The sequence below is a fragment of the Chloracidobacterium sp. genome (assembly GCA_016711345.1).
Classification (GTDB): Bacteria; Acidobacteriota; Blastocatellia; order Pyrinomonadales; family Pyrinomonadaceae; genus OLB17.
The window spans coordinates 692,058-922,743 of sequence record JADJTD010000001.1 but is presented as its reverse complement, the minus strand read 5'-3'; the positions used below and the strand labels follow the sequence as shown (position 1 = coordinate 922,743).

Here is a 230,686-nt window from a genome sequence, read left to right as displayed (position 1 = left end):
GACCACCGCCTGGTTCGGGAGGGAATTGCTCATGTGTACTTTTGCAATTACTCAAGTGATGACTATCCACAAAAACTTCACGGCAAAGCACTCGCGATCGAACGGGACGATTCGATTGACCTATATTACGGAAGCGCCAATTTTTCCACACCAGCGTTGTTACGTCCTGTTAGGTCAGGTAATGCGGAAGTCCTGGTGGCATTACTCGGTCTGAAACGTAATGAGGCCAGGGTCGACGGACTATTCGATCCTGACGAGACTGCGATCGAATGCAAGGACCCGTCTATCCTAGTTCGAGCTAAAAGCGATTTTGAAGAATTAGAACAGGTTTGGGGTAGATATGACTTTGAGGTGATAAATGCAGAGATTCAGACCTCTGGATCGGAGAAGACTCTTGAAGTTCAGACCCGCTCCGCCCCTGTCGATCTCGAGCTGTCGTGTCTGCTAACTTTTTCCGATGAGACGAAGCGGACTCTGAGCCTAACAACTTCCGCCCCCGAATCCTACACCTCAAACCTCACCGAGTGGATGTCTCGTAAAGTGGACGATCAGACCGCCATTGTTCAGCTTCAGGCTCGTCTCGAAGATTTAATTCTCGTAAGTAATCCTGTTCTGCTTCTAAATCTGCGTGATTTTCAAACTAATCAGCCGGTACGGCGGACTCGGCTAATGCGCGACGCGGCGTCAAGCTCGACCCAATTCGTCAAAGTTCTAAACGAGCTGATTAAGTCAGGAGACGATGGTGCGTTACTTAACTTCTTCAACCTCTGCGATATTCCTTTGATTATGACTAGTAGGCCACGACTCCTGAGCGTGCGTGGAGCGGTGTCCGCTGCGGATGACGCAATGCGAACGCTCGGATCGAAAAATCTTCAGATCCATATGGTGCTTCATGAAGCGGCCCTGAGCTTCCTCAGCAGGCACATGAAGAAGTTGAGCCGCCACACGAAGGATCGATCTATCGGGGGCATTGAAAACTTCATACAGATCTTTCTGTCGATGGGATCCGTTATCTATTCACAATCCTCACGAATAGTGGTCGCACTAGAATCGACTAATTCTGTTACCGTTCAGGACTGGACAACCACACGGAATCAGATCGACTGTTATTTCGAAAAATTCCGCGAACTCGTCCGCTGTCTGTGGGGAGAATATCTCTCCCGACTGATCAGAGAAACTGATCGAGAGACTGTGTCCGAAAGGGTAGCACCTGAGCTAGATCAGATCATCGACATCGCCAAACAGATGCTTGATCTACGCCGGCGCGTCGAAGAAAAACGCTTGAACGGACTAATCCACGCGGATAGCACAGGTCGCCGTACCGTTCCTAATTATTTTTTCTGCGTGTTCGGCGACGGGCGGTGGGGACGGTATAAAAACGAAATCGAAGCCGAAACGATGCATGTAACGGGGAATATCCGCCCAAGCGCTTCCCTCTGACGGATAGTTACAAGAACGTTAAATCACATATAGGGTTTCAGGAACAGCCGGTTGGCCCACCGCCATATCGGTTTTGGCAAAAGGTCGGGTTCGTTAGAGACTGGTAATAACTATGGTAGAGCAACGAAAAATTCCGCGGCCTACCGCGGAATTGGTAATCGGTTACTTGAACAAATGGCACCGGTTGGAAAAATATACGCTTCAAGAGGAATCCCTTAATTTGTTATTCCGGGAGCTCTGTCCGCGAAACGACCATATTCAGCACGTCTTGTTGAAAGTCAGCGCCCTTAACGACTTTTACAGCACAAATATCTTTGATACGCATTCAGTTGCGAAACACATTATCGACATTGGTGTACCTGATCGCCTCATTACTGGTGATATTAGCGTCGTTGACGAACTGGCCGAAATGAAAATTGGCGGTAAGGCAAGAAAATTCTATTCGTTCGCGTCTAAATACTGCAATCATCACAATCCCGAAGCATTCCCGATTTATGACAATTACGTGGACAAGATGCTCAGGTATTTTCGTCGCCTCGACAACTTTGCGGAATTTCGCAGGAACGATCTAAAGAATTACGTCCGATTTGTAGAAATTGTAAAACTGTTCAGAAGTAGCTACGGCCTTGATCAGTACTCCCTGCGGGAAATCGACATTTACCTCTGGCTTGCGGGAAAAGAAGAATTCTCGCAATGGAATGTCGAAAAACGAAAGGTGACGGACACACTTGTAGACGGTGCATGCGACTGAGGTCGCCGGGTTTGAGGGGCGGGTACGCCTTATAATCAAAAAGAGCCGGAACTTGATATGAACAGGACGTTACGAACTAATCGGGGAATATCAGAAGCACTTTCGCGAGTATCTTGAGAAAAGACTTGGCGCGAAAACTCGCAGTAGTGAGCAAAAACGAGCCCGCGAGTTAGCAAGGTTCATAGGGTGGCCGTACTAAACCGGCCCGAAGTCTTTTCGTCGAGAACTCGCTCAAGCGCAACACGGGTAACCACCGCACCTTCTTCAGACGGCAATAGGAATGACGCAGACATCCGAAAGATCGGGTCGCGCGCATAAGTGCACAGCAAGGCTAATAGAGGACGCGCGTCAAGATCGCGGCCCCAAAAATATAACATTGCCCGAAAAATGGTGGTTGATGGATCTAGCGAGTACAGGTCGACAAGGTGGCGATAGGTTAGAACACGGGTCTTTCCAGATCGCTTGCCAAGACAGTTTTCTTCATCGATCGCACGAAGATAATCGGATTTGATTGCGTCAGGTCGGCCGACGTACGAAAGCAGCGCACTTAGTTCCTCCAACATCATCGTTCGCGAGGTATGAGCACCACCGCGTTCGTGGCTAAATCCAAGTTTAGAGAGATGTTGCAAGTCCGTTGCGTTCATTATTTGCTTTATCTACGTGAGCATCCATTTGAGGTGATCGTTGCTTTGCTCCTTACCTCGGATCTTAGTCAATCGAGCCTTAATCCAAATCTCACTATAATTTAGAATACACGAGACGTCTGATTTTAGTCCTTACGCGGCGTGGATTCAAGCGATTGCAAAAGGACACGAATATTCTGAGATACCGCAAACTAGGAAGACCTTTCCAGGAAGAACGAATGCGGTCGGAAGCAGGTTCGATTCACCGTAGATAGGTTCAAGAACTCATGTTATCCGGACGAACCTTGTTTAAGATTATAAAATGACTTTCAAATACAAGTATTTCCACCCAGTATAAACACAAAGGCTATACTAGGTCCGTCGATAGATCACGAGAAATGAATCTGAGTCTAGCCTCCCAACGCTTACCAGCATATTTATGAATCAAGTGTTTAGGCGATTTGCGTTGAGCAAGAACTGGGCATAACATTCCTCTATAAAAGGCAGCAATCAGAAAATAGTACCCGCCCTCATAATGATGCGAATACTCAAAACCGGTCCTTTTCCGGCAGTCGGGAAAATATTGGATAATGTGCACGTAGTGACGCCGCACAGGGCCGCCGCATTGGCTTTCGGCCTAACTTCACGGAGCCTACATGCTCTTGCTAGCGAAATCCTACTGAATTCAGGAATCTCTATAGCATCACAGATCGACGCATCGGTAACCTTAAAGCAAGCCATTTCCGCGACCGTTTCCGGAGGAGACCCTAAGGCCCTCGCGGTCCGGATAAAGCAGATCCTTGAAACGGTTCTGCGGACCGGTATTGATATTGATGCCTTGGAAGCCCACGGGTCGTCGCAGGTAAAACAACTTGCGCGCATTGCCCGCGAATACCAGCGGCGGTTGCGCGGACAAAACTTGGTGGACAATGCTGAGGTTGTTTGGCAGGCGGCTACGCTGAAACCTGAGCCGCAGCCACTATGCATCTACGGCTACTTTCGAGCGCGTAAAGAAGAGATCTTCTTCATTAATGCGATCGCCGGCGAAGGCAGCGTCTTTTACCTTCCGTGCCATGGGAACCCAATTTTTAAAGGGAATCTCGAATGGGCAAACTGGTTAGAGTCTCATGGACAGTGGAAAACTGATCGGTCGCAAAGTGAACCGGTTGGTGTCGGGGAAGTTGCCGCCCGAAGATTTACCGATTTAGGTGCTATAGACCCCAAGATACAAGCTCTCGCCTATCGAAATGCGGAATTAGAGGTGGGGGGAGTTTTAAGTGAATGCAAGCGGCTAATAAATGGCGGGCTCGCTCCCGGCGAGATAGCGATTGTGACTCGCGATTTTGAAACATACCCGCCCCTGATATCGGCCTTATCCTGTGAATATGGCGTTCCGGTCGAGATGCGGCACAGGCTTCCTTTGAACTCAACCCTTGTTGGCAGCTTTATCGCTCTGCTGATAAGGGCGGCGAACACGGGACTCGAATTCGAGACAACGGCGAGATTACTGATGCATCCGTTTGGACCGGGACTGGCGGGTAACGCGTGGCCCTCGGCCCGTAAGATCCGTACAAACGGAGCCGCCGCATGGGGGCAAATCGCCGGTGACATTAGCTGCCTTGAATGGCTGGAAGAGGCCACACTTTCGACATGGATCGACTGTCTCACCGGGGCTTTGCAAACCCTGAAAATTCGAAGGCGTGCGGGTGAGGTAGCGCGGGAAATTGTCGCATTCAATCTCTTTCTAAAATCCCTAAATGAGCTTCGGGTGCATGATCCAGACCGGCAAACGGGTCGAGATCAGTTTTCGCTTCTGGTCGAGGAACTCCTCGCGAATATTCAAGTGCCGTTTGAACCCTCCATAGGTGGTGTTGCGTTCCACAATCCCGATACCATCTCAGGCGCGGCTTATAAGCAACTGTTTGTCATTGGCATGGCGGAAGGAATGCTGCCCGGCGCTGTGGTTGACAATGCGGTCATCGATTTTTACGAGCGAAGGAAATTGAATCAGTACGGCATAGAGTTTGAGGAAGCGGCCGAGGTTGCTCGCTGGTCCGCTTTGTCCTTTTATTTCACGCTGCTAACTGCCGCCGAAAATATCAGCCTGAGCTATCCGGTCACGGTAGATGGCGCAGAGAAGATCGCGAATGCATATTTTGCCAGCCTGGGCGTCGAGCCCAAGTTGGTGGATATAACATCCGTGTCAAGCATCGCTGGGCTACGCCATTTTCTTTTGCGGACGACTGAGGACGCCGGATCCGACGCCACGCTCGGTTTAGCTCGAAAACAATTCGCAATAGAGAGGTCCAGGGAGAGCGTGGAGATTGCCGACGAATATGACGGGGCCATCGGTATTAAAATTGATCCGTATCAGGCATCGTGGAGCGCGTCGCAGTTCACGAGCATCGGTCAATGTCCCTTCAAATGGTTTGCTCAGAAATTACTAAAACTACGACCGGCGGACGAAACGGAGACCAAGCTTAGCCCGGCAATGAAAGGCAGTCTTTACCATAAAGTTCTCGAGCTTGCGGTTGAACATGCCAAGGATGTCGAGGATATTCGGACATCGGCTCTCGAGGTTCTGGACGTATGTTTCGAGCGGGCAGAGGCTGACGAGAAACTTGGCCTACCGGTGCTTCCTAACTGGGGCCCCCAACGCAACGAACATTTGCGGGCCCTCCGGAAAGCTGTTAGATCCGATGCATTTCTCGAAGTGGGTGCAAGGGTCGTTGCTGTCGAACAGCTTTACGAAACTAGATGGGACGATTTCACAATTACAGGACGTATTGACCGTATTGACGAAACCGCAGAGGGACTGATCGCGATTGACTATAAGACAAGCTCCAGCGTATCGCCGGGCGTGAAAAATGCTGCAGGCAAAACACTGGTGGATATCCAGCTATCGCTTTACTCAACTGTCGCACTCCCTGCACTCTATCCCGGGAAGTCTGTGAAAAAAGGCATTTACTATTCGCTGACAAAGGGTAAAGTCCTGAAAAAGATCGAACCGCCCGATTCATCATCTATCACAGAGCTCGTTAACACGGTGCGTCGGATCCTGGATGCGGGACGCTTTGTCGTGGATCCGGACGTCGACGGAAACGCATGTAAATATTGCGATTTTGATCGTCTTTGCCGCAAGGGTTCGCGCCTCGATAGGAAATCAAAACGGGAATGAGCCTGACAACCCAACAACTCGAAGCTGCCCAAGCCCCCCGCAGTGTGGCTGTGACCGCTGGAGCGGGCACGGGAAAGACGCACATGTTGGCGTCGAGATATCTGCACCATATCGAAACGGACGGACTTTCTCCGCTAGAAATCGTCGCAGTCACGTTTACCGATAAGGCTGCGGCCCAACTCCGCTCCCGTATCAGAGAAACGATTGCAGCATCGACCGCCAGCAACGCTGTGATAGCGGAAGTAGAAGCGGGGCAGATCAGTACCATGCATGCGCTGGCAGCGAGGATCTGCCGTGATTTTTATTACATCGCCGGAATTCCTGCCGACTTCGAAATCCTGGATGACGCGGATTCTCCAATGTGGGTCGCCGCTCAATTTGAAGAGTCTATTGGCGAGATAGACCCGGCGATTGTCGGAGAGCTCGGCTATACCTGGCTAGGAAATGCATTAAGACAGCTTATGCAAGACCCCTTAGCCTCCGAAATGGCTTTAGCGCGAGGTTCTGCCAACTGGGAGGTTGCTATTCGACAGGCGGCGGATGAGGCCCAATCGGAACTGATATCCAGTGATGCATGGCAAAATGCACGGCACACCTTGCCGAGTTTCAGCGGCGCAAGCGGCGATCTGCTTGAAACGTCCCGTGAAGACGCCCTCATCGCGATAGCCAATGCCGAGGGAGGAAGGAATATCGCTGAAGCGTTGGGAGTGCTGAAATCGGTAAGGACAAATGTCGGAACCGCCAAAAACTGGATTGACGGCGGCAAGGATGACATCCAGGCATGCCTGCGGGATCTGAAAGCAAATGTATCTGAGCTTTTCGAACAGGCCACACTTCAATTCACCGCAGACGAAAGTGAACTTGGACGGCAGCTGAAGCTCCTCGAAGGCGCGTTTGAGCAGTTGCGAACAAGCCTTCAGGCGGCAAAGTTACGCCAACGCGTTCTCGATTTTTCGGACTTAGAGGTATATGCGTTAAAAGCGCTGCGGGACCCCAGCGTCAGAGCCCATTACGCGGCACGGTGGAGGGCCTTTTTAGTCGATGAATTTCAGGATACAAATCCGGTTCAAGCAGATATCTTGAAGCTCCTTACCGCTGGGATAATTCTGACTATCGTGGGCGACGAAAAACAGGCCATATATGGCTTCCGAGGCGCGGATATAAATGTTTTCAGCGAGTTTCGAAGCTTGATTCTCTCAACGGAGGGCGGTAAGGAGGTGCCTTTGTCAAGAACCTTTCGGTCGCACGCTCCGCTGGTTGATACCATGAACCGTATCTTCGCACCCGTCCTCGCGGAGCTGCGTCAGGATCTTGAAGCCGATCGTTCGGAACCGCGTACGGGCGTCTCAGCTCCTTTCATCACCGTAAATGTAGTCGAAAAAATTGAAGGTACATATAAACGACAGCAGTTGGTGGTGGAGGCACGGTTTATCGCCGAAAAGATCAGGGAAATCACCAACTCGGGAGAAATCCAGTACGGTGACATCGCCATATTGTCACGGGCATGGGCTCCGCTTGATGTTTATGCCGATGTACTTGCCGCCGAAGGCATCCCCGCTGTTCATGCGGGCGGCGGCAGCCTTCTTGCAACAAGAGAGGCTCTTGACGCATGCGCTGCGATCGATTTTCTTGCGTATCCGCATGATGACATCCCGCTGGCAACATTACTCAGAAGCCCGTTTTTTGCAGTAAGTGACAAGATGCTGTTTGAATTCGTCTCCGCGGCACCACAAGGAATTTCATGGTGGGCTGCATTGGGCACCTGTGACATAGGTGAATTGGAACGTGCTTACTCGGTCCTTTCGCGAGTATTGGCGGCGCGGGTCAGAAAGCGTCCGTCGGAATTGCTCAATCTCTTGGACGATCTGACAGGATATTCTGCGGTGGTCTCCAACCTCGCACATGGCTCGCGCCGCGAAGCAGATTGGCGCGGCATGCTTGCTTTGCTCCGCAAGCAAGAGATGGGGGGGCGGGGAGATATATTCGGCCTATCCCGTTATTTCAAGCAGCTATTCGATGCCGAGATCGATATCCCGCGTCCCCCGCTGGATTCAAAAAACGCGGTTTCCTTGATGACCGTCCATAAGGCGAAGGGTCTGGAATGGCCGGTGGTTTTCATTCCCGATTTGGCGCGGGACGTTAAGACAGCGATCGAACCGTTGATGATCGACACCGAACTGGGTGTCGCTTTTCAAATGGAGTCAGACGGCTATGAAAAGACAGAACCGTCTATATATAAACTCTTGAAAAAAAGAAAGGTTGATCGTGAATCTGAAGAGAGTAAGAGGGTTCTTTACGTTGCTATGACGCGCGCCGAGGAGAAAGTGGTCCTGTCTGCAACAAAGGAAAAGGGACACGCAGTTGATCTCCTGAGGCCTGGTCTCCAAGCTGCCGGAATTCCAGATGAACAGATTCCGTACCGTGACGCTCTCGCCATTCCACCTGCTCCGGGCGAGCCGAAGCCATTCGTGATGCCCGAGAGGATACAGATCGAGCCGCTCCGGGTAGGATTGACAAGCATTCCGGTCACAGCTCTCACTGCTTACGCTCAGTGTCCTAAACGATTTCATTATCGATATGTAACGGGCCATCCCGGTTTGGGCGAAGGGTTCGCGACCGCCAGCTCTATCGGCACACTGGCGCACAAAGCTCTTGAGCTCGATCTTGATGACCTTGAAAGTTTAAGACCGTTCGCTGACGGTTTAGAAAACGCGCAGGTGAACACTGCACTGGAGCTAGCTCGTGCATTCCGCTCGGCAAATTGTTTCGCTGAGGTGCGTGGAATGGAAGTTCAAAAGGAAGTTCAGTTTCGATATCAGGCTGGCCCTGTAACGCTTTACGGAACGGCCGATCTAGTCGGCCCGGATTTTGTCCTGGACTTCAAAACGGACTCAGGAATGAGTCCGGAGGAACACCGTTTCCAATTGTGGGCCTACGCCCGTGCGCTCGGAAAGCCAAAGGCCTACATTGCCTATCTTCGACACGATGTGTTGTACAAGTTCGAGAATGCCGATTTGGCTGAAATAGATGGACAGGTGTCAGAGTTAATTGAAGGGATAGTCAACGGTAAGTTCGTGGCCACTCCAGATGAGGATACATGTCGGTGGTGTAGCTATAAGGAGATTTGTAGTTTTAGGGTATAGACTCGAATTGAGGCCCCTACCGGCGATCCGGAAGAGACCGAGCTTACGGCTTCCGTTGATGTCTCGATTTCGGGCAAAGCTGCTGAAATTCTACCGATCTTGTTAGATCACGGGGTGTAAACTCAATGGACGATAGCGACGACAAGCAAGAAGTTGAATGGCCCAACGACGATGAAGCTAACGACATCACGCTGGCGTATGCAGCAGCGGACGATTCGCACGGCTCCGGGTCGGGTTGTGCCGGTGTGGTTCTGACGTTGACAGTAACAGTGCTTGCTTTGGCAAAGTTATTATTCTGAGACTATGAACCACATAATTTTACTTGGGGATTCCATATTCGACAACAGGTCCTATGTTAACGGCGGCAAGGACACGATCGCGAATCTCCGCGAGCAGATGCCCGATGATTGGACCGCTACTCTTCTCGCTATTGACGGCAGCGTTGCTGACAGCGTAGCAACGCAGCTTCCTAGGGTGCCTGCGGATGCCACTCACCTCTTTGTCAGTGTTGGCGGAAATGATGCTCTTGGCGAAATGGGCATATTACAGATGCGGGCAACTTCCGCAGCACAGGTCTTCAATGAGCTTTCAAATGTATCGGCGAGGTTCGAGCTTCGCTACAAAAGAATGCTGGATGAGGTGCGCGAATTAGACATGCCAATCGCCGTTTGTACGGTTTACTATCCACGCTACCCTGACGCGAGGATGCAGAAGGTCGCCGTGGCGGCGCTTGCATCGTTCAACGACGTGATAATTCGACAGGCTTTTCTTGCCGGCCTCCCGCTAATAGATCTCCGATATGTTTGCGATGAAGATGCAGACTATGCCAACCCTATCGAACCTTCCGTGGTTGGCGGGGCTAAGATCGCTAAAACGATCATCCGCGTCGCGAACGAACATAGATTTGAAGAAAGCCAAATCGGCGTCTATTTTTAAAGTGAGATGCGAGCGAATCTATTATGAAAAAACCTTCAGTTGATGAATGCGTGCAGGGTTTTGAACGAATCCTGGATAAGATCAATCCTCAGCAGATGACAATGCTCAGGGCTCACTACTATTCAGGCGGGCATGCCGTGACTATGCGTGAACTTGCGACGGCGGCGGGTTACGATGATTACAAGGTGGCGAACCTACAGTACGGAAGTCTTGCAAAACGCCTCTACAAGGCGATCGGTTATCCCGCACCAAAATCGCCGCGAAGCGGGAAAGAATACTGGATCCTGGGGCTTGGGGAATTCATTGACCGGCGGGAACTTGGGCTCGAAATGCACTGTGTAATGCGGCTGGAGATCGCGGGGGCTCTGGAACGGTTGAGGATCGTCGAACCTCGGGGAATATTAGATGATGGCGTGCCGGATAAGTCAGATGATATGACGATGGTGGAGGACGAAACAGAGGTCTCTTCGCGTGCAGCGGAGCCCACAACCCAGAAAGCGAAAACGTCAGAAACCCATCCCATACTTCCACCCGAAGGCATGGAAGACTCCAAAATTGAAAAGTACGAGCCGCACCGGATCAGAGTCGATTTCCTTCGCAGCCGCGAAATTCCACTCCTGAATCGGTTGGGAATCACCTTTGCGCCGGGAACGTCGCTTCTCAAAGAGAGTGAGTTTGACCGGTTACAGATAGGGGATTTAGCCGAGGAAGGTGACATCAATTTGATTCGACTTCAGGTCCCGGCCGACGCCTCTGTGCCGGAGTCGATGAGCGACCTTATTTCGATGGCGGCGAAGTTCGAGGAGGCGCTGAGGCACGGCGAGGTCGTCATAGTCCACTGCAAGGACAAACCGGAGTTCGCGGGGCTAACGGCTGCGTGCATCGCTATCGCGGCAACTGATGCGGAGATTTCTGCCAGCGGGGCCATCAAGCTCGTGCGCGATGCGAGGCCGGGAGCCGTCGAGAGTCCTGAACACGAAGAGTTCGTTGCAGAGTTTGAAAAAGAATGGCGCGAGGTGATGGCCGAACGAGGCGACCATTATCTGCTCTACTGGCAGGAGCGCAGCGTCCAGGAACACGCATCGAATGACTTGCCGCTTGATGTCATTGCGAGTAATCAGCTGGTGAATGTGGTTCCTGGCGACACCATTTGGATCGTGACACTGACGCAAGAAAGGGGGTTGGTACTCGCAGGGCGTCTAGGCGTTGGCGAAGTTGTCGAATACGAGGAAGCGATCCGTCGCATGCCCGACGCCGGTCTATGGCAGGCCGAGTACTACGCATTCCCCGAGTCCGGGACCGAAGAGTATCTTCGGGAGATCGATATCCACCACCTCGCAGCTGATCTCCGATTCGATGGCGAGGATGATCGACTAAGACTGATCGACGGCAAGATCAATCCACAGCAGCTTCAGTCAATAAGAAAGCTTACTCGCCCGAGTGCCGGCATGCTTGAGGAGGCGTTCTATACGGTCGGACCTTTCGAAGTCGACGAACTGGAGCCTGAGGCAATGCTAAACGTAACGCGTCAGATGGTTGAGATGACGCCCGATGATCCGACCACCCAATACAATTTCGGCGTCGCCCTCGGACGTAACGAAATGTACGAGGACGAGATCAGGGCGTACGAACGAACATTGCATCTAGACCCCTCATATTTCGGGGCCCAATATAATCTCGGAAACGGGTTGATTAGACTTGGCCGTTACGAGGAAGCCGTCGAGGCTCTGAATAAGGCCATATTGATCAGCGGCGAATTTGCTCCCGCTTATTTCATGCTGGGGGTTGCGTATTTTGAATCAGGCCGCTTTAATGATGCGGTTGCGGCAACGCGACAGGGCTTGGAAATTGACGATGACGACGAGAGCGCATATTACAACATCGCATATTGGACATTCCTCCAAGGCGATTATCGGGGGGCGCTTGCCGTTTGTGATGATGTGATTGCTCGTTTTCCATTCTACACAAGCCCTCACGTTTTGAAAGGTATGTGTTTCAGGGAGCTGGGTGAGCTTGATAACGAAATTCAGTCGTACAAGGATGCCGTGAATATAAAGGTCGATGATGAAGGGGCGTTCCTCATTAATTTTACTGCCGTGTTCTTTCTTGGTGCCGCATGGGAACGTAAGATGACCGGCAGCGACGCGGGAATCGAGTATATTGAAGCTGACAACCATTTGGACCTTGAGGATCCGTCGCATCAGTTTTGCTGCGCCATGGGGCATCTTGCTCAGGGAGAAAGGGGATATGCGGACGGGTGGGTCGAAGGCTTGCGGACGTCAACTCCGGATCTCGCACGCCGCCTTGAGGCTGCCCTCGAATATGCGGAAATTGTGATATCAGAAACTCATCCGATACCGGTGGATATGTTGGGGGAAGCCCAGCCCGAAGAGTGGCCACAACAGGCTGATTTGGCAAGTGATGATCGACCAGTCGAACTCGAAGGAACAAAGTCCGTACGGAAGGGTCAGCCTCGAAAACAGATCCAAATAAATGTTGATGGTACGGAAATCACCGCGAAGCACAACCCTGACCTTTATTTTCAAGTACTTAGACTTCTTGTAGAGAGAGGCGCATTAGTCAACCTCGATCTCCCGATCTCTTCCGGGCGGAAACGCAATTTCTTATCGCGTACCCCGGTCCATAAAGACGGCAGCAATTTTCTGGCACCCGTAGAGTTTGGCGGGTATTACATGGAATCCCACAGCAGCCGAGAGAACGGTATAAAGATGTTACGGGCATTTCTTGAAAGCCTGGGGATCGGGAGTTTCGTTGTGGCCGACGAAGATAGCGGGAACGTGTCCGTCGTCGAATTCCAGATCCCAAGTTTTCGTGAACGCGTTCTCGGCAGTTTGTTAGGATTGGCCGTTTGCGATGCACTTGGCACAACAGCGGAATTCAAGCCGGCGGGCACGTTTCCCGAAATAACAACCATGATCGGCGGAGGACCGTTTGGCTTAAAGCCAGGCGAGTGGACTGACGACACGTCAATGGCCCTGTGTCTGGCCGAGAGCTTAATCGAAACGGGCGGATTCAATGCCACCGACCAAATGGATCGATATTTGAGGTGGAAGAATGAAGGATACCTGAGCAGCAATGGCGTGGCATTCGATATTGGTACGACGATCCGTGCTGCACTGGAAAAATATCAGCGTCAAACAGGTGAAAGTGATCCTTTTTGTGGCTCGGTAAGTCCGGCAGCCGCGGGAAATGGTTCGCTGATGCGTTTGGCACCCGTGCCGTTATTTTTCGCCAGTGATCCGCGTGAAGCGATCAGACTGTCGGCTGAGAGCTCCCGGACAACCCATGGTGCCAGGGAATGTATCGATGGTTGCCGTTATTTCGCAGGAGTCATAATTGGAGCCTTGCAGGGAAAGACGAAAGATGAAATTATGTCAGCGTCTTTCAGCCCCGTTTCTGGACTTTGGGAAGCGGAACCATTAAGTGAGCGAATCGCCGACATCGCAAACGGAGCGTTTAAGGGCCGAAAGCCGCCGCAAATCTCGAATATTGGCCAGGGTTATGTGGTCGTGTCCCTTCATGCTGCTCTCTGGGCGTTTTATCACACAAATAGTTTCCGGGAGGGAGCTCTAAAAGTGGTAAACCTCGGGTACGACTCGGACACCTACGGTGCGATCTACGGCCAGCTCGCAGGAGCCTACTATGGTCGTGCCGCTATACCCTCCGAGTGGCTCGCACAGCTCTCGAAGCTCGATGTCATCGAGCACCTAGCAAACACGCTAATTAGGACTAACTAACGCTCGTTATTTTTCTCGCGGCCCGGGATATGGCCATACCTCCTTTGCGATCTCGAACAGATGTCTTCCCCGTAATGCGATAGCGTCTTCGTTCCATTGAGTGACATCGCGTAAGAAGCCGTTAAGCCTGAGATCCGAGTTTTGCAGAATACTCTCGCTCTTTGCTTCGAACGGACCGTTGCTGACAGCGGAGTTCAGCTGCTGAACCAGCAAGGTCAGATTGCCGAAAGTATGAATTAGTTTGTTGCGCCTATCGACAAGTTTTTCCGGCGGAGTAGGTGTCGCACCAAACGCATGAGTCTCCGTTGGTGGCGGCCAATGGGCGTGCCAGCTTTGGGGCATAATGTGTTCCACAGTTAGTGATGAGTTAATGATTATGTTCTCGTTCATTTTGCTCCTCATGGAATACTCCATCGAACGGAGAAACAGCTCGACACGACGGGTTCCGAGGGCGTCATACACGGGCAAATTCATCCATCCGTTCTCAAAGTCTTCATCATCCGGCCAAACGCCCGCTTCACCCGTGAAACCCATGAGGAGGTCACGCAAGGTATCAATGCCTCCGCCGCTGATCTGCATTTCGCGCATTACCTGAAGAAAACCTTTGTTGTAGTTCTTTGTTCCTTTCGCGCAGATGAGCCGCCTTACGAGATATGATTCAAGATACTTGCCCGCGCTAATCAAATCGTTCTCGTCCATTTCGGCGTCTGTTAAAAGGTACAATAACAGCGGGTAGATGGTGCTGATATCGAGTACCGACAGTCTCGCTCCAAACCCCCCGAATACCGAGCCAGACTTTCGATCTGCAAGTTGAGAGTAAGCTACGGCGTAGCGGACAAGGTCCACCAATTCGTCTTCTATTGACGGGTATGGCGATTCGTTCTTTATCCAACCTTTATATTCCTCAAAGAGATGTCCTACGTTAACGTCTGAAGCCTTTTTCAGAGCAAGGAAGTGCTGCATGAACTGATCAATCCGCGGTCTTTTGAACCTCCCCTGTTTTTCTTCTTGCTGCCAGAAATCGTCCTCGAACTTCATCCAATACTGTTCATGGAGTCGGTCCTGATTCTCCTCATTTAGTTCTGCACGACGGAAAATAAAATTACGTAAAAGATCAGATGGGAGCAGCGGCTGCCCGCGAGCATTCAACGTCTCGAAAATAACCTGGGCATCGTCGTTATTCTCGAGCTCAATGGACACTACCTGCAGGTCCCGGTTGAGCGACTGGTGCAAAGCCGCGATGCGTTGTTCCGTTGTGTATTCGATCTCTGTATCGGCAATGTAAGCCTCGAGAACCGAGTCGAAATAAAAATAAGCCTCGACCATTTTTGGCCGCTCTTTCAATTTTCGCCGCTCATAAACAGCCGGGTACTTTTCTTCTAGCATTACGCGCGATTTTGACTCGAGAACGTTACAAAATTGTAGCTGGTCTGACTTCGTCGGCCAGATTTTGAATTGTTCCGTAAGCCGGCCTTCAAATTTGCGCGACTCGTCAATGAGACCCGTATTGAAAATATGGCTCTCTATATCATTGGCATATTGCGGAAAGTCGTATTTCGCTGCCAAATTGCGAAAAGCGGCCAAAAAAAGCTGCAGCGTTGTGAGACGTTGCTGACCATCTATAACTGTGTGGGCAGGAACCTGGTTGCCAAACGTTGAGATTTGTTCAAAGACCATTGCACCCATGAAATGTGGATACGAGTCCTTATGCTCCAAGCGATCCATCGTCTTAGAGAGAATATCTTCCCAAAGTGGTTCCCATTGCGTTTCTTTTGACCACACATACTGCCGTTGAAAAAGAGGCACGGTGTAGCGATGCTTGGTGTCGAAAAGTTCGTAGATTGAGCGAGGTATAGATTGCATTTAGTTTAATGGCATTGTTACTTAATAGTTAAGATTTTATGTGAAATCTAACTAATCTCCTACTCACATAAATACATCCCCGGGGGGTATCCAACGCGTGAGTCTTGATCGTCCGCTTATAGGACAAAATTGGACGAACCACTTTGGTGATCGCACAATTATGAACGCAATACAGGAAAACGGTTCCATCACTCTTGATGACCCCTTCAATTCGCCAGGCCTTTCAATATATCGATGGTACTTTCATCAGTCTTTCCTTGAAAATACTTAGCCAAAACCGAGCGAAATACGGAAGTTGGCTCTTTTGAAGTTGGCTGTGTTATGTAAGAGAAAAGAGTCATCGACGACCTGAGTTTCATGTCGTCAGGGTATCCGAATACATCCTCTGCGGATCCGTCTTTTATCGCAAGCGCCGCCTCCGAACATTCGATCAGGCGTGGCCCGAGCAGGGGATGATCGAGGTACCGGCGAGCTTCTTCTACAGACTTGATCGCAAAATGTTTCGATGTTTGACTCATCGCCAGACCATCTATTTGGGGGAATATGAACCACATCCAATGGGTTTTCTTTTGGCCGGATCGGAGTTCCGTCAGTACCGTCGCATACACCTTCTCTTGAGCGGTAACGAATCGTCTTATATCGTTGTCTCTTGCGTAGGACTCCAAATCTCTCCGAAGTTCTTCTATGCGGTAGGCCGTGTTTCGCGTCCTTTCCGCAATCTCATTCATGTTCCTGCGATCCGACTCTAAGATTTGGAGTAGCAAGCCTAAGTCGCCCATGAGTCGGGATTTGAATTCATCGTCCGCGCCGCCCAAAGCGGTCTTGATCTTGTCTTTGTTTTCTATCAGGAATTCACAGAGGTTAAGGTGTCTGCACAAGGCTTCGTGGACACTAGGCGAGAATCCCAATTCATACTTGTGGAGATCCTCAAGACTATTAATATCAAACAGCTGTTGAAGCTCCTCTAGTGGTCCCCAGAACTGATTCCAGAAACCAAACTTCGTTAACTCCATCTTGTGTTTTCCCCTTTCGTATTAAGATCGTGAACTAAAACAATGTAAAGAAGCATACTTTCCTAAGCGGCATAATTGCGAATTGAATCCAGCAGTTCATTGTCTGACAATTTGACGGACTCCAGTTTCGGTTTGCCTCAAATTCCTACATAATCCCCTTAAATTGATCAATAGATTGACCAATAATTTCTTTGGCATTGGTGCCTCCAGGGCTAACTACAACTCGGAAATCATATTCGCTCATGTTATTCATGAGTTTCCAAGATAAATATTCCTGATAGGAACCGAGATGTTGTGGCGACCCGCCTTTTAGGCTTATCAGCGGAGTTTCCGGCTCATACATCTCCATGAACTCAACGGCCCGATCCACTTCGGCAAAGTGGCTTGTGTGAGAAATAGGGTAACCGGGACAATTTTTGTAAGTAACAACACACCAAATGTGTTCAAATGGAGCTTGCTCGTGATAAATCGTTGTCCAAATTACACCATCACCGTCCGGCTTCTCGTCGACCTCGGCTTTGCATAGATAAAAGATGAAAAGCCGGTCGTCGAAATACTCTTGACCCTTAAAACTAATCATCGCTATGTCGCTCATTCCGGATATTCTCCTGTTCTGACAGCCGAAGCGGGATCGGGGACAACCGTGCAAATGCTAATATGTTTGATCATTTTGCCGTCTGTTTCGAGAAGAACGAGCCCGATTGGGACGCTGATATCGCCTTGAGCCATCAGGACACACGTCCAACCTTCCGCTCCGAACAGTTGGACCCGGTCGACCGGCTTGGCTGCCACAGTATCCAACCTCGACATAAACTTCCGAAGCTGCCAGGGTCTTCCGTATCGTTTCCATCTTGCCTTCCAGGTAATGAGATACAGCGGCCTTGCCAACCAGCGATTGCAGAACCATTTGTGTATCATAGACCACGTCGTCATGAGGTTGGTTCTTTTCACTCCTTGCCGCTGCATTTTCTGATTAAGCGGAACTCCCAGGGAGGCATTGGATTCGGTTGGATCCAAAGCCCTCTTTTTTCCTGTCGTGCCTTTTGTTCAGCGTCGGCATACAACACACGGTCTTCCGCAGTCTGTTCGCTTTCGTATTTCTTAAAATGCCATGCGAATCCGTCGGCGATAAGGGCAAGATTTGCATCCTGACCGTCAACCAGCACCTTGCCGACCAACCGGCCATATCGGTCAACTTTGTCGTGCAGCACGGTCACCTGCTTTCCAAAAACCAGTTCTGCCATTTTCTCCTTGGCCTTGTGACCAAAATCCTGGCAGATCTCCGGGGCGTCTATCCCGCTGAGCCGGATCTTGTGCTGAACCTTGTTTTCATCCAAAACCGTTATTGTGTCACCGTCATGGACCCCAACGACTCGTCCAACCAGTGTGCGAGCAGGGAGATCGGGGTCTTTCGGCTGTTGCCTGGGCTGTTCGTTTGGGTATGGAGAAGCGGGAATTTCCTTCGTCGGAGCCGGAGCCGAATTATTGACCCTTGTTCTCGGAATACAAGCGTTCGACAGCAGAAGGCAAATGAGCAGTATCAACAACTGGGGACGCATCATTGCACTCACGGACAATTCAAATCTTTGATTCATGATAAGTGTGGCAATGGAATAATCTGTTCGAAAATGTTCCGGCGGTGCTCCGCACGTTCCTTACGTTCCGGCGGCAGCCCTGTAACGGCCGAAACGACCACCGTATCGGAACGCCGGTGCTCATACCGTATTATTCGAAAACCGGCATTTCCATTCGGCTGGTCTATAAAGGGCTGCATTCCTTGACTGTGTGTAAACATTTTGTTAAGTTTGTTGGGCTTTCAATTGACTATAATCCGTTTGGTTTGAATGTCAAAAGTTGCCGTAATGGCTACTTGGCAGTTCGTTTTGACTCTCGCTCCGCGGATGTGCCCTTACGTTCGGTCGGATTCCAAATAGGAAAGCGATCGAACGTGATGGTTTTTGTGTATTTTTCATGAAAAACCACATTTTTCTCACAGGGATGATTTTAGCGTGCATCTGTTTTGCAGCTTCCTGCGGAAGTAAGGCAACTTGCGATCCGCCGCTGTTACTAGGCCCGGAAGAATCTATCTCTCCACCGAATCCAAATCTTCAAACGGACGTCTTTATCGACGCCACCTTATCGATGCAGGGTTATGCCGTCGACGGATCGCTGAGTTTTTACCAGCAGAGCATTCCCATGCTCGAGCGTGCGGTAATAAAAAATGGAGGCCAGATCAGTTTCCACAAATTCGGAACGGAGATAATCGATCTGCCGGGTCGCAGCTATGGCGATGCGGGGCAAAAGGCGTTTTACGCGGACGGTTCGATCAATAAGAAAACACTGATCGAAAAGGTGATCGATCGGGCCAATCCGGAGGCCCTCACCATCATCGTCACCGACCTTTTCCAGGAGCGGGCGGATATAAACCAGCTAAGCGAGAAGATCAAGAGCAAGTTCATTTCCAACAACCTGGCCGTCGGCATACTCGGGATCCGTAGTCAATATAACGGTAGGATCTTTGATGTGGGCACGAATAACTATTCGTTCGGCTACAGCAGCACCGGTGAATCAAAAACGTTTAGACCTTTCTATCTTCTGGCGCTCGGCACCCATTCCGATATTGCTCGTTATTTCGATACCCTCGTCGCGGTCGAAATGTCGGGGTTTCCGGATAAACAACAGGTCATTTTCTCAAAGTTTTTGACCGCCCAGCCGGCGACGTGGGCCAAATCGAAGATAACCGAAACAAAAGGCGTTAATGAGGTCAATGGGGTTCTAGTTTCCTCCCAGCGGGGCGAACTGTCATACAAGGAATTTAAGGTAAAGGGGAATCTTCCGGTTGGAACAATTTCGGCCGAGATCCCGTACAGGCCGCTCGCCAATACGGTTGCGTTCGAACATCTTCAGCCCAGCATAGAGGCTTTCACTTGCTCGTCTTCAGATAAGAAGGCGGGTAACGCGGATGCCGTGGGTCAGACGATCCCGAATCCTGCGATCGCTCCGGCTCTAAGGATCACCGGTGAACTGGTCAATAACGAAAAGATCGGATTAAAACTGGAGATCGAGGCGAAAAGATTGGATCCGAAGGCGATCTGCGGATATCATGTGATCCTCAGGCCGGCCAGCTATCTCATGCCGGCATGGATCGACGACTGGAACATGACGGGGGAACAGGTAGAAACGTGGCACCGCGATGCGGGGACCTTTGACGGGAGCAAAACTTATAATCTCGCGCCGTTTCTTCAAACCTTGTGGGAGACCAATCGACAGGTCAATAACCCGAAGGTCGCTGATTTTTATTGCTATTTCAGGAACGGTTAGGTCGGGTGTTGAAAGATTGAGTGCGAGAACATCCTAATTATGACTAAATATATCATCGGACTAATTTCGGCGGCAGTGTTTTTCTTGATCGGGTTCCTGCTGTTATGGGCCGAAACCTGGTACTTCGAGAACCAGCTGGACGTCAGCCCGTTTGCTGGGACAAGTCAGCAGGACTGGCTGCAAAACTTTAGTGATGTCGCATATTCGCAGCTCGGCACGGCTTTGGTTTTCACTTTGGCATGGCATTCGATCGGATATTGGTATTACAAGATAGACCGGTGGCAGAAGGCCGGGGGCCGTCTTGTATGGACCGCGTTGTTCGTATTCATGTTGATCGTGGTGGCGTCCATCGGATGGACCTACACGTATCCTACGCAGGATAGCGGAAAAGTCCTCGCGGTCGGGGCGTACTTGTTGAATGCGGTGTTTATATACTATGGATCGTCCTTTTTCTCTCCAACGACCGTCAAGTACGTTGCTCCGGGAGCCATGAGAGTCAATCGGATCTGGAGTTAGAAATTGATTTTTGAGGGCAATGAACTATGAGTTATTACGCAATAGGCATCGGCGGTACGGGTGCAAAATGCCTTGAATCCCTAATTCACCTCGCTGCGGCCGGACTAATGCCGGATGAGGAAGATCTTAATTTGCTATTCGTCGATCCTGACGGTGCGAACGGCAGCTTGGGAAGGGCCACTTCCCTTCTCAGCAACTACCGGGATTGCCGGGCTGGCCGGGTTGCTGGATTTGACCTCTTCAAGACGCCGATCAACCCTACGCTTAAGCAAGGCTCGACAGAACCCAATTCTGATATTTGGTCACCGCTTGAAAACGGAAAGCGTCAGCTCGATAATTTCTTCAATTCCAACTTGCTCAGTCCGGAAGCCGGACACCTTTTCAACCTCCTCTATAGTCCGGAAGAGCAAAAAACGAATCTTGAAGTCGGTTTTCGAGGCCGCCCGGCGATAGGCGCGGCCGTTATGGCCTCGGCGATCAATTTGGACAATGCGGAACCATGGAAAAGCATCAAGCAAAAGATGCAGGGCGAGGTCGGCAATGCTAAAAGTGTCAAGATAGTCCTTTTCGGTTCGATCTTCGGAGGAACCGGAGCAGCCGGTTTTCCGACAATCGCCAAGATAATTAAACTTTGGATTGAGAGTTTTCCGAATCCGCAGAAGGCACCGGTGAAACTTGGCGGTGTACTGCTTTTGCCCTATTTCTCATTTTCGCAGCCTATTGAAAATGGCATCGCGGCGAGCTCGGATGATTTTCTGCTAAGTTCTCAGGCTGCCCTTCAGTATTACCACCAGAAGGCGGATCTTGAGGTGTTTGACGAGACCTTCGTGCTTGGAAGTGAAGATCGCTTGCAGATGCGGAAATCAGAGATAGGCGGCCGGCTGCAGGAGAATGACCCGCATTTTGTCGAACTCTATGCAGCGCTTGCTGCCGTCGATTTTTTCAGTAACGTTAACGGCAATGGAGCTGCAGCTAACGGCAGTCGCTATAAGATGGTTGCTCGTTCCAAATCTGATGCATTAGGCTGGCATGATCTTCCGTCAAACGGCGACGAACTACAGGACAAGCTTATGAAGATGACCCGATTTGCATTCGCGTATTTGTCGCAGTACCACCCGATCTTAAAAGACATCTCAGAACACGGGCGGAGCTACAGGTCGCCGTGGTACATGAGTTTTTTTGAATTCAAGGATGTCCCGATCCGGGATGAGCTTGGCGGGCGGCTCCGATCAGTCAAGGAATACTGCGAGGCATTCCTGCTTTGGATTGCTCGGGTTGAATTTTCGATTTCGGGTAAACAAACAAAAGCTTCCAATCTCGTGGAGATCTCAACCTTCACCGCTGTAGAGAACGACGCCGCTGGCAGAGGGGATGTCACTCTCAAATCCGTTATTGATCCGAATGGCTTTGCCGCTATATCGCTCCCGAATATGCAATCTGACGCGGCTACTCTTTCGCACGTTTGGGAGTGTATGTGCGGAGCCCGTTCAAAAGGAAACAAAGAAAACGGGACCTGGCATTTTCTAAATGAGTTGTATCGTCAATGCGGGAACTGAGCAGTTAGGAGACCATTATGCCGGAACCACTTTTACCTGAACTTACGACAACAGCAACAGTTACGTCATTTGACTCGCCAGGCGAGTGGGATGTCCGTTCGGCAAAAGATCTGGACGATCTTCGAAGGGGTCTTAAAGTGACTCCGGCCCGGATACATATCAACTCGATCCCTGATATCTGGGCTCGCCCGTTGCTTTTCCAGATGTCGTTGTTCGACAGTTCGCATCCAATGCATGAACGAACCTTGGGGGAATGGCGAGGGCTCTTGGCGATCCTGGCCTTGAAAGCCGTCAAGAACCTTAACAATCTTTCCTTAAAACCTATCCATATTGCAGCCAGTGCCAACCCGGATGTCAATACCGCTTTTCTGGATGCGGCTTCAAAGCTGATGCCGGACACCGCCTTGAGTCCCGACACTTCCTGGGAAAATTCATATATCGTTCTTTTTCATGACGGGTTTCATGACAGGCCTATCGGGATGACGTCGCCCACGACCCTGGTGTATACGTCAACGCATTATTTCAACCACATAACGGGCGTTCAGTGGTTCAACACCGAGCATTTAGAAGATCCAATGAGTCACCTGAACGTAATTGAGCGACCTGCGCTCGCTTCCTGGCTCTCAAATCTATTATTGAATCTACATTCCCTGAAGGGTAATCCCGGGACCAACAGCAACATTCTGGACAGCCTGACAGGGCTCGTACGATCGTTTCACGATGATCTGGCTGCCGCGGCGACTACGTTCGTTCCGGCAGCACCAGGGTTCAATATTTCCCCGGATCACGGGATATTTTCGTTTCTTGGGTATCCCTCGGCCGCCGCGCAGGCTCCGCCGTCCCCCGTGCGATTGATCCCTTCTCCCGGCCGCACTGCCGACCCGCCGATACTCATTGTCGATAAGGAGATCCCAGGGCAATGGGGTGTGCAGCCCAATCAGATCCAGGTCGGCACGAAGACGCTTAGCGATCTTACACCCGCCGGACATCCTGACGGCGTTCACACTCAGTTCGCGGGAATAAATATTCCCGATGCCGAAGTTTGGAATGCGAAGGAGTTTTTTACCGAACGCATTACACTCTTCAGGGTGCCAAATGCGTTTCCAGGCACGAAGGGGGAAAGCTGGGTAAATGATCAACGCCCAACCGATCTCTCTTTAATTCTGCCGATACGGGAAAAGCTTCTGAATTATCTAGACCCCGAAGATCTCTTAGGGCGACTGCAATTTGAACGGACAACAGATGGGGGCCTTCGTGCCACGCTCACGCTGTCACTTGGGGACGACCAGACAAGCCGGCCCTTCATTGTGACCAAGGAATATCTTCCCGCAGATCTTGAATATCTTGACGAAGTCCCGGTCATCGAGGTCTTTCCAAATTTCAGGGTCGCAAACTGGAACTCGTACTTTGTCGCGTATTCGGCTGACGGCGTAGGCGACAGTTTCAAGATCAGGCCATTGGCAAAGACAGGAACGCCAAACAGTGCTGTTGTGCCGACGGACCTTACGAATTCGCTGCAGTGCGTTTGGCAGATGAACCAGTACCCTGAGGCCCTTGTCTGCCAGTCCGGCGACAACGACATCGGCGTCCTGTTTTTGGATGACCCGATCACACCGCGGGCTCAGCCGACCACTTTTACCGTCGGGGTGGATTTTGGAGCCTCGGGAACGACTGTCTATTACAGTTCTGGCGGCACTAATGCCACGCCGTTAACGATCAGAAATCACAAGCTGACAGTGACCAATCTTAGTGATGTTCAGAAAGCGAAAACCCTTGACTTTTTCCTGCCTCCGGAAAATCGAGATGTGCCATTTCTGAGTCTCTTCAAACAGTTTAGGAATGACCCGGGTTTGAATGATATCGAGCCGATGCTCGAAGGTCATATTCACTATTACACCTTTGACTCGGGTTCCGATCTGAATCGGCCAGACATTTACGCCGATCTGAAATGGTCGGACGATCCTCAGAGCAAGCTTAGAGTCAAAGCCCTGCTGACCCAGATCTGTCTTCAAACCACGGTCGAATTGGCCTCTCAGGGGGCTTCAGGCATAGACTGGAATTTCTCATTTCCTACGGCATTTTCAATTGACAAAACAAATAATTTCTCGACGATCTGGAATCAGATAGTCGAGCGCTGCGCGGAACTTACGGGGATCACATTCCAACCTCCGGGCAAGCTTACGGAAAGCGTTGCCGCGGCTAATTACTTTCGTGAAAAACAGGCAGCGGCGACCGCATTAAGCGCTGTTTTTATTGATATCGGAAGCAGCACCTCCGACGTTTCGGTCTGGCAAAAAGACAAATTGCTCTGGCAGATCTCGCTGCGGCTGGCGGGCCGCGATATTTTCTTGAACTATCTCAGGAACCATCCGCAGATCTTTGGAATGTTTGGGATCAATACAGACAAGCTTGATCGGATCAGTGCGAATGGCGATGACGCCAAGTTGTGGGCGGAGACGGACGCGTTGCTACAGAACAGAAGCGAGGAAATGTTTGATGCATTGCCGCTGCAATCAGCGAGTCCGGAGATCAAACAGCTGCGACAACATCTCGCACTTGGCTTGTCGGGGCTCTTCTATTACATCGGCTTGGGGTTGAAACATCTCATCGACAAAGATCTGTTTACGGAACAGCTTCCGGGCATCTATGTTGGCGGAAATGGATCGAGAATGTTTCGATGGTTGTGCGACGGTAATATGCAAGTCGATCAGACGGCTGCGAGTTTGTTTGAGACTATTTTCAGACGGGCGCTCGGAACCGACCCGGGCGGTACGTTCAGTTTGGAACTCAGCAAGCTACCGAAGCAGGAGGCAGCATTCGGACTCGTCAGTTCGAGTATTTTGAGAGACGGCGTCGGATACAATACGGATGTCGTTGCCGGTGAGAATTTCGTTCGGGACGGCCAGGAATTCACCTGGGACACGGTCATAAGCGAGGACTTCTTTACGACCCCTGTCGGCCCATCCCACGATCTCGGGCGGCTTGCAGATTTTGTCGGAACATTTAACGAGTTCGCGGCACAAAACCGGGGGTTTGCTGAGCCGGTCGCCTGGGATCAAACCATAGTTGACCGCCTCCGCGGCAATGTAGCGACGGATCTCAATAACATTGTAAGTCGAGGCCTTGTTGACGTGGAACCGGTATTCATTATCGCCGTCCGTAATCTATTAGCCAAAATGTGAAGGGTGGGGTGATCCTTTTAGCCCGTCTCGCAGGACAAATATTAATGGAAGAACTCGAACACGATTTTTTACTATATTTGCTGGTTGCGGGGGGGATTCTAGTCGGGGGAATCATTGTTGCGTTTGGCGGCTGGCGGTTGTGGCCGCGGTTTAAGCCCCGTCGTCCGGCAAAGCCAGACTTTCGACCTGTTAGTCCGGCTCCAATCCCCCATCGACCTATTCCCAAGCCCGAGACAATATCGCAGATCGATAATGTTCTTACTTTGATCGAAAGAGACTTGTGGGATGCGGGATCGATACCGACCCAATCGAAACATGGCGAGGAAATATTGGAACGCATCTTAGCGCGGCTTAATCAGATAAGACTGAAGACCTCCCGTTCTTTGAACCGTGAATTCAAATCGCCGCCTGCGTTTGGTGAGTTGATTGTTACGCCAAGTTGGTCGCCGAGTTCCGTTCAGAATACTCCTAGCCCGCCAGTACCCACATTCGCCGAGGAATTTGTCGAGATGTATAACCGGGCCCGCGAGAATAAGGAGGAGCGAAACTTATTTTGGGGCAAGTTTCATGTCATTCAGATCGGGAACAGGAACGCTTCGGATCAACGCCTGGGGCGAACGACGGAAGCCGATTTCCGGAGGACGGATGTAGGAGATTTTCTCGCGGTACAAAACGCCGAGGCCGGGACTTATCTTGTTGTCCCGCATTTTACCCTTGTGATCGACGATACCAGTTATCGGTACGGCGGTGTCGCGGCGGCTTTTGAATGCGACTTTACGCCGGGGGCGTCTCATCAGCAGTTTCAAGTTTTTACGCCAGCGGAATTCGCAAACGTTGGGGATACCTGGATACCGAAAAACCCCGGTAAATTGTCCCTTAGAGACTATTAGTGTGGTCTTAACTTATGGATTTGTTCACTTATCTTTATCCAACCGAAAATGTTGCCCAACTGGTCGTAGCTACTCAGGTCATATGCTTCTGTCTCTGGGTGTTAGCACTTGGTTTCTTTATGCTCCGCGACCTTCGGCTCAGGGGGCAGGTTGAAGGATTTGATGTGAGCATTCGCGATGACTCCGGATCCGCCGATTCTAAAGATGCTCCGCAGTTTCTGTCGAACGTAGGAGGTAAGGACGGAGCCCGTCCGTCGAAAGTCCCATCTAATCGAGTTATTGTTCAGCATTTGGCTGCGCTTAGGGACTCGGGTCAAAGCAGCAGACAATTAGATGTCTCAGGACTGATACGAAATTCAAGCAACCGGCTTACTTCAAATCGAGGATGGATGAGATCGGTACTCTCGCTATTCATAGTATTGGGTCTGCTCGGAACACTTTGGGGACTCGCGAGCAGTCTCAGTCATCTTTCCACATTGTCGCCCGGCCAATCTCAAATCACGAACGAGAATCTGGCTCAGGGGCTAAATGTTCTCCTCAGCAAACTAGGAGGTGCCTTCGCACCAAGTATCTGGGGCGTGTTTTTCACAATCGTCGGGGTCATTCTTTTTTCAATTTATCTGCGGGCTGCAAGTATCCCGCTCATCAATTCGCTCGAGAGAAGAACTTTGATCCGTTGGGCACCCTTGCTCGCCGCTAAAAAGATCGACGAGTCGAAGTTGATGCAGGAGAACATCAAAGCGGCGCAGGAAATCGGCGTCGCTGCCTCGACCATAAGTTACAACGTTAGTCAGTTGGTCACAACCTTTAACGAAAATTTACCGGCCCTCGTCAGCAATCTGACTCAGAGCGTCAGTGAGATCAGCGAAAAATTGAGCAACGACGCGACCGAACTTGCAGATGACGTCAAGAGAGCAAGCAAGACACTAAAAGCTCTCACCGTCGCTTCCGAAAATCTGAACGAATTTTCTCAGACATTCAAAGACAGCGTCGAAAAACTGTATCCTTTCTCGGATGCTGCCGAATTGCGGGGGCTATATGAAGAACTGTTAGGTCGATCAAAAATCCTACTTGACAGCAATGAGGAATTTCAGCAGCGAGTACACGATCAGCTCGCAGAAAACGTCCAGCAAAAGGTTCTGCTTATTGATGCCGTAAATCTTTTCAAGGATCGCGTGACCGAGGCTTCAAGTTCCATCAAGGATGAAATGGGCGGCACGGCCGAGGCGGCGAAAGACGCATTTGGACGCCTGAGCACGCAGAATGAAGATGTCATCAAGGAACTGGTAAATCAGATCGGCACCCCGGTTGCGGAGGCTCTTACACCGATTCCGGCTGCACTTGGGGGTATAGAAAAAGAGATCAAACGGATCAACGCCCCGCTTGAAGGCGTTAAGGACAGTATGGAGAAATCCTCGTATCAGATCGTGAAGCATGCGGACGACAGTCTCACGCAGATGGGGGACAAATTGCAGGCTCAAGTTGAGAATCTGGAGGTATTGTCGGGAAGCATTGATAACCTCGCCCCAAAGATCGAGGAGCTGACGAATAAAATTGATGGATTTAGCAGCAAGACCGATAAGACGGGTGAAAGAATTGACCGGTTTAGCGTTCAAAGCGAAAAGTTCGGCGGCACTGTGGTCGAATTTGGAAGGAAGGCCGACGAGGTTATAAGGGCAGTTTCCACCGGAAATGGGAGACGGGCAACTGGTAATCGCAGCCCGGGTGAGGTCACCATCGCGGAGACATCGAAGAATGGACCACGTAAGTTAGGATTATGGCAGTGGTTCAAGGGCAAACTGCCCGGGGGCAAATCAAATAATGGATAGCGAAAACTCATTCGACTTCAATGTTTGGACGTCGTTTGCCGACCTTATGCTGGCGCTCGTCCTGGTATTGTGCTTGCTCTTGTTCCTCGTTACGGTGGCAATCTCGCTCGGCACCGTGAATCTAAAGGAAGTCGAAGTCAACCAGAAGAAAATGGTCGACTCAATCGCGCAAAGGTTCAACGCCGTCCCTGAAAAACTGTTGGGTGGGGATTTTGGGATATCGACTGTTCACAATGGGATCAATGACATCCGGATCCACGACGATTTGAATTCGCAGACGATTACTTTTAGTGACAAGCTTCTTTTCCGCCCGGACGAAACGGCTGTGAATCAGAACGGCCAGACGGTTCTTGACACCGTGGGGGCCACGGTCCGGGCTCAGCTACCCATGATAAAAGAGATCCAGATCCAAGGGCACGCGGACACGATGCGAACTGCTAGATTTCACTCAAACACCGAACTTGCAGCAATGCGGGCGATTGCGGTCTTTGAGTATTTACAGAACAAAGTGGGGATAGACCCGGCTTCAAATCTGATGTCGGCCACCACGTTTGGCGAGTTCAAATCGGTCCAACGCGGACGAGAGAGTGCGAACTATGATCTCGACAGGCTCCTCAAAGACAACGGGAACGAAGCATTGAGAGGGCTTAACCGAAGAATCGAAGTGGTGCTCATCTATAAACGGTGATTCGCCTCGCATATTAACCGGCCTACGCGCAAAGAATGTAACTCACGGAGTTCGCCACAGGAGAAAAAGAATGGAATACGAAGTGCCGTACGACAAAATGGACTCGAACATTGTGGAGTTGGTAAAAGCTCTGAATTCATTTGACGGTATCTACACTATTGACAGTTGTGGCGGACATCAAAACAACAAACACTATCAACTTCCGGCCGGGAGTTGGGAGGTGTCATTTAAGCTCCGGCCTGCCAGACAGTATTCCCCATCCGTCAATGCCTGGTTAACACTGGAGCTACTGGTTTACACGTTTTGCAAATGCTATTCTCCGGACAAGGGTCATGTGCGAATAACTACCTTTTCCCCATCACCGCAGCACAATTTCAGTGGTCCCGGCAATAGTATTTCGTTTGCGCTCGAAGGAACGGATGCGGATCCGGACGATGTGGCTTTATATCTCCATGCCTTGAAAGAGGAGTACTTCGATTAGCGCAGTTAGCGCCCACTTTGGCAAGCTGCGTTCTCCTTGACATCGACTAATTTTGATTTACCAATAAGCCATCGTACTTTAGAAATGAATGCTTTCCGCTCCTTTCGCGATAGCTCTGAGAGCTCAAAACAATAATCTATTTCACCCTCTTTGCCCCAATGAACTACCGTCTTTTTGAGTTGCTTACCCTGGGCCTTCTCATATTTTGTGATGAAGTCATCCAATTTCCGCTTTGCATCCCGATCGATTCCGCAACAGATACTGGTGAATGATAAAACCAGTCTCCGTGTTTGATTTTCCGCCTGTGTTTGACCACTAACAAAACACGAAAGACTTAATAGGCCGAACAAGAGAGCTATGACGCGCACTAAGCATCTTGTTTCTTTGAGTAGCTTTGAATTGAACATCTATCTAAGATCGTTGTTTAGGTGCTGGTTTTAATGGTTGACTGCTAAGCGGCTATTCTTCTGTGTCCTAGAGTGTGATCCTACAACTAATTCGGGTGATAATCTAATCTAAAACTGACCCTGTTTCTTGCTATGAACGAACCCGGAAAACTGACCAGAGATGAGCTCTACCAGATGGTTTGGGACAGGCCAACGGTTCAGGTCTCAGCTGAACTTGGAATCTCGGACGTAATGGTCGGCAAGATCTGCAAGCGGATGAATGTTCCCAAACCACCTCTAGGGTATTGGCGAAGGAGGGAAACCGGCAAAAGTGTAAAAAATACCCCACTGCCTGCTGCTACTGACCGGACCATCTCAACGGTATATCTCAATCGTACGGTTGATACCTCCGCTGACGCGATCCCTCCTGAAATCCGGACGCTCATCGAACGAGAGCATCTCGCGGAAAACCAAGTTCAAATATCTCCCGTTCTGGAGAATGCACATCCCCTTGTCGAAAGAGCCGGTCTTTACTTTCAAACGGTCGATCATTCTCAGAAAGAAGCTGTCAGTCTTCCGCAAAGAGAGGGTTACCTGAACATCTCAGTTTCTGCACCTCTGGTCGACCGGGCCTTGCGAATAATGGATGCGTTGATCAAATCTTTGGAGCATCGAGGCTATGAGGTTTTGGTGGCGGAAGATCCTTGGCGGGGCGAAGCGACACGCATAAGGAAGAAAGGAGAGGAGATCGAGATCGCACTTTATGAACAGATCAACAACGTTCGCCGGGAACTGACCCCGGACGAGAAGAAGAAACCACCTTACTTGATATTGGACCTACTTGAGGCCTGTCCGACCGGAAAGCTCACCGTCAAGATCCGTTCACGGTATTCCAACTATGAGGTATGGCGAGACAGAAAAGGTCTTGCTCTTGAGGATCGCCTAAATGAGGTGATGACGGGCGTGATATTGATGCTCGAGCCTTTAGTTTTAGACGCGCGGCGAAAGGCGGACGCTGAAGAGCGCCGCCGGGAGTTTATTCGTAAGCAAGAGGAAGAAAAAACCAGACGGGAAAAACTCGAGAAAGATGCGGCCCGATGGGCGGCGTGCGATAACATGCGAAATTATTTGAAAGCGTACCGGGCTCGGCTGATCGAGAAACACGGCCGGATTATTGAAGGAAGCGATGAGGCAGCATGGCTTAAGTGGGCCGAGAACTATGTCGACAGCGTCGATCCTTTACGTAGTATCACCGGCGGCCAGGATGCCCCCCCTTATTAAGGACGATAGCCAAACATGAAGAAATCTAGACAGACACCGATCGAACAGCGACGAGGCCAGATCGAAAAGGAAATTGAAAAAGTCCAGAAACTGATTCAAATGAAGACCGTCCGTGACTTTAAGACCGAGGACGCCTTTGGAGACTGGCAGCAGCGACAGGCCAATAAGATCTTTGAACTCAATGAAGAGCTAATAATCCTTGAACGCCCTGAAGAATACAACGAGATTCCGCTGGCGGTTGCAGCCGAAGAACTTGGAATTACGCTCAATGAGATCCTGGAAGTTGTTAAGATAGGACTTATTGAGCTCAGCGCTGAAGGTCTGTTTGCGGCGTCCGCCCGGATTACGCGTGACGAACTCGGGCGAGCGATCGAAGTGGGGGCCGAGGAGCTTTTGCGGGTTGCCACCCAAGAGGAGGAGGAAGTATTCGCCGACGGGCTTGAATTTCTCCGAGCCGGCGACGTTGCGGCCGCTGAGCGATGTCTTGATCGGATATACGGCTTTCGCGGCTACAGCAAGCCGTACGACATTTGCTACGAGTTGGGCGTGGAATTAATATCGGGCAGATTTGACGAAGTTGTGTCTAGTCTTGGCTATATCGGCAAACAAGAAATTGGTGAAGTCGCGGCGATCATTCCCGCATTGAAGGCCGTCATCGAGTCAGTGCCCGTCACGGATAAGGTTACGGCGATATTTGTTGAAAGAATTCTCGCCTTTGTTGATGGCAAAAAACAGAAACCTTTTGATCGCACGTTTTATACTTACGAAGCAACCGAGTGTTTTTCGACCATGAATGAAAATCAACGACACGCAATGTTCATTTCGAACGTCGTTTTTGAAGCGATCCGTAAATATAAATTCACAAAAGAGATGGAAAAAATCAGTGGTTGGCGGTCCGAGGTCAAAAGAGAAGAGTTCGAGCGAGTGATTCGAAATGCAGTCTATACGGCGCTTGAAGCCGAGGCGACTTATCATGAATCGCCTTAAAGCAAACTGTTTGTTGACAAATTTGTCGAACTCTTTCCAAAACGCTGGATCGCGGCGGAGCATATCGAATTTCTGCCAAAGACATCGAGCCAGAAAAAGGATGATACTAGTTGGTGATGCGACAAATCAGGCAAGATCGGTAATCATAAATCTGAATCGGCGGGTGGAAACTCGAAGTCAAGAGGAGAAAAAGAATGGGATATGAAATTCCGTACGATGAAATGGACTCTAACATCGTGGGTTTGGTAAAAGCTCTGAGTGCGTTTGAAGGTATCTACACTATCGACAGTTGCGGTGGCCACCAAAACAACAAACATTATCAACTCCCGGCCGGGAGTTGGGAGGTGTCATTTAAGCTCCGGCCTGCCAGACAGTATTCTCCGTCCGTCAATGCCTGGTTAACACTGGAGCTACTGGTTTACACGTTTTGCAAATGCTATTCTCCGGACAAGGGGCATGTGCGAATAACTACCTTTTCCCCATCACCGCAGCACAACTTCAGTGGTCCCGGCAATAGTATTTCGTTTGCGCTCGAAGGAACGGATGCGGATCCGGACGATGTGGCTTTATATCTCCGCGAATTGAAAAAGGAATACTTTCGGTAATCCGCGGCCCTAGGGTTGGTAATCGAGTGGGGAGAGCCTCAAATCCGGACATGTGTATCGGTAGCTGATACTAATCGCGGAATGTACACCTGCTTTATTGTTGCTTTGAAGCCATTTTCTTCTCCTTGCGTCTGGTACGTTCTTGAGAAAAAGCACCTCTAGTCCCAAATGTCAGATAAAAACCCACATTTGTCTTTGTAAAGATCGCACACAACACCACTTTCCGAACCAAACGAGCCCAAGCCGCTTCTGGGGCCTATCCTTGGCCTGGGACATTGCCCAAAAGCCAAGACTTTGTAGGCTAGTCTTTTCGAGTTGATAATGGCGTGAGGTTGTTCGTCGTTCTCCCTCAGATTCCGCAACATCTGACATCTTGTATTGTGTACTTAAATGTCTTTACAATTGACTGTTTATTCGGTTATACTTTCTCGCTTACCAGAAAACTTAAATAGAGACGGAACAGTCTAAGTCGTTATTCGATAAAGGCTTCTTCCGAATTTTTGAGTATGCATTTGGTTTGGCGGCGCTACATCAGGCGGGCCAGGAATTCGGATTTGTGTTCTTAGGACATCAACCATGAAATTTGAAATTTCTGGAATCACCAACATGGGCACGGTAAGAACCTCCAATGAGGATAGGATTCTCGTCAACGGTCGTCTCCTGAGTGAAGGGGAGGTGCACTTCGTCGATCAGGATAGCTGCCGCACCTTTGTTGCCGATGGAGTCGGTGGAAATCGGGCAGGTGAGGTTGCCGCAAATTATGTGCTGGAAAAGATGAATTTGATCCCCGATCTTTGCGAAGCGAATTTTGAGCCATACCTATTAAGGATCAATAAGGACTTTATTTCAATGACCAAAGCGACTGTCAGTCTTGCAGGGGCGGCAACAACTCTCACGGGCCTGATGATCGATGCAAACGGATTTCTCGTGATTCATTGCGGTGACTCGCAGTTATGGCTTTTTAGAAATGAAATGTTCTTTAAGGTAACGAAAGACCAAGTCTTTGACGAATATCAGGAGAATAGTCCGATAACCAGTTTTTTTGGTGGGACGAACGACAATTTAAAATTCGACAAACAGGTTTTTATCGATGGTACGGTCGTTGGAGATGTTTTTCTTATTTGTTCGGACGGTCTCTTTAAGTCGCTAAACAAAGAGTCGGTTAAGTCGATCATAAAGGGCGAGGCCGATAGTCAGACTAAAGCACGAGTATTGATCCAGAATTGTTTGGTCAACGGGGCTGAGGACAATGTGAGTCTCGTTGTGATCAGGAGGATTGACTAACATTATGGCTGAAAACGATTTTGACAAGACAGCAACCTATGCTTCTGCGCAAGACGATAAGACTGGAACATACGATTCTCATTCAAATATTTCGGACACGTACGCTTATGCCGAATTGAGGGAGAGGGAGTTCAAATCAAGGGCCCACGGAATTGCGATCGGAGACAGTATCAGCTTGCGAGGGCAGGATTATGTGATTCGAGGCATAATCTCGGAGGGAACAGGGGAAGCCGTGATCTACAAGATCGAGGATTCAGAAGGAACGATCTTGGCTCTCAAGTTATATTTCGAGTTTGCAAATCCCAAAGAAGAGCCTAATTATGAAACGCTAAAAGAAATCATTGGCATTAACGACCCCGATATTTTAAGGCTTTATGATTTTGGGGCCAGATATGAGCATGAAAAATTCAGAGGCAAATACTGCTACGAAATCTCGCAGTTCGCCGTCGGCGGCGATCTCTTCGCCGTGGAAGACTTCGGTGCGAAATATACTCCCCAGTTTATCGAAAATGTCATCATCAAAGAACTTTTTAAGGGTATAAAAACACTACATGGACACAAGATCTGGCATTGTGACCTAAAGCCCGCCAATATATTTTACATTGATCGGGATCAGACGGATATTGTAATCGGCGATTACGGGTCCGCAAAATACGTTGGTGTTTCTCCGGATTCTGGGAAACTCAACGAAGATCGAGCGATCAGAAAGACATCAACCGTAAAGGGGACTGAAGTATATTTGTCCCCGGAACAAGGTAGGGGGATCGTATCCGAAAAAAATGACTTCTATTCGTTCGGGATGATCCTACTGCAGCTTCTCTACCCTGAATGGTTGTGTGAGGGCTCGGATCCTCGAAGGATCGACAAAAACAAATTCGAACGAATCAGTGAACATCAATTCGACTCGAAGCCACTTATCCAGTTTGACGACCGTTTTGGTCGGATGAACACCTTAATTCAGGGGCTGACGCTCGTCTACAACAAAAACCGTTGGGGACAGGAGGAAGTAGAGAGGTGGCTCAAGGGTGAAGAAGTGCCCGTCAAATATGGTGGAACGGACGCAGCTCCCGTTCAAACGGTTAAGCTCGGTTACGCGGAAATTAGAACCGAAAAGGATCTTATAAAGATTATCGAGACTAATTCTGATTGGTATAAAGATTTGTTTGAGGACGAAGCAACGTACAGGACGGTTAGGATATGGTTGGATTCCTACAAAGACATACCGACACGGAAGGAGGTCGAGAACCTCGTTAGTTTTTATCAACTTCACGGAACACTCTTCGTCAGGGAGGCGCTACTTCGGTACTTCGAACCTGAGAGGCCGGTCAGAATAGATATGGACTCGTTTCTGATTGTTGGGTCTCCTAATGTCAAGAAGGAGGTTGACTCTTTCCTGTCAAAGCTGGATGAAATCTGGAAGATTACCAAACCTGAAACACTTCGGTTTTATCTTTTCCAATTGGAATTTTCGTTGCGGCAACGCGAGGCTGCCAGTCTTGACGAAACTAAAATAGTCGTAAGTTCTCTAATAGAAAAGCTCTATGCAGTTTTTGGGATGGCACAACAGCCATTCTCGAACTTCAGAACCGAGTTATTCAGACAAATCGATCCGGATGATGAAGATGCAACTTTTCGTCGTCTGGTCGACTTGTTTTATGCATTCAATCCCGTGAGGAATTTCAGGGATTCGCAAAATCAACAGATTGACTCTCTTGCCGATTTAGGGCTTCTCTATTGCAGAAGTGAGTCGGCGTTTTCGAACAAGCAACTCAACATAGAGCGATTGAAGTTTCTCGAGAAGATCGGCCGAAATGACTTACAGAAACTCAAATACGTTCCTTTCGTTTTCGAAATCTTCAAGGACAACGCGGAGTCGCACATCGAGTTGATGGACATCACATTCGATGTCAAACGCAACTATCGCGTTAGCTATAAATTCTATAAATCCTTGAAGAATTTCCTTTCACACAACGGTATTACGAACGATTTCACGTCACGTTCGGACTCGTTTGAGGTTTATTATTTTAGAAGAGGACTCTTTAAGAGTTTTGAGTCGGTTGCGGACAATTTTATTCAATCGGTATGTGATAAACACAATATTCGAAAACTCAGTCCAAATAATGAGTCCCAAATCAAAGTAGAGTTTATTAAGCAATCGCGAAAGCGGTTTGTGTATTTGCGTATTGATCGCTCCAAGGGTAAATCGGGAAAGATGGAGAAACTTCAGGCAGACCTGGAAACTGCGGACAAGAAGGTTCATTGGCGGCCGGCTGCCCTAATTAGCGTCTTCGCGACGATCGGCTTTTCGCTTCTATACGTTTTGCTAGCTTTCTACGCGGGCTGGATCGTCTGGGACACCAATACAAGATACCTGACGTTTAATAGTCCCGTTCGCTTGGATGGGACCAATTACAATAAAGGGGATTTCTTGAAAGTGCTTTCGCAAAATGAGTTCTTCGACTGTCTGGAGATTCGGTCCGTAGAAAAGTGCTTTCCAACCCAGAGTTTGATCAATCAGAAAGTAAATCAGCACTCGACGCCAATCGAGACACTGGGAAAATTCGATTACGAGTTTAAGACGCCTAGGGACGTCTTTAAAGTTACAAAATCCTTTTGGTTGAAAAACAACAAAGGTAACAGAGTGAATTTTGCCCCCGGCGATATCGTTAATATTAGAATCGACAATAATTCGTGGTGTTTCAATTTCGGAGCGAAGGGGGGCGACAGTTGCTATTCGCCGGATTCTAAGTTCCACGACAAGGAAACCTTTGTTGGGACATTCAGGGATCACGGAAGCGCGATTAAAGATTATCGTGGCAGAAACCTATTTACATTCAATCGAAGCGTCACTTTAGACGGAACAAACTTTACCCAAGGTAGTTCTTGGCCTGACGCTTCGAGCGGCTCACCATGGGTTTACTGTGTAGACTCGAAAGGCCGAAAGTGCTTTCCTACGAAGAATGGGATAGACCGTCTGAAACAAACTGATGTGCCGGTTGTGGCGAATTCAGGGACCATTGACACTCGCAAATCCGATTTTAGCATTAGGGCCGCGATTGTACTCTCACTTTTTGTAGGGTTATCCGGGTTTATCGGAGCGCTTCCCGCTGCGAAGAAGTTCAAGCTCTTTTTGTTTCGAGAGCGAATCGGAACGGCAAAATTTATAAACATGGCCCCGAAAGAATGAACATTTATCCAGTGAATCGAAAAGGAGATTCTCTATGAGTGGACCTAAAGATTATTCGCCGCCGCCAAGTTACTCGTTGTCGGTGTTTGAAGGAAAATTGAACCAGGTTTTTCAGATTCAGGCACGGCTAAAAATGTTATGCGACGAGATCAGTAATCTAAACGTTACTGATTCTGAGTTGGATATCCATTTAGATTGCAAGAGTGATCTTAAAAAGATGGAAAGCAATGTCAATATAGCCCTAAAAGCTCTTGTCTTTGACTACAAGGGGAGTTTTGGCCAGGAAACTTATGACCGTATAGATCGAGAGATCGGCGCCAGAATCGCTGAATTGAACAAGACCCTTGATTCCTGTCAAGCGATTCGAACGAATTTTGCGGATAAGCAGAAGGATTATCAGTCATACCGGTCTTACCTGCAGTTTTACGAAACCTCGAAAGGATCCTTTGGGGATTTTAAGACGAATATTCAGAACTATCTGAAAACGAATCTCGAAGAAAAAGCACCTGATATACTTCGACACGCAACGGAGCAAATCGGGGAAATCAATTTTGAAAAACCTCCTTCAACTTTCGCGGTAGGATTCACGTCGAGAATGGAGAATGAGAAAGGACTGATAGTGACCCATTCAGTTGACAAAGAGGATCAGATCAATGCGGTACGGTCTAAAGTGAGCGATTTGGTAATTGAGAAGTTCCAGGGAACAGCGGTGCAGATCGAGACTGCCGCAAATTCGGTGAGTAGCGAGTCGGATGAACTAAGGGATGTTTCCGAAAGGATCGAGGCTCTTCTCAAGAGTTGGCAAGACGCCGCCGCGAGAAATGAATTTGAAAGTACGTTTCGCAAACTGAGTGCGAGCGAAAGTATGAGGAATACATACTTTTTCAAGGAACTGCATGACTCGATTCTTGAGGAAATGAGGATCAAACGATTCAAGGACGACCTACATACCCTTTTGGGCGATTTGAACAATCTTTCGGTGCATTCGTCGGTTTTGGCCGATAAGCAACACCTTATCAACTCGTGCATCCGAGCAATCAATTCTACGAGCGTCGAGGAGGGAGCCGTGGAGTCATTGCAAGCAAGGATCGGCGAGCTTAGAGATCGCAGCCTCCATCTTCAAGTAGAAGATGAGATAAGACGGAAAGAGAAACTTTTCTTGAAATCTCAGCTTGTCCTTTGTCTTGAAAACCTGGGATACGACGTAATGGATGACCTGAATGTTATGGATTTTGAGCAAGAAAATGATTTTCTGTTCAAGGTTAATCAACAGGAAAATTATCTGAACCTAAAGTTCAAGGAAGATGGTTCGATCAGATATGTTTTTCAGATACCCGAGGAGCAGGATCAACTCAGTACCGATCAAAAAAATATGAAACTTCACGAGATGAAGGTTACCTGCGATGAATTCAAGTCTGTTCTTTTGGATCTTTCTAAGATGGGCCTAAAGGTGGATTTGCGAAGTGAGCGGCCCATCGGCGTGGATTCGCTGGTTACCGTTCCAACGAACAGAAGGAATAGGATCAAGCCAAAACAGGGTCGGAAGGACGAAAGACAAACTGTGAGAAAAAAATACTTAGGTCAATAATTTATGAACACGGGAAATATTTTTCCAAAATGGCTTCAGGAGCTCAAGCGATTTCAAGCGCTCAAGTCGGAGTTCTTCCTGTATGGCAATGTCTATGATTGTTATTACTTCCCAGTAAATTACAGGGAAGTGCAAGAGGAGAATGAGCTAAAGTACGCCAAATTCAATGACATAGTGGAGCTCCTGAGGCAGTATTTTCTGTCAGAGGGGTTTGATGTCGTCAGCTATTTCGACGTGATCGACGGGATAAGCATTCAGTCAAAGGAAGGGGACATATCTGAGAGCAATGTGATTGCTTCACTCCAGTTGAAACATAAGGATATTGAGCTGTTTCTTAAGAACGCGCAGGCAAAAAAATTGGATGACGCTATTAGTTTCTATCGTGAGTTGAATGGTAACACGACAAAGTTATCGGTCGGGATTATCAACTACGCATCGAGATTCACGTCGAATCCAAATTCGCTTGAGGATGAGGCGAAATCGGTTTTTCTGAAGATCCTTAAGGCCGCTCAGGAGTCAAAGGTCTTTCCAGACAAGGAAGGCCTCAGGAATATTCTTGTATTCATCTGCGACAAGCTGAACGACATACCCGCTTGGATCTTGCTGGAAAACCCGCTAACAAAGGGCATCGAAGTGCAAAAACCGAACCGCGACGAGAGAGACAGGTTTTTTGAAAAGCGGAGCCGTCTTTTTTCCATCGACGGACAGGAACCGAATTTTGGTGAGGTGAGCAGGGTCTTTCCGGATCTTACAGAGAATTTCTCGAACCGTGAGCTCGAAAGCTTAATCACGATTTCAAGACAAGAAAATCTTCATATCAACCAGATGAAGGAGATAGTCGAGCTTTTCAAATATGGGATCAGAGAAAATCCGTGGGAGACGATAAACGCCGAGAAGATCGAGAATGCCGAAAAAGAATTGCGAAAGCGGGTTTTGGGGCAAGATAACGCTATTGATAAGGCCGTCGAGATAATCCGTAGATCAAATCTCGGGTTGGATTCAGTCGACAAGACCCGACCTTCGAATCGTCCCAAAGGCGTGCTCTTTTTTGCGGGTCCGACAGGGACGGGCAAGACAGAACTGGCAAAGTCATTGGCCGAGCTGATCTTTAGTGACGAAGAAGCCATGATCCGGTTTGATATGAGTGAGTACAACGATGGCAATTCAGACGTCAAATTGATCGGAAGCCCACCTGGATATGTCGGATACGAGGAAGGGGGACAGCTTACTGACGCCGTCAGAAAAAGACCGTTCAGCATAATCCTGTTTGATGAGATCGAAAAGGCGCATTCCAAGATATTTGATAAGTTTCTTCAAATACTTGATGACGGAAGACTGACCGATGGTAAAGGAGAAACGGTCTATTTTTCGCAATCCCTTATTATCTTTACGAGCAATCTTGGCATTTTCAAGGAAGATGAATTCGGACACAGAATTCAAAATGTCAGCTTTGGCGAAGAGTATGAAGTGATGGAAGAGAAGATAAAAGCCGAAATTAAGAACTTCTTTGGAAGCACATTGGGTCGACCCGAAATATTCAATCGCTTTGGAGATAATTTTGTTGTATTCGACTATATTCGACCAGAAGTTGCCGGCAGAATTGTTCAAAAGAATCTCGAAATTATTAAGACAAATCTGATGAAGATCAGAAAGATCTCATTCGAATACAATGACGAATTCGTCGCCGCTTTTCTTGAATCTTGTGCATTGGATAATCTTGAGAACGGTGGCAGGGGTATTGTAAATAGAATCGAAACCCATATAAAGAACGGTCTAACGAACTTCATGTTCCGCACCAAGAAGACAGAGAATTGCACAATCAGGTCATTTATCCAAAACGGTAAAGTTGATTTCGAATGAACTGGCAACTGAACAAAATACAATATCCTGTGTACAATCTCGGGCCTGGCAAACGGATCGGGATCTGGGTTCAGGGTTGTAATCTCGGTTGCAGTGGTTGTGTGAATAAGACTACGTGGAACAAACATGCGGGGCAGTCAATCCCGGTCCTGGACGTTTTTAACTGGGCGGCGAGCCTAGAGGCGGATTACGACGGTATTACTATTTCCGGTGGCGAGCCGTTTCAACAATATGAGTCCCTTATTACATTTCTTCACCTGGTTAAGTCGAGGACGAAGTACGACACATACTGTTATTCAGGGTATTACCTTGATGAAATTGAGTTGCTATTTCCCGATAAATTGTTTTGTCGTTACCTGGATTTCCTTGTTGACGGCCGTTATATACGGACCAGGCATGAGGACAAAAATCAGAAAGGTTCGTCTAATCAGACTCTGTACAAATTTATCGACGGGCGTCCGGTAAAACAGAAGGCATTACTGTCAAGTAACAAATGGTCGGTTCATGTCAACAAAAGTAATAGGATCTACATGGCAGGAATTCCAAAGAAACTGGATCTTGCGGAGATCTGCATAAAACTAAGGGACGTGGGCATCGAAAAGACCTTCAAATGATCTTATGCAAGAAATAGTTTGCACAACATGTAATAAACAGAATAACGTCGAGGCGGGAAATCCGGGTCCTTTCGAATGTAGTTTTTGTTTTGACACCCTTCCGGCGTTCGTCGTTTCGTCAATTTCACCCGACCGTGGAAATGAAGCAGAGACGCCTTCCCAGGTGGTGAGATATGTATCAGGCCTGGAACTCGTTTATCAGATTGATCAGCGTCGTATTCAACTGGGGATCTCCGAAAAAACAATTCTTGGGCGCAGTGGATATGGCGCTGACGTGTTATCTACGATCCTCTACAACGGAGAAAAAGTAATCAGCCGAAATCACTGCTCGATCGAATATCGAGACGGCGACTTTTTTATTCGGGATGAAAATTCAAAGAACGGGACGTTCTATGGTGTAAAGAAAATCAGCTGTAGAAACTCGCCGCAATTGATTGAACATAACAGTCTTATTTACCTTGGGGAAGAACCTTTTGTCGCCCAGATAATTCAACGTGTGAAGGAAATTGAAGCTGAGTCGACGGAGGCATGCCGCCGCGAAGAAACGGGACCGGTGGGCATTTACAGATGTAATGATTGCGGGTTCGAGACTACCGAAAAACTGCCGGAGTGTCCTAAGTGTAACACTCGAAAAAGTTTTAGTCTGATCCTGAAAGAAAAAGAAAAAGTTAATGCAGCGGGCAAAGGCGATCAAGGGGGTTAACCGCGATCGCGACGAAGAACGCTCCATTTTGTTTGTTGGAGAAACATATGAGCCGTAATTCAAGAGGGACATTTGGGAGTTCACTATCACGATTTGTAATCGTGATAAGTGCTGTCGGAATTGGCTTGCGCCTTATGACAAAGGGCTTAATGAGCCCCGAAAGACTTATGGTTTTCCTTATCCTTGTAGTTGTGGCCGCGGTGATCGACAGCCCGTGGACACGCTCGATTCTTGCAGTTTTCGCGTTGGGTTTTTTTGTTTTGGATTATGTCGACTATGATATGCGGGCATTCTATTCAAATATAGGTCCGGTTTTTGCTCTGGTGATAGCGTTATTCGGCTTTTTCGTGATGTTCGGTGGTTTTAGGCGTGGAAAATGATCGGACTTTGGCCTAACCATAACATGGATGTGAAATGCGTCGAACGGCGTGCAGCTCAGGAGTGGCTGATTGATTTTTTTTATAAGCGTGTTGAACAAGATAGATATCACAGGCGCGAGAAATGTGATCTCGGATTGTGTGAATAAGAATTGGAAATGGAACCTTCAGCGTAAGGTTTCGCTGCAAGAGAACGTATATGAATAGAGATGATGGAAATAGAGAATTTGTCGAGCGTTCTTATTGCGACGACGGACACAAAACGCAAGACCAGACACTCGCCGGTGATGATCGGTCAAAAAATTTTATAGTGCCGGTACAACCTAATGCGGAAGTTTCGCAACAGCCCGCTATCTATCCGAAAGTTCAAGCCCCAGAAACAAACGCAAGGGCCGGTAGTCTGGCCCAGACTTTAGGACTGGATTTTCGCGTCGCTCTGATTGCTATAGTGATCGACACGATGCTCTTCGCGGGCGAGGTAGTCACATTAGGGCTCCTTGTCGTTCTCTCGGCAATCGCTGGAATCGTTTTCGGCTTTATAACCTATAAGGCTCAGCGAAGTTGGTATGGTGACGATCATGATAGTGCGATGATTAAAGGTCTGATTATGGGGTTGCTTACGGCGATCCCATCCCCGTTGCCCGCATTTTTGTACGTGCCTGCGGGGGTTATGGGTGCGGTGAAACGGTTGCGCGATAAACAATCAAACGCACAGGAAAAAGGCGTAGCATCGTTTTAACTTCTCGCCTAAGGAAATAGCCATGCTCAACTAATTTTTCGCGATCTCAGTGACGGCCTGGCCAGTTCTTTAATTGACCACGTAAGATTCAATTTTAGCGAGTTGCGAAGTGTGAAAGCAGATGTCATACATTGGTTATCGTCACCTGAACTAACACGTGCATCAGCCCGTTATTGTGTCCTAATGCCGGAGGTCGTCGCGACGACGCTCGGCAATCCGCGAGTGCGACGCGTTGCGGGAGAGTATTGTAACCGCGCGGCGCGTATCTGCGTTTCGGTCTGTGTTTTGTCCTCGCCGGCAAGTAGTCAACCTTCACGTCGGCCGCAGCTCCGCCGACGGCCAGTCCGACATTGATGTGGGTAGGAACATTAGTCCGAGACATTGCCAAGAAGCGTCCCCGTTTGACTTTGACCGAGGCAGAACCCGGGAAGACAGAAAACAAACAGTAATAGCAGATGCTGAGCGAGGGCCGAAGTCTTTTCACGTATCGTAGATTCATTTTCGCCAAAATCAGGATGGAGATGTCGAAGGCTCGCCAAAATTTGTTACCGAGCACCTTCGACAGTCATAGTCGGCTCATTCGGCAGTCTTCAGGATCTCACAAACGAGGTAAATAGAAAGGCACTCCGGACACGCTGAGTGCTGCGCTCGCCAGTCAGTCCGACCTAGCCAGTTACGCCGCCGCTGATGATGTAGTCCAGCGGGAATTTTGCAGGCGTCACAGCAAATCTTTTTGCATCCTAGACACTTGTGAAGCCTTTGGTGAGATCCACCTCTCATCCATGGTACCACCTGATCGTTACCGCATCTGGGGCAAGCTAATTTTTCGGCAGACTCTGGCATCAGGTAGCATCGTCCCTCGAAATATCAAATCACACTGGTTAAAGAAAAATAAATGCCGTAACCAGTAATAGAACTATCGCGGAGATCAATAACACATTGACTCCACATCCCTTATTTCCTTTCTGTACCTTTTGAATCTCTTTTTGATAATCCTCATAACGGGACGTCTGATTAACACAATCGGGATGATAATACCAACACGAAAACTCCGTGCCTTCAATCGCCATTATCTGCGCATAGCGCTGACTCTCCGCGCCTTTGACATAAATCTTTTCATTGCACTTTTCGCATTTTATGCATTTTGGGCACCTGGCTGGATACTTAGCCTCGGAGCCTCGAAAGCTCCCTCGAGAATCGTAGAGATATCCATAGATTGGGGTTCGATTGGATGGAATGCTGGGGTGAATCAAGCGATCGTTTGTGTAGTCATCCATCCGATTATCTGAATCGTTGAAATTTATGACTGTGCGTCCGCATGAATTGCATTCGGCAAGAAAGTCTTTCGAGGTTTGCTTGCATTCTTCGCATTCCCAAAAATTGTCCCGCTCAACGATCCCAAGATCCGTAGAGCCCTCGGGCGCCCGGTTTTTTCTCTTGACGCTGCGAAACAACATACGACCATCGCAGTAATCGCAGGATAGTCCTCTACTACTTGTTTCTTTCTGACTAAATTGTAATCCCATACCTAATTATCCTTCCTCCGTTACGGCGTTGGCGATTTGGATTTCGCCGGTGCTTTTTCGATGTGGGCGGCTTCGAGCCAGGCTGCTAGTCTGCCGGGGTTGTTTTCCTATTTTACGCGGCAGATGCCATCCAGGATTCGGCGGGCGTTGGAGAATCCAATGGGTTATTTCGGCGGTGCGTTCGGCGCGGTCGGTGAGGGCCGAGGCGAGGCTGGACATCGAGGCTTCGAAATCGTCGCATGCGTCGCGGAGCGTGTCGCGGAAATCCGCCGGCAAACAGTGGCTCGTAAACGCGGCTTCGTAACCGGCTGTCAGGAGCGCCTGCTCCGAAGTCTGACGGGTCGTCAACGCCAAACTGTTGCATCCGCTGAAAGCCTTCCCATTTTCGTCTTGAGTCGTCGTTCATCTGATATTTCTAGTGCAATTTGGTTCTCTCACCGCATATATGCGATTTTGAGCCTGTACAAGGCGATTTTTCGCATGTGCAACGCGGTTTTCAACCTGTGCAGCGCAGTTCTGGGCGGCTCATTTGTGATTCTTTACGGCGCAATTGCGATTACCAATCGCGCGGACGCGATTATATACAAGGTTTTCGCGATTCTCAACGGCACGAACACGATTTCTAGCGATGCGGATGTGATTACAAGCCGCGCGAGTGCGAGTGTCACTGGCCAAATGTAAGAATGCGTTGCGGTGAAAGTGCGGTTCATATTATTCGCAGTGGTAATGGTTGTCTTTGCGGGCGTAGTGATGGGGCAAGACACAGTGACCGGGACATCCACGAATGTTCCGGTGACGCCATAGCCGGTGTCGTGGTGCGTTGCACAGGCAGTGCAGCCGTGACAGATCGTTCCGGTAATTTCATTCTTAATGCGTGCACCGCCCAGATCGTTGTGACAGCTGACGGTTTCGAGCCGGCAACCGTAGTGGCCGCTGGCGTACGGTTCCTAGCAGACGCCGTTCGGGTCGATGTTCGCATCCGGAAGGCAGCACCGATCGGGCGGCTCGACCGCGGCGTAATACCTCAGGACCGACGGCTTCGTTCCGACCGCACCCGAACAGCGCGGAGCGGTCGATAGTCTAGCTAATGTTCGCCGCACTTCCGTAGTGCCGTTTGTCGAGCGACAGATCAGCGACAGTCGAGTGTTCTTCGCCGGCGAGTTTTATCGCGAGAACCGGGCAAACGGCCCGCTGTACCGTAACGACGGGCACAAAAACCGATTGCCCAAAACCGGGACAAAAGCTCGACGGAGGATGGTTTTCAAGGAAGGACGGACATTTTGTTGGATTGTCCGGTTGGGTCCTGACGACCCATTCTGATTTCTCCTGTCGTGCGGTCGGGACGTACCCTGCAGTAATCTTTGCCACTCAGACCAAAGCTCTTATCGAACTTTTGAAAATGCGGCCAGTGTCGGGCTGTACGGCCCAGGATGGAATCACTTCAGTAATATCTTCAACGGAAAAAGCATTTTGGATTCACTGGTTGACATCTTTCATAGTCTCGTAGTAAATTCTTTTCGCAAAGCAGTATAGATAAGGCATAAGAAATCCTGTTTACGAACTTTTTGCCCAATACCTTGTCACTGTTGGCCCCGGCCGACGGGTTCGGTCAAAACGTTTACAAAGGGCAGGTTTCCTTAATAAATGTTCGGATAGGAGAACTAGAATGAGTATTAGAATGATCGGTATAGCCGTTGTGTTTCTCATGGGGATTTTGGCAAGTAGCGTCGCTGCCCAGCGTTGCGACGTACCACCAAAGCGTGGAACTGTATATATCGTGGTCAAATACGCCCCCTACAATTCGCGCGATACGCTTCGTGGGGGCACCAAGACACGGGTGAAGATCAACTGGGGCCCTAATAAGTTCGACCGAAAATTCCCCGGACTACGTCCTCCGGCTTCGGCCGGCGTCGTGATTGCGGCTCGGCACAGTCAAGATGACAGCATCCCGCTTTTTATTGAAACTAACGGTACGCTCGAACTATGCAGGCAGCTTGATCGAGCTCCTTCATATCCGATGTATCAAAATGCGAATTGGTGAGGAATACGGTCAAAGTTTATCACCTTGATCACTATTCCTACTCTCGGCTCGAGCGGTATGCAAAAGTCCCGGCAGGATCCTGAATTTTTACACTTCCCGTATTCGCTCGACCGATTGCGGCGTCATTGCGGAAGCTACGTAGACCTGCTCGTACGTAAGCAAGTCAAACTTCGTTAAATTATTTGCGAGAAATTCAGGCAAAGTCGGGATTGAGCCCAGGAACCGTCAAGAGTAATGATAGGAAAGATATAGAGAAGCAGCTATTGTCGGGTTTTTCGTATTAATTTGCTTTTCTACGGCTGGGGCTAAGCTCAATATACCCCCGCTGCATGATGCGTCGCGCGAAAAATACGAGAGAGCAACCACGAAGTCTTTAAATCTGATTCCCGTTTTGTTTCTTTTGGTTGTAAGCGGCGGATGTGGGAATGGCATGCCGGATACTGCGAAAGTTGTATTAAAGCAAAGCTTCACATTGGAGGATCAATCTAAAAAAAACAAAAGAACTAGATTGGGGCTTTTGAAAATGCCAACTTGACAAAATTCTGGGACTCATATATCTTTGTCACACTCTTAAGTTGCGCTCCTAAATTAACCATTTGGCTTTGCGACTAGCCTCGAGCTTGAGAATCAATGGTTAATGGTCGGTCTTACGGGGTATGATATTACAGATTTTGGGTATTCACCGTGGTCTCTGAGTGCTCCGGTGAAAAAGGGAGAAAAACTAAATGAACAATGAGTCAGAACTGAATGATGCAATTTCATCATCCTATTTGCACGATCAAGGGGTTTCAAGCTCTGAAGGTGGGTCCCAGCTTACTATTCAAGATCTTCGGAACAGCAACCACCCGGCGCTTGAACGAATAGCTAAACGGGCGGCAGAAAATATGAGATCATCGGCATATACGTCTCATAATTCTCATCATTCTGCCCACAACTAAGACCAGTGATGTTTGCGTTAGATTCGATTCTTTACACGTAAACACTAATATTTGGTCGCTTATGCAAAATAAAGCGAGACGTCAGATGGGTGATAGCGACCTGCGATTACGGGTGGATTTATCGCATTGAGTCTTGAAGTTTTTAACCTCTAAAAGTAAGGAGAAACCCTATGGATAGTGAATTTGACTTTGGTGGTACGGGTTCATCGTCGTTTTTAAATGAACAAGAAGCTTCTGGCTCTGGGGAGGGTTCTGAACTTACGATACAAGATCTTCGTAACAGCAACCACCCAGCGCTAGCTCGAGTGGCCAAACGAGCTTTAGAAAATATGAGATCGTCCGCATTTACATCCCACAATTCTCATCATTCGGCGCATAACTAATGATTGGTGCGGTTTTTTTTGGGCGGCTAGGGGTTCTGTTTAACAGGTGTGGCTTTTAACCATGAACTTGGTTTTGTTGCTTCACGTCGTATTGCGAAACCGATTTTCTGCGGATCCGCGGGTGTTTTCTCAATGTCCCGGGAGAATTGAACTCCATGACGGTCAATTAGTCGACCGATAAGCAAAATCGTACAGAATGCGAATCGGCAGGGATAAGCCCGCCAGGACTTGTAAGACGGAATGGTCCGAAAACGAAAAGCGGTTAGGCCGGTTTCTGAGATTGGAGCTGGATTTCAGATCTTGGTTTGTTTGATCAATGGGCTGGGAGATGCCTTTCTCGCACTCCCTGTCATTAGAAGTTTGATACAAGAATTCGGCGGTGACAACGTAATTGTGTGGTCGCCCTCGGATATTTTTGAGACTGTTTTTTCCGGACTTTCTTGCGGAAAAATCTCATTGCACTTTTCTCGGGAACACGCCTATCCCTTTCTCGATGAGACTGGCGACCGTGAGAGAGCGTTGAAATCACTACAAGGCTCACAGAAAACTGTTTGGATTAGTCTAAACGCTTATTCACCGTTGTGGCCAATTGAAATATCAGTTCGCGAAGTGCTACAACCTCTCGTTGCGTACGGTTTCGGTGGCCGGCCGGAGTTTTTTCGGAATGCAATGTCGGCGTCAATAACTCCCATGCGAGATCAGTATTTTCATGTAATTGGTGAAACGGTTAGGAACGATCCTGAACAACGCCGACCTTATCTAAAACAATCAGCATTGACGAAATCACGCGCGTATGTCGATGCCCAGGTATCCGATGGATTTCGGGGAATTGTCATGTTTCATACGGACACTGAGGCCACTAAACAATGGGATATCAAGAATTGGTTGGAATTGGCGTCTTTGGTCAGAAAGGAACTTAACTTATTGCCGATGGCTTTGGGACGGCCTTCAGAGAAGTTGCTGGCAGGAAATCTCATCCTTTCACCTCCGTCCACCTGGGATCTGCAAGTTACTCACCTCGCCAACGCGACCTGCTTCGTGGGCATCGATTCGGTTTTTGCCCATATCGCAGACTCGTTGGGGATACCCGGGCTAACGTTGTTTGGGCAAAGTTGCCAGAGCGAATGGGGTCCAAAGGGACCATTTTTGCTCGCATTGACAGCTCCAACTCGCGAATTATCTCAACTTAAGACAGGTGATGTATTCGCTGCTTTATGCAATAACGAGCTTTTTACCAACAATTCGCACTTAAATAGATCGCACTTTAGGCTATAGGTGACTTATTTTGAAAAACCATAAGTAAATCTGGATTACACATAAATACAAGTAACCGTCGCGTTACGCTATTAGTTTGGGCAATTGACAAATTGCTGCTTATTCGCGGGATTTGTTAGTTACAATAAATATGCTTTCTAAAATGTCATTAATTCCGGGCGGCATGTTCCTAATGGGAACGGAAGATGGATACATAGATGAGCGACCAGTTCACCGAGTTGAGCTTTCACCGTTTTATTTGGATGAAAGAGTCGTTACCAACCGAGAGTACCAAGAGTTTATTGTTGCCAAACCACAGTGGCAGAAAGATCAAGTGTCCTCCGAAGTTGCTGATCAAAATTACCTAAATCTCTGGCTGGATGGGCGGTGTCCCGAAGAACTGCTTGATCATTCCGTCATTAATGTTTCGCAGCGTGCCGCACAAGAATTCGCACACTGGGTCGGGAAACGGCTTCCGACAGAAGCGGAATGGGAATATGCCGCTGGTGGCCTCGAGAGGCTCAAATGGAGCATTGCGGATAGTTTTGAACCACAGTCGTATGCATTTGGCCAGGACGGCTCTCGACCTTGCGGTTCGCCGCCGGGTCAATACCCTCAGAATTCCTTTGGCCTTTTCGATATGTGCGGCTTGGTATGGGAATGGACTCAAGATAGTTACGAAACTGATTTTTATCAGGCCTCCGAGGCTCGTGATCCGGTAAATAGGAATCCAAAAGCCGAATGGTCGGTTTTGCGCGGGGGGGCAGCATTTTTCGACGACCCATTCTTTCTTCGAATTCATATTCGGGGCCGCAACCATCCGACGGCATGTAATGAAGACTATGGGTTCAGGTGTGCACGCGATGTCTAACGATAAGGTATTAAGTCCGACGAACACCAACTCTCTCTTAGTCGAATTGGGCGAGAACCGGGACATATTAAGATCGGCTTCAAGCTATCTGATTTACGACCACGCCTCGTCGCAGTGCCTCAGTGATCTTAGAGATCGAATGTTGGCCAATTGTGTAGAAAAATTTTTAGGACTGACTGAGCTTGCCAGGATCGAACATCCTGATCTTTCGGTTGAGAGCGGCTTCCAGGATGCGGTCTCGTTTATTTGGGAAAACTGGGATGGATTTTTGAGTGTTGCACAAGATCCAGTTTTTATATGCTGGGTTGGTCTTCTGAACGACCTGATTTGTCCCCATCGAGGTAGTCTGATCGCGGGAAATGACGTTTTATGCTTTTTTACTTCCAAGCACGATCAATTTGCTTGCCTCAAGGAGCATCTCGAACAGTTTTCAATCTTTGCTTTTGCCACGGCAGTAAAAACTCAGACTAGTTTTCGACCCCCAAAGTCTGTTGCTGTTGAATTCGGTTGGCTGCCAGGCATAGATAGAGAGTACTTAAGTTCCCCCATCGGGGGGGACGAAAAGTTCCACGTTATTTCAGAAGTGTCTAACGGCATTCCGATTTTTGATGGGCAAAAGAGAAACGGTAGACGGGTTCCCCAGGTTGGTTCCAACGGAGGATCACTTTCGGTTCATGCGAACCATCCTTACTTTCAACTTGGGCACATCGAACGGTGGCCGCGATTGATGGATTATCAAAAGCGAGAACAATTTGTCGGTATCGTGGATGATGCACTTAGTCTCATTGACGAATTAATCCCTGGATTATGTCAACAATCTTCCATAATTCTTAAAACATGCGTCCCGATGACCACTGAAGGGATTACCCCGATGGCGAGTGGTTCGTATACACGATTGAATGGTTCAATATTCTTGGCCTGTTCCCCACAGACGGAATTGGTCGCGGAAATGTTTATCCATGAATTCTGCCATAACAAATTAACATTGCTTGAAGATGTATCCCCGTTCTTTCCCAGCTTTTCGCGAAGTCAGTTTAGACATTATTCACCTTGGCGGGATTCCCTTCGGAGCGCCGAAGGAGTGCTGCACGCTCTTTTCGTCCATGCTGAAATCGCCCGATTTTGGATTTGCCTTTATCAATACGGAAAGTCGTCGATGCCAAAGGATTTAATTCGACGTCGCGTTTGGACCCTTCTTGGACAAATCAGTATGGGGGCCAAAGGGCTAGAAAAAACCGGTGAATTCACCGATACAGGTAAGATATTGCTGGCCGCGATTGTTCAGCCAATTGATGGTTGGACTGAGAATTTTCCTCCCTGCTGTCAAGACGCACTACCTTTCTTTTCCGAGATAAAGGCAGATTCCGCGCTTGCGGGAATGAACATTTCGCAGGCTCTCAGATCGCATAAAACTGCCATTTTTGGCTCGACCCCGCATTGAGGATTGACTGAAACATCAAATGAAAATGATTCCTATTAACAGTTATATCCTCAAGATTGCATCTCGTTGTAACCTTAACTGTTCGTATTGCTACGAATACAACATGGGAGACGATTCCTGGCTCGATATGCCCGCGTTCATGGAACCTGAAATCGTTAAACTTGTCGCCACGCGAATACATGATCATTGCACGACGCACGAACTCACTGAGATCTATATAAATCTTCACGGTGGAGAACCTCTTTTATTAGGGAAGCAACGGACACGCAACCTTCTCGAGACTTTTGTTAAAAATCTTGAAGGGATCAAGATATATTGGGGCATACAGACGAACGGCGTGTTACTTGATCCGGAATGGATTGACCTACTCCATACCTATGGCTTCTTTCTGGGCCTGAGTATTGATGGACCGGCTGCGACAAATGACCGGTTTCGCGTCGATCACGCGGGGAAAGGAACCCATCTGCGAGTGATGACCGGTGCAGGACATTTGGCAAGTGAAAAGGGCGAACTTATTTTCGCAGGATGTCTTTCGGTGATTGATCCCGAATCCGACCCGCTCGAGGTATTTAGACATCTGCTCACCCTCAATGCTAAAGCGATCGATTTTCTTTTGCCCCATGGAAACTGGGACGATGTTCCGAACTCCAAAAGGCCCGACCCAATGTCCGTGACCCCATTTGCGGACTGGCTGATCCCGATTTTCGACGAGTGGTATGACCAATACTCAGAACGTCTTGAGATTAGAATGTTTGAAGAAATTATAGAACATTTGGCTGGGGGGCCTGGTCGACTTGAGACGGTGGGGCTTCAACCGGTTAGTCTAATTGTGGTCGCCTCTAACGGAGATATTGAAGGGGTTGATACCCTGAAATCGATTCCCGGCCAACAGTTATTGGGTTTGAATTTGAAACAACACAGTTTTGATGATGCCGTGAAACACCCCAAGTACCAATTGCGACAGAACGGATTAGAAGCGTTATCTGGTACTTGCCAATCCTGCTCGTTGGTGAAAACATGTGGCGGCGGTTATTTGCCTCATCGATGGTCAAAGGATAATCAGTTCCAAAATCCGTCAATTTTCTGTTCTGATCTAACGACTTTGATTTTGCATATTCGTCGGCGAGTCACTAGCACAATAGATGCAACCTCGGTCACACTTTCGAAAGGCGGCTCGCAGGAGTCGATAAACCCAACCGAATGACAAATTCATCAATGGTTAATCGTCGTCGTTGGAGTGATGATCGGATAGCTGCGACCAAAATGCTTTTTTGCCAGATTCGCGATCTCCTGTCACCAATTCAATTACGAGAAACGTTAATGGCTGTCCTGGGGGAGAAAGTTGCCCGAATTGCAGTTACCGACCGTTGTGCCCTGTTACTCGTACCATTGCTACGGGAAAGCGAGATCGCAGTGGCAGTTAGTGAATTTCGTTGTGTTCATCGGCCCGACATCGGAAAAGGCGGGTGGTCCAATACCCCTGGTGCGATCGTTACTGACGATTCAAACCAAGGCGATCTATTTCTATATATTGCGGGGCCTGACACTGACATGGTCTCGGTGATGGATGCAGAATCTAGAGGTGACAGCGAAGTTTTTGGAGAGGTTTTGGGGGTTCCGTCTTGTTGTCGAACTGCATACTCCGAGTATTCGGAACTAATGAGAGAGGTGCAAAATGATCCCGTTCCCCAGACTGCGTGGCGAACGACATCGCCCCCGCCGCACCCAAGCTGGAACAATATCGCCGCACAATACTTCGGGTACAGTCTGCTGAGTTTTGCCCCGTGTTCGCTGGACTGTATTGCGGCTCAAGAACACTCAAAGCTTTCTTATGATCGGCTGGTCTCGATTGATGCGGAATTTGCCGCCAGATTCTATAGCCGCCACGATTCAAACATTATTTATAGTGAATATGAGGGGATTCACCGTTTTGTGGGCGATTCTAATTTTGACGGAGAATTTCTCCATTACACGTCAGTAGATTCGACTACAAAAAGTAAATTACGGACAGAATTGAATTTTGGGGATACCCTCCGATTCCTAGATACTTCAAGATTTGAGATTTATGCGGGGAGCCGCTTAGTGTCGTCCTGGGGTGGACAGGAAGATACGTCGGTGGCTCTTTTCTTTTGTCGATAACGAAAATGGTGAAGAGTTCTATCCAATCATCCGACAACTATGTAGGTGCATCAATACACCTTGTTGAAAAAATCACGCAGGCGTCTCTAACTCATTTGATAGAGTTGCTCAGGCTTAAGCTTGGTCAGAAGAAGGTCGTGCGTTTGGTTGTAACAGATGACGAATATCAGGATGTCGAGGAGTATGCATCTGGCGTCGGCCTCTCACTAGCTCACTCGGTTTCCCGCTTGAAGGAAATCGAAGTTACGGCAACCGGCGACAGATTCACCACGTCGGTTGACTGGGACGATCCTGAGGGAAGGTCATTTTCGGTTTTTCTTGGGTCTGAGAAGTTGGTTCAGGAATATGCGGAAGCAGATTCGGGACGGTTCACTTCGAACGATATAGGCTATTTGTTGGAAATACCTCCTTGCTGCGTCGAGAGCTACAATCGCTTACAGAATGGTAGAGATTGGCTTTCCGCTTGGCTTCAGGGTGTCATTGGAGACAAGCCGTTCAATCGTTACGGAAATCATTTGGCCTCATATATAGGAACATGTAATCTGGCAGGCGATTTCTTGCCGTGTCATATTACTTGTCGACTCACAATTGAAAGTGCCCATCAAGGGTATGAAGTTGCAAAGCGATTTAGGCTGCTTCCCTTGATCGATGAGACGATCCGATACCTCACGGTTCCCGTTGTTGTTGTGGGTGAAAACTTAATTTTTCTTCATGGAGGTACGAAGTCTCAAGAAGTATACAGCCATTATGAATTTAAGTCTGGAGCTATTACAATTCAAGGACCGGACGGAGTTAGCTTGCAACAGTATCTAAGGGGGTCGAACTGCGTCAAGTCTGTCCCTGGTGGGGTAATTTTTGGCCGGTCCGGACACTTCAATCTTTGTCCGGACCGGGATTTTGGCCAGCGAGCGTTGCTGCTCATGTTTTTGTAGGAAGCTCATTGTGTATGCATTCACCGTATTCGTTCGAAGAAATACAAGTAAATCTAGCCCAACAACCCGAACGATGGGTCAGACAACCAGGAAATGATCGTTCACTTCGTGATTTATTGAAGCTTAAATCACAGCTTGAATTACTGAACCTGGCCCGTGTAGAGCAATTGTTTCAGACAGTCGCGCCACAACTCTGTACTCTAGATTCGTTCCGAGCATTGCAATCGGTGTGCGAACTCCAAACCGAATCGATTATAACGGTTCTTTCACACCCGGTTTCGACGTGTTGGTTATACCGCGCCGCCGAATTACTACATGCCGCCGATTTGGAAGCCCTACCGCAACATCTAGATGGGTTTGCACCGTTAGCAATCGCATGTTTTGCTGCGGCACGGGTTGATTGTGTAATTAGTGACATTATGTTGCCTGCCAAGTTTTCATTTCCTGGGTTCGCGTTAATGATAAACCTAGACCGACCAACTCGTGTCCGCCTTGAAGTGAAAAATTCATCAGAGGTTGGTTTGCTTCGACTTACCTGCGAAAGCCTCGAATTCGAGACCCCCATCCGCTGCGACACGCCCGAAACCGATCTGACGCAGCAGCATCGCATTATTGGGTTTCCCCGTTTTTTTGAAAAAAGGCTCACTTTCGAATATGGCGAGCCTTTGTTATGCGACCTTTTTAGAGCTGATCATACTTGCTACTCCGATGTTGATTTGAAATTGTGGAGTAGAGGATTGCGCCGTAGTGAAAGTCTACTCGAGCGCCGCTGGCCAGAAATGTACAATGAGTTATCAACTAACTTGCGAGTACTGACCCCTACGTCCACAGCGGTGACTAAGCATCACTCAACGGGCTCGAACCGAACAGCAGCCGGTGCAATTTGTACAACTCTCACATACGAGCCTTGGTTTACCGACGGTCTTATTCACGAACACCGGCACGACCTATTGAATAAGTTGATGTTAATCGACGGCATATTTGAAGATGAGACATCGAATTCCTTAATTTATTATTCTCCATGGCGACCGGATCCTCGACCAGCCATCGGGTTGTTTCATGCCCTTTACGTTTTTATCGCGGTAGCTGCGTTCTACGAGCGATTATTGACTGCCAAAGAAAAGGATATTGATATCACCACCGAAGATCTGCTCGAAGCCTTCGGTCTGCAGGTGCTTCGTTTGCTCATAGCTGTTGATGAATTACGCGGATCCACAAACTTCACCAGATTTGGTAATGATTTATTAATGGTTCTAGATAAAGAGACGGTGCGACTTCATACCGTTGCGTTGGAAACTGGAGCATTTCGTTCTGGTCTGGCAGCGGAGTTGGCGCGGGATCATTTCCAAAAATGGACAAAAGGAAACGGAATTGATGTAACCACGGAGGTTCCACAGAACGTAAGCAAATGGGCAGGAATATGACGGTTCGTAGAGGCTCTGGTTATCTTTTGAGCAATACTCAAATCGTGCGGGAAGTAGATCGTAGATTTCCGCACGCAGAAATTTCATCTGATGGAAGTTGGGATGCTGACATTAGTACGCCGCCTGCAAGGCTTCAGTCAGTATCGCCGTGGGGGAGGGAGTCGGTGGTTTATTGTGTAAATCAAGATTTTTTCCCAGGACTAATGGCATCGCTACGATCGCTAATACATTTTCACCCTCTCGTTCCGATTATTGTAATTTCATGGGACCTAACCTCTGAACAGGAGTTATTCCTTTCTGGATTTGTTACGGTTGTTTCACGAAGAATGGACTTGCCGGATGATCCAGTTTGGGGGCGATTGGGAGTTTTTCATTTAGACATTAGTCGGGCTATCTATCTTGATGCGGATACTATTCTGCTGCGGCCAATTGACGATCTATTGTCGATGCACGTACCATTTGCGGCGGCTCCTAACTTAGATTGGACTATAAAGGAAAACTTCAAAGATCAACAAATACTTCGTGAGTGCAAACTTGATCCCGAACTTCCTGCTTTCAATTCCGGGGTGCTGGCTGTTGACGTCAAATTCTGGGGAACTCGCCTATTCGATGAATTATTGGAATTGCACAATAAATATGGCGATTGGTTTTTGTTAGGGGATCAAAGTGCGCTGATAATGGCCTTTAACCGATCGCCGTATCCGTTCACATGGCTCCCGAGGGAGCTCAACGCGATCGCTGAATTTTGGGATTGGAAAATCGAGCCTAATCAGCCTAGAATTCTACATTATGCCGGACCTGAAAAACCCTGGCTTCCGAATTGTTCCTATCCCAAAATTGACTCATTCTTTAAGTGGAGCAAAATTCCACTCCCAGCGGATATTTCAGGGAGAAAGGAGAAATGATTCTCGGCATCAACACCAGCCATGACGTCTCCTATTGTCTGCTTGATACCAACGGCGGTGCGGCATGGTTGCTAGAGGAGGAACGCTTCAATCGGTTCAAACATACTGACTTTTTTTCCTTTCATGGTCTCACGACGTTGATCGAAGATGGGGAGCTAAAACCTGAGCAGGTGACCTGCCTGTCATACAGTTTCGAGATTGATGAAACGGTGATTGAGCAGTTGAAAGTTAAGTGCGAAGAAAACGTATTGAGAGATTTCGGGGATGAGGTAAAGGAAAGAACGAGGCGGAATTTCCCAGACCCCGAACCGATATTCTCAACGATTCTAGGCTTGGGGCGCACGAGAGATTTTACCCAATCTGACAGCCAGTTGCGTAAACTCTTTCCGGGGGCAACGATTGAAAGTCATAACCACCATCTATCGCACGCCGCCAGCGCGTACTACCCCTCTCCATTTATGGAGAGTGCAGTCCTTGTCGTTGACGGAGCTGGACGACTAGAGACTGCTACGATATGGATGGCTAACAAAGAAGAATTGACACTTGTTGAACAGATTGAGCTTCCTCACTCAATCGGCGTGTTTTACTGGATCGCAGCCCATTTGTTGGGTCTTGACGAGGGTAAATTAATGGGACTTGCTTCTTACGGCAATCCTAGGTTTGCAAGCACTATTTTGGATAAGGTCATCTCGATCGAAGCCGAGGGAGGATTTAGATTTCAGGCACCGCTCATATTCTGGAGTAATATGTCCAGCGATTGGGCCTGCGAGGAATTTCTTCGGCATGTCCCAATTCATCCGCGCCTGAGTTCGCTCGACCCACTTACTCAAGAACACGCTGATTTTGCGGCATCTGTCCAACTTGTGACAGAGAAACTACTTCTGCACATGACTAAAAGATGTCAACTGTTGACGGACTCCCAGAATCTATGTCTAGCCGGTGGAGTAATGCAAAATTGTGTGGCGTTAGGCCGGCTTATCTGCTCCGACATATTTAAGGAATACTGGATTCAACCGGCATCGCACGATGCAGGTTCTGCATGGGGTGCAGCTCTGCTTTCCGGTTTACGTAGAGGTAATAGAAATAGTCGACAAACCAAGGATATGGCATTCCTAGGAAGATCGATTACAAACTCCGAGACTGAGATGGCTTTGTCGGACACAAAAATACCGGCTGTCTTTTGTGAAAATCCGGCCGAAATAGCCGCCGAAGCACTAAGGCAGGGAGCGGTCATTGGATGGGCGCGAGGAAGGGCCGAAGTTGGCCCGCGGGCGCTGGGCGGGAGAAGTCTTTTGGCCCACCCGCGGTTTGAGCTGAACCACTTTCGTCTAAACCAGATCAAAAAGAGAGAACAATGGCGCCCGCTCGCCCCGGTCTTCAGAGAGATCGACCTACACCGATTTGTTAATTCAGGTTCACCGTCGCCTCACATGAATCTCTCATTTTCGGTGAAGCCCGGTGCTTTCGATCAAATCCCGGCGGCGGTACACGTTGATGGTACGGCACGTATCCAGACAGTAAAACCCCACGATCCCGGAGGACTTTCCAGTATTCTCCAACTCCTTAACGATAGTGGCGAGGTCCCTTGCATCCTCAACACTTCGTTTAATGGTCAAGGCGAGCCTTTAATACAGTCGCCACTTGAGGCCCTGCGCTTCTTTGTAACCAGCCACTTGGACATTCTTTTCCTGGGAGACTGGGTGATTCAACAAACTGCGCCGCTGTCTGAAGACCTAAAGGAAGCACTCACCGCAAATTCCTTTCTGGAGATTTATCGGCAACTACTAGCTGGGCACCAGGGTGTCATCTTGAAAAATTCAACCTGCGGAATTATCAACAAGCAAGCCCAAATGCTTGCCAACTCGCTGGAATGGGCCGGACTAGCCGTCCGCGTTTGTGAAGCAGCTGACCTTGAAAGCGTTTATGATTCTGAAGAGAGAACCATTGTTTTTACATTTGCTCCAGTTTGGGACATGCGATATTTTTCAGATTCAATCCCCTGTTTTCAAAATCTTGCAAAATGGGCGCTAGTTTCGGACAATCTTTATCCAACCCTGCTTACATTCCTGGAGCTTCAAAGCCATTTAGAAAGCAATTTACGGATGCTTTCTAAATCGATTGCGGGGAGACGATGTGTCGTTTGGTTAAAAAAGGGGGAACGGGAGCTCTTTTCGTCACAACTCCCCGATTTGGTCGAAAATATCTTTGAAATTTCAGATTCGCCAATAATGGTGGATCGAAACAAAGATTTTCTCTTGATTTCATGGGATCTTTACAAAGAAAATATAGTCGCCCTAAGGGGTTATCGGCCACGTCAAGATTACATGATATGGGTTAGCCGCGATTCAGATATACATCGCCCGTAAATATTTTTTATGATTGCTGAAAACCTGACGGTTCATTGCCTGATATGCAACGAAGAGAGATGGATTTGGTATGCATTGCGTTCGGCATTACCATTTTGCTCACGGCTGATATTATGGGACACGGGTTCGACAGACCGCACAATCGACATCATCGGGCAAGTGAAATCCCGCAAGATCTCTTTTAGAAGTGTTGGCCTGGTCGATTCCAATGCCATCACCGAGTTAAGAAACGAGATGATTCGTGAAACCGAGACTGAATGGTTTGCAATTGTTGACGGAGATGAAGTCTGGGCTCCTGCTCTTTGGCTCGAAATCGCCGATATTAGGCAGGACACCCAAGCGGAGATAATAGTATGTCCGCTTTGCTATCCGTTTCCACGTTTGGGCTATTTCAGTGCAACTAACGATGATAATTTTCAAATTGCGGGCAAGAAAGGCAGTTATTCAGCTAAGGCGTTTCGACGCACAAAGGGAATTCACTGGAAGGGATCGTATGGGTCCGAGGAGGTCCTTTTCGATTCAGGCAGCGTAATAAGCCGAGGTGATTATCCGGGAATGCGGATGGTGACCACGCCGATTTGGCATATGACAATGCTGGAACGATCATCGTTAGATGGTGAGACGTTAGGGCGATCAGGTAAACTGTCGATCGATGATCCGCAAGACGTTGACTTGATTAAGGTGTCGCAATTAACCGACATACCCGAGGTTTTCTATTTGGATCGCCCATCATCGGTTATGAATCCCTTTCTTGCAGAATGCCAACAGCTTAGGAATAAGGTACCGTTCCCCCACCCAGGATGTGAACTATTATGAATCAAATAATTGTTACCAATATTTATCCGGGACATTTTCACTACGAACCCCTTCGGTTGAGCCTTGAACCTGCAGGCTATACTCTTATCAGCATTGCACGACGAAACGGAGCCCACCCGGATTTTGAAGGCTCGTCGGTCGGACAGTTCATTTTCAACTATCCGATGAGCAAGGAGTTATCGAGAAATGTCTTGCATCGTTGCGATCTTGGAGAACCGGTCGTCGTAATGATGGATGACCCGCTTGCCTTTTTTGACGAGAATATAAATACGCTGATTATACCAATCTTGAAAAAAGCGGCTCGCGTCTTCACCTCTACCGACAATATGTTACCGGTCTATTTATCAATTGGAGTTACTGCAGAATTGCTTGTCGGATTAGGTAACCCGCTTTTTGACGTAAGTGATCCGCCATCTGAAGTCGACATGGAATTCGACTGGGGATTTATCGGAACTTTAATTCCACAACGGTTTCGTTTCTTTTGGCAGCTAAAACAGCTTTTGCCTGACTCAACGCATTATCTAGTGACCAAGGGTTTTGACGTTGAAGATGTCAAAACTCGTATTCGTGTGACGCGTTGCAATATAGCATTTGGCAACTTTAGCGATGTCACTGATTTTAAGTCAAACGGCACTACCCTACGGGCATGGGAATTCCCATATGCCGGAGCCTTCATATTACACGATTATAGACCGCTGATTCCCGAATTTTTTGAAAATGGTAAAGCTATCGTTATGTTCGACTCCGTCGAAGAGTGTGCAGAACTAATACTCCACTATAGGGATTTGCCCAGTGAACGAATAAAGATAGCAGAAAATGCCCGGCAAATTATTAGCCAGTATTCAATGAAATCGTTTTTTCCAGCGCTCTTTCAAGGTTTATCAACCCATGGAAACTGAACTCGATCTCCTATTTCAAGAATTAAACCAAGCCACCAAGAGTTACCGTTCGTGTGACCTACCGGGCTTTGCACCCGAAGCCGCAAAAATTTATCATTGGAAGTCGTGGCCCGTTTCCGTTGTCGGCGGCAAAGGATTTCGGATTAAGAGTGATAATCAATTTGAATCGGTTTTTTGGATTGAGCCAGATTCCTTCAATAGTGATGTACTATCAGATACCGTCGCTCGACTCCACTGGTGTGTTAAAAACATAGACCTGGCCTCCGCGTCGGTAATAACAAAATTGGCAACGATTTTGCGGGGCCTTCTCGAATCTTCTAATTTTTCATTGCTCGGAATTTCCGTACTGGGCCATAATGCGAGGGCCCTTGAATTGTTTCAGCAGGCTGGTGCAAAGTTCATCGTTAGCAATGTGTGGCTATATCGTAGGGCGGGAAAGCCGCCGCAAATTGGTTCTTTAAGTGAATACAAACTCCAATGGAACAACTTAAACGTCGCCCCATTAAGCTCAAACGAAATAGCTGAAGCGATGAATTTGGCCGAAGACTGCTTCTTCGATGACCGGTTTTCGCTAGATGTTAATATTGGGAGGAAGGCAGTCAGCAATCGATTCAAGGCGGTGATACGCAACGGTCTCGGGGGGCATTTGGGGGAACATGTAATAACAGCTCGAAAGGACGGCTATCTTGCGGGACTGGTCTTTTTTGGAACAAATGCGTCAAAGCCACCAATTGCCGGAAATTGGTTCACTATGTTGATTAATCCGTCTGATAGGGGAAAGCACTTAGGCGAACGATTATTCGCTGAAGCAATTTCTAAGCTACCGCAGGGGCCGGCAGAATGGTTTTATAAATGTACCTTGCAAAACTTCGCATCTTTTGAAGCCTCGCGAGCCTTAGGATTTCGAATCGGTGCAATTGCTCACGACCTTCACTATTGGAGGCGGGGTTGATGACATGCGTGCAGTAATTATTCAGCCGCACTTCCTTCCGTTCATGGGCTACTTTGACTTGATGAGGCGTGCAGACTGCTTTGTTTTCTACGATAGTGTTCAGTTTAGAAGGCGAAGTTGGCATTGCCGGACCTGGATTCACGAACAGGGACAAGCGAGTTGGCTGTCCGCCCCAGTCAGCACAGCAAATGGCTCGCGCAGGTTAATGAACGAAGTTCATTGGGATGACAGCCAATTGTGGAGAAGAGCGGTCTCAAGACGGCTTCGACAATCTTATTCATTCACCCAACAACCTGATCTTCTGGAGGCAATTGACGCCCTAATTCTGTCTGGACCATCTCATTTAGTTAATTGGAACATACTTGCGATTGCAGCGTTGGCAGAATTTCTGGGAATCAAAACTCTGACCTTGCGGAGCTCCCAGTTGCCACCGATTTCAGGAGAAAAACAGGAGCGATTGGTCAAAATTTGTCGAGAGATCGGAGCGTCGAGTTACCTATGCGGGCCTGGCTCGAAAACATATGTTTCGGATGACTTTTTTTTACATCACGGTATTAAGGTAGAGTGGATGGATTACAACTATGAGGATCATTTAATAACAACCGAAGGTGTTGGCGTGTATCCAAGTATAATTCACACCATTCTGATGAAAGGTGTCAAGTACGTGAAAAATGTTTTAAAATAATTATCCCAAGTTGGAGAGATTGCTGATCAGGAAGGAGCGTTTGTGAAAATTCTAGTGACCGGGGGAGCGGGCTTCATCGGTAGCCATCTAGCGACCCGTCTACACCTGGCCGGACATGAGATCTGTTTGCTCGACGTTCAAGCCGATGAGCTGACTTTCTCTGGTTCATTCGCGCACGTGGTCGGCAGTGTGTTGGATTCGGATCTTGTAGATCGGCTAGTTCGTGACTCGGATCTAGTTTGCCATTTGGCGGGCATTCCGATCCCCTTGGAGTACGTCATTCGTCCGAAGTTGACGATTGAAGTTAATCTCCATGGCTCTCTCAACGTCGTGAAAAGCGCTTCCCAATATCACGTCCCACTAGTATTTAGCTCGACCTCTGAAATCTATGGCCGCAACTCGGCACTTCCATGGACGGAAGATTCCGATAGGGTACTGGGGAGTGTTTCGGAAAGCCGCTGGTGCTACGCGACCTCGAAAGCGGCCGTGGAGCACTATATCCACGCGTGTGGGCAAGTGGATAATCTTGATTTTGCGATTGTGCGTCTTTTTAATGTGTATGGTCCAGGCCTTACTGATCGTGTTGTTAGCCGGTTCGTGGATCAAGCGTTACGCGGGGAACCGCTTGAAATTCACGGCATCGGCTCTCAAAAGCGGTGTTTTACATATATTTCCGATGCTATCGATGCCTTTATTAAAATTATTCTAGCTCCGGCGTTGGGCGGCCGCACCTACAACGTCGGGAATCCATCATCAACAAACATTCGTGACTTGGCCGAGCTTATTCTGGAACTGTGTGAAAGCTCGTCCGATCTTATGAACATTCCTTACGAATCTTTCCCATCTGGATTTGTTGATATACCAGACCGAATTCCGTCGATCGACAGGATACGCCATGAATTTGGATGGGAACCTTTGGTTGACCTTCGCGCTGGACTATTAATGACTATTCAATCAAGAAATTGGATCTCTCGGGACGGATTGAAAAGTGACTAGTGGACGCTATGACAAGTGTTGACAGCGGCTTCGTTAGAAGAGATAAATTTTGTCCGTTTTTCCAACCGAAATTCGATGAGTCGGTAACTAGGAACTTGTCCGCCCTAGCCAGTTAGGCCGCTGATGATCTAATCCAGCGGGAATTTTGCAAGCGTCACAGCAAATCTTTTTGCGTCCTAGACATCGCGAGAGCTTGGGAACCAATTTCTCCGGTGGAACGAGATCGTCGTTGGCGCACGTTCGATAGTAGGTAAGATTGGTTCAGCAGAACTGGACATAAGAATACTCTCCTAAAGATAAATATGTTTTCTCTCTGAAGCATTCATTATTCCCCGTTCTGGCGTTAATGGGAGATAACATAGAACTCGCAGCGAGCCTTTCCCCTCGCCCACACCGCATTTCTTTTTGCCCGAACCGTTACAGAGTTTGCACTCCTCGGTGTGGGTTCGAAACATGCCAGTATCCGCAGTTCCCTTATCGTTACATTTTAAGCATTTTAACGCCTCCTTTATCACATGCATTACAAATAGCCATTTTATTACCTTCCTCTTACTTTCTAAATTATAAATCTCGTCGAAATAAAGACCTCAATACAAAAATCATAGGGCGAAGAAACAGTTGACGCGTACAAGCAAGTAGCATTGGCGATTTGCTAATGATGGCAGCCAAACAAGGCCCAACCGAATAATAGACTCGGATGAATAACCGACCTGAAAGAGATTTCGCAAGGACAGTATCTCGAAAACGAGAGAGAAACTGAACTTCTGGGCTGCTGTAATCTCCGAAAGCCGCAGTCGCGACAAAGCACATGCCTTTTTTCGGTGGGTTTTCGATTTCATCCTTTAGTTGTCTCGCTTGCATATAGGAGTCATCCGATTGGAAATTAGCAATGATGTAATTCAATTCTTGCAGAGCAGGCACCTTTTGCCCCATCATTTTCAGAATTGTTGCTTTCGCGAATCTGGCTCCCGCAGTGTCAAAAGTCCCGATACTTTGGTCTAATAATGCAATCGATTCCATGGCTCGGTTTTTTTCTTGTTGATTAGCGACCATTCTGGTCGCAGCCGCAACAGATAGACTTGTGAGACTTTTTTTCCGTTTTCCACGATTAAGCATCCTTCCACTGGCACTATGAAAAAACCCCTGCTGACTTACCTTATACCTTGCCATCATGAACAAGATGTCAGCCTCCATTGCCTTTACCTCAAATGCCCCTGGAAATTGCTGCCGTACGGCGTCAACATGATTTCTTGCTATCTGTAATTTTTGATCAAGTTGGCGACTAAGTTCCTTCAGCTGCCTCCCTTCGGTTTCTGCCATTTGATCCAAGAGAGAACTCATTTGATCCGAATATGTATCGTATAAGTTAAATTCACGGTCTAACACATTCACTTCGGCTGGGTCACTACCCAGAAGGCTTTCGAGACTCGACCAATTCGAATCACCCTCTCTACAAGCGAGATCAGTTGAAGCGAGCCGTCCATCAAATAACATTGATCGAACAGCTTCTTCGTTAAAAGGGCCAATTTGTTGACCGTCCTTGTGTATAAAATAATTCATTCGAAAATTCCTCCATTATCATTACTAAAATCCAATGGCTCAAGGGGCCAAAGTCCCTAATGCATTAAGGCGCGGGTGGTTTTGCTTTCGCCTTTTTTATGTGGGCGGCTTGGAGCCAGGCGGCTAGTTCGCCGGGGTTGTTTTCGTATTCTACGCGGCAGATGCGGTCGAGGATTCGGCAGGCGGGCATGCATTGGAGTATCCAATCGGTGAACTCGGCCGTGGCTTCGGCTCGGCCGGCAAGTACTGAGGCGAGGCTGGACATCGAGGCCCCGAAATCGTCGCAGGCGTCGTGGAGATCCGCCGGTAAGCCACGGCTCATAAAGGCGGCTTCGTAATCGGTTATGCCCGAATTAGAGTGGAACGCTTCGTTCATTTGGTTTTTCTACTGTAATTTCGGTTCCTGTGCCCGTGCAAGGCAACCCAGTCGCTACCGCGCCCGGTTCCTCCATTGTGCAACGCGGTTTTTAGCTTACGCAACGCGGTTCTCCTTCTATGCGAAGCAACTATTACCGGCTCGGTTGTGATTCTTAACGCCGCAAAGGCACTTATTAACAGAGCGGACGCGATTATAAATTCAGATTGTGCGATTCTCAACCTCGCAGAGACGATTTTTAGGGAAGCCCCCTTTTTCTTCTTTAGTGTGCCAAGAGTGCGACAAACTTGTCCACGTGCGCGGTGGTTTGCAGGTCCGACCTTTTGACAACTGGTGCGGCAACCATGGGAATGAGCTAAATGCTCGCCCGCGGAGATACAACGATATGTCGGCAAGATCTCAGGCCCGCTATTGGACAGGATAGATATTCACATCGACGTCCCCGCCGTTAATTTCAACGAGCTTCGAGGCTGCGGTGTGCCGGAGGGCGATAGCTCGGAAGTGATCCGCGAACGAGTTGTTAAGGCACGCGAGATACAGCTAAGACGATTCAGTGCCGACGGAGTTTTTTCAAACTCGGCGATGTCACCGAAACAGATATGGACATTCTGTGCTCTGGATTCTCAGAGCGAAGAGTTACTCGAAAAGGCAATGCTTCGGCAGGGATTATCGGCACGAGCCCACGACCGTATCTTAAAAGTCTCACGCACGATTGCCGATCTCGACGGAAGCGAAAACATCCAGCCAAATCACATTAGTGAAGCGATAAACTACCGCTCTCTTGACCGTAACTATTGGACTTAACTGGATTCTCAAACCGGCCTTCATTTAATAGAATTCATTGGACCTGTAAGAATAGTTGTGTGCCTGCGGAGCCAACAAAATCAACAACTTAGCTCGTATTATGACTAGTCACCCGTCGGGTTCGAACCGACGACCTTTCGATAACGAATCACGCAGAGGCAATTTGCCTGAGGTTGGATAGTTTCTTAATCCTACTTATTTAGTTAGCTTCATCAGAGCATACCGTTGGAGCACAAAGTTAAACAACTAATTAGTAGTCGCAGCCAATAACTCTATCCATCCATCGGTAGCCATTGTTCGCGGATCGCCCTCGTTCAACACAATGCGTTCCCACGTAAGGGGTGACATCGAACCAGATGCGCCGATTGCTGTGAATCTGAGATTCAGCAGCACTCCATTCTCATCTATTCAAAACATCCGAAGCGGCAACCACGAGCCACACTTGTGAATATCGCCATTTTGGAACGGAACACCGAACCTCCAACCCATTGGTTAAGAGACTTAAATTCAGCATTATGGAGTGCGCATCTGCCGATATTCCATCAAACTCATTCGGTATAGACGAGAGTGCGGCATATGCGCATTTGCACTGGTATAACTTGGAAACGACCCACCTATTGCCCGCAATCGAAGAAGCGGACCATTATTTAATACCTCGACTTGCGAAAGAGTCCGAATAGTGTATATTACCGTTGTTCAAGCAATTTTTATCTTAAACCGCTACGGAGTTTCCGGTCATTTTTGAATTATTGATCAGCGCTTGCTCCGAAAAACAAAAAGATGTACCCACAGCCCCTAGATGGCGATAACGGCTTCCCGACGAAAACTGTCTCATGAAAATATCCAGACGTGACTTCATAAAGGTATCGACGGTGGCTTCGGCGACGCTAGCATCTGCCTCCAAGGCTCTTTCTCCGGACCTGGGGCTAGACTCTGGGGATGTTTTTAGACTTCTCACAGGTCGTTTGAGCGAGGAACGGGAATTTCACCTTCTGGGCAGAAATTTGCTAAATCTCCACTTTTACTTTATCAACGTAAACAAGAAAGGTAGCAGCCTTGTAAAAGCCAAGAGCGGGGAAAAGTCTTTCATGATTGTGAGACTTCCGCAGCAATTTATAAATGAAACGGGTTTCTGGGCCGCAAAGCCGGGATCTGAGCCGATCCTTCCCCAAGCAAGGCTGTCTGGCTTCTCGTACTTGGCTTTTCAGTTGTGGCCAGACAACTTGGCCAACCGGAACCCTAAGCTAAAATTCTCCCTGGAAAATATTCTGGATTGGAACGACCAAAAAAATGTTCGACTCATTACGCTCGTAGATTGGCTTGAGCTGAAAGGCACACCAAAGAAAGAGTTTGATTTCGTGGCACTCGATGGGACATCGGAGGTGTGCGAAAATTTTAAATCTAGAAAAATATGGAGCCCAACCCGACTCTCCGAAACGACTCTTACCGCACTTGAGCCCAGAAGCGCTGTATTTCACAAATTCAAATCCATAATTCAAACGTTGCTAGATAAGAACGTCACTCGCTCCGATACAGAGACGTTCATTCCTACTACTTTTTTTGAATTGCCGAATGAGCTGTGCCTCGTTCCCACCAACTCCGGCAAAAAAGTAAGGTTGGATAAAAACGTCGTCATAGGCGGGGATGCGAATGAACCAGCCTCTGACCGATTCGAAATCTGGAACAACACACTCGTTTTTGAAGCAGGACGAACGAAGGCCGAAACGGCAACAGTGGAGGATCAGATTTTCGTCGATACCCCGTCCTTTCGGGCGGCAGGTCTCATTCTCGAGGATCTTGACAGATTACCGGCCTGCAGCGCGGCAAAATTAAACTGTGACGACATCAAAGAAGAGAATATGCTTCCTACTCTTCTGACCAAAGCTGAGCTGGTTTATCTAACGCAGTTCGCCAAAGGCGAACATCTAGACTTCACTAATTCAGCGTTCGAGATTAGAGAGCAAAATGGTCTTTTTTTTACCGGCCTCGGTGCAATTGCTCATTTACAATATGAGAATGTGGAGAACAAACCGGCTGGAATTTCCCTCATCAAATTTAGACAGTTAATAACGCAGGGCCGCATCTTACATACCGAAGTCGCACGCTTAGGATTTAATGCGAAGACTGGTCAGAGATACATGCATGTCATCGAAGGCAAGCGCAAGATCGGTGATTTGCCTTGGACTGAAAATGGCCGCGTATTGAGTTCCTCTTTTATAGAATTAAAGCAATATTGCCTGCCGATCGACCGACAAATTCGGTATGACAAACTCGCGACGGAGGAAGACTGGGGCTCCTTAGTTTTTCACTCAATACCTTTTGTTCCAGAATTTGATCCCATTATCGGTCCCGCCCTCACCAATTCATGCCATCCGCGTCGATTCCCTTTTTCCGAACTGAGTCTGGTAGATCCAGGAAAAATACCTGTCGACTGTTTAAGGGACCAAGTAAGCATAAGAGATGTCTGCGAACTCGAAAAACTCAAATGGTTTTGGCCCGTTCGCGAAGGGGTTTACGCTGTTGGCACTCCTGACGATGAAATTTCACTCCAGGACTACATTAGTTGTGATTACGAGGCAAAAGATTGGGAAGGGAATTCCGTTTTGGCAAGTACCCCATTTATGTTTATTAGGGACGATTTGGTTGAGGCTACCAATGCGCAAAGTGATAACGACCGAAAAAGTGAGATCGGAAAGGTTTATGATAATTATTTTCGTGGCACCTATTCAAGACAATCAAAAACGGAGATTAGTGATCCTCGGGTTGAGCGTAGAAAAACTTTTTTCCAGAATCAGATTATTGCTTACACGCCAAGTCTGCCGCAGCCGGGTGTAGATCGCGAACCTTCCGGCAATGAGTTTTTGTCAAAAACAAATTTCCTCGAAACGCGTGAATTCGAAACCTATTTCAATGTCACAATTATTCCGCCGAACAAATCGGCGGGATACTTCCCTTACGTCATTTTTCCGCAAATGCTACGCACAACGGTTTTTGTGGATCATATTAGGGATTTAACAAAGAAGAAGATCTCCTCGGTAGTTGAATATCATCCAGATTACATCTCTCACGAATTCGGTAAATATGAGCTTTCGGGCGGCACCAAATTGGTGGGAAACGGAGCCCGCCTTATTTTGCAGAACACGGGACCGTTCAAGCGAGGGGAAGAGGAGACTTCAAACGATACTTACAAACAGATTTCCGAAGCTTTGCAACAGGCCAAGGCCTATCTCGGAAATATTGCTGTGCCTGATATCGTCCCAGATGCAATTTCACTCGATGAAAACGGTATAACGTTACCGCCGGACTTCAAAGAGCGCGTAATTAGGGGTGAACTGGTCTTAGGTAGCGATGGCGGGAGAACGCCGGGGATCGCCAACACCTCTATTGAGAAGTTAAAAGATTTAGACCCAAAAGCGATCTTTCGCGGCAAGTTCTCTGAACTCATGGGATTGGATCTCATTAGGCTTCTCGAAGAACTAATACCTGTTGAGAATTCTCCCCTCTTCGAAATCGAGAAATTTGCAAATCGTATTGAGGAAATTGCTTCCTCCATTGAATCCGAGGTTTATACGCAAATAAAAGCAAAGTTTGCGGACGTCGAAAGCATAATAAAGAGTCTGAAAGCTGAAGTCGAAAGGCTTGAGACGCTTCTAAATGTTGAACGTCAAAACATCCAAAAGACCTTAGATAGTCTTAAAACACTTAAGCTGACTGCGGATTTAGATACTCTGCAATCTCTTGTAAAGACCCAGCTTGAATACTACAAGACTCAAGGGTTTGAGGTCCTTCTGGATGGGGCAGGTTTTAACGATGTCAAATCGCTCATAGACTCATATAGTGCAATCGCTAAGACCTTTATCGAAGGCGAAGTTAAGATCTTAGAATCAGAGCTTGAGGATAAGAAGGCGAAAATGGGCGCGTTATTCGGCAATATAAAAGCCGAGGAGCTGGAGAACTTACCCGCAAGCCTGAGAAATATTAAACTTCATAAAATTGAGGATTACTTTCTTGGCAACGAACCCGCGGGGACCCTTCGTCGATTGTATCATGAAGAAATTAAACAGTATTCAATTCGCCTAGACCACCTATTTAAGACCTCCAATGACAATAAGCAACTGTCAACCGGTGAAGGCAAACAAGTGTACTTTGATTCTGGATCAATGTTTTCCCCCGATAGCCGTTTAGAGCCATTCAACATTCTTCGTTCGGTTGAAGATTCGGGGCTTATACAGGTAAAGAAGAAGGTCGCAGACCTAAATCGATTTATCGCCTGCAACGCTGACGGCACGAAATTTCAGAGAGAAGCCGTGGTGGCCCTCCAGGTCCTCCACGCGGAATACACAGAACACTGGAAGATGCTGGACCAGTCGGTGGAGAGTTTCCAGCGGGCGACTTGGGCCGTTGCCGAAGAAATCAGGGAATGGAAAAGCAGCGCTGAACGCGCCTTAGCCCGGGGGACATCAGAACTAACCGCGACACAAAGGGACGTGGTCGAGAGAGTCCAAGAAACAGTGTTGAAAGTCGACCAATTCCTTGATTTTGCGCGTAAATTTGATCCCTACTTCTATTACCAGGAACAGGAGCGTATCAGAAAGGAGATTCTTGATATACGAGGTACTTTCAATTCACGGCTGCATGAAGCATATACCGGACTCACCCGCGATATTAAAGCACAGTATGATAAATACGAAGAATTGCGACAAAAGTATATTAAAGATCTTGCTCTTAATAAGCCCGTCGAATTAGGAAATGTGCGAAAGAAATTTGTACACGAGGTAGGTCTAGTAAATCATACCATCAACAATATCCCGAAAGGCGAGGAATTTTTGAAGAAAGCTTTTAAGGATGAATATGCTCAAGCAAAGATTTTCTATGATTCCATAAAGCTTTCTGAAGAAAATTTCAAGATCGGACGTGAACTCTTAAAGAAAGCTGCGCAGGAGTATGCAGAGAAGTTGAAAAGCCAGGCATCGAACGCCATTGATGAGGCCGTAAGACAGTATATCGACGAAAAGCAGACCGAGCTTGAGAATGCCGTAGGAAATGAGTCTATCAAACTTGCAGCAGATCAAATAAAGGAAGCTCGTAACATCTACACACTCCTAACTTCCCTTAAAAAGCAAGAACTCACGTATAAATGGAATACGTCAAATTTCAGGGACGCAGAGTTTGGAGTAGTTACATTTAAGAAGCTTTCCAATCCAAATACCAATTTAACCGTTGACGTCAGGACGGTCGTGCATTTTGCGGAAGGGGTCTTTCCTCCAGTAGTCAGCGAAATAACCAATACTTCGAAAAACACACTAACCAACTTTGGAATCGGATTTTTCGAAATGGTTAACATTGTCTTTGAACGTGTGAGTTTTTCAGCCGGTTCCGGAGAAAGCTCGAAATTTGACGTAAAAATAAAGCATGTTGAGTTTGAAGGTGCCCTCTCATTTGTGCAGGCTTTTGAGAGCTACTTAAAAACACTAGGCGTGGGTCTAATCCTTGCGGTCCGACCGGATCACGCATCGCTTGGCTACTCGCTTCCACTCCCGGCGATCCAGACGCCTGGTTTTGCTTTTTTTAATCTCTCGCTAAATTTTGATCTCAAGATATATTTTGACAACCGTCCGATGAGGTTCGGATTTTCACTTGCGACGCCTGAAGAAAAGTTCGGAATTGCAGTGAATATTTATGCTGGTTTCGGGTTCTTTGGACTGGTGGTTGATACCAAACGGGGAATAGTAGAGATTGACTGTGCTCTTGAAGCCGGAGTGTGGTCCGGTCTCCGTTTCGGGCCTTTTTCGGGCGAGGCAAAACTCGCATTCGGTTTTCGATACACAAAAAACGATTTTGGTGTCCGACTGGAGGGCTACATCGTCGCCGAGGGGCGCCTCAAGGTATGGATATTGGAAGTAGGCGTGCGGATATATATTGGGGTCGTTAGCCAGAACAGTTATGTTGAAGGGAGCTGTTCCGTCACTCATTCTGCAAAGATCGGATTCATAAGAAAGAAGTTCACGTCTACGTATACAAAACGGATCAGTGGCGCGCAAAGTAGTAATACTTCGCAAACCTCTAGCGGGAATAATTTCGAGAACGCCCAGAGTTTAGTGAGACATTTTTCTAAAATGGAACACTTTTATGATTCCGGTCGTAGTTTGTCGGTCGAGGGGGCCTCGGAATTTGCCTGTGATATATATATGGCTGCTTTAGATAAACTGGACGAGACCAGCCAGCCAATCGTCGAAACGGAGCATATTTCGCAAGAGTCGTGGATAGACTTCATTACGGTTATGTGAGTTGGGAGTATGAAAAAGTGAAAGAACAAAATGGCAATTTTGAAACAGAGCAATCGGTTTCTTTCGATCGCGATCAATCAGCGGGGATGAAGAAAGACCGCGAGTTGCATTCCCCCTTGGCCGGGCCCTCTAAAGTAGAGAATGCAAAGTTTATTGCACGCCTTTTGCCTAACGGGATTCGGGGAAAAGACGCCAGCAAGTTAGTGGTGTCCGTCTGCTTTGACATAAATACTTACTTCCATGGATTTAAGAGAAGCGACGCAGAGAGTGCCACTGAAAAAACAGCGTATTCCGAATTTTATCAAGCTCTTCAATTGCTGAAAGAGTTGTTTTCGAACCAAAACTCGCAAATCAAATTCACCGGGGTCGATCAAGAGGGAAACCCTTTCAGATGTGCTGCAACATCTTTGTCACGGGACGACAAAACCTCGTCTCTACGAACACTGCTGTGGTCGTCCATATTTCCACCAAACAAATCAATAGGCGCGGAGGCTCACCTAAAAGAATATAAGCTACTTGATCCTTTTCCCGAGAATTTGTTCGCGGATGGAAACCTTCCGATGATTTCAAACCTCCGTTCACACATTCTGAACGAAAGCAATTTTGCGCCTCGGACCAGAACGGAGAATCGGCCTATCGCAACGATAAGAGAGGAGATGAAACAGAACCCTCAACGATTCGAGAACAAGGCTATGAAGAAACTTGTGCAGGGTTCTCAGGCTGCAGCAACCAATCGGGAAATCGCAGTGTTGGAAAGCCTCAAGTTTCGTAAACGATTTAAGAGTCAACGTCCGGTGTTTCTGGAGAATATCCGGAAGGCATTCGCAAATTTTCGTAACAAACCGCACAATGCCTCGCTCGACGTACAGCAGCGACACGAGGCGGCCGTCAAGCAGCAACAGGAAGCAATAGCTAACTCCGTCGTCGAAGAGTTGAAAATCAATGATCTTTTTGGTGTTTCTTCACAGGAATATATAGACGGTGACGAAATCGATATTGATGAAGTAGTTCAGAGTTTCTCAATGCTTTCGAATGAGCCCGAAATTATGAGAATAATGGGATTAATAAGGGACTACGAAATTCAACTTCCCGGCTCAATTCTTCCTACGGAGGCCGGGGGCAGTAGATTCTCCTTATCCTTCAATCTCGCTGCTCAACAATATTGGTCGACAATTGGTGCCGATATTCTAAATCTTACGACTAGCGTTAAAGTCGTTCGATTCAAGAATAAGTTTGCTTACTTAGTTAATAGTAAGAAGCCGGAACCGAACGACGGAAAAAGTTATTATCATAATTCTTTGCTCAATGCAGCAAAAGCCACCCTCGTCCGATTCGATAAAATGGCTGTTGAAGAGTCGTTACGAAATGCGGTTGAGAGGCTCGATGATAACCACTTAGAAAACAGAAAGGAGGTTCATGACGCCCTTACACGTGGCATTCTCTATATGAATCCGGAGCTCCATGAGATGGTAAAACCGGTTGAGTTACCTCAATCAGACGAAGAAATAAAAAAATTTGAACTCACGGATGAATATGCCATGCAAGGCCATGGTGTAACAATTGCAATTACGGATGTTGAAAGGGTTGGAAAAGACGTACGGCATCTGAATACAGAGACCTTCTCCTTGACGGGGCGCCGGCTTGAAATAAGACTTAAGGGCGAAACTGTACCTATATATGCAAACGATTTTCATGAGGGTTGCATACATTTTGATACCGTTAATCAGTATGCGGAACACGGTCGCCTTAAAACTAATATCGGCGAGGTGCTCTTTGAATATGCAGGTGAACTTCTCACGCTAAAAAGCGCTTTCTCACGGAAAAGCACGGTCCGGCGATCAGATGTGGTTCGGGAGGACAAGGAGAACCCAGCTGATTCGGGGTATACGAAATCTAAAGCTCGGATTTCGCCGGTACTAGATTTTTTCCATTTTCCTAATATCGAGAAACGGAAGGAATCATCGCTGAACTGTTACTACCTAATACCGCATCACTTCCGCAAAAAAAGTCCTAAATTGAGATTTGCTGGAGGGAATAAATGGAAAGAATATTCTTTTCTTATTTGCCAAGTTTATTCCTGCGGGTGGCGCATTCCGCCACGGATCTCGAGAGGCGAGTCGGCACAGATGTGTCTGGAAGAGTTGGCTGAGTTCGCATCCATATCCGGTGATACGGTCTTACCCCCGCAAATAAAATTCTCTCCGCTAGAGAACAAGAAACCGGTTAACCTCCATCACACGGCAGATGTACAGAACGATGATTCGCTGCCGATGCGGGATCGGGAGTCGCTCGAATCTTTAATCGTTAGAAGCGACAGTCTCTTTGATAACTCCGATCAGAATCAAACTTCCAACCGGCACATCCTCCCCGACCGGATAGCTTTTGAGCATGCGTTTTACTACGGACTGGTATCGCCTGGCTCGATGAGTGTAGAAGACTCTTTCAAATGGAAAACTCGTTATAACTGCCCGTTCCTGAATGAAGAGGGCTATAAAGAGTTTATCAAAGGGTCTAGAAACAGATGCCCCGAAAAATGTGAGAGCTACTGTGGTGGCACTCAGATGAAGAATTTTTATTCCGCACCCCATATCACCCCCAATTATCTTTCGGATCCCTCCATAGAAGGGTGCGAAATTGAATTTTTCTGGGATAAAGAATGTACGCTGCACGTTTTTGTTTCCCGCGAAAGACTGAGGTTGAAATTCGGAGGCCAACCCGGAGTGAAACCTATTAGTTATTTGCTGAAACTGCATAAAGCGAGAGGCTCCTTTGATCCTTCAATCAACCATGCGGACCGAGCGAAGGAACTACAGGTCTTTTTGACAAAAGGGGCAATCATTTATGCCAAACTCACGACGGCTATTACGGAAGAATGGAAGACGCACTTTATGCTAAACCCATGGTACAAAGACCTAGGGATCGACATGATGGTGTCCGAAGAAAGTAGAGTTGGGACTAAAACGATCCAATTGTCACATGCCGTAAGAAAACCCCTTGTACAACCGAGAATACATAAACTTTCCTCCGCTCAGCATGCCCCGGACTATACTTTCAAGCATGTTGACGTTTGGCTCCGAACCATGCATGCCGTAGGAAAATATGCCGACTATGATGTGACTAAGAACGTAATCTTTCCCCCTAATTGGACAAGGCCCGAAGAAAACGCCGGGGCTGGCAACTCATCGGTGAGACTAAGCTTTTTGGCTGATTTTGAGCGCCTAGATGAATGCCGAGAGCTAGGACGGCATGCAACGGTGGATCGGCCAACTTTCGTCCTGAATGAACTCCCGACTGGCGGTCTTGAGCTTTGGATGAGAAAAGAAGAGTATGCCGATGAACCTGGACACTATTCGTTAAACGCTCGACCGAACAACGTTCCACGTGCAGATTCGCAAAGCCTGGCAATTAGTCATTTCCCCGAGCATCCCGTTCTAAGCTTCGAAAGCAACAATAACAAGGCGTATCCCGAATTCACTCTGGAGTTTAGCAATACAATCATGGATCAGCTAAAGCGTTCGTCTAACGCTCAGCGTACCGGGAACGAACTATTCCGCAACATAAGATCGACTCTGGAAATCGCCTTTGATGCGAAATCGGCAAAATTCGAGGAGCGTAGATATAAACTGAGAAATTTCTCAAAGTTTTCGGGATACTTTCGCAGAAATAATGGAGATGAAGGCGACTATTCATTGGAAACAGAAAAGGAATTCCCGGTAATCCTCCTGCGTAGCACGCCTCCGGGAAGGCCCGAGATAAAATACGTTGTGACTGCCGTAAATCACAAACAACACAAAGCAGACGACATAATTTACAGTTCACAAAAAGGTAATTCGGCAACCTTATATTTAAAGAGCCCGAGGGCGGAGAAACAGCTACGTATTGGAATCGTCGTAAGAGAAAGTGGGAGCAGGTACAACGATATCTTGGCGGATAAGGACCTAATCTCCAAGGCGGGTAGGGACGTTGTTTCAGACCGATTTGAAACCAAAAGTGAATTTCTCAAACCTGAAAATATCCGTTGGCAAGGTAATGCTGATTTTGATTTTAACGTTGAGGGAGAAAATAAATATGACGCTCGCTACGACGGGGATCTAGGTATAGTTCATTTTCTGCCTCGTTTTGATTTGGAAAAACAGCTATGGAAATGTGAAATTGAACTCGACGTGACAACTGCGGAGGGAAAGCAGCTTCACAATCCTTTTATAAATTTTGCCCTTTTGAACTATCAGCCCTTCGCGGTAAATTATCTCGAATACAAACCGGATACGACATTCGAAGAGTTAGAAAAAGATTGCCGTGTTTCAGAAGTGGAACGGGGAGTCTGGGGTTACTTGCTTCCTGAGCGAAGACTTTCTGTCTATTTTGATAAACCGGGGGTCTCGTGGATTCCAAACCCCTGGGGAATTACTGATTTCCTCGATAAGGCGGGAGAGGTCGACATTACGCTTTCATTTGACTATGAATCGCTGCATCACTTTCGCCATGAAGGACCCGGGGGAGAGAATGAGTGGCTACTTCGATCTAATTTTCTTCTTTCTGTAGAAGGGAGCGATGATGAGATAGCTTGGTATCCGGTGATCTCTCAGGTAGACGAGCCGAAGGGCCAAGGGCAATGGGCGCTCATACATCCGCTTCTCGAAAATGTTAAAGAGGGAACGAACCAGGCATCAAAAAAGCTTCGATTCCTTAGGAGTTCCAACCCGGATCAAACCGGAAATTTGCTTGCCCGCAAAGCTGGATCGGAGAAATTTTCTCATTTTAGAATCCGTATCGTGGAGGTCGAGTGGTTTGAAAATAAAAAATGGGCTGATGTTGTAAGCAGCGATAAATACTTTCTGTATAACGACGTGGTGGAGCGAGAGGAAATGCGGGTCAGATATGTAGAATTGATTTATTAGACCGAATCATCAAAATGATAAAATAATAATTGAGAATGTGATGAGTTAACCAGTTGATCCATTCCTTTCCGGTGTTGTTACTGTTTTATCAGTGGATTTCAGTTTCAAGCTAAATCGAGGAGTGAAAATACAAATGTCCTACAAGGCAACAAATCCTGAAAGCTATGAAAGCCAAATTGTTGGAGACGGGTAATGCGTCGCTTATGTAAAGAAATCGTCTGGAGCTCCCCATACCAGCTCTGGAAAGAAGGCGTGAAAGTGCGAGGGAGAAACTAACAAAAGGAACGGCGATCGCGACCTTTAAAAGCGGCTATTCCCGACCGAACCCACAGGCCAACACGCAGCGATCTTCATCAATCAGAGATCGAGCGGAATAGAGGTTTGGGACCAATGGGTGGGACTGGCTTGCCGAGTAACGACGGTGATGCCTTTTCGGTGATCGAATAACCTGTGGCCGGTTGCCGGAAGGGCAGTCAGCATTCACTGGGAAATTCTAAACAGAGGTGGCGATGTGGATTGCTCCTGTAATAACGTTAGTGCAACAATATTAATAGTGCCATTAAAGCGCTTCCTGAGGCCATTTCGAAATGCAGCTGTTGGGCATTTAAGGAAACAGATCGCGATTGGGGGAAAGAGATGAAAATGAGTATGCTGTCGTTAATGGTCCCGTGCGTTTTGTTGCTTGCTTGTAGCCAATCGAACGAAACGACAACGGCGCCGCCAACCGAATACTGGACGGTTAAAACTTCTGGTATGAGTAATCAATGTACATGCCGGAAGACGCCGCTTACCCCACCTTGGAGCACTACCCCAGGGTTGAGGTTAAGCAAACACCCAACTCAGGCTCTCGCATTCACCGATTTGGATCAGCGTAAAGCAGCTGCCGGCGAAGACCCAACTCACGTATGCTTTGAAATTGACAAGACCTGCAAATGAAATGCTTTTGATGCTGGCCTTCCAACGCATTGGGGGGGGGGGAATGGGTTGCTCGACTTAGAGACGCCCGTTTGATCAATAACTATGAACTCAAACCTAGTGAAAAAAGTTTTCAATCGAGATGTTTTGAAACCATCATTTCGCGCTCCCACCGTCGCTAAAGCCTTGACCGAGGTTGGCAATGACAACTGGTTGAGCGTGAAACGCCTGTCAGATAGTGTGATCATCCCAGTTTCAAAATACTGTCGTGCAAAGGATATATCATTCACCGGCACGGGTGCGGGCCGTCGTGAGAAATTCACGATCTTGGATTCCCCTAATAAGGGCGTACAGGCGGACGTTACTGCCCTCGTGGATTCTCGATCAAGATTTGTTGATGTCGCATTCAATGTCGGGGCCGTCTTGGAATTCGATTATAGGACCAAGAGGTTAACGGTTAACCCCGGAAACGTTGTTGTGGCCGCCGGATTCGATTCAAGCAATCAGTTGCCTAACGGCCAATACCTTCTCTCCCAGGCTGACTACCCACATCCAGACGGCGCCAATTATTTGCATTTGACCTCCTATGCGTTGACATGGTTCTTCATCAACGACACCGACGTTCTCAATCGTTACCTCCATGTGGGTACGTACAGTGCGGGCTGTCTGACTGTGGGTGAGAACGGAAGCGATGCGGATCGACGACGGTGGACGGACATTGCAGCAACGCTATTGGTTCAACGAGCCGCTGATGATCGGTATGTCGGAAAGTTAATAGTTAGGGGGCTTTAGAACCCCAGGGTCGAATAATGCAGCGGGTTTGACCGCCTATGGTCGTTACTATGACCGAAGATATAGAAAGGTCGGCATCTACGTCGGGGCACGCGGACTGGGTCTGACTTGCAATTCCAAGGATGATGTTGTCATTCAGCAGTCTCGAAGCAATCGGGGGGAGGCATCCGATATTTGCGGTTCCCATAGGCTATGGCCAGGAACTTCCTCCGGGTCCCTTTATTTTGGATGGTAGAAGGAGCTCCCGCTGTTAGTGAATACGCGGATGAGAGCGGCTGGCAATCTAAACTCTCAAAAATTTCGCGGACATTTCGAGGACAAGTCTCATTCTCGAATAGGGATCATGTCCCTAAGTTGTTGAATCCACAGACCCAGGTTTTCAACTTTCTTGCGTGAATAAAGGTCTATGGAAGTTAGAAGCCGAAAGTCCTCATCAGTAGAAATACTTTCATGATTCTGTACGAATTTACCATTACCAAGTTAACGATCGCGAGTAACATAACCTCAATCGAAGCGGCAGAGATTATCGTCAAACTGAGAAGGAACTGGGATCAGCAATACAAACATGAATGTTTTTGACCCAATAAACTTAGATGCCGTCATTTTTGGTCGAGACTATACAGAGTTGTCAAAAGACGAAGTTAAGAAAATAGTGAGTACGATCAAAAAGTGCGTCACGGACGATTGGCTGAAGCGAGGGTTTGCGGATCAGCTAATCGACAATGCCCAGGCATGGACCGAGGACACGATGCAATATTTGCAGTTCGGAAGTCCGGGGTATCAAGAAGCTGTTTTGGAACGTCGAGAGAAGACTGGTAGAGCCGCTTTCCCGAAACCTTGTACCGGCAGTCAGGCTGAGAATAAACGGGACGATAAGGATTGGATTACGGTTTCAAAATAACGGAATACGATCCTGGAATATAGCCAAAAAAAGATCTAACTAGCACGTTATACCTCAACCGCTTCTCTTGGTGGGCCCCTAAGCGGTGTTAATCGCACCTCGTTAGACATCCCACATGTTATGGACAAGCTGGCCCGGGTGAATTTGGATTTGCGCCATAATTTGTTTTCAAAAAAGGCTCGGGGTCGACATACTTGGTAGAGGTCAAAAAGTAGTCAGTCGAAACCACGATATGAAGATGTTTCACAGGAACCTGAATATCGTCGAAAGCATTCCCGGATTTGCCCGTTTTCCCTAATTCTTGGCCAGCAGCAACCGCCTGGCCTGGTTGAACCGATACCTCACTCAAGTGACAATATTTGATGGAAACTTGTTTCTGATTACTTCGAATGATTACGTAATTTCCAACGCTATTTGGTGTGTTGACATTATTCGGAACATTGTCGCGAATGGCTTGCACGGTCCCTGCATAAATCGAGACGAACGCCGTGCCAACATCCGCCTTCAGGTCGGTACCATCGTGAAAGCTGTTTCCGCCATTCCTTGAACAACCAAATCTGCCTCCATTCGTGGTACCCGCGCTTGTTGCGGCCAAAACTGGGTTTAGAAACGGATCAACGGGTTCACTCATTTCTCTTCCTCCCTTACTCTCGGTGTGGATCTACAAAGGATAATTCTAAACAAATCTATATACCAGGTGGAATCCACAATAATTACCTTAAAGTGCAATTTATTAGAATGTTATGGGCTTCGATCTTTTCGTTCACATTCAACTCTCCCACATATTTTATAATATATGACGAACAAACGTACACCCAATGAATTAATGTTTCTTTCAATCTCGCTCCGGGTTTTGACTGTCAAACTCTTAATATTTACCACTTTCAGCCCGAGCGGTATTCCTAGATCTCAACGTTGAGGACTTCGATGTTACGACTTATTATTCCGGATGAGTTGACTACTTCAACTCTGAATTTGAAATTATGAGTCGTCGATGCCTTGGAGGAATAGTTGAAAGTAAATACTGGATCAGAATAGTAATTTGGTCGCCGCGGATCGCGTCTATCATCGGGGCACTTTTGTGAGTCAGATTTTCTCCAAACGTTATTGTTCATGACAAAAAGCTGGTATTTTCCGTTATGACACGTTCTCTTCGCGTAAATCATTATGATCTTCTTGCCGGTATCGATCGCGAAATTGAGCGAAGGAGCCACTGGAACTGCATTGTCAAATACCTTCGTTTCATAAACTTCCGTGGGATCGGAAAGCACCTCCATATTTCTCGCAATACCGTTAAAGTCTAAATACTGTATTTCGCGCACGCCCACAAAACGGTAGAAAAGTTCGTCTCCGAATGGTATTTCTTTTAGATCTACAAATCTATCTTCGATCTTTATTGTGGGGTTATCGTCCGATGGAACGGGCAATTCCTTGACAATGGTCATGGTCCGTATTCCGCCCTCCGCGTCGTTGCGATTTACTACACGCAGCATTTGAATTTTGGTTAATTCCTCGCTTTTTGACGGCTTGACGATCTCGAACTCCACGAATGTTTTTGATCCGGCATTTGGAGAGGCCGAATTCGATTTTGATCCTTCTATGATCAATTTGGCTGGAGCCTTTGTATTGAGAAGTCTCACAGGTCCTAGAAATGCACTTGGCTCTCCATACTTAAGTTGGTTCCCTAGCTCTCTAACTAGATAGAAATAGAGGGTGTCAGATCCCATATTTCCATCAAGGGTAAAATCGGTGAAAAGCACTCGATATTCGTGTGATTCAATACCGCCGGTCACTTTATTTTGAACCGTTTTACTTGCCATCGGGGCCTGATCGAATGCGGGGTCATCATGATCGAGCAGGTTTCCATCCCGGTCCGTGATCGTTTGTCTATTCGGTTGGGGTACATAACCGCCGTCTTTTCCTTTTGTTCCATCCTTGATATGCCGAAAAATAAGGGGTTGCTCGGTAATCGGAAGTAAATTTGAGAAGATCGCCTCTTTTATCTTGTCCTTTATTTCTGACGGCTTTTGATTTCCAGTGAATGGGCGGTCCTTTTCGGGATGATTAGGATCCGGGCCGGGAAGTTGTCTATCTGGGTTCGGAAATCCATAGAACTGCTGAGGAACTTCGGAAGGGAAGTCGGCAAAATTTCCATCATTGCTCGCATAATCAAAAGACAACAAATCCTGCCATCGTGCGGCCAAAAATGGGTCTTTATTAGCGGGCGGGAGATTTTCTCTGATTTTCTCAATAGTCTCTTTCTCGTACAAACAGGCCAGTATTTGGTTGCTTTCGATTCGAAAATACACTAGTCCCCAAGGCTCGCCCTTAAATTTCGTTACAAACGAGTAGTTTGCTTTATTAAAGAAATTGGGTGGATTTGCAAATGCGGCACCTTCGGGCCGTTCGGGTTTCTTTGGATTTACAATCGTTCGGGCCGCAAGAACCGCTGGCACACTCATCGAAGAACGGTAGTTACGAAATCTGTCTATTGACTGAAGACCGATCAATGAGATTCTCCGTTCTTCATCGGCTCTTGGAAGGAGACCATCTTGATTAAAGCCGATGGCATTGTCTTGTCTTAGATAGGCCCGATAGTTGGGTCGAAAATATACCAAGATATCTTGTCCTGTTTCAATATTAGAAGGGCCTTCCGAAGCGAATTGCGGGTCGAATGCTAAAATTCTTAGGTTTTTGTCCGTCGAACCGATTTCAAATATTTGTGCAACCTGAAGCTCTTTTCTTTGGGTGTCCGCGACTAGAGTCGGTACCCGGATACAACCTTGGTACCAATCAACGCTTGGCCAGTCGGCAACGTCGTCCTTATAATCAGGGTGATGGGGAAGGGTATATCCGTTAAATTCTATTTCGTAATATCCGTGACCAATATCCCGTATTTTCGCAGATTTCCATATACCCTCTAGTTCTTCCTCGCAGATTTTATTTTCATCGTTAACATACCGCTCCTTAGATTTACTAAAGGTCGAAAGGCCCAGCCCAATCTCAAAGTTAAATTTATTATCTGTAGATTCGGTCCAATTCTCTGAGGGAGCTAGATTTTCGACAAGCAGAAAACTCTTACCCGGTTTGGGATCCGCGATAACAACCTTTCGTTCAGCTTTGTAATTCTGGTCATTCGATTGACTATTTTGGACTAGCATAGAATTGACCGTGAAAATCTTGCCGAGAGTTATCTCGGGATACGGGCCGCTCTTTTCGACCTTCTCAACAAAATAATTCTGTCCGTCATAGGTAAAGACCCCACCGATGAAATTGGCCGCTTGCTTCTCGGTTATCTCGGGGACCAGCCTTTCACCATTGCTTGCGTAATAAAAGTCACCCGTCGCGACGGTAAATTGTGTATCTGTGATCGTTTTTATCGAAACAATTGATCCCACAACACGGAGCGGAAGTTTCTCTTTATGAAAGATGTGAATCTGGTCAGCGAATTTGTAGTTGCGGTCGTGCTTATAAGAATATTCGAAGGTCAACCGACACAGGATCCCATCCTGAATCTTCATCAGCCAGTCCTGCTCGTCTTTGGACGTTAGCAACAACGGATTTTCCCGCTGTATCAACTGGACGGCGACATTTGATGGCGGTCTGAGGGTATTAGGTTTTTTGATGATTGTTTTATCGGAAACTATCGGTGAAAGATCCGATGCGCGTGAAAATACATCGATAGAGTATGCGGTATATTCGTTTGTTTCTTTAAAGTCGTCTTCGATGGGTGTATCTGACGCATTGATAACGTGTACAAAAGTCGGCCCAACGCTCGTTTTGGTCAAAACCAAGGGTAACGGTTCAAATACGCCTCTTGTGTCCTTGAAAGTCAAATCGTGCGAAAGTTCAGGTGAGTTCCACTCTGGCAATGGGACATCGTCAGTTGGAATTCGATTTTTGAGACCAACGAATAAAGGGACAGAGTGCTCACTGCTTTGAAACTCAGTTTTTGGAATAAAGAAATCTTTTGACTCCGAATAATCTACCACCACCGACGTCTTCACATTTACCAGCCGAACACGTTCATTCGGAATGTAACCATCCTTATCGGTAATTTCGATTGAATCGATTTTGCTGCCGTGCTCGATGTTTATTTTCAAGGCGATCGGAGGTCTCACATCCTTTACCGATGTTGGCAGACTAAGGTAAAAATGATTGGTTTGGTGGGAATCAAAATTCTCCGAAGCTCCATACTCCGAAAAGAACCCGACGTCTGTTCGATAACCTGCGATGTATATAAATTGATCGTCTAAATTTTCTAATACATCGATATGCCCAAGTCCCAACATTCTGGCCACATGAAAATCGTTTGCTGCGATCGTGAGCAAATTCCGAAGTGAGACATTCATGGCCGTGGGGTGACTTGGATCGACCCTATCATTATAGGTCTTCATGGCACGCGCGTCCCTCTTGCTCAATTCCAGATACTCGCGTACCCCATCTCTTAGCCCCTCCCGCATTTCCCATCTGCTAGGCAATAAATTTCCGATATAGTTGATCGCGTTTACTCGAGCGTCGCCAATAAATTTCAACCATGCGTCATGAACAATAAATGCTTTGGAAGGATCTTGGAATCTCTTTGCTACTTCTTGATCGTCAACCGACAAGGCAAACTCCTCACTTACCAACAAGACCTTCCTTGATTCCTCAGAAAGCGCGGAGAAGTCGTTAAAGACATCTGAGTAGGTCTCAAAACCTATAATCAATCGAGCGTCTAAAGGAAGTTCGTCGATCGCAAACCTTATGAATCGAATATTTTCTGCCACTAGGCGAAAATCGGTGTTTTGCCCCGATCGTCCAATCGTCTTTCTACCGATTAGAACTTCATTTCGATCCCGGATAGGAAATTGAAGCGGTTCGGAAAAATAAGTTTCGAGTCGGACCCTGAAATCCGGCCCCGCCGGGAGAAAGAAATTTGTGGAAAACGAAAGTTGGCCGGAAAGTTCCAGCTCAAGAACCGAGCCCTTATAATGATCTAGAAATTCACGCGGAGCCTCAAGGGGACTGATTTGCAATTCACCAAAGATATGATCATAGAGAGCAAGGTCTTTGAACCGCAGGTAAAACACCTGATCGTCAATCTGGTAGATCCATGTTCGATTCGTATTGTCTGCGGTTTTATTGTCCGAAAGGAAGTCAAATTTCCGATATTGTTTTAGTGTATATGGGACTCGCCATATCTTTACAAAGTCTTCGTTCTTGTTAAAAGGGGCGAGCGTTTCCTGATCCGGGGGGCCAGCCGGGCTTCCAATTTCCGCGTTTCCTCGCGGAATATGGAGGTCGCCGAGCTTTCCTGCCAGAAACCAGCGCAAAAGGATGCCGCAGCTTCCGTCCTGTTCATAACCAACCGTCCGCAGATTTAGAAATGGTGATTGAATGAGTGTCGTAAGATTGACTTCTTCTTCAGGTGGCATTTGTGGTCTCCATTTAGTAGATAACACTTTTTACGATAATAAATTCCCCGTTGTAAAACTGGAGTGTTGGTTATACTCATTTCCGTTCCAGCGTAAATCACGAAAGAGAAGGATGGCGCTATTTGCTGCCGCAGAAGCGGTAGCACCCAAACTGCTTAATTCTTTCGAAATTATCAGGACTTCGGTATTGTCGGTCGAATGCAGAGGGGCTGAATCGACATCTATACCATTCACTTTAAGAACCACCGTGCGATTTAAATCCAAAATCGGCATTCGAGGATCATTCAGAGGTTCGGGACTGCGAATCCACAGGCCAAAAACGGCCTCGTTCTCATCAAAAAGTAAATTTATTTCCGTGGCCATTGCTGCTGGCAACGCTTTTTGCCGCAGGTAGCCAAATACTATCCTCTGAAAAGGATCCGTGAAGTGCTGGATAAGATGGGGCTTTGTTGCGTTCTTTTCGTCCAAGTGTGATACGACTTCAACAAGCTGATCAAGCGGGCTGTCTAGTTCAAAAAGGTCAAAGTCCAAATTGAAGACCTGATAATTACTAACCTGTTGAATCAGATCCGAATACCTCGACGTTAAGAACGAGAACGAGTGGACGACCCTCCTCGATAACTCGGCATCTTTATTCTTCTTATATGTAGAATAAAGGACCGCATTATATAGCTTTGAGGGCAGAAGGTTGCGACCTTCTGTATCTGTGCTCATGCTTGCCGGGATCACAGGATCCTTTGAGACAGAGCAGGTTTGTGTACCCGCATAATCCGGATTCATAGCCGTTGGGTCCCGTAGATTGTTTATCGTTTTGATATCGGTATAAGTAAGTGGCGCCGGGTCTCTAATCCAGTTGACGGGTGACAAGATAGGGGCGTTTTGATCCTCGGGATCTTGCAATTCGATCTCGAGGGACGAAAATCGCTCTTCAAGTCCCAAATAACTCTTCCAGTCGCTAAAGAAGTGATAGACAAATGTCTCCGTGTAAAAGATCGAGAGTTTGAAGTCCTTAAAATAAGCAGGCTTCTCATTGATAATATTTCCGCTCGGATTTGGATACGATCGATTAAAATCGATATAGAATTTCAACGAGTTTTCCGCTAAATCGACCTTTGATGGGTAGCGCAGTGAATCCGGTCCTGTTGGTGCTAGAGTTTCACCAGGCACCTTGTCAGCCGGAAAATGTCCGATCGGACCGGCGGTTCTAAAAGCAAAATAATAGGTTTTTTTCGGAAAAGGACTTGCACAGTTTATCGTTTCGAGCGTTTCCAATTCGACCGCATATGTCTCGTCAGGTCGCCAAATTGGCGATATTACCTTTGAAACGGCATTTACCAATGCGTCGACATCGCTCGTGACAACGGCAGGGGAAGGATTTGATTGATTGAACCAGTAGTCCTCCTGCGTTAAATAGCAGATCTCGTGGATATATGTCGAACATCGGTCCGTACTGTCGTCCCAGATCGGGCCGGTATTCAAAAGGAGAAATCGGGCTTCTATTAGGCCTTTTGTTATACGTATTTTTTCCAAACCATCGTGGTCTTGGCCTAGTATCGCCTCCGTTTCGCGAGTATTTAGGTCGCTCAATTCGCTTTCCAGTTGGAGTAATAATGAGGCCCTTACTTTCGACTGTTGCTCGTCTGATTGATATTCGGCGTACGTTCTGCCGCAGATGACCGATCGAAGTTCCGCTAACTTCCCCCTCAGTTCAAGAATCTTTTTGGTAGTTTGCCCGTTGGCTTCGATTTCCGCCTTTTGAAGTTCGTCCTCTAACTGCAAGATTTCATCGCCATTGGTGCCAACGGGCTCGACAATTATTTTCTTTATAGGTCGTTCAGTCTTAATACCGTCTTCCACGGAAATCCCGTTATACTCGACCGGTGATAAATAGTCGGGAGGCGATAGATAGATATCCGTAACCAATACATATCTCAACTCTGAAGAGCCACTTTCCACGGTAACTTCTTGCAGATCGAAAAACGATAGCTTTACTTTCCCTGCAAAACTAAAGATCTTGACACTTACTTCAAGGCATTTCTCCGGAAATATGATTTCCAGGCTCGATCGATTATTTATTCGCAGGGAAACCGGAATATTGAAGCTGTTTATGAACGCGACGACTTCTGAGGGATATTTTGACGTATAAAACAACAGTGCCTCGTAAGGGTTCCAGTTATTCTTGGGATAAAGAACCTTTTCGTCGGCCGGTTTCAATGTAAGACAGCGTTTCGGCTTATCATTCACCGGACAGAACAGACCGGAACCGGTGATTCCTGATTGTTCCGGAATAAATGAACCAGAAATCGTATTTGAATAGGCAAGCGGCTGATTGGACAGAACCCGCAGATTATTGTATTCGCGACCCTTTAACTGCCAACTTGCGAGTCGAGGTTGTTTTATTGGATCGGGGTCAAAGCCAGGAAGGAACGAACCTGACGAGAGTGCCGCGTAAGGATCGTAATCGATTCTTCCCCATCCGCCTTCGCTCTCATTCCAGATCTTAATTCGTATGTCTTCGATCGCAAACTGATGAATATTGCCGTTGGGAAAGTTTGGCGGAACAGCCTCAATATTGTGACCCGGCCTGGCGTCAATGATACCGCCGATCTTTGTAGATACTTTTGACGGATCTACGGATTTTTTTAGCTGAATATCGATATAACTATCGAGCGGCACAATAGGTAGGCTATTCAAATCCCCAATGCCAGGTGCTTCGGTTGAACAGGTCATCGCATAGATTCGTTTTGACCCGATGTGAAACCCATTTACGGGCAGATCTTTCTCTTCTATTATTTTTATCTCGGCTTGGTCAATGCTCTGATTCCGCTCCCAAGATAGATCGATAGATAAGCTCGCCCTCCAGGTATCAAACCAGTAGTCAATTTCAAGATAAATGCTTACTGCTCCCCGAATCCTAAATGGTTCGGGCAGCGTCATTGACAAATAAACCCCTAATCCGAATCCGAAACCTACGCCGAATACACTCGCGTTTATACTTCCGCCACATGCAATGCCGCCGCCAACTTGTGGTCTCGTAAAACTGAGCATCGCATCGGACTGGCCAAACGCATTTACGTTTACTGCGATCGGCCCATAACTCCGATCCAGTTTGAACTTGACACCACAACCTGCCTGGATTCCAGAGACAGAAATCATCAGATAGCCGTACGCGTCCAGATCGAAGATTTTTTTGAGAATCCTGGCTCTGTTCGGACTCTCTTTTGTTCCAAAATGGGCATACCAGGCCGATGAATCCTGGAAAAAAAACGCCATCTGACCTTCAGCGTGCATTTCCAGTAGATCGCCGCCGCCCTTTTGAACTCGATAATCCGCGCCCATACCGATTGAGACATATTCTTTGGTAAGTGCTAGATAGGCGAAAAATGGGGGTTCCGAATCCGTAAGGCCTACGCGCTGCTCGCTCAATATATCGCCTTTGCCACTTATCATTAAAAAATCAGGCAGGGATAGGAGTAAGAATGCTTGCATCGAGAACATTCTGCCGGCATCAGCCACCGTTGCTAAACTTACGCCCGCTCCTATCGAAACGGGTGTCTCGGCATTCTTACCCTCTTCTTCGCTTGGGTCGTAAAACTTTCCTAGGTGTATTCCTTTCTTGGAACCGCCATCAGGATTGTTCCATTTCTCGGTTGTGTAGAACTCGAACATCTTCTCCGGTTTTGAGAGAGCTCCGTCCTCTAACCTGGCAACATGGTGGAGTCCGAATAGACCCCGAAAACCATAGATACCGAGACCTGTCGCTCCCAATGGAATAGGTGTCGACATTTCAAGCGAGGCGTCGACGATAAATGCAGGCACCCTTGGCTTGATTTTCATTGCCGCACCGCCGGCGATTTTAACCTTTGGCAATTTGAACGAGACTGCACCCGTATATTCGTTATCTTTTATGGAGAGATACCCTTTGACAATCAGTGTTGCATCATCTTTAGATGCCGTCCCGGGGATGGTCAGGTCGACACCGATTCCGGCAATTCTGAGAAACATATCAGAGCCAGTATCGTTGAAGTAAAGTTTTAGACCGTCACCGCGGAGGTCAAGCCCGCCAGGGCCAGTACTCAGACCGAAATCAAATCCAATAAATTTGTAATTGATACCGACATGCGAAGAGTTGTCAACGGTCTCCGCTCCTAGAGTTATATTTGTGATATTTGCTTCGACGGGGCCTAAATCTAGGTGCACCCCGGCAGGGATTGGTATCGAACCGCCGTCGATGTCAAAGGATCCGTCGCTATAGATCCGAAGTTTCTTGATCTCGATCGGCTTTTGGATATACGCTTTTAGTGCATCATTATTCCCGAAATCTAGATCACCTGAAGTTTCTAGATAGATCTTGTCGCCTACTCGCCCGGCCTCAATTGTTTTGATGTGCAGCTTGAATACTTCGCCGTCATCTCCAAAACAGATCGTTTTTCGATCCATGGGAGATGTTGTGATCTTAAAGTCACCGTCATTTTCTAGGAACAGCTTTATGTCTACCTTTAGGTCTGCGGTAGTGCTGCCTTCTTCCTTGAATTTGGGAATAGTCAAAGATCCGCTGATTTCCGAACTTTGAACGGCGTTTTGCCAGATATTAAGGTCAAATTCATTGAAATTTACTTTCCATTTCGAAGGCCCGGACCCGATCTCAAAGGACGCTTCGGCCGGCAGGAATTCAGCAAGTTTCCCGTCCTTTACGACGATCGTTCCTCCGCCTTTTAATTCATAATCGCCGTCGGCGGGCACGAGACCTTCAATTGTGATGGTGTCACCAGCATTTATGACATTATCGGGACCTGCCGATATATTCAGAATTCGTTCGTCCTTTAAAGTTGAATCGTTATTCAACAGGCTAAAGTTTCGTGTCTCTATACCAACTGTGCCAGTCAATCCTCCTGTTCCGATAAAAATGTTCTTCCCAATCAATCGGAAAGCGGAAGTATCTGCTGGTCGTGAGAACCATTTGCGTGGCAAGAAAAACTCCGCTTCCTCGATAAAGGCGCCGATAAAGTCCGTCGGAATATTTGCGATTTTAGATTGGATCTCCCGACTAAGATCAAGGACGATATCGGTAAACTCAAATTCAATGTCAATATCCTTTAACCTAAATCTGTTTACCTTAAAAGTGTTTTGATTGTGGAATTCAATATCAAATCCGGTCTTTGTACTATATGCAATCCGTTTGGCGTCGAACCGAATCGACGCCTGGTTCTCCTCGCCCTCTTCTATTACCCAGTCGTTGCCATTCTGTACCATCGGCAACAAGAGCGTGCGAGAAAACTCAAGCGACATGTCGACTGGATCTGGGTCTACTACTTCAACTTTGAATTGAGGAAAGAGAAGTGATTTGACCTCTTCCAGATCATGGGGATCTTTCTCAAAGAGCTCCAACAGCCCCGCCAGCTTGTCCCCACTGTCTTTAACCGTTTCGATAGCTGACCTTCCCAGAGTCGAGAATAGGTCAATATCGATCTGAAAATTGTCCTTAAGGGTGACAATATCATCTTTAATTTCGGTGACCGCATCTAAAATTTCTGGATAATCATCCTCATACTTTTCGTAGATTCGCCTTATCGAAAGGCTTTCCGGTGGGCCCAGGAGCGTCCTCACCTCATCTCGAATCACAGTCAGCTCCATACGGATCTTCTCAATCAGCAGGTCTGCCCCTACTACGTTTGACTTGAAAGCTTCGAACGCTTGGTCTAGCTTTTGATAAAAGTCCTCATATATCTGTTTTTCTGTTGCGTAAACATCTATTAATCGACCGACAAACTTATCAAGCGTCTCGTGTCCAAAATAAAATAGAAAGACTTTCAGAAAATCCTCGGGCGAGAAAGTGAACCCATCGAGGCTAAAATCCTTGAGATATTGGATGATGGGCCACTCCCTCGTACAGACGACGTCGATGCTAATCGGATGATCACTATGATCAACGAAGAAAACCAACTTGAGATCAAGTCCAAATAGTGGTTGTTCAAACCGCTTCGCTTCGATAGTAAGATTATAGAGAGTTATCACCCCCTGCGGATCACCGAGGTCAGGATCCCGTTTGTACCCAGAGTAGGTGATTTCATCGAGTAGCACTTCGTTAAATCCGAGCTCGCCCGGGATGAAATCGGCAGTTAACAGTTTACTTAGTGCGTCCATATGTGAGCCTCGAACGGTGTTTTTCGCATTCTCAAGATTCAGATCATCGAGAAGTCAAACTACTTTAAGACATCCAACCGAACGTCTGAAATACTCTGGATCTTTTGAATCCGCTTATTCTATTTCCGATCGCTAATCGGCTTAGAAAGGCATAGAGAATATGCCGAAAAGACGATGTAATATTGATGCCAGAGATGTTAGCACGGTTCATAGGGGAAGAGCAATGCAGTCGCCAATTTGGATAACGTCTAAAGAAACTAGCCAAATTTGCGACTGTTTCGATTGGAAATTCGAAGCTTTTGGGGCACTCGTCCAAGGGATTGATTCATACGACCTGTGTCGTGATCAAGCGAAGGAGCAATGAGGCGTGTGATCAATCTTCTTTAGGGACAAATGCCACCATATGGATTTGTGGAGGAGACACGATTTCGGTTCGGACTTGGAAACTTGATCCGGTAAATAGACTTCTCGGCAATTAGCTGTTGCAGACGCAGATGCAAGGCATGCCGGTGGCGTCCCGCTAGCGCCGTTAGGTGGTCAATCGTGCAAAACCGCAACTCGTTGCAGTAGCGGCGTAGGTCAAGATCGGAGGCGCGTAGAGCGGTTAGCATTGTTGGCGTAGTACGTCAGTGCGTCCGTTAGCTCCACCGTGGCCGAAACGGTCAGCGACGGTTAGTGGGTTTACAATTTTCCAGAATTATCGAGGGTCACAATAAGCTTAAAGAGCGTCTAAGATTCCGCTAGGATTAGGAGGGTAAGAGGGAAAGTTTTCAGTCTGAGTTTTTGCAAACGTCAATTGAACTCCCCCAACAAGCCAACCTTTACCAACTTTCGAAAATGTTTTCTGAACGCGCGCAGACAATTTGGTCAGGCAATGGGAGGCGGCGAGTGTTTCGGTATTTGTGAAACAGCTTGAGATTCGGGGAAAGGTCTGTCACGACCTCGAACGGTTCCCCGTCGGTTTCAATTCAGGGAAATTGCCGGAGGTGTCGCGTGGCTACACACCTTGATCTCATGTGCGGACCCTTGCCGTTGATGTGTCCAGAAATTGCAATATTTTTTCAATATTTGCTGCTGTCGGCGCTTGATTAGACTCTTCCCATGCAGAAATTGTGTGTCCATCGACCTTAAGTATTTGCGCCAGTACTTTTCTTGTGATCCCGGCGTATACTCTCCTTTCTTTCAACCGAACTCCCATTGGCAGTAGAACGTCGCAGGGACACACCCCTAGAAAGTCACAAACTCGTCCTAGGAAGCGCAACTGCACTGTTCGCCGGTTTGTCTCCCAATTATGTATGGTTGCCTCGTTGACTTTGAGTTGTTCGCCTACATTCTTTATGGTCAACCCCTGATCAAGCCGCCGTTTCCTTAGAGCATCTCCAATCGTTGCAACAATATGTGAATATGGCGTTCTTAAACCTGCAATTTGATAATGGCATCTTGTCAACGCGGGGATGCGGGCTTTTAGGTGCGGCGGATGTGAATTTTGCCGGAAGCTTTTCCGAACGATGATCAAATGGCTAATTCGGTCAAGAACGTTGAAAATGGTCTAGAGTAACGGTTAAAACAAGATCGACATATTGCAACCAGCATATTTGATAAGAAGGATCCCCTACATGAGTTGGGGATCCTTCTTATTTTCGGCGAAATGTTAGGTAAATCCTTATTGCCGTGGGTTACATCTTCGGACGAAACTTCCTAGTTCGACCGTCGCCGCGTAGATTTGGATTTTTGAATATCCGCCTGCGGCTTTTCCAGTTTAGTTTTAGCGGGCGACGTCTGTGTTCGCTCAGACGTCAAGGCACCCTCCAATGGGCGCTCATTTATCGCGAACCGCCTTAAATTCTCCTGAAACCTCTTCAGACCGGGACCTGTGCAGACATTCATTCTAACCATCGGCGCAACATCACTTGAGACATCTATTGCGTTCCCCATATCATTTAGAGTTTTTCCACTAGTTAGGTCGACCAGGCCTTCTAGAATCCCGCCAAGAATTCCGCCGCCAGATTTAGGATTGAGGATTTTCGCAGCTTGAGCTCTATCCACCGATGATTTTGCTGAATACATTGCCGGATCGGCGAAAAGCCCAGTTCCTTCTGTACGCCATTCGACACAGCTCCTACCAATTTCCACACCCCATCCATTTCTGGTTACGCGTTCCGTAGCACACACCTGTCTGGTCATTTCGACTTTATTGTTTGGTAAGGCAGTGGAACAAGATTCAGCAAAGGATTGCAAATAAGCACCCAACAATGTACTAAAACTCAATTCATCCCTCTTAAAAGGTAGGGCCTCAAAATCGCCCAGAAATATATTTGCAAACAACTCTTCATGTTTCAGCCCCTTTGTGGAAAAACCGCCATGTGCAAGCATTGCACGCCTAGCTTTAACCTTGCGATCGATCTCTGATTGGCGGGCGGCTTCAGCGGCTGCCTCCTTCTCTCGACGAATTCTTGCCTCTTCATCTAGTCTCGCCTGACTAGCGACGAGGAATCTACGTACACTGGATATGTTGACTAAATTTTCATTGCCTGCCTGGCTGTGGGATTCACGAAACGAAGCGGCTCGCGGAGTTCGACCGGAAGTTGAACCGCCAAGTTTCGCCATAGAATCGCCATTGATCCACCCCTTCTGTCCCTCCTCGCCTTCGCCACCGGAATAGACAGCAATATTGAGTGCGTCACTGGATGTCGGCCTGTTTGCCGGTGTGCTAACCAGGTTCCGGTCGTAGTCGATAAAATAGTTCCAGACGTAGTTCAGGACATATATTTTTTCGGCTTCGGGGCACTTTGCACGTATTGCCGGCAGAATTTCGCTTTCAAAATTTCTCCAATACGTCTCATTATTTTGAATAGCAACGTTTTCGTCTACGTTGTGGATCAGTGCAGTAACTGCCTGGCGTTCGGTGGGTGAACACCAATCCGTGTAACCATTGTTCAAGAATGCCGCGTGGAGTCGAAACGCATTTGTGCCCTTTAGTAGCTCGGCAATTGGGTAACCAGTTTCCTGAGCAAGCTTCTGATCTTGTTCACGATAAATCTCTCTTTGTGCGTCCAGTTTCTCCTTCTTTATTGACTGTTCAATTTCCTCGAATTTTGCAATCCAATTCCGCATTTGTACCGGATAGCGAAACGGATTTTCGAGACTCCCCACAACCCACCGCTGATGCGAGCATTTATCAAGAGCCCTTCCGACCTTTTCCATGTCATCTTCAGACATTTCGGGCAAGCTCTTTCCCAATATATTGCGAAAATAGACCGTCGCGAAGTTTTGAACGTCCTGCACGTTGACTCGCGCCATATCAAGTTCTTCGCCGTTGCGCCGGTAATATGCTCCACTATACGAAGCTGACTGAGAGGCTATGTGCCGAATTGACGACAACCATAGATCGATCGCCTGACACCGTTCATCATCGTTCCGGGTCGCAAAAAATGTCGGATTTGCCCGATATTCGCCGTTGGTGGGCGGTTGAAATTCCCTTATGTCCGGAGGCTTGTTGAAATCTTTGGTTTTTTTGGGTAGTCCGCGTATGGTAATTGGCCATTGAGCCAGCGAAACTGTTGCTAAAATCCCGAAAGTAACCATAAGTGCGAGTAAATAGGCGACTAATCGCGAAAATCGTTTGGTCATAAGGTATCTCCTTCCTTTGGCGTTTCGCCAATAATATTATTTAGCTTCTTGTATGCAATCCAGTATCAATACGATCATTCTAAAGTTGCCTTGGGCAGAATCGGATGCCGATCACAGGTCGCCCATGCCTATAAAAGCTCCCCAGTGTGCCGGATGGCTGTACTTTGAATTCTTCAACATCGCCGCCTGGGCCGCTCGCAACGCTTGGGCCTTCGAAAGAGTGCCACGAGCCGTTTTATAACGGCGATAGAACTCACGCATAAATTCGGGGGCACTATCATCTGATACGAGCCAAAGTGTTGCGATTACGGCCTTTGCCCCACGCTTTTGAACAATTACGCTCAGGTTTTCAATTTCGACGCCGTTCGCATCGTTCGTTTCCTTTGACCCGGTTTCACAGGCCGAAAGCGTGAGCAATTCCACGCTGCTCATATCAAAACGAGTATCCTTTTCATCGCGCAAAGCACTTAGGTTTAATCGTTCGCCATTGCCCAGCAATAGATAGGAACTCTCATCGCCGGAACTGAGGCTAAAGTGTGAGGCGATATGTACCAGATCCGGCCTTTTTGCAAGCTCGGCAACAAGATTTGCTGTCGAGAAATCTTTGTCGAGCAACCTTTTACCGGGAAATGAACCTTTTCGATCTCCCCGTACGACTTCATTCCGGACGACGAAATTCAGTTCGGCCGGGACTCTCGGCAACGGGTCGGAGGGGTCGTTGGAAACGCCCGCTCCCAGAGCTCGCCACGTTTCCGGACCTTTCTTTCCCCTTATTGGGGGCTGAGCGAGCGCCACTACATTGGTTGCGTATTTTTCGACTAGGAATCTTTTCCCGTCGTGGAGTGTAGCAAACGGCACGTAGCGAAGTTCTCCGTCAAGCGAAAGCAGCAGCGTTTTCGCGCTCAACCGTTCCAGGTCATCCGCGACCGGTCTTATCAACTCCTGGTAGAGCTGCTGCGAAAGACCCAGGTAATCACTTAAGGTTTGCGGGTCTTCCAGGTTGCGACGATATCGGGTAATTTTCTCCTCAAGTAGTGGTCTGTCAACCTTCACACTGTGAACAGTTTGCGAGTCGGAAGTTGTAAGGATCGCATAATATCTGTCTTTTATAAGCAGAGTCGACAAAAGTACAGTTCCGGGCTCAAGGTCGGATAATCTTTTCTGCCAGGAACGCGCCAAGAGAACGGGGGCATCACTCTTGGTCGCGGCCTGTGCCGTAAACCTACCTGCAAAGCTCTTGAGCAATTCGACGAACCGGCTGTCAATTTCAGTCAAATCACTCTGCAATTTTCGCAACTCGGACTCTTTTTCAGCTGACACTGTCTGACCGCTGCGCGCCAGGGCGGCACTCTCGCGTCGAAGAGTGAGTGCCTGTCGGTTAAAACGCGAGAATCGGTCGTGCAACTCATCATACTCACGCGAAGCCGTTACCTCTTGACCGAAGAAACCGATTTGCAACACCGGGCTTGAACTTGATGAAGATCGCGTAAAGCGACTGAACTCTTCCTGCTTGAGCAGTCCCAAGACTTCCTGAGCTTCGTCGATGCGCTCTTCCTCTAGTAGCAGTGCTGCCAGCATTCGATAGGTATCTGCCACATTTGCCGTAAAAGTCCTTTGCGACTCATCGTTGATCTGACGGGCCGAGGCCCGAACTTTCTGATGAGCATTTATGGATTGTTTGCCGAAAAAGATAGCCAGACGGCGATTTCCGAGCGATTGCCAGACCGCCATAAGATTGCCAAACGTGATCGCCTCGCCGCGCATGTGGCCAAACTGGCGGTATTGCCGCAAGGCAAGATAGTACATTTCTTTGGCCTGATCTTTGTTGTCCAATTGCGAATGAGCCCTGCCGAGCGCGTTGATGACCGCCGTTTCTCCAAATCGATCCGCCGCTTTGATAAAGAGCTTTCGAGCCTCCTCAAATTCTGCAAGGGCTTGACGAGGGTCGCCTGAATCAAAGGATGTCTTGCCTAAACTCAGAAGCACGTAACCTCGTTCCTGGTTGTTATTGGTTCGTTTCAGCGCAAGGGCGAAATTCTCCCCGGCCTTCGGTAAATTGCCTAGATCATCGTAGGCACGGCCAATATTATTGTAATAAGCCGCCTCGTCTTCTATAAACCCGTTTATTTTCGCAATTTCTAAAGCTCTCTCGAAGTTTTTAAGAGCTTGCTGTTTTCGGGCGGATTCCAGGTAAACAAGACCGATATTGGAAAGTGTTTGGGCTTCAGCCTGCAAATATTGAATGGATTGGAATAGGGACAGAGCTTCCTGAAAACTCTCCAGAGCTTTCGCGAGTTGGCTCAGTCGCAAATTACTTTTCGCAACCCCTTGAAGCGCGTCGGCTCGCTCATACACATAGTCGGTTGTAAAGATCGCTACGGCCGGTTCAAAATGTGCGAGGGCCTCGTCAAAGCGTCCCGCATTTAATAAAATGGCTCCCATGTAAGTCAAAGCCATTCCTTCCTGAAACTTATCCTGAGCCGCCCTAAACGCGGTTAGTGCCTCTCTGTATAGTTCCAACGCGATTTGTGGTGATTCGGCCTTTTGGGCCTGCAAAAACGTCGCAATACCCGCGATCAGTTTTCGATCGTTTTCGGTGGCCGGTCGAAGAACTTCGCGAAGAATCGTGTACTTGCCCTTCGGTTTAGAGTCGTCGGTTTTAATCTCGAGCCGGTAGACGTCCGTCGAGGGCACAATTGCATTAAGAATTTCCTGACCGTAGTAGCCGTTCGGGCTATCAATTTGCGAAACGATCTTTCCTCTTGAATCAGCGAGCGTGAGGTTTAAGTCGACACCTCTCTGCTCCACTCGAACGCGGACAAAGTTGTCTTTTTCAAGATCCAATAGATAGCAATGCGAAGCGCCGCTATCGATCTCACGTGTCGAGAGATCGGGACCCAGCTTTCCGCATTCAGCACCTGGCGACCCCGACTGTCCTAACGCACCGTCCACTACGATACCCATGACAACCGTGAAAATTAGCAAAGAAATTGGTATAAGTTTTTGTCGTTGTTGTTTCATGCATCCTTCCCAACTATCGAAGTTTTCGCTGCCATTCCATTACCTGCCTGAGGACGGTTCGCGCTTTCCGCGAATTCGGATTTTTCTTTAACTCCGCGTTCAGTTCCCCCGCCGCCTCGTCTAACAATCCGACATAAATAAAGTAGCTCGCCTTATCCAGATGCGACTGGTTCTCACTCTTCACACGGTCTACTTCTGCCCGGTCGACGATCTTGAAAGCTACGTCTCTTGCGGTATACTTACCGTCTTTATCGATGGTTGAAAGCCCCCAATAGTAAATTCCGGGCGATAAATTGAACGGTGGTTTCCACACATTATCTATCAAATTTTTAGCGCTGGCAACCTCTTTTTTCTCCGAGTTTAGGAGGGAGATCTCAAAGGTGGTATCGGTTCGGGCTTCCCATCGAAAGACCGGTTGGCTTTCAGTAATTGATTTGCGAACGGGGCTTAAAGGCCTCGCTCCGCCCCGAACTCTGTCACGACGCACCAGCGAGGACGATCCGACTAAGAATCTTTTGAGATCAGTGGACTCGGTAACCATCGCAGAATTGCGGACGTTAATGATGAAAGCATGCATCGCACGTGGAATTCCGTTCAGGTCAATCGGTGGAGTTGAAGTATCGACCCTTTTGTCGATTGACGGTCCGTTTTTTGTAGGATCAGGACTTTTCGCCGTTTCGGGAAGATCTATCAAGGGAGGAGTCGGCATTGTTATGTGAGGTTTCACCTGAGTTTCAGAGCCAGGTGGAACAGAATCTATTCGTTCGTCGCCGCTAGCTATAAGGTTCAAGTCTGGCTCATTCCGCGGTTGGTCAGCCGCTCGTTGTGGTTCCGATGACCCGCGAAACATAAAAAAACCGAGTGCGCCTATAAGTGATATCAGCACAACAAAAGCGGCCACCTGCATTGGGTGTGAAAAGACGGCCGACAGACTGTCCAAAAACTCGGTCATGAAGCCCTTATTCTCCCGGGTCGCCGTGCCAAACTGTTGCTGTGTCTTTAAGGGCTCCGAAACCAAAAGAGGTGGACAGGCAGCAATTCGCTGCTCACAGTATCGGCAGTCCTTAAGATGTTGCGACTCGCCTGATGTTAAAGTATCGGGAATATGAGCAATTTCTTCGCATCTCTCAAACGACAAACAAGACTCTTTTCGCAGATTCATCGCGGAAATCGCCGAGGAATCTTCATGGAGGTCACGAGAGCGTGCAAGTGCTTGAGGCGTGTTAGTAACCACCTCCCACAAATGTTGATTAAGTTCTTCCCACACCTCCGGATCATAATCAAGTGCTTCGTCAGTTTTTGGTTGTCGTTCGTTTATCATTACCTCTATCCTCTCGTCATGAAAATTTCTCGGATTCGATTGCCAAACCTATGGTTGGCATAGAATTCAATCTTTGCGCAGACCTTTCGGGTCGGGATCAAATGCCTGAAGTGAGCGTACGCTTCGATCAAGATGTCTTGTTGAACGCCTCTTCTATGCGTAAGGTTTGTTCTATGCTCCCATAGAGATCGAGAGATTTTCCTTGAAACTGCCACCGCCTCCTCGTCCGTTCGAAAGGTGTTCCAGATATTGTCCATCATTAGTTCGAAGGCGAGGTCGTCGACGTTAGCGATCTCGGTCATTCGCAAGAAGAGACTCGCTAACGAATTGAGATTTTCACATTTCTCGATCAACGCCAGGTGGGACCCTATAAGAAACCTTTGTTTAATCAGAGAAACAGAAGCTGCCCCAATCGTCCTGCCGGTCAAAGTGTATATGGCCGCAACAACCTGATCTGTCGAAGGAGAGGGAGGTTTGTAGCCTTTTGTAACATTGAGCCTCTCAAACCATAGGGTCATATAGATAAGTTCATCTCCTACTAATGTCGTTGATAGTATTTGCATGACTTCGTCCTCGCTGCCCAAACCGGTTTCAAGTTCTTGCGGGGCGACGACCAAATCGAAATAGTTATTCTCGGATTCGTCTACCTCAACTATCCGGCCACGTCGCTTTAAGCGATTAAAAATATCACGCTTGAGACACGTATAAGACCAACTTCTAAAACTATTCCCCGCCGAGAATTTAAACCCGGTTTTTTCCCCGCATATCTCGATCCTGATCGCGTCAGCGTTATCGATTCGGGCCGATGGCATGTTTTTCAATAAATCTATTACCGCTTCAGCTTCCTTCACCTTGACTATCGGCATCCGCTCCAATAAGCGGACTATGGTTTTAGGTTGCTTGCTGCTACCCGAAACAATAGTCTCGAGTAGCCTGATCACCGTTTCAGCATCTTCGACCCCGACCGAGGCCATCTGCTTTAAGACGTTGATTACGATTTCAGCTTCCCGACGTCCTTCCTTAACATTGACGAAGAATTTCATCTCAAAGTCTGGGACGACCTCTCCGCGCTCGACCTCCGGTAGGTTCGCGAACCACCGATCAACCCATCGAACCATCGGATTCGTTTGCACATCCGACTGCTCTTCCCAAGCTTTGTCGTTGCCGAGGTAGAAATCACGAATTCGTTTATTCTCCACGTTTTCCATACATCTGAATCTTCCGACCGTTATTTGTCGAACGCCGAACTTCTGGCCTCCTGTAAATAAAACAATTGGCAGGTTCAGTTTTTTACCAACTATGAAAAAAAATCTTTCGTTGACTAAGACCCATTATCTAAGGGCGTGTCGAAATTTTGGGAATTGATACCGTTAACCTTAAATTATTTTCACAGTTTACTAAAAATATCCGCAAACCGATTGTTAGACAAGTGGAGCGAGGAAGGTCGAATTGCTCTGAAGGCTGAAAGTCGCTGCACTGTTTGCAGATGGTCAACAGGCTTCAATCATTAAATTACAGGAGAAATAAACAATGAGTTGGTTTAATCGAGGACAAAATGACAAGGCTCAGGGTTCGGGGCAGGCGGATCCGAATAAATTTAAGAATGACACTGCTCGCAAGGATTACCAAGCGGGTTATGACAAGCAGAAACAGGAGCAACAGCAGCAGCAAAAGCAGCAGCAGAACAACAAGAAGTGATTATCTGCGGAAATGAGAGCGTCGAGGAGCCTCGGCGAATCAACGCTCTCCCCCAACAAGAGGAAATAGTCATGGGAAGAAGAAATGAAATCGAACATGGACCGTTTGCAAAGATTTTTGCGGTCATCGGGCTGTTTGCGGGCGGAATATTCGGGTTGGAGTCCGACGGCGGCGCTGGGATGTTGTTTGGTGCAGTTATTTTGGCGGCAATCGGCGGCTGGATCGGACGGCTTGCCGATGCCGTGGTTGCATGGCTCATATTTATCGTCGTATCCATGATATTCATTCTGGTCAACACCGCCATCAGAAGCTTCGTGTGGCAATTGATCGCTTCGATTGCGAGCGGCTCGTGAAGCGGGGTTTCCTCCAAACCTCACATGTAGGCCCTTTTGCCAACAGAAAATGATGCCGAAACTAAAGGTCAATATTAAATAGAGAGAAAAAAATGATCAAAAAAACCAGTATTTTCGCGTGTGTATGTCTCGTTCTAACCTCATTCGGTTGCGGATGGATTCGGCAATCTAAAATTCAGTCGGAACTCGACGACCTGCGGCCAAAAAAAGCAGTGTTGCAGATGAGACTGGACGGAGCTTATAAAAGGTATGAATCTCTGCTGAACCAGTCGAACAAACTGACCTCGGACCTAAAAGCAAATCACAACGCCGCGATGGCCTTGTTGCGGGATAATCCAGGAACCGTTGCGTGCATCGCCTCAGGCACGGTCGCGTTGAGCGAAGGCAATGTATTCTCCGACGACGCAAAAGAACTGGGCGCAGCCGTCGGACTGTTTTGTCTCGGCGTCTACATATTCAGCGAGGACTTTCAAAAATCGGCCGATCATCTGGTGAGCGAGATCAACAAAGCGTCTTCACGTGAGAAAACTATCCAATCACAAATTAACGGACTCAAACCGCAACTCGCGGCCGAAACACGAAATTGGCAGGTGGAAAAACAAGGATTTGACGAACTGTCCAACCAGATTAGCAAACTGGAAGACGAACTGACGGAGCTTCAACGATAGCTACACATCTGACTGCTTTGACTGAACCGTTGCTCTCGAACAGGCGAGTGAGGTGATTGATCATGAGAACGAAACCGAGAATCCCTATTGTAGGCACCACGATCGCCGCCTTACTATCGTCCGGCCTGCTGTGGTTTATTGGAATCGTGGACCACAGAATTTGGCGCTCTACTAGCGGCGAGCGCCCAATCGGCGATCTTTCTGCTCGTTCGAGTCGCGCTGGCACGATTTAGGTGTAACCGAAACCGCCTTTGAGACCTATAACGAGGGAACTACCAATGTCTCGATCGAGATGGCAGAAACCTCGTCGGCAGCAGGTCGAGAGGGATAATAAATTCTACTTAAGCAGCTGCAAAAAAATGCGATTCTGTATTAAAATCGTGAATCAAATCATACTCATCCAAGAAGAAGATGATTAAAAGACGGTAGTTAGGAGTTCTCTATGAAAAATCTGCGTAACAAAAGGTTTGGCATGTCATTTCTTTTGCTTCAGGTTATGTTTTGGGGAGTCACAGGCTCAGCGGCTCAAACCAGTAATAGGTCTGCAATCCTAACTGCCGGGATGCAGAATCCGGAACTATATTCCTTTATCCATGACGGCCGCTTCAACCGCGTCGAGAACAATCTCAGACTCAAGATGGCGTTTGAGAATTATGTAACAGCCTTTTCTGCTTCTTGTGGTGAGGAGCTTTCTAAGGACAGAGTCGAGATTACAAAATACGTTGCGAACTACCGTACGCAAACCACCTTTTTGCCGTGGGGTAAGGGCTTGCCTATGCCGATTACCACTCAAGTGCTTGAAAGTGAGGGATACGTGGGCACCGGTATCTATGCGGAACCCGAATTCGCGAGAGTGTATTCAGGATTGACCGCCGGTTACCTATTGGAGGGCTTGAAGAAGGCTAAGGTTCGGACGGTTAACGGGTTGTTTGAAGCCGTCGTAACCGGGGTTGGAGATATGATCGTGATCGCCCTCGAAACCAATAGTGACATGAATGTCTTGCTCTCTACGAACGGCTGCCGAGGCGAGGCGACAAAAACATTTTCTGCAAACCTGCTTCGTTTCTTCCAAGGCCGTCAGTCGTTGCAAGCATCAAACGGCGAGAAGAGTTATTTCGAAAAAGAATGTATCGGCAAACTTTCAAAACTTTTCCCGAACAGCAAGCCTTCCGTTGCCTGTCCCTGCATTTATCGCGAAATGAGCGTGGCCTTACCGGCCAAATATCTTTTTGCTTTAGAGGACAACTTTGACCTGCACGATTTTAGATATTTTCTGGTGAACGCCGTCTACCGCTCAGGGCTCCATGGTAAGGTTTCGTCATGCGTCAGGGCAAAATAATCGAGGTTTGATGATGATCATGATAAACACTTTTTCAGCACTAGGTTTGCGATTATTTTCGGTGGTTTTTATTCTCGGATCTCTTGCCGGTATACTGTGTGCCCAAAGGACTAATGAGGCCGGATGGGCTGACGGCGTCTGGTCGGGCAATGCGAACTTTCGGGGCTTTCAGATGGGGTCCTGGGCGATAAGAATAACAATAAAAGGAAACGCCTACACCGTGGAATATCTAAACGAAGGCTGTAGGGGCGAGGGGCGTTTGGAGAAGGTCGAGAGCACGATGCTTCGGTTCAAGGAGACGCTCACCCAAGCCGGCGGTAGTTGTCAGGATAAGGGCACGGTCTGGATATCAAAAGGCGGAGACAGCACGATTGGTTATTCGTACGTCGACGCGAAGTCTAAGCGACAGTTCGCATTTGCGACCCTCGTTCGGGACCGGATGGCCGAAGCCGTTATGAATCCGGGTAAGCCGATCTCCGCGGAGGTGACGATTCGATTGCTCGGCGTAAAGGTAGTGGACATAATTTATGCGAAAACAACGCAAAAACGATGCGGCGGCTGGAATTGCCAAGCCGAACTTGAAAGACTTCCGAAAGTGACGGCGGTGCAGGAAGGCAGTCCTGCTTATTATGCCGGGGTTGTGCCTGGAGACGTTATTGAAAGCGCCTACGATGTGCGGGACAACTACCTATATACAACATCCATTAGCTCAAATACGCTGGCATCGGGCATATCCAATTATTTTTCACGCCAAGGGAAAAAAATATGGTTCTCCGTGCTTTACGACATTGAAGGATCTAAGTTCGCCGGCGACACGATTTTCAACGTTGCTCTGATGGAAAGCAACAGCGATCGTTGGATCTCGGACTCGCCGACGCACACTGCGCAGACTCGAGCGGGCCTTCCCGGAGTCCAAGAGGCAAACACCAGCGCGAAACAAAAATACGAGGGGTTGAAGAAGGAGTCATATGCAAAAATCATCAGTAACCCCTGCAAAATAAGCGAATCTCAAATAGGGGGGATTGTTCGCCAGTTGAAGGCTTTGGAAAGCGCAGCGGCAGACTCGGCAGACAAATTTAATATGCAATTGGGCGAATGGGAAAATCTGGAAAAGCAGTTGAACGAGACTGCCCAAGCCGTTTGCGAAAATAGCAAAGACGGGGGGCTAACCAAGCTGGAATTTGTTCTTATGGGAATTGCTCTAGGCAAGATTCAACCGTGTTCGTACACTCCGAATACCGATTACAGTTCCATCTACACAGATGTCGACTATGTCCGATTCTTTTCGAGAAGAGCCTATGATAGAAACATTGCAAATCGCCTTGGGCTATCCGGTATGCCAGAGAAACAACAAGATTGTTTTTTCAAATTGATCGTGAATAGTATGTAAATGAGCCAGCGCACATTAATTACAAATTGGATAGGGGGAAACAGGTACAATGGAAAAGATCACTTTATTAGTAAGAACCTTTCTTTTCTCACTCGCGTTTGTTGCGAGTTGTTCAACACTACTTTTTGCTCAGGACGAGCCCGAATTTACGGCGAATCCTCAGTTTTTTAGCGCCCAAACGGATCGGGAGCGGTGCAATGCCATAAATTTGTGGCTGGATTCTGCTCGTCTGACAATTCCCAGGGGCAAAATGAGCCCATTCGACAACGTTAACCCCTACGCCATGAGAAAGGCGTCCATACCCGCCTTTCACGGCATTTTTGGTCGAGACTATACAGAGTTGTCAAAAGACGAAGTTAAGAAAATAGTGAGTACGATTAAAAAGTGCGTCACGGACGATTGGCTGAAGCGAGGGTTTGCGGATCAGCTAATCGACAATGCCCAGGCATGGACCGAGGACACGATGCAACATTTGCAGTACGGAAGTCCGGGGTATCAAGAAGCTGTTTTGGAACGTCGAGAGAAGACTGGTAGAGCCGCTTTCCCGAAACCTTGTACCGGCAGTCAGGCCGAAAATAAACGGGACGATAAGAATATCTACAACACAAGTGAGCTGCTGTACGAGAACGAATTATATAAAATATACGGCGCTCCCGGCTACAGTCTAGGCGACTGTTGGTACAGTGAGAGCGGAGTTATAGGCGTGAGCGTGCTTTTCAAAGGGGGCGAGAACGTAAGGATTGAAAACAATGAGGCATACCGCAAACTCATCGACGAAATTATTGTTCCGATGCTTAAAAAGCGAGTATATAAAATCCAAAGCTTGGACGTGGAGAATCACATCGATGGGTACTATGTCGCATTTTCTAAATCGCCCGTTCGCATCGAAGAGGTCGGCGCGATTACTAGTCCGAATAGACGGAGCATCCCCTTGAGCACGTATATGTTTAGAAATTGGGATAGGCAGGCGAAAAGGGTTGATTTTAAACAATTGGGAGCGAGCATCGCAGATTACCGCGAAACGGTTATTCGCGAAAAGGCCGAAACTGTTGCAATAGCGGCGGAAAAGAAAAGGCAGGAAGAAGTAGAACGACAACAACTGGCCATAGCTCAAAAAGCTCAAACGCTCGTCCAACGCAGAGAAGCAGCCGATTTGCTAAAGATCCTGAACCTATCGTCAGCTAAAAATCCGCCTGCGTCATATGATTTTGGCCCAATTAGCCAATACAAGAACGTAAACTTCTGGAGGAGAATTTATGAGGGCGATTTTCAAAACTTTAGCGGTCTGGGAGCCAGAGTACAAATTGGAGCGGCCTATTTTTCATATCACCGGGCCTATGAAGACAATTGCCAGACGAACAAAGAAATTGAGTGGCTTAACATACCCTTAACGATTCCGGCGAGGGAAATTAGGGATTTTTTCGCAAATATCATAGGTAGATCAGAAGAAGTGACGGAGTACTATCTCGTAAGAGCACCATTCGTAGATAGATTTAGCGACGGTTTTCATTATAGAACAGACCCCAATCGAATGGTTGCCGATGTAACGTACAGAGAACTCCAAGATGAACTCACAAAATTCATCAAAGCGGAAAAATGTTCCTCCCCTGCACTCCGGCAGTTCGAAGTCAATTTGGCACTCGCGGACTTAGGGTTTTTGCCATTAAGGGAACTGTATCAACCCGAACAAACAAAGGAGTCAGCGCCAAAGCCGAAGCCGCCTGGAAGACCAGTTCGTAAAAAATCTTGACGACATTATAGCAATTGCCCCGCGTCTCAGGCGTCCTTTTTCAAGCCAAGGAGTTCAAGTATGAAACAGTCATTTGTAAGCACGGTCGTCTTAAGTCTTATCCAATGGGCGCAGTCCGACCAGGAGATAGATAACGGGATTACGGCCATCAAAGGATGCGGTGGATAAGCTGCAAGAAGTCTCTGCTTCGATTACTAAGGAGGCATATCTCGATCGTGTTATGAATGATAACCGAATACATGCAATAATCTCGTCACCCTACTCGAAAGGCTGGTCGTTGAGCATCTTTTTTTCACTTCATAACGTCAGAACGCGGCAGTTTGTTTTTAGGCTTATCAAGGACTTGGTTTCGACATTAAAAGGTTTCATGGCAGTCTTTTTCGGGATATGCTTCACTATCAAGTTTTTCAAAGAAAATAACCAACGACTATTTAATGATCATCGGAGTCGCAGAGGATCTCGATCACCCGATTTTAACTTGACACATACTAGAAAAAGAGTTACATTCTCCGCAAATCCAAGGGTGAAAGGAGCAGTACTTCAAGGGGTTTTGGATTACCACAGGTCTAAATCAACGGGAGGACTTTTCTCATATGGCGGGAGCAGAGACGTGCTTCATGTTGCGTTTTCGATCTTGCTTCAATTCACCATGGACGCTGTCTGACTGTCTAGGACTTCGCATATGAATAAAAAGTACTCTTCGAAATAAGTCTCGATAGGAGGAAGAGATGAAGAGATTGAGTTACTGTTTTTCAACCTTTCTATTATTTTCAATTGTTCTCGGCAAGATCGCCGCCTCACCCATCACGTTCAATGGAAAAAAGTGTTATCTGGGGGTTATGCACGCACACACAGTTTTATCCCCAGATTTCCAACCTCAACCGGCTGATCAGAACATTTTTGAACAGCTGCTTCTTTCTGACAGCAACGAGCGTTTTGCGATAGCTAATGGACCTTATGCGGCGTATAAACGTGCCGCCGATCTCGGGAAATTGGATTTCCTCGCCGTTACCGATCATGTGCACGGTCCAGAGGGTAATCAGCAGTTTTGCAGTCACGAAATGCCGGATGGCGGGTACAAACTAATCCGTGATGCCGCTGCCAAAATAAATAACGATAATGCGTATCAAAATAGATTTCTGGCCATTCCGGGTATGGAATGGAGTGTAATAAGCTCCGGAAATCATGTAAATTTGTTCTTTGCGAACAATCCTGTGCCACAGAATATCCCGAACGGGAACTTCAGATCGCTTTTCACGAATTACCTAAATCACGCGGGCCTTGAGAAAAATAACCCGTTGCTGCTTGTACAATTGAATCATCCCAACCAGGTTTCAGCCGCGACCGCGTATGGACGTGAATCGTTCACGGGCAACAACGCCAATAATAATTTTGTAAATTTCTTCATGGATACGTATGTAGCGATCGAGCATATAAACGGCTCCTCCCACGGGGGCAATGGTAACAGCGCCGAACTAAACGCCCACCAAGACGGTGACAGTTTAGAAAGCCACTATCGCAAATATCTAAATATGGGCTTCCGGCTGGCACCCGTGGGCGATCACGACAATCATCGTGCTAACTGGGGCCGACACACCGCAGCAAGGACAGGCGTTTGGGCGAATGGCCTAACTCCGTCAGCGTTCGTGGACGCCTACAAAGCCCGAAGAGTTTTTGCGTCTGAAGACAACGAGATGGCGGTAGCGTTCCTTACGGGTAACCAGTGGATGGGTTCAATTATCAGTGTTCCGGCGGCCGGTGAGTTAAAAACCTTCAAGGTGTTTATCGATCAAGGAGCTGATAGTGATTCCGGGCAAAGCCAGAACGAAGGGCCTTATTTAGTCGAGCTTGTTGTTGATAACGCGCCGGGCGGACCGGCTGCCCGAGTCAGGAACATAATATTCGACGGCCAATCGGTCGGTTCTATTTTTGTACCGGCCGGTGAAACCGTGGAGTTTTCATACCGGGTACAACCGGGTACCTATTGCTATATTCATGTGACGGAAATGGGCGGCAAGGACTCCAACCGCAAACAAGCCGACGCATGGACTGCTCCTTTTTTCTTTACGTCCTAAGAACTTAGGCATCGCAAGGAATGGTTTCGATATAGCACATGAGTAGAAACAGCCTAATACAAGAAAAAATGGTCAAATGGCTGGAACCGCGCCAGTTGATAAGAACTGGTAGGGAGGTTGTGGTTTCTGCATTATTTGGCAAGCACGCTGATAAAAGGCTGTTTCTGCCCGGCGTTACTTCGCTTTCCGCAAACTACTATGTTCATACCCGTCAAGGTTTCATCCCCGTTTCCCTTTTTGGCCCTCAGAGCGATGTTGCAAAAGAGCGTGAAGAAGTTGATGAGCTTTGGGTAAACTACATTTCTGATGTGGGCGACGGCTTTGATTCCACTTATACAATGGCGCAATGCGTTACGAGGCCGCAGATAAATTTCAATACAGCTCTCGAAGAAGATCTAAATGGTGAATATCAAACTAAATTCGAAGATGTCCTAATCTTCGGCGGAGATGAGGTCTATCCAAGAGCTACGGCTGCAGATTACGATAATCGCCTTAAAAAACCTTATGAACTTGCATTCAAGGCAAGCGGCATAGAGAACGATCATTCAACCGTGTTTGCCATTCCCGGTAACCATGACTGGTATGATTCGCTGGTTATTTTCTCTGAAACATTTTGTGAAAGACGTAGATTTGCAGAACAGCACACCTTACAGGACAGAAGCTATTTTGCCTTAGAACTAATTAAAGGCTGGTGGATATTTGCTACCGATACACAGCTTGGGAACACGATAGATAAACCCCAGAAAGACTATTTCAATGAGGTAATGAAACACCTCGGTGAGGGGGACAAGATAATCCTTTGTACGTCCACTCCATACTGGACCGGGTTCGGGTTGGATGAAGTTAAGCTTAATCAAATACGTCGTTTAGAACACAATGGCGATAAACCTTCTAAACAAGAAGCTCAGAAATTGAGTGAAGAAGTGCTGGACGATGCACCGCAGGAGTTTAGCGAACTCGAGTTTTTCTTAGGTCACAATCTGAAAAATAAGGTCAAAGTTATGCTCTCAGGAGACCTTCATCATTATTGCCATTATGAATTCGAGACCGACGATCTGAACAAAAGTGCACTCTCTATCAAACATAAGATAACTGCCGGTGGCGGTGGGGCTTTTATGCATCCTACGCAGATCGGTAATCCTGAACTGATTGGCACGTTAAACGGGAATAAATTCAAAAAGAAAATCTCTTTTCCAGATGAAAAAAGGTCACAAGATATGTTCATTGAAAACTTCAAGAATATCGTAACCAACTGGTCGTTTGGCATGGTCACTGCTGCGTTTTACCTGTTGCTGGCTTATGTCTGCCGGTTTGATATTAGTGGCGGTGGTTTTCTGGAAATATTTTTCAAAATATTGAACGGTCTGGCGGATACTCCGGTTGCATTGATTTTGGTCCTGATAGTGGTCATCGGGTTAATATTTTTTGCTGAGGCTAAGACGCGCTTGGGAAAAATACTGTTTGGGTTTGTTCACGCGCTGACACACTTAGCGTCTTTCTTTTTTATATTTTGGTATGTTCAAAGCTCGATTGGGCATACCGAATTTTCATATCGTATCTGCAAAATTCTATCTTTAGCTATTCCCATTGCCGCCTTTGGGTGGATTTTTGGCTCAATAATAATGGCGGCTTACCTTTTCACAGCCATTTATGTAGTCAAAACTCATGGAAACATGGCGTATTCGGCCGTGGCGATTGAGGATTACAAGAATTTTCTGCGGCTAAAAATAGACAAAGATGGCAAGCTCACGATTTACCCGATCGGCTTGGAGAAAGTGTGCAAAAAATGGAAATGGATGAAAGACGGAAGAAAACAACTGTATATGCCGGACCAGGAGATAAGGATGAAATTGATCGAAAAGCCTATTGAGATAGTTAAGGATTTTTAAGAGAGAGAGGGCTTGATCCCTTTGGGATCCAAGAAAGGGTTATACGGACTTTGCAAAGTTTGTTCATTCAAGGGATGAGGTGCATCGTTGCAAGCGGTTTTGGAGGATTGATGCCATCAGTTGGACGGATTTCTAATCGAAATTGCCGGAAGCTGGATAAGTTGCACCGCGTCGTTCTAAGCCAGCAATTAAGAAACGATAAAACCACATGGAGTGTCAGAAAACTACAGTTTTCTGACATTGTGCAGTCGAATTAATTTTTTGTTAATTTTCGAGAAAATACTAGAAGGGCTCTTGACTATGAAACTAGAGTAGGCGTATCTTGGTTTTAATTCGTTTTTCGATCAATTTATCTCTTAAATATTTATAAATGTCGGGAAATCCCGGTCGGCTTTATACATTCCATTTGATCGAGGAGACGAATAATGAAGAAACTACCGCTTGTTTCCAAATCTGACCGTAGACGAAGTGTGTCTGCCATCCCCAAGGTCTTTGCCATAGATAAAATAGGCGTTTCACGCATTGGAAGCGTATTTTTGATCTTGACACTTCTTGGACAGGTGCTTTTCACCGGACCAATCCCAATCGCAAAAGCGAGTGGTCGAATACCAGCCTCTGAGTCGTCTCCAGCTCCCCCTAAACTGTTTCTCGCTCCAAATTCGTCCGTCGGCATAACAGAATCTTTTGCGTTAGCTGCGAACCTTTTTTCGCCGCTATCGAATCTTTTTGCCGAGCCGGAATTTCCGAGAGGTGTTGCCATTATAAGACAGCAATCACTTGTCGAAAAACTTGTTGACGGAACAACGGCCCTCTTTGCCTTGGTCATCCCCAAGATTAAGACGAAGGAAATGAATTCAGAATATACACAGCCCACCATGTATAACGCAACGGGCAGCGTCACATTTGAATTCGACGGGTTGGGGGGGGCCGATGTTAGCGGATGGCATCCTGCAACACATGAGTTCAGAATAAGAAAAAATGATGGCTCTATTGTGAGTAATACAAATCTCGGAAGTTATTCGTCAAAGCCGGTACCGGGTGATTATAACGGTGACGGCAAAACGGACGTCGCGATTTTTAACCCTGGCACTCCAGCGAATCCGGGAACTTGGTTTTATATACCGAGCCCGTTAACGGCGAGTGCAACGCCGCAGCCCTTGGGTATACATATGGGGATTTCCGGTGATATTCCGGCAGTAGGTGATTATGACGGGGATGGGACAAGCGATCAAGCTGTATACCGGCCGTCCAATGGGCGTTGGTATATAAATGAAAGCCAAGGTGGATACCGCGAACATCAGGAGACTACCACCGGTGGCATTCCTATTCCGGGGAACTATGACACCGATACAAAGACGGACAGAGCCGTATTCCGAACAATTGCAGGCTCCGGTTATTGGGATATTCATAGGAGCGTAGCTGGCGACTATTACATCCAGTATGGACAAGCTAACGATATACCCGTACAGGGAGATTTTAATGGTGACGGAAAGAGCGATTTGGCAGTTTATCGACCGTCTGAGGGAATTTGGTATTTCGCGACAATTTCAGGAAATGGTTATGGGTTAACTACATCTGTTGGTTGGGGCAACTACGGCGATCAGCCCGTACCCGCGGATTATGATAACGATGGAACAACCGATTGTGCTGTATGGCGGCCTACGACAGGCGTTTGGTATATCCATAAGAGCGACACAACCGATTACCCTAATCCGCCATATCTTTATAGAACGCTTGGGTCAGCGGGCGATATCGCGCTTCCTTCGGCATATACAAAACAAGTAGGCGGTGTTATTGACCCTGGAGTTAATGGGGCAAAAGCAAGACTCGCTCGGAGAAATGCCACAGGTGGAACAAATCTCTATTCGCAGAATTTTTCTTGGGGAACATCGCTTGTCAGTCTGCCGGGCAGGGCGGGACTAAATGCAGGTTTAGGTATTAGTTACAACTCACTTGTTTGGTTAAAAGATGATACGAAAATGTTCTTCGATCCTGACCGGAGTAACATTTCACCGGGGTTTCGATTTGGATTTCCGGAAATTGAACCTGTTTATTACGACAAGCCAAATGATAAATGGTTTTATCTAATGGTTACGCCCGATGGTGCGCGGGTACAGTTTAGACAAATCGGCGCAAGCAATAATTACGAAACGACGGATTCGAGTTACATGCACCTTGAAACAAAAGGGTCAAACGGTCCCAATGAACCGGTCCAAAACGTAGAGATAATGATCAGAGGAATTGATGGCAGCCAAATGTCGTATTCATGGAAGGTTAATGCATTTAAATGCACAAGGATTCTCGACCGGAACGGCAATTTCATTTCGATCAATTACACTGAGCAAGGCTTATTGCAAAATGTTACGGACACCTTGGGACGCGTAATAACAATTAATTATGATCCCGAGCTATACCCACTTTCGATTAAGCAATCGTGGAGCACTGGCCAACATACATGGGCAAGTTTTACCTACGGAAATAAGCCAATAAACACCGATTTCGGAGGAGATATAAATACCGTGATTGGACCTCCTGACGGAACAGTAATGAAGGTATTGGAAAAGATCACCTATGCTGATAACAGTTGGACACGCTTTGAGTATAACGATTACTTACAAGTGCAAAAAGTAAGTACGGTTTCTGCTGCTGCTGCTGAGTCACCATCACGTGTCTTAAATTACGTTTCGACAGATCTCGCAAATCTCACGGCCGGCCAGCTAGATTGCCCACGGTTTACGCATACCTATAAATGGGCAGAGAACGCTAATCTAGACGCAAGTGGCATAGCACAGGAGATTGACATTGAAAACACCGTCCCGGAATTTTCAAGGTTTAGGGTAAATGACATTGACCAGGATACGGCAGTTGTCAGAGTAGCGATGTCCACAACGTCGCCTCATCCTAACGGTCTTTATACGCTCCTGCATTTTGGCCGCAACAATCAGGGTTGGAAGGAGGGTTTGCCAATTGCGCAGGAGGATTGTATCGGTTCAGATACAGATTGCAGCAGCGAGCGAAAACGGTGGACGTGGACTAAGTGGGAACAAGACCAAGTAGGTGGTACGCCGTATGATTATGTCCTCAATCCACGAGTAATAGAAACACAGGTCGGGGATGACGCAAGTAACGTAAAGCGGACAACCTTGACTTATCTTCAAGATCCGACTGTCATTCCCAATATTGGTGGAGGCGATACGGTCGCTTATTTTGGGCTCGTTAGTGAGATCGAGGTTTTCGCCACCGACAACACGATCAAAAAGAAACAGGCCACAGAGTACAATCTAAATCCACTTTACTTAAACAAACGCCTGATCGGTCTTCCCTTAAAGGTGGAAAATTGGGGCTGGAATGAAGATCCTAACGTTAATTCGCTCCAGTACGTTTCTAAAGTTACCTATGCTTATGATCAAGGTGATTTTAGCGACGCAACGCTAATGCAGAATATTTCGCCTGTGCAGCATGATAGCGGATATGGTGCTAGTTTCACACGTCGTGGCAATTTGACCAGTACATCACGCTGGGATACAACAAACTTATCTACGGCTTCCGATCCAGACCTCGCCGTGACATCATCGATAAAATACAATACAGCGGGATCTCCCGTTGCGCAGACTGATGCTGTCGGGCGTGTTACCCGTCTCGGTTATACGGATAATTTCAGCACGACGGGTAATCCGACAACATATGCTTATCCAACTGTAGTAACCGTTCCAGGGGGCGTGAGTTTGGGCGATTCAGCCTATTCCTCAGTTCTGAGGTATCGCTATGATATTGGCGGGAATGTTGAAACCATAAGTGTACCTCGTTCGGGAACTGCTCCTGACATGAAAACGGTACACACGTATTGGGATACTACGGGTAAGCTTAAACGCAATGCGATTTGGATTAATGTTTCCGGGGCATGGACCGAACATAACTACACTCGTTACGAATATCCAACAAACGGCCAATTAAAGGTGTATTCGACTATCATCGATGTAAACAATAGTAATGGCCCTGATACGGCAGACGAAGTCGTCACCGAAAGCTGGGCAAATGGAAATGGGCAAACATTTATCTCTAGAACCCCTCATACATTTAACTCCAATGGAACTACAGCAACGTGGTCTTACTCTTATACTAATTATGACATTCTGGGTCGTCCCATAGCACAATTGATTCCGACGGAGGTCGATTCCGGTTGGAACCGCGCTGGAGATGATGCCGCTCCTCGTCCGTGGTTATGGAAACACACGGAATACGATTGGAAAGGGAGAGTGACTCGAACAATAAATACTGACGGAACAGACACCCTAGCAGACTACCAAGGGTGTGGCTGTGCCGGCGGCGAGATCGTCACATTATATGGAGAGCAACTTGAGGAAGGCCGCCGTACTCAAAGAAAATATTCGGACCTTTTTGGGCGAAATGTCAAAACGGAAATGCTGGATTGGACCGGACAGGTTTACAAGGCCGCGACAAATACCTACAACGGACGCGATCAGGTAATATCCTCAAAAGTATTTGCTGGAACGGAATACGCAACGGAGTTTCGCGAAACCACCCAGACTTATGATGGGCACGGGCGTATGGCCAGCAAACATGAACCCGAGCAGAATGCACATACTGCTACGGTCTATACATATTTTCCTGACGATGTACCGCAAACGATAACCGATGCTCGCGGGGCGGCAAAGCACTTTACTTATAATAATCTCGGACTCATAGACCAGATAAACTGGACAGTCCCGAATCAAAGCGGCATTGAAGTTCCCACAACAGTAAATTTTCAGTATGACAACACCGGAAACCGAACCCAGATGACAGATGGGTTTGGCACGGTCGAATATGTCTACAATGCACTTTCGCAGATTACAAGCGAAACGCGTCGGTTTAATGAAACGGTTCCGCTTTCCCCAGAGAACAACGACACTTTTGGAATTCAATACACATACTCTCAGGGCGGCCAGCTTTCGACGCTGACGGAGCCATTTGGCGAGGTCGTGTCGTACGGATACGACAAAATAGGCCGATTAAAGTCAGTATCTGGAAATAGAGCATCCGAAAACGTACAACTGGATTATGTCACGGACACAAAATACCGTGCATGGGGTGCTGTTAAGCGTTTTGAATATGGAAGCATTCACAATAAGAGGATCGAATACAATGACCGTTTACAGGCGTCCGAATATCAGGATGTCTGGGCAAAATTGCAGTATACATATCATGCGGACGGGCGGCTGAGTTTTTCAGATATAGACTCCAATGCGTATGGAACAATGAATTACAATATGCTGAATTTTGACAGGAAATATAAATACGATTTTCTGGGTAGATTGACGGAGGCAAGGACGGGAGCTGAGGCTCGATCGGGCCAAAACCAAAACGATCCTTTAAACCGTCCGTATCGATTCATGAATCAATATAACAAATTTGGCGAAACAACAAACCAGAGCCGACTGCACTGGACGGCAGCATTTGGTCAAGGATCTAGTTACGAAAACGGACGGATGACAAGTGAGACCGAAACGATAAACGTTCCGGACTGGGCGGGAACGAATGTAAATATCAGCGAGACCATCCAGCGAACGTTCGATGCCGACGGGCGCGTTCTCAGGGAAAGCAATATGCCCTCAGACCGAAGATACGATGCGGATGGGCGTATAGTTTTCTACCCTTCAAAGACATATAAGGCTCCCGACGTAGGCCATGAAGACACGACAAGGCATGTGCGGTATGACGGCGACGGTAGGTGGATCAAATCAAAGCCATGTTCAATGTCGGAGCCGACCTGTGCCGAGGACTCAATAAAAACATTTAATATAAGGTCGTCTGTACTTGGCGAGATATTGGCCCAAATAGAGGTCGATGAAGAGCAGCATCAAAACCGCACGACAAAAATATATGCGGGAGGAGAGCATATAGCGGATCACAGAGTTAAAAGGGTCGAATCTTCTATGCTTGATACGACACATCGTCTTGATGCTGATCCGAGCGGTGCGGTGCTGGGGCAAACTCTTATGCATTGGACAGGAATGGAAGAGACCTCGGGCGAAATCCACAAAGAAATGATCTCTCTCGATCCGTTGGGCGCTGGTGTCGGATCGAAGAATGTATATCTTCCGATCCCGACATACGACCCGGAGGATGCTGAGTGCTGGGAGGAAGATGAAGAAAATAACCCTGTCTGGATCTGTGACGCTCCTTATGACGACCCCGTTGATGAAGATGCTCAAACCAGCTCTCCTTTGGCCAATGAGTGCTACGTTAATGATTTTCCGGCGAGTTGCAGTGAAGCTGCTAATATGGCTGACAAATTGGGCGATGATGAGGCGGATCAGCAACAAGAAGAAGATCGCGGCACGACTGATCCTACGAATACCAACGCAAATGAGGACTCGACTGACGACGGCAACGGCGATGCTGGCGAACAGAATTTCCAAGCTAATGAGACCGCAGACAACAATGGTGCTCACGAGATGCGAGGTGGACTGTCTGTGGAAGTGTCAGCCGGCCCAAGCATTGAATCCATTAGAAATATCGATGCTTGGGAACTGCGGGATTTAACGATGCCGCAACCTGCACCGACAACACCCCCTGCTACGCCACAGCCTCAATCCGTGCCGACTCCTGGTCTGAATGAGCAACAGAAGAGAGATTGCGAAAACGCAAAAAAAGAGGTTGTTAATACTGCAAAAAAATATAAGGGTAGCACGGACTGGAGTTACGAGGGGACAAACGGTAATTTTGGAGCGAAAACCAATAAATGCAACCAGTTTGTAAATGATGTTCTTACTGAAGTTGGCGTTGAACCTCCGCAAAATAGAGGAAATGGATCTTATATTGGGCTTGGAGGACCACCGCAAGCGAGAGATTGGGCTGATTCGACGAATTCAAGAATGGGTAAGTGGCAAGTAGTGTCGGGGCCGGCACAGCCAGGAGATGTCGTTTCCCAAGCCATTAACTATTCAGATGCAACAGGACATATCGGAATTGTTGGGGAAAATAATACAACAATCAGCGCAACTCATGACAAAGTAATTCAGAATAACTGGGGATTCCGCGGACCGAATGGAACCCTTACGCCGAAAGCTGTTCTTAGAAGACTTGACTGTAACTTTTTTTAGATGTGCGCTTAAACAAAAATTGTAGCGTGAGGGAGTATTATATGAAAACTTTGCTTTTGATCGGGATATCTCTAATTGTAATTGCTTGTACTACTAAATGGTTTACTTCGTCTCCGAACAGTGAAGAACCACCTTTGATCTTAGCATCTCGTGCTGGCGACTTAAATCGTGTTCGCGAACTCATTAAAGAAGGAGCGGATGTAAATCAGCCAGGCAAATTTGGAGGAACCCCGTTATTTTATGCGGCTGGAAATGACCATGTAGAAGTTGCCGCTGAACTTTTAGAAAAGGGAGCGAATATTGAAGCAGAAGATGCAACAGGGAGAACTGCAATTTTCGCAAACTTGGAGAACGAACGTGAATCTGTAGAAATGATAAAATTTCTAGTTTCTAAAGGGGCATCTGTTAACCATATAGACAAAAATGGGATAAATCCGCTTTATGTTTCAGTTGATATCGGTGGATCATATACAAAGACTCAGTATTTACTCGAACATGGTGCCGACGTAAATCATAAAACTAAAGAGAATGGCGACTTTCCTCTTGAGATAGCTTCTTCTTGGGATAACTTGCGGACAGTAGCTTTACTTTTAGAAAATGGGGCCGATCCGAACCTTCAGACCTCCAGCGGCAATAGTGCTCTTATGGAGGCTTGTCGACTAAATCACAAAGATATTGTTGCCTTGTTGTTGAGAAAAGGTGCAAATCCATCTTTGCGAAATCGAAAAGGTCAAACCGCCCTTGATGTTACCCCGGAAGATGCCTCAGAAATTCGAGCTTTACTCATCGATCTGACGTCTGTCAACAAACATTAGTTTTATGACACTCATTTCTTGATCAAGGCGGCATAGGGAAATCGGCAGTCCGACCGTCATCTTTTTCAACAGGTTTTTTGACACCTGAATGCCGAGAGCTCAAACGTTTAATCCCTCATTCTCCGGAGAATCTCCCCCTTGTGCAAAAGGGTTTTTTAGAAAATCGAATATCTTTTCAACATGTGATTTCATCGGAGGATATTTAGACCGCTCCCATGCGGAAACCGTGTGTTCGTCGACCGCAAATATTTCCGCGAGTGCTTTTTTTGTAAATCCGGCATATTCTCGCCTCTCTTGCAAACGAGCCCCTAATGGAAGTACCACATCGCAAGGACACACCCCTAAGAAGTCATAAACTCGTCCTAGGAAGCGCAACTGCACTGTTCGCCGGTTTGTCTCCCAATTGCGTATAGTTGCTTCGTTGACGTTGAGTTGTTCGGCTACATTCTTGACGGTCAACCCCTGATCAAGCCGCCGTTTCCTTAGCGCATCTCCAATCGTTACAATACTATGTGGATATGGCGTCCTTAGAGTGGCAGTTTGATAATGGCATCTTGTCAACGCAGGGGTGTCCGTGTGGTTATTTTGGATCATCGCGCGAATGTAAATGCTCTCCGATCCAGATACAGCGTTATGTCGGCAAGATCTCAGGCCCGTTGATGGATCGCATCGATATTCACATAGACGTGCCCGCCGTGAAGTTCAATGAACTTAGAGGCCGTGATACTCCGCAAGGTGATAGCTCTGAGGCCATTCGCGAACGTGTAATGCGAGCCCGCGATTTACAGCTCGCAAGATTTAACGGCGAAGGTGTTTTTTCAAACTCTGCAATGTCGCCGAAGCAGATCCGAACCCACTGTGCTCTCGACAGCCAAAGTGAAGATCTGCTTGAAAAAGCGATGCTCCGTCAGGGCTTGTCCGCACGTGCGCACGACCGCATTCTCAAAGTCTCGCGAACGATCGCCGATCTGGCAGGCAGCGAAACTATTGAGCCGACACACATTAGTGAGGCTATCAATTATCGTTCGCTCGACCGCAACTATTGGACTTGATCTACCGCATTTGCAAGAATAAGCACCAATGACCGCCGAAAATCTCATAGGATTCGAGAACATCCCGCAGACGATCCCGCATTTTTGTTTCGAATCGTTTCAGCGGCACAACAAGCCCGATGCTCTGGCCTTCAAGGTCGGAGATATATGGAATCATCTTCGTGGCAGCGAGGTTATCGAACGTGTGAAACGTATTGCTATGGGCCTCGCCTCAATGGGTATCAAAGCAGGTGACCGCGTTGCGATAATCTCGGAAAACCGGCCGGAATGGTCTTTGGTCGATCTTGCGATCTTATTGTTGCGGGCGGTCAACGTGCCGATCTACACGACACAAGCGGTTGAGCAGATCAGATTTATCCTTGAGAATTCGGGCGCCAAGGTGTTGTTCATTTCCGGCAAGAAGCTTTGGAAACATGCCGAAAATGCGATCCTGAGTGTTGAGCAGCTCGAAAAGCTTGTCTTTTTTGAAGACGATGGCATACCCGAAACTGACCGTCGAGCAACCTCACTCGAAGACCTCGAAAGCAAAGGTATTGAATTTTCGAAGATCGATGCCGATGTATTTGAAAGGTCGCTTGCCGAGATCGAAACCACTGACCTAGCAACGATCATCTATACGTCAGGCACCACCGGTGAACCCAAAGGCGTGATGCTCACACACGAGAATTTCGTCTCTAATGTTATCGCCATTTCTAAAGGTTTGCCGATAAGATCCAGCGATCGCAGCCTAGCTGTCCTTCCACTATCACATATATTTGAGCGGACAGTTTTTTATGTGCTTTGCTCGAACGGAGTCTCGATACATTACTGTGCATCGTTCGACCAGCTTGCCTCGCATCTCAAAGAGGTCAAACCCACGATTATGACCGCCGTGCCGCGACTTTTTGAACAGGTCTATCACAAGATCGTCAAAAAAGGCCTGGCAGCCGGCGGCTGGAAAACAAGTCTTTTCCAATGGGCTCTCGTCGTCGGGCAAGACTACTGGGACTCGAAAGACAAGCACCAAACCATTTCGCCTGTGCTGGCCGCCAAGCACGCAGTTGCCAACAGGCTTGTGTTTTCCAAATGGCGTGAAGGCGTTGGGGGCAGCCTGCGTTTCTTTGTGTCCGGCGGAGCTCCGCTTTCGAAAAAGCTCAGTTACGCTTTTTGGGCGGCCGGAATTCCTATCCTTCAAGGCTACGGCATGACCGAGGCCTGTGTCACTTGCGCCAATCGGCCTGAGGACAATAAGGTCGGTTCGATCGGCACACCATTCGAAGGCATCGAGATGAAGATTGCCGAAAAGGATGGCGAAGTCCTAATTCGCGGCAAGAACGTCATGATGGGTTACTACAACAACCCCGAAGCGACCGCGCAAGCTATCGATGACGATGGCTTTTATCACACAGGTGATGTCGGTTACGAAGACACCGACGGCCATTTCTATATCACCGATCGGCTGAAAGATCTTTTCAAGCTTTCGAATGGCAAATACGTCGCACCGCTGCAGGTCGAAAGCCTTTTAAAGCAAAGCCCGCTCGTCTCGCAAGCGGTTGTAGTAGGTTCAGGTCGGAAACAGGTCGGAGCTCTGATCGTGCCTGATTGGGAAGCACTGAAAGACGCTATGAAGGCTGATGGCGTCTCGACTGAAGGCACTCGCGAAGAGCTTTCCGACAACCCGCAGTTTATCAAACGAGTCCAGAACGATGCCATTGATCTCACCCGCGAACTTAGTGACTATGAACGAGTAAAACGGGTCTATCTATTGCCCCGCGAATTCTCCATCGACAAAGGCGAAATGACGCCGACACTCAAGATCAAACGCAGCGTCATCGACGAAAAATACAGCGAAGCCATCGACGACATCTGCGGAAGCTGAAACCCGATTTTGAATCCTGAATTCCAAATTCTGAGTTCATCTCGCTGTTCCGAATTTGTAGCTGACGGAAAGATCGAGCTGTTTTTAATTTTGTGGGGTTAAATGGGAGAGAAGGCGGTGCATTCGGTGTATCGCCCTTACTGAAGGGCGGGCTTTTGTGTTTGGCTGCTTTTCTTTTTTAGGAGTGCATCGAGTGATGACCCGTCGGTGTAGCGATTTTTTAGGAGCGCCTCGGCCAGTTCGAAAAGTGGTGCAGGGATACCAGCCATTTCGACTGCTTCGCTCGATCCTTCTTCCTGAGGGTAGTGCGAATAGAATTCGACCTCAGCTGAGCAGAACTCGCACGACTCCAGATGGCCGCGGATCTCGTCGATGGTCCGTGGTGACGACGAGACCTTCTGGAAATCGAGCAGGTCGTTAGACGAAGGACATTCTTCGCTTTTACAAAAGCTGGTTATTTTTGTTGAGATCATAGGACACAATTATTTCGAGATCGTCCTATCAGGGCCGCGGGGCAGGCGGTTAGACATCTTCGTACTTCAAATGTAAATCCATAATGGCTATTATGTTCCAGAAAGAAGGCGGCATTGCGTAAATTTCCTGCAAGCTGATATCTGACAATTATAAGTAGTTTGCTATTGATTTCAACAATTAAAAACAATAGAAAAACTTGTTGCTCAAATTTGGAATTCTTGTTACTATCGTAATGTAGGCAGTGAGAGAGATCACCTCACCTGCCGCAAGTTCGGACCGACCGCAAGACTCGGCTGTTGATCTAAGCCGAAAATCCTCTGCAAAATTTACCCTCAACACTCGAATTCTAGTTCGAATCCCACTTGGCGCGTCTATGCGCGTAAGTCTGAACTGTGTCAACGGTGGCTCGCCGACATGAGGAAGGACGGACTTATTAGATAGGACAAACTGAAAATCGGAAACATCGCATTATGAATGATTTGAAAACAAAGGAACGCCCTGCCAGACCCGCTCCGCATAGGCATATCAAGGTCGGCAAATGGAATGACAGCCTTAAAGCATCCGACGTAAACCAGATCTGGATCGAACTTCACCGCATCGTTTCATCGCATCCATTGGTGCGGGCATCGAAACGTGCGGGCTTTCTCGTTGAGGAAGGCAAACACAATGCATACACGGACCTGACGCAGGAGCTGTTTGTTGCTTTGCTTGCGAAAGACCGGTTTCAGCATTACATCGACACGGAGATGACCGATGCTGAGGTCGAGGCGGAGATCAGCCAGATCGAGCTTACCAACATGCTGACGGCGGAGCTTCGCAAACGTTATCCCGAAAGCTATCGTTTGGCACGCCGCGTTTCGACACTTATACAGACAAGCGAAGCGTTTAAGCGTTTCGATAATATCGATCATCCTGATGTCCACAGGCGTTTGGCGGACAGGCTTTATGGACTGAAGGATTGGAGTTTCAAGAAAGAACGCCGCGACGTTCAGGAAATGGACGAGCGCGTTAAGTCAGTTTCATTTCTCGGCCGCGATACGCGAATGGTCGGCTGCACAGGCGACGCGCAGATCGTTATCAGCAATCCTGAATTGGAGAAGCTTATTATTCGTGTCTTTAAGGCGATCGATTCGCCGGTTGACGTTCGCTCACTACGATCGTTTGTGATGTCACGGCTGCCGATCATGGACATACATCTTGTGCCGGTAGGAAGCGGAACGGATAGCGACGATGACGACCGTATGCCGTTTGAGTTTAAGGACACCCGCGAGACACCCGAAGAAGGTGTGCTGCGCAACGAAGCTGAATTGGCCGCAGCAGGTTTTGTAGATAATTTTCTGAAGACGCTTAACAAGGCGGTCCGCGGCAAAGCAAAGCAGTATGACCGAATGATCAATGTTCTGTGGCATTGCTATCTGATCTCTGACGGCGGAACGCAGCTTGAGGTTGCTGAGATGCTCGGCGTGTCGGATTCTCTCGTTTCGGATTATCGCAAACGTATCGAGGCAAATTTACAGCAGCTTTCATTTAGCGGCGTCAATGAAGCGCGGCAGTTTGAAAAGGCACTGAAGATGACGGTGCGCGAAATGATCACGGTGGAAAAAGAAGAGATTGCGGCGTAAATGACGTATGACGATGAACCCTGTAAATGCCCATCGAACGATCAAAAGAGAAAGATTACAAAGGACTCTCGATACCATCTAAACACGGCAACAAGTCACCGGACGGCCTGCCGTCGCTGCGGCCTTCGGGGGCGACGAATGATGATGTCGCAACCGAATCAAAGAATCTCGTAAATCTAAATTTTACATACGCAAATGATGTCGATCCGACTGCGCAGAATTCGAAAACGGAGAAAGTCGCAGAAGCGGTCGAAATTGCGCGCCCAGTAGCCAAGAAAGAACCTGACTACCAACCAAAAGACGGCAAAGAGGCAAAGAAAGCAAAGCGAAACGAACGAGATCGTGAACTATTGAGCCGCGAACATTGGCTGGCTCGCAACGGCCATTTGTTTACCTATTTCGGACTCTATCTGTTTTCGATCCTAGTTCTTTTTCGGCCATACGAACTGATATCGGCGTTGTCGTTTCTGTCGGCGACGGCGTTTTATTTTGCGCTTGTGACACTGGCTATTTTTGTGCCTAGTCAGCTTGCAACCGAAGGCAGTCTTACGACGTTGTCATCAGAGGTGAAGGCTGTCTTTGCGTTGACGGCGATCGCTCTTGTGACGATGCCGATTGCAAAAGATCCGGGCCTCGCGTGGGAGATCTTTAATGATCCGTATATCAAGGCGGTCATTATTTTTATCGTACTGGTCAACGTTGTTCGCACTCGCAAACGACTGATGGGATTGATGTGGCTGTCGTTCGGAATTGCGGTCTATCTTAGTGCTGCGGCACTCGATCTTTATCTTAAAGGCGAGTTTAACGTCGAAGAGTATCGCATCAAGGTTGATGGTGTCGGCGGTATGTTCGGCAATCCCAACGAGATGGCGATGCACCTTGTGATGATGACGCCGTTAGTGATAACGCTCGGGCTAGCTGCCAAGAGCAAGGCAATGCGTTTCGTCTATTTTGCGATGGCAGCGATATTTGTCGGGGCAAATATGGTGACGTATTCGCGCGGCGGCTTTCTTGGCTTGATTGCTTGTATGGCAGCTTTGGCGTGGAAACTTGGCCGAAGGCAGCGGCTTAATGTCACGATCGCATCCATCGTTGTAGGCGGAATAGCAATTCTCGCCGCGCCGGGAAACTACGGCATGCGAATGTTGTCCATCTTTGTTCCGGGACTTGATGTTGTCGGTTCAAGCGATCAGCGACGGGAGCTTCTGGAAAGATCATTGCTAGTCACGGCGCGAAATCCATGGGGCATCGGTATTGGCAATTTTCCGATCGTCGGGGTACATAATCTGCAAACTCACAACGCATTCACGCAGGTTTCGTCGGAACTCGGGATTCTGGGCCTTATTGCGTATCTAATATTTATGATAAGTCCTTTTCGAAAGCTAGGAGCGATAGAACGACGGCTCTTTGACGAGGACAAGCAGGATTGGTTTTATTATCTTGCGATAGGGCTGCAGGCAAGCATTATCGGATATATGGTTTCGAGCTTTTTTGCGGCGGTCGCGTACAACTGGTTTATCTATTATCTGATCGCATATGCGGTCGCATTCCGTAGAATTTACACACTCGAAAAAGGGGCCGAGGAGAAAGCAGAATTAATGTCGTCTCTTCAACCGCGGCCAGCCGAAGCTACATGACGGCAACAGCAGAACAAGTAATTTTCTGGATGTGCATTAGCGTGCTGGGCTACGTTTATGTTGGGTATCCGTTGCTCGTTCATTTGATAAGTCTGCTGTTTCCAAGTACGATAGAACGCGCCGAGATCGAACCAAATGTTACCGTTCTGATCACTGCGTTCAACGAAGAAGACTCGATCAGCGAAAAGCTCGAAAACACTTTAAGGATCGACTATCCCAACGACAAACTTGAGATCCTCGTAGCATCCGACGGCTCAACTGATCGAACGGATTTGATAGTCGAAGAATTTGCATCACGCGGTGTGAAGCTTTTTCGACAGGAAGGCCGAGTCGGCAAAACAACTACGCAAAACAATGCTGTCGAACAAGCTGCAGGCGAGATCATTTTGTTCTCGGACGCGACAACAATGTATCGGGAAGATGTATTTCGACAATTGCTGCCAGCCTTTGCCGACAAAAGCGTCGGCTGTGTCGCCGGCCGCTTAAACTACGTTGACGACCTAAGCACAACTGTCGGCCGTGGAGCGAAAAGCTACTGGGGCTACGAGACCTTTATCAAGATCGCCGAAAGCCGAGCTTGTTCACTGATCGGTGCTTCGGGGTGTCTTTATGCAGTGAGGCGATCTGCTTACGAGCCGATGTACGCCGAAGCGTGTTCTGATTTTCTTATCTGCACAAACCTATATCGCAAAGGCCTACGCAGTGTGTTCGCTCCCGACGCGGTTTGTTTTGAACACACCAATCGTCGCGCCGCTGATGAACTGAGAATGCGCGTTCGCGTGATCTCACAGACATTTACAGATCTTTGGAGAAGCCGCGACATGCTCAATCCGCTGAAAAGTGGTTTTTTTGCTATCGAATTAATATCGCATAAGGTGCTGAGGTACGCGGTGCCTTTGATCTTGTTCGTGTTCTTTGCCGCGAGCATCGTGTTTGCATCTGCGTCCGCTTTCTATGCGGCCGCAATGTTGCTGCAACTACTTTTCTACTCAATGGCGTTTATCGGTTGGCTCTTAGAACGCGCTGGTAAGCGTCCTCACTTGCTCGCAATGCCGCTTTATTTTGTACTCGCTAATCTTGCATCTGTGATGGCATTTTACAAATTTCTTCGCGGCGAAACCTTTGCCAGATGGGAGCCGATCCGTCAGGCTCGTTGATTAGTTATGATCGAAAACAGACGCCGAAATAAAAATATCAGCAAGCGAATTGGAAGTAATGTTTCCGACAGGCTGCCGCGCGTTTCGGTCATAATACCGGCTTACAATTCTGCTGCTTTTATCGCCGAGACGCTTGATTCCGCAATTAAACAAAGATTTCGCGACCACGAGATCATTGTAGTCAACGACGGTTCTCCCGATACAAAAGAATTTGAATTCGCCATTGGTCCGCACTTGGAGAACATAATCTACATCCGACAACGAAATGCCGGAGCAGGCGTCGCACGCAACACGGGCATCGAACACGCTCGCGGTGACATCATTGCATTTCTTGACGCAGACGATGCGTGGATGCCGGATTTTCTTGCGTCACAATTTGTCTTTCTCGAACGTAATAATTACGACATGGTCTATTGCGACGCTATGCTTTTCGGGATGCAGTCAGCATATCGGCGAACGTTTATGGAAACTGCTCCGTCGACGGGCGACGCTAATTTTGAAAGTATTCTCGATCTGCGGTGCAACGTTATTACTTCAGGTACGATGGCTCGCAAAAAAGTGATCGTTGAAGCGGGATCGTTTGAGACAGAGCGTGTAAGGGCTCACGATTTTCATCTTTGGCTGAGAATGGCGAAGAACGGAGCGAAGATCGGCTATCAGCGAAAACAGCTGTTGAAATATCGCGTACATCTCGAAAGCCTTTCCGGAGATGCTATCAGCCGAGCGATGCGCGAGCGGGATGCTTTTGAACGTGTTGCAAAGACGATTGAATTGACCGATGAACAGCATTCGATTGTCAAGAAACGCATCGAAGAACTCGAAGCCGACCTTGCCGTCGAACAGGGAAAGGCTTTATTGCTCAACGGGAATTTTCGCGAGGCTGAAGCAGCCTTCCGAGCAGCAAACAACTATCGCAAGTCATCAAAACTGGCCGTTGTCTCGCTGCTAACGCGCGTTGCACCTCATGTGCTTTTGAAATTTTACAGGTCTAACCGAGGTTCTGAGATAGCGTTTATCGAAGGGCAGAGTAATTGAGTGAGGAGCAGATAAGAAGGGCGATACATTCGATGTTGAGTGTATCGCCCTCACTGACGTGCGGGCTTTTGCATTTTAGAACAGCTCTACGCGTCCGTTGGTTATTATCATTTGCGATTCGCCTTCGTTGAACATTATCCGCTCGAATGTAACCGGCGAGGCTGAGCCTGGCGATCCGACTGCTGTAAATTTGAGATTTAACAGGACGCCGTTTTCGTCTATCGGCATCGCTCCATAAACTACTACTCTTAGTAATCCGGGTTCGGTTGCATTTGTGACGACGGAAAGCCCTCGGCTCACAGTTCCTTTTATTCCGATGGGATCGGCTTGTGGTTGTATCACCGCCGGATCGTATCGAAGATCGAACTCATAAGAAATAATGCCTTTATCAGCCGCTCTCTGAACGTTGACAGGAATAATGATCTCACCGTCCTTGGCTGAGATCTTTGGCAGATCGACGACGATCTCCTGCCCACTTCCGTTTGTCAACGGAGATCTCTCCGCAGCCCTTGCTGCGCTCGGCGTCCAATTACCCGAAACGTCGCCCATTAGCAATCCAACATAGTCTTCGCCGGTAAGGTTGCTTACCACGGATGGATACGTCCTGCTCGTAGGCGAAGAACCAACCGGAAATGTCGGGCCGGGCGGAATGAAGAAGCGCCATGTTCCGGTGATTCCGGTTGTGGGGCCTGCACCTGATGCCACATACGTTGCGATCTGTCCGGCGTCAAATGATGAAATGGTTCCGTTATTGCTGACGTCAGCAGTGACTTTCTGGTTATTGGCCGTTAGAATTACGGCGCCTGAGACGTGCTGCGCGATTCTTGCCGCATCGAGCGAAGAGATGCCATTTTGGCCTGTTGTTTTGGACAATGAGACTGTGTAAGAACCGGCTCCAAATCCGGCCAGCGTATATTGCCCAGCAGTTCCGCCCGGAGCAGCCGTCGTCGTCGAAACAATCGGCGAACCGCTTCCCGTAACAGTTGCGTTCGAGATGTACTTCGGCGGTGCTGCAGCATTGCCATAAGTTACCGTTCCGCTGATCGATGAACCGCTTACAGTTACGCTGCCGTCGGTTATTGTTCTGCCGGGCACACCCTCGTTGAATTGAAACGCCGGGTGAAATTCAGTGTTCGGGTCGGTGTAATCAGCCAACGCCAGTTCCGTCGTTTGCCCCTGCTCGCCCAAGGCAACAAACCTCAGATTAATCAGCGTTCCCGAGCCTGTCATGTTCGGTGCCTGAAAGGCTGAGATTATTAGGTGGCCGGAAAAGTCGGTATTCGGGGTTATAGACATCGAGCTGCTCAGCGTTCCGGCTACGTCAAATGCGGGTGATGCAGGCTGAATGATTTCGGGGTCGAATGCAACATGAAAATCATAGGAGATCACGTCATTGCCTGTGAGATCTCCAACAGTCACAGGAACTATAAAGGTTGAGCCGGGCGCGACGTTGATCGCCGGCAAAGACACGGGAATGACGACGGCGGGAGGAGTTGGCGTGTGTGTCGGCGTACTGGTTGGTGTGGTGGTCGGCGTATTTGTCGCCGTGCCGGTTGCAGAATTTGTCGGTGTGCTGCCGAGCGTGACGGTAAAGTTTGTGTTGGAAATATCAAAAAAGATATTTCCAACAGCTTCAACTTTTATTCGAGCTTGTGACGTCGGAGTATTAGGAATGGTCACAGTCTCGCTGCCATCATTGGCAGTGCTTGCCAACAGAACGGTCGAAAATGTCGTGCCGCCGTTGCTCGAAAATAAGATCCTCACATTTGCCGCGTTTACAGGAGCGGCGGTCGTGCCGGCAACATTCCATGTTACCATCTGAGTCGAATTTCCTGCCCACGAAACATTAGTGTTCGGCGATGTGACGGTAAACGGCCCGCTCACGCCGTCAACGGTTACTGTAGAAGTTGTATTTGAATTAACTCCTCCTGCTCCGGCACGATTGTCACGCACGACGACCTTGAAAAGCATCGTGCGAGAGATCGCCGGAAGCAGTTCGCCTAGCAGACAAGTATTTCCTCCGCAATTGTAGGTTGACGGAGGCACATTTGCATTGTTGAGAATATAGGTCAGTGACGGGAAAAATCGTGTTCCGCTTGTAGTTGGCGAATATGTTCTCAAGATCGGTTTTGCGATGCCATCTGAATCGGTATTCGGCACTGCGCTGGTTCCTGAGCCTGACGACTGTAAATCGTATTCTTCCCAATCGTAGGTCAACGTATCGCCGTTTGCGTCGGTTGCAGATGCCGTGAGAGCAAATGCCGAATTTTTCGGAATTGTGAAATTGCCCGGTCCGGTTACCACAGGGAGTGTGTTGCCTGATGCGGTAATCGCAGCACATGAATTTCCACCACCGCTTTGGCTGAACGCAATTATTTCCTCAAGGCTCTTTACATGAAAAGTGTCGATGCTGTTCGGGGCGAGGTCCTGGGCATCGCAGATTCCGGAGTATCCCATGATCGTGATACCGCTGCCCGGTTCATAGGCTGCCGAAGCGGCCCGATTGCCGCCGCAGTTGCCGGAAGTTCCGTTAAAAGTGTGATTAGCACCAAACTGATGGCCGATTTCGTGAGCCACATAATCGATCGCAAAAGGATCGCCAATCGGACTGCCTAAACCCGTAGTACCTGCGCCCTTACTGCCGCTGCACGGTGTTTGAAGCCCGGCTACGCCGCCGCTGCCGGTCGTGAAAACGTGTCCAATGTCATAGTTGGCCGAGCCGATGACTGTGTTCAAATTTGGGGTATTTTGGTTTATTGCCGATGAATCGTTCGAGTATGGATCATTCGCAGATGTGCATGCAGTTGAGCCGCCGGGTACGGGGCAGGTCAGATTGTTGCCCGCATAGACGATCAGGTTATTGTTCGCGATGATATTCATACGAATCGCAACATCTCTCTCATAAACGCCATTCACACGGTTCATCACCACAACCTGCGCTGCTAAACAACCGGCAACGGTATTGCCGCCGACCGCTGAGCAATATTCGTTGTTAGCCGCGAGTGCAAGGCGGTACGTGCGAAGTTGTGTGCCTGACAATACTTCAGGAGCACTCTGCGGTGCTGATGCAGTTGGCAGAAAATCTGTGCTGTCAGGATCGCGAGGTTTGATAACAGATTCTAGTCCGCGTTCGCTCAAATCACTTTTAACCTCACATTCAAAAGCGCCGGTCTTTGGCTGATCGCGTTTGAAAAAGCTGATGTAGTTATTTGTATCGCTGGAGGAGTATGGATTTACAATGACCGTACCATTTGGTGAGAGGATCATCGAATGAAAGCCGCTCGGAAGAAAATCGAAACGCACGGTCGCCGTTGGATCGTCTATACCCTGCCCGCGATAGGTTGCTCCAAGCTCAGGGTAATCCTTCAACAGTCCGCGTTCTACAACAAGCGAATGCTCAATACGAAAACGGCTGCACGAACCGTCAGGCATCGGCAGGTTCAAGATTACCTCTCGCCCGCCGGAAAATTCCTCAGGTGCCCGATCCAAGATCAAGCGCAACGTCGCTTTGTTAAGGCGAAACGTCTCGTAGCTGCTCGGCATAACGGAGCCGTCGATTCCGGGTTGCTGCAATTGGGCTTTATCGACGCGATCCCAAACGTTGTCCTCTGATCGCTGACTAGCAAGGATCACTCCCGACAAGGCGAATAATACTGTTAGTAAAAACAAGCTACGATGTTTCCAATTTCTATTCATAGGTTAGAAGTCCTTGCAGTAATCTTATCGTAAGGCAATTAGATCAATATGCAGTTGAAATGTGGTGAATTTTTCTAGTTAAAACATATAACCTTAGCGTTCTAATTGCAATGAAATTAGTATCAAATGTGCTCTATAAGCGATTCTTGCTCATATGAAGATAATAATCAGCGTATTTCTGCAACATATCTTGACGTAAAACGTGCCTTACATTGACGAGTCGGTTTGGATTTTGGGCAAAATTCTGTTGTAAATAGTATGGATGTATGGCTCACGACAATATCGAAATTTTGGGCACGGAGGCGACGCGTTCCAGGATGCCTGAGGAAAAACTGTCCGACCATGCACTCATCGAGGCCACAAAAAGCGGCGATGAACAGGCATTTGCAGAGATAATGAGCCGTTATCGGAATCCGATAACAAACTATCTCTATAGATTTTTGAACGACTATGAAGAGGCCGTCGATCTGGCGCAAGAAACTTTTGTGCGGGTTTATTTCGCGATAGATCGATACCACACACAGTTTGCGTTTTCGACTTATATCTATCGAATTGCGACCAATCTTGCGATCAGCGAGATTCGTAGACGGAAGAGACGAAAACTGTTGTCGCTGACAGGACTTTTCCAGGCAGAAGGAGACGAGACGACGGAATATCAACCGCCGGACAAGCGGCCTTTGCCTGATGCAGAATTGATAGACGGCGAACGCGACCAAACAATCGCGGCAGCCATCGCAGCTTTGCCGGAAAAGTATCGAGTGCCGATCATTTTACGCGATATTGAGGGAAAGTCTTATGACGAGGTCGCAGAGATAATGGGACTAGGGCTTGGCACGACAAAATCGAGGATCAGCCGCGCTCGCGGATTGCTAAAAGAAAAATTACAGCATTATTTATAAACAATAATGAAAAATGAAGATCACAAAATAATGGAAATTGAAAACGATCCGGTCAGACGGCTGCTCGGCAGCATGAAACGAGTCGAAGCTCCCGGCGATTTTGATTTTCACGTTAAGGCTCGGATAGCTAATGGGAGTCCCGTCGATAAAAGTGCATCATTGCTCCCAACATGGGTACGATATGCAGTTCCACTTGTTCTTTTGCTGTTTGTCGGCGGCTATTTTGGATTTCGTGCTATCAATTCTCCCAATGTTGCGACCTCACAACCGATAGCGGCGGTGCCTGTTTCAAATATCGAACCGCCGGCTCAGGCAACTACACAAGTTGTCGAGCCTCCGGCAAATATGATCCTGGCTACGCAAAGAGATGAAAAGCTGCCCGAGTCCAATACACGATCTAAGATCACACTACCGGAAAAGCTCATTGCTTCTACAGGAAGCGCTAAGAAAAATTCCGGTGATGGTTCCTTCGAAGTAACGCGGCGCATTAGCCAGCCGATAGATATCAGGAAGCCGAAAGATGTTGTGATCCTCCGTAGTATTTCTACGAAGGAATTGCTTATGCAGCTCGGTGTCGATGCAGCTTATTCCGATTCATCGTGGAAGGTTGGCGATGTAAAACAAAACAGCAAAGCTCAACGCTCCGGACTTAAAATCGGTGACGTTGTCGAGGCAGTAAACAATCAGATCTTGACCGAGAAAAACTCGTTTGGGAGTCCATTCAGTAGCAAGAGCATTCGCGTTCGCCGTGACGGAAAGAGCGTTCAGATCGAACTGCAGCCCTAAGGATTTTTCGCTTCGTCAACCTTTGCATCTTTAACCTCGGTCTCGAATTTGCGGTAGTCGTAAAACTTTTGGACCTGATTTATATCGATGCCTTTTACAAGAAGGACTCGGAGCGAGAAGTTGATATCAGCCTGTGTCGGCAGCCAGATCTCGTCGTTGATACGTTCTTTATCGAGTGTAAACGTTGCTCCTTTTTTAAATTTTGCCAGCACGCCGCCGCCGATGTTCAGGCTCTCGAACAGAACGGCTTCGATACGGGCAACTTCTTTATCCTTCTCGTCGATCCACATTACGCCTGCCGTTTTGCCGAAAAATTTCAAAACGCTTTTGGCATTCTTAGTGTCAAAATCAGGATTTGGTTCGAAATCGAATACAACGCAATCGCGTCCCCGAAAACGTTCGCGTCTCGGATTTATCAATTTTGAAGCACGCAAAACTTCTGCGATAGAAATACGGCGGCTGTCTTCTGACGGAGCGCCTTTCGAGTCGAGCTTGCCGGCACGAGATTCGTCTTTAGCGATCTTTTTTTCGATCTCTTCAACCTGTTTGGCAGCGTCCTTATCGGCGTTGGCCTGGTCTTTTTCGTTCAGAGGTTTGCCGTTCTTTTCGATGAGGCGTTTGATGCGATAGCCCTTATAAAAGGTGAGCTGGTTGGTTTCCGATTCTTTCTCTCGAAGGATGCCGTCCTTTCCGAGTTCGCGCATGATGGTCTTTTGGTTGAAGGAGTAGCTGTCCAGAATTTGCTCGACTTTATCCTCGTTCGCCTGCACTTCCTGAAGCAGCGCCGGTATGTCGGGCAAAGGCTCATTCGACACCACAGGGAAATCGAATTCCGAACGAGCGATTGTTTCATTGATCTTGACGCTGTCGAGTTTGACCTCATAAACCTGATCGGCAATCGCAAAACGGGTGGCGAATGGCTGTTTGGTTCCGTTCACGTCGCGATAATCGCTGTAGTCTGAAACTTCGAGCGAATCGCCATTCGGAATCTCGTCGCGCAAGAGCAGTCCGGTCGTTGTGTCGAAATAGAGTTTGATAACGACGCCTTTTTGAGTTGTTATGACGACGACGTTTGTAGGTTTGCTGTCAACGACAGCCTGGCCGCCGGAAGTGATCTTTGACTTTTCGTTTTTGAGATTGCGCCAGAGGTTGTTTCTAAACAAGGCCTTTGCCTGAAGATCGACGCTGGACTTTCCGGTCAGCGTTTGCAAACCGTCACGCGAATTCCGCGACCACGACGAACGCCCGTTGTAACCGGTCTCAACCTCGAAACCGCCAACATCGTAATTGACATTGAGCAGATTTGGAAGGGAAGTTTGGCTGACGTATTGACCCGTTGCGCCGTCGCCAAGGCGTGTGATGGTTCCGGTCTTTGAAACAGATCTAACCGATTGCAACGCCTTGCCGCCGAGAGCTTTTTCGGCTTGTTTCAAGATTTTTGACGGCGATTGTCCAACTATGGAGCTTGATGCGGCTAGTACGAACATCGCTGCGGTCAATATGACGCCCAACATCTGGTTACGGTTATGTTTCATTGCTATTATCATCTCGAAACAATTTTGGTTAAAGGTTGCAGTGATGTCAAACAAATGGTTTCCGGCTTTGATTGTGGTATATGCATTGTGTGTTTTTAGCTGTGCAAGAGTACAGATGCCGGAAACAGCAGTTCAAGATGTAATAGATTTAGAACCCAGCCCGATTGCGAAAATTAGAAATACCGGACGTGTCATTCATGTAGTGGTCGCATTGTGCGATAACGAAAATCAGGGAATTGTGCCAGTTCCGGCGCATTTGGGAAACGGCGAAGATCCTCAAGGCAATCTTTACTGGGGAGCTGGTTACGGCGTAAAGACGTTTTTCTCAAAGAGCAAGAATTGGCAAAAGCTGGGGGAATTTCAAAATCCGAAACCTAATGTTTTAGAGAGAGTTGTCTTCAAACACAAAGTCGAAAATGTTTATCTTGTTGCTGACGCATATCTTGGAAGTAAGATGAGAGAGACGATCAATGATTTCCTCTCATCTGCTTCGGGAATTCAGCTTGAAAATGTCCAATTATCGGATTTGCGGTTGCAGATCATGGGAAGTGCCGATTTGATTGCTTTTGTGGGTCATAACGGTCTGATGGATTTCGAGCTTAACGCATCGCCCAAGAAACATGACGATGAGAAAAGAGAAGCAATAATTCTCGCTTGTGCAAGTCGGAATTATTTTTCAAAACATCTAAAAAATACCGGAGCTGAACCTCTCCTTTGGACGACCAATCTTATGGCTCCGGAGGCGTACATTTTGCACGATGCTATCGAGGGCTGGATTAGAAACGAAAGCCCACAAGAGGTTCGTGTTCGTGGAGCCGCCGCCTACGCCAAATATCAGAAAATAAGTCAGAGATCGGCTCAGAATCTTCTTGTGACGGGATGGTAATGTTACTTGGCGTTTCATACATAAAAATCTTGACAACCAATGAAATTTATGTTATGCTTTTCACATTCACAGCAGACGGGAGAAATGTGACAAAGTTTTTTTGTAAAAACTGCCGGACACGCTAAAAATATGACTGTAACTATAGTATTATCAACAATTACAGTGTCCGGTATCGTCTCCGGACAACGCCGGACAGACCGGACAGCACCAAAGTTCACGTGAAACGCATAAGTGACATATTTGCAAAAGCTTACAGGGAAAAACGGCATGATTTTGTGTGACACAATGTGACATTTGTTGACATCGTCCAAATTTAGCATGAGAGTATTTTGTTATGAGCCCGCGAAATTTATAATGCCAGAACAACGACTTAAAATGATTAAAAAGATCTTCATCATCATCGCAATTGTTATTTATGCGGCGCAGGCCTTCGGCCAAACCGTCACAGCCGATCTGGTCATAACCAACGGCAACATCCGGACAATGGATGCAAAGCGAACCGTTGTTCGCTCAATTGCGGTGTTGAACGGCAAGATTATCGCAGTTGGTTCTGATACGGATACGAGACCGCTGATCGGGCCGAAGACGCGTGTTATAGATGCGAAAGGCAAACTCGTTCTGCCGGGGTTCAATGATGCGCATGTGCATTTTATGGTGACCGGTTTGCAGCTTTCATCGGTTGACCTTCGCGATGCAAAGTCGCCGGAAGAATTTGTCCGACGGATAAAGGATTTTGCGGCAAAGCTGCCAAAAGGGCGCTGGATCACAGGCGGCAGTTGGGATCATGAGAACTGGACGCCGAACAACTTGCCGACAGCGGCGATGATCGACGCGGTAACGCCTGACAATCCAGTTTATGTTCGTAGGCTCGACGGCCACATGTCGCTTGCAAACAGCGTTGCGATGAAGCTTGCCGGTATGAACCGTGAGACAAAGGACGTCGCCGGCGGCATGATAGTCCGTGACGCCGCGGGCAATCCGACCGGTATTTTCAAGGACGCGGCGGAGAACTATTTTGAGAAGATCATCCCTGAACCTTCGTTCGCAGAAAAACTTGACATAGGCCGAGCAGCGACTGAGCACGCTGCATCGCTCGGCGTTACAAGCGTACAGGATATGACTTTCGGGACTGATGTCGGCGTGTATCAGGAACTGATGCGGAGAGGTGAGCTAAAAACGCGCGTCTATGACTGCATCAAACTTTCGGATTACAAGAGTTTAGCTGACCTCGGAGTGCGTCATTCTTTTGGCGATGGCATGGTTCGCGTTGGATGCTTGAAAAACTATGCCGACGGCAGTTTAGGTTCAACCACTGCGTGGTTTTTTGATCCTTACCTCGACGACCCTAAATCCACGGGATTAGCGGGCGAGGACTTTGCACGAATCCCGGCAGATGTTGCAGCCGCGGATAAGGCAGGACTACAAGTAATGCTCCACGCTATCGGCGACCGTGCGAATCGGGCTATTCTCGACGTTTATGAAACAACCCAAAACGTGAACGGCCCAAGTGACCGCCGCTTTCGCATCGAACACGCGCAGCACCTTCGGCAGTCGGAAATTCAGCGTTTTGGTAAGTTGAAGGTCGTCGCGTCGATGCAGCCGTTTCACGCAATCGACGACGGACGCTGGGCATGGAAGAGGCTCGACGAAAAACGCTTGAAGGGAACTTATGCATTTCGCAGCCTGCTCGATAGCGGCGCTGTTCTTGCGTTTGGTTCCGATTCGCCCGTTGCTCCGTTAAACCCCTTAATTGGCATCTACGCCGCAGTCACTCGCCGAACGCTCGACGACAAGAATCCTAACGGCTGGATACCTGAGCAAAAAATTACCGTTGACGAGGCGGTCCGAGCCTTCACCTACGGCTCGGCATATGCCGAATTTCAAGAGAATGAAAAAGGCACGCTCGAAATTGGAAAACTTGCCGATCTTATTATCATTTCGGATGATATTTTTACGATCGACGCTACCAAGATCGGAACAGCAAAGGTTTTGACGACCATTATTGACGGTAAAGTTGTATTCGAGGCAAAATGACAATGTCTTTGTTATACTCGAAAGATCCCTTTATTTATATGGAGAGAACTATGAAATTATTTATCAATTTGGCACTTATTATTCTTGCACTTTCATTTTCGGCTATTGCCCAAGAAGGAATGAAAGAAAAAGCGAAGCCTACGGAAGCTGACAAGACGGCGGCGATTCCGTCTGACAGTTATTTGAAACGTGGTGCGCCGATAGGGAAGTCAAAAAAAGTTTCGCTTGAAAAGGCGCTCGCAGACCCGGCGAAATTTGCGGATAAGACCGTCCGTGTCGAAGGCGTGATCGTGCGTTCGTGCAAGATGGAAGGCTGCTGGGCAGAAATGGCTGAGAAAAAAGACGGCAAGAGCGTTCGTGTGAAGATGAAAGATCATGCTTTCTTTATCCCGCTTGAATCTGCCGGTGCTAAGGCACGCGCTGAAGGCGTTTTTCAGGTAAAAACGCTCACCAAAGCAATGGTCGATCACATGATCGAAGAAGACGGAGCGAAATTCGCCAACCGCAACGCCGACGGCACAGTAACTGAGGTTTCGTTTGAAGCTAGCGGAATTGAACTCAAGCAAGGCAAGTAGACTAAACGTATTTATGAGGAAAACGCGAAACAGACTAATTTAGTGTGTTTCGCGTTTTCGTGTATTTAGCTTTTAGTCAGAGTTAAAATCTCAGCCTTACAGAAAGCTGCATTTGTCTCGGGTCGCCGATGCCCTGACGCAGGTAGCCGTCAAAATTAAAGAGGCTTGGTGCGGTCAGTGAACTTTGATTTCCCGGAAGAAAGGACGAGTTAACAAAATTGTCCGAGTTGAATGTGTTGAACATTTCAATCTGCGGGATCAACGCGACCTTTTCGTTGATGTTGAAAACCCGCGACAACCGCCAGTCGAACGAGGTGAATTTATTGTCCTTGCGGAGCGTGTTGCGGTTCGTCCTGTCAGTTCCGACCAAGGCCAGAGTGGACGGCGTAGCAGGTTGGGCGGCACGGGCCTGAATGCGCGGAACGAATTCAAATTTCCACGGCAGCTCAAAGAAACCAAACAGATTGAACTTATGCGGGATGTCTCGATCCGAGAGCCCGTAATCCAACCCCGGATTTAGAACGTCAAATGAACGATCCGTAAAAGGGTCACGTTCGTTGGAATCGTCATCCTTATCACGCGACCAGACATAGTTTGCCTCCATCTGATACTTGTTGCTGAAACGCTTTCGCAGGCCGGCAGTGACTCCGTGATATTCCGATCTGCCGATCGATGTCGTAAAGAAGGCGTCGCCAAGAAACGGAGCAAACCAACCGGTGCGTCCGTAATTCAGGAAGCGCGTCAGACGCGTTCCCTTTGAGTACGTATAATCCACGTACATTGCCCATTCGGGAGCGATCTCCTGTTCATAAGCGGCGTTGAATGTGTAGATGCGCGGATTTCGGTAGTCACGGTCGAATACCCGAACACCGCTAAAACACGGGAACGGGTTTGTGACTGCTCCGGACGTACACGAACTTGCGGACGGTGTTACAAGTCCGGGCCATGGCGGGCGAACCGTCGGATTTGCAAACTGACCGCCGGCGATGGTCTGCTGCTGGACACCGTTTGTCGTGATGGAGCCGACCTGCGACAACATATTTTGGCGGCCATTATAAATACCAAAACTTGCACGGATCAGCGAGCGTCCGTTTCCGGCAACGTCCCAGGCGAAACCCATACGCGGTTGAAACATCTTTTTATCGCTCGGCAGAGTTCCATCCGATGTAAACCGCGCATCATTTAGAAATATACCGTAAGCGGTATCAGCCGGGCTGACCGTTACTTCCGGAAAGATTTGGGCCTCCCAACGCAAGCCGTAGTTCAAAGTGAGATTCTTTGTAACTTGCCAACGGTCTTGTATGAACAGAGCGTAGTCCTCATTCTTAATATTCGAGGCTCCGGCGGCATCGGTTGCGGGGCCGTTGCGCCCGGCTCCTTGCAGGAAGAGCAGCAATGGCGTCGCTGAAGTTTCCACTCCGGGACAAGTTTGGTTAAACGGGGCACCCATTGTTATCCACGAACCACCCGAACAAAGCATCGCATCAGGCCCAAAACCATTTGCTGCAGGAGTCGATGCATAACGGATAAATCCGTTTACGCTGTCAAAGATGTATCGTCCGGTAAAGAATCCGCGAAATACCTGGTCGTTAAGGCTGTGCAGCCATTCGCCGCCCAACTTAATATTGTGACTGCCTTTAACCATGGAGACGCTGTCGCGAATTTGTGTTCGCCAAAAGACCTCATCGACGCCCGGCTGTAGGAAGAATGGATTTCCGAAGCGGAAGGTTGTTCCAAATCCCATCGCGGTATCCGCAGGAATATTCGAGTTAGTTGCCGATCGTGGACGCTTTTCGCGTGAATATGTGAAGTGAGCTTCGTTCACCGTTGTCGGTGAAATTGTGGTGAAAAGATTGAAATTGAAAACACTTATTTTTGACGGTCCCTCTGTTCCATTGGCAGATGTGCCGTAGGTAGGAACGTCAAATGTCTGATTTGTGTTTTTCGAATGATCGAAGTTAAATGAAGCACCCAATTTGTTACTTGAATTGAGATCAACATCTATTTTTCCGAGGAATGCGGAATTCTGTATTTTACGCGTGACCGGCAAGCTTTCATCTTGTCCGCGCGACGATTGGATGAAATCGATCAAAGCCAATCTTTGGCAATCTGGGTTGCTGATGATCAAAGCTTCGTTCAACTGAACCGTCGGCGACTGTACGGCGCACGGCGTCGATCCAACTTGCTCACCCAGATTAGGCCGGGTGAGATTGTCCCTGATACCTTCATATGCAAAGAAGAAAAAGGCTTTGTCCCGCTTGATCGGGCCGCCTACGGTTCCGCCAAACTGCTCACGATGGAAATCCTTTAGTTCCTTGCCGTCAGATGTGTTTGAGGACAATGCTCTGTGCCGAAAATATCCAAAGACGCTGCCGTGTACGTCGTTCGTACCTGATTTGGTGATCACGTTTATAATACCGCCGGCTGATCGGCCGTACTCAGCATTTGCGCCGGTAGCGATCACCTGAAATTCCTTAACCGCGTCCAATGTAATATCGATAGCGGCGCGTTGTCCGCCGGCCTGTTCGCCGAAGAACCCGTTGTTGTAATCGCCGCCGTCAAGGCTGACGTTGTTGAAAACACCGCGTTGGCCTGCAAAGTTGATCTCGTCACCATCGGGCCCTTGTGTAATGCTGACGCCGGGAGTGAGCGTAAGGAGGTCTTCAAATTTTCTGCCTAAGATCGGAGTATTTTCGATAGCTTTCTCATTTATCGTCGTACTGGATTCCGTCTTAACGGTATCGATAACCGGAGAGGTTGTGACGGTTACCTCGCCGCTTACACCGGAAACCCTTAAGCCGATATCCAGTGAGATCACGCGTCCAACCGTAAGTTGAACATTTTCTTGTATCAGTTTGGCGAAGCCTTGTTTTGTGACCGATACGACATATGGCCCAGACGGCATTGATAAAAACACAAAACGCCCGTCGGACTCAGTCGTAAATGATCTTGAAAAATTAGTTGCAGTATTTTTGGCTTCGACGGTCGCACCGCCGACGACGGCACCTTGCTCATCCGAAACAGTTCCTTGGATCGTTCCCGACGTGATGTCCTGAGCAAAAACGCCCAGAGTACACATCGACAATAGGATTACGGAAAACCCTATTCGTAACCATGTATCAAGTTTGATAGACATCATTTTTCTCCTCAGATATGGTTGAACAACCGGACAAAGCAAAGCTTCGCCCGGAGTTGAAAATTAAGATTGAAATTCTGGAAAACTAGAACGCGAGTTTCTCATTGCTAACATCGAGCCATTTTCTAAAATCGTGTCACGCAAATGAAGACACGCGAATTATAATTCGGGTCTGCGTGATTTACAAATGAAACCACATTAAATTTTTAGATTTTGGCGACCTTACATAAATATCAAAAAACATCCTAACAATGGACTCATATGGTAAAATCTCGTTTTGCCGATGAAGCCTTTTAAGATCAGAAATATCGACATCGATCCGCCGCTCATTCTTTCGCCGATGGCGGGAGTGACGGATTTTACATTTCGCCGACTTATAAAGCGTCGCGGCGGTGTTGGGCTGGTCGTGTCTGAGTTTATCTCGGTCGAAGGCCTGACGCGGCACAATCCAAAATCGAAACGCCAGATGCGTTTCGACGAGGAAGAGCGGCCTTTTGCCGTGCAGATCTTCGGCGGAAAGGCCGATCGAATGGCGATGGGTGCCGAGATGGCACAGGAAGTCGGTGCCGACATTCTCGATGTCAATTGCGGCTGCCCGGCTCCAAAGGTCGTTAAGAACGGAGGCGGTTCGGGATTGCTTCGCGATCTGCCGCTGCTTGAGACGATCCTGACACAGATCAAGAAAACGATCACGATCCCGCTGACTCTAAAACTTCGTACAGGCTATACAGAATCGACGATAAATGTCGTTGACGTAGCCAAAATGGCCGAGCAGTGCGGTGTTGAGCATATCCAGGTTCACGGACGCACTCGCGATCAGGGTTACAAAGGCCTTGCGAACTGGGACCTTATCAAACAGGTCAAAGAGGCAGTGAGTATTCCGGTTTCGGGCAATGGCGATATCACGACGCTTGAATACGGAATGAATCGCTGGAGCGAGGCGGGAACTGACGGCATTCTGATCGGCCGCGGAGCGATGCAGAATCCTTGGATATTTCGCCAGTTTAATGATGTTATAAACGGGCGCGAGCCTTATCAGCCTGACTTGCAGGAGAAAAAAGATGTGCTGCTCGAATTCTTTTCGATGTGCCGCGAAGAGATGCCTGAGATCGTCTCTCTGGGCAAGATGAAACAGCTTGCGGGCCAGTTTACAAAAGGGCTTGTCGGCGGAGCTCAATTTCGTCAGACGCTTTATCATTCGCATTCGGCTGAGGAAATTCTCGACAATATTCAGGTCTATTTCGAGACTTTGAAGAGTCGGGAAACGTTTGGTGACGGTGTTGTCGAGGCCGAAAGTGACAGCGATCTGGAATTTGACTCTTGCGAAGCTGCGGTAGCCACGGTGTAGGTGTATATATGAATTTTCAAAGATCAATTTTCGTGATTTTCCTTGTACTTATTGGTGTTTCGGCGGCGTTTTCGCAGGAGGCTGGGCCGATACGTTCGTCAGCAGCTTACTCCGAGGTTTTGCTGCGCAAGACCGAGCTTCAGGCCGATCTTGAGGCACTGATCGCCGATTTTACTGAGGCTCATCCGAAGATACTTGACCTGCGCACCGAATTGGCCGCTATCAACAAGTCAATGGAGCGTATATTTGCCGTGAAGCCCGCGGAAACAGGGAAGTTGACGTTGGCGCTGGGCAAATTGCTTGTTCAACAGGCGACGCTCCAGACCGAGCTCGGGCGGCTGCAGCGAAGCCTCAATCAGGAACATGCCGAAGTGAAACGCACAAAACGCAAGCTTGAGATATTTGAATCGGCGATAAACGAGATACTCCGTTAAAACACTGGACAATATCAGTTTTCAACTAAGAATTTGTTAGAAATTCTCCGTTCCGCGTTCCGCACCGTTCCACCTGCATTCCACCTGCATGTGGAACGCTGTAAACTATTGATAACAGTAAACTTAATGCCTGTTTTTTGCCTGCGTTCCACTATTTTTAAAAAAAACTGTCTTACAATGTCTTACAACCCTTAAATTTTCAAATAGCCAGATGTAGCATAGCGCAGTTCTCGCAGATTGTCAAGTGTTTTATTAGTGCAACGTAATTTGACGGCACAGATTCAGTCATGTTTTCACTAAAAAGGACCAAGTGCGTTTCGTGTTCTTTGTGTCTGCCACTTCGCGTCGTTTGTGTTTAAAAAGTCTTTAACACAGAGACCGCAAAGGCAAGACACAGAGTTCACAAGGTAATGATCTAAATACTTCCCAAATTAGGTCACCACCCCACTATTTTTATCTTGACAAACGGCTTGATTCGCTTATAATCACAGGATTAAGTTCGATTCGAAATACACAATTTAGTTAGAAAGGCCGCCGGTTTTATGGGAGTGGTGGCGTTTTGCGCGTATCAGTATAAAGAAATAAATTCAGGAACTTTGCCTAAGCCGCAGTTTTTTAACGGCAACAAGAAAATTATGTTAAATCCGACATCGTCACGTTCATCGTTCGTCCGCACAACAAGCCTTGCCCTCGTCATCGGACTAGTTCTTACACTCGGCGTCAACGCCTCAGCAGGCACAGGCTATGCTTTTGTCGATTCCGTAGCGTCGTTCCTCGGCATGGCCGAAAGAACGGCAGCAAGCACAACCGCTCCGGAACCGGCAGCGATGTTTACGGCAGGCACTTGCGAATCTCTGCCTGGCGGTCCTATAGAAGTAGAAGGCACCGTGCTCGGCACGACGCCGATAGGTTATGCGACGCTGACGGCGGCAATTGTAGCGATCAATGCCGGAACGCACACTGGTGTGGTCACCGTTGATGTTTGCGGTGACACAACTGAGCCCGTGGGTGGAGCTTTGCTTGCGGCAAGCGGAGTCGGCGGAACTTATACTGCGATAACGATCTCACCAGCAGGCGGTGCGGCAAGGACGATAACCGGAGCAATAACTGCGGGTCTCCCTATGATCGATATTGTCGGAGCTGACAATGTGACAATTGACGGATTGAACACAGGCGGCAACAGCCTGACCATTTCCAACACGACGGTTGGAGGTACGCTAACAGCAACAATACGTTTTATCGGGGGTGCGACGAATAATACGATCACAAATTCAACTATTTTGGGATCACATAACGCCTCGGTTGCCACCAATGGTGGAAATATTTTCTTTAGTACCGATGGAGTAACCGCGAACGGTAACGATAACAATACGATCTCAAATAACAACATCGGCCCTGCGGGAGCGAATTTGCCTTCAAAAGCAATTTTATGTAACGGCTCAACAAGCACTACCGCTATTGGTAATAGTGGGTTAGTTATTAACAACAACAATATTTTCGATTATTTTGGAGCTGCGGTCACGAGTGCCGGAGTCGCGTTAAATGGCGGTTGCAATGGCTTTTCCATCACGAATAATAAGTTCTATCAGACGGGAACGCGAACGTGGTCGACGGGCGCACTTCATACGCCGATACTCATGAACAGTTCGTCGGCAACAAGCGGTGTTCAGGGAATGACGATCACGGGAAATATCATAGGCTATGCTTCGAGTTCACAAACGGGAACATATACGATGACAGGCTCGACCGGTCAGTTTCAAGGTATAAGATTCATCGGAATCACGGGCGGTACTATTTCCAATATCAATAGTAATACGATTGCCGCGGTTAGTTTGACAGGCGTGACCTCGAGCGGCACGGGGGCAAGTAGCCCGTTCACAGCAATACATATCGGAGGAACTGGATTCGCGGGCAATGCTAATACAAATAGCAACACGATTGGAAGCCAATCCGCAACCGGGTCACTGACCTTTTCCACTACGACAACTAGCTCAACGGATGTTTATGGAATCTATAACATTGCGTCGGATGCTTGGACATCAAGTAGCAACAATATTGGTGGCGTGTCTGTCACGAACGCTGGAGCTTCGGGTACTTTTGTTATTTACGCATTGAGAGCGAATACTGGTACCTCAACGACTTGGACAGCGAACTCTAACAATATTGGAGGCACGGTAGCAAACTCTATCTCACTGACTGCGACCGGAACTGGTTCACAAGTCATAGGAATGCATACTTCAAATGCTCCCGCGTCGTTTACTTCCAATACTATTCGTAACATGACAACCAACATCGGAACGGGAACTACAACCTCTGCTTCGATGATCGGCATTAACGTAACGACTTCGACTCCGAACCATACACTGTCGCAAAACACGATCCATTCGTTGACAAATAGCAACACGAGTGCGGCAAGTATTGTGACGGGTATTCAGTTTACCGGAGGCTCAGCGAACGTTGTTGAACGAAACTTTATATACAACATCCTTGCTCCGACGACGAGCACATCGGCGGAGATCAACGGTATCCGTGTTGCTGGCGGAACGACCATATATCGCAACAACATGATCGCTCTTGGTGCAAATTCAGCGAACGCTATCGGAGCGGCGGCCTCAAACAGCGGAACCACAGGCATCGTCGGCATTAACGAAGCTCTTGGCACAAACAGCTTTTTCCACAACAGCGTGTATATTGGCGGCACGGCAACTGCCGGCATAGGAGCTTCCTATGCATTTAACGGAATCCAAACAGTTAATACTCGCAGCTTCCGTGGCAATATCTTCCAGAACGCCCGCACAAACAGCGGCGGAACCGGTAAGCATTATGCCGTGAAGATCAATGGAACGGCGGCGAATCCGACCGGCCTTACGATCAACAACAACGTATATTTTTCAAACGGTGCAAGCGGTGCGGTGTTTGGATTCTTTAACAGTCTTGACGTTGCCAATATTGGAGCATGGAGAACTGCGGTCGGACAGGATGCCGGTTCATTTGAATCAAATCCGCAATTCAACGATCCGACAAATGCTGTTCCTGATCTCCACTTGCATCCGAGCAACTCAACCGTTGCTGAAGGCAATGGCGTCGATGTCGGCGTAACTCTCGATTACGACGGACAGACACGCAGCGGCCTGACGCCGGTCGATATCGGTGCCGACGCCGGCAACTTTGTAGGAATCGACCTTTCAGCTCCGAGCATCAGCTACACAGCGTTTGGCAATACATCACTGACCACTAACCGCGTTCTTGCAGCAAGCATAACTGACGCAGGCGGCGTCGCAAGCGGCGGAAATTCACCGCGTATCTACTTTAAGAAATCGACCGATGGATCGTATGTTTCGACGCAGTGTGCAGGAAGCTATAGCTGCACAATTGATTACACATTGGTAGGCGGCGGAGCAGTTACTGCGGCTGACATCATTCAGTACTTTGTTGTCGCTCAGGATACAGCGGGCAATCTCGGTGCAAACCCGAGCGGCGGCTTCTCAGGATCAAGCGTCAATTCTGTAACCACGCCGCCGACCGTGCCAAACAGCTACACGATAGTTGCGGCGTTTACAGGTTCGTATAATGTCGGCACAGGCGAAACATACACATCGTTGACCAATGCCGGCGGTATCTTTGCAGCGATCAATGCGGGTGCATTGACCGGCAATGTGACCATCAACATCACGACCGACCTGACTGCCGAACTGGGAACTAACGCTCTCAACGAATGGGCGGAAGACGGCGGCAGCGGCTACACCTTGCTCATCAAACCCAGCGGAGCGGCTCGCACGATTTCGGGAACAAACACAGGGGCTTTGATAAGACTAAACGGGGCAGATCGTGTGACGATCGACGGTTCGACCACAGGAGCAACCGCAAGCGGTATCGGAGGCAGCTCTGCCATCCGCGAGCTGACCATCCAAAACACAAACACAGGTACATCAGCCGTGGTCGTGTCATTTGGTTCGGGCACGAACGGAGCGCAGAACAACACTATCAGGAACACCAACGTTCTCGGACAGGATCCAACAACGACTCTTGCCAGCATTGCACTTGGCGGAACGACGCCGGGAACGGCGGGAACTGACAACGACGGCAACCGTGTCGAAAATTGTTCGTTAAAACGCTCGATCTACGGAATCTTTTCGTCAGGTTTAAGCCTCGCCAACCAGAACACCGGAACGGTGATCACGATGAATGAGACCTCTGCCACAACGGGAGATCGCATTCGCCGCGTCGGTATAGTGGTCTTTAACGAAAGCGCCCCGTCCATCACACTAAACAGCCTCAACGGCATTTCGACGAACGAGTCGTCCGATGCTGTTGGTATCGGAGTCGGTATTCAGGCGATTGATACTACTACTACTACATCGGGTGGTGTTACTGGTGCTCTGGTTGCAAGAAACAAGGTAAACGGTGTCGCCAGCCTTAGCGCGACCGGATTTTCCGCGGTCGGTATCGGCGTTGCGGGAGCATCTGGAGCCGCTAATACTGTTCGAAACAACATGGTCACCGGAGTGACTTCTCCGGCGACATCGCCTGACACGCTTGCCGGTATCTATGTGGCGGGTGTTACAGGTTCTTCGACCAGACTTTATAACAACTCAGTTTCGATGACCGGTGATCGCGGTGCCGTCGCATCACAGATGCCGGGCTTTGCGGTTGCGATGACCGGAACCGATCCGACAGTTGAGATCAAGAACAACATTTTCTATACGACTCAGATCGCTTCGGGCGGCGGCGTTAATGCGAAGAGCTATGCAATCGCGACGAACTCAACGACATTTGCCAACCTCGACTCGAATTACAACGATTTTTGGTCAACTGGTGCCAACGACGGCGGATTCCGTTCGGGTTCATTAGCTTCGGCCGCCGGAACCGACTATGCAGCTATCGCGGCTTGGAGAACGGCAACCGGCGGCACGGCTAACGATGACGCCAATTCTCTCGAATCCGATCCCTCGTTCACCGATCCTCTAGCTGATCTGCATATTGGTAATCTCTCATCGATGATCGACATAGGAACGACATTGGCATCATTCTCGGATGATTACGACGGTGAAACGCGTCCGATGGGCAGCGGATGGGAGATCGGTGCGGACGAATTAGCGTTCGCTACACCGACGTCAACAAATACAGCAACAAACACGCCGACGCCGGAGAATACTGCGACGTCAACGAATACGCCGACAGCCACGGATACACCGACGCCTGAGGCAACTGCAACGAACACGAATACGCCGACAGCGACTGCTACGGAAACGTTTACGCCGACTGCAACGGCTACTGAGACGTTTACTCCGACAGCAACCGCTACTGAGACGTTTACGCCGACAGCAACGGCGACTGAGACATTTACGCCGACTGCAACTGCAACAGAAACGTTTACACCGACAGCGACTGCTACGGAGACGTTTACGCCGACTGCGACAGCGACGGAGACGTTTACGCCAACAGCGACGGCTACTGAGACGTTTACGCCGACCAACACTGCGACGTCGACGCCGACTGAAACTTCGACATCGACTCCGACGGAGACTGCAACTGCTACTTCGACGGCGACGAACACGGCAACAAGTACGCCGACCTACACGCCGACTTGTGTTCCGGTTTCTGCGTCCGACGAAGAATCATTGTCAGGTGTTACGGTTACGATCCCTGTTACCACGGGCGACCTTACAGGCCATGATGTTCTGTCAACGGACTTCTCGATCAGTTACGATCCGGCGGTACTGACTCCGCTGGCGAATCCGACCTATGGCGTCACGATGGGTGCAGTCGCTAACTCGAACGGCGGCGGACGCTCGCTGACGGCATTTAACCCGACACCGGGAACGCTGAATGTTTCGGTTTACGGAGTAGAATTCATGACGGGCGGCGGTGTGCTGGTCAACCTCAACTTTACGGTCATCGGAGTTCCCGGCACGTCTAGCGGAATTAACTTCGCGATGTTCAAGTACAACGAGGAAACGCCTTGCACAACGACCACCAACGGAAGCGTTACGGTCATTCCTGGCTCGATCGCGGGAACCGTCAATTACGGCAATCCGGCGACGGGGCCAAATCCGCGTGGAGTTCCGGGCGTGCTTGTAAGCGGCGCTGGTTCACCTGCTGTCTCTGATACTACGGGAGCACCTGGCACGTATCTGCTGACCGGATTTGGAGCAGGAGCATACACCATCACACCGACCAAATCGGGCGGAGTGAACGGTGCGATCACGTCGTTCGACTCGGCAAGGATCGCTCAGTATGTGACGGGCAACGGTGTTCTGTCGGCAGGACAGTTGATCGCAGGTGATGTCACCGGAAACGCACAGGTCACGTCGTTTGACGCGGCGATGATCGCTCGTTACGTGGCGGCACTCGGACCGCCGCAGGGTAATTCAGGATCGTGGGTATTCAGCCCTGTTTCCGTCAATCATCCGACCGTTTACACGAACATCACGGGCGAAGATTACGCTGCGTACTTGATGGGCGATGTCACCGGAAACTGGGGCGATCCTTCGCCGTACCGTCCGGGAATGGGCGGGCCGGAAAGAAGAGCGGCAGTCGCAGCTCCGAGGCTTGTGACGCCTGCCGATAACGAGGTCATCGTGCCTATCGCTATTGACGGAACGACCAATAAGGGAATCATCTCTTATGAATTCGACCTCCGCTACGATGCGGCAGTCATCCAGCCTCAGGTTGATCCCGTCGATGTCGTCGGGACGCTGAGCGGTTCGCTGTTTACGGTAGCCAATGCGGAAACGCCGGGACTTTTGAGAGTGGTCGTGTATGGTGCGATGCCTCTTGAGGGAAGCGGAGTTCTGTTGAACCTCAGGTTTACGGCGGTCGGAGCGGCAGGCAGCGTTTCACCTTTGACCTGGGAACGCATTATGCTCAACGAAGGCAGCCCTCGATTGACGGCAACCGACGGACTCGTCGAGCTTTCCACCGCTCTGCCAAATCAGGCAGAGATCACCGGAAGGCTGCTAACGGCCATCGGCGCAGGCGTTGCTAATTCGCGTGTGACCTTGACGGATGCGACGGGCCAAAGCCGTTCGATCCTTTCAAATGAAGCAGGCAATTACCGCTTCGGCAATCTTCAAGTAGGCCAAACCTACACGATCAGAGTCGATTCGCAAACGTCCCGCTTCACCCCGATCACCATCAGCGTCGTAAACCAATCGGCAAACGTCGATATGATCGCTGATTAATAAACGGGAGATCGATAATAGAAAAAGGCTGGTTGAGAATCATTCTCAGCCAGCCTTTCTTTTGTTTGTATCGTGAATTAATTTGCGGGTTTATCTTTGCGTTCGTCGGCGAAGAGGATGGGGTTCACGATCGGGCGATATGAATCGCTGATCTTGATGTAGGACTCTTCGCGAAGTTTTGCCATGTACTTTTTCTGTTCATCCGGCAGGCGTTCGTTCATCATTGCCATACGCACGGCGTTTTCGTTGAAGACGGACTCGCTGCTAGCCTGTTCGCGAGCGTCCATACGAATGATCGCCATTCCCATTTGATCGAGTTCGAACGGAGCCGCATACTCACCTACTTTTAGGTTTTTGAGCGAGTTAAGCAGCTTTTCGTTCATCGCATCGAGACGGACATTTTCGAGCTTGCCGGCGCCTTGCGTCATTACCGGCGTATCGCCGTTGTCTTTGAGGAGCTTTTCCCAATCGCCGCCGGCTTTCAACTGCTGATAAAGCTGTGCAGCTTTTTCACGGACCGACGCTTCATTGCGTCCGGCAAATCCCAGGAACAGCTCGCTGAATGAGATCGTTTCGGGTTTTGTGAATTTTGCCTTGTGATTTTCGTAATAATCTTTTACGGCTTTGCCGTTGGGCTCCCAATAAACCTTGGATTGGAGATCTCGCTGGACGACCTGCTCGCGTGTTTCCTGTTTGCGCCAGCCTTCTTTTACGTCCTTTGGATCAACACCGCTTTTTTCCATCATGGCGTAAAGCTCTTCGACGGTTTTCAGGTTGTACTGCTTCATTATGTCAACGAGCCGCTGATTAACACGGTCATCGACGTCTTTTTCGATACCGCTTTCCTTGGCACGCTGAAGCATAAGTTCCTCGGTGATGAGATTGGCGATGAGTTCGCCTTTCTTTTCATCGACCATCCTTTGAGCCTCTTCACGGGTCTTGCCCTGCTGGACGAACGACTCGACGGCATCCTTTATTTCGCGTTTAACTTTGGAGAGCGTAATGACCTCATTGTTGACGACCGCAACCACCTCATCGACCACACGCGTCTGTGTTTCCTGTGAAAAGGCCGACGGACTTGCCGCCAATACCGTAACGATCGCCAAACTGGCAAATTTAATATGTTTCATGCAGACTCCTAACAAGCTCTTCTATGCAATGTAGATTTGATGCCAAAATGCGGCCTTGGGTTTATTTTCGAAAAACGGAAATCCGAAGCCATCAGTTCTTTTTAAATATTAACAGGTTCTGCGCGCCTGTTAAACCTGCCTAAATGAACAAAAAATGCCCCGCCTGCAATGTAGTCAATTTTCCAGAAGCCGATCTGTGCATTCGCTGCAATGCATCGTTGGAGGCCTCTGGTCACAAGCGAGGAACAACCGGTTCAAGGTTGCTTACACGCATTGTGGTTTGCATTGCGGTTTGCTGTGCCGTTATTTTTGGCTTCTATGTTTCGCTGGTTGCGTCGGCGAAGTCGTTATCGCCGGAACAAGGGCATCAAGTTCGGAAAGCACTCGCCGTATTGAACGAGCGCGGGTTTTCGAATGAAATCTTTTTGCTGGAGCATTTTTCGGTATTCAGGAGCGAAGACAATTGGCTGAATGCTTCTGTAGACAAGGAAAACGCATATGCGGCAGCAAATTTTCCGTTTGAGATAGTTACGCTGTATCCGGATTTTTTTACATATCCCGTTGATGACGTCGAACGGGCGGCGATCCTTCTGCACGAATCGCGTCATTTGCGCGGTGAAGATGAACATGACGCATACAAATACGTCTGGCTGCACCGCAAGCAACTCGGCTGGACCGTAGATAAATATCGTGATTCCCCAGTCTGGAGCAATATCAGAAAACAAACGAAAGACAACGTTCCCGAATTATTTGTGTGCGAGGGAAAAGAACTGAGCGATTGTACAGAATAGTCAGAACCGCTTACGCAGGTGGTTCTGACTTGATCGTAATTAGAGAATCCATCGCCGTTCGAATTGGATTGCCCGTAATGACCTTTATCCTCAAGATGCCTGTCGGCGAAAAACTCGAATCTTTAATTTCACCTAAAAACTGCATCAATTTTTCCGGCGAGACGCGAGCAGTCTCACCGAGTTTGATCGCTACTCCGTCTGCTGTCTTGTCTATCGAAACGATTGCCATTCGCTCGGCGAGCTTTCTCAAACGAGCGTATTCAAAGAGGTTTTCGACCGAACGCGGAATGCGTCCGTAGCGGTCCTCAACCTCGGCATGGATCTGAGTTAAGGTCTCTTCAGTTTCGGCAGACGAGATGCGTTTATATGTGCGCAGCCGTTGACTCGTTTCGGCGATATAATCCTTCGGTATCGAAACATCAACGCCGAGATTGATCGAAACGCTCGTCTCGTCGGCGATCTCGTCACCACGCATTTCAGCGATTGTGCGTTCGAGCATTTTTGTGTAGAGATCAAAACCAAGCGCATCTAAATGGCCGGATTGCTGGCCGCCGAGAATGTTGCCTGCACCGCGAAGTTCGAGGTCGAGAGCGGCAAGCCTGAAGCCTGCGCCAAGATCGGAAAATTCACGAATCGCGCTCAATCTGCGCCGGGCAATTGGCGTTAATTCCAACTCGCTCGGTATCAGTAGATATGCATACGCACGACGGTTCGAACGTCCGACACGACCGCGAAGCTGGTATAGCTGCGAAAGGCCGTAATTATCGGCGCGATTGATGATAATGGTATTTGCACGCGGGATGTCGATGCCGTTTTCGATGATCGTCGTTGCAACGAGAATATCGTATTTGTAATCGATAAAATCGAGCATCACCTGCTCCATTTCCTTTTCATTCATCTGGCCGTGGCCGATAGCGATGCGTGCGTTTGGCACGATCTTCTTAATGAGAGCGGCGATCGACTCGATCGATTCGACACGGTTATGGATGAAAAATATCTGACCGTTTCGGGCGAGTTCGAGTTCTATCGCAGAGCGAATTACGCCTTCGGAAAATTGGACGACCTGAGTGTTAATAGCTAGTCGATCGCGCGGCGGCGTTTCGATAACGGACATATCGCGCATTCCTAGCAAGGACATATTTAGTGTGCGGGGAATCGGCGTTGCTGAAAGCGTAAGGACATCGACTTTTTTCTTTAATTGCTTGAGCTTTTCTTTGTGGCCGACGCCGAAACGCTGCTCTTCGTCAACGACTACGAGACCGAGCTTTGGCATTTGAACATCGGTCGAGAGTATTCGATGAGTGCCTATCAGCACATCGACCTCACCCTTTCCTGCGGCTTCGGCAACCGCTTTCTGTTCTTTGCTTGATCGAAAACGCGAAAGCAGATCGACCTTTACGGGAAAGGCTGCAAATCTTTTTTTGAACGTCTCATAATGCTGATAGGCGAGCACTGTCGTGGGTGTTAGAATCGCCGCCTGTTTGCCGTCCATCACCGCTTTAAATGCAGCCCGCATTGCAACCTCGGTTTTACCGTAACCGACATCGCCGATAATGAGCCTGTCCATCGGCGTGGGCGTTTCCATGTCGGTTTTTGTGTCCTCGATCGCGGCTGCCTGATCGACGGTAAGATCGTAGGGAAATGCATCCTCGAATTCGTGCTGCCACGGAGCGTCGGGTGGAAAAGCGTGGCCGCGCACGAGTTTGCGCTCGGCGTAAAGCCGCAGCAATTCATCCGCCATATCGCGCATCGCGCGTTTCGCTTTAGCCTTTGTTTTCTGCCAGCCTATACCTCCAAGACGGTCAAGCGTCGGTGAAGTCGCTTCGCCCGATGAATAACGCGAGACGAGATCCATTCGCTCGACAGGCACGAACAACTTGGCATCGTCGGCGTAGATCAGCAACATGAATTCTCGCTCGGCTCCTTGCGACGAGATCGTCTGTAAGCCGTCAAATCTGCCGATACCGTGATCTACGTGAACAACATAATCGCCGATCTTCAGATCACGAAAATCGGAAACAAATGCACCAAGTTTTGATTTGCGTTTTTGAGGTGTGGATCTAAAGTTACGGTGTTCAGCCTCGTTTGTGATCTCACCGAAAATGTCTTCTTCGGTATAAAGCGTCAGGCCGAACGCAGGCAGTTCAAATCCGCTAGAAAAGTCGCCGATTTGTATCAGGTCAGCAGCTAACGAAGTATCATATTCACGCAGTATCTCTCGTATGCGTTCGGCCATGCCTGGCGTTTGCACGACGATCTCCGTTCGGCTTAGATCTCCGTGAGTTTTCGAGCGAGAACCTAATTCCGTAACAAATGCTGCGACGTTGCCGTGAAATTTTCGCGTCGAACGCGATTGCAGCTCGATCTCAGATGCTTTTGCGGTTGCGGAGAAAAGAAACAGCGGTTTAGTTTTTGTTTCCTCGCCTACAGCGAATTCCTCGTCGGTTCCCGCTGCGGTTTTCCCCAATGCTCGAAGCTCAAGGCATAGAGTGTTTTCTAGTTTTGTACGTAGATCGTGCGGCGTGAGAAATAGCTCGTTTGGAGCTAGGCTGACCTCGCCGGATTCGGTTACTGCATCAAAATTATCGTTAACGTGTTCGTAGTGAGCGGTCAGCGTATGTTCGACAGCAGTCGGTTCGTCGATGACAAAGACGCAGTCCGATAGATGGTCGAAAACGGTTCCTTCGAATGGCTTTACGAGCGGAATGAGAAATTCCCAGCCCGAAAACGGCTCGCCTTCGTCTGCAAAGTCGGTGCGGTCTTTGAGATTGCGTTTGAATTTGTCTCCGGCAAATCTTTCGCTGGCGAAAAATGACCAGTCCTTCAAGTCCTGCGGCGAGACAGCAAATTCACGCATTGGGGCGATCGCGATTCTGTCCAACTGTCCCGTCGAGAGCTGCGTATCGGCGTCGAACGCGCGTATCGATTCGACAGTGTCGCCGAAGAACTCAACACGAACAGGACTTTCTGCATCAGGCGACCAGACATCCACAATACCGCCGCGAACTGAAAATTGCCCCGGCCCGAATATCGGATCTTCGCGAACATAACCGCTTGCAATTAGCTTTTCGATCAAGGTTTCGGGCGCAGAATCATTATCGCGTAATAAAACGCAGCCGAGGCTCGCGATCTCTGTAGGCGATGCTGTTCTTTGGATGAGCGAGCGGGCAGACATAACGACAAAGTTGCTGTTCCGCTCTCGCAAATGCCCTAATTGCCAAAGAGCCATTGCACGTCGCTCCTGGGTTTCCGCGTGAGGTGAAACGCCGGAATATGGATCGGCTTCAAACGAAGGGAGGCTGATGATCGCTGACCGGTCATCATTTACGAAATAGCCCAGATCAGTTGTCCAGTTTTCCATTTCCGAATTGGATTCGGTTACGATGGCAAACGATTTGCCGGTCTCAGCCTGGAGCTTTGATAAAATAAATGCCTTTGCCGCTACGGACGTAAGGCCGCTTAGACTGATCACGCGCGTGCCGCTTTGTATCTCACGCTTTAGTTTGTCGAATTCATCTGCCATAAACACACATATCCACAGAGAATGTCGAACGGGTAGGTGTCCCGAGTCGCACAATCCCTGCGGTGGTTCTATTTTGCCACATCCGGCGGAAGATTGCCGAGTTGGTGTCGGTAGAGAGCGTGTAAACAAGGGCTTCGTTGCCGATGTTGCAACTGACCTTTATAATGAAATGTTTGAATACAGAGCCCTTACTTAGGTGCGGGCTACTGACACGATTACCATGAGCATTCCTCAATTCGAAGAGATCATCGAACCTAACGACCAGACAGAAGCGCGAAAAGTGTCGCTTGAGGCAATTTCTGCGCTGGTCGGAAATGTGTATCCGAACAAGTTTTCCCGCACTGACGTCAGCGGCGGCGAAGACACGATCACTGCACTCAAACATTTTGACAAGATCGCCGATATCGAATCACGAATGGCCGAGATCAAAGCGAATCTCGGCGAAGGCGAACGTCCGCCTGCGGAAAAAAAAGATGAACTGAACACTGAGTTAAAAGCATTAGGAAACGTTCGCATCGCGGGCCGTTTGACGACGCCGACGCGCGGCAATTTTGTTCATCTGACCGACGGCATTTCAAAGTTGCAAGTCTATTGCAACAAAAAGGGCCCGCTTGCTTTGATAAAGAATGACGGTGCCGACACGTTTGACGAAGAGAACGGTTGGGCCTTGTGGCAATTACTCGATCACGGCGATCTGATCGGTGCCGAGGGTTATCTTTTTGTTACAAATACCGGCGAAGTTTCTGTACATGTCGAGAAGCTGCAATTCCTTGCCAAAGCGATGCTTCCGATGCCCGACAAAATGCACGGCATCGCCGATCCTGAGCTGCAACGACGCTACCGTTACGCTGATCTCATCGCTTCGACATTGCAGATCGAGCACGATGGGTTGACGACGCGCGAGGTTTTCGAGCGTCGTGCCAAGCTGATCTCAGGGATACGTCGCTTTCTCGATGATGCAGGGTTTATCGAAGTCGAAACGCCGATGCTCACGCCGAAGGCGACCGGTGCGGCGGCGAAACCGTTCGAGACGCATCATAACGCGCTCGACATTCCGCTCTATGCACGCGTTGCGCCGGAGCTTTATCTCAAGCGTCTGGTCGTCGGCGGCTTTGAAAAGGTTTACGAACTCAACCGCAACTTCCGCAACGAAGGCCTCTCGCAGCGTCACAACCCCGAATTCACCATGCTCGAATTCTACATCGCCTACATGGATGTAAACGGGATGATGGATTTTGCCGAGACGATGATAAAAGACGCGGTCGCGAAGGCGAACGACGGCAATCTGGTTGTGAAGTACGGAGAGAACGAGATAGATTTCGGCAATTTCGAGCGAATCACGATGGCGGACGCGGTCGCACGAGGCAGAAACCTGAACGGTAGCGAGGGTGTTCTTTTGGATGCGGTCACTTCAACGTCGGGTATCGAAGAAGACACACTCCCTACCGGGCGTGTTTCCGCCTTTGATGATGCCCAGCTTCTCGAATATTTCGAAGAACATGTCGAGCACACGCTAATTCAGCCAACATTCATCATAGATTACCCAAAATCCATCTCACCGCTTTCTAAAGCTGATCCTTCGAATCCGAACATCGCGGAGCGGTTCGAGCTGTTTATCAACGGAATGGAAGTCGCGAATGGTTTCTCCGAGCTCAACGATCCGAAGGAGCAGTACGAACGGTTTGTCGATCAGATGTCTGAGCGCGAGCGCGGCGACGAAGAGGCGATGGTGCTGGACGAAGACTACATCCGCGCCCTCAGCTACGGCATGCCGCCCGCCGCCGGCATCGGCATCGGTATTGACCGTCTCGTGATGATGCTCACCAACAAACACTCTATCCGCGATGTCATCCTATTCCCGCACATGCGTCCGGAAAAGGGAAGTCTTACCACGGAGGACACAGAGAGCACAGAGAACTGAAAGTTGCCACTACTTCTTACGGGCTTGTACAACATGGCTACCGGAAATTGTGCGACACGACCTCTGCGTTAAAGCTGTGTATCGGCTCAAAGTGAATTGACTTTAACATTCCACGTTCTTCATAGATGCCTCGAATAATGAGGTAATCATTTTGGTTGATCACAGCACGGTATTTTTCAAATACGTCAGGCATTACGACAAAGTTTGAATGGCCGGTCTCGTCTTCGAGAGTGATAAAAACGACATTGTTTGCAGTCATCGGACGCTGACGAATTATAACTGCTCCGGCCACGGAAACTACCTGTCCTTTTTTTAGATCTATACTTTCCCTCGCCGACAAGATGCCGCTCTTTTTCATCTCTTCACGGACAAACGCCATTGGATGTTTGCCGATCGAGATGCCGGTTTTTCTGAGATCCGTTTCGACAAGTTCCAGACCTTCCAGACGTTTAAGAAAGGTGTTTGTGTCAGTAGCCCGCACGTGAGTAAGGGCTCGATTGAGAGCAGAAGAGCCCTTACTTACGTGCGGGCTACTGACACGAGAGCCGCTGAAAAGATCGCCCTCGGGTTGAATCAAAAGTTCCGATTGCCACAGTGCCTCACGGCGATGAATAGTGCCGTCAAAATTTAACGCTCCGGTGAGACTCAGAGCGCGGATCTCTCGTTTGTTGATCTCGGGAACGCGGTCTATTAGATCGGCGATGCTAATGTAAAAACCAGCGCGATCACGCTCGGCAACTATCATTTCACCAATATCCTTTCGCAAACCTCTTACAAAGTTGAGCCCAACGCGTACCTGCTTTTCGCCACTGACTTCCTCGACGGTAAATTCATATTTCGATCGGTTTATATCAAGAGCGATAAAATGCAGCCCGTGCCGCTGGGCGTCTTTAACCAATGTCGCGGCGTTATAAAATCCGAGCGGGTAATTATTGAACATCGCTGCCATAAAGCAAGCGCGGTAATGCACCATGAAATAGGCAGATGCATAGGCTAATAACGCAAAACTGAAAGCATGAGATTCGGGGAAGCCGTAATTTGAAAAAGCGAGTACGCAATTTACGATATTTTCCTGGACTTCCTTTGGCACGCCTGTTTTCTCCATTCCTTTGCGAAGATTTTCACTGATTGTTTCAAGCTTTTTACCCGGTCTTTTAAAACCCATTGCTTTACGGAGATCTTCGGTTTGATCGGAAGTGAATCCGGCAATGTCCATTGCTATTTTAAGAAGCTGTTCTTGAAAAAGAGGAACGCCCATTGTTCTCTCCAGTGTGGGCCTTAGGCGTTCGTCTATATAATCAACTTTCTCCAGACCTTGACGGCGTTTCAGGTAAGAATGCAGCATTTTGCCAACGATCGGGCCGGGACGAATGATTGCGACTTGGACGACGATATCGTAAAAGTTTGCTGGCTTGGATTTTGGCAGAAAAGCTATCTGTGCGCGGCTCTCGACCTGAAACATCCCGACCGTGTCGCCCGTTTGCAGAGCTTCGTAAACCTTTGGGTCGTCGGTCGGGATCTTATACAGATTGAGAGTTTTATCGTGATGCTGGCTGATCAATGTGATCGAATCGCGCAGGACAGCCATCATTCCGAGCCCCAGCAGATCGACCTTAACTATCTTTAGAGCATCGCAATCGTCCTTGTCCCACTGAATGATGTTGCGCCCTGGCATCGATGCTGGCTCGAGCGGCACTATGCCATCGAGTCGGTTTAGTGACACAACCATTCCACCCGAATGCTGGCCCAGGTGTCGCGGGAAATCTAAGATCTTGTTGTATAGCTCAGCAAATTTTTTAAGGCGAATATTCTCGGTTGTGTCGAATCCTTGTTCTTTAAGCCGACGATCCAATTCTTCGCCTTTGAAAGTCTCATAATGAGAATTAAGTTTGGACAACCGGTCAAGTACATCAGGGCCAAAGCCAAATGTCTTCCCGACCTCTCGAACTGCCGATTTGCCGCGATAGCTGATGACATTCGCGGTCATACCTGCTCCGCGTTCGCCGTATTCTCTGTAAACATGCTGTATTACTTGTTCGCGGTCATCTCCCGATGGCAGATCGATATCAATGTCAGGATATTGTTCATAGCTCTCGGACAAAAACCGTTCGAATAAGAGTTTGTTTTTAATAGGTTCGACCGCGGTGATTCCAAGTGCGTAACAGACGACAGAATTTGCCGCCGAGCCACGCCCTTGTGAAAGAATTTCGTTGTCAACACAAAATTGTGAGATGTCCGCGACCATTAGAAAATATCCAGCCAGGCCTTTCATCGAGATGACTTTGAACTCACGATCCAGACGATCTTGCACCTGATCTTTTATATTTTGCTCTTTGTTGCGATACCGCTCTATTGCTCCGCTTATAGCTCTGTGTCGTAACAGACTGTCTACGGTTTCGCCGGGTGGCACATCGTAGTCGGGAAAATTATAGGAAAGAGCATCCATTGAGAACTTTACGCGGTCAGCGATCTCTTCTGTGATGTGGACAGCCGACGGTATGTCTTCGAAAAGGTCAAGCATCTGGGACTGCGATTTAAGATATCGTTCGTTATTTTTTGAGAGCAATTTGCCGGCGTCGTATATCGAGCAGTGATTTTTTATACAGGTGAATACGTCAAAGAGTTCGCGGTCGTGCTGATCGGCGTAATACGTTCCGTTGCTGGCAAAATAGGGAAGTCGGAGTTTGTGCGCGAGGCCGAGCAGCGATTGATTTATAGCTTCTTCGCTGCGGAGGTGATGCCGCTGCAGTTCGACATATAGCCGCTTTTCGAAAACATAGTTGAGCCATGCAAGATCTATTTGGGCGCGGCCGGCTTTTATACTTTTATGCATAAAACCATCCGCTCCACCTGTAAAACACAATAGTCCGGACGAGTGATCTTCAATGTCTTTCCGTGTAGCAAAATGCTTACCTTTTTTATGCCTGAGTTTGACTGTTGTTATGAGTTTGCTTAGATTTTGATAGCCTGCGAGGTTCATCGGAACAAGCGGTAAAAAGCTGCCATCGTCCATTGTGATCTCGGCACCGACGATCGGCTTTATGCCGTGCTTTTTTGCCTCGAAATGGAAACGCACAGCTCCGGCGACCGTATCGCGGTCGATCAAAGCCGCTCCGGGCATTTCTAGCTCAGCGGCGCGCTGAGCTAACCTCTGCGGCTGAGAACCGGATGACAGAAAGCTAAAAGCCGAGCGTGTGTGAAGTTCGTAAAACATTCTCGAAATCGATTTGGTTGCCGCCTCCGCGTTCCATAACGTTCCAGACCTACGTGGAACGATGTAAATATTGCAAACACTTAGGTTACAGTCGAATTATGGCCGCGTTCCATGATTTTTGCGAAAAAAGTTTGTAGGCCATTCTAAAATGTAACTATTGCAAACAAAGCATTTATGCATATGGGTATTTTGTTCTTGCGTGGAACGTATTAATCGTATTCTCCTGTCAAAAACCATTCTTTATTAACTTTGCAAAGGCGATAAACGCCGTGCTCTTCGACCTCGATGTCCCATTGCTGAGTTTTCCAAGGCTTGTCCCACCATTTGGAATTTTGTTTCCATACGCCGCTGTATTCGGTGACGTAACCGCTGAAATGTCTTGTTCTGATAAATACCAGACGCCCGTCGCGAACCAGTACCTCAGCAGACAGCGGCGGGCGGAAATAGTTAAAGGCAATGATGCCGCGCGGTTCAGGGATGGTTACCCAGTCGCTACCGGTTCTGACCGTAGGAAGAGCGTTTGCATCGAGAGCAAAGGGTTCCAACAAACGATGGTTGAGCAATACAGGAATTCCAACATTTTCTTCGCCGACGAGTTTTTTGAGTTTGTTAGCGGTTAAGAGCAAATTTTCCGGCGTAGGACGCGAGGCGGCATACAGGCCTTTTTGGTCAGGTCTTGGTTTAGTGAAATGCGACACGACGCTGACGACGAGGATCGCTGCTTCAGGCGGATCTAATGACACGCGCAGGTTTATCAGTTTTAGCCAGAATTTTTTTTCGAGCGTTGGGAATGATGTTTTTATCTCATAAAACCGCTCGGTTTTGTTGCTGAGTTTGAAAGAGATGTCGAGATGCTCGGAGTTGTGGCCATCGTGGGCTACAGCGTCGAACAGATGGTCGAGGCCGTGATTTACGATGAAGATCAATTGCTCGAAATCCTCGACAGGGAAGTCGAGGTTGTATTCCCACGCTACTTTATTTTCCTTGATATTAGGTTTCAAAAAGCGGCGACCGTTTTGTTCGATTACATCTAGCACCTCGCGAAACTGCTGTCCGTAGCGGTTTATCAGGTCATCTACAGGGATCTGCCGCAGGTCCGCGATGTTGTTTATTCCCAGATCGTTAAAAATGCTATTCGAATTGTTTTGGATCTCGAGACTCTCAAGCGGCAACTTTTGAAATTCGGCAGACGATGCAACAGTATGATTCAATCCCTTTCTCTGCCGTGCTAAAAGCATTGCAGTTTCTACCGCAGCCGCGACCGCAATATTTCCTGAAACGGCGCTTGTTTTTAGTTGGGTTAGTATTTTCTGAGCGATCTGTTCTGACTTGCCTATAAGATGTTCGAGGCCACTGACATCAAACAACACACCGTCATCCAAAATCTCTATCGAATACGAAAACTGCCGTGCGATGGCCAATAATTCTTCCTTATCTGCCTTTGCACTGTTTGAAATTATGCATGCGTAATACTTACCCATCTGTGTAATCGACCTCGATCTTGCTGCGTAAAGGCTCACCGTAAAAACCTTTTTGCGAATGCATTCTTAGATGAAATTCTCTTAGCAGCTTGAATCTTCCCGTGCCTGACCAAACCACTCGTTCCCGTGAAAACAGAAAAGACTGCTGTGACGCCGAGCCGGTTATATGTTCTTCTGCCGTTACTAAAAAAAGAGTCGGCGTTTCCCTGATGCGAGTTCGGTAGCGGTACCAATAGGTCTTTGGCACCATGCGAAGTTGATTTTGCGCTAGTCCCGTAAGATTTAGCCAGATGGCGCCGAAACCTTTTGCCTGCACGAGGTAATCGGCTGACATAAAGGCCTTTTCAATATTCCCGCCGCATTTTATCCAAAGCAGATTCTCATTGTTCACGCCAGCGAGACGAGCGCTGCAAGGGTCAAAGCCTCCGCTCGCATCGACAACCGCACACACTTCGCCGGCAGACGTCAGCTTTGAAAGCAGTGTGAGCAAAAGGCTGGTTTTTCCGGAACTCGCGTGGCCTGCGATCTCTATTACTGAGCCTCTGGCAAACGTCAGCCCGACGGATTCGAGCAACACTTCATCCGAATGTGTCTGCTCTTCCTGGAGCCGGGAAAGACTTTTTACCAAACTTAGATTGCCCATGTAAATAATAGATTGTTGCATCTATGAAACAGCATAGATAAAGAATAATGTAAGCGAAATGAAAAGGCAAGTTATTAACGGATGTAAGAGATGGGAGCTAGGGAGACTCTGTATTGACCACAGTTTTTAGTGCATCCATGTGCTGGTAATCTCGAGAAGAAAACCGATAACGAGAAGGCAGAGTCCTAATGTGCTCCAGCGATCATAGGACTGTGCAAGCATCTGATTATCAACATCAAAGTCATCGCCAACAAAAAACATTTGCCTGTGGCCGCCTCGGTTGATGAATTCAGGAAGTCCGAATCGCCAAATAAGTATCGCTCCGATGATGTCAAGAATATATCCAATGCTGGCGATGATCTGGTGAAGGTGTTCGTAGACGAATTTCATAATTCTAATAAAATACAACAATTTGTCCTATTCTGAAAGCAAATAGTGCCATCACGTTATTCGTTGACCATGACCTCAACAGGATCGATGCCGGCGGCGCGCCATGCCGGATAGAGTGCCCCGAAAAGGCTTCCGCCGATAGCGATGGCGACAGCGGTCAACATCCAGCCCGGACTGAATTCAAAAGCGAGTGAAAATTGACGGCCGATCACATACGAAGAAGCGAAAGCGACAACAAACCCCAGCAAGACGCCAAGCAGGCCGATGAAAAACGCTTCGCCCTCGATCGAGCTGATAATGAAAGATCTTGACGCTCCGAGAGATTTGAGGATGCCGATCTCTTTTCGCCGCTCGGTGATGGTCGTGTACATCGAAAGCAGAACGAAGATCACACTAACGAATGCGCCTAATACAACAAGGACGCGAAGAAATGTATTCAAGCCCGGAATTCGCTCCTGGGCATCGATAATGAGGTCGCTTGTGAGATTGATCTTGTTGCCGGGCAGAACTTCGTTTATTTTCGCAGCTACTGCGGCGGCGTCAGCGCCATTTTTGATCTTTACGAGAATGTACGTGCATTTGTCGGTTTGCAATGCTTCCTGCATCGCGGTGAGCGACATTTTTGTTCTCGCTCCGGAAGGCGGAGCAAAAACACCAACGATCTTGTACTGCTTGCCGCCAAAGAGTTCGTATGTGTCGCCGAGTTTGAGATTTGCGTCTTGGATCTCTCGCTGATCCATGATGATCTCGTCAGCTGCGGTTGCGGCACGGCCTTCGACGAGCTGCATATCGTTCATTTCGGCAAAGGGTTGCCAATCAACGCCGTCAACCTGCTTTATTCCCCATTTGCCTCTAGTATCGGGCGAGACGTAACGGATCACCGGAACTGTTGCTGCAACGCCATCGATCTCAAGCAATTTTTTAGCGTATGCGAGATTGACCGCTGCATTGGAACTCATCGTGTCCATGCCGCCTGGCCGCGTGAAAACGATCTCAGCTTTCCAATTGGCAGCGCGTTTGGCGAGGTCATTGGTCATGCCGCGAGCGAGGCCTGTAAATAAGATCACAAGCACAACACCAAGAGCCACCCCGATCACGCTGATGAGCGTGCGAAATGGACGGACTCTTAGACTCGCAAAAATTAATTCGAGCATTGAAATTGGCGGATCAGATCAGCTTTCTTTTGTTTGAGCTTTTCGCCTGAAAAAGGGCCTGCCGATCAGCGTAAGTATGAGCGCGAACAAAAGAATTCCCCAGGCGCCCAGGGCTGATGTCCAGGCCCATTGCCATTTGCCGCGTGCCGCACCGAGTATCGTTCCGACCAAGATCCCAAAGGCCGCAAAAACTCCGAGAGCATAATGCAGCTTGCCGTTTTCGGCAAATCGCAAAATCAGCAACGGAAGTGCAACGATGAATTCGCCGACGAGTCGCGGCATCTGTTTGAAGTCGTCTTTTAGCGACTTAGTGGCTTCGCCTGCACCGACTAGCAAAGCGCCGTTGCGCATTGCATATAAATTAAAAAGGACGGAGACCACTGAAAATATAACAGAAATTGCAAACGTTCGCTGGCGGGCGACACCGTCTTTTGTGGCGGCTAAAACGTCGGAAAAGTATTTTTCCTGTCCGTAATGCACCGTAAATTCTACAGTGTGGCTAAAAGCGGGCAGCATGATCGACACGATCATATTTGCGAGCCAGATCGGTTTTGCTTTTCTGAATGATTGGACGAGTGCTCCGGCAAAGCCCGTCGTGAGAAGGCGGAACGGCATTTCTACCAAGACTGCAGTGAGCGTCACGGCCCAATTTTCTCCGCTGATGAGGTAAATCGTAAGATAGATCAGCCCGCGCATGATTACGGCCAGGACGACGGATTTCCAATTCCATCGGGTGATCAACTGAGCAGGATGGTGAACGAGATTTCGGAAAACGTCGCCGACTGAATAGTCTTTTTCCCAAACTTCTTCTATGTCGTCAGCACCCGCGATCGAATGATGTATGTCTTCGGCGGCGGGTGTCGGCGGTAATATTTCTCTGTCTGCCATCTCGCGCATTCTTACCCTCGCTTTCCAAGGGGAAAACGAAAATATTGATACTAACATACGCTCATCGGAAATGCCCGTTCACGCACCGACGGCACTCTCTTGCGATAAGTTTTAAGTCAGGGATCGAAGACGTCCGGGCTTCTGCAAGGAATCCAGTCGCTACAGCATCCGGTTCTGACATCCATGAGCATAAACACGAAAAAAAAACATGCTTGATTGTCGGGGTGTATATTTATTTTTGGCTTTGGCAACCTAGGCTTCCACTCGGTACTCAAATTATTGAAACTTTCTGACTAGAATGCCGTTTTAGTCAGTGGCCTTTGTCCATAGATAAATAGATTGCCTGATTTTTAGGTGCGTTATGAATAAGATAGCTTCCATGCTCGCGGTATTGATTTTTGTGTATGGATGCGTCGCCCAACAAGCCGTCACATCGTCTGCTCCTGCCGGTTCAACTTCGGTAAGTGCAGGTTCGGGCAACAGGAGCGAACCGACGAGATCCGAGGGGAAGGTGGCGATACCATCTGAAAAATCCAGGCCAGTCACGATCCCGCATATCTCTAGGGAACCTGTGATCGACGGTAGGGTTGACGATGAGGGTTGGAGAACAGCCGCTGTTTTTAAGGATTTTTATCAAACCGGCCCGGGCTATAACACTGCACCATCGAAACCTACCGAAGTTTACATAATGTATGACGAGAAGAGTCTCTTCGTAGCCTTCAAATGCTGGGACGAACGCGACAAGATCCGTGCGACGGTCGCGAAACGCGACAATTTGGGCGGCGAAGACAATGTCAGAATATGGCTCGATACATACGATGACCGCCGCCGCGCTTATGTTCTTTGGTTCAATGCGTTAGGTATCCAGCAGGACGGTATCTATACCGAAGGAAGGGGAGCTGATTTCTCGGTTGACATTGTGATGGAATCAAAAGGCGTGATCGAAGATTGGGGCTGGTCCGTTGAGGTAAAAATTCCATTTAGATCTTTGCGTTACGCCGCGGGAGAGGGAAAGCACTGGGGCTTTAATGCAGCCCGAAGCATTCAGCGGTTCAACGGTGAATTTGACCAGTGGCTTCCGGACGACCGCGATATTTCAGGCTTTTTGATAAAACACGGCAAGATTACCGGCCTCGATCAGATCAAATATGAAAAGACGCTTGAGATAGTACCAAGCATTACGGTTTCCCAAACGGGATTGCGCAAACGAACGATACCGAATGCCGGCTTTGAGCAGTTTGGTGTGTTCGATCCGATCTTTAATCCCATTGGGCTTCAAGACCCCGGAAAATTTACAAATGATTCTGTAAAAAAGGACATCGGCCTTAATCTGAAATACACGATGTCACCAAACGTGACGCTCGATGCCGCGATCAATCCTGACTATGCTGAGATCGAGGCAGATGCGCCGGTTGTTGCTGCAAATCAGCGTTTTCCGATCTTTTTTCAGGAGAAACGCCCATTCTTTCTCGAAGGCAAGGATATTTTTGAGTCGCCGCTACAGCCGTTTTATTCGCGCACGATAGTCGATCCCGACTTTGCCGTGAAGCTTACTGGTAAGAAAGGTAAAAATACATTTGGGCTTCTCGCCGCATCAGATAACGCTCCCGGAAATTACTCGGAAGACGAACGCGGCGAGCTTTTGGTCTGTCAAGAGGGCCGGGCATATGACATTGCGAACGGTCGCCCGCCGAGACAATGTTCGGGCATCGAACCATTTCTTGATAAGAATGCCCTCTTCGGTGTGCTAAGGGTAAAGCGCGATTTTGCTAGCGAAAATAACATCGGATTTTTTGCCACAGCCCGAACGTTCCCAAAGAATCGCAATTTTGTCGCGGGTTTCGACGGTAAGATCAAATTCAACCCAAAAACCGCAATGACGTTTCAGGCACTTGAAACATATTCGAAAAAGCGGTTTTATGATCCGATCCGCGATCAGGTTGACTATCGTGTGGGTAACGGATTTGGCTATTTTTGGAATCTCGACTACACGGCAGACACACACGGATGGTACGCCGAGGTTTCGGGGCGCACAAAGGACTATCGTGCGGATTCGGGATTTACGCGGCGTGTCGATTCGAACACGGTCTTCTTTTCCAATCGCCTGAGTACAAAATCGAAACCTGATTCAAAGCTCATTCGTTTCGACTGGCGGCAATTTGCGCGTTATATATTCGATTGGAAAGGGCGCGGTCAGGACAGCCTTCTCGGCACCGGCATTAATATGCAGATGCAGGGGAATATGTTTATCAATGCCGAAGCGGGCACCGGACATGAAAAAGATTACGAAGAGGAATTTGGCCCGAAGCGAAATCCTTTAACAGGTCAAGCCGGCGGATTTTTTGGAGCTCCAACGCGTTCGGCGCGGCAGTTTTACTACAGCATAAACCTGAACAAGAGTGTCAATAAACAGCTCTTTGTATATGGGTTTACGGGAATGATCTTCAATGCCTTTGATTACGATTTCGGAGCAGGTCACCGTTACCCTCGTGCCAGCGCGGCGTTTCAAGACTATCTCAACAGCCCGGAATATCTCGATTACATTCGCAGATTATATTTGTATCAGGCTAACCCAAATACTAATCCGTATCCTAATTTTGCACCGCCGCCTGCTCTTGATCCGGGCACGGGCAGGCAGTTTGATGTGAACGCAGGGTTTGAATACAAACCCATCGATCCTTTTCGCCTATCGCTTGACTATACAAAGAGCAAGTTAAAGCGGGATGACACAGGACGTATTGCATTTGACACAAATATCTTCTCGCTTCGGTCAACGTATTCATTTACGAGATTTATGTACCTTCGGGCGCGATGGGATTACGACACCTTGACCTCGAACGCGAACGGACAGTTTCTCTTCGGATGGAGCCCGAATCCGGGTACCGCCTTTTACGCCGGATATAATGATAGTTTCAACTACAATGGCTTTAACCCATTCACAAATCAGGGAGAAGCCGGAATGGCCAGGAACGAACGAACGTTGTTCATCCGGGCATCATATCTTTTCCGGCGTAGTTTCTAGACACCTCTTAAGTAGATCGATTTTGCGATGACGCGGCCAAAATCCGCGCCATCGCATTTTTTGTATCAATGCTTAAGCGCTCGATTAAATTTGTCCTCAAAAAAATATTTCAAAAAAAGCAAAAAAGCTCTTGTATGTTATTAGGCTTTAGTGTATAACCATATGCAGTCGCTAGTTTTCTTAGCAATTCCAGTAGCAATTTAGAGGAGTACAAAATGAAGTTCAGTAGAAATATCTCCGCCGCAGTTTTAAGCACTTTCTTAAGTATTTTGATTCTTCCCGCAATCGCTGCTGCTCAGGCACAAGACGGTGTCGCTTTGCAACGCGGCTACCGCACCGGATATTCCGACGGTTTTATGGCCGGTTACAAAGATATAGTGGACAGCCTTGCTAAGGACTATTCGCGTCACGCCGAGTATTCGAAGGCTGACAGGGCATACGCCAATGATTACGGCTCGATCGCTGATTATCGCGACGGCTATCAGCAAGGCTTTGAAGTCGGCTACGATACAGGTTTTGAAAAGCGTTCCTTTGAGGCTAATATCCCGGCCGATCTTGCACGACGCGGAGTTATTTCCGTCACGGCCCCTCAACCGACTACGGACCAATCTACAACTCCGGTTGAAAGCACTAACATCTCAATCGCACAAACCTCGAACAATGCCATTATCATAATCCCGCGTGACACTGAGATCATTGTTGAACTTCAGGACGATCTGAATACGCAGGAGACCAAAGAAGGTTCACCTTTTAAGGCCAAGGTAACTGCTCCCTCAGAGATTGCGGGTGCAATCATCGAAGGCCGCGTCGCTAAGATCACAAAGCCGGGCCGCATCAAAAAGCCTTCTGAATTATCTCTATCATTCGACCGGATAGTTTTGAGCGACAGTCGCTGGAGTAATTTCAGCGGAGTGCTGACTGAGGTATATGCGGTCAAAGGCGACAACGTCAAACGAGTCGATGTGGAAGGCACGGCGATCGGTCAAAACTCATACAAACAGAACGCGATCAAGATCGGTGCTCCGGCAGGAGCAGGAATGATCATCGGAGCATTCGCCGGCGGCCCGGTTGGAGCAGCCGTTGGTGCCGGAGTCGGTGCGGCGTTTGGCGTTGGGGCCGTCGTGGTCAAACGCGGCAAGCACATACGGCTCAATCGCAATCAGCAGCTCCGTATCAAAACAGCATACGAAACTCAGATCAGATAAATATTGAAGCGCGATAGGGAAATTAAGAACATTCCCGATCCAAAACAAGATCCCCCGCCAGAAGAACGATAACCCCTTTAAGAACCCTCTGCATCCAACAGTGATCCTCAGAAACCCAGGCCGAAGCCCAAAAAGCTCCGGCCTTTTCCTTTTGGGTCGTTCAGCATGTCCAAAAGTTTTTGTAGAAAAAAACTTGCTGCAATATGCTAGTTTTGTTTTGTGTTCCTCTGGAAATTTAGAGCTATTCGCCATCTTACCCTGTCGTATTGATCGAGTCTCAGGGAAAGATCCCTCAATAAACATTGACCGAGCGTTTTTAGTCTTGGCGGTGGTTGTTTACCATTTGCCGCAATATTACGAAATTATTATCGAACATATGACCACTCTAACACTTACCCGACCTTTGTTTGTTTCTAAGTTTTTTGCCAGCGGCAGAACGCTGATGATGCTTTTTGTTTTCGCATGTTTAGGCTCGACGGCTAGCTTCGCGCAGACGTGTTTGCCGGAGAATCTGGGAACCACCTTTGCAGGCGGCAATGAGCAGGCGGGCAATATGTTCGACATTACCGCAATAAGTACTGTCGTGATCAACTCGTTTGACGAACATCTCCTACAGAGCGGTGATATCGCCATTTATTATAAGGCCGGAACTCACGTTGGTTCTGAACAGACGCCGGGTGACTGGACGCTTGTCGGGACCGCAACCGGTGTGGCAAGTAATGGCCCCGGTGTTGCAACGGCTATTCCGCTTCCGATAAATGTGACAATCCCTGCCGGCCAGACCTATGCGTTTTACATCACATTTGTCGATCCGATGGATCAAGCGAGATTATTTTACACCAACGGAACCGCCGTAGGTAACGTCTTTGCCAGCGATGCCAACATTCAGATCAAGGAAGGAACGGGCAAGGCCTACCCTTTTCTAAACAGCTTTTCTCCAAGAGTGTTTAACGGGAACGTGCATTATTCAGTCGGCGACGACTGCCCGGCAGTGACGCCTACCAGCACATTCACATCTACACCGACTAGTACCGAGACAGCAACAGCTACGGCAACTTCGACCGGAACGCCTCCGCCGGCTTCGTGTCTGCCAAATTCTGTGACGACGACTTTCGCAGACGGCTCGGCGAACAATGGAAATATGTTCGACATCACGGCGATCAATGCAGTGAGAATCGATTCGTTTGACGAACACCTGCTAAATAATGAGCCGCTTGCGATCTATTACAAGCCGGGCACTCATGTAGGTTTTGAGAATAATGCGGGCGCTTGGACTTTGGCCGGAACTTATAGCGGAATTGTCGCAAATGGCGCGGGTGTTGGAACGGCAGTGCCGATCCCTGTAAATGTTACGATCCCGGCAGGGCAGACTTACGCTTTTTATATTACATACACGACCAGCCAAGGCTCGTTGGCGTACACGCCAGGAACAGTCGTGGGCAACGTGTTCGTGAGCGACGCTAATATTCAGGTCAAAGAAGGCGCAGGAATATCGTATCCGTTTTCGGGTAACTTTAGCCCGAGGGTATTTAATGGTGTAGTTCGTTATACGGACGGCGGCGACTGTCCGGCTCCGACGCCGACAAGCACGTTTACGTCAACGCCGACAAGTACCGCAACTCCAACAGCGACAGCGACGATGACGCCGGTCGATCCAACGTGTCTGCCAGGTTCCGCAACGACAACATTTGCCGGCGGTGCAAGCAACAACGGAAATATGTTTGACGTCACGGCGATGAATCCGGTGATAATCGATTCGTTTTCAGAGAATCTGTTAAATAACGAACCGCTCGCGATCTATTACAAGGTCGGCACGCATGTTGGTTTTGAGAATAATGCCGGTGCGTGGACCTTGCTCGGAACTTACAACGGAATTGTTACGAACGGAGCCGGAACTCCGACACAGATTCCAATTCCGGTCGGCATTACGATGAATGCCGGACAAATTTACTCCTTTTACATCACTTATACGACAGGCCAGGGATCGTTAGCTTACACGCCGGGAACAGGTGTCGGCAATGTTTATGTCAGCGACGGTAACATCCAGATCAAGGAAGGTGCAGGCATCTCTTATCCGTTCTCAAATAATTTCAGTCCGAGAGTTTTCAACGGAATTGTGAACTATTCCAGCGGTATGGGATGTCCGTTTGGAGCTAACACTCCGACTGCAACGCCAACGATCGCTCCGACCGATACTCCAACCAATACACCGACGGACACACCAACCAATACTCCGACGACAACAGCGACTAATACAGCAACAAGCACGGCGACGAATACACCTGTGTTTACGCCGACAAATACTGCGACGAGCACCCCGACATTTACACCAACATTTACACCAACGAGAACTGCGACGAGTACTCCGACAAATACTCCGACTTTCACACCGACAAGAACATCGACAAGCACTCCGACAAATACGCCCACGGCCATTGCGTCGCCGAGTCCGACGTGTGTTTCGGGACAGCTTTATGATAACGGGCCGATGGTCACCAATCCGACAGGCGGCGTCGGCGGAGCTCCGCTGAGCGCTTTGCAGACAAGTCTCGGATTAAATGTATTTGGATTTAGCGCCGCATCGACGACGACTAATCGCATTGCGGACGACTTTACGGTTCCTGCAAGTGGCTGGACTATCAATACTTTAACGCTCTACGGCTATCAGACAGGTTCGACAACGACAAGCACATTTAACCTTGCCCGCGTTCAGATATGGCGCGGAGCGCCAAATGCTGCGGGCAGCGTTTTGGTTTGGGGCAATATGACGACCAATCGATTTGCATCGACATCGTTTACCGGCATCTACCGTGCAACCGATACCGCTCCGACAGGAAATACGAGGCCCATTATGGCTGTTGTTGCAAATATCGGTACGACACTTCCGGCAGGCAACTATTGGATAGACTTCCAACTCGGCGGGACAGGCTCTGTTGGACCGTTTGTTCCACAAGTTACTCTTCCAGGACAGGTGAAGAAGCCCGGATCGAACGGATTACAATTTTCTACCACTTGGGCTCCGTTACTTGATAACGGTACAGCGAACGCAGTGCAGGATGTGCCATTTAAGCTAAATGGTTTAGGCGGTTGTGCAACTGCAACACCGACCGCAACGGCAACATCGACGCCGACTTATACGCCGACGAAGACTCCGACAAGCACTCCAACATCGGCGCCGACCTACACGCCTACCAACGCACCTTCGGCAACGCCGACGAGTACGGCTAGTCCGTCATGCACACCTGTGGTGACAAAGACTTTTGCTGGGACAAATCTGGGGACTATTGCCGATGGTTTGTCGGGCACACCGCCGCAGTATGGTGCGCCGCGGATTGTGAACTTTGCGGTGTCAGGAATGAGAGGCCCAGTGAGTGCGGTGTCGGCGAACCTCAACTTGCTGCATCGGTATGCGGGTGATTTAGATATGGTTTTGACCTCGCCGGGCGGAGTTAAAAGCTTTGTGCTCGCAAGCCGCATTGGCGTCACGACTGCCGGTGGGTTTGGAGACAGCTCCGACTATTGCGGCGTTTACAATTTTACCGATTCGGCGACAGGAACAAATATTTGGACAGTCGCAACCGGCCTCGGTGCTTTTGGCACGATAACGCCGAACAATTATCGAACCACCGCTGCCGGTGCAACCGGACAGTCAAACCCGGCTCCGTTCACCAATTTGACCGCTGCATTTGCAGCACTAACTACTGCCCAAATAAATGGAATGTGGACGCTAACGATCCGCGACGGAGCGGCGTATGATACGGGAACAGTGTCAGCCGCAAATCTTGTATTGAAAGGAGCGTCGTGTCCATGACCCCTTTGATTTAAATAGCAGGTATTTTGTACGGGCGGTCTTCGGGCCGCCTTTTTCTTATTTCTACAGTCGCATTCCGTTCATTTAAAGATGGTATTTTAGGACGGTTGGTGATATTATTCGCGTGAGAGTTTTTACCCTTTACAATATTGTCTGTTCAGGTTTGATCGAACAGGTTCCACAATCGTTTCAGGACCGGTGAACAAACACCGTTCATGACCGACAGATTTTAGGAGAATAATCGTTTATGACTGCGAATACAGCTTGCAAGTTTTTGTTGGCGATAGTCGTGTTGGGCGGTGCGGGTTTTAGCGCGCATGCCCAGCAGATCGTTTGGACTGCCAATTATGAAAACCAGGATAGTTTTGTCAAAGAAAAAGGTGTGACTAGACAGTCTTTTCCTGCGGAGTTTAGGTTATTTAGTTTGAATATCGAACCGCTCAGGCAGCAGTTAATGTCGATTACTGCGAATGATGCTGTTAGCAATTCGACGATAATTTCATTGCCAAATGCCGACGGCCAGCTAGAATGGTTCGAAGTTTTTGAGGCATCAAATTTCGAGCCCGATCTTCAGGCAAGATTTCCTGACATCCGCGCCTATTCCGGCCGCGGGCTTACGGATGAGTATGCGACATTGAAATTGAGTCTTTCTCCGCAGGGCGTTCAGACGATGATTTTCCGAACGGACCGCGATAACGAATACATCGAGCCGTATTCTGCTGACCGCACAGTATATGCAGTATTTCGTTCGCGTCGAGAAAAAGGCGAAATGCCGTGGTCTTGTACGACGGTTGACAGGAGCCTTGCCGCCGGACTTGATATGGAAGTTCAGACGATGAATCTGCCCGAAAGCTCAGCCGGACAAGTAAAGACAATGCGTTTGGCTCAGTCCTGCAACGCTGAATATTCAAATTATTTTGGAGCAACAAGTTCCGCTCAAGTAGGTTTGGTCCTGGCTGCATTTAACGCTACGCTGACTCGCTCAAACGGCGTTTATGAAAGAGATCTTGGATTGCACTTGAATCTTATTTCAAACACGACTTCTGTTATTTATTACACGCCTTCGAGCGATCCGTACTCGACCACTTTGAGTCAGTGGAATCTGCAATTGCAGCAGACGTTAACCAACGTTATAGGCAGTGCCAATTACGACATCGGCCATATGTTCGGAGCTTCGGGAGGCGGCGGAAACGCAGGCTGCATCGGGTGTGTATGTACCAATCCTGCTACGTCGACTTCGCTCGCTAAAGGTTCGGGCATCACGTCGCCAGCCGACGGTATTCCGCAGGGAGACAATTTTGATATCGATTATGTGGCTCACGAAGTCGGGCATCAATTGGGAGCGAATCACACATTTTCATTTTCAAATGAAGGGTTTGGTACGAGTAAAGAAGTCGGTTCCGGCATAACTGTAATGGGTTACGCGGGCATCACTAATCAGGATGCGGCACCACACTCGATAGACATTTTTCATCAGGCTTCGATCGCACAGATTCAGGCTAATTTGGCGACAAAAACCTGTCCTGTTACAACAAACATGACGGCAAATAGTCCGCCGACCGTTTCCGCAGGCAGCGATTACACGATTCCCATTTCGACCGCGTTTGCCCTTACCGGGTCGGCAACCGATCCGCAAGGCGACCCGCTAACTTATAACTGGGAGCAGAACAACAACACCACAACAACAGGAAACGCCAGCGTTGCGTCGATCACGAAAGCAACCGGCCCAAACTGGATATCATTCGGCTCGACGTCCTCGCCGACGAGAAATTTCCCGAGGCTTTCAACTATCCTTGCCGGTCTGAACGTTACGCCCACATTGGGCGGCGATGCGATATGTAATGTTGAAGCTCTTAGCTCTGTATCAAGAACACTCAATTTCCGTCTGACCGTAAGAGACAACCGCCCTTATGTTCCGGCTTCGACTATCGGCCAGACGCAATTTGACGATATGGTCGTCACGGTGAGCAACACTTCGGGACCGTTTCAGGTGACTTCGCCGAATACGAATGTTTCCTGGGCGGGCGGATCTTCACAAACCGTTACATGGAATGTAAATAATACGACCGCTGCACCTGTTAGCTGCGCGAATGTCAAAATATCGATGTCAACGGACGGCGGACAGACATTTCCGACTGTTCTTGCCTCAAGCACGGCCAACGACGGTTCGCAAGCGGTAACGATACCCGTTGGAACAACAACGACGGCAAGAATAAAAGTTGAGGCGGTTGGGAATATCTTCTTTGATATTTCAAACACCAACTTTACGGTAACCGGCGCAGCGGCGACTCCGACAAATACGCCGACGTTTACGCCGACAAATACTCCGACGAACACAGCAACCAGTACGCCGACCAATACGGCAACGAACACTCCGACGCCAGCTAATACGCCGACTGCAACGGCTACATTTACTGCGACTGCAACCGCGACGAATACGTCAACTCCGACCGAGACGGCTACATCAACGCCGACTGGAACAGCGACCGATACTCCAACGGCTACGGCGACAAGTACCGCGACTAACACAGCTACCGCAACGGCAACTGCAACGTCCACATTCACACCGACAAATACGCCAACGGCAACGGCGACTGTAATGTCAACGGCGACCAATACGGCAACAAATACGCCGACCGCTACGCCAACAGCAGCTTGTACACCGGCGGCGAACGTGACGGTCACAGGAACCGGTACAGGTGCAATTCCTGACGGCGGTTCGGGCACACCGCCAGTTTATGGAGCGGCCCGCGTTATTAGCTTTGTTGTTTCGGGAATCACCGGACCGCTCACATCAGTATCGACAAGTGTGACTTTGACGCACAGCTATGTGGGCGATGTGGATATGATCCTCAGGTCTCCGAGCGGATTGGTCAGTTTTGTTACTGCAAGCCGTATAGGGGTTACTACTGCAGGCAGTTACGGAGACAGTTCCAATTTCAGCGGAGCGTATAACTTTACCGATGCTGCGACGGGAACGAATATTTGGACGATAGCCTCAGGTCTTGGAGCGAACGCCAATATTGGTGTTGGTAACTATCGGACAACCGGAGCAGGAGGCGCAGGCCAAACAAATCCGGCACCTGTCACCAATCTGACTGCTGCGTTTGCAGGTCTTACAAGTGCTCAGATCAATGGAACGTGGACGCTTTCGATCCGAGATGGAGCAGCAGCCGATACTGGAACAGTAACGGCGGCAAACCTCGTCCTAAGAGGTGCAAATTGTCCGTAAGTTAGGGCTTTGTGCGACTACAGCAAGGGCGGAACATTCGAGTTGAGTGTTCCGCCCTTCCTTACGTGCGGGCTTCTGCTTGAGCAAACTTGCTGTAAACAGGGCGCTTCTTATAAAATGAAAGTTTGCGTTAATCACTATTTTATTTAAAAGAGAGTATTAAAATGAGTACAGGAACAGAATCAACGGCGGGAGCAGCGGCAGCGGGACTTCGCGGAGTTGTGGCGGCACAAAGCTCGATCGGCGACGTTAACGGCGACGACGGTATCTTAATTTATCAGGGCTATAACATTCACGATCTCGCCGAGCATTCGACGTTTGAGGAAGTTATTTTTCTACTCTGGAACGGCCGTTTGCCAAAGGCAGATGAGCTTGCCGCTCTAAATGCTGACATTCGGGCGAACTACGAGGTTCCCGCCGAAGTTATTGCGGCGATGAAGCAATTCCCAAAGGATGCCGATCCGATGGATGTGCTCCGCACAAGCGTCTCGTCGCTTGATTTTTATGACAAGGACGGACACGGAACCGATCGCGAACACGCAATGAAAGCCGCCGTCAAGCTTACAGGACAGATCGGAACTCTATCTGCGGCTTGGGATCGCATCCGCAACGGCAAGGAAGTCGTTGCTCCCGATCATTCTCTGAATATTGCAGAGAATTTCCTTTATATGCTTCGCGGCGAGCGTGCTGATGCTGATGAAGCTCATATTTTCGATGTATGTCTGATACTGCACGCCGATCACGAGTTGAACGCCTCTACATTTACGACACGAGTCGTCGCGGGAACGCTTGCCGACATGTACGGCTGCGTCACGGCCGGCATCGCGGCTCTTGCCGGGCCGCTTCACGGCGGTGCGAATACCAACGTGATGAAAATGCTCATAGAGATCGGCGAGCCGGATAAGATCGATGCATGGGTCGAGAAAGCTCTCGAAGAAAAACGCAAGATCATGGGCATCGGCCACGCCGTTTATAAAACCGAAGACCCGCGTGCGACTTGGCTGCGTAAATACTCACAGCACATGGCTGAAAAGAAAGGCGTTACGAAGTGGTTCGAGATGTCGCGTCGTATCGAGCAGTTGATGCACGAAAAGAAGGGAATGTTCCCAAACGTCGATTTTTACTCGGCTTCGACCTATTACCTGATGGACATCCCGCTCGATCTTTATACACCGATCTTCGCCGTCAGCCGTATTTCAGGCTGGACCGGCCACATCCTCGAACAATACGGCCACAACAAACTGATCCGCCCGCGTGCCGAATACATCGGAGCCCGCGACCTGAATTACGCACCGATCAGCGAGCGATAAGGAAAAAAGTGTGCAAAGCGCGCACGTCAGTAGGGCGGAACATTCAACACAGAATGTTCCGCCCTACTACATTTCAATGCTCAATTAGAATAGCTCGACCTTTCCGTTAGTTACGCTCACTCGCGATTCGCCTTCGTTGAACATTATTCGCTCGAAAGTCAGAGGTGAAACCGAACCAACCGGCCCAACAGCAGTGAACCTCAGATTCAACAACAAGCCATCCGCATCAATCGGATAAGCTCCGTAAACAACGACTCGCAATAAACCTGGCTCGTAAGGATTTGTCACGACCGAAAGCCCTCGGCTGATCGAGTTTTTCATGTCCACAACTTCATCAACCGGCTGCATCACCGAGGGATCGTATCGAAGATCGAATTCATACGCGATAATGCCTTTGTCATCAATGCCATCGACGGTCACGGGAACAACTATCTCTTTGTCGGTCGTCGACGTTACATGGTGAGCCGTGACCTCGATCGGTTTCGCCGTTCCGTAGTCATTTCCATGGTCCGCTGACCACTGTTCACTGTCCACAGTTCGAGTCGGCCTTGCCCCTGAGTTTGTCCAATTGCCCGAAACCTCACCCATCAGCAATGCTGAGAAGTCTTCTCCCGCTAGATTTTCTGTGACCGATGCGTATATACGGTTTACCGGAAGGAATCTCCACGTCGATGTCGAACCGATGCCAGGAGCGATGTATGGCGGGCCGGCAGCGAACTTTGCGATCATCGCCGCATCGAACGAAGTGACCGAAGTGTTGCCGCTGACATCTGCCACGATCAACTGATTTCCTGTCAACAACGGATTCGGCGGCCCGGCGACATGCTGAGAGATCTTCGCAGCATCAAATGAAGTGATGCTGTTCACGCCGCCGGTCTTTGTCGGCGTCAGGGTGTAAGAACCCGCACCAAAACCCGTCAGTGTATATTGTCCTGCCGTGGCACCCGGAGCCGCTGTCGTCGTCATGACATTCGGCGAGCCTGTTCCCGTGATCGTTACATTTGAAACAAACCGCGACGTCGGCGCTCCGATCGCATTTCCATAGGTCACCGTTCCGCTGATCGACGGCGTTCCCACACCAGTCGGCGTATTGGTTGGAGTTGATGTACTCGTCGCTGTTGCTGTGTTAGTAGGAGTTGCGGTTGGAGTGCTGCCGCCTTCGGGCCGGAACAGCGACACAATATTCTCGGCGAGACGGCCAACGATGAGCTGGTTGTTCGTGTAATCGTACGCAATACGCAGAGTGGCAGCAGTGCCGTTCGCAACCATGCCAAGAACACTGTTGCCTGATGAGATCTCACCGCTAATACCGGCGTTACCCGCAAGAGTTACGGCCCCCGCGTTTTGAATTGGCCCGTTATCATAACCTGTTGAGTAAATCGTATAGCCGCCGTTTGTCAGTGCCCTGATGGTGTTGTTGCCGGCACCGATACTATTGCCCACAGAGCCGATAAGTGAGTTTGTCGATGAAACAGCGCCAATTACCCCAGCAGTGCCGCTGCCAAACGTAGCAGCCCCTCGTAAGGCTGACCAACTGGAGCTATACACAACGAAGTTGCCGTTAGAAAGTTGAGTAACCCTGCCTCCTCCGACCGCGTCGCCGCCGACCTGGTCATTGCTTTGAGAACCAATGAGCGAATTTGCGCCCGAGATGGTTCCTGAAACGCCGCTCGTGCCGTTTCCCAAAATAACTGCACCTGCGTTGACTATTCCGCCAATGTCACAGGTCGGACAGGCGATCACATAATTGCCTGTAGTAAGTGGTGTCAGCGAACTGAGTGTGGATAAATCGTTTGAACTCGAACCGACAAGTGAGTTTGCCGGGGAAACTGTTCCGACGGTTCCGGTTGTTCCGTTTCCGAATGTCACCGCTCCGGCATTCGATATTGCTCCGTTGTCCCATTCGGGGCTGCGAACTATGTAATTCCCGTTCGTAAGCCGTGATGTAAACGCGTTGCCGATCTTGTCTCCAGTAGTCGAGCCAACCAGAGAGTTGCCTGCTGAGATCGTTCCTACACATCCGCCTGATCCGCTGCACCAACGAACTGCTCCGACATCTGCTACTGCTCCGTTATCCCATAGCGGTGCCGAAATAATATAACTGCCATTTGTCAGAATAGAATCAGTGATGTTTTGTCCTACCTGATCTCCTGCAGTCGAACCCACGACAGAATTTGCCGGTGAAACGGTTCCTGTTATTCCGGTCGTTCCATTACCAAAAGTTGCGGCACCGGCATCCGCGGTTGCAGCATTGTCCCAGAGCGGGCTGTAAACAACGAAGTTACCGTTCGTCAACGCCCTTACACCTGTATTGTTGCTGACGCCGCTGAGCTGGTCATTAGGCATTGTTCCAACCAGTGAGTTTGAGGTGGTTACCGGGCCGGTAATGCCGGTAGTGCCGTTTGCAAAGGTAGCGGCACCCACATCGGCAACCAGGCCATTGTCCCAGAATTGACTTGCGACGACATAATTACCGTTTGTGAGAGCGATCGCGTACCGGCCGATCTGATCGCCCGCCGTCAGGCCTACCAGCGAATTTGCAGGCGAGACTGCGCCGGCACAACCCGTAGTGCCACTGCACCACGTTGAGGCTCCCGAGTCTGCTAATGCACCGTTGTTCCAGAAAGGGCTTCCAACAACGTAATTGCCGTTCGCAAGAATAGAAAATGCTATCGTGTCAAATCCGCTGACCGTGGTTCCGCCAACCTTGTCATTTGCTGTTGATCCGACAAGTGAATTTGCCGCAGAGATGACGCCTGAAACACCGGTCGATCCGTTTCCAAAGGTTACGGCTCCAGCGTTGATAGTAGCGCCGTTATCCCACAATGGGCTTATGACAACGTAGTTGCCGTTGGCAAGGGTCTGTACGAAACCTCCGCTAGGTATATCAAGCGAGGTCGAACCGACAAGAGAATTCGCGGCGGAGATCGTGCCGGTACATCCCAGAGAGCCGTTGCACCATGTAATTGCTCCGGCATCTACTATTCCGCCGAAATTGCGACTACGGGCGAGATAATTGCCATTTTCCAGCAAAACGGTGGCGACGTTGCCGACCGCATCATTTACAAACGATCCAACCAGAGAGTTTGCGGGGGAAACCGCACCAATGGTGCCGCCTGAGCCGCTGCAGAAAGTTGATGCACCGGCATTCAGGATGCCTCCGTTGTCCCAAAGCGGACTTCCAACAACATAGTTTCCATTGGGCAACACCCTGATTTGACCCGACGAAATATTGCCTATCTGATCTTCTGCTATTGATCCCACCAGAGAATTTGCCGGAGAGATTGTTGCCGGACAGCCCGTAATGCCGCTGCACCAGGTTACGGCTCCAACATTGGCAACCGCGCCGTTGTTCCATAACGGGCTGCGGACAACAAAATTTCCGTTTGGAAGCACCGTGACACTACCGCTGGCTCCAATGCCATCTCCCTGAGCAGAGCCTGTAAGAACGCTGATCAACGCACCGGTAGCACCGTTGTAAAGGTAAACGGCTCCTGTAAAGGTTGCTCCGCCAGGATTCCATTCCGGATCGGTCACAATAATATTGCCGTTCGGCAACGAAATTACTTCGAAGCCAAATTTTACGCTTCCTGCGGGCCCGACAATATCAAATTGGCTATCCGGCCGTTTGGGGTTGGTCGTGTCTTCCGCAGAATGTGTAATTTCAGAAGTGCTTCCACTGGCCGCGACAAGATTTGATGGCCGCGACAGGGATATCATGACAAAGCCCAACAAAATTAGGGCGAAAAGAGCAGAAGCTTTGATTGGGCGCGAATATAGGGTAAACGGATGCATCGATTTTTCCTCTTAGAGATGAATGCGTAAAAAAACGGCCAAGTCGGACAAAGTGCAGAACTGAAATTTGCAATTGCAACTTGAATTCACCAAGGCAGACGTTTCATGGATAAGATGTTAAACTTTAGACGCAATATTGGCGTAAGAGCGGTGCGACTTACATGCATTGTTTAGCATTCAATTAATGAGTCGGAGATCGGGGCTTACGGGTTTGAATCGAAATATCGTTTCAGCGAAGATTAGATTGTTTGAAATTTGTTCTGACTGTAACAGTAATATTTGCAACCAGTTACACATTTTGTAAGGTGACGTCATATTTTTTCAAAAAACGTGGAATATAGGCCAAAAATCAATGCAACTGCAATAAATACAATAGTTTGCGCGTTCCATTTGACAGTGGAACGCTCTGAAACGGCGGAACGGCAACTCGGGTGAAAAAAAAACAGTGGGACAGTGGGACAGCTGGGCACACGGATGTTACGTTTTTGGCGGATGCGAAACCGCGCGGTGCAACAGTTCGTATTAGCATCGGCATCTACTGTAAAATAATTATCGTAAACAACAAGGAGTTTGGAATGGTCAAAAGATTGTTAAGTCTTGCCCCGCTATTTATCATTATTGTGATCGGCCGCTTTGTTATCGTTGCTCAGACAGATATGAAACCACCTATTGCTAAGAAGGAACCCAAAATTCTAAAGATCCATGGTTATGAGATCACGGATAATTACGCCTGGCTCCGCGGCGACAAGAGTAAGCTCGGTCCCGCGATCAAGTCGTATCTTGAAGAAAACAATAAATATACCGAGTCGTTCATGGGCAAGCACCAGCCGTTCGTTGATACGCTTTATAAGGAAATGCTCGGGCGTATAAAGGAAGACGATACTAGCGTGCCTTATAAATTGGGTGAGTATTGGTATTTCACCAAAACGGAAAAGGGTAAGCAGTATTCGACCTATCTTCGCAGCAGGTCTAAGGACGGAAAAAATGCGGAAGTGTTGCTTGATCAAAACGAGATGGCAAAAGGATCTGAGTATTTTAATATCAGTGAATTTGACGTTAGTGACGACGGCAAATTCCTGGCTTTCTCTACTGATACGACTGGTTACAGGCAATATGTTTTACAGATCAAAGACCTCACGACCGGGAAGATACTGCCGGACAAGATCGAGCGTGTCACATCGGCTGTTTGGTCAAATGACGGCAAGTATCTTTTTATAGGACAGGAAGATCCGGTTTCGAAGCGCTCGGACAAGATATTGCGGCACGCAGTTGGGACGGACAAGAACGAAACGGTCTTTGAGGAAAAGGATGTGCTCTTCGATGTCGGTGTCAGGCGTTCGCGCGACCGCAAGATGATGTTTATTGCCTCTAGTGCAAAAACGATGCGGGAATTTCGTTATCTTGCGGCGGACGATCCGCTCGGCGCATGGAAATTGATCAGTCCGCGACGTGAAGGACACGAATATTATGCTACTTTTGACAGCGGTGAATTCTACATAACTACAAACAAGAACGCCGAGAATTTTAAGGTTGTTCGAGCGCCTGCGAATGATCCGAGCGAGAAGAATTGGACCGACTTTGTTCCATACAATCCAGAAATAAAGATCGATGGAATCGCATTCTTTAAAGACTATGCCGTTGTTTCCGAGGTTGAGAATGGCCTCGAGTATCTTCGTGTAAAAGACCGTAAAACACGTCGTGCCGATCAGCGGATCGAAACACCCGAAAGCGTTTATACTATAAATCTTACGGCAAATCCCGAGTACGAAACGCCGGTTGTTCGTTACGGTTATGCCTCGATGATAACTCCGAATTCGACTTATGAATTCGACTTTGCATCGCGGAAAAGTACGCTCATTAAACAGCAGGAAATTCCGAGCGGCTACGACAAGACGCAGTACGAAACAAAACGGGTTTGGGCAGATGCTCGCGACGGCGTGAAGATTCCCGTCATCTTAATGATGAGGAAGGGAACGAAGCTTGACGGTTCGGCTCCGATGCTGCTTTATGGGTATGGCTCGTACGGTCTCTCGATGACACCGTATTTTTCGGTCGGTACGCTTAGCCTGGTAGATCGTGGAATGATCTATGCGATCGCCCAAATTCGAGGCGGCGGTGAGCTTGGCGAGAAATGGCGGCTTGATGGACGGATGTTCAAGAAGTTAAATTCGTTTAACGACTTTATCGACTCGGCAAAATGGCTTCAGGCGAACAAATACTCCTCACCCGACAGGACCGTAATTGAGGGCGGATCAGCAGGCGGTTTGTTAGTTGGTGCGGCCGTGAATATGTCACCGTCCACTTTTCGCGCTGCGATCGCACAGGTTCCGTTTGTCGATGTGATGAACACGATGATCGACGCTGACCTTCCGCTTACGACTGAGGAATGGATCGAATGGGGCAACCCGCGAGACGACAAAAAAGCTTGGGATTACATGATTCAGTATTCGCCATATGAGAATGTAAAAGCGCAAAGTTATCCGAATATGCTGATCGAGGTTTCGCTCAACGACAGCCAGGTGCCGTATTGGGAAGGAGCCAAACTAGCGGCCAAGATCCGCGAAATGAAAACCAACGACAGCCAAATTCTTCTCAAAACAAACATGGGAGCAGGCCACGGCGGAGCGTCGGGACGCTATGACCGATTGAAAGAGATAGCGTTTGAATATGCCTATGCGCTGACTCAGGTTGGGATCAGTAAATAGTTATTAGTTAATGATAGATAGGAGGGCGGTGCATTCGATATTGAATGTTCCGCCCTTACTAATGTGCGTGCTTTCATCGTGCATCTTTGGCATCAATTTGACGTATTAGTTCGGTCAGATTGACCGAGTAGCGTTCACGCCGTCATCATTCGGCGTCTGGCGTTTCCCTCAAACCTCCTATAAATAAAGGCTGAAACGCGTTTCTATTTGTTTGGCACAGCCATTGCCAAAAGGAACGTGGCGATAACCCGTCTGGATGTCACAGACAAAAACGCTTGAACATAGGAGAATTTATGAAAAACGAACAACGCAGTAAAGTGATGACATCGCTCGTGGCAGCGGCATTACTTTTCCCCACGTTGGCATTCGGTCAGCAAACGGTACAGACCGAGTCGGCTAAGACGACGGCCGTCGAAACAATGACGTCATCGTACGCTGATTATCTAACAGAGATTTCCGCCGGATATCATACTGGAAACAGCTATTTGTTGGAGTCGCAGGCTATCGCACGGATACTCACATCTAATACGTCGAAGAATCCTGTCCTGATCGATAATCAGGGCTATGCACGCGATATGGTGCTGCAAAATGTAGCGGCACGCTTGGCAGAAAATACGAATGGTAAAAAGCTGTTCCGCATCAACTGGAATACTTTGTTCTCGTCCGGCAAGAGTCAGGCAGAGATCGATCTCGCAATTAACGGTATTATCAAATATGTAGAATCCTCGAAAGACAAATCAGTTATATATCTTGACGACATAGCAAGTTTTTCATCCGAAACCCCTGTTCTTGGCGCGCACGTTGCGGGAATTCTCTACAACGCTCTTTCGCAGGGCAGGATCCAAATCCTCAGTTCATCCGACGGGAATAGCTACGATCGGCAGATCGCCGGCGACAGCCGTTTGAACTCACGTTTTCAACGCATCGATATCATTAAAGACAGCACCGACGGTTTTGTTGGTGACAAGCTTTCACCTGATCTACGTGCGATGGTTTCCGCAGGCGAAAACAAAACAGTCAAGGTCATTCTACAGTCGGATGACATTAACAATCCCGAGCTTCTTGCCGTCCTCAAACGCAACGGCGTCTTGATCGGCGACAGAGCGGCCTCGCTGAATATGCTCATCATCGACCTTCCTGTTCGTGTTGCAGAGGAAGTAGCGAGTGTGCAATCGGCCAAACATCTATCGCTCGACAAAGAGGTCGAGGTTCTGGGGCATATCGAGACCACTACGGGCGTTTCACAGGTACGCACGCAGACAAATACGATAATTAATGCGTTGGGACTTGCTATCAATACGACCTACCAGCTTGACGGCACTGGTGTTGGTGTCGCAGTTCTTGATTCAGGAGTTTATGAGCAGCACCATATGTTCATGGAATCGGTCGGCAACGATCGCGTTATCAAAAGTGCGAACTTCGCCGGCAGCCTAAGTGAATTAAACAATGATCCTTACGGCCATGGATCGCACGTTGCCGGTATCGTTGCCGGAGGTAGCGGCCGCAGCAATGAATTCGGTTCTTACCGCAATATGGCGCCAAACACGAAGATCATCAATGTTCGTGTGCTCGATGAGCGTGGTTTGGGAACAACCGCAGGACTCATACAAGGAATTGACTGGATCTATGCAAACCGAAGCGCCTTAAACATTAAAGTAGTTAATATGAGTCTTGGAACGCCGGCGATCGAATCGTATAGAAATGATCCGCTTTGCCGTGCAGCCCGCAAGCTGGTTGACGCGGGACTTGTGGTTGTTGCCGCGGCCGGCAACAACGGAAAAAATGAAGCCGGTGAGAAAATGTACGGAGCGATTCACTCGCCTGGCAATGAGCCTTCGGTTATTACAGTCGGAGCTACCAATACATTTCAAACGGACTCACGCAGCGATGATGCCGTTACGTCATTCAGCTCGCGCGGGCCGACCCGTTCGTACTTCACTGATTCGGATGGCAATAAAAAGTATGACCATCTGATGAAGCCGGATATCATCGCTCCGGGTAATAAGATCGTATCTGCAGTCGGGAAAAACTGCGAGATACTTCGCAGTCATCCGGAGATGAAAGTTTTTGGAAATGGGGGGGATGACACCACACTAATGCAGATGTCAGGAACCTCAATGTCGGCTCCGGTAGTCTCCGGAGCGGCGGCCCTGCTGTTTCAGATCAATCCAAAGCTAACGCCAAATATGGTGAAGATGCTTCTCGAATATACTGCTCAGCAGATCGGTGGATTTAACGTACTCGAACAGGGAGCAGGCGAAGTCAATGTTGAAGGAGCAGTAAGAATTGCTAAGCTGATCCGTCAAGACCTTGGCAGTTCACCGGCATTAGGCACAAATCTGCTTACGACAAATACGATCCCAACTCATGTTTCGTCGATCGCAGGAACGCGGTTCCAATGGTCAGGCGGCATCCTGCCGAACTATGGAGTGTTGACAGGCACGAATCTGATCACGAAGTATCAGGGCATTTATGGACAGGGAATTCTGGTCGGCGACGGCATACTTGTTGGTGACGGGATACTCGTTGGCGACGGAATTCTAGTCGGTGACGGGATACTCGTTGGCGACGGCATCTTGGTTGGCGACGGATCGATACTCGGTGATGGAGTTGCTCCAAACGGGTTTCAGGTGCTTGCACGCGGAACATCGCTCGGCGGATCGAACCTTCTATTTGGTAATGGCTCACAGATGACTGACTACTCGGTCTTTGCTAACGGTATTCTGGTCAGCGACGGCATTTTAGTTGGCGACGGCATATTGGTCGGCGATGGAATACTGGTGGGTGATAGTGGTAACGGTGACTGATTTTAGGTTTCCCTTTTGGGGTGGTGACCTGAGAGGGAAGGTGGCGGAAAAAGGCGAGGGCTAAGGCTCTCGCCTTTTTCCGTTTTTGTTAGAAAAATGGCATTTGATCTATTTACTTAATGCCGACAAAGATTTTTGTTGAAAAAAAACAAAGTTTATCTGATAATAGTTATGGCTGTTGATAACAGTCCCCTTTGCTCCGACCAACCTGAACTTCTCCTTTCTTTTCTATAACGTTTCTAAGTCAGACCTTTACGGATGATGTCCAAGGAAAATAAGATAAACCTTTTCCTACTGCTATGCTCGCTGTGTGCGATCGCCGCAGTGGGATGGGCAATTACCGGCCTTTCGGCTGAGCGAGTGGATGCCGGTGTTATCACGTTGGCAATTCTCACCGTGTTCTGCAGCTGCTATCTGCGAATACAGCTTCCGCGTGTAAATCTTTACCTGACGATCAGTGACGGGTTGATCATTTTGATAATGCTGCTGTACGGTGGCGAGATCGCGCTGATCATAGCGATGATCGAAACGGGATTGGCATCAATAAATCTCTTGCGCAAGGGACTTGCGATCAAACCCAGGACAATTGTAGGAAACGTTCTTATTGCAGCAATATCCGTCTTTGCGGCGTCTAAGGTAGTCGCTCTGATATTCGGGCCAACGGCAATCATTCTACAGCGTGGTGATTTCACGAGTTTTGTGTGGTTGGTCGCATTGATGTCCCTGTCTTTGTTCGTGGTCAATTCACTGCTGGTCGCCGTTTTGTCGGCTCTGAAAAATGATCGTTCTTTTTGGGAAGTATGGACCGACAATTGTATCGATGCCCTGATAATGTACCTCACGGGCGGCATCGTGGCCGGCATTATCTACAAGGCTCTTGAACAGGTCAATATATTTCTTTTCGCAGCGGTCGTCGTGTTCTTCGGAATTATATATCTTACCTTCCGGCGATTTGTTGAAGATGTCCGAAGGACCGTCGAGAAGGCAAAAGAATCAGAACGCGAGCGTGCTGAGGAGGCCGAGAAACATGTCGGCGAACTGCGGCACTACGTCGCCGAACTCGAACGCAGCGGTGAGGCTTTGCAGGAAAGCCATGAGAATTTTCGTCATGCAGCCTATCATGATGCGTTGACGGGGCTTCCGAATCGAAACTTTTTCATCGACACCCTTAAGGATCTTTTACAAGTTACACGTGACAACTCCGAAAGTAATTTCGCCGTGCTGTTCCTGGATCTAAAAAGTTTTAAGACGATAAACGACAGCCTTGGCCACTCTTTGGGAGATCGGCTTATCAAGAAAGTTGGAAAGCGTTTGTCAAGCATGGTTCGTGAGGACGACATGGTCGGCCGTTTCGGCGGTGATAAATTTGGCATTATACTTACCGACCTGCTCAGCAAAGAAGAAGCAACGGGTTTTGCCGATCGTCTGGCAAAACGACTCGCGGAGCCTTACACGCTCGACGGGCGGCAGGTTTTCACAAGTGCCAAGATCGGCATCGCTTACGGCAATTCGAAATATCCCGAAGCAGAAGATATTCTGCGTGATGCCGACATCGCGATGTACTATGCCAAAGATAACGAAGAAAATTACGTTATCTTTGACCAGAAAATGCACATCAGGGCGGTCACGCGTCTCCAGCTCGAAACAGACTTGCGGTTTGCCATTGAACGCAACGAATTTGAGCTTTACTACCAGCCGATAATCAGTCTTGATGATGCATCGCTCACGGGTTTTGAGGCGCTTGTTCGCTGGAATCATCCGCAGCGCGGTCTAGTTCCTCCAAACGAATTCATTCCTATAAGCGAAAGTACCGGTCTCATCATACCGATGACCGTTCAGATCCTGCATTCTGCATGCTCGCAAATTGTTAAGTGGCAGGAAATCGCACCTGCCGGGAAGCAATTGAGCATCGCTGTGAACCTGTCCGGAAAACATTTTGGCCACCCGGCGCTTGTTGAACAGATCAAGACAGTGATCGCCGAATCAGGAATCGCAGCAGGCAATTTGAAGCTCGAGCTCACCGAAAGCGCTGTCATGGAAAACGCAGAAACTGCGATTTTGATGCTAAAACAGATCAAAGAAACCGGCGTTCAGATCAGTATCGACGATTTTGGAACTGGCTACTCGAGCCTTAGCTATCTGCACCGTTTTCCGATAGATCTCCTTAAGGTCGACCGCTCGTTCGTAAGCGCGATGGAAGAGAATACCGAAAACGGCGAGATCGTCCGAACTGTTATCGCCCTCGCAAAAGCACTAAAATTAAAAGTCGTCGCCGAAGGTATCGAGAGCATTCACCAATTTCATCAACTGCGCATTCTCGGCTGCGAATACGGCCAAGGCTATCTATTCTCGAAACCACTGCAGGTCGCCGAAATAGAACGTCTTCTTGCCGATAAAACCCGCTGGCAAAATATACTTCCGCACACACCAGATATACCTATCGTGCCTTCGCAGAATCCAGATATCTCGCACTACAGGCTTTCTCAATAATTAATTTTTTGGCCATTTTGGTGAGCAATCCCGGTGTTGGAACGGGATATTTGCGGCGGAGCAAGTCTGATTGAATTGACAACGGCGTCGGATTAATCTATTTATTATTCAGCAGCCCCTTGTGGACACTGAATATACAACAGCATACATCTGTCTGGGATCGAATCTGGGTGATCGGGCGGGGAATCTTGCGCTTGCGATCAGGGCTTTGATGGAGGCGAGCTTTGTTGTTCATAAACTTTCTGCGATTTACGAAACCGAGCCGCTGGAGATCGAGAGCGATACATATTTTTTGAATATGGTCGCTGAGATCCGTGTGAAAAATGTCAGTGCAACGCAAATGATGGCGCGGCTTTTGCGGATCGAGTATCTGCTGGGACGCCGCGATAAGTCGATGAAAAAGCCGCGGACGGTCGACCTTGATATTCTCTTCTTTGGCGATCAACAAATGGAGACGGAGTTATTAACACTTCCTCATCCGCGGCTGCATCTTCGCAAATTTGTGCTTTGTCCGCTCGCCGAGATCGCTCCCAATTTTGTTCATCCTGTCCTTAAAAAAGAGATCGCGGATATTCTTGCCACATGCGAGGATATGAGTGACGTGAAACGGTGGAACCCAAATCAGTAGACAAGAAGCGGTTAGCGGTAGGCAGTGACGGGCAACTTGTAGTATTGCTTACCTGATGAATTTGCTAAACTTGTCGCAGACATATGGCATATCTCCAACCTGACAAAGAGGGCAAGGTCTATTTGCCTGCGATCCGCGCTGCAAAGGAAAATGGCGAAAAACTCGTCTGCCTTACGGCTTATGATTATCCGACCGCTAGAATCGTGGACGAGGCCGGCGTAGATATGATCCTTGTTGGTGATAGCATCGGCAACGTGATTCACGGATATGGCAACACGATCCCGGTTTCTATAGAAGAAATTCTTTCTGCCTGTATTGCTGTCAAGCGTGGCACTGAACGAGCAATGGTTGTCGCCGATATGCCGTATGGCACGTATCACATCAACGAGGACGAAAGCGTCAAGAATGCTCTTCGCCTAATGAAATACGGCGGTGCCGAGGCAGTGAAACTTGAAGGTGGACGCAACCGCGCAAAGTTGGTCAAGAGGCTTGTCAACGAAGAGATACCGGTCGTCGCGCACATCGGACTGACGCCGCAGTCCGTTTATAAAATGGGCGGGTATCGTGTACAGGGCCGCACTGCCGAACAGGCAAAATTGTTGATCGAAGATGCAAAGACGCTTGAAGATGCTGGTGCGTTTTCAATTGTTTTAGAACTTGTTCCACGCGAAGTCGCTGCGATGATCACAAAAGAAGTGAAGATCTCAACGATAGGTATTGGTGCTGGTCTCGATTGCGATATTCAAGTTCTCGTTTTGCATGATTTGCTCGGAATGACGTTTGGACGCCAACCGCGTTTTGTTCGTCAATACGCAAATCTTCGTGAGGTTATGACCGATTCGATCCAAACTTGGATGAAAGACGTTAGATCAGGAGCCTATCCTAACGATCAGGAATCATACGGCTTGACCGACGAAACAAAGGTTGCTCTGAAAAGTTCCTAAATGGAAATCATTAACCGCCGACAACGAATGTTCTCGATTTCTCGCAAACTGCGGCGTGAGGAGAAGACGGTTGGGTTTGTGCCGACGATGGGAGCTTTGCACGCAGGGCATTTGGCGCTTGTCAAGGAAGCTCGTCAACGGTCCGACATTGTCATTGTTTCTATATTTATTAATCCAACGCAATTCAACGAAAAGTCGGACCTCGAAAAATATCCGCGAGACCTTACTGCCGACGCTGCGCTGCTTGCCGACTATGATGTTGATTATATTTTCGCACCGGACGCAAGCGAAATATACCCTGAAGGGTTTTCAACATATGTGAATGTCGATAATTTGACGGACACGTTTGAAGGTGAGTCGCGGCCCGGACATTTTCGCGGTGTCGCGACTGTTGTGACAATTCTCTTCAACACGGTTCGACCCGATCATGCCTTTTTTGGACAAAAAGATGCCCAGCAGGTTGCAGTCATAAGACGACTTACAACTGACCTCGGATTTGAGACAGAGATCGTTGTCATGCCGACGATCCGCGAGGAATCCGGTCTTGCTATGTCGTCGCGAAACTCGCGGCTGACGGTTGAGGAACGCGAAAAAGCTGTAGTTATCATTGAGGCGCTTCGCAAAGCCAAACTTGCCTTCAAAAAAGGTGAACGAAATGCGTCGGCCCTCACTGAAATCGTCAAAGATCGCGTAGCAGACGAGCCGCTCGCAAAGCTTGACTACGTCGCTGTCGTAGATCGTAACTCACTGCAACTTATTGATGTGATTGGAGATGGAGAGACGCTGATCCTAGTCGCAGTTCATTTTGGTAACGTTCGGTTGATCGATAACGTCATTCTTAATCGAAAGCAGTAGTTTGGTCTCAAACTTGCATCTAAAATAGTCGAGATCACCGAAATCGGGATCTCATAAATGTATGAAAACACTTAAAGGTTTCATCGCAATATTGAGCATCACGCTTGCATCTGTTTTTGCAGCGTCGGCACAGACAAATCTAACTTCGCTCGACGGCACTCGAGTCAATGTTGAAGGCCAGACAGGCAAAGTCGTTGTTTTGGCTATAGGCGCAAGCTGGCTGCCGCTTTCTAACAAGCAGGCCGAATTTACAAGTGCCCTTGCGAAAAAGTATGCGGGCAAAAATGTAGTGATATATTTTGTCGTAACTGACTCATTGAATGCCGGCTCGAAGAATTTTGCGAACAATGACAGTATTCGCAAGTTTGCGGGTGCAAACAAATTAAGCACTACCGTTCTTCGCGATCCTGATGGAGCGGCTACTTTGAAAAAATTTAATGTTGAGCAAGTACCTTCGTTTGTTATCTTGGACAAAACCGGGCGAGAAATTGGTGAGCCATTTGGCGGCATCGACCCGAAATACGACATCACGATCCCAATATCAAAAGCGATCGACAAACTTCTCTAATTTAAATCGCCCGGCCTAACCGCCGGGCTTTTTCATTATCAAGTCGTAAACCAAGCTGATCGGCAATCCAACAACATTCCAATAATCGCCTTCGATTTCTTCGATAAACAATGCCGCCTGTGCCTGCACGGCATATGCACCGGCTTTGTCGAGCGGATCGCCGCGATCGGCAAGAAAATTGATCTCGTCCTCAGACATCGACGAAAACTTTACGCGGGTTCTCTGTAAGGCGGAATTTGTTTCGCCATTTTTTACCACCGCGATACCGGTCAGTACTTCATGCCAATTGCCGGCGAGCGTACGTAGCATTCGGCGGGCGTCGTCAAGATCGACGGGTTTGCCGAGAATCTGTTGATCTATCACAACGGTTGTGTCGGCGCCGAGTACGATCCCGGAAGGGTAATTAACGGCGACAGCCTCGGCCTTTTCGCACGCGAGGCGAACGACGTAATCTTCGGGGGATTCACCCACTCGTTCGCTCTCGTCGATGTCGGCAACGTGTTTTACAAATTCCCAACCAACGGACGAAAGTATCTCTGAGCGGCGCGGGCTGCCGGATGCAAGTATCAATTTTGGAAGTTGGATCATAGAATTCGCTCGTTTCGCATTTCCGTTCCTTCTCGTCTAAAATGATAATTGATTGACGGCAGAAGACAAATGGAACAGCTTTTTAGTGCAATTCCGGCATTCTTGAAGAATCTGGAGCCGAATCCGGAAGCCGACAAGGCCATTGTTTTTGCAGCGTGGAAACGCTGTTCAGGCGAATCGCTTAGTGCCCGCACCGAACCCGCGGATTTTTTTGACCACCGTCTTGTTATAGCGGTTGTGGACAAAACGTGGCAACGGAATCTTGAGGACCTGAGCCCGCAGATGCTCGTCAAATTAAATGATTATCTTGGCCAGGGCACGATCAGGTTCATCGAGTTTCGCATCGATCCGTCGGCTTTGTGATTTAAAATTTCAGATTTGAAATTTAGAATTTTTGATTTCTTATGGACGTTAGACAAGTAGCAAAACTGGCACATCTCGAGATCTCGGACGCCGAGGTCGAGCTTTACACGCCGCAGATGGCCGATATCGTCAAATATATCGAGCAACTGAACGAACTCGACACCGACAAGATAGAGCCGATGCTCGGCGGGCTTACTGACGCGGGTAAAGCAACGCTTACGATCCGCGAGGATATTCCCGGCGGATCACTCGGACAAAAAGCGGCTCTCGATCAGGCTCCGTCAGCGGTTGCGGGACATTTCCAAGTGCCGAAAGTGCTGTAATCAATGCACGACGCAAAATGCACAATGCACAATTTCGTTTTGCTATTATGCACTCTGTATTGTGCAGTGTGCATTAGCTCGTGCAGTCTCCCGAACCTTGAGAAGCCGCAATGTAATGAGGCTCGTAATGTTGTTAAGCAGTTTTACTCGTTTCATTTCGGTAATGATATGCGTCCGTCGGCAGAAAATTTAAAGGCTCGCGAACAGTTTTTGACAAGCGAATTGATAAGCAGTCTTTCGGCGTCAACTGAAACGGCAAAGGATTATTTCACGGCGACCGAAAATTATCCAAAGGCTTTTCGCGTCGGCGAATGCAAATTGGAATCGGACGACAAAGCGACACTGCAAGTATTGCTCTTATGGCGTGACGATACGAAAAGCGAGCAGAAAGAGGTTCACGTTGAGGCCGTAAAGGTTGGCGACAAATGGTTAATAAATAAAGTCCAGTAGCCCGCACTTAAGGGGCATCGTTTATATGTCAATAGTTTCAGAAACCGAAAAAGCACTTGTGGGAGCGGAAAAGCTCAATCCACAACTCAACTCGTTTCTCTCGATCGAGCGTGAACACGCACTCGCGCGTGCCGATGAACTCGACTCTGCCCCCGAAACGAGACTCGACGGCCTGGCGATCGCGGTCAAGGACAACATCTGCACAAAAGGCATGCGGACGTCGTGCGGCTCGCATATTTTGCATAATTACAAAGCGCAATACGACGCCACCGCAATTGCAAAACTCAACGCAGCCGGTGCGGTCATCGTCGGCAAGACGAACATGGACGAATTCGCGATGGGATCGTCAAACGAATCTTCGGCATTCGGTCCGGCAAAAAATCCTTGGGATGTAACACGCGTTCCGGGCGGGAGCTCGGGTGGATCGGCGGTTGCGGTTGCTTCGGGCGTTGTTCGGGCTGCGTTGGGAAGCGAAACCGGCGGCTCGGTGCGTCAGCCTGCTTCATTGTGCGGTATCGTCGGGTTCAAACCGACCTACGGCCGCATCTCGCGATACGGCCTCGTCGCTTTTGCATCGTCACTCGATAATATTGGTATTTTTGGACAGACCTCGCGTGATGTTGCGGACGTTCTTGGCGTCGTCGCCGGTCGCGATCCGCTCGATTCGACATCGGCGGATGTTCCTGTGCCTGATTACACGGCCGGGTTAGATGCTGAGATAAAAGGAAAAAAGATCGGCGTGCCTCGTGCTTTGTTGGGCGAAGGCATCGATGCTGAGGTGAAGGAAAAAGTTGAGGCAGCGATCGAGAATTATCGTTCTTTGGGAGCAGAGATCGTCGATGTCGAACTTCCGTATGCGAAATACGGCATTGCGGTTTATTACATCATCGCCACCGCCGAAGCGTCATCAAACCTTGCGCGCTACGACGGCGTCCGTTATGGCTTTCGTGCCGAAGAGTCAGACGAATTACGAAAGATGTATTTCCGCACTCGCGAAGAAGGCTTCGGGCCTGAGGTCAAACGCCGCATCATGCTCGGCACTTACGTCCTTTCGAGCGGCTATTATGACGCCTATTACGCCAAAGCACAAAAAGTCCGTGCTCTCGTAAAACGCGATTACGAACTGGCTTTCACAAAATGCGACGCTATCCTGACGCCGACATCTCCGACAACTGCATTTAAAATCGGCGAACGCTCCGACGACCCGCTCGCGATGTATCTGAGCGACATTTACACCGTCTCGGCAAATCTCGCCGGCGTCCCGGCGATCAGCGTGCCCTGCGGCCTCTCCGACGAAGGTCTGCCCATCGGCTTTCAGCTTGTCGGCAATTTCTGGTCTGAAAGCGCTCTGCTAAATCTTGCTCGTACATACGAAACGGAGCATCCGTTAGGAGCAAAGCCTTCGATTTTCGTTGATTGATCAAATCTTATTTACTTTTCGTTCTTTCGATGGTTCAATAGTCTTGTTTGAAAATTTAATTCCAGAAATGTTTTCCACGGACATTCGGGCGGTTAGCGTTGCCGTCTTAACATAAATCCGGACGCCAGACACTGATGCCGCGAAGGAAGTTTCGTCACACACAGCGTTTTGACTCACCTAGTGAACAATCCTTACAGGAATATCTTTTAAATCAGCCTACGCAGACGACGACGCGGACAGAACTCTTGCGCCTGATCCGCGGCGGCGAGGATACGTATCTTGAGCTGAAGGTCAAGCTGTCGAACAGTGAAAGGATCGCGCAGGGAATCGTCGCGCTGGCGAATACCGACGGCGGGACGATCATTTTTGGCGTCAACGACCAACTGCGGATCGAGGGCGTTAGCAATCCCGAATGGGTGCAGCAGGAATTGATACGGATCTGCCGCGATGAGATCGTGCCGCCGCTTGTCCCGATGATCGACACGATCGCGTTCGACAGCGGCAAACGCATCGTCGCTCTCGACATTGATGGCAAGCGTCGGCCCTATCGCACGCGTGACGGACGCTTTTATTTGCGGTTCGGTGCGGAAAAAAGGGAAGTTTCGCGTGACGAGCTTTCGGCTTGGCTAAACGAGCTGCGGCCGCTTGGATTTGAGAATATTCCGTTGCAAGGTGTTGTCGAGGAAGATTTTGACGATGCTTTATTGTGGTCGTTTGCGAGCGGCTTCGACGATAACGCTCCGAATATTAATCTCTATCAAACAAGTGATTTTTTAAGAAAAGATCTGCTGTTGGCAGTTGGCTCCACGGATGAATTTTTTCCGACGGTTGCTGCCCTGCTGCTATTTGGCAAGAATGATCGCGTTGCTGAACTGCTGCCAAGATCGAACGTGACGGTGGCAAGATTTTCCGGTGATAACGGCCATGCACAATTGATAGAGGCCGTCGAAGTCAAAGGTAATCTGCTAACGCAATACGAGACAATACTGGAGTTTATAAAACGCTACGCGGATCTGGGCAAAGAGAGGCCAAAGCGTAAGCTGTCTCTCGTTACAGACACGGTTGCACAGGCTCGAGGAAATTATCACTTTTACTCAGTGTCCGAAGGAATCATCAATGCTCTTATGCATCGCGATCTCGCTCTGCGCGATATACGCACGCGGATAAATATTTATGACAACGCGATCGAGTTTATAAATCCGCGACGTACACAAGGGTTTTCGCCGCCGGCTTCACGAGCGATCCGTTACGGCATAACGCAACGCCTTAATCCTCAGACCGCGGCGATCTTTACACGCCGCGAATACGGCATAAACGCTCCGCACGGCGGCTTGCCAATGGTCTTGAGGCAATCAAATTTGTTTTCGGGCCGCAAGCCCGAGATCTACATCGCCAACGACGAGTTCAAACTGAAAATTTACGCAGCCTGATCATCGAACACTCTACTTTCCTTTCTTCTTCGGTGAGGTATTGGCCGCTAATTCAATAGTTGATACCTTTGCGGCGCCCGTCTGAACAATGAAAAGACTACGCTGCTTTCCACGCTCGGAAATTACCATCGCCGACGGATTGTTAAGCGGTTGACCACTTATTAATGCGGGCAACGGATTGCCGTCAACATCAAACACCAGTATTTGGTTTGATTTGCCGTCAGATATATATATGTGTTTAGTCTGATCGTCATAGATTACATCGGGATAATGAGACCGTTCCCAACCCTCAACCGGCCATTGACGTATGAATTTTCCTGCAAGATCGAAAACTTGAACGCGGCGATTGTCACGATCGGCAACAAAAACTAAGTCTCCACCGATACCGATGCCGGTCGCTTCGTTAAATTGGCCTTCGCCAGCCCCGCCAGTCCCAAATGTTGTAAAAGTGTCGGTCGACAGATCTAAGATAGTGACATTGGTGTGCCCTTGGTCAATGATATACAACTTCTTATTCGGCCCGAAAGCGAGATCACGTGGCCCGTAAAAATCAACCACGGGTTTTGTCCATTCCTTAATGAATTTTCCATCGGCGTCAAACTTGAGCAGTTTGTGTGCCAAGCCGTCAGTTACATAAACGCTGCCTGCCTCGTCCAGTACGATACTGTTCGGTTCCTTGAACTGGCCAGCTCCGTCGCCTTTGGAGCCAAAAGCCAAGAGGGATTTTCCATCCGGAGCAAACTTCTGAACACGAGCGTTGAAGTAATCGGCTACGTAAATGAAGCCTTTTTTATCGATCGCGAGTCCGCGAGGCTTGTTGAATTGCCCCGGCGCCGAGCCTTCGCCGCCGTCAAACACACTCACCGCTGCTGTCTCGTTAGAAGATTGATCTGGCTGGTCAGTGCCGTCGCCAGACGACTGCGGAACATTCTGAAGAGTTTCCGGCACTTTATAAATCTTCATGTTCCCACCGTAGTCGGAAGTTTCGTCGGAGAAAGCGACCTCGAAATATTTCGCAAAAACTTCCTCGGTCACGTTCTTGGCAATTGAGTTGCCCCTACGGAGCCGATCATCCATCGCTATGTAATTGATATTGTTTTCCTTGAGTAGCGCAAAAACCTGATTCGCATCTTTTGATTCGAGCATCGTCTTTACTTGTTTTTCCCGCTCTCTCGTATCGTAATCTGTTCCCCAGGCATAGTACGGATCTCCATAAAAAAGGCGTCGGCCAGCGAGAAGGATCTCGTGATTGATAAACTTGTCGGACAGAAAGATTGATTTCGGATCGGTGTTGTCTTTGACCCAATTGAGCAGCTTATTATCGTGATATTTATATTTTATGTAGAAGTTTGAGTCATCCGAATTCTTAATCGGCATCAGATCGATGAGTCCGCCGATAACGATAAGTACTAGCAAGAGAATAGCAGCGATCCTGGATGGCAATACACTATTGCTGGCTTTGAGGTGCCACAGTTTTACAATCGCGTATCCGCAATAAATATTCACTATCACCAGCCAAAGATTGATGAACTTGTGATTTGCTAGGATCTCTTCACTGAATTGGAAGCAGTAGGTGAGCGGAAGTAGGATCGATACCGCCAGCAAAAGACGACGCTGGAGTCCTGCCGCAAAATAAAGCGCAATGCCGAGCAAAGCCAACTTAAAACCAAATGTATGAATTGTCCACCAGAGTACGTTGAAGATGCCGGCGTCCTCGATAACAAAACCCCATCGGAGCATTGAATAGTCAGTCGGCTTCACGTGGCCCGTCTTGAGATAGATTATCTGCGGCAAAGCTACGATCGCCGCTGTTACCGCAAGCGTAATAAGCTGACCGCGAAATCGCGAGAAGAAAATGATCATCGCCGCGAGAATTACACCAGCACCTAAAAAGATCGCGCCGTTCCACATCGGCAAAAGTCCGAGAAGCACACCGCAGAATACAACAACAGAATTTTCTTTGATATATTCGCCTAAACTAAACTCTTCCTCATCTTCCGCCTCATCGTCTTCGTCTTCGCCCTCCTCATCTTCGTACTCGTCCTCATCATCTAGATCTTCGTCGTCAGTTTCTTCATCATCGGTACCGTCTTCAGATTCTTCTTCGTCGCCTGCGATCGAATCAACACGATTCTCTGCAAGGAGAGGTTGTTCGCCTTCGGAACTTTCGGCGTCATCGAGATCATATCCTTCGTTTGATAATTCGGCGACAGTTTCCGGTTCAAGCTCATTCTTCTCGCGAAGCCGGATGACGACATAGATGAGTATCAGCAGAAAGATAGCTATTGCGCTGGAAAGGTGACGCTGATTGAGATAAACATTCAACGTCCAAACGCCCCAATCCTCGCCGCGGTAAGGCACTCCTGAGGGATCTCGAAGGCCTGGCAGGAATTTGGTCATCGAGTTTAATGCGTTGATAAGCCCCGAGAAAGACGGTTGCGAGCTAAGGAATGAAACATACGCTAACGAGCCATGCGTAAAGAACAACGCCGCGCCGATGCGTCCGGCGGTACGTGATCTGAAAAGCACTCCGCCAAGGGTCATTACAAGGATCAACATTGCCGTAACCGAGAAAATGCTAAGGAGGTTGTTGGCTACCGTCGGGTTGAATCCCAGATACTGGAGGTCGGCGGCCAGAAAGTAAAACAGGAAGTGATAGCGAATTCGCTCGCCGGTAAAATGCGGGTATTGAGTTGGAAAGTTATGCCCCTCGGCGAAGGACTGCATTATCGATAGGGTCGAGCCGAAATCGGCATTTTGATGATGCCCGATCAAGAGAGTTCCGTCGCTTATTGTTAAGGTTTGGAACATCATCCACGCAGTGAACAACAAAAAGACACCTGCGATTATCCAATCCCATTTTTGGAACTGCGCATCGCTTACATCGAGTGCGGTGTTCGGCGGATCTTTTTGCGGATTTTGATTGAGCCACAGGATAAGGCCGCCGGCCGTTATGAAAAATAGGATGTTGCCCCAAAGCATTGGTGACGTCGCATTAGAACAAAGGTATGCGAGCGCGTACGTCCACCAACTGCTAAGCAGAGCGCCGATCAGAAAGGCCGAAGCGCCTCGGTGAGCAAGTGAGACAAACGTAAAAAAACGCCGCCCGATCGCATCGCCGAGGGCAAACATCACACACAAATACAAAATAGCCAGCATGTTTAAGATCTTTATTGCGGGTCAAAAACCGTGATCGGGCATTGGGGCCGCATTCTCCTATTTTAGCTTGTGGAAGCGAACGAAATAATAAGTATAGAGTATCAAAAGCGAGCCTAAAACAGCTATGTTAAGCTAATTATATGGCAATTCTTAGAAAGCGACAGATCGAAAATCTCGAGCAGTTAAGCGGCGAGGAATTACAGGCCTTTATCGATTCGCTGCCTGCGGGACCGGAAACAGTCAGCGAACTGCTCGACTATATCGAGGACGAGCTTTATGAAACTGAGTGCGATCATAGCCTGCGTCACGCGATGCGTTACATGATGGAAAAGCAACTCAATTTTGGAAAGATCACATCTTGGCTGAATGACAACGGCGGCTACTGCGACTGCAAGGTGATGGACGAGATCGCGCCCATTTGGCGTGCAAAATTTGGCGACGACTGACGCAAAACGACACAACATATCTTTTGTTTGCAATAATTAAGGTCAAAAAAAATCTCAAGCGCGTCGGGACAGGCGGTTCGGGCGGCTCTGGTGAGATTTGGCACATTTTTAGTGCAAAACGTACTTAAATGCCTATAAATCAATAACTTACGTTATTTTGGGCATCAGACACCCCAAAAAAGCCATCAATGACACCCCAAAAAGCCATCGGAGACCCCCCAAAAAGCCATCGGGAAAGATGACATTTTTGCGTCATTTTCGAGTCGGCCTTCGTCTGGTATCTACGCTCACGTCTATTACATTTCCTCGTCGATGTCGTCATCGACGTCACAGATATTTCTTTCGCAATGTCATCGATCTCGTCAACTGTTTCTGCTTGATCTGCCGCATCACCAATCTCCAACATATCACCAACCTCCAAATACGTTGACAAGCTCTTAGATTGGTAGTAGCTTCTAGCAAAGCAGTAACAAAAGAGCGAGTTTATGTCGCGACATCCATCCCGATCTGCTATTTCACGCTACAAGACCATCGCCTTGATCACTGCCCTTGCGCTTGCCGGGTACATAATCGCATTGCCACTATCTGCACCTTCCAGTACAAGCGCGTTGACCGACCCACCGACGGCAACGACCACGGCTACTGCTCCTTGTGGGGGCGGTTCTAGTGTATTTAGCTACACAGGCCCTGATGTGGCGATACCTGACAATTTAGGGGCGGGAGTCAATTTCACAATTCCGGTTAGCTTCGGAACGCTCTCAGATCTGAATTTCAGGTTTGACGGAACGCAAAGTGATGATCCGACATCGACGACCCCTGGCATCAACCATTCATTTATTGGAGATCTTATTGTTAAGATAACATCGCCCGGAGGAACGACCGTTTCGGTATTTGATCGTCCGGGATTTCCTGCAACGACGTTCGGCTGTGCAAGCAACAATCTTGCGCAGATCATGCTGGACGGCGATGGCTCCTTTCCACCAGTTGAGAATGAATGTGCCACTGATTCCACGGCATTTCCGATCGGTACGTTTGAACCGAACAATCAGATAAGTGCATTTGACGGACAAAATGCAACCGGCAACTGGACTATCAACATCAGCGACAATAACGCTGGAGATACCGGCACAGCGAGAGCGTTTTCGCTACTTTTTCAAAACCCCAACAATTGCGGCCCATCTGGCACACCAACCAATACCCATACACCAACACTGACGCCGACTTTCACGCCGACGAATACTCCAACTAGCACTCCTACTGTGATTCCGAGTCCGTTGCCTGAATACGATCTGCTGATAAGTCAGTCTGCCGCTCCGAATCCTGTTGTTCCGGGGATGTCGGTGACTTATACGTTGGTTGTGAGTAACGTGCCGATGGCTATTGGAGGCGGAGCTTGTCCGAATGTGAGATTTGGTTTTCCGACAGGAGTTCCATACGAATTTGTTTTAGCAAACGGAACCAACGGCTATGTGCCAACGTCTGACGCAGGAGGCGTAACCTTTACCGGCGGATGCGTTTCATCTCAGGGGGGAACGACCGGAACTGCCACGCTCCAAGTCCGGGTCAGGATCACAGGGTCGTTTACTCAAGGGGTCTTAACGAGCCTCGGCAGCAATGTCATCGTCGATCCCGAAAATAACTGGAACGAATCGAACGAAACAAATAATACGGCTGAGACTGTCCAAACGCAGGTGTGGAATAAATTCACGCCAACTGCGACATGGACTCCAACATTCACAGCTACCTCAACAAACACGCCGACATTTACACCGACATTTATGCCGACGCCGACGTTTTCGCCGACGGCCTGCTCCAACGTGTCAATGGCAGATGGAAACTGTGGAGTGACTCCAACGTCGACAAGCACTGCCACACTTACGCCGACGGCCAGCCCGTCTCCTACATTTACTGCGACAGCGACGGCCGTTCCGTCGCCTTGTATTCCGGGAAATCTTGATTCGACCTTCAATGGCTATGGAACTGTGACGACCTCTGTCGGCACGAGGGACGTTGGCAGATCGGTCGCTATACAACCTGACAACAAGATCGTGGTTGCCGGTCAGAGCAACAGGACTGCCGCTTACGATTTCGGCCTCGTTCGTTACAATCAGGATGGATCACTCGATACATCCTTTAACGGAACTGGAACCGTGACGACCATTTTTCCGGGCGACAGGGCCATCGCAAATTCGATAGCCCTGCAGGCGGATGGTAAGATCGTAGCGGCGGGTGAATACTCGCCATCTTCAACTTGGGGCTTTGCTCTCGCCAGATACAATACAGACGGCACACTTGATACCTCATTTGGTGCAAACGGGCGAGTAGTAACCCCAATAGATACACAAGCCACCGCTAACGCCGTTGCGGTCCAGTCTGACGGCAAGATCGTGGCTGCGGGTGGAAGCGGAAACGTTTTTGATTACAGGGTTACCGTCGTTCGCTACAATACGGACGGGACGATCGATACGACCTTTGGCGGCACGGGAATAGTAAGGCCTCAGACGGGCAGTGCCCAAGCGATCTCGATCCAGTCCGATGGCAAGATCATAATTGCTGGCCACACTACGGATTTTGCGCTGATCAGGTATAACGCAGATGGTACGCTAGACACATCATTTGGGGGTACCGGTATAGTCTCGACCACTGTCGGCGGTTCTTCTGCGTCGGTCGCGATCCAACCGAATGGAAGAATAGTTGCCGCCGGTGAAACATACAATGGCACAAACTACGATTATGCGCTTGTTCGCTACAAAACCGACGGCTCTCTCGACACATCGTTTAACGGTACTGGCATAGTAAAAACTCCTGTCGGCCCTTCTCACGATTGGGCGAATTCGGTCGCGATACAATCGGATGGCAAGATCGTAGCTGCCGGCAAAAGCTATTCTGCTGCAGTCGGGCAGGATACCGGGTTTTCGCTCGTTCGATACAATGCCGACGGGTCGCTCGATAGCACTTTCGATGGAGACGGAAAACTAATCTCGCTGATCGGTTCGTCAAGTTACGCTAATGATGTAGCGATTCAATCGGACGGCAAATTAGTGCTCGCGGGAGCCGACGTTATCACACCGTACGGGGGAAGATTTGTCGTCGCGAGATATTGGGCAGATACATGCGCGACGTCAACACCGACATTTACACCTACTCCGACCTTCACGGCTACGCCTTCAAACGCTACCGTTCAGTTCAGTTCGGCAACATATAATGCACATGAATCTCTGCCAGCAGTTATTACAATAGCGCGAACAGGCGACCTTAGCGGCACCAATTTTGTATTCTTCTCGACGTTAAGCGGCGGCACGGCGACGGGCGGAGTGGCTTGCAATGGTTTTAACGACTACATTACGGTGTCGCAACAGCCTGTGATCTTTGGCCCGGGTGACGCAACGGCGACGGTCAATGTGACGACATGCCCCGATACGGCAACTAAGGGCGGCGAAACCGTTAATCTTGGATTAAGTGCGTCCAATACCACTCTCGGAACGCCGTCTGTTGCGGTTTTGACGATCTTTGACCCGGCAACGCCGACCAACACGTCGACGGCAACTGTCACGCCGACGCCGATGGTCGTAGTCTGTCCTCCGGCCTTCTCGAACGCAGCGCCGATTACGATCAACGACAATGCGCCGGGCGCGCCTTATCCTTCGAACATCATGGTTTCGGGATTGAGCGGGACTGTTACAGGCGTAAAGGTCGATTTGTTGAACATGAACCACACTTTCCCGGATGACGTTGACATATTGCTCGTCGGGCCCGACGGGCAGAGCACATTACTGATGTCCGACGCAGGACTCGGCTTCGATATTGTACGAGCTAACCTGACATTTGACGATGCTGCGGCGACGACACTGCAAGACACGACGCAGATCATTGGCGGGAGCTATAAACCGACGAACTTCGACACGACCACCGACATATTCCCGACACCTGCACCGACACCTGGAACGACGGTTGGAATGTCGGTCTTCAACGGCTCAAATCCGAACGGCACTTGGTCGCTGTATGTTCGGGACGATCTCGGCGTTGACACCGGAATTGTTGGCGCCGGCTGGCAATTGCACATTACCACGAGCGACTGTAGCACACCGACTGGCACGCCAACGCCGACGAACACTGCGACAAATACACCAACAGCGAGGGTAACCGATACCCCTGGTGGCTTTCCTTCTGTTTATTTTAACTCGGCCACATACAGCGAAAGTGAGCCACAGACTGCCGTGATCACGATCAACCGCGCTGGCAATCCCTCAATCGGAGCTGGTGCGAATTTCTCCACATCGGACGACACAGCGATAGGCGGACCCGCCTGCACGGTAGGCGTTGACTTCATAAACTTCTCTCAACAGGTAAGTTTTGGTCCTAACGAGTTTACCAAGACAGTCAACGTCCAGCTTTGCCCCGATTCACTAACGGAACCGACCGAAACGGTCAAACTTACTTTGACTGGAAACTACGTTAACTATTCCGGCACGGCTGTTCTAAATATTATCAACACGGCCACTCCAACCGCGACAGTAACACCTACGGGTACTCCAGCTTCTGTTGTTGGGTTTAGTTCGGCGGCGTATTTTGAGGATGAATCGCAGGCGGCGGTGATCACTTTGAATCGAACGGGCGATCTTTCGGGGACTGCGACTGTGAATTTTAGTACGTCGGACGGTATGGCGAGAGGCGGCAGCGTTTGTAGCAGTTTTGGTGGTGGTCCCGACTACTTAACCGTAACGAATCAAACGGTTACGTTTAACCCTAACGAAACGGTGAAGACTGTCAATGTCGCGCTTTGCGGCGACGGGATTGCAGGAGAATTTAATGAGACGGTCAACCTTTCGTTGAGCGGCTCAAACGCGGGTTCACAATCAACTGCCGTATTGACCATAAACGACACGGCAACGCGGTACGAAAACCTTTCGAATATCGCTATCAATGGTGGTGCGGCAGCAAGTCTGTATCCGTCAACGATCACTGTTGCATCCATATTTTATCCCCTTGGCTCGATGCGCGTGACGATCTATGATTACTCGACTGATCTGCCAAACAATGTCGATTTCCTGATGGTTGGCCCGGGCGGACAAAAATTTGTCCTGTTGGCCAATGCCGGAGGATTAACATCCGGCGGCCCGGCAACATTGACATTTTCCGATACAGCCGGACAGATCGTTCCGGCCAATGGCCCGCTGACAACTGGCGACCTCGAACCAACTAGCTATGGATCTGTCACCGACTTTCCCGGCCGGGCCCCAGCCGGGCCGTATAATCTGCCGGGAAGCACGATCGGAGGCTTCGGCTCACAAATGATGGGCGGCAATCCAGCAGGTACTTATGCGGGAGCTGATCCAAATGGAGTTTGGAGCTTGTATGTTCGAGACCGGACAACGTCATTATTCCACCCTGGCTCTGTCGTCGGCAATATTGGCGGATGGGGACTTGAATTCACAATGCCGACATCGGCGCAAGGCTCCATTTCGGGACGCGTGCTGTCGGCTGATGGCCACGGCCTTCGAAATACGAAAGTTGTGGTTACAGGCAATTCGCTTAGTCAACCAATAGTTGCGACGACCGGATCGATGGGGTATTTCTCTTTCGACGAACTTACAATCGGCGAAATCTATGTTGTCACTGTCAATGCAAGACGCTATACGTTCAGCACGCCAAGCCGCGTGATCACTTTGACGGACAATGTGGTTGATGCTGATTTTATTGCTGAGCCTCAGGAGTGATACGCTAACCTTTTGTGTTGTATCGCGGTTCGTTTCGCCTGAACGAGCGATTTAGTTTTTCCAAAAACCTCGGAGATGACTGATAAATGAAAATAGCAATTTTGATGATGGGGGTTATTGCGTTTGCGGGTGTTGGTTTTGGGCAGAAGGCGCAGACGGTGACGGTGAAGGTTTTTTTTCATAATGAGAATCTTAATCCGAATATGCAGGACTGCACAAAGGCTTTTCCGACGACGAGGACAATTCCAAAAACGACGGCTGTCGCCCGGGCAGCGCTTGATGAGCTTTTTAAAGGCACGACCGAAGCGGAGAGGGCGAAGGGATTTGAGTCGTTCGATCCTGAATCAACAAAGGGAATTGTCAAGGGGCTTCGCATAAAGAATGGGGCGGCGTATCTCAACTTTACAAAGCGCGCGTTCGAGCAATTAGGCAACGCGACTACGAGTTGCGGCGGCGGTTTTTTCGCGATGGTCGAAGAAACTCTTATGCAATTTCCGACGATCAAAAAAGTCTATTACGCCGTCGAAGGCAGCACGAGCGATTTTTACGAATGGGTGCAGGTCGGCGAATGTCCTTATGGGAAGCACTGCAGGAAGAGTAATTTTCAGTAGAGCGGACTAACGAAGAATTTCTTTCAAATACTTTCCGGTGAAAGAGCCTTCGACCTTTGCGACTTTTTCCGGTGTTCCGGTTGCGACTATTTCGCCGCCGCCGATGCCGCCTTCGGGGCCCATGTCGATGACGTAATCGGCGGTTTTTATCACGTCCATGTTGTGCTCGATGACGAGCAGGCTGCCTCCGTTGTCGATCAAGGCGCGGAACGCGGTCAGCAGTTTGTTGATGTCGTCGAAGTGCAATCCTGTTGTCGGTTCATCAAAAATAAACAGGGTCTTGTTGGCAGTTTTTTGGGCGAGGTGCGAAGCGAGTTTTACGCGTTGAGCTTCGCCGCCGCTTAGTGTTGTTGCGGACTGGCCAAGCCGCAGATAACCGAGGCCGACGGCGTCGAGGACCTTTAGACGCGAGACGAGTTTTGCTACATCTTTGAAGAAAAGGATCGCTTCGCGGATGGTCATTTGCAGGACTTCGTGGATGTTCTTGCCTTTGTATTTGACGTCGAGAATGTCTTGTTTGAATCGCATCCCGCGACAGTCTTCGCATGTGAGTTCGACATCCGCGAGGAACTGCATTTCTATTGTTACCGTGCCCGAGCCCTGACAAATTTCACAGCGTCCGCCGGGGACGTTGAACGAGAAATGCGATGCATTGTAGCCTTTTGTTTTTGACGCATTTGTTCCGGCAAAGACTTCGCGGATGGCGTCGTAGGCTTTTATGTAAGTGACGGGATTCGAACGCGGCGTGCGGCCGATGGGCGATTGATCGACGAGGATGATGTCGTCCACGAGATCGCCGCCTTTTATCTCTTTGAAAAATCCAACATGCGAATTCCACTCGCCGCGTTTTTTCTTTAATCCCGCGTAAAGAACATCATGAACAAGCGTCGATTTACCCGAGCCTGAAATGCCGGTTATACAAACAAGCATATCTAGCGGAATTTTTACTGATACGTCTTTTAGATTGTGCTCGCGGGCTCCGATTATTTCGATCTTGTTCTTTCCGACGGGCCGACGCTTTTGCGGAACCTTGATCTCAGAATCGCCGCGAAGATATTTTGCGGTGAGCGACGTGTCGGACTTTAACAAATTCGCAAAATTGCCTTCGTAAACAAGCTCGCCGCCGTGCTCGCCGGCGTGAACGCCGATGTCGATGATGTGATCGGCGGCACGCATTGTTTCTTCGTCGTGCTCAACTACGAGTACTGTGTTGCCGATGTCGCGGAGATTTTCGAGGATTTTTATCAGCCGTGAATTGTCGCGCGGATGCAGGCCGATGCTTGGCTCGTCCAAAACGTACAGCGTGCCGACGAGCAGGGAACCGAGGTTTGTCGCAAGTTGAATGCGTTGTGCCTCACCGCCCGAAAGCGTTGCGGCGAGGCGTCCAAGCGTCAGATAATCAAGACCGACTTCGACGAGGAATTTCAATCGTCGTCTTATCTCTAACAACAATTTGTCAGCGATCTGCGCACGCTCGGCGTCCATCTTGAGAGATTCAAAAAAAGCGTATGCGTCGCTGATCGACAGATCAATGATCTCCGGCAGCGAACGCAGACCGATCTTTACATCGCGGGCCTCTTGGCGCAGACGCTGGCCGTCGCAGTCGGGGCATCGCGTGTAGCCGCGATATTTGGCGAGAAAGACGCGGACGTGCAGTTTGTATTTTTTTGTTTCGAGCCACGCAAAAAAGCCCTTGATGCCACGCCAGCCTTCGTCACCGTAGATGATGCAGTTTTGCTGAAAGTCGGGCAGATCGGCGTATGGCGTTTTCAGATCGATATTCGCGTGTTCGGCATACTTGACCAATTCCTTTTGTGCCCACGCGTGTGTCGGACGAGTAAAAGGCTCGATCGCACCTTCCTTTAGCGACAGCAGCGGATTTGGAATGACGAGGCCATAATCGATGCCGATCGTGTTGCCAAAACCCTGACACGTCGCGCACGCGCCGAATGGCGAATTGAAACTGAACAGATGCGGTTCAGGTTCTTCGTAACGCGTGCCGTCGTATTTGCAGATATAACTATCGGAAAATTTCAAAACGGTTTTTGGCTCTTGAGATGCGTGTTTCGCCCTTACTGACGTGCGGGCTTCCGCAGTCGGAGCGCCAGCAACTTCTATTACCGCCGCGTGGGCTTCGCGGAAGCACGTTTCGAGTGAATCGACGAGACGTTGGCGAATATCCGGTGCCGCTGCGAGGCGGTCGATGAGGACGTAGGTGTTATCGAAATCGTCGTGTGGGTAATCTTCCGGCTTTTGAAGCTCGATCATTTCGCCGTCTCGATAGAGGCGGGAAAAGCCTTGTTGGAGGAGCGAGATGAGGAAGGCTTGGGTGCTGAGATCGGCGGGTTTTGCCTTTTTTCTTGCCCGGTTCGCCGGCGCCTTTCTCTCTCGACGCGAAGCGGTGTCTTCATTGATGGGGAAAAGGACGTAAAACCGCGTGCCTTCTGCGAGTTCGTTTAATATCTCATCCGCTGCCGATTCGGGTGAATCTTTTTTTACCTCGCGGCCGCAGACGTGGCAGATGGTCGTTCCGGCGCGGGCGAAGAGCAGCCGCAGGTAATCGTAGATCTCGGTTTGCGTGGCGACGGTCGAGCGGGGATTTTTTGTCGAGTTCTTTTGCCGGATGGCGATGGCGGGTGAGATGCCGGTTATCTCATCGACATCGGGCTTGTCCATGCGTTCGAGGAACTGGCGGGCGTACGCCGACAAGGATTCGACATAACGCCGCTGGCCCTCGGCATAGAGCGTGTCAAAAGCAAGCGAAGATTTGCCCGAACCGGAAACGCCCGTGATCACTGTCAGCTTATTGACGGGCAGAGCGACAGTGATGTTCTTGAGATTGTGAACGCGGGCCCCGCGAACGACTATCTGTTCCTCTTTTGACTTCGCAGCCTGCATAGACAAGATTTGCGTGCGTAGCGCAATAGAGTATTTTACCAAATCGAATTTAGACGGACAAAGGTTGTGTTTCTAGGCTATTTTGTTTGACCGATTATGGATTCTTGCGAAAACGCATGGGCGGGGAAAATGGTGAGCTGCCGTCAGCGTATTGAAGCCCCGGCGTCATGAATTTCAACTTACAAAACGCGCCTTCTCCTTCTTTTGCAAGTACACGGCGGGTGAGAGCATCAACATGGGTGTAAGAAAGTTCGACGATCTCCCCAACTTTCAAGACGGGACCGTTATACTGTTTCTTACTAGGTTTGAAGCTCTTTCCCCACGTCCACCCAATTCCATATCGGAAAGATGCGCCCAAAGGTCCATACATTGGAAGTTCTTCGCTGACCGAATTAAGTAAGCCTCCCCCCATGCTGAAATACACGATCGGTTTAGTGCCAATGTTTTTGACTCGGAACGTAATGTTCTTTAACCAATTCTCATCAGCTTTGAATGAGCTGTCTAAAGTAATAGATTTGCCGTCGATCTTAATCTCAATGAGTTCAAGCGAAACTTCGTGCGCGGTATAATCTAACGACCATTCAGGAAATGGGATAAGTCGTTCCTTGGTTTGAGCAGTCGTTACCTGTATACCAAGCATGACAATGGCAAAACAGATCGCGATTCCTATCTTATTCGGTGTCCACATGGCTTGCAGAACGGTCAAACTGTCGATTAATAGTTACGTCGTTGATAATACAACAATTTCGGTATTATCAAGACGTTTTTGATTTTTTGTGGCGCAATCGCAATTCTTAGTCAGATTTTTGTATTTTTGCCGCGCAATTGTTATTTTCAGTCTTGCAATTGAGATTCTTACCGCGCAATTTGGATTTCTCTTCCGTTTTACTTACCAACGATGATCGTAGCGGCTGAAATTGTCACGCCAGTCTTCGGCTTTGTCGTAGGGAAGGATCGGGATCGTGCCTTCCATCAGGATCCGGGCGTCCATTTCGCGGCGAAGGCGGTAAGTGCGGCCCGTGGGCGAGCAGACGGTCAGGACTACGCGGCCCTCGCTAACCTTAGAAACCGCCGCGAACCGCCAGTCAACCCGCGAACGCACCAAAAGCCGCGAGCCTACTGCAAGCGACGCGAGTGTTATTTGAGTTTTGGCAGTTTCCACGCTTTTTCCCGTTTTTTGTAAATATCGGCCGGCATTTGGACGAGATATGGATTCTTCTTTGATGACGCCCAGCCGACGATGCGTTCGAGGTTGCGGCGTTCCATCGCGGTGCAGCCAGATGTGCCGGTGGTTGCGTCCTTCCAAACATGAAGAAAAATGCACGAGCCGCGGCCTTTTTCGACAGGGTAAGTGTTATACGCCACGAATATGCCAAGGCCGTATTCGTCGCCGACTTCGAGCATTTTCTCAGAGCTTTTCCAGTCGAAGTTTCCGACCTGCATCCGGTTGACGATGCGGTTGTAGAATTGCGATTTGGTGTCGTCAACACATTCGGTGAAGTTGTCGAGCTTGGTGTAGGGCAGCTCGACGGCGTTGGGCTTTGTACTCGTGCCAAACGACGCGACAAGCGGAAACATTCCGGCGGGTGCGTTGCCGTCGCCTTCCTGCTTGATCTTCGTCATATCGAGATCGCCATTGAGCAGTTCCGCCCAAGCGAGGCCGTTGCGGCCCAACACGACAGGAAAACTGTCGCCGACCTGCTTCCAATCGCTTTTGACGTTCTTGCGTTCAAAGATTGCGGCAGTGCCTGTAGCAGTGTCCCAATCTTTTGTTGTGACGACAACGGCTTGGAGAGATTTTTCAAATGGAATTTTGACTGCGGCGGGTGCAGGCTTTTTGACCTGCGCAAAGCTAAAGGCCACAGCAGAAATTAACAGAAGGAATATGTAAATTGATCTCATCTTAAACAGAATTATTTAACGCAAAGACGCAAAGTTATTTGAAAAATAAAAGCCTTAGATCAATCTAATATCTTTGCGTCAAAAATTAATCCTCAAAAACTGAATCGCCCGACACGGTACCTTTTCCGACCGCATACATACGCAAACCGAGCGAAATCATCACGATCGAAATTACGATCCAAACAACAACCCAAAGAAGTGCAGGAATTCCGGTCGCGGCGGCCATGTTTGCGGCGTCGGTAGGCTGTGAGCCGGCGGCAGAGATGAAGAAGAGGTCTTTAAGGCTGAAGAAAGCGTTGAGCAGACATTGAACCGCGAGAAATGCGAGTGCGAAGTTTACCCACTTGGCATTTGCGAATTTGGCTATGGCGAAAAGACCGGCGGAAAGCACTGCACCTGAGAACACAGTAAATACGACGCTGCCGAATGTGACGTTTGCGAGCAAATGCCAAAATGGTGCAAGGAAACCAAAGACGATCGTCATCACACCGACGAGGCCTGATGAAAAATACAAAGCAGCACGCGAAGAATAACCAAACCGCATCCAGATGAGCAGCAGTGTGCCGAACGCTGTCGCTCCGAGATAACCGGAGCTTGAGATGAGCATTGATGAGAACCACGGAGCCTGCGACCAGACCATGCCGCTTGTATCAGGCGAGACGGTGAGGCTCATTACGTGGTTGCCCGTGACAAGGGTCATCAACGCGTGACTGCTCTCGTGAATGAATGTCGCAAAAAGCTGAAGCGGATAAACGATATATCCGACAACCGGCATATACCAAGCGACGAACCATAACGCGACACTGACTCCCGTCGCTGAGAGCAAAAGCGTGACCTGCGGTTTGGCATCTGCGGCTAGCTTGTATCTCATAATTTGATAACTCCTAATTCCTACAAGCGAATACGTCTATTGTAGGCGAAAGTTCGGATAATGCAGAAGCCAGCACGTTAGTAAGGGCGATACATTCAATTTGCGTGTTCCGCCCTTACTTACGTGCGGGCTTTCGCACCCTATTTCATACGCTCGAAGTCTGCTTTGCCGCCAGTCTTTGATTCTAGTTTCACGTCAGAGATCACGATGTCTTTTTGCACAGCTTTGCACATATCGTAGATCGTGAGTGCGGCGACCGAAACTGCTGTCAATGCCTCCATTTCGACGCCGGTTTGGGCGTTGGTGATGGCTTCGGCCTCAAGATATACGCCATAGTCGCGAAATTCGGCGGTGACGTTCACCTTCGACAGATTGATCTGATGGCAGAGAGGAATAAGCTCCGAGGTTTTCTTCGCGGCCATTATCCCGGCGATGCGTGCGATCTCAAGCGGATCACCTTTCGGAGTTTGTTGAGTTTGGAGGGTTTCGAGAGTTGCGAGTGAGAGAAGAACTTTTCCGGACGCGACGGCTCGCCTTGCCGTTATTTCCTTACCGGAAACATCAACCATTTTTATTTTTCCTGCTTCGTCAAAATGCGACAGATCATTCATAAGAAAACTATTTCGGCGACAGCGCCTTTCGCCAACTGTTTGCCGCGCGGAACAAAGATCATCGAATCGGCCCGCGCGTATCCAATAAAATCCGACGACCCTTGCCATTTTAACGGATGAGCGACCAACTGGCCCAATTTATTTGTTTCTAAACGCGACGGCAGATATGTGTCACGCTCGCGTGCGGACCTTGCATCAGCCCCGAGAATCGCAAAGCCTTTTTGCATGTCAGTTGTAGATGCTCCCTGCATTTTAAGGATAGCTTTGCGGACAAAAAGATGAAAGGTCACTGCCGCCGAGACGGGATTCCCTGGCAGGCCGAAAACTAGTGTCTTGCCAAGCCTCGCAAAAACCGCAGGTTTGCCGGGTTTAAGTCGCACTTTGTCAAAAAAGATCTCGGCGCCGAGTTCGAGTAAGACGGTTTTCGTTAGGTCATATTTTCCAACGGACACGCCGCCAGTTATCACAAGAATTTCGGTGTTCTTCGCCGCATTTGAGATTTGAGATTTGAGATTTGAGATCTCGTCTTTTGAGATCGGAAAGATCATTGTTGCCGCTCCGAATTTTCGAGCTAGAACATCCAGCATCACCGAATTTGAATTGCGTATCTGGTCGCGTCCCGGCTTTTTTGAAATTTCAACGATCTCGCTGCCTGTTCCGAGGATTGCGACTCTTGGCCGTTTTGAGACCTTGATCTTTGCGTAACCGAATGCGGCGAGCGTGGCGATCATGTTTTCGTTAATGACCTCGCCTGATTTGAGAATATGGGAACCTTTCTTGATCTCGCTCGCTTTGCGGACAATAAACCGGCCTTTTTCCGTAGGTTCATTTATCGTGACAATTCCATTTTTTGTCTCACTCGTGAGTTCGATTTTTTGCACCGCGTCGGCGCCCATTGGAACGGGAGCACCAGTCATGATCCTAACTGCCTGGCCGCGTTTCGTCGTTTTGTGCCAGCCTCGTCCGGCGGCTGATTCGCCGACTATTTTGAGCGCTACAGGCGCATTTTTTGTGTCAACGGCGACAACCGCAAAACCGTCCATCTGCGACCGGTCAAATGGCGGCAGATCGGTGTCGGCGATGATGTCTTCGCTCAAGATCCGGCCAACTGACGCCGCGAGGTCGATGCGTTCGGCTCCAATGGAACCGGTCTCGAGGTCGACCAGCTTAGTAGCTTTTGAAATATCAATCATTAGATTCAAAATCATCGCCCTTTTAGCACTAAAAGCCGCGAAATGCTAGAATTCTGTTTTGCATTTACGTCCGAATCTTATCATAACTAATTTTTAGAGAGGAAAATTACAAACCGTGATCGAATTTGAACTGACCGAAGAACATGTCGCTTTGCAGCAGACCGTCCGTGAATTTTGTGCGGGCGAAGTCGCACCTTACATCAAAGAATGGGACGAAAAGTCGCATTTTGAACGCTCCGTTTTTGACAAGATGGCTGATCTTGGTCTGATGGGCGTTTGTATTCCTGAGCAATATGGCGGAGCGGGATTTGACTATATTTCGCTCGGTCTTGTGTGTGAGGAACTTGAAACTTGCGACACATTTTTGCGGGTCGCGATGTCCGTTCACGTCGGGTTGAACAGCCTGAGTGTTTATAGCTGGGGAACTGAGGAACAGAAACAACACTATCTCGTTCCGCAAGCAAAAGGCGAAAAGCTGGCGACATTTGGATTGACCGAGCCTAACGCAGGCAGCGACGTTATCGGCATGCGTTCATATGCGAAGCGTGATGGCGACGATTGGATTTTGAACGGCGAAAAAATGTGGATATCGCTTGGCGATGTTGCGGATCATTTTCTGTTTTTCTGCTGGACCGATCAGGAAAAGCAAAAGGTTCGTGACCATTCAGGCTTAAGCTGTTTTATTGTCGAGCGCACAATGCCCGGTTTTTCTAGTGGCACGCTTCACGGCAAACTTGGTATTCGTGCTGGCAACACAGGTTACTTCTCGCTGCAGGATGTTCGCGTGCCGAAAGAGAATATGCTCGGGCAGGAAGGCGAAGGATTTAAGATCGCTATGTTCAGCCTCGAGAACGGCCGTTATACAGTGGCTTCGGGAGCTACGGGCGTTATCCGTGCGGCTCGCGATGCGTCGGTCGCTTATGCGAACACTCGTGAAGTTCAGGGCCAGCCGATCGCTAACTTTCAGCTTGTAAAACAGAAGATCGCCAATATGGAAGCCGATTATCAAATGTCGCATTTGCTGTGGTTAAAGACGGGCTACCTGAAAAATGAAGGGTTGCCTTCAGCACGAGCCGCGAGTCTTGCTAAGTGGCAGGCGACGGTCCGAAGTGAAACAGCCGCCTCAATGGCGATCGAGATTCATGGGGCGAACGGCTACACCAACGACTATCCGGTCGAGCGTTATTTACGCAATTGCAAAGCAGCAGTTATTTACGAAGGAACGCGTGATATTCACACGCTGATGCAGGCAGATTGGGCGTTGGGGCTTAAAAAGGAAAAGGCGGCCCGCGTCACGCTGCCGCCATACAAACAAGGTGATAGTAAAGCCTCGGCCTAATCTATTTTGTGGTATTTGCGTTAGCGGTCGATTTCATACTATCGATTGCTGGGCTTTTGTTGGTCATTTTCCATTCGCCGCTCTCTTTGACGAAAACGACCTGAATACCACGCGGGTATTTGTCTGAATGAATTGTGGCAACCGCTTTGTCGCCGTCGATCTTTTCGTTCGTTACATTGCACGGCGTTCCTGAAACCTTATCTGTGGCCTCTAAATATTTCAGCAAATTCTTTGCCTTGTCGGCCTTCATCTGGGCTTCAAAAAACTTGATCGTGTCCTGTGAATAGATTTTTCTAAGCGCGGCCTCATCATTCTTTGACCATGCCTCGCAAAACGATTTAAATACGGGCGTCAGAGTCGGAGCGTTGTTTGTAACTGCCTCAGGCTCATTCTTTTTGGTGTCGAGTGGGCTGTTTGAAGTCGTGTTTGTATTCACGCTCACTGTGTTTGTGTTCTTGCCGGAATTCGCAGGTGGCGAGCCGCCGCAAGCTGACATAGCAACAGCAAACATAGCAACTGCAAAACAGATGATTACTTGTGATCTCATATAAGGTGACTATACTCCTAAAAGATTAGAATTCAAGAGTATAATAAATTTACACAAAATGAGTAAACCAGCGCAAACGGAACTGCACCGACTGTTTTTGATCGAGCGTCTGCCCGAGCCCTTAACGCGTGCCAGCAGCCATCTTCAGCTTTTCGATAACTACATAGAAAATACGCGATTACGGCTGCGGTCGATCCGTGATCCGTACTCGAATACCTGGACGCGAATGCTGCAGCAGCGTTTCCCGTCGGTCGAAGGCGAATACTCTGTGAGCAAACTAGCCGAGATCCATCTGAACGAAGCCGAATATGCGGTATTTGAACATTTCGAGGGCAGGGAAATACGCAAGAACCGTTACTTTCACGAGTTCGACCGCGTGCCGTTTGCCTTTGACGTTCATCTTGGGCCGTTGTGGGGTTTGAACACCGCAAGGGTTGATTTCGAAACCCGCGAACGCATGGACGAATTTATCCCGCCGCCGTTTGCCGTTTTTGAGATCACAAATGATGCATTCTTCGCGGGCGAAGATCTGGTTGATAAGAAATTCACCGACGTCCAAGCCGAAGTCGCTTGCATCGGTTCCTTCACGCCGCCCGAACCCGAAATGTCCGACGAATGACAGCTTGATAAAAAGCTCTTCGACTCCACTCAAAAAATCGAAAAAGATCTGTTCTGAAATTTTCAACAATGATTACAAAAAAATCGCGCTAAAATGACGGAGTTTAAATGTGGCACGTGCCACATTGTTGCGATTTGTTAGCAAAATCAATGTTTTGTGAAAGCCGCCTTCCGGAATAAGCTAAAGTGTGGGGTTATGCTGTCAGCGTTAAGTTATTGAATTTATTGTACTTATGGGAATTACACATTTAATTTTTGCGCAAAAGCCACCGTTGAGTGCCAAAAAGCCATCGGAGACCCCCTTAAAAGCCATCGGAGACCCCCAAAAAGCCATCGGGCGAAAGGCGGTTTTTGGGCTTTTTTAGAAAAGTCTCCATTCAGTTTCTGTCGTTCTCTTCATTAACGTTTTCCATTCATTATCGCCATTCTCTTCGTTACGGTCGTTCTTTGAATATCTTTTTTACAATTTTTGGCAGAGTTCTATCAATATCTACGCATATGTTGGTAAGGATTATTTTCATTCGAACAATCTAAGGAGATTCAATAATGCGTAATATTAAGGGCAAACTTCGTCGGTCCATATTTTTCCTGGTGATAGCAGCTTCGGTTGTCGGTGTTTTCGCCGCTGCGTTTACGGTTACAAATACCGCAAGTGCGGACACAGATACACAAGCCGCAACGGCGACGGCAACGCCCGGTGCTTGTTCGACGGCACCTGCCAATTTGGTTTCGTGGTATCAGGGCGAAAACAACGCTATTGACTTTATAAATACAAACAACGGCGCGATCCAGGGCAACGTCAACTATACGACGGGCAATATCGGACAAACATTTACTCTCGGCGGAACCGGAAATACATCCGGTGTCGGCGACCGGGTTTTAGTCGGCAATCCGGCTAATTTACAATTACAGGATTTTACTATCGAGGGGTGGATAAAACGTTCCAGCAACACGATCGTTACTAATTCGCCTGTCGCCGGATTTGAGGGCGGAGTATTTTTTAGTTACGGGGCAGGCGGCTACGGGTTTGTTATTGAACAGTCGACCAGTCGGATCGGCCTAACGAAAATTGGAACTTCTGCGGTTTACTCGACTACTGCCACAATCAGCGACACCAATTTTCATCATGTTGCTGTGACCAAATCAGGCAATCAAGTTACATTTTATGTTGACGGTGTGGCGGGCGCTCCGATTACTTACAATATAACCTTCACCTTTGGAACCAATGCCGCAATCGGAGCACGCGGCGACAACGACGTTCGAAACGCTTTCTTTGGCAGTATCGATGAACTTTCGATTTACAATCGCTCACTTGCAGCATCGGAGATCCAAGCTATCGTCGCCGCCGATTCCGCCGGAAAATGCTTCATGGTGAATACATTTACGGTAACAAATACCAACGACAGCGGTGTGGGCAGTTTGCGGCAGGCAGTTTTAGACGCAAATGCGGCGGGCGTGGACGCGATTGATTTTGATCCGGGCGTGTTCAGCACACCGCAAACCATCACCCTGACCGGCGGCGAATTGTTAATTACGAATGCAAACGTAACGATTACCGGCCCGGGCGCGAATCTGCTGACCGTCAGCGGAAATAACGCGAGCAGGATCTTTAATATCCTCGAAACTCCGGTCGTTACGATCAGCGGAATGACCCTGACCGGCGGCAACGGTGTCGGCTCCGTAATAACAACAGGGGGCGGTGCGGTTCTTAATCAAGGAGATTTGACCCTGAACAATATGGTAATTACCGGCAACACAGCAACCACCGAGGGCGGAGGTGTTGGCAACTCCATTAATGATACTTTGACGATCAATAACTCCACAATCTCAAATAATAGCAGCGGCTTTCAAGGCGGAGGAATTTATTCTAATTCTCCGCTGCTGAATATCACTGATTCAACGATAACCGGCAACACTGCGGCTCGTGAAGGCGGCGGTTTGTTCAATTCAGGCAATCTAAGCGCTCCAGCCGGACCTGCGACCATTACCGGCTCGACTTTCTCGAGCAACACCATTACCGCCGTAAATTCCACCGGTGGAGCTGGAATCGGCTTTTTTCAAATAACGGCAGACATTACCAATTCGATCATCAGCGGCAATTCAATAACGGCGGGGCCGGGCGACGGCGGCGGTATCCGCAGAGACGGCACCGGGACCTTGACCATTTCCCAAACCACCATTAACAATAATTCTACACTCGCTGCGAGCGGCGGCGTTCACAATGACCAGGGAACACTGACGATAACCGATTCTACACTCAGCAACAATACAGCTACGGGCGTGGGTACCAACAACGGCGGCGGCGGCATCTATTCCGAAGATGGTACGACGCTGTCGTTGACAAATACGACGATTAGCGGCAATACTGCCCCGTCCTCAAACGGCGGCGGGATTCTCGCGGATTCCGTTACTGTAACGATGACGAATTCGACGATCAGCGGGAATTCAGCGAGCGGTGTCGGCGGCGGAATCGCCTTTGACGTTGACAGTCCGACAACCATTACCGGCTCGACGATCAGCGGCAACACCTCGTCAACACGCGGCGGCGGAATCGATCTTCAACCCGATACGAATACTTTCATCACAATTGAAAATTCGACCGTCAGCGGCAACATGGCACCAAACGGCGGCGGCATTTTCCGCGTTGCTAATGCGTCATTAACCGTTACGCTCAGCCACACGACGGTCGCAAGCAACACCGCAACCACCACCGGCGGCGGCATCAACGGCACGATGAATCTCGGCAATACGATCGTCGGCAACAATACCGCTCCGACATCACCCGATTTCGCCGGTACTCTGAATTCAAACGACTACAACTTGATCGAGAATACTTCTGGGGCGACGATCACCGGAACAACGACAAACAACATCACGGGCGTTGATCCAAACCTCGGACCGTTGCAGGACAATGGAGGCGTGACATTCACTCACGCTTTGCTGCCAGGCAGTCCGGCGATAGATAAGGGAGCGAGCGGTGCATTGATAACAGACCAGCGACAACAGACGCGTCCGGTCGATAATTTGGCAATTGCAAATGCCTCCGGCGGAAACGGAGCCGACATCGGTGCGTTTGAGGTCCAGCCTGCCTTACAGTTTAGCTCGGCAACCTATTCGGTTTCTGAAGATGCAGGTACGGCGACAATTACCGTCAATCGTGTGGACGGCAGCGAAGGTGTTGATACTGTGCAATATGCCACTAGCAACGGCACTGCAACCGGCGGAGCAAGCTGCGGCGGAGGTGTCGATTATGTGAATGCTTCCGGCACATTAACATTCAACGGCGGCGACCTGAGCAAGACATTTGCGGTAACGCTTTGCCCCGATTCATTGTTCAAGGGCAATGAGACCGTAAATCTAACATTATCATCGCCAGTAGGAGCGACTCTCGGCACACCAACTGCGGCAGTTTTAACCATCCTTAACGACGACACGCCGACGCCGACAAATACGTCAACTTTCACGCCGACAAACACTGCAACGAACACTGCGACAAACACAGCAACGGCAACGGCTACATCGACTAATACAGCAACGCCAACGCCGACAATTCCCGCAACGATCAGCGGAACCGTGACGTATGGCAATGCGATCGGAGCTCCAACGCCAAGGTTTGTTTCTAATGTGACTATAACGGGAACAGGCTCGCCAAACGTGGGGACGACTACGGCTGCTCCGGGTGCGACGGCGGGACAGTATGTGCTGACCGGTTTTGGTGCAGGTTCTTACACAGTGACGCCAACGAAGACAGGCGGGTCGAACGGTATTACTTCATTTGACGCCGCAAGGATCTCGCAGCATGTCGCAGGGCCGCCGAATCCGGTGTTGACCGGAAATCAGTTGATCGTAGCTGATGTGAGCGGAAATACTTCGGTGACGTCGTTCGATGCGGCGATGATCGCGAAGTTCGCAGCCGGGCCGCCATATGAAGCTCCTGGAATCGGAAGTACATCGACGTGGAGATTTACGCCCGTGAATCGTATATATGCTTCGGTCGCGGGAAATCTGACAGGGGAAGATTTCTCCGCATTACTGATGGGCGAGGTGTCGGGTAACTGGAACAACACTGGTGCGAGGCCCGTGAACAGTAGGCTGTTGGCAGAAGCAGAAGGCGGCGGGCCGGAGAGAGGCATTGCCGTCGAGTTGCCAACGGTTGTTGGTTCTGTTGATAAAGAGATCGTTGTTCCAGTGAAGGTTGAGGGCATCGCGGATAAAGGAGTGATCTCTTATGAGTTCGATCTCAGATACGATCCTTCGGTGATGCAGCCGTTGGCTAAGCCTGTCGATTTTTCGGGGACCATTAGTCGTGGGCTTTCGGTGGTGTCGAATGCGTCGGGGCCTGGGCTTTTAAGAGTTGTTGTTTATGGGGCTTATCCGATAGACGGCGATGGTGTTTTGTTGAATCTTCGATTTACTGCGGTTGGTGCATCGGGTTCGGTGTCGCCGATCTCGTTTGAACGGATTATGTTCAATGAAGGCGAGTCGAGAGTGACAATCACTGACGGAAAGATCGAACTGTTTTAGAGTTCGTGCAGTTGCAATGGGTAGGGGCGATGCACTCGATGTTGAGTGTATCGCCCTTACTTACGTGCGGGCTTTTGCATAAGAATGCCCTTACTTCGAGCGGGCTTCTGCAGAGAACCCGGTCGCTACCGCTTCCGGTTCTGACAGGTGCGGGCTTCTGTATTGATCGCTTTCGATGTTGAGTGTATCGCCCTTACTTACGTGCGGGCTTTTGCATCGATGGTTCACCAATTAGCGTTTTCGTGGGGTCATGTTGACGTGGCGTTCTAGGGAATCGTAGATTTGCAGGTAGATCTTTGTTTCTTGTGGTATCAGTGTTGTCCAGTTTGCTCCGCCGCGGTTTATGTAGCCGGGGAGTTTGGCGGGGTTGGAGTTGTAGCCGGCTGCCATAAGCTGCTCCTGCGTGGCGATGCCGGTTTGCATGGCATTGAAAACGGTTGGGCTGGCGATCAGGTCGTTCCAGGTCATCTGCATGTAGAGCAGCATCGCCTGGGTTGCGTTGACGTGGTTGCGCATTCCTTCGACAAAATCGGGCATTAGTGCTGCGTTGGGAAAACGGCTGCGGACCATTCGATAGGTCGGCGGGATCATCTGCACCATGCCGCCTGCTCCGGCGGAACTCACCGAATAGCGATAAGTCTGGCCTTCGTTCAGTGCATACAGCGTGAAAATGTCGTTGTAAACATTTGGGTGAAATTCTGTGCGAAAACGCTGATGATCGACGTGCTCGACGGTTGCGAGACGTTCGGCGATATCGGCGACCTTTGGTTGAATTAGATATCCCTTGTTTCGCAGTTGATCGCGGGCGATCTCGATCGTATTGTGAACATAAAATCGTCCTGCACTTACGACTTCGGGCGTTACGAGTCCGGGATGCGTTGACATGTAATATGCCGTTTCGATGAAGCGTCCTTCTCTTTCGACGGGATACTGGATCATCAGCGGCAACTGCGCCTGGCCGGTTTCGTCGGTGATCGCGATGGGCGTGTTAACGCCGTTTGCACGGATCGTGCGTGTTGTCATTTGACGGCCGTTGGATGAGATCGCTGCGGTCGAGCCGTTTTTCGATAAGAAAGCGTCTTTGCCGATAACGATGTAATCGATCTTTTTGTCACGCCAATGGTAAAAAGCGATCCGCACCTGACTGGGAACTGATGATAAAGACGTAGGGTCGGTCAATGCGGTTGCGATCGGCCGCGTTTGCATTTCGCGTTTTGCTTCGGCGATCTTGCTCTTAATTTGCGAAAAACTAAGGCCGCTGTAATTTAGATTACTCGCGTTAGACGCAGCCGTTGGCGGATTTTGGCCGACGACGTTCGGCGTTTTTGCGGGAAGTGGAGCGGGCGTAAATATCTTTATAGGCTGAGCGGGCGGCAATGAGTTTGTCACTATCACACGCGATGGAGTCGATTTTGGCTGAACCCTGTCCGACTGAGCAAAGCTCGAAACTGCCGTCGCCAAAAACACAAAAACGCCAATAAAGATCTTATTATTCATAATGGATTAGTTGAGGAGACTACCGAGGAACGTTCGACGCCGAAGCGTCATTCAGGTCGGCATGTATAAGATTCTCGCACTTGATAGCCGGTTGTCAATCATTTTCGATAAATTTATTGCATGTATAACGAATCTTTATGGATAATCACGAGTTGTTTTGCCGGTCTTAGATAAGGTATAACTAAATTTTCCACGACTGCGTTCACTTTTTCTAATATGAAACAACTCTTTGGCACAGACGGTATTCGCGGCCCGGCGGGTGAATTTCCGCTCGACGAAAAGACAGTGCGAATCATCGGAGCCTCGCTGACGCGGCAATTTCGCGAGAGACTCGGACGCGATCCTCGATTTATCTCAGGCCGCGACACTCGCGAATCGGGCGGCTGGATAGAGACGGAATTTCATGACGGAGCATCGTCGGAAAATGCTGTGTGCGAATCGGCGGGCGTGATAACGACGCCGGGCGTTGCGTATCTGACGAGTGCGTTTGATTTTGATGCGGGCATTGTGATCAGCGCTTCGCATAATCCTTACTACGATAACGGCATAAAGATCTTTCTGCCGACCGGCAAGAAGATCGACGATGTTACCGAACGCGAGATCGAAAAAGCTATACATGCCGGCGCGGATCTTTCGTCGGGTGAAGCTGAAATTTCTGCGAACAGAGTCGAAGAATTTCGTGGTGCATATATAAACCATTTAAAGGATATTGTCGGCCAACTTTCCGCGACAGGAACTAAGATCGTCATCGACTGCGCGAACGGGGCTTCGTCAGAACTTGCGGAGGAATTGTTTAAAGGCTTTGGAGCCGATGTTGTCACGATCCATAACGCGCCCGATGGCCGCAACATAAATGAAAATTGCGGATCGACACATATCAGTGATCTTCCGGCAAAGGTCATTTCGGAGAGGGCTGATCTGGGCGTAGCGTTTGACGGCGATGCTGATCGGGCTCTATTTGTCGATGAAAAAGGAAACATCGTTGACGGCGACGCGACGCTTTGGATAATGGCTCAATATCTAAAGGATCACGGCAAACTTTCTAATTCAACCGTTGTCGCGACTGTGATGAGCAACATCGGCCTCGAACTCGCACTTCGATCCAAAGGCATCAATCTTCTGCGAGCAAACGTTGGCGACAAATACGTTCTCGAAAAGCTCATCGAGACCGGCTCCGAGGTTGGCGGCGAACAATCAGGACATATTATATTTCCTGAGATCAGTCTTGTCGGCGACGGTATGATGACGGCTTTACTTCTTCTTAGAGCGATCAAGGAAAAAGGCATTTCGTTGTCGCAGGCCGTTGCGGGATTTGTCGGCTATCCGCAGATCTTGCTGAATGTTAAAGTGGGCGAAAAGCTTCCGTTCGAGCAAGTTCCGGCTATTGCTGCCGCTTCAAAGGAGATCGAAAGTGAGCTTCACGGCGAAGGCCGTTTGCTGCTTCGTTACTCCGGCACCGAAAATCTTGCTCGCGTGATGATCGAAGGCAAAGATCAATCAGCGATCGAAGAACAGGCACAACGTTTGATCGATGTCATCAAAAACGAACTGGGTTAAACCTTGATCTGATGAAGCACTCGCTCAAAATCGATTTTCAACAAGAGGCTTCCGCCTACGAGATCGTGATCGGCAGCGACCTTTTGTCCACCAGCGGCAAGTGGACACGCAAATGTCTCGGACGTGATGCCGCGAAGATCGTTATCATTTCAAACCCAACCGTTTTCGATCTCTACGGAAAACAAGTTGAGCAGTGTCTTCGTGCTTCTGGATTTGTCGTCTCTCATTTTCTAATGAGAGACGGCGAGCAGTTTAAGAATTTGCGGACCGTCGAATCTGCACTCATATTTTTTGCCGAACAGCAGCTTTCCCGGACAGATGCAGTCGTCGCTCTCGGCGGCGGCGTGGTTGGTGATCTGGCCGGATTCGCTTCGGCAGTCTATCTTCGCGGCATTGCGTACTTGCATATACCGACTACAATGCTGTCGATGATCGATTCGTCAGTTGGCGGCAAGACCGGAGTCAATTCGGCGTCCGGCAAAAACCAGATCGGTGCTTTTCATCAGCCTAAAGGCGTATTGATCGATACCGTAACTCTGCAAACGCTGCCTCCTCGCGAATTAACCGCCGGGTTTTGCGAAGCTGTAAAACAAGCAGCCATCAGCGGCCAAAAACTCTTCAAGCAGAACGCCGATTTTCTTTCCGCTTTTCCGCCAGAAGATTTTGATGGATTATTTGAGGATGAAAATTTCAGATCTGAGATCTCAGATCTGATAGTCAATCAAATCGCATTTAAGGCCGAAATCGTCGCCGGCGACGAGCGGGAATCATCGAATCGAACCGACAAACGTTCCAGAAAGGTCCTCAATTTTGGCCATACTCTTGCACACGCGCTCGAAAAAGTGACTGATTACAAATACCTGAAACACGGCGAGGCCGTAGGCTACGGCGTTATGTTTGCGGCGGAGCTGTCGAAATCTCTTGCATTGTGTGGCGAAAAAGATGTAAAATTGTTGAACGATGTTGTGCATCGTGCCGGCATGATGCCGCGCCTCACAAACATCGACGAACGAGAGGTTTTTGAGGCCTTCAAATTCGACAAGAAGCATCTATCAGGTTCGCTTCAAATGTTGCTGCTCAAGGGCATCGGCAAGCCGGTGATAGTTAGCGAAAATGACATTCCACGCTCGCTCATACTAAAAGTCCTCAAGAGTTTCCTTCAAAAATGGTCTTAACCACATAAGGCCGATCTTCTCTCAGGAGATAATAAAGATGAATAACTTAGCAACAAAACGCCCTTCCGAACGGGGAAGCGCAGGTGTCAAATTTGCGATAACCCTTGTTATTATTATACTTACGGGTCATGCCGGGTTTAATTATATTCCGACGGCTTACGATGCGGAGAGTTTGAAATCCGAAATGAGTACCGCGGTTTTACAGGGACTCGCCTTACCGGGAAAGGTAAATCCAGTTGATAATGTAAAGACTCGCATCCAAAAAGCGATCGTGCAAAATAATATCCCTACCGACGCCATTATGGACGTAAAACTTAATGGAAATGTGCTAACCGCGCGCGTTGCCTATGTAAAACAGGTCGATATTCTGCCGTTTGGAATCTACCGCTACGCTTACCAATTCGACCACACCGCAACACCATCAGGATTTTTGCTGAAACAGTAGATTTCCCGAAACGACGCGGTTAAATCAGTTACAAAGGCGCGTACGTGAGTAAGGGCGGTACACTCAATGTTGAATGTATCGCCCTTACTTACGTGCGGGCTTTCGCATTTTATTCGAACGGCTCCGCGATGAAGTCGGCATCGGTAATATTATCAACGAAGCTAATGAAGGGCGTGGGCGTGTTGAATGTGTAGCGTCTGGAGTCAAAATTTGAGATGAAATGACTGGATGAAACATCTCAAAGGGCCAAGGCTTGTTGAATCTTGAGCGGCTGGATCTTGATAAGAGCTTCGGGAGCGTCGGCTAGCCAGGTTGTTGGGCAGACTCCGCACGTCGTGCATTTTTCTACTGCGGGGCAGGGAAGGCTTGAGAGAGATTCGAGGGCTTTTTCGTGTTCGGTTTTTAGGAATTCGAACGACAATCCCGAATCGACTATCGACCATGGGAGAAATTCATCGTAGCTTCGATCTCTTGATGTGTGAAATGCGGCGTCGATGCCTGTTTCGCGAAGTGCGCGATTGAGGTCGCCATTGAATCGTGCGGCAGCTTCGATCGCTTTTGAAACTGTGCGGTCGCCTGATGAATACAGAGCCTGTTCGTGTGCGATGCGTGCCGACATATAACGAACCTCGACGTTTGAGATCTTGCTCAAGCCTTTGCAGACGTATTTGATGCGGCGTTTTAATTCTTTTTCGCCACAGATCGCATCCCATTGGAGCGGCGTGTTTGGTTTGGGAACGAGGCCGTTTAGCGAAGGTATGATCTTGCCCGCACGTCCGAATTTTTTTCCGGCTTCGAGCATGCGGTCCCTTATTCGCGTGACCAGAACAAACATTTCGTCGAGGTCTTCGTCGGTCTCGGTAGGCAGGCCGACCATCATATAAAGTTTGACGGTAAGCATTCCGCGATCAAAGACGGCGCCGCAGATATCGACGATCTCGTCGTTTGTGAGGTTCTTATTTATTACGCGGCGAAGTCGGTCGGAACCTGTTTCGGGTGCGACGGCGATCTGCTGGTCGCGCGATTCGACAAGAGCGTCGAGCAATTCGTCAGAGATCTGATCGAGCCGCAACGACGAAACAGAAATGCGGTAATCCATCGCACGCAATTCTCTAAGAATCGTCGAGATTTCAGGGTGATCGCAGACTGCTGTCGAGACGAGGCCGATCTTGTTAGTTTTGCTTCGCCATTCGCGAGCTTTGTCGAGAATATCTTTGGCAGGTACGACACGCGGCGGATAGTAATTGTAACCTGCCCAGCAGAAGCGACAGCCTTGTGAGCAGCCGCGAGAAATTTCTACTAACAGGCGGTCGCCCATCTCCGCTTCCGGTGACCAAATAGCGGTCGAAGGACAAAACGTATCTTGGCTGAGCAGAAAATCCGCGAGTTCGGTCTCACCGCGTTTGAGTGCGCGCCGGAGCGTGCCTTCCTTAGGATTTACGGATGCAAGCGCTCGGCCAACACGTTTTGGAACGCCTTTCTCATTCGGCACATAATCGAAAACTGTACCGTCTTCGTTATAAATAACATCGTAGAGTGACGGCACATAAAAGCCGCGACCGATCTTCGCGAGGCTAAGCAAAATGTCGGCCTTTGACTCATTTTCGACAATTGCGTCAACGAGTTGAAACGCAAGGATCTCGCCTTCGCCGACTGCGATGATATCTGTGAAATCTGCTATTGGTTCAGGATTAAGGAACGATGCTGCTCCGCCCATGATGACGAGCGGATGATCTTCATTTCGCTCTTCGGCCCAGACGGGAATGCCCGAAAGCTGCAGCATTCGCGCCATGTTTAGATAATCGGTCTCGAAGGAGATCGAAAACGCGACAACATCAAACCCTTTCACACGCGACTGGGTTTCGAGCGACATCAGGGGCGTGCCAGATTTTTCGTACTCTTTTAGTTCATCGCTATCGGGCAGAAAAGCTCGTTCGCAAACAACGTCAGGGATCGAATTGAAAAGCTCATACATCGTATGAAGCCCGAGATTTGCCATGCCGATCGCGTGAGTATTTGGATAGCAAAGCGCAATTCGCAGCCCTCGCTCGCGCGAAAGCACATAGCCTTCTTCAGAGGCGAGCTTCTTTTTATAGCTCTCGATAATGCGTTTGCTCATATCGTCAACAAACATTTAGGCTAACAGAAAGAATGGCCTTGCGGAAGTTGTTTGTTCAGTTAGAATTGAGTTAAGCCCTTACTAACGTGCTGGCTTCTGCACTTTCTGCTTCGGCACTTCGGCTTTCGGCGTCGTGTAGAAAGGCTTATGCTGGACGACATATGCCTTTTCGTCGTAAATTCCGTCTCCGTCCACATCGACCTTGACTTCAAGCTTATATTTCTTGCCCGCCACATGGCCTTCGGCAAGGTCGTAGGCAAGCGAGTATTGGCTGCGAAGCATCGCGTTGATCGAATTTAAGTAACCCGGGATCTCGCTCGGAAATGTCATAGGAAAGTGCATGCCGCCGGTTTCTTTTGCGAAAGTGTCCATCACGTTTTGCGCTTGTGCAAAGTCGAGTCTGTCAGGTGTGCCGACCATCACTCGCGAAGGGTCGAGATAATCGCAGTATTTTTTGCAGTAAAGGTTGCCGGTACTGATGATATAGATCGGAATTCCTGTTTCCTGTATCGTCCGGCGGACCTCGTCGAAGTTGGTCTTGCTAAACGTATTGATCCCCGAAGCCACAAGCAAGATCGCCTTTCGCCTTGATTTGACCGCGACCATGCCTTCGTAATCGGATGTTTCTGATTTTGAATTTTCCAACACGACTGAATCGGCCTTGCCGCCGACGAGTGCAAATTTCAGCGAATCATAAAGATTATTTTCAGTAAAGGCAGGCGAATTGCGAAGCAGGATGTTTATGGTATCGCTAATCCTTCGTGGGTCGTTTGTAAAGTCTGTTATCGGCGTGGGCCGCAGGTCGAATGCTATAACTGATGCATAATCGTTAGGCGGCTTGATGAAACGCGTCAAAAACTCTGCGACCGGACGAACGACCTCGTAATAGCCCGGCTCGAAACGTCCGCCGCCGGCACGGCCAAAGGCTTCGCTCCACCGGCTGTACTCTACAACGAGCGTAACTGTGATAGGCGATTCCGGCGTTGCGAAGTTTGAGATGTTCTGCTTGACGCCATTCTCAAAGATCGCAAAATTCTCTTTCTTCAAGCCGTTGATTATCTGGCCCGTTTTTTTGTTATAAACGACGGCCTCGACGCTGACAATGTTGGTGTCGATCTTCTCGACGGTGTCATCGACAACTGCATTCTTCTCTTCTTCTAAACGTTTTTTTTCTTCGTCCGCCTTTTTTTGCTCTTCAGGCGACAATGGAACAGGGCGAGTGTTCTTTTTGCCTTCACTGGTCGGCCGTTCTACTTTCTGCGGCTTCGACTGAGCAGCGGCATAACCAGTGAAGGCCAACGATTGCAACAATATCGTAAAGATTGCGAATAATTCCCGCAAAAACTTGAAGTTAGCCATACTCATATCCAACACGGACAAATCTGTAAGTTTAGATACCTAGTGTCCGTCTTTAGTTGGATATTATCAAGAAAAAGCGAACGAATTGAATAAACCGGCAATTTTGGTGTTCGCGAGGACGAGCGTTCTTCCGCTGCTTTAACTTGACCCCATTATTTGATGTCGCCGTTGGGAATGATCTCGATCTTTACATTAAACGAGCCGGAGTTGTCGTTGAGATTGCCTTCGTTGATGCCGAGGAAAAGTGTGCCATCGCGTGTTGCGGTAAATTCGCGTTCGGCACCGATGTAGATGAATTCGTTGTTATCATCGCCGATGACAGCGATGAGAGCTCCTGTCGGAACGCTTTTGATCAACTTCTTATCATCTTCGAGTTCCGAGATGCCGGAAGGCGAACAGGTTTGGCCTTTGCCGAGCGAAACGCTGCCTTCGCCGGTGATCTTTATCCGCTGTCCTTTCTTTACGACCCAACCCGCATTTGTCCAGCCGTTTGAAGTATTGTCGGCGAGAACCTTTGTGCTCCATTCGATCGGCGGAACCTTTGAGCTGGACACGGTGGGGCGAGGCTGTGACGATGTTTGAGGTTGTGGCTTAGGTAGTGTCGACGTTTGTGTTTGGCCGGACCTGGTGGTGTCTGTAACGATCACTTGCGGCGGAGTTGGCGGCTTTTGTTCCGTTTTGGCGTATGACGCCGGCACGGACGCAGGCTTGGAAGTTTGCGCGGCCGTATTGTCGAATGTAATCGATTCGATCTCGTCGGCTTCAAAGGTAAGCTGCCGAAGCCGGGCCCCTTCACCAATATCAATCACAAATTTTCCGCCGCTAAAACTCGCGATACGTCCTTTAATAATACTGCCATCTTTAAAGCGTATTGTGTCTGCAAAGGCGAATGTCGCCAATGTCGTGATAAGGGTCACCGCGCAGATTATCTGCAAAGATCTGGATTTGAAACTCATATGTCCTCCGGCAAGTGATTTTGACAAAATGTCTAAAGATGACGGCCTAAGCCTTCGGGAAGATTGATGATAAAAACAATCAGCTAGTTGCTAATATCATATACGACTTTTTCAATAGGGGCATAGAAGTTTTTTTTCGATTTGTAGTCTTTCATACAAAAGCACAGATGTGATCTGGCTATGATGAACTTATCATTTTTCTTTTATACTGACGCTT

147 protein-coding genes and 1 pseudogene (1 of these 148 running past the window's edge) are annotated in these 230,686 nt (G+C 48.7%); 100 read left to right on the top strand and 48 right to left on the bottom strand.

The window, feature by feature from the left end; genetic code table 11:
* Both IPL32_03770 and IPL32_03765 read left to right on the top strand, forming a co-directional pair.
* Nucleotides 1–1,440: the 3' portion of a hypothetical protein gene (locus IPL32_03770; GenBank protein MBK8464926.1), read on the top strand. It extends 741 nt beyond the left edge of the window; 1,440 of the gene's 2,181 nt are visible here — the last part of the coding sequence; the start codon falls outside the window, past its left edge; the stop codon is at nt 1,438–1,440.
* Nucleotides 1,441–1,552: 112 nt separating this feature from the next.
* Nucleotides 1,553–2,128, top strand: a pseudogene (locus IPL32_03765) (hypothetical protein).
* Between the two features lie 242 nt (nt 2,129–2,370).
* Here the strand turns inward: IPL32_03765 and IPL32_03760 are convergent.
* Nucleotides 2,371–2,835 (bottom strand): hypothetical protein, encoded by a 465-nt coding sequence (locus IPL32_03760; protein ID MBK8464925.1) that lies wholly within the window; start codon nt 2,833–2,835, stop codon nt 2,371–2,373.
* 514 nt (nt 2,836–3,349) lie between these two features.
* Between IPL32_03760 and IPL32_03755 the strand changes: the two genes are divergently transcribed.
* The 5 genes from IPL32_03755 to IPL32_03735 all read left to right on the top strand — a co-directional run bounded on the left by IPL32_03755 (nt 3,350) and on the right by IPL32_03735 (nt 13,829).
* Nucleotides 3,350–5,992 carry a PD-(D/E)XK nuclease family protein gene (locus tag IPL32_03755; GenBank protein MBK8464924.1) on the top strand — a complete coding sequence of 881 codons (2,643 nt, stop codon included), beginning with the start codon at nt 3,350–3,352 and terminating at the stop codon, nt 5,990–5,992.
* Entirely contained in the window at nt 5,989–9,135 is a 3,147-nt protein-coding gene (locus IPL32_03750; protein ID MBK8464923.1) for a UvrD-helicase domain-containing protein, read from the top strand. The genes IPL32_03755 and IPL32_03750 overlap by 4 nt, the downstream gene beginning before the upstream one ends.
* Before the next feature lie 125 nt (nt 9,136–9,260).
* A complete protein-coding gene (locus tag IPL32_03745; protein ID MBK8464922.1) occupies nt 9,261–9,434 on the top strand; it encodes a hypothetical protein in 174 nt (57 codons plus the stop codon).
* A gap of 4 nt (nt 9,435–9,438) precedes the next feature.
* A complete protein-coding gene (locus tag IPL32_03740; protein MBK8464921.1) occupies nt 9,439–10,071 on the top strand; it encodes an SGNH/GDSL hydrolase family protein in 633 nt (210 codons plus the stop codon).
* 23 nt (nt 10,072–10,094) lie between these two features.
* Complete coding sequence (locus tag IPL32_03735; protein ID MBK8464920.1) at nt 10,095–13,829, top strand: ADP-ribosylglycohydrolase family protein; 3,735 nt, start codon at nt 10,095–10,097, stop codon at nt 13,827–13,829.
* A gap of 6 nt (nt 13,830–13,835) precedes the next feature.
* Here the strand turns inward: IPL32_03735 and IPL32_03730 are convergent, their stop codons facing one another.
* From IPL32_03730 to IPL32_03710, 5 genes are all read right to left on the bottom strand, one after another.
* Nucleotides 13,836–15,692 (bottom strand): DUF262 domain-containing protein, encoded by a 1,857-nt coding sequence (locus IPL32_03730; GenBank protein ID MBK8464919.1) that lies wholly within the window; start codon nt 15,690–15,692, stop codon nt 13,836–13,838.
* Between the two features lie 206 nt (nt 15,693–15,898).
* The gene (locus IPL32_03725) at nt 15,899–16,420 is read right to left on the bottom strand and encodes a DUF1810 domain-containing protein (GenBank protein MBK8464918.1); all 522 of its coding nucleotides are present in this window, start codon (nt 16,418–16,420) and stop codon (nt 15,899–15,901) included.
* A gap of 430 nt (nt 16,421–16,850) precedes the next feature.
* Nucleotides 16,851–17,300: a hypothetical protein gene (locus IPL32_03720; GenBank protein ID MBK8464917.1), complete on the bottom strand. Its 450-nt coding sequence runs from the start codon at nt 17,298–17,300 to the stop codon at nt 16,851–16,853.
* A complete protein-coding gene (locus IPL32_03715) occupies nt 17,297–17,515 on the bottom strand; it encodes a hypothetical protein (protein ID MBK8464916.1) in 219 nt (72 codons plus the stop codon). The genes IPL32_03720 and IPL32_03715 overlap by 4 nt, the downstream gene beginning before the upstream one ends.
* 137 nt (nt 17,516–17,652) lie before the next feature.
* A complete protein-coding gene (locus IPL32_03710) occupies nt 17,653–18,264 on the bottom strand; it encodes a thermonuclease family protein (GenBank protein ID MBK8464915.1) in 612 nt (203 codons plus the stop codon).
* Nucleotides 18,265–18,676: 412 nt separating this feature from the next.
* On the opposite strand from IPL32_03710, the gene IPL32_03705 reads away from it, so the two are divergent.
* The 19 genes from IPL32_03705 to IPL32_03615 all read left to right on the top strand — a co-directional run bounded on the left by IPL32_03705 (nt 18,677) and on the right by IPL32_03615 (nt 42,779).
* The gene (locus IPL32_03705; GenBank protein ID MBK8464914.1) at nt 18,677–20,026 is read left to right on the top strand and encodes a hypothetical protein; all 1,350 of its coding nucleotides are present in this window, start codon (nt 18,677–18,679) and stop codon (nt 20,024–20,026) included.
* 39 nt (nt 20,027–20,065) lie between these two features.
* Nucleotides 20,066–20,542, top strand: coding sequence for a hypothetical protein (locus IPL32_03700; protein ID MBK8464913.1), 477 nt, complete (start codon nt 20,066–20,068; stop codon nt 20,540–20,542).
* A 26-nt stretch (nt 20,543–20,568) separates the two neighbouring features.
* Nucleotides 20,569–22,098, top strand: a complete 1,530-nt coding sequence (locus tag IPL32_03695; GenBank protein MBK8464912.1) for a hypothetical protein — start codon at nt 20,569–20,571, stop codon at nt 22,096–22,098.
* A 17-nt stretch (nt 22,099–22,115) separates the two neighbouring features.
* Nucleotides 22,116–25,280 (top strand): hypothetical protein, encoded by a 3,165-nt coding sequence (locus IPL32_03690; protein MBK8464911.1) that lies wholly within the window; start codon nt 22,116–22,118, stop codon nt 25,278–25,280.
* Nucleotides 25,281–25,324: 44 nt separating this feature from the next.
* A complete protein-coding gene (locus IPL32_03685; protein MBK8464910.1) occupies nt 25,325–26,170 on the top strand; it encodes a hypothetical protein in 846 nt (281 codons plus the stop codon).
* Between the two features lie 14 nt (nt 26,171–26,184).
* Entirely contained in the window at nt 26,185–27,999 is a 1,815-nt protein-coding gene (locus tag IPL32_03680) for a MotA/TolQ/ExbB proton channel family protein (protein ID MBK8464909.1), read from the top strand.
* On the top strand, nt 27,992–28,687 hold the full coding sequence (locus tag IPL32_03675) for an OmpA family protein (protein MBK8464908.1): 696 nt from the start codon (nt 27,992–27,994) through the stop codon (nt 28,685–28,687). The genes IPL32_03680 and IPL32_03675 overlap by 8 nt, the downstream gene beginning before the upstream one ends.
* A gap of 70 nt (nt 28,688–28,757) precedes the next feature.
* Nucleotides 28,758–29,168 carry a hypothetical protein gene (locus IPL32_03670; protein ID MBK8464907.1) on the top strand — a complete coding sequence of 137 codons (411 nt, stop codon included), beginning with the start codon at nt 28,758–28,760 and terminating at the stop codon, nt 29,166–29,168.
* A 539-nt stretch (nt 29,169–29,707) separates the two neighbouring features.
* Nucleotides 29,708–30,835 (top strand): hypothetical protein, encoded by a 1,128-nt coding sequence (locus tag IPL32_03665; GenBank protein MBK8464906.1) that lies wholly within the window; start codon nt 29,708–29,710, stop codon nt 30,833–30,835.
* A 15-nt stretch (nt 30,836–30,850) separates the two neighbouring features.
* The gene (locus IPL32_03660; protein ID MBK8464905.1) at nt 30,851–31,822 is read left to right on the top strand and encodes a hypothetical protein; all 972 of its coding nucleotides are present in this window, start codon (nt 30,851–30,853) and stop codon (nt 31,820–31,822) included.
* Nucleotides 31,823–32,016: 194 nt separating this feature from the next.
* Entirely contained in the window at nt 32,017–32,427 is a 411-nt protein-coding gene (locus IPL32_03655; protein MBK8464904.1) for a hypothetical protein, read from the top strand.
* 576 nt (nt 32,428–33,003) lie between these two features.
* Nucleotides 33,004–33,711, top strand: a complete 708-nt coding sequence (locus IPL32_03650) for a serine/threonine-protein phosphatase (GenBank protein ID MBK8464903.1) — start codon at nt 33,004–33,006, stop codon at nt 33,709–33,711.
* A gap of 4 nt (nt 33,712–33,715) precedes the next feature.
* The gene (locus IPL32_03645; GenBank protein MBK8464902.1) at nt 33,716–36,898 is read left to right on the top strand and encodes a hypothetical protein; all 3,183 of its coding nucleotides are present in this window, start codon (nt 33,716–33,718) and stop codon (nt 36,896–36,898) included.
* Nucleotides 36,899–36,932: 34 nt separating this feature from the next.
* The gene (locus tag IPL32_03640; protein ID MBK8464901.1) at nt 36,933–38,486 is read left to right on the top strand and encodes a hypothetical protein; all 1,554 of its coding nucleotides are present in this window, start codon (nt 36,933–36,935) and stop codon (nt 38,484–38,486) included.
* Nucleotides 38,487–38,489: 3 nt separating this feature from the next.
* On the top strand, nt 38,490–40,346 hold the full coding sequence (locus IPL32_03635) for an ATP-dependent Clp protease ATP-binding subunit (protein MBK8464900.1): 1,857 nt from the start codon (nt 38,490–38,492) through the stop codon (nt 40,344–40,346).
* The gene (locus IPL32_03630; protein MBK8464899.1) at nt 40,343–40,960 is read left to right on the top strand and encodes a radical SAM protein; all 618 of its coding nucleotides are present in this window, start codon (nt 40,343–40,345) and stop codon (nt 40,958–40,960) included. The genes IPL32_03635 and IPL32_03630 overlap by 4 nt, the downstream gene beginning before the upstream one ends.
* 4 nt (nt 40,961–40,964) lie before the next feature.
* Nucleotides 40,965–41,663: an FHA domain-containing protein gene (locus tag IPL32_03625; protein MBK8464898.1), complete on the top strand. Its 699-nt coding sequence runs from the start codon at nt 40,965–40,967 to the stop codon at nt 41,661–41,663.
* A 47-nt stretch (nt 41,664–41,710) separates the two neighbouring features.
* The gene (locus IPL32_03620) at nt 41,711–42,043 is read left to right on the top strand and encodes a hypothetical protein (protein ID MBK8464897.1); all 333 of its coding nucleotides are present in this window, start codon (nt 41,711–41,713) and stop codon (nt 42,041–42,043) included.
* A gap of 196 nt (nt 42,044–42,239) precedes the next feature.
* The gene (locus IPL32_03615) at nt 42,240–42,779 is read left to right on the top strand and encodes a hypothetical protein (GenBank protein MBK8464896.1); all 540 of its coding nucleotides are present in this window, start codon (nt 42,240–42,242) and stop codon (nt 42,777–42,779) included.
* Nucleotides 42,780–42,903: 124 nt separating this feature from the next.
* On the opposite strand, the gene IPL32_03610 is transcribed toward IPL32_03615, so the two are convergent.
* A complete protein-coding gene (locus IPL32_03610) occupies nt 42,904–43,161 on the bottom strand; it encodes a hypothetical protein (protein MBK8464895.1) in 258 nt (85 codons plus the stop codon).
* Between the two features lie 1,303 nt (nt 43,162–44,464).
* Here IPL32_03610 and IPL32_03605 point away from each other — a divergent pair.
* The gene (locus IPL32_03605) at nt 44,465–44,986 is read left to right on the top strand and encodes a hypothetical protein (GenBank protein ID MBK8464894.1); all 522 of its coding nucleotides are present in this window, start codon (nt 44,465–44,467) and stop codon (nt 44,984–44,986) included.
* Between the two features lie 2 nt (nt 44,987–44,988).
* Nucleotides 44,989–45,384 carry a carboxypeptidase regulatory-like domain-containing protein gene (locus IPL32_03600; protein ID MBK8464893.1) on the top strand — a complete coding sequence of 132 codons (396 nt, stop codon included), beginning with the start codon at nt 44,989–44,991 and terminating at the stop codon, nt 45,382–45,384.
* 1 nt (nt 45,385) lies between these two features.
* Here the strand turns inward: IPL32_03600 and IPL32_03595 are convergent, their stop codons facing one another.
* Nucleotides 45,386–45,673 carry a hypothetical protein gene (locus IPL32_03595; protein MBK8464892.1) on the bottom strand — a complete coding sequence of 96 codons (288 nt, stop codon included), beginning with the start codon at nt 45,671–45,673 and terminating at the stop codon, nt 45,386–45,388.
* Nucleotides 45,674–45,971: 298 nt separating this feature from the next.
* Here IPL32_03595 and IPL32_03590 point away from each other — a divergent pair, with 298 nt between their 5' ends.
* From IPL32_03590 to IPL32_03520, 15 genes are all read left to right on the top strand, one after another.
* On the top strand, nt 45,972–46,346 hold the full coding sequence (locus IPL32_03590; GenBank protein MBK8464891.1) for a hypothetical protein: 375 nt from the start codon (nt 45,972–45,974) through the stop codon (nt 46,344–46,346).
* Between the two features lie 1,561 nt (nt 46,347–47,907).
* Nucleotides 47,908–48,942, top strand: coding sequence for a hypothetical protein (locus tag IPL32_03585; protein MBK8464890.1), 1,035 nt, complete (start codon nt 47,908–47,910; stop codon nt 48,940–48,942).
* Between the two features lie 142 nt (nt 48,943–49,084).
* Nucleotides 49,085–49,792, top strand: coding sequence for an SUMF1/EgtB/PvdO family nonheme iron enzyme (locus IPL32_03580; GenBank protein ID MBK8464889.1), 708 nt, complete (start codon nt 49,085–49,087; stop codon nt 49,790–49,792).
* A gap of 139 nt (nt 49,793–49,931) precedes the next feature.
* A complete protein-coding gene (locus IPL32_03575; protein MBK8464888.1) occupies nt 49,932–51,233 on the top strand; it encodes a hypothetical protein in 1,302 nt (433 codons plus the stop codon).
* Between the two features lie 19 nt (nt 51,234–51,252).
* On the top strand, nt 51,253–52,437 hold the full coding sequence (locus IPL32_03570; protein MBK8464887.1) for a radical SAM protein: 1,185 nt from the start codon (nt 51,253–51,255) through the stop codon (nt 52,435–52,437).
* Nucleotides 52,438–52,553: 116 nt separating this feature from the next.
* On the top strand, nt 52,554–53,372 hold the full coding sequence (locus IPL32_03565; GenBank protein MBK8464886.1) for a hypothetical protein: 819 nt from the start codon (nt 52,554–52,556) through the stop codon (nt 53,370–53,372).
* A gap of 5 nt (nt 53,373–53,377) precedes the next feature.
* Nucleotides 53,378–54,304 (top strand): hypothetical protein, encoded by a 927-nt coding sequence (locus tag IPL32_03560; protein ID MBK8464885.1) that lies wholly within the window; start codon nt 53,378–53,380, stop codon nt 54,302–54,304.
* Nucleotides 54,305–54,318: 14 nt separating this feature from the next.
* A complete protein-coding gene (locus IPL32_03555; protein MBK8464884.1) occupies nt 54,319–55,728 on the top strand; it encodes a hypothetical protein in 1,410 nt (469 codons plus the stop codon).
* The gene (locus tag IPL32_03550; protein MBK8464883.1) at nt 55,725–56,633 is read left to right on the top strand and encodes a hypothetical protein; all 909 of its coding nucleotides are present in this window, start codon (nt 55,725–55,727) and stop codon (nt 56,631–56,633) included. The genes IPL32_03555 and IPL32_03550 overlap by 4 nt, the downstream gene beginning before the upstream one ends.
* The gene (locus IPL32_03545; protein MBK8464882.1) at nt 56,630–58,999 is read left to right on the top strand and encodes a hypothetical protein; all 2,370 of its coding nucleotides are present in this window, start codon (nt 56,630–56,632) and stop codon (nt 58,997–58,999) included. Before IPL32_03550 ends, IPL32_03545 begins: the two co-directional genes overlap by 4 nt.
* Before the next feature lie 9 nt (nt 59,000–59,008).
* Complete coding sequence (locus tag IPL32_03540) at nt 59,009–59,815, top strand: glycosyltransferase (GenBank protein MBK8464881.1); 807 nt, start codon at nt 59,009–59,011, stop codon at nt 59,813–59,815.
* Nucleotides 59,812–60,714 (top strand): glycosyltransferase family 1 protein, encoded by a 903-nt coding sequence (locus tag IPL32_03535; protein ID MBK8464880.1) that lies wholly within the window; start codon nt 59,812–59,814, stop codon nt 60,712–60,714. The genes IPL32_03540 and IPL32_03535 overlap by 4 nt, the downstream gene beginning before the upstream one ends.
* A complete protein-coding gene (locus tag IPL32_03530; GenBank protein MBK8464879.1) occupies nt 60,704–61,666 on the top strand; it encodes a hypothetical protein in 963 nt (320 codons plus the stop codon). The genes IPL32_03535 and IPL32_03530 overlap by 11 nt, the downstream gene beginning before the upstream one ends.
* 4 nt (nt 61,667–61,670) lie before the next feature.
* Nucleotides 61,671–62,351, top strand: a complete 681-nt coding sequence (locus IPL32_03525; GenBank protein ID MBK8464878.1) for a WbqC family protein — start codon at nt 61,671–61,673, stop codon at nt 62,349–62,351.
* A gap of 42 nt (nt 62,352–62,393) precedes the next feature.
* Nucleotides 62,394–63,347: an NAD-dependent epimerase/dehydratase family protein gene (locus IPL32_03520; GenBank protein MBK8464877.1), complete on the top strand. Its 954-nt coding sequence runs from the start codon at nt 62,394–62,396 to the stop codon at nt 63,345–63,347.
* Nucleotides 63,348–63,908: 561 nt separating this feature from the next.
* Here IPL32_03520 and IPL32_03515 read toward each other — a convergent pair.
* Nucleotides 63,909–64,907, bottom strand: a complete 999-nt coding sequence (locus IPL32_03515; GenBank protein MBK8464876.1) for a DUF4339 domain-containing protein — start codon at nt 64,905–64,907, stop codon at nt 63,909–63,911.
* 64 nt (nt 64,908–64,971) lie between these two features.
* Nucleotides 64,972–65,229 (bottom strand): hypothetical protein, encoded by a 258-nt coding sequence (locus IPL32_03510; protein MBK8464875.1) that lies wholly within the window; start codon nt 65,227–65,229, stop codon nt 64,972–64,974.
* Between the two features lie 429 nt (nt 65,230–65,658).
* Here IPL32_03510 and IPL32_03505 point away from each other — a divergent pair, with 429 nt between their 5' ends.
* Nucleotides 65,659–66,087: an ATP-binding protein gene (locus IPL32_03505; GenBank protein ID MBK8464874.1), complete on the top strand. Its 429-nt coding sequence runs from the start codon at nt 65,659–65,661 to the stop codon at nt 66,085–66,087.
* A gap of 246 nt (nt 66,088–66,333) precedes the next feature.
* Here IPL32_03505 and IPL32_03500 read toward each other — a convergent pair whose 3' ends face one another.
* The gene (locus tag IPL32_03500; protein MBK8464873.1) at nt 66,334–66,480 is read right to left on the bottom strand and encodes a hypothetical protein; all 147 of its coding nucleotides are present in this window, start codon (nt 66,478–66,480) and stop codon (nt 66,334–66,336) included.
* Between the two features lie 440 nt (nt 66,481–66,920).
* Between IPL32_03500 and IPL32_03495 the strand changes: the two genes are divergently transcribed.
* The 4 genes from IPL32_03495 (at nt 66,921) to IPL32_03480 (ending at nt 79,880) form a co-directional block, all read left to right on the top strand.
* On the top strand, nt 66,921–72,374 hold the full coding sequence (locus IPL32_03495; GenBank protein MBK8464872.1) for a twin-arginine translocation signal domain-containing protein: 5,454 nt from the start codon (nt 66,921–66,923) through the stop codon (nt 72,372–72,374).
* Between the two features lie 17 nt (nt 72,375–72,391).
* Nucleotides 72,392–77,272 (top strand): hypothetical protein, encoded by a 4,881-nt coding sequence (locus tag IPL32_03490; GenBank protein MBK8464871.1) that lies wholly within the window; start codon nt 72,392–72,394, stop codon nt 77,270–77,272.
* Between the two features lie 1,020 nt (nt 77,273–78,292).
* Nucleotides 78,293–78,979, top strand: coding sequence for a hypothetical protein (locus IPL32_03485; GenBank protein MBK8464870.1), 687 nt, complete (start codon nt 78,293–78,295; stop codon nt 78,977–78,979).
* A 565-nt stretch (nt 78,980–79,544) separates the two neighbouring features.
* Complete coding sequence (locus tag IPL32_03480) at nt 79,545–79,880, top strand: hypothetical protein (protein ID MBK8464869.1); 336 nt, start codon at nt 79,545–79,547, stop codon at nt 79,878–79,880.
* 118 nt (nt 79,881–79,998) lie between these two features.
* Here IPL32_03480 and IPL32_03475 read toward each other — a convergent pair whose 3' ends face one another.
* The 8 genes from IPL32_03475 to IPL32_03440 form a co-directional block, all read right to left on the bottom strand.
* On the bottom strand, nt 79,999–80,511 hold the full coding sequence (locus IPL32_03475) for a M23 family metallopeptidase (GenBank protein MBK8464868.1): 513 nt from the start codon (nt 80,509–80,511) through the stop codon (nt 79,999–80,001).
* Between the two features lie 271 nt (nt 80,512–80,782).
* Complete coding sequence (locus tag IPL32_03470) at nt 80,783–85,297, bottom strand: hypothetical protein (GenBank protein ID MBK8464867.1); 4,515 nt, start codon at nt 85,295–85,297, stop codon at nt 80,783–80,785.
* A 30-nt stretch (nt 85,298–85,327) separates the two neighbouring features.
* Entirely contained in the window at nt 85,328–91,441 is a 6,114-nt protein-coding gene (locus IPL32_03465; GenBank protein MBK8464866.1) for a hypothetical protein, read from the bottom strand.
* Nucleotides 91,442–92,453: 1,012 nt separating this feature from the next.
* Nucleotides 92,454–92,957 (bottom strand): helix-turn-helix transcriptional regulator, encoded by a 504-nt coding sequence (locus IPL32_03460; GenBank protein MBK8464865.1) that lies wholly within the window; start codon nt 92,955–92,957, stop codon nt 92,454–92,456.
* A gap of 182 nt (nt 92,958–93,139) precedes the next feature.
* Entirely contained in the window at nt 93,140–95,071 is a 1,932-nt protein-coding gene (locus IPL32_03455; protein ID MBK8464864.1) for a hypothetical protein, read from the bottom strand.
* 111 nt (nt 95,072–95,182) lie between these two features.
* Nucleotides 95,183–98,092, bottom strand: coding sequence for a CHAT domain-containing protein (locus tag IPL32_03450; protein MBK8464863.1), 2,910 nt, complete (start codon nt 98,090–98,092; stop codon nt 95,183–95,185).
* A gap of 13 nt (nt 98,093–98,105) precedes the next feature.
* Entirely contained in the window at nt 98,106–99,413 is a 1,308-nt protein-coding gene (locus IPL32_03445) for a hypothetical protein (GenBank protein MBK8464862.1), read from the bottom strand.
* A gap of 5 nt (nt 99,414–99,418) precedes the next feature.
* Nucleotides 99,419–100,621 carry a hypothetical protein gene (locus tag IPL32_03440; GenBank protein ID MBK8464861.1) on the bottom strand — a complete coding sequence of 401 codons (1,203 nt, stop codon included), beginning with the start codon at nt 100,619–100,621 and terminating at the stop codon, nt 99,419–99,421.
* Between the two features lie 322 nt (nt 100,622–100,943).
* On the opposite strand from IPL32_03440, the gene IPL32_03435 reads away from it, so the two are divergent.
* The 10 genes from IPL32_03435 (at nt 100,944) to IPL32_03390 (ending at nt 118,496) form a co-directional block, all read left to right on the top strand.
* Complete coding sequence (locus IPL32_03435) at nt 100,944–101,111, top strand: hypothetical protein (GenBank protein ID MBK8464860.1); 168 nt, start codon at nt 100,944–100,946, stop codon at nt 101,109–101,111.
* Between the two features lie 71 nt (nt 101,112–101,182).
* Nucleotides 101,183–101,464, top strand: coding sequence for a hypothetical protein (locus IPL32_03430; GenBank protein ID MBK8464859.1), 282 nt, complete (start codon nt 101,183–101,185; stop codon nt 101,462–101,464).
* A gap of 92 nt (nt 101,465–101,556) precedes the next feature.
* Nucleotides 101,557–102,132 carry a hypothetical protein gene (locus IPL32_03425; protein ID MBK8464858.1) on the top strand — a complete coding sequence of 192 codons (576 nt, stop codon included), beginning with the start codon at nt 101,557–101,559 and terminating at the stop codon, nt 102,130–102,132.
* A 442-nt stretch (nt 102,133–102,574) separates the two neighbouring features.
* Nucleotides 102,575–103,471 carry a hypothetical protein gene (locus IPL32_03420; GenBank protein ID MBK8464857.1) on the top strand — a complete coding sequence of 299 codons (897 nt, stop codon included), beginning with the start codon at nt 102,575–102,577 and terminating at the stop codon, nt 103,469–103,471.
* 10 nt (nt 103,472–103,481) lie between these two features.
* On the top strand, nt 103,482–104,861 hold the full coding sequence (locus IPL32_03415; GenBank protein MBK8464856.1) for a hypothetical protein: 1,380 nt from the start codon (nt 103,482–103,484) through the stop codon (nt 104,859–104,861).
* 49 nt (nt 104,862–104,910) lie between these two features.
* Entirely contained in the window at nt 104,911–106,611 is a 1,701-nt protein-coding gene (locus IPL32_03410; GenBank protein ID MBK8464855.1) for a hypothetical protein, read from the top strand.
* 728 nt (nt 106,612–107,339) lie between these two features.
* Nucleotides 107,340–108,686, top strand: coding sequence for a hypothetical protein (locus tag IPL32_03405; GenBank protein MBK8464854.1), 1,347 nt, complete (start codon nt 107,340–107,342; stop codon nt 108,684–108,686).
* A gap of 38 nt (nt 108,687–108,724) precedes the next feature.
* Nucleotides 108,725–110,575, top strand: coding sequence for a metallophosphoesterase (locus IPL32_03400; protein MBK8464853.1), 1,851 nt, complete (start codon nt 108,725–108,727; stop codon nt 110,573–110,575).
* Between the two features lie 425 nt (nt 110,576–111,000).
* A complete protein-coding gene (locus IPL32_03395; GenBank protein MBK8464852.1) occupies nt 111,001–117,681 on the top strand; it encodes an FG-GAP repeat protein in 6,681 nt (2,226 codons plus the stop codon).
* A gap of 41 nt (nt 117,682–117,722) precedes the next feature.
* Nucleotides 117,723–118,496, top strand: coding sequence for an ankyrin repeat domain-containing protein (locus IPL32_03390; protein ID MBK8464851.1), 774 nt, complete (start codon nt 117,723–117,725; stop codon nt 118,494–118,496).
* A gap of 99 nt (nt 118,497–118,595) precedes the next feature.
* Here IPL32_03390 and IPL32_03385 read toward each other — a convergent pair whose 3' ends face one another.
* Entirely contained in the window at nt 118,596–118,955 is a 360-nt protein-coding gene (locus tag IPL32_03385; GenBank protein MBK8464850.1) for a helix-turn-helix transcriptional regulator, read from the bottom strand.
* Nucleotides 118,956–119,014: 59 nt separating this feature from the next.
* Between IPL32_03385 and IPL32_03380 the strand changes: the two genes are divergently transcribed.
* Together IPL32_03380 and IPL32_03375 are read left to right on the top strand one after the other, a co-directional pair.
* Nucleotides 119,015–119,548 carry an ATP-binding protein gene (locus tag IPL32_03380; GenBank protein ID MBK8464849.1) on the top strand — a complete coding sequence of 178 codons (534 nt, stop codon included), beginning with the start codon at nt 119,015–119,017 and terminating at the stop codon, nt 119,546–119,548.
* A 28-nt stretch (nt 119,549–119,576) separates the two neighbouring features.
* A complete protein-coding gene (locus IPL32_03375) occupies nt 119,577–121,406 on the top strand; it encodes a long-chain fatty acid--CoA ligase (GenBank protein MBK8464848.1) in 1,830 nt (609 codons plus the stop codon).
* Between the two features lie 137 nt (nt 121,407–121,543).
* On the opposite strand, the gene IPL32_03370 is transcribed toward IPL32_03375, so the two are convergent.
* Entirely contained in the window at nt 121,544–121,879 is a 336-nt protein-coding gene (locus tag IPL32_03370) for a hypothetical protein (protein MBK8464847.1), read from the bottom strand.
* Nucleotides 121,880–122,350: 471 nt separating this feature from the next.
* On the opposite strand from IPL32_03370, the gene IPL32_03365 reads away from it, so the two are divergent.
* Genes IPL32_03365 through IPL32_03350 form a run of 4 tightly spaced genes read left to right on the top strand, consistent with a single transcriptional unit; the run spans nt 122,351 to nt 127,331 of the window.
* Entirely contained in the window at nt 122,351–123,502 is a 1,152-nt protein-coding gene (locus IPL32_03365; GenBank protein MBK8464846.1) for a hypothetical protein, read from the top strand.
* A 26-nt stretch (nt 123,503–123,528) separates the two neighbouring features.
* Entirely contained in the window at nt 123,529–125,139 is a 1,611-nt protein-coding gene (locus IPL32_03360) for a hypothetical protein (GenBank protein MBK8464845.1), read from the top strand.
* Nucleotides 125,136–126,296, top strand: a complete 1,161-nt coding sequence (locus tag IPL32_03355) for a glycosyltransferase family 2 protein (GenBank protein ID MBK8464844.1) — start codon at nt 125,136–125,138, stop codon at nt 126,294–126,296. Before IPL32_03360 ends, IPL32_03355 begins: the two co-directional genes overlap by 4 nt.
* A gap of 6 nt (nt 126,297–126,302) precedes the next feature.
* Nucleotides 126,303–127,331 carry a glycosyltransferase family 2 protein gene (locus tag IPL32_03350; GenBank protein MBK8464843.1) on the top strand — a complete coding sequence of 343 codons (1,029 nt, stop codon included), beginning with the start codon at nt 126,303–126,305 and terminating at the stop codon, nt 127,329–127,331.
* Nucleotides 127,332–127,406: 75 nt separating this feature from the next.
* On the opposite strand, the gene IPL32_03345 is transcribed toward IPL32_03350, so the two are convergent.
* Nucleotides 127,407–131,027: a hypothetical protein gene (locus IPL32_03345; GenBank protein MBK8464842.1), complete on the bottom strand. Its 3,621-nt coding sequence runs from the start codon at nt 131,025–131,027 to the stop codon at nt 127,407–127,409.
* A 266-nt stretch (nt 131,028–131,293) separates the two neighbouring features.
* On the opposite strand from IPL32_03345, the gene IPL32_03340 reads away from it, so the two are divergent.
* Both IPL32_03340 and IPL32_03335 read left to right on the top strand, forming a co-directional pair.
* Nucleotides 131,294–131,926 carry a sigma-70 family RNA polymerase sigma factor gene (locus tag IPL32_03340; GenBank protein ID MBK8464841.1) on the top strand — a complete coding sequence of 211 codons (633 nt, stop codon included), beginning with the start codon at nt 131,294–131,296 and terminating at the stop codon, nt 131,924–131,926.
* 6 nt (nt 131,927–131,932) lie between these two features.
* The gene (locus tag IPL32_03335) at nt 131,933–132,712 is read left to right on the top strand and encodes a hypothetical protein (protein MBK8464840.1); all 780 of its coding nucleotides are present in this window, start codon (nt 131,933–131,935) and stop codon (nt 132,710–132,712) included.
* On the opposite strand, the gene IPL32_03330 is transcribed toward IPL32_03335, so the two are convergent.
* Nucleotides 132,709–134,247: a hypothetical protein gene (locus tag IPL32_03330; protein MBK8464839.1), complete on the bottom strand. Its 1,539-nt coding sequence runs from the start codon at nt 134,245–134,247 to the stop codon at nt 132,709–132,711. The genes IPL32_03335 and IPL32_03330 overlap by 4 nt on opposite strands.
* Nucleotides 134,248–134,389: 142 nt before the next feature.
* Here IPL32_03330 and IPL32_03325 point away from each other — a divergent pair, with 142 nt between their 5' ends.
* The 3 genes from IPL32_03325 (at nt 134,390) to IPL32_03315 (ending at nt 137,742) form a co-directional block, all read left to right on the top strand.
* Nucleotides 134,390–135,133: a hypothetical protein gene (locus IPL32_03325; protein MBK8464838.1), complete on the top strand. Its 744-nt coding sequence runs from the start codon at nt 134,390–134,392 to the stop codon at nt 135,131–135,133.
* A 375-nt stretch (nt 135,134–135,508) separates the two neighbouring features.
* A complete protein-coding gene (locus tag IPL32_03320; GenBank protein ID MBK8464837.1) occupies nt 135,509–137,167 on the top strand; it encodes an amidohydrolase in 1,659 nt (552 codons plus the stop codon).
* Between the two features lie 50 nt (nt 137,168–137,217).
* Nucleotides 137,218–137,742, top strand: coding sequence for a DUF4920 domain-containing protein (locus IPL32_03315; GenBank protein MBK8464836.1), 525 nt, complete (start codon nt 137,218–137,220; stop codon nt 137,740–137,742).
* 82 nt (nt 137,743–137,824) lie between these two features.
* Here the strand turns inward: IPL32_03315 and IPL32_03310 are convergent, their stop codons facing one another.
* Complete coding sequence (locus tag IPL32_03310) at nt 137,825–140,878, bottom strand: TonB-dependent receptor (GenBank protein ID MBK8464835.1); 3,054 nt, start codon at nt 140,876–140,878, stop codon at nt 137,825–137,827.
* Between the two features lie 283 nt (nt 140,879–141,161).
* Here IPL32_03310 and dusB point away from each other — a divergent pair, with 283 nt between their 5' ends.
* The 3 genes from dusB to IPL32_03295 all read left to right on the top strand — a co-directional run bounded on the left by dusB (nt 141,162) and on the right by IPL32_03295 (nt 149,844).
* Nucleotides 141,162–142,226, top strand: a complete 1,065-nt coding sequence (gene dusB / locus IPL32_03305) for a tRNA dihydrouridine synthase DusB (protein ID MBK8464834.1) — start codon at nt 141,162–141,164, stop codon at nt 142,224–142,226.
* An 8-nt stretch (nt 142,227–142,234) separates the two neighbouring features.
* Entirely contained in the window at nt 142,235–142,660 is a 426-nt protein-coding gene (locus tag IPL32_03300; protein MBK8464833.1) for a hypothetical protein, read from the top strand.
* A gap of 635 nt (nt 142,661–143,295) precedes the next feature.
* Entirely contained in the window at nt 143,296–149,844 is a 6,549-nt protein-coding gene (locus IPL32_03295; GenBank protein MBK8464832.1) for a hypothetical protein, read from the top strand.
* A 77-nt stretch (nt 149,845–149,921) separates the two neighbouring features.
* On the opposite strand, the gene IPL32_03290 is transcribed toward IPL32_03295, so the two are convergent.
* Nucleotides 149,922–150,974, bottom strand: coding sequence for a peptidyl-prolyl cis-trans isomerase (locus IPL32_03290; protein ID MBK8464831.1), 1,053 nt, complete (start codon nt 150,972–150,974; stop codon nt 149,922–149,924).
* Nucleotides 150,975–151,117: 143 nt separating this feature from the next.
* Here IPL32_03290 and IPL32_03285 point away from each other — a divergent pair, with 143 nt between their 5' ends.
* Nucleotides 151,118–151,765 carry a zinc finger Ran-binding domain-containing family 2 protein gene (locus tag IPL32_03285; protein ID MBK8464830.1) on the top strand — a complete coding sequence of 216 codons (648 nt, stop codon included), beginning with the start codon at nt 151,118–151,120 and terminating at the stop codon, nt 151,763–151,765.
* A 10-nt stretch (nt 151,766–151,775) separates the two neighbouring features.
* Here IPL32_03285 and mfd read toward each other — a convergent pair whose 3' ends face one another.
* A complete protein-coding gene (mfd, locus tag IPL32_03280) occupies nt 151,776–155,288 on the bottom strand; it encodes a transcription-repair coupling factor (protein ID MBK8464829.1) in 3,513 nt (1,170 codons plus the stop codon).
* A 220-nt stretch (nt 155,289–155,508) separates the two neighbouring features.
* Between mfd and lysS the strand changes: the two genes are divergently transcribed.
* Entirely contained in the window at nt 155,509–157,209 is a 1,701-nt protein-coding gene (lysS, locus tag IPL32_03275; protein ID MBK8464828.1) for a lysine--tRNA ligase, read from the top strand.
* Between the two features lie 37 nt (nt 157,210–157,246).
* On the opposite strand, the gene IPL32_03270 is transcribed toward lysS, so the two are convergent.
* From IPL32_03270 to IPL32_03245, 6 genes are all read right to left on the bottom strand, one after another.
* The gene (locus tag IPL32_03270) at nt 157,247–160,423 is read right to left on the bottom strand and encodes an error-prone DNA polymerase (protein ID MBK8464827.1); all 3,177 of its coding nucleotides are present in this window, start codon (nt 160,421–160,423) and stop codon (nt 157,247–157,249) included.
* Between the two features lie 209 nt (nt 160,424–160,632).
* Nucleotides 160,633–161,904, bottom strand: a complete 1,272-nt coding sequence (locus IPL32_03265; GenBank protein MBK8464826.1) for a hypothetical protein — start codon at nt 161,902–161,904, stop codon at nt 160,633–160,635.
* Nucleotides 161,897–162,568, bottom strand: coding sequence for a hypothetical protein (locus IPL32_03260; protein MBK8464825.1), 672 nt, complete (start codon nt 162,566–162,568; stop codon nt 161,897–161,899). The genes IPL32_03265 and IPL32_03260 overlap by 8 nt, the downstream gene beginning before the upstream one ends.
* A 105-nt stretch (nt 162,569–162,673) precedes the next feature.
* The gene (locus tag IPL32_03255; protein MBK8464824.1) at nt 162,674–162,937 is read right to left on the bottom strand and encodes a hypothetical protein; all 264 of its coding nucleotides are present in this window, start codon (nt 162,935–162,937) and stop codon (nt 162,674–162,676) included.
* Nucleotides 162,938–162,993: 56 nt separating this feature from the next.
* Complete coding sequence (locus tag IPL32_03250) at nt 162,994–164,091, bottom strand: ABC transporter permease (protein MBK8464823.1); 1,098 nt, start codon at nt 164,089–164,091, stop codon at nt 162,994–162,996.
* A gap of 18 nt (nt 164,092–164,109) precedes the next feature.
* Nucleotides 164,110–164,979 (bottom strand): hypothetical protein, encoded by an 870-nt coding sequence (locus IPL32_03245; GenBank protein ID MBK8464822.1) that lies wholly within the window; start codon nt 164,977–164,979, stop codon nt 164,110–164,112.
* 361 nt (nt 164,980–165,340) lie between these two features.
* On the opposite strand from IPL32_03245, the gene IPL32_03240 reads away from it, so the two are divergent.
* The 5 genes from IPL32_03240 to IPL32_03220 all read left to right on the top strand — a co-directional run bounded on the left by IPL32_03240 (nt 165,341) and on the right by IPL32_03220 (nt 177,559).
* The gene (locus IPL32_03240; protein ID MBK8464821.1) at nt 165,341–168,001 is read left to right on the top strand and encodes a hypothetical protein; all 2,661 of its coding nucleotides are present in this window, start codon (nt 165,341–165,343) and stop codon (nt 167,999–168,001) included.
* Nucleotides 168,002–168,216: 215 nt separating this feature from the next.
* Nucleotides 168,217–169,206 carry a hypothetical protein gene (locus IPL32_03235; GenBank protein ID MBK8464820.1) on the top strand — a complete coding sequence of 330 codons (990 nt, stop codon included), beginning with the start codon at nt 168,217–168,219 and terminating at the stop codon, nt 169,204–169,206.
* Between the two features lie 376 nt (nt 169,207–169,582).
* Nucleotides 169,583–173,017 carry a hypothetical protein gene (locus tag IPL32_03230; protein MBK8464819.1) on the top strand — a complete coding sequence of 1,145 codons (3,435 nt, stop codon included), beginning with the start codon at nt 169,583–169,585 and terminating at the stop codon, nt 173,015–173,017.
* Between the two features lie 247 nt (nt 173,018–173,264).
* A complete protein-coding gene (locus tag IPL32_03225; protein MBK8464818.1) occupies nt 173,265–176,249 on the top strand; it encodes a peptidase in 2,985 nt (994 codons plus the stop codon).
* 164 nt (nt 176,250–176,413) lie between these two features.
* Complete coding sequence (locus tag IPL32_03220; GenBank protein ID MBK8464817.1) at nt 176,414–177,559, top strand: citrate synthase; 1,146 nt, start codon at nt 176,414–176,416, stop codon at nt 177,557–177,559.
* 84 nt (nt 177,560–177,643) lie between these two features.
* On the opposite strand, the gene IPL32_03215 is transcribed toward IPL32_03220, so the two are convergent.
* On the bottom strand, nt 177,644–181,354 hold the full coding sequence (locus tag IPL32_03215) for a hypothetical protein (protein MBK8464816.1): 3,711 nt from the start codon (nt 181,352–181,354) through the stop codon (nt 177,644–177,646).
* Between the two features lie 431 nt (nt 181,355–181,785).
* Between IPL32_03215 and IPL32_03210 the strand changes: the two genes are divergently transcribed.
* The 7 genes from IPL32_03210 to IPL32_03180 all read left to right on the top strand — a co-directional run bounded on the left by IPL32_03210 (nt 181,786) and on the right by IPL32_03180 (nt 192,351).
* Nucleotides 181,786–184,059 (top strand): S9 family peptidase, encoded by a 2,274-nt coding sequence (locus IPL32_03210; protein ID MBK8464815.1) that lies wholly within the window; start codon nt 181,786–181,788, stop codon nt 184,057–184,059.
* 293 nt (nt 184,060–184,352) lie between these two features.
* Nucleotides 184,353–186,866, top strand: coding sequence for a S8 family serine peptidase (locus tag IPL32_03205; GenBank protein MBK8464814.1), 2,514 nt, complete (start codon nt 184,353–184,355; stop codon nt 186,864–186,866).
* A 258-nt stretch (nt 186,867–187,124) separates the two neighbouring features.
* A complete protein-coding gene (locus tag IPL32_03200; protein ID MBK8464813.1) occupies nt 187,125–189,356 on the top strand; it encodes an EAL domain-containing protein in 2,232 nt (743 codons plus the stop codon).
* A gap of 103 nt (nt 189,357–189,459) precedes the next feature.
* A complete protein-coding gene (folK, locus tag IPL32_03195) occupies nt 189,460–189,984 on the top strand; it encodes a 2-amino-4-hydroxy-6-hydroxymethyldihydropteridine diphosphokinase (protein ID MBK8464812.1) in 525 nt (174 codons plus the stop codon).
* An 83-nt stretch (nt 189,985–190,067) separates the two neighbouring features.
* The gene (gene panB / locus IPL32_03190) at nt 190,068–190,928 is read left to right on the top strand and encodes a 3-methyl-2-oxobutanoate hydroxymethyltransferase (protein ID MBK8464811.1); all 861 of its coding nucleotides are present in this window, start codon (nt 190,068–190,070) and stop codon (nt 190,926–190,928) included.
* On the top strand, nt 190,929–191,783 hold the full coding sequence (locus IPL32_03185) for a pantoate--beta-alanine ligase (GenBank protein MBK8464810.1): 855 nt from the start codon (nt 190,929–190,931) through the stop codon (nt 191,781–191,783).
* A 61-nt stretch (nt 191,784–191,844) separates the two neighbouring features.
* A complete protein-coding gene (locus IPL32_03180) occupies nt 191,845–192,351 on the top strand; it encodes a TlpA family protein disulfide reductase (protein MBK8464809.1) in 507 nt (168 codons plus the stop codon).
* A 15-nt stretch (nt 192,352–192,366) separates the two neighbouring features.
* Here the strand turns inward: IPL32_03180 and maf are convergent, their stop codons facing one another.
* Nucleotides 192,367–192,939 (bottom strand): septum formation inhibitor Maf, encoded by a 573-nt coding sequence (gene maf / locus IPL32_03175; protein ID MBK8464808.1) that lies wholly within the window; start codon nt 192,937–192,939, stop codon nt 192,367–192,369.
* 69 nt (nt 192,940–193,008) lie between these two features.
* Here maf and IPL32_03170 point away from each other — a divergent pair, with 69 nt between their 5' ends.
* From IPL32_03170 to IPL32_03150, 5 genes are all read left to right on the top strand, one after another.
* Nucleotides 193,009–193,302, top strand: a complete 294-nt coding sequence (locus IPL32_03170; GenBank protein MBK8464807.1) for a DUF721 domain-containing protein — start codon at nt 193,009–193,011, stop codon at nt 193,300–193,302.
* A 41-nt stretch (nt 193,303–193,343) separates the two neighbouring features.
* Nucleotides 193,344–193,625 (top strand): Asp-tRNA(Asn)/Glu-tRNA(Gln) amidotransferase subunit GatC, encoded by a 282-nt coding sequence (gatC, locus tag IPL32_03165; protein MBK8464806.1) that lies wholly within the window; start codon nt 193,344–193,346, stop codon nt 193,623–193,625.
* Between the two features lie 168 nt (nt 193,626–193,793).
* Nucleotides 193,794–194,075, top strand: coding sequence for a hypothetical protein (locus IPL32_03160; protein ID MBK8464805.1), 282 nt, complete (start codon nt 193,794–193,796; stop codon nt 194,073–194,075).
* A gap of 25 nt (nt 194,076–194,100) precedes the next feature.
* Nucleotides 194,101–195,495, top strand: a complete 1,395-nt coding sequence (gene gatA / locus IPL32_03155; GenBank protein MBK8464804.1) for an Asp-tRNA(Asn)/Glu-tRNA(Gln) amidotransferase subunit GatA — start codon at nt 194,101–194,103, stop codon at nt 195,493–195,495.
* A 134-nt stretch (nt 195,496–195,629) separates the two neighbouring features.
* A complete protein-coding gene (locus IPL32_03150) occupies nt 195,630–196,925 on the top strand; it encodes a putative DNA binding domain-containing protein (GenBank protein MBK8464803.1) in 1,296 nt (431 codons plus the stop codon).
* Nucleotides 196,926–196,937: 12 nt separating this feature from the next.
* On the opposite strand, the gene IPL32_03145 is transcribed toward IPL32_03150, so the two are convergent.
* The gene (locus IPL32_03145) at nt 196,938–200,084 is read right to left on the bottom strand and encodes a 6-bladed beta-propeller (GenBank protein ID MBK8464802.1); all 3,147 of its coding nucleotides are present in this window, start codon (nt 200,082–200,084) and stop codon (nt 196,938–196,940) included.
* A 140-nt stretch (nt 200,085–200,224) separates the two neighbouring features.
* On the opposite strand from IPL32_03145, the gene IPL32_03140 reads away from it, so the two are divergent.
* Complete coding sequence (locus IPL32_03140) at nt 200,225–200,530, top strand: DUF2695 domain-containing protein (GenBank protein MBK8464801.1); 306 nt, start codon at nt 200,225–200,227, stop codon at nt 200,528–200,530.
* Nucleotides 200,531–200,669: 139 nt separating this feature from the next.
* Here the strand turns inward: IPL32_03140 and IPL32_03135 are convergent, their stop codons facing one another.
* On the bottom strand, nt 200,670–200,936 hold the full coding sequence (locus tag IPL32_03135) for a hypothetical protein (protein MBK8464800.1): 267 nt from the start codon (nt 200,934–200,936) through the stop codon (nt 200,670–200,672).
* Between the two features lie 79 nt (nt 200,937–201,015).
* Here IPL32_03135 and IPL32_03130 point away from each other — a divergent pair, with 79 nt between their 5' ends.
* Together IPL32_03130 and IPL32_03125 are read left to right on the top strand one after the other, a co-directional pair.
* Entirely contained in the window at nt 201,016–206,247 is a 5,232-nt protein-coding gene (locus tag IPL32_03130) for a proprotein convertase P-domain-containing protein (protein MBK8464799.1), read from the top strand.
* Nucleotides 206,248–206,333: 86 nt separating this feature from the next.
* On the top strand, nt 206,334–206,858 hold the full coding sequence (locus tag IPL32_03125; protein ID MBK8464798.1) for a GerMN domain-containing protein: 525 nt from the start codon (nt 206,334–206,336) through the stop codon (nt 206,856–206,858).
* Between the two features lie 6 nt (nt 206,859–206,864).
* Here IPL32_03125 and uvrA read toward each other — a convergent pair whose 3' ends face one another.
* The 7 genes from uvrA to IPL32_03090 form a co-directional block, all read right to left on the bottom strand.
* Nucleotides 206,865–209,756, bottom strand: a complete 2,892-nt coding sequence (uvrA, locus tag IPL32_03120) for an excinuclease ABC subunit UvrA (GenBank protein MBK8464797.1) — start codon at nt 209,754–209,756, stop codon at nt 206,865–206,867.
* A 94-nt stretch (nt 209,757–209,850) separates the two neighbouring features.
* On the bottom strand, nt 209,851–210,462 hold the full coding sequence (locus IPL32_03115) for a hypothetical protein (protein MBK8464796.1): 612 nt from the start codon (nt 210,460–210,462) through the stop codon (nt 209,851–209,853).
* 183 nt (nt 210,463–210,645) lie between these two features.
* On the bottom strand, nt 210,646–210,918 hold the full coding sequence (locus IPL32_03110; protein ID MBK8464795.1) for a hypothetical protein: 273 nt from the start codon (nt 210,916–210,918) through the stop codon (nt 210,646–210,648).
* Complete coding sequence (locus IPL32_03105; protein MBK8464794.1) at nt 210,894–211,658, bottom strand: hypothetical protein; 765 nt, start codon at nt 211,656–211,658, stop codon at nt 210,894–210,896. The genes IPL32_03110 and IPL32_03105 overlap by 25 nt, the downstream gene beginning before the upstream one ends.
* 85 nt (nt 211,659–211,743) lie before the next feature.
* Nucleotides 211,744–212,529: a M50 family metallopeptidase gene (locus IPL32_03100; protein ID MBK8464793.1), complete on the bottom strand. Its 786-nt coding sequence runs from the start codon at nt 212,527–212,529 to the stop codon at nt 211,744–211,746.
* A 140-nt stretch (nt 212,530–212,669) separates the two neighbouring features.
* On the bottom strand, nt 212,670–213,140 hold the full coding sequence (gene moaC, locus IPL32_03095) for a cyclic pyranopterin monophosphate synthase MoaC (protein MBK8464792.1): 471 nt from the start codon (nt 213,138–213,140) through the stop codon (nt 212,670–212,672).
* On the bottom strand, nt 213,137–214,333 hold the full coding sequence (locus tag IPL32_03090) for a molybdopterin molybdotransferase MoeA (protein ID MBK8464791.1): 1,197 nt from the start codon (nt 214,331–214,333) through the stop codon (nt 213,137–213,139). The genes moaC and IPL32_03090 overlap by 4 nt, the downstream gene beginning before the upstream one ends.
* A 115-nt stretch (nt 214,334–214,448) precedes the next feature.
* Here IPL32_03090 and IPL32_03085 point away from each other — a divergent pair, with 115 nt between their 5' ends.
* The gene (locus tag IPL32_03085; protein ID MBK8464790.1) at nt 214,449–215,672 is read left to right on the top strand and encodes an acyl-CoA dehydrogenase family protein; all 1,224 of its coding nucleotides are present in this window, start codon (nt 214,449–214,451) and stop codon (nt 215,670–215,672) included.
* A gap of 1 nt (nt 215,673) precedes the next feature.
* Here IPL32_03085 and IPL32_03080 read toward each other — a convergent pair whose 3' ends face one another.
* Nucleotides 215,674–216,219 carry a hypothetical protein gene (locus IPL32_03080; protein MBK8464789.1) on the bottom strand — a complete coding sequence of 182 codons (546 nt, stop codon included), beginning with the start codon at nt 216,217–216,219 and terminating at the stop codon, nt 215,674–215,676.
* A gap of 58 nt (nt 216,220–216,277) precedes the next feature.
* On the opposite strand from IPL32_03080, the gene IPL32_03075 reads away from it, so the two are divergent.
* Both IPL32_03075 and IPL32_03070 read left to right on the top strand, forming a co-directional pair.
* Nucleotides 216,278–216,838: a hypothetical protein gene (locus IPL32_03075; GenBank protein MBK8464788.1), complete on the top strand. Its 561-nt coding sequence runs from the start codon at nt 216,278–216,280 to the stop codon at nt 216,836–216,838.
* Nucleotides 216,839–217,383: 545 nt separating this feature from the next.
* Complete coding sequence (locus IPL32_03070) at nt 217,384–221,361, top strand: hypothetical protein (GenBank protein ID MBK8464787.1); 3,978 nt, start codon at nt 217,384–217,386, stop codon at nt 221,359–221,361.
* 231 nt (nt 221,362–221,592) lie between these two features.
* On the opposite strand, the gene IPL32_03065 is transcribed toward IPL32_03070, so the two are convergent.
* Nucleotides 221,593–222,858: a hypothetical protein gene (locus IPL32_03065; GenBank protein ID MBK8464786.1), complete on the bottom strand. Its 1,266-nt coding sequence runs from the start codon at nt 222,856–222,858 to the stop codon at nt 221,593–221,595.
* Nucleotides 222,859–223,074: 216 nt separating this feature from the next.
* On the opposite strand from IPL32_03065, the gene glmM reads away from it, so the two are divergent.
* Genes glmM through IPL32_03050 form a run of 3 tightly spaced genes read left to right on the top strand, consistent with a single transcriptional unit; the run spans nt 223,075 to nt 226,035 of the window.
* On the top strand, nt 223,075–224,415 hold the full coding sequence (gene glmM / locus IPL32_03060; protein ID MBK8464785.1) for a phosphoglucosamine mutase: 1,341 nt from the start codon (nt 223,075–223,077) through the stop codon (nt 224,413–224,415).
* 11 nt (nt 224,416–224,426) lie between these two features.
* Nucleotides 224,427–225,590 (top strand): 3-dehydroquinate synthase, encoded by a 1,164-nt coding sequence (gene aroB, locus IPL32_03055; GenBank protein ID MBK8464784.1) that lies wholly within the window; start codon nt 224,427–224,429, stop codon nt 225,588–225,590.
* Nucleotides 225,591–225,627: 37 nt separating this feature from the next.
* The gene (locus IPL32_03050) at nt 225,628–226,035 is read left to right on the top strand and encodes a hypothetical protein (protein ID MBK8464783.1); all 408 of its coding nucleotides are present in this window, start codon (nt 225,628–225,630) and stop codon (nt 226,033–226,035) included.
* A 238-nt stretch (nt 226,036–226,273) separates the two neighbouring features.
* Here the strand turns inward: IPL32_03050 and IPL32_03045 are convergent, their stop codons facing one another.
* From IPL32_03045 to IPL32_03035, 3 genes are all read right to left on the bottom strand, one after another.
* Nucleotides 226,274–228,169, bottom strand: coding sequence for a radical SAM protein (locus IPL32_03045; protein MBK8464782.1), 1,896 nt, complete (start codon nt 228,167–228,169; stop codon nt 226,274–226,276).
* Between the two features lie 66 nt (nt 228,170–228,235).
* Nucleotides 228,236–229,513 carry a hypothetical protein gene (locus IPL32_03040; GenBank protein ID MBK8464781.1) on the bottom strand — a complete coding sequence of 426 codons (1,278 nt, stop codon included), beginning with the start codon at nt 229,511–229,513 and terminating at the stop codon, nt 228,236–228,238.
* A 152-nt stretch (nt 229,514–229,665) separates the two neighbouring features.
* On the bottom strand, nt 229,666–230,469 hold the full coding sequence (locus tag IPL32_03035) for a hypothetical protein (protein MBK8464780.1): 804 nt from the start codon (nt 230,467–230,469) through the stop codon (nt 229,666–229,668).
* Nucleotides 230,470–230,686: the final 217 nt, after the last annotated feature.

Coding starts and splice junctions, on each gene's coding strand:
- IPL32_03760 (MBK8464925.1), bottom strand. CDS start 2,835: ATGAACGCAACGGACTTGCAACATCTCTCTAAACTTGGATTTAGCCAC.
- IPL32_03755 (MBK8464924.1), top strand. CDS start 3,350: ATGATGCGAATACTCAAAACCGGTCCTTTTCCGGCAGTCGGGAAAATA.
- IPL32_03750 (MBK8464923.1), top strand. CDS start 5,989: ATGAGCCTGACAACCCAACAACTCGAAGCTGCCCAAGCCCCCCGCAGT.
- IPL32_03745 (MBK8464922.1), top strand. CDS start 9,261: ATGGACGATAGCGACGACAAGCAAGAAGTTGAATGGCCCAACGACGAT.
- IPL32_03740 (MBK8464921.1), top strand. CDS start 9,439: ATGAACCACATAATTTTACTTGGGGATTCCATATTCGACAACAGGTCC.
- IPL32_03735 (MBK8464920.1), top strand. CDS start 10,095: ATGAAAAAACCTTCAGTTGATGAATGCGTGCAGGGTTTTGAACGAATC.
- IPL32_03730 (MBK8464919.1), bottom strand. CDS start 15,692: ATGCAATCTATACCTCGCTCAATCTACGAACTTTTCGACACCAAGCAT.
- IPL32_03725 (MBK8464918.1), bottom strand. CDS start 16,420: ATGAATGAGATTGCGGAAAGGACGCGAAACACGGCCTACCGCATAGAA.
- IPL32_03720 (MBK8464917.1), bottom strand. CDS start 17,300: ATGAGCGACATAGCGATGATTAGTTTTAAGGGTCAAGAGTATTTCGAC.
- IPL32_03715 (MBK8464916.1), bottom strand. CDS start 17,515: ATGTCGAGGTTGGATACTGTGGCAGCCAAGCCGGTCGACCGGGTCCAA.
- IPL32_03710 (MBK8464915.1), bottom strand. CDS start 18,264: ATGCGTCCCCAGTTGTTGATACTGCTCATTTGCCTTCTGCTGTCGAAC.
- IPL32_03705 (MBK8464914.1), top strand. CDS start 18,677: ATGAAAAACCACATTTTTCTCACAGGGATGATTTTAGCGTGCATCTGT.
- IPL32_03700 (MBK8464913.1), top strand. CDS start 20,066: ATGACTAAATATATCATCGGACTAATTTCGGCGGCAGTGTTTTTCTTG.
- IPL32_03695 (MBK8464912.1), top strand. CDS start 20,569: ATGAGTTATTACGCAATAGGCATCGGCGGTACGGGTGCAAAATGCCTT.
- IPL32_03690 (MBK8464911.1), top strand. CDS start 22,116: ATGCCGGAACCACTTTTACCTGAACTTACGACAACAGCAACAGTTACG.
- IPL32_03685 (MBK8464910.1), top strand. CDS start 25,325: ATGGAAGAACTCGAACACGATTTTTTACTATATTTGCTGGTTGCGGGG.
- IPL32_03680 (MBK8464909.1), top strand. CDS start 26,185: ATGGATTTGTTCACTTATCTTTATCCAACCGAAAATGTTGCCCAACTG.
- IPL32_03675 (MBK8464908.1), top strand. CDS start 27,992: ATGGATAGCGAAAACTCATTCGACTTCAATGTTTGGACGTCGTTTGCC.
- IPL32_03670 (MBK8464907.1), top strand. CDS start 28,758: ATGGAATACGAAGTGCCGTACGACAAAATGGACTCGAACATTGTGGAG.
- IPL32_03665 (MBK8464906.1), top strand. CDS start 29,708: ATGAACGAACCCGGAAAACTGACCAGAGATGAGCTCTACCAGATGGTT.
- IPL32_03660 (MBK8464905.1), top strand. CDS start 30,851: ATGAAGAAATCTAGACAGACACCGATCGAACAGCGACGAGGCCAGATC.
- IPL32_03655 (MBK8464904.1), top strand. CDS start 32,017: ATGGGATATGAAATTCCGTACGATGAAATGGACTCTAACATCGTGGGT.
- IPL32_03650 (MBK8464903.1), top strand. CDS start 33,004: ATGAAATTTGAAATTTCTGGAATCACCAACATGGGCACGGTAAGAACC.
- IPL32_03645 (MBK8464902.1), top strand. CDS start 33,716: ATGGCTGAAAACGATTTTGACAAGACAGCAACCTATGCTTCTGCGCAA.
- IPL32_03640 (MBK8464901.1), top strand. CDS start 36,933: ATGAGTGGACCTAAAGATTATTCGCCGCCGCCAAGTTACTCGTTGTCG.
- IPL32_03635 (MBK8464900.1), top strand. CDS start 38,490: ATGAACACGGGAAATATTTTTCCAAAATGGCTTCAGGAGCTCAAGCGA.
- IPL32_03630 (MBK8464899.1), top strand. CDS start 40,343: ATGAACTGGCAACTGAACAAAATACAATATCCTGTGTACAATCTCGGG.
- IPL32_03625 (MBK8464898.1), top strand. CDS start 40,965: ATGCAAGAAATAGTTTGCACAACATGTAATAAACAGAATAACGTCGAG.
- IPL32_03620 (MBK8464897.1), top strand. CDS start 41,711: ATGAGCCGTAATTCAAGAGGGACATTTGGGAGTTCACTATCACGATTT.
- IPL32_03615 (MBK8464896.1), top strand. CDS start 42,240: ATGAATAGAGATGATGGAAATAGAGAATTTGTCGAGCGTTCTTATTGC.
- IPL32_03610 (MBK8464895.1), bottom strand. CDS start 43,161: ATGTCTCGGACTAATGTTCCTACCCACATCAATGTCGGACTGGCCGTC.
- IPL32_03605 (MBK8464894.1), top strand. CDS start 44,465: ATGGGTTATTTCGGCGGTGCGTTCGGCGCGGTCGGTGAGGGCCGAGGC.
- IPL32_03600 (MBK8464893.1), top strand. CDS start 44,989: ATGCGTTGCGGTGAAAGTGCGGTTCATATTATTCGCAGTGGTAATGGT.
- IPL32_03590 (MBK8464891.1), top strand. CDS start 45,972: ATGAGTATTAGAATGATCGGTATAGCCGTTGTGTTTCTCATGGGGATT.
- IPL32_03585 (MBK8464890.1), top strand. CDS start 47,908: ATGGTCCGAAAACGAAAAGCGGTTAGGCCGGTTTCTGAGATTGGAGCT.
- IPL32_03580 (MBK8464889.1), top strand. CDS start 49,085: ATGTCATTAATTCCGGGCGGCATGTTCCTAATGGGAACGGAAGATGGA.
- IPL32_03575 (MBK8464888.1), top strand. CDS start 49,932: ATGTTGGCCAATTGTGTAGAAAAATTTTTAGGACTGACTGAGCTTGCC.
- IPL32_03570 (MBK8464887.1), top strand. CDS start 51,253: ATGAAAATGATTCCTATTAACAGTTATATCCTCAAGATTGCATCTCGT.
- IPL32_03565 (MBK8464886.1), top strand. CDS start 52,554: ATGGCTGTCCTGGGGGAGAAAGTTGCCCGAATTGCAGTTACCGACCGT.
- IPL32_03560 (MBK8464885.1), top strand. CDS start 53,378: ATGGTGAAGAGTTCTATCCAATCATCCGACAACTATGTAGGTGCATCA.
- IPL32_03555 (MBK8464884.1), top strand. CDS start 54,319: ATGCATTCACCGTATTCGTTCGAAGAAATACAAGTAAATCTAGCCCAA.
- IPL32_03550 (MBK8464883.1), top strand. CDS start 55,725: ATGACGGTTCGTAGAGGCTCTGGTTATCTTTTGAGCAATACTCAAATC.
- IPL32_03545 (MBK8464882.1), top strand. CDS start 56,630: ATGATTCTCGGCATCAACACCAGCCATGACGTCTCCTATTGTCTGCTT.
- IPL32_03540 (MBK8464881.1), top strand. CDS start 59,009: ATGATTGCTGAAAACCTGACGGTTCATTGCCTGATATGCAACGAAGAG.
- IPL32_03535 (MBK8464880.1), top strand. CDS start 59,812: ATGAATCAAATAATTGTTACCAATATTTATCCGGGACATTTTCACTAC.
- IPL32_03530 (MBK8464879.1), top strand. CDS start 60,704: ATGGAAACTGAACTCGATCTCCTATTTCAAGAATTAAACCAAGCCACC.
- IPL32_03525 (MBK8464878.1), top strand. CDS start 61,671: ATGCGTGCAGTAATTATTCAGCCGCACTTCCTTCCGTTCATGGGCTAC.
- IPL32_03515 (MBK8464876.1), bottom strand. CDS start 64,907: ATGAATTATTTTATACACAAGGACGGTCAACAAATTGGCCCTTTTAAC.
- IPL32_03510 (MBK8464875.1), bottom strand. CDS start 65,229: ATGAGCCGTGGCTTACCGGCGGATCTCCACGACGCCTGCGACGATTTC.
- IPL32_03495 (MBK8464872.1), top strand. CDS start 66,921: ATGAAAATATCCAGACGTGACTTCATAAAGGTATCGACGGTGGCTTCG.
- IPL32_03485 (MBK8464870.1), top strand. CDS start 78,293: ATGAACTCAAACCTAGTGAAAAAAGTTTTCAATCGAGATGTTTTGAAA.
- IPL32_03480 (MBK8464869.1), top strand. CDS start 79,545: ATGAATGTTTTTGACCCAATAAACTTAGATGCCGTCATTTTTGGTCGA.
- IPL32_03475 (MBK8464868.1), bottom strand. CDS start 80,511: ATGAGTGAACCCGTTGATCCGTTTCTAAACCCAGTTTTGGCCGCAACA.
- IPL32_03470 (MBK8464867.1), bottom strand. CDS start 85,297: ATGCCACCTGAAGAAGAAGTCAATCTTACGACACTCATTCAATCACCA.
- IPL32_03465 (MBK8464866.1), bottom strand. CDS start 91,441: ATGGACGCACTAAGTAAACTGTTAACTGCCGATTTCATCCCGGGCGAG.
- IPL32_03455 (MBK8464864.1), bottom strand. CDS start 95,071: ATGACCAAACGATTTTCGCGATTAGTCGCCTATTTACTCGCACTTATG.
- IPL32_03450 (MBK8464863.1), bottom strand. CDS start 98,092: ATGAAACAACAACGACAAAAACTTATACCAATTTCTTTGCTAATTTTC.
- IPL32_03445 (MBK8464862.1), bottom strand. CDS start 99,413: ATGATAAACGAACGACAACCAAAAACTGACGAAGCACTTGATTATGAT.
- IPL32_03440 (MBK8464861.1), bottom strand. CDS start 100,621: ATGGAAAACGTGGAGAATAAACGAATTCGTGATTTCTACCTCGGCAAC.
- IPL32_03435 (MBK8464860.1), top strand. CDS start 100,944: ATGAGTTGGTTTAATCGAGGACAAAATGACAAGGCTCAGGGTTCGGGG.
- IPL32_03430 (MBK8464859.1), top strand. CDS start 101,183: ATGGGAAGAAGAAATGAAATCGAACATGGACCGTTTGCAAAGATTTTT.
- IPL32_03425 (MBK8464858.1), top strand. CDS start 101,557: ATGATCAAAAAAACCAGTATTTTCGCGTGTGTATGTCTCGTTCTAACC.
- IPL32_03420 (MBK8464857.1), top strand. CDS start 102,575: ATGAAAAATCTGCGTAACAAAAGGTTTGGCATGTCATTTCTTTTGCTT.
- IPL32_03415 (MBK8464856.1), top strand. CDS start 103,482: ATGATGATCATGATAAACACTTTTTCAGCACTAGGTTTGCGATTATTT.
- IPL32_03410 (MBK8464855.1), top strand. CDS start 104,911: ATGGAAAAGATCACTTTATTAGTAAGAACCTTTCTTTTCTCACTCGCG.
- IPL32_03405 (MBK8464854.1), top strand. CDS start 107,340: ATGAAGAGATTGAGTTACTGTTTTTCAACCTTTCTATTATTTTCAATT.
- IPL32_03400 (MBK8464853.1), top strand. CDS start 108,725: ATGAGTAGAAACAGCCTAATACAAGAAAAAATGGTCAAATGGCTGGAA.
- IPL32_03395 (MBK8464852.1), top strand. CDS start 111,001: ATGAAGAAACTACCGCTTGTTTCCAAATCTGACCGTAGACGAAGTGTG.
- IPL32_03390 (MBK8464851.1), top strand. CDS start 117,723: ATGAAAACTTTGCTTTTGATCGGGATATCTCTAATTGTAATTGCTTGT.
- IPL32_03380 (MBK8464849.1), top strand. CDS start 119,015: ATGGCGTCCTTAGAGTGGCAGTTTGATAATGGCATCTTGTCAACGCAG.
- IPL32_03375 (MBK8464848.1), top strand. CDS start 119,577: ATGACCGCCGAAAATCTCATAGGATTCGAGAACATCCCGCAGACGATC.
- IPL32_03370 (MBK8464847.1), bottom strand. CDS start 121,879: ATGATCTCAACAAAAATAACCAGCTTTTGTAAAAGCGAAGAATGTCCT.
- IPL32_03365 (MBK8464846.1), top strand. CDS start 122,351: ATGAATGATTTGAAAACAAAGGAACGCCCTGCCAGACCCGCTCCGCAT.
- IPL32_03360 (MBK8464845.1), top strand. CDS start 123,529: ATGCCCATCGAACGATCAAAAGAGAAAGATTACAAAGGACTCTCGATA.
- IPL32_03355 (MBK8464844.1), top strand. CDS start 125,136: ATGACGGCAACAGCAGAACAAGTAATTTTCTGGATGTGCATTAGCGTG.
- IPL32_03350 (MBK8464843.1), top strand. CDS start 126,303: ATGATCGAAAACAGACGCCGAAATAAAAATATCAGCAAGCGAATTGGA.
- IPL32_03345 (MBK8464842.1), bottom strand. CDS start 131,027: ATGAATAGAAATTGGAAACATCGTAGCTTGTTTTTACTAACAGTATTA.
- IPL32_03340 (MBK8464841.1), top strand. CDS start 131,294: ATGGCTCACGACAATATCGAAATTTTGGGCACGGAGGCGACGCGTTCC.
- IPL32_03335 (MBK8464840.1), top strand. CDS start 131,933: ATGAAAAATGAAGATCACAAAATAATGGAAATTGAAAACGATCCGGTC.
- IPL32_03330 (MBK8464839.1), bottom strand. CDS start 134,247: ATGAAACATAACCGTAACCAGATGTTGGGCGTCATATTGACCGCAGCG.
- IPL32_03320 (MBK8464837.1), top strand. CDS start 135,509: ATGATTAAAAAGATCTTCATCATCATCGCAATTGTTATTTATGCGGCG.
- IPL32_03315 (MBK8464836.1), top strand. CDS start 137,218: ATGAAATTATTTATCAATTTGGCACTTATTATTCTTGCACTTTCATTT.
- IPL32_03310 (MBK8464835.1), bottom strand. CDS start 140,878: ATGTCTATCAAACTTGATACATGGTTACGAATAGGGTTTTCCGTAATC.
- dusB (MBK8464834.1), top strand. CDS start 141,162: ATGAAGCCTTTTAAGATCAGAAATATCGACATCGATCCGCCGCTCATT.
- IPL32_03300 (MBK8464833.1), top strand. CDS start 142,235: ATGAATTTTCAAAGATCAATTTTCGTGATTTTCCTTGTACTTATTGGT.
- IPL32_03295 (MBK8464832.1), top strand. CDS start 143,296: ATGTTAAATCCGACATCGTCACGTTCATCGTTCGTCCGCACAACAAGC.
- IPL32_03290 (MBK8464831.1), bottom strand. CDS start 150,974: ATGAAACATATTAAATTTGCCAGTTTGGCGATCGTTACGGTATTGGCG.
- IPL32_03285 (MBK8464830.1), top strand. CDS start 151,118: ATGAACAAAAAATGCCCCGCCTGCAATGTAGTCAATTTTCCAGAAGCC.
- mfd (MBK8464829.1), bottom strand. CDS start 155,288: ATGGCAGATGAATTCGACAAACTAAAGCGTGAGATACAAAGCGGCACG.
- lysS (MBK8464828.1), top strand. CDS start 155,509: ATGAGCATTCCTCAATTCGAAGAGATCATCGAACCTAACGACCAGACA.
- IPL32_03270 (MBK8464827.1), bottom strand. CDS start 160,423: ATGTTTTACGAACTTCACACACGCTCGGCTTTTAGCTTTCTGTCATCC.
- IPL32_03265 (MBK8464826.1), bottom strand. CDS start 161,904: ATGGGTAAGTATTACGCATGCATAATTTCAAACAGTGCAAAGGCAGAT.
- IPL32_03260 (MBK8464825.1), bottom strand. CDS start 162,568: ATGCAACAATCTATTATTTACATGGGCAATCTAAGTTTGGTAAAAAGT.
- IPL32_03255 (MBK8464824.1), bottom strand. CDS start 162,937: ATGAAATTCGTCTACGAACACCTTCACCAGATCATCGCCAGCATTGGA.
- IPL32_03250 (MBK8464823.1), bottom strand. CDS start 164,091: ATGCTCGAATTAATTTTTGCGAGTCTAAGAGTCCGTCCATTTCGCACG.
- IPL32_03245 (MBK8464822.1), bottom strand. CDS start 164,979: ATGGCAGACAGAGAAATATTACCGCCGACACCCGCCGCCGAAGACATA.
- IPL32_03240 (MBK8464821.1), top strand. CDS start 165,341: ATGAATAAGATAGCTTCCATGCTCGCGGTATTGATTTTTGTGTATGGA.
- IPL32_03235 (MBK8464820.1), top strand. CDS start 168,217: ATGAAGTTCAGTAGAAATATCTCCGCCGCAGTTTTAAGCACTTTCTTA.
- IPL32_03230 (MBK8464819.1), top strand. CDS start 169,583: ATGACCACTCTAACACTTACCCGACCTTTGTTTGTTTCTAAGTTTTTT.
- IPL32_03225 (MBK8464818.1), top strand. CDS start 173,265: ATGACTGCGAATACAGCTTGCAAGTTTTTGTTGGCGATAGTCGTGTTG.
- IPL32_03220 (MBK8464817.1), top strand. CDS start 176,414: ATGAGTACAGGAACAGAATCAACGGCGGGAGCAGCGGCAGCGGGACTT.
- IPL32_03215 (MBK8464816.1), bottom strand. CDS start 181,354: ATGCATCCGTTTACCCTATATTCGCGCCCAATCAAAGCTTCTGCTCTT.
- IPL32_03205 (MBK8464814.1), top strand. CDS start 184,353: ATGAAAAACGAACAACGCAGTAAAGTGATGACATCGCTCGTGGCAGCG.
- IPL32_03200 (MBK8464813.1), top strand. CDS start 187,125: ATGATGTCCAAGGAAAATAAGATAAACCTTTTCCTACTGCTATGCTCG.
- panB (MBK8464811.1), top strand. CDS start 190,068: ATGGCATATCTCCAACCTGACAAAGAGGGCAAGGTCTATTTGCCTGCG.
- IPL32_03185 (MBK8464810.1), top strand. CDS start 190,929: ATGGAAATCATTAACCGCCGACAACGAATGTTCTCGATTTCTCGCAAA.
- IPL32_03180 (MBK8464809.1), top strand. CDS start 191,845: ATGAAAACACTTAAAGGTTTCATCGCAATATTGAGCATCACGCTTGCA.
- maf (MBK8464808.1), bottom strand. CDS start 192,939: ATGATCCAACTTCCAAAATTGATACTTGCATCCGGCAGCCCGCGCCGC.
- IPL32_03170 (MBK8464807.1), top strand. CDS start 193,009: ATGGAACAGCTTTTTAGTGCAATTCCGGCATTCTTGAAGAATCTGGAG.
- gatC (MBK8464806.1), top strand. CDS start 193,344: ATGGACGTTAGACAAGTAGCAAAACTGGCACATCTCGAGATCTCGGAC.
- IPL32_03160 (MBK8464805.1), top strand. CDS start 193,794: ATGCGTCCGTCGGCAGAAAATTTAAAGGCTCGCGAACAGTTTTTGACA.
- gatA (MBK8464804.1), top strand. CDS start 194,101: ATGTCAATAGTTTCAGAAACCGAAAAAGCACTTGTGGGAGCGGAAAAG.
- IPL32_03150 (MBK8464803.1), top strand. CDS start 195,630: ATGCCGCGAAGGAAGTTTCGTCACACACAGCGTTTTGACTCACCTAGT.
- IPL32_03145 (MBK8464802.1), bottom strand. CDS start 200,084: ATGCTGGCTATTTTGTATTTGTGTGTGATGTTTGCCCTCGGCGATGCG.
- IPL32_03140 (MBK8464801.1), top strand. CDS start 200,225: ATGGCAATTCTTAGAAAGCGACAGATCGAAAATCTCGAGCAGTTAAGC.
- IPL32_03135 (MBK8464800.1), bottom strand. CDS start 200,936: ATGTTGGAGATTGGTGATGCGGCAGATCAAGCAGAAACAGTTGACGAG.
- IPL32_03130 (MBK8464799.1), top strand. CDS start 201,016: ATGTCGCGACATCCATCCCGATCTGCTATTTCACGCTACAAGACCATC.
- IPL32_03125 (MBK8464798.1), top strand. CDS start 206,334: ATGAAAATAGCAATTTTGATGATGGGGGTTATTGCGTTTGCGGGTGTT.
- uvrA (MBK8464797.1), bottom strand. CDS start 209,756: ATGCAGGCTGCGAAGTCAAAAGAGGAACAGATAGTCGTTCGCGGGGCC.
- IPL32_03105 (MBK8464794.1), bottom strand. CDS start 211,658: ATGAGATCAATTTACATATTCCTTCTGTTAATTTCTGCTGTGGCCTTT.
- IPL32_03100 (MBK8464793.1), bottom strand. CDS start 212,529: ATGAGATACAAGCTAGCCGCAGATGCCAAACCGCAGGTCACGCTTTTG.
- moaC (MBK8464792.1), bottom strand. CDS start 213,140: ATGAATGATCTGTCGCATTTTGACGAAGCAGGAAAAATAAAAATGGTT.
- IPL32_03090 (MBK8464791.1), bottom strand. CDS start 214,333: ATGATTGATATTTCAAAAGCTACTAAGCTGGTCGACCTCGAGACCGGT.
- IPL32_03080 (MBK8464789.1), bottom strand. CDS start 216,219: ATGAGATCACAAGTAATCATCTGTTTTGCAGTTGCTATGTTTGCTGTT.
- IPL32_03075 (MBK8464788.1), top strand. CDS start 216,278: ATGAGTAAACCAGCGCAAACGGAACTGCACCGACTGTTTTTGATCGAG.
- IPL32_03070 (MBK8464787.1), top strand. CDS start 217,384: ATGCGTAATATTAAGGGCAAACTTCGTCGGTCCATATTTTTCCTGGTG.
- IPL32_03065 (MBK8464786.1), bottom strand. CDS start 222,858: ATGAATAATAAGATCTTTATTGGCGTTTTTGTGTTTTTGGCGACGGCA.
- glmM (MBK8464785.1), top strand. CDS start 223,075: ATGAAACAACTCTTTGGCACAGACGGTATTCGCGGCCCGGCGGGTGAA.
- aroB (MBK8464784.1), top strand. CDS start 224,427: ATGAAGCACTCGCTCAAAATCGATTTTCAACAAGAGGCTTCCGCCTAC.
- IPL32_03050 (MBK8464783.1), top strand. CDS start 225,628: ATGAATAACTTAGCAACAAAACGCCCTTCCGAACGGGGAAGCGCAGGT.
- IPL32_03045 (MBK8464782.1), bottom strand. CDS start 228,169: ATGTTTGTTGACGATATGAGCAAACGCATTATCGAGAGCTATAAAAAG.
- IPL32_03040 (MBK8464781.1), bottom strand. CDS start 229,513: ATGGCTAACTTCAAGTTTTTGCGGGAATTATTCGCAATCTTTACGATA.
- IPL32_03035 (MBK8464780.1), bottom strand. CDS start 230,469: ATGAGTTTCAAATCCAGATCTTTGCAGATAATCTGCGCGGTGACCCTT.